Raw genomic sequence first — 222,969 nt, forward strand, 5'->3', positions numbered from 1 at the left:
ACATCGAACGGCGGGAGCTCGCCGAAACGCTGCTGGAAGGGCAGCGTCAGCAGGAAGGCGGCGACGATCTGAGTGCCGGTCTGGAAGACGCGGAACTCTTGGAGCAGTTCGTTCCAGTTGCGGTCGGCGCGCTGGCTCGCCGTCTCGGGGCGACCGTCGCCGGGCACCGCGTCGCGCTCGTCGGCAGCGGGGGCGGCGTCGCGCGGTTCATCCATGACACGAGCATGGGAGGGTTGCGCCGTCCGGTCAAGGGGACGGCGCCCGCGGCCTCAGACCGTCGGCTCCGGCTCGGGCTCCGGCTCGGGAGCCCTGTGCAGGGGAGGGTCGGGACGGAAGCCGGCGGTGGCCTCGTCGTAGGTGGTGTGCTTGCGCGCGGGATGCGACTCCGCCGGCGGAGGAACGTCGGCCTTGCTCAGGGCGTGCAGCACCAGCTGCTCCACGAGCGCGGCGGCCGTGGTGTCGCGATGCCGCGCGATGCGGACGAGGGCCGCGTACTCCCGCTCTCCGAGCCGGAAGGTCAGCGGGATCCCGGAGGGCGCACGGCCGGGCCCGTGCGCGGAGGCCGGCTGGACCGCCTCCCCAGCCTGAGAATCCTTCATGTCTCAAGGATCGCACGGAACGGATGATTTGTACCCTTTTTCGATCCAGAACTGTATCCGTTCCGTGAGAGCGCGCTCATCCGCAGCGGTCGCCGCCCAACCCCGGCGTCGAGGTTCACGACGTGGCGCTCATTCCGCCGGAATGGCCGCAACGACGTGAACCTCGGCGACCGTCAGCGGTCGCGGAGGAACTCGTCGAGCGAGAGAGGTGCGCGGCCGGTGACCCGCTCGACCGCGTCGCTCGCCCCGGCGAGCTCACCCGCGGCGATGGCCGTGTACGTCGACACCCACGCGTCGTACTGCCAATCGGGGGCCTCCCACCGCTTGCGCGACTCGTAGGCCTCCGGGATGGTCTCGTCGTGGAACGAGACGGCCCGGCCGAGCCGGCGCGACAACGTCTCGGCGACCTCCGCCATCGTCAGCTCTTCCGGTCCAGTGAGGTCGTAGGTGACGTCGCGATGCCGCTCGGGATGCTGCAGGGCGATGGCCGCGACCCGGGCGACGTCCGCCCGCGCCACCATCGCCGCCCGTCCGGTGCCCGCCGGGCCGCGGATGACCCCGTCCTCCCCGACCATGTACTCGACGAAGTCGAGGTACAGGTTGTCGCGCAGGAACGTGTGGGCCATGCCGGTGGCGCGGATGCGCTCCTCCGTCGCGTAGTGGTCGCGGGCGAGGGTGAATGTCGCGTCGGGTGCGGCCCCGAAGAACGAGGTGTAGACGATGTGCCGCACGCCTGCGTCGGCCGCGGCGTCGACGAACGTGAAGTGCTCTCGCAGGCGCTCGGCGTTCTCCGCCGCGGACACCATGAAGAGCGTGTCCACGCCCGCGAGCGCGGTGCGCGCCTGTTCCGCGTCGCCGTACGCGCACGAGACGGTCACCGTCCCGGACAGAGGCGGCGCCTTCGCGGGCGTGCGGGCGAGCATCCGGAACGGAACCCCAGCGTCTGCGAGAGCGGCCGCGGTCAGCCGCCCGACCGTCCCCGTCACGCCGGTCACCGCGAGCGTCGGCATCTCCTGCTGAGTCATGCTTCCATCCAACCTCTCCGCAGGGCCGCGCGCCAGGTCGGGCCGCCGAGGCGGCGGATAATCAGCCGCCTCGGCGCATTTCGTGCGAGTTCGAGCCGTCTCGACGGCACCGTGACGGAGAAGTCAGGGGTCAGATTCCGCGGGCGAGGCGGTAGTAGGCGGCGTTCCAGTCGAGCTCGCGCTCGAAACCGCGCAGGGTCGTCGCCTCGTCGATCACGAGCAGCTCGGTGCGGGCGATGCGCGCGAAGTCGGCGAAGGCCTCCACACCGACCGCGGTGCTCATGACGGTGTGATGCGCGGCGCCGGCCTCGAGCCACGCGGTGGCGGAGGTCGTGAAGTCGGGGGCCGGCTTCCACACGGCGCGGCCGACCGGGAGCTTGGGCAGCGGAGCCGTCGGCTCGACGACCTCCACCACGTTCGCCACGAGGCGGAAGCGGTCGCGCATGTCCGAGAGCGCCACCACGACCGCGGGGCCGGGCGTCGCGGTGAAGACCAGGCGCACCGGGTCGTCCTTGCCGCCGATCCCGAGCGGGTGCACCTCGAGCGTCGGCTTCGCCGTCGTGAGCGTCGGGGAGACCTCGAGCATGTGCGCGCCCAGGATGCGCTCGTCGCCCGGCGTCATGTCGTAGGTGTAGTCCTCCATGAGGGAGGCTCCGCCCGGCAGCCCCGCTCCCATCACGTTCGCGGCGCGCACGAGGATCGCGGTCTTCCAGTCGCCCTCGGCGCCGAATCCGTAGCCCTCGGCCATGAGCCTCTGCACGGCGAGGCCGGGGAGCTGCTTCAGCGCGCCGAGGTCCTCGAAGCTGGTCGTGAAGGCGCCGAACCCGCCGCCCTCGAGGAAGGAGCGCAGACCCAGCTCGATCGCGGCACCGTCGCGCAGCGACTGGTGGCGGTCGGCTCCGCGTCGCAGTTCGGGCGCGACGTCGTAGAGCTCCTCGTACTCGGCGACGAGCGCATCCACGTCGGCGGACGACGCGGCGGCCACGGCGTCGGCCAGCTCGTTGACGCCCCAGGTGTTGACCTGCACGCCGAACGCGAGCTCGGCCTCCGTCTTGTCGCCCTCGGTCACCGCGACGAAGCGCATGTTGTCGCCGAAGCGCGCGAGCTTGAGGGAGCGCGTCGCCGCCCACCCTGCTGCTGCACGGGTCCACGTGCCGATGCGCGCAGTGACCGTCGGGTCGCTCACATGGCCCACGACCGTGGTGCGCGGGATGCTCAGCCGGGTCTGGATGTACCCGAACTCGCGGTCACCGTGCGCGGCCTGGTTGAGGTTCATGAAGTCGAAGTCGATCTCGCCCCACGGCAGCTCGACGTTGGCCTGCGTGTGGAAGTGGAGGAGCGGCTTCTGCAGCGCGTCGAGGCCGGTGATCCACATCTTCGCGGGGCTGAAGGTGTGCATCCACGCGACGAGACCGATGACGGTGTCGTCGGCGTTGGCCTCCAGCATCACGCGGCGGATGGCGTCGGAGTCGGTGAGCACCGGTTTCCAGACCACGCGCACCGGCACATCGGCGGATGCGCCCAGCTGGTCGGCGATCCCGCGCGACTGCTCGGCGACCTGCGCGAGGGTCGCCGGTCCGTAGAGGTGCTGGCTGCCGGTGAGGAACCAGATCTCGTAGCCGTCGAGCGTGGCGGAGTTCGGGGAGGGAGTGAGCTTCGGCATCAGGAGGCACCTTCCGGGTTCTGTCCGTAGACGTTCTGGTAGCGGTCGAAGAGGCGGTCGATCGCCTCCGGCGGGATGGGAACGAGCGGGCCGCCCTGCCGCGCGAGATGCACCGTCCGCGCGACGTCCTCCGCCATGACGGCGGCCTTGACGGCGTCACGGCCGTCCGTGCCGATGGTGAACACGCCGTGGTTCTGCATCAGGACGGCGCGGCTGCGGTGCCCGGCCAGCGTCGCGACGATCCCGCGGCCGATGGAGTCGTCGCCGATGATCGCGAACGGGCCGACCGGGATCTCGCCGCCGAACTCGTCCGCCATGGCGGTGATGACGCACGGGATGGGCTCGGCTCGGGCAGCCCAGGCGGTCGCGTAGGTGGAGTGGGTGTGGACGACGCCGCCGACCTCGGGCATCTCGCGGTAGACGTATGCGTGCGCGGCCGTGTCGGAGGAAGGGGACCGGTCACATCCGAGCGAGCCGGCGACGACCTCCCCGTCGAGCGTGCACAGGATCATGTTCTCGGGCGCGAGATCGTCGTAGTCGACGCCGCTGGGCTTGATGACGAAGAGATCCTCGCCCGGGACACGGCCGGAGACGTTTCCGCCCGTCCAGACGACGAGTCCATAGCGCACGAGCTCGGCGTGCAGCGCAGCGACCTGCTCGCGCACGCGGCGGACGGCGGGGGTCTCGGGATGCGGGACGGCGGCGGTGTCGGCGGGGGTCACGTGGTGGGTCCTTCCGTGGGGGCGGGAGCGGATGCGGCCGGCGGCGCGGACACGGGCGAAGCGGCGACGGGCACGGCCTCCACCGCCGCCCGCTCGACCGCCAAACCCGCGCTGTACCGCTCGATGTAGCTCGCGAACCCGGCGACATCGTCGGGGTGCGGCGTGGTCGTCTCGAAGGCGGAGCCGCCGAAGACGTGCCGGTGCAGGTAGTCGTCGAGGGCGACTCCTCGAGCGGCTTCCTCCCGATAGGCGGCCAGCACCGCGATGCCCCATGCGCCGCCCTCCGACGCGGTGTCGGCGACGGAGACGGGAGCGTCGAGGGCGCCGGCGAGGAAGCGCTGGGCGACCCCGGCCGTGCGGAACATACCGCCGTGGGCGAACATCCGGTCGAGGGCGACGCCTTCGCCGGCGAGCACGCGCATGCCGAGCGCGAGGGTGCCGAAGACCCCGTAGAGCTGCGCGCGCATGAAGTTGCCGAGGGTGAGGCGGCTGTCCGGTGTGCGCAGGACGAGGGGCCTGCCCTCGGCGAGCCCGGCGATCGGCTCGCCCGCGAGGTGGTTGTACGCGAGCACGCCGCCCGCGTCAGGCTCGCCGGTGAGCGCCTCGCGGAAGAGGGCGTCGTAAGCGGTGTCCGGGTCGACCGGAGCGCCTGCCGCCGCGGAGAACCGGCCGAACATCCCGACCCAGGCGGCGAGCTCGCTCGCTCCGTTGTTGCAGTGCACCATCGCGACCGGGTCGCCTGCGGGGGTGGTCACGACGTCGAGCTCGTGATGGACGCGCGCGAGCGGCCGCTCGAGCACGACCATCGCGAAGATGCTGGTGCCGGCGCTGACGTTGCCGGTGCGGGGAGCGACCGAGCTGGTCGCCACCATCCCGGTGCCGGCGTCGCCCTCCGGCGGGCACAGCGGGACGCCGGGCCGGAGGGCGCCCGACGGGTCCAGGAGGGCCGCGCCCTCCGGGGTGAGCGCGCCCGCGTCCTGACCGGCGACGAGCACCTCGGGCAGGATGCGGCGCAATGTCAGGCGGCCGGCCAGGGCGGGCGCCGCGGCGGCGAGCCGAGCATCGTAGCGTGCGACGAGGCCGGCGTCGTAGTCGCGGGTGGCTGGGTCGATGGGGAACATGCCGGAGGCGTCGCCCACGCCGAGCGCCCGACGTCCGGTGAGGCGTTCGTGGACGTGACCGGCAAGGGTGGTGAGGTGGTCGAGGTCGGCGAGGTGGGGTTCCGCGTCGAGGACGGCCTGGTGGAGGTGTGCGATGGACCAGCGCAGCGGGATGTTGACCCCGAGCAGCTCGCTGAGCTCGGCCGCCGCCGGGCCGGTGCTCGTGTTGCGCCAGGTGCGGAACGGCACGAGCAGCTCGCCGGCGGCGTCGAACGCGAGGTAACCGTGCATCATCGCCGAGATGCCGATCGCGCCGTAGGTCGTCGGCCGAATGCCGTGCGCCTGCTCCGCGTCGGCGACGAGGGCGGCGTAGGCGGCCCGGACTCCGGACCAGATCGCGTCGAGCGAGTACGTCCAGACCCCGTCGACGAGCTCGTTCTCCCACTCGTGCGAGCCGACGGCCAGCACCGCGGACGGGTCGTCCGCGTCGATCAGGCAGGCCTTGATCCGCGTCGAGCCGAACTCGATGCCCAGCGCCGTGCGTCCGTCCCGGATGGCGTCGCGCCCATTCGCGCGCTCGGATGCCGTCATCTGTTCCTCACCACTTTGTGACCGGTCACAACTTGAGTCCAGTATGCGTCCGCTTCCGCCGAACGTCAACTCAGCACCCGACCGATGCGCCACCACAGGGGTCCCATATCGCCGGAAAGGGCTGGCCTGAGCGGCAGTTTGCGACCCTTCTCTGGCAGGAGGGCAGCGTCGCTACGCGGACGCGCGCTCGACCAGCACCGGCGCGACCGGCGCGGCGAAGGCGATACCGCCGCCATCCGGGCCGGCTCCCCGGCCCTCGATGAGCGAGACGAGGCGCGCGACGCAGCGGCGGCCCAGCTCGGCGAAGTCCTGGCGGACGGTGGTGAGGGGAGGGGCGAAGAATGCCGCTTCGGGGATGTCGTCGAACCCGACGACGGCGAGCTCCTCCGGGACGCGACGGCCGGCGCGGCGGGCGGCGTGGAGCACGCCGAGGGCCATCTGGTCGTTGGATGAGAAGACGGCGGTCACCGACTCGTCGGCGAGCAGGGCGGCGGCGATCTCCGCGCCGGAGGCGGCGGTCCAGTCACCCTCGCGCGTCACGACGCCGTCCGCCCCGCGCTCGGCGATCTCGGCGAGGAAACCGTCGCGGCGCGCCCGCGCCTCCGTCCAGTCGCCCGGACCGCACAGGTGGGCGATGCGCCGGTGGCCGCGGTCGAGCAGGTGGCGGGTGGCGAGGCGCGCGCCCTCGACCTGGTCGACGAACACGCCGTCGTCACCGGCCGCACCGGCCCCATGCAGGGTGACCGACGGAACGGCGAGCGACACCGCGGCCATCGCATCCTGCACCCGCTGCTGGGGGGCGATCACGACGATTCCCTCGACGGCCTGCGCGAGCAGATGGTCCAGGGCCGCCTCGATCGACGGCCGGTCGAGCGCGGACGTGTGCGCGACGGTGACGAAGTAGCCCGCGTCGCGCGCCGCCCGTTCGACGGCGTCGATGCTGGAGGCCGGACCGAACAGCGAGGACGTGGAGGCGGCGAGCACCCCGATGGTCGTCGACCGCGCCGTCGTGAGCATGCGCGCGGCCCGGTTCGGCCGGAAGTTGAGGTCGGCCATCGCGGCGAGCACGCGCTCGCGGGTGGCCGGGCGGATGCTGGGGTGGTCGTTCAGCACGCGCGAGACCGTCTGCCGGGAGACGCCGGCCGCTGCGGCGACCTCCCGCACGCCAGGGGCCCGTCCGCTCTCGGTCATCCCCTCACCCTAATGCGGCGCGAGTACCGCATCGCGGGAAGCACCCCCACCGGTCACGACACGCCGCAGCTCCGGCAGAGCCGACGGCGTGTCGTGACCGACGACGCGCGCCGCTACGCGACCAGCGCGAATCCCGCGGTCCACGACACGCGCTCGGCGGCCGCCAGCGTGATCTGCAGGAAGCCGAGGGACTCGAGCTCGCGCGCACGCTTGAGCGAACCGGCGTCGACGGCGTTCAGCCCGCCCGCGGTCACGATCCCCGCAAGAGCCGCCTTCGCCGCGTCGTCGTCGCCCGCGATGAGGACCGTCGTGGTCTCCTCGCCGACCGTGCCGGAGGCGAGGGTCGCGCCGAAGTTGGTGTTGAACGCCTTCAGCACGGTCGCCTCGGGGAGCTTGGCGGCGATCACCGCGGCCGCGGAGCTGTCGGCCGGAACCGCCAAGCCGTCGAACGTCGCGAAGTCGACCGGGTTGGTGATGTCGACGACGACCTTGCCCGCCAGTGCGGAGCCGTAGGTGGCGATGACCGCATCCACCTCGGGGTAGGGCACCGCGAAGACGACGACCTCGCCGTTCACCGTTCCGCCCTCGCGGCCCAGGTACTCGACGGTGCTGCCGCCGGCGGCAGCCACGCCGCCGATGGCCTTCGCCATGTTTCCGTTGCCGATGATGCTGACCGTGCTCATCAGAGTCCTTTCCGGCTGAACGCCGCGATTAGTTGATGCTTCAACTAACTTACGACACTTTGGTTGACGCGTCAAGTGTTTTGCTAGAATGGCCCGTATGACGACGAACGAGGACCTCGCCGGACGCGAACGCGACGCCTGGCTGGGACTCGTCGCGCTCACACAGTTGCTCCCTCCCGTCATCGACGGCCAGCTCTCCCGTGACTCCGCCGCCACGCACTACGAGTTCTTCGTGCTCTCGCGCCTGGCCGAGTCGCCCCAGCGCCGTATGCGGCTCAGCGCGCTCGCGACCGCGACCAACGCGTCCGTCTCCCGTCTCAGCCACGTGATCACCCGGCTGGAGGCGCGCGACCTGGTGAAGCGGATGCCGTGCGAGGAGGACGGCCGGGCGACCAACGCCGTGCTCACCGATGCCGGCGCCGAGTTCGTGGCGACAGCGGCGCCCGGCCACCTCGACACCGTGCGCTCGCGCGTCCTCGCCGCCCTCACGCCGGAACAGGTGGAGCAGCTGGCGGCGATCTCCGAATCCATCGTCGGCGCCATCGACCCCGCGCGCCGCCCCAGTGACGCCTGCGCCTCCATCGTCGCTGCGACCTCCTGAGCCTCGCCCGCCTCCCGTCCCTCTTCACCCCACAGCCCCCGAGTGCGCAAGAACTCGAGGCGAAGCCGTCGAGGATGCAGAGTGTTCGCGCACTCGACGGCGGGACCGGAAAGGGCCGCGCGGGAGACGGCGGCTCAGTCGATGAGGTCGCGGGCGGCGAGGAGGCGCAGCACCTCGCGGCCGGCAGGCGGGCAGCGATCGGCGTCCGCGGTGGTGACCCAGTGCAGCGCGCCGACCTCGGCGGACGGTGCGGGCCGGGCGTCGGTGTGCGCACGGAAGACGCGCATGTGGACCATCCGCCCCTCCGCCTGCCCGTGGGCGAGGGTCCGTACCTCGAAGAGTTCCTCGAGTGCGGCGGGGTCGAGGGTCAGGGCGACCTCCTCGAGCGCCTCCCGCGCCGCCCCCTCGGCCGCCGTCTCGCCCGGGTCGATCTTGCCGCCCGGCATGTAGTGAACGTCGCGCCCGCGAGCCGTGACCATCAGCACCGTGCGGTCGCGGATGAGCGCGATGGCGGCGACCTGGAGGGGAGGGAGGGTCATGCCTCCACGCTAGGGGATGCGGGTGTCGGGTCGCCGCGCGGTGCCATGCTGGTCGGATGATCAGCGACGACTCCGCCCGCAGCTTCGTCGACCGATGGCTGGCCGACTGGAACGCACACGACCTCGACGCTCTGCTCGCGCACTACGCGGACGACGTCGTCTTCACCTCGCCCCTCGCCGACCGGCTCCTGCCGGGGAGCGGTGGTGTCGCCTGGGGCAAGGCGGCGCTTCGGGAGTACTGGACAGCCGGTCTCGCCGCGCTCCCCGACCTGCCCTTCGACGTGCTCGACCGCTACATCGGCGTGGACACCCTCGTGATCCGGTATCGCAATCACGCCGGCGGGGTGGTCTGCGAGGTGCTGGAGTTCGCGGGCGACACGATCGTGCGCGGGCACGGGACATACCTGGCCGCCTGAGCAGCTGCTCCCGGGCGCGCTACCGCCGTGACAGCAGCGACGTCACCCGCAGGCGGCCGGAGTGGATCCACACGTCCGAGTACTCGATCGGACGCCCGTCGGCGAGGTAGGTCACCTGCTGCAGGTACTGGACGGGCGCGCCGGGCGGCAGCTCGAGCGCGTCCGCGGTGGGCGCGTCCGCCGCCTCCGCCGAGAAGGTGCGGCGGGCGCTCCCGATCTTGAGCTGGAAGCGGCCCTCCAGCGTGCCGAACAGGCTGGACGACGTGAAGTCGGTGTCCTCGAGGCCCGGGACGAGGTCGGCGCGGACGTAGTTGGCGAGCAGGGCGACGGGGCCGTCTGCGGTCCGGCGGAGGCGCCGGAGGGTGAGGACCTTGGCCCCGGGAGGGGTGTCGAGCAGGGCCGCGACGGGCCTCGGCGGCTCGAGCAGCACGCACTCGAGCACGTCGGTCTCGGTCACGATGCCCTGGTTCGCGAAGTCCTCCGAGAGGGTGCTGAGCTTCTGGGCGATGGAGGGCTCGATGGTGGTCGAGGTGACGAAGGTGCCTTTGCCGCGGATCTGGCGCAGCAGGCCTTCCTCGATGAGCGTGGTGAGGGCTCGGCGCAGCGTCCCGCGGCTCACGCCGAGGTCGTGCGCCAGCTCGGGCTCGCTCTTCAGCCGGTAGTGGGCCGGCCACTCCCCCGTCGCGATCCGCCCCCGGATGCGCTCCGAGATCTGCGCGTGGAGGGCGATCGGGGCCTCCCGGTCGACGTCCCCCTCGTCGAACAGCTCCTGGTTCACGGTCACCGTCGTGTGTCCTCCCTGGCGTGCGCCGCCGTCCCGACCTTAGTTCACCGGGACGGCGGCGGCGCTGATCAGTAGCTGGTGGTGTTCTCGTCGCCGGAGTCGCTGATGATCGCCAGCCCCGCGCTCGTGCCGAGGAGGCTCGCGCCGGCCTCGAGCAGGGAGAGCGCCTGCGGGTAGCTCTTGATCGATCCGGACGCCTTGACGAGCACGCCGTCGCGGGCGAGGCCGACCAGGTAGCGGACGCTCTCCGGGTTGGCCGTCTCGATCTGCCCGCTGGAGGCGTTCTTCAGGTAGGCGACACCGGCCTCCATCGACAGCTCGACCGCGGCGCGGCGCTCGTCGGGTGTGAGGAGGGGCAGTTCGAGCATCACCTTGACCGGGAGGCCGGAGGCGCGCACGACACCGGCGATGTCGTCGCGGAAGGCGTCGTACATGCCGGACTTCAGCCAGCCGACCTGCACGCCGATGTCGAGCTGGGTGGCGCCGAGGCGGGCGATCGACTCGGCCTCCGCGGCCTTGCCCGCGCTCGTGGTGACGCCCACGGTCGGGAAGTCGAGCGCGGTGGCGATGCCCACGCCGGTGCCGGCCAGTTCGGCCGCGACGACGTCGACCCAGGAGGCCGGGACCATCGCGGCGTTGAAGCCGTGCTCGACCGTCTCACGAGCGTGAGCGACGATCTCGTCGCGCGTGAGCCCGACCTCGATCTTGGTGTGCTGGATGTACGGGGCGAGCTCGGCCGGGGCGAGGGTCTTCTCGCCGGAGGTCTCGGTGGTGGTCACGGTTGTTCCTTTCGCATGGACCGCGGGGTGCGGGAGGGTGGGGCCGGCCGTCAGAGACGGTCGGCGTAGTAGGCGGGGGCGACGACGCCGTCCCCGCCGAACCAGCGCGGCACGTCGACGCCGCAGATCAGGCCGATGTTGCCCCAGGGCTCGAAGGCTCCGGTGCGCACGATGACCTTGGCCTGGGCGGCGACGGGCCCGAGCATGTCGGCGTGGGCGCGGGTGCTGAACTCGGCGCCGGCGAACCGGTCGGCGAGCCACTCGTCGAGGCGCGGGTTGTTGCTGACGACGTCGTCGGCACGCACAACGCCCTCCACCACCAGCTCGTCGGCGATGAGGCCGAGCACGGTGCGCAGGTCGGGCAGGTTCTCGGCGATCGCGAGGTCGATGCGGTGAGCGTCGCGCGGGATGGGGAACCCGGCGTCGACGACGAGCAGCAGGTCCGTGTGGCCGAGCGTGGCGAGGGCTCCGCTCAGCTCGGCGTTGAGGATGCCGTTCTTCTTCATGGTCTCTCTTTCGGTGGTCGGGATGGTCGAGGCGGGCCGGGATGGTCGAGGGAGTCGGGCCGGCCTGGGTCGCTCAGGCGACGGCGGTCGCGGCGGGCACGGCGCCGGTCGCGGCAGCCATGATGTTCTCCTCCGTCGCCTCCGCCGTCGGCAGCACGGTCGAGATGCGGCCCTCCGTCATGACGGCGATGCGATCGGTGACGGTGAGCAGCTCCGGGAGGTCGGACGACGAGCACAGGATGGCGACACCGGCCTCGGCGAGCGCGAACAGCTGCTCGTAGATCTCGGCCTTGGCTCCGACATCCACGCCGCGGGTCGGCTCGTCGAGGATGAGCACGCGCGGTTCGATCGCGAGCCAGCGCGCGAGCATGGCCTTCTGCTGGTTGCCGCCCGAGAGGTTGACGATGGGCGTCTGGAGCGACGCCGTCTTCACCGTGAGGGCGGTGGAGAGCCGGCCGGCCTCCGCGTCGAGGGCGCGGCGGCGGACGAGTCCGCCGGTGGTGTGGCGCCCGAGGGTGAGCACGCCGATGTTGTCGCCGACACCGAGGGAGCTCAGGAGGCCCTGGGCACGGCGCTCGCCTGGCACGAAGCCGAGGCGGCGGCGCACCGACTCTCCCGGAGCGCGACGGTCGTACGGCGCACCGTCGAGCACGACACGTCCTCCCGTGCCGCGGTCGGCCCCGAAGAGATTGCGGAGCAGTTCGACGCGTCCGCTGTCGGGGAGGCCTGCGATGCCGAGGATCTCGCCCGGGTGCAGGTCGAAGGAGACGGCGCGGTGCCCGCGGCCGGCGAGCTCCCGCACCGTGAGCACCGGAGCGTCGAGCGGCTCGGCGCGCACGATGTCCGACCGGCGGGCGACGTCGCCGAGCTCGCGGCCGACCATCGCGGCGACGGCCTGCTCCGGCGTCGTCTCCTCGCGGGTCCAGGAGGCGACGTGCCGGCCGTCGCGCAGCACCTCGAGCTGGTCGGCGAGCCGGAACACCTCGGGCATGCGGTGCGAGACGTAGAGCAGGGTCGTGCCCTGTCTCGTGAGCGTGTCCATCAGCGCGAACAGGCGCTCCGACTCCGCCGGGGTCAGCACGGAGGTGGGCTCGTCCAGGATGAGGATGCGGCAGCCGCGGGCGATCGATCGCGCCACCACGACCAGCTGCTGCGTGGCCAGGTCGAGACCGCCGACCGCGGCTCCCGGGTCGAGGTCGAGGTCGAGCGTGCGGAGCAGCTCGGCGGCGCGCTGCCGCATCCGGCGCCGCGACGGGAACCAGCGGCTCCCGGGCTCGACCCCGACCAGGATGTTCTCGGCCACCGTGCGTTCCGGCAGGAGCGAGAGCTCCTGCGGCACGATCGCCACGCCGTGCTCGGTGAGGAGCGAGTGCGGGTCGAACCGCTGCACCTCCACCCCGTGCACGGTGACGCTCCCGGCGCTCGGCGGCTGCAGCCCCGCGAGGATCTTGAGGAGGGTGGACTTGCCCGCGCCGTTCTCTCCGAGCAGGGCGGTCACCCGCCCCTCCGGAACCTCCATCGTGACGTCGGCCAGCGCGGTGACGGGTCCGAACCGGCGGCTGAGACCGTTGATGCGGATGGCCGGCTCCGCCGCGTCGAGCGTCGGGAGCGTCATGTCAGCCCTCCACCGTCGCGTCGGAGAGGTTCTTGGCGTCGATGATCTGTGCTCCCGTGTCGACGCCCGTGATCTCGGTGCCCTTCTTCAGGAAGTCCGCGAGAACCTTGACCGCCTGGTAGCCCTGCTCGGAGGGGTTCTGGCTGATCGTGAATGTCACGACACCCTGGGTGATGAACTCGGCCGTCTGCGGGAGGAGGTCGAAGCCGACCATCGTGATCTTTCCGGAGTTGCCCGACTGCTGGACCCACTTGGCCGCGGCGGTCGTGCTGCAGCAGTCGAGGCCGGCGATGGCGACGACGCCCGACTGTCCCGACATGGTCGAGTCGACCGTGTTGTAGGCCGCGTTCGGCTCGTTGCCCACGTTCACCGGACCGACGACCTCGAAGCCGGATCCCTCCATTCCCTTCTGGAACCCGCCGAAGCGGTCGTTGGACCAGCCGGCGCCGGTGTCGAGCGAGAACACGACGACCTTGCCGGACGTCGTGCCGCCGAGCGCGGTGCGCAGCTCCTTCGCCTCCGACTCGCCGGAAGCGGCGAGGTCCTGGCCCACGAAGCCCATCTGCTTCGAGCCCGGGTTGTCGGTGTTGAACGAGATGATCGGGATGCCCGCCTCATAGGCCTGGGCGATGACCGGCTTGAGCGCGTCGCTGCTCGCGGAGGAGACCGCCAGTCCGTCGACCGCCTGCTGCTGGATGAGCGTCTGCAGCTCGGCGACCTGCTTGGCCGCGTCGCCACCGGTGGGGCCGATCAGCTGCACGTCGGCGCCGAACTCGGCGCCCGCCTTCTCCATCCCCTCGCGGATCGGGGTGGCGAACGCGAGGGAGGGGTCGTGGTAGCTGAGCTTGATGCGCAGCTTCTCACCGCCGTCGACGCGCTTCTGGATGTACTCGGCGAGGTGGAACCCGCCCGAGGCGTCGGCAGCGCTGCCGTTGGTGATCGCGCCGCAGCCGGCGGCGGTGAGCGCGACCGTCGTGGCGACGGCGGCGGCCGTCAGCACGCGGCGCGTGAGGGTACGGAAAGACATCAATACTCCTTCGTTGTGATGTGCTCGGGTTGGTGCGATGGGGGATGCGGTGTGCGCGGGGTCCGGCGCGCCGGTCGGGCGGGCGGGGCGCGCAGTGTCAGGCGCGCGTCTTGCGCTTGCGCTGCCAGGTGTCCGCGGCGACAGCCGCGACGATGACGAGACCGGTGACGACGGTCTGCCAGAAGGACGAGATGCCGTTGATGTTGAGGATGTTCTGCAGGATGCCGATGAAGAGGACGCCGATGACGGTTCCCCACATCGTGCCGGAACCACCGAAGAGGGCTGCGCCGCCGATGATGACGGCCGAGATGACGGTCAGCTCCAGGCCGGTCCCGGTGACGCCCTGCACGTAGCTCAGGAACGACAGGCCGAGCACGCCGGCGACCGCCGCGGTGAATCCGGAGAGGACGAACGCGGTGAGCTTCACCGCGCCGACATTGATGCCGACGAGGCGGGCGGCCTCCCGGTTGCCGCCGACGGCGTAGGTGTTGAAGCCGAGGCGTGAGCGCGACAGCAGCACGACGCCCAGCACGATGATGACGGCGAAGATGATGAGCTGCATGGGCACGACCCCGAAGAGGCGCCCCTGGCCGAGCAGGTTGAAGTCGGCGACTCCGGCCTGGGAGGTGCTCAGCGAGATCGGCTTGCCGTCGGAGATCAGGAGCGCGACGCCGCGGAACACGCTCAGGCTGCCCAGCGTGACGATGAACGACGGCACCCCGAGCAGGACCACCGCGAGCCCGTTGACGAGGCCGGCGACCACACCGACCGCGAGGCCGATCAGGATCGCGAGCGGCCACGCGACTCCGCCCGCGATCGCCATACCGGTCGCGATCGCCGAGAGCGCGTAGATCGAACCGACCGACAGATCGATCTCACCGTTGATGATGACGAAGGTGGCGCCGATGGCCATGATGCCGATCTGGGACACCTGCTGGCCGACCGAGAGCAGGTTCCCCGCCTGCAGGAAGCTCGGCGAGAGCACGGTGCCGAGCACCACCAGCAGCACGAGGGCCGCGAAGACGCCGGCCTCGCGGGCGTGCAGGAGCGTGCGGAAGTCGGGTGCGCTGCGTCGCGCGGGGGCGGTGGTGGTGGCGGTCATCGGGCGGGTCCAATCGAGCCGGGGGTCGGGGTGGTGGGGAGGGCCGGGAGCTGATCGGCCGTGGGGAGCGCGGGGACGACGCCCGGCGCGGCGACGGTGTGCGCGCCCGCGTGAGCGGCGTACGCGGCCGCGTCGGCGAGCGGGGCGCCCGCCGCGACCGCGACGGCGAGGGCCGCCGTGAAGGCGTCCCCGGCGCCGGTCGTGTCGACGACCGCCGTGGGCGCGACGGGTGCGATCTCGCGCTCCCCGTCCGCATCCGCCAGGAGGGCTCCGGAGGCCCCGCGGGTGAGGAGGACGGCGCCGCCGGTGCGGCCGCGCAGGGCGGCGACCAGGTCGCGCTCGGTCGCTCCGTCGCCGGGCGCGCGGCCGAGCAGCACCGGCGCCTCCGTCTGGTTGGGCGTGATGATGTCGATCAGCTCCCACGCGTCGTCGGGAAGGGCGCGGGCCGGCGCGGGGTTGAGCAGCGTGCGGGTCCCGACCTCCCGTGCGACGCGGAGGGCGTGCACGACGGCGTCGAGCGGGATCTCCATCGACACGACGAGGATGTCGGCGGCGGCGATCTCGTCCCGGAAGGCGTCGACCGCAGCCGTGTCGAGCTCGTCGAGCGCGCCGGGGGCGATCGCGATGCGGTTCTCGCCCGACGGCTCGACGAGGATGAAGCCGACCATCGTGGCACCGCGCCCGGTGAGCGTCTTGCTCGCGTCGACTCCCTCGCGCGCCCACAGCTCGTGAGCGGCGCGGCCGAAGTCGTCGGCTCCGACGGCGGTGAGGAGGCTGACCTGCGCGCCGAGACGCGCGGCCGCCACCGCCTGGTTGGAGCCCTTGCCGCCCGGTCCGGAGTCGAACACGCCTCCGCTGAGGGTCTCGCCGGCCTCAGGCGAGCGCGGGACGCGCATGGTGAGCCCGGCGCCGTAACTGCCGACCACGGCGATCTTCATCGATTCGAGCGTCATTGACGGGTACTTCCTTGTACGTGAACAACTATGAACATGAGCAGCGTATGTTCATAGTTGTCCAGTTGTCAACTGTTGCGTCCCGCGTCCTCGCGCGCACGCGGAAACGCCCGGGTCCGGCCGGCGTGCGGCGGACCCGGGCGCGACGACTCCGGGAAGGAGGAGGCCTACCCCTCCACGACCTGCTTGAGCTGGCGCAGCCCCTTCTCGAAGTCTTTGCCGACCAGCTTCTCGATGCTGAACACGCGCGACAGGAACGTCTTCGGGCTCTCCATGCGCCAGGTCACGCGGGTGCCGTCCCCCTCCGGGGTGAGCACGAAGCGGATGCGATTGCTCGATCGGAACGGCTTGGTGAAGTCGAGCGCGATCCCGACACCGTCGGGGTCCACCGCGGTGACCTGCATGCGCCCGGCGCCCGCCTTGCGGTTGCCCGACCAGGCGTAGCTGGAGCCGACCGTACCCGGCTCGCCCGCGTAGTCGCGGTCGAGCGCGGAGTCGAGGCCCTCCCACGGCGACCAGTCCACCCAGCCGGGGAGGTCGGCGAGGCGGCGCTGCAGGTCTTCGGGAGTCGCGGCGATGCGGAGAGTGCGCTCCACGACGATCGTTCCGGCCATGCCGTCAGGGTAGCGCCTCTGGCCCTCGGTGCGACCCCCTGCGTAACGTGGCAGGCGGAGGTTCCCATGCCACAGCACACACCCGCGTCCGAGACCGAGTCCGGTTCGGGGCGCACGATGCTCCTGGACTCCGCGTCGCTCTACTTCCGCGCCTTCTACGGCGTGCCCGACACGGTGCGCTCCCCCGAGGGCGAGCCGGTCAATGCGGTGCGCGGCTTCCTCGACATCATCGCCCGTCTCGTCGCCGATTTCGGACCCGAGTCGCTCGTGGCGTGCTGGGACGACGACTGGCGGCCCCGGTGGCGTGTCGACCTCATCCCGAGCTACAAGGCGCATCGGGTGGCGCGGGAGGTTCCGGGTGGCGTGGACGTGGAGGAGACCCCCGCGGAGCTGATCGCGCAGGTACCCGTGATCCGGGAGGTCCTGGGCGCGCTCGGGATCGCGATCGTCGGGGTCGCGCAGCACGAGGCGGACGACGTGATCGGCACCCTCGCGTCTCAGCGGACCGGACCGGCGGACGTCGTGACCGGCGACCGCGACCTCTTCCAGCTCGTGGACGACGCCCACGACGTCCGCGTCGTCTACACCGCACGCGGCATGAGCAACCTCGAGGTTCTGACCGACGAGGTCGTCGCGGGCAAGTACGGGGTGCGGCCCGATCAGTACGCGGACTTCGCCGCCATGCGCGGCGACAGCTCCGACGGGCTGCCCGGCGTGGCGGGCGTCGGCGAGAAGACCGCGGCCGCGCTTCTCGCCGAGTACGGGTCGCTCGACGCAATCCGGGCCGCCGCGGCTGACGCCTCGAGCGCGATGAAGCCGGCCGTGCGGGCGCGGTTCCTGGCGGCGGCGGCCTACCTGGATGTGGCCCCGCGTGTCGTCGAGGTCGTGCGCGACCTCGAGCTGCCCGCCGTGGACACGCGCCTGCGCCGGCCGCAGGAGCACCAGCGCGAGGCGCTCGACGCGCTGGCCGCGCGCTGGGGTCTCGGCGGGTCGCTCGACCGCCTGCTGGCGGCGCTCCCCGACTGACCCGGGAGGCGCCGAGACGGCTCGAAATCGGGTGCAGGGCGCCGAGACGGCTGACAATGGGCCGCCTCGCGGGCTCAGACGGCGTCGGGCTGCCAGCGCCAGAGCTCGCGCTGGGCGAGGAGGGCGAGCTCCCGGAGCACGTCGAGGTCGAACTCGCCGGTCTCGGCGTCACGCGGCGTGCGACTGAACACGCAGAGCGCGCCGATGCGGGTGCCGTCCGGCGCCTCGACGGGGTAGCCGGCGTAGTAGCGCAGACCGGCGGGACCGGTCACGAGCGGGCTGGCGGCGAAGCGCTCGTCGTCGACGGCGTCGGTGACGACCATCCCGTCGGACGAGGCGATCGTGTGGAGACAGGCCGACTGCTCGATCGGGATCTCGCGCGGCGTGGTCCCGACGGCGGAGATCGGCCACTCCTTCTCGTCGTCCAGGATCGTGAACATCGCGATCTCGGTGCCGAGGGTGCGTTGCGCCGTGCCCACCAGGCCGTCGAGCCGGGCGTCGCGCCCACGCTCGGCCAGGCGCAACCGGTCGATGGCCTCCACCCGCTCGGCGGCCGACTGCGGCGAAGGCGGCTGCTCCGCGGGAAGCGAGCCGAGGACGGGGCTGAGGGCGTCGGCGATGCTGCGGGCCCAGAAGAGGTAGGCGGCGGGGCCGTGGGGCCGGGCGGACTCGGCGTGCGGCGGGGCCGCCAGGGCGACGAAATGCGCGCCTTCCTCCCGGCACACCCGCTCGGCCACCTGGTTGAGCCGCTCGCCGTGCTCCTCGGCGATCCGGGCGGGACCGATGTCGTCCGTGGCGGACGTCAGGATGGGCTGCGCGCCCAGCCAGGCCACGGCCGCCGCCCCGCCGCGGACGGCGAGCACCTCACGGAGGACGGCACGCACCCGCTCGCCCCACCGCCCCGGGTCGGGGAGGCGCAGCGAGTCCGCGAGCGTAGCGCTCAGCACCACGGCGTCGTAGCGTTCGGGCGTGGCCGCACGCACCAGGGATCGCAGCCTCCTGACGCCGGCGGACGGATGCGCGACCACGTCGACCACGGCGCCGCGCCCCGTCGACGAGGCCAGCGCCCGCGCCACGGCTCCGGGGAGCGCGAGATCGTGGCTGCCGACACCCCACCCGACCACCGGTCCCGAGCCCACCAGCAGCACGCGGATGTTCCGCCGCCCGGCGACGAAGCCCTGCGGCGCATCCGACGGGCGCACCAGCCTGGTGCGGATGTTGACGACCTGCAGCAGCCGCGCCCGGTTCGCGAGGCGGAGCCCCGGTCTCAGGCTTTCAGCATTCACCCGGTTGACGGTATCCCGGCATACCGGTTCGGCCTAGCGGCGGCTCGCCGACGCACCCGGAATGTATGACGGCGAGCGGCGGGCTCAGGGCAGCGTGTGCCCGGACGCGCGGAACAGGCGGTACCACTCCTCGCGGGTGAGCGGGAGCTCCGACCCGGCGGCGGCGTCACGGACGCGCTGGGCGTTGGTGGTGCCGAGGACGACCTGGATGCCGGCGGGGTGCCGGGTGATCCAGGCCGTGGCGATCGCGGTGGGCGTGACTCCGTAGTCGGCGGCGAGCTCGTCGATGACATCGTTCAGCTCCGCGTACTGCTCGCGGTCGCCGAGGAAGACGCCGTCGAAGAACCCCTTCTGGAACGGCGACCAGGCCTGCAGGGTGATGTCGTGGAGGCGCGCGTGATCCAGGATGCCGTTGTCGCGGTCGATGGACTGCGGCAGGCCCGCCATGTTGGCGGCGACGCCCTGGGCGATGAGCGGGGCGTGCGTGATGCTGAGCTGCACCTGGTTGGCGACGATGGGCTGCACGACGTACCGGCGCAGCAGGTCGATCTGCCCCGGCGTGTGGTTCGAGACGCCGAACGCGCGCACCTTGCCCGACTCCTTCAGTGCGTCGAAGGCGGCGGCGACTTCCTCCGGCTCGACGAGCGTGTCGGGACGGTGCAGGAGCAGGAGGTCGAGGTAGTCGGTGCGAAGGGCCGCGAGCGACTCGTCCACGGTGGCCAGGATGTGCTCGCGCGAGAAGTCGAAATAGCCGTCGCGGATGCCGACCTTGGACTGGATGACGACCTGGTCGCGCTCGGCGGCCGGGATCGCTCCCGCATCCCCGAACCGCCGCTCGCTGCCGTGGCGCCGGTCGCCGTAGATGTCGGCGTGATCGAAGACCGTGACGCCCTCGTCCCGGGCGCTGCGGACGAGTGCGCGGATCTCCTCGTCGGAGAGGGGCTCGATGCGCATCAGACCGAGGACGATGTTGGATGCGTCGACGGCGACGCCGGGGAAGGTGAGAGCTCGCATGCCTCCCATCCTCCTCCCGTCAACCCCCTCCCCGGCCGCACGGAGCGGGGCTAGCGTGCGGATCCTGAAGGTCCATGCGCGAAACAGGAGGACGTCCCATGACGATGACACCGGAGATGCAGCTTGCCGTGCAGGACTTCCGCGCCGAGACCGACCTGGGCGCCCGCCGTGCCCCCGCCCGGCCGCGCTACGTGGTGCACGCGCTGGGCAGGGACTTCCGGGTCAGCGACGAGATGGCGCAGATCTTCGTGCGCCAGGTGGAGCGGGTGGCACACGACGACAGCTCCGCCCTCGTCGTGTTGCGTCACGAGGAGGGCGTCGAGTTGCTGCTCGTGACCGACGACAACTCGTTCAGCATCCGCACGTTGGCGTAGCGGTGCGGGATCGTCCTACGCTCGGAGGGTGAGCGAGGCGGACGTCGGGAAGGACGACGCGCTGGCCGTGGAGGAGTTCCGCGCCGCCGTCGAGGATGCCGTCGCGCGTCTGACGGAGGCCAGCGCCCGCACGGAGGCGCTGGCCGTCTACGAGGCCCGGCAGCGCAAGCTCCTGATCATGCGCGAGCCGGTGCTGCGACCGGCCGGGCGTGTGTGGCGCCTGGGCGTGCTGCTGCTCGACGCGGACGGAGGCCTGCACGCGACAGGCTCCGTCGTCCGGGCCACCGAACCGGGGCGCACGCAGTACGTCTCGGTCTCGGCCGAGACGCGCCGCGCTTACCGCGCCGCGGCCGAGCGGGGTCACTTCCGTGACGGCGAGACCGTCGACTTCGACGCGGACCCGGTACCGCTCGACGTGGAGACCCTCCGGGACGCAGCGCGCACCGGACGCGGCCCCCTGTTCCTGAGCGACGGCGTCGTGCGCGTGCGCTGGAGCACCGCGGTCGCGGACACCGACGCCCGGGACGCGCTCGGCTACCTGGCGGAGCGGGTGGAGTTGCTGGCGCACCCGCCGCAGGGGGCGTGAGGAGTCCGCCCCTCAGCTCGCCGTCGCCGCGCCGCCGCTCTTCTTGCCCGTCAGGTCGTCGATCGTGGCCGCCGCCTTGTCGGTGGCCTTGCCGACGGCGTCGCCGACGGTCTCGCCGATGTCGGAGGCCGCGCGGGAGGCGAAGTCCTTCACATCGTCCTTGACCTGCTGTACGGGGGCCGACTCGGTGAAGCCCCGCAGCTTCTTGCGCATGTCGTCGTAAGCCCCGCGTCCCGCCCGCGAACCGATGACGAATCCGACGGCGACCCCAGCGACGAAGATGAGTAGTTTCATGCCGGGTACCGTACGCGCGCCATCGCCGACGTGACAGGGGCTTGCGGATGCCCGGGATCGCGGGGAGCAGAATGGCTGCGTGACCGGCTCCGCACCACGGCGAGGGGAGGCCGCCGCCTCAGCCGCGGCGGAGCTCGAGAACGCGCTGGCGCACTGGGCGGCCGGCGGCGGTACGCCGTCGGCCGACGCAGTCTCCGCCGTGCGCGTCGTGCTCCTCGTCGAGGGCGCGAGCGACCGCGCAGCCGTGCTGACAGCGGCAGTCCTGCTCGGCCGCGATCTCGGCACGGAAAGGGTCGCCGTCGTGCCGATGGGCGGCGCGATGAGCGCTCGACGATTCGCGGAGGCACTCGGGCCGCGGCGTCCCGCCGGCGGTGACGACGCCCCCGCCACCGCACACCGCCCCGAGGTGCGCGGCCTGTGCGACGCCGCCGAGCGCCGGTTCTTCGAGCGCGCGGGCATCCCGGACCCCGCCATCGCGGTGTGCCGTCCGGACCTCGAGGGCGAGCTGATCGAGGCATTGGGGATCGCCGGCACGGAGGAGGTGCTCGCTCAGGAGGGGGACCTGCGGCTGTTCCGCACGTTCCAGAACCAACCAGCGCAGCGCGCCCGCACGCCTGCGCAGCAGTTTGCACCGGTTCTTCGGCACGACCTCCGGCCGCAAGGAGCGGTACGGCCGAGCGCTCACCGCCGCGCTGACGGCCGAGCGCCTCCCCGCCCCGCTGGTCTCCGCCCTGCTGGGCGACGCGGAGGGCTCGGACGCGCGCGCGTAGGGTGGAGCGCATGCCCGCAGCCGACGACGCCCTCGACGCACGCCTCGCCACGATCTTCTCCGCCCGCGATCGCACGCGCATGGCCCCCACGATCGCCGCGTTCCTGCAGGTGCTCGCCGAGCATCCCGACGACGCGCGGGTGCTGTACGAGGTCGGCGGCTCGTACGACACGGCCGGCGAGGAGGAGACCGCAGCCGGCTACTACGAACGCGCCCTCGCTGGAGGCCTCGACGGCGAGACCCTGCGCAGATGCCTGCTCCAGTACGGCAGCACCCTGCGCAACCTCGGCCGCTTCGACGAGTCGCTCGCTGTGCTCGACCGCGCCCTCGCGGAGTTCCCCGACTCCGAGTCGGTGCGCGTCTGGCACGCCCTGTCGCTCCACGCCGCGGGACGCAGCGACGCCGCGGTCGCCGCGCTCATGGACCTGGCCGCCGACCGCATCCGCACCCCCGACCTCCTGCGCTACGAGCAGGCGCTGCGCGGGAACGCGGAGTACCTGCGCGGAGTGGACCGGGAGCGGGGCGACGCGGCGGCGAACGCGTCCGAGCAGGCGCACCGGCACTGACCTCCGCCCGCTCAGCCCGGCGACGCCACCGCCAGCCGGAACCGCTCCGGCGCGCGCTCGCCGTGCAGGGCGAGCCGGGCGAGCACGTCGCCGAGCGCGGGGCCGAACTTGAACCCGTGGCCCGAGAAACCCGCGGCGACCGTGACCGGGCCGACGCGGTCGAGCACGAAGTCGGAGTCGGGCGTGGTGTCGTAGAGGCAGCTGATGGAGGCGGGGCGGGACGCGTCGACACCGGGGACCCATTCGGCGACGTACCTCTGCAGGCGTTCCAAGCGCACCAGGTCGATGGTGCGGTCGCGGTCGCCGGGGTCGACGACGGGGCCGCCGCCGTGCACGCCGACTTTGACGCCCTCGCCCGGGGTCAGCAGGCCGTAGACGCTCGGAACCTCGGGGTCGGTCGGATGGTGCACGAAGCTCGGCCAGACGCCCTCGTCGGATGCGGGGCCGGGCAGCAGCGGGAAGTGTGCGGGCTGCTCCTCGGTCACGCGCACGTCGGGGAGCGCGGCACCGTTGCGCGAGAGCCATCCGCCCGCGAGCCCCGGTGTCCACGAGCCCGCGGCGATCACCAGACGGGCGGCATGGTGCTCGCCGTCGTCCGCCGTCACGACGACACCGTCCCCGTCGCTGGCGATGGACGCCACCCGCACACCGAAGCGCAGGTCTGCTCCGGCCGCCGCGGCCGTGTCGAGGAGCGCATCGATCGCGTCCGCAGCGCGCAGCCTGCCCCCGCCGGGGCTGAACAGCACGTCGTCTTCGAACCGCAATCCGGGCCAGCGCTCCGCCGCCTCGGAGCCCCGCAGACGCTCGGAGGGGAGGGCCTCCGCCGTCATGGCGGCGGCGATGGCGTCGAGCGCGCGCGGATCGCCGTGGTCGAGGGCGCCGGTGCGATCGAAGACCGTGCGCCCTGTCTGCCTCTCCAGCCGCTGCCAGCCCGCGGCGGCGCGCACGGTGAGCTGTACGTAGTCCGCGGCGTCGTAGCCGTGGCGGAAGATGCGGCTGGCGCCGTGCGACGAGCCGCGGTCGTGCCCGCGGTCGAACGCCTCGAGCAGCAGCACGCGGGAGCCGGCCTCGACGAGGGAGCGAGCCGCTGCGGCGCCCACGACGCCGGCTCCGATGACGATGGTGTCGACGGTCATGGGCCACACGCTACCGGGCGACGCCGCGCGCACCCTGGGCGCATTACGCCGCCTTTCGACGGCGGCGATTTCACGGCGGAATCCGTCTGTGAGGACTCTCAGCGTCGAGTGCGACGGGACGGCCGGGAGCGGTGGGCCACCCGCGCCGCGACCGCCACCAGCACGATCAGGGCGGCCGCCGCGAACGCGGCCGCGGCGACAGGCGCCGACGGGAGGGCTCCGTCGAGGCGGGCGACCCCGATCCAGGCGAGACCCCAGGCGGAGGATGCGGCGGGGGCGAGTCGCCCGCCGTCCCAGAGCGCGAGCGCACAGCCGAGCAGGGCCACCACCGCCACGACCGCGAGGCCCCACGCGTGCGCGCTCCAGCCGAACCCGTCGAACCCGGCCGCCGTGAGCCCCGCGGCGACGTTCGCCACCGTGGCGACCATCACCCAGCCGAGGTAGAGGCCCGCCACGCCGTCGAACAGCACCGCGTCGGCGGTCGTGCCGCCCGGCCGGGCGATCAGGCGCGCGAACGTCACGACGAGCACCACGAGCAGCGCGGCGATGACGACCACGCTCAGCACGAGGAGGCCCGCCTGCACCACGAGGATCCAGGCGGCGTTGAGCAGCAGCGAGGCGGCCATCCAGTAGCCGGCGACCCGCTGCCGCGCGCGCGACGCTTGCGAGGGGAGCGCCTGCCAGATCGCATAGAGCACGAGGCCTGCGTAGATGACGGACCAGACGGCGAACGCAGGCCCGGCGGGCGCGACGAGCGTCGCGTCGGCGCTCAGGGCGCCGCCGGCCGCACGGGCGATGGAGGTCCCGCCCAGGAGCCCGGAACCCACCACCGCCCCGACGACGGCCGCCGCCGCGGCGGCGATCACCGCGATCTGACGGACGCGGTCTGCCGCCATCGGTCGGGTCGCGGATCCGGCATCGCGCGCGGTCAGGGTGCTCACGCCCGTCACAGTAGACCGCAGCCGGGCTCCCGAGAAGGCTGATGCGGATGCGCGCGTGTCAAGGTAGCCTTGACACGATGACAGCAGAACGGGATGCGGTGGCCGCGCTCGCGGCCGCCGCGAAGACGCTGGCCGAGCAGGCGGGCAACGCGGCCGACCGGGGGCACTGGCTCGAGCTGGTCGCGCATGCGGTCGCCCTGCGCGCCGACGCCGACGCGGCTCTCGCCGCCCTGGTCGACGCGGCGCGCGCCGCCGGGGCGACCTGGCAGGACCTCGGCCGCACGCTCGGCACGAGCAGGCAGGCGGCCTTCCAGCGCTTCGGGCATCCCGTGGATCCGCGGACAGGAGAACCCATGGACACGACACCACTGGCCGGCGCCGACGCGCTGGCGACCGAGATCTTCGGCGAACTTGCCGCCGGCCGGTACGACGCCGTCGTCGCACGCTTCGACGAACGCATGGCGGAGGGGCTGGATGCGGCCGGACTGGGCGCGGTGTGGGCGCAGATCGCCAGCGCGGTCGGGGCCTTCGACGCCGCGGACGAGCCCGTGGCGCGCCGGATGGGCGATCTGACGGTGGTCGACGTGCCGCTCCGCTTCGAGGCGGGCGAGATGGTCGGACGGGTGTCGCTGCATCCCGACCGGCGGGTCGGCGGCCTGTTCGTGCTCGACCCGGCGCAGCTGGCCGAGTCGTCGGGAGACATCGCATGAGCGCCGCGCAGCCCGCCACCGCCGTCGGCGGCGGCGGCACCGGAGCCCCCGCAGGCGCACGCCCCGATCGCCCGCCGCGGGTGCCGTGGCTCGCCGTGGTCGCCTATGTCGTCGTCGCCTTCGGGCTCGCCTGGCTGGTGACGCTGCCGCTCTGGCTCGGCGGCGGCCTCACCGCCCCGTTCGCGGGCGTGCTCCTGATCGCGATGATGTTCACCCCGACCATCGGCGCCCTGGTCGCCGTGTTCCTCGTGCAGCGCCCGCGTCCACGATCGGTGCCGGAATATCTGGGGATGTGGCCCCTGCGCCCCGCCTGGCGGCTCATCGGCCTCTCGCTCGCCGGCATCTTCGGCTCCATCCTCGTCTCGGTGGCCGCCGTGTTCCTGGCGGCGGCGTTCGGTGCCGTCCGGCTCGACCTCACCGGCTTCTCCGGCTTCTCCGAGCTGCTGCACTCCCAGCTCGCCGCCGCCGGCGTGCAGCAGGAGCTGCCCCTGCCGATCGGCGTCCTCGTGCTGATCCAGCTGCTGACCATCCCGTTCGGCGCGTTGATCAACAGCGTCGCGACCGTCGGCGAGGAGCTCGGCTGGCGCGGCTGGCTGCTCCCCAGCCTCCGCCCGCTCGGCACCTGGCCGGCGCTCCTGATCAGTGGCGTGCTGTGGGGCCTCTGGCACAGTCCGATCATCCTGCTCGGCTACAACTTCGGCGAGCCGAACCTCCTGGGCGTACTGCTGATGACCCTCGGCTGCACCGCCTACGGCGTGCTCATCGGCTGGCTCCGCCTCCGCTCCGGATCCGTGTGGCCCGCCGTCTTCGCCCACGGCGCCTTCAACGCGTCAGCCGGGGTCGGCGCTCTGCTGCTCGCCGCCGGTTCCCCGGCCTCGCCCGCCGCGCTGCTCCCCCTCGGCTGGACCGGCTGGATCGTCTGCACCGTCATCGCCGTCGTGCTCGTGCTCTGCGGTCAGTTCCGCCGCCAGCCGACGCTGGTCAGGAGGGCGCCGCTGCCCGCACGGTGACGAGGGTCGAGCCTCGTTCGTCGTCGCGTTCGATCGCTGCGTCGAAGCCGGCGGCGGCGAAGAGGGCCGCGCTCGCGGGCGCCTGGTCGGCGCTCGCCTCGATGAGGAGGAGCCCGTCGGGGGCGAGCCAGGCCTCCGCCTCGGCGGCGATGCGGCGATGCAGGTCGAGGCCGTCGTCCCCGCCGTCCAGGGCGGCCACGGGCTCGTGGTCGCGGGCCTCGGGAGGCAGGCTCGGGATGGCGCCGGTGGGGACGTACGGGGCGTTCACCGCGATGACATCGAACCGTCGGCGCAGGTGCGGCGGCACAGGCGCGAACAGGTCTCCCTCGACGACCGTGGCGTGCGGGAGGTTGACCCGGGCGCAGCGCACGGCGGCCGGGTCGATGTCCGCCGCGACGAGCCGGGCATCCGGGTCCCGGTCGGCGATCACGGCTCCGATCGCGCCGACGCCGCAGCAGAGGTCGAGGGCGGTCGCCGGCGCCCGGGCGACGGTTTCGGCTGCAGCGCGCTCCGCCAGCCTCTCGGTCCGCCGCCGGGGGACGAAGACGCCGGGCTCGACGTGCAGTCGCAGACCGGCGAACTCCACCCAGCCGAGCAGCGGCTCCAGCGGCTCACCGGCCACCCGGCGCGCGACAAGGAGCTCGAGACGGGCGGCCGATCCCGCGGAGGCCTGGATCAGGAGCGCCGCCTCCTCCTCCGCGAAGACGCAGCCCGCCGCCCGCAGCCGGGCGACGAGTGCGGGGCGGGGACGCGCCTCGGATCCGGTCACCCCGCCATGCTAGCCGCGGAGTTCAGTACGGCTTCTCGGCCAGCAGCCGCGCGAGATGCGCGGCGTTCTTCGCGGCCGTCGCGTTGGTACCCGCCACGGCCTCCGGGGTCTCGTCGAGGTCCTTGTAGTCGACGGTCTGCATCGCCTCGCCGTTCCAGTAGGTCGCACCCTGCGACGGGATGGTGAAGCCGACGTCGTTGAGCCCCTGGAAAAGGTCGGCGATGATGGCGTGCGCGCCGTCCTCGTTCCCCACGACGCCCGCGATCGCGACCTTCCCCTCGACGAGCGGTCGGCCGTCGTCGTCGGTCTCCGAGAGCTCGGCGTCGAGGCGCTCGAGCACGCGCTGAGCGATGGAGGAGAGGTGCCCCATCCACGTGGGCGACACGATCACGAGGATGTCGGAGTCGATGATCTGACGCCGCAGCTGCGGCCATTGATCACCCTCGCCCTCGTCGAGCCCCACGCCCGGCCTGACGTCGTAGTCGGCGACGCGCACCGCGGTCCCGGTGACGCCGTGCGTCGAGAGCTCGTCCAGGAGCTGGGTCGCGAGGAGCTGGCTGCTCGACTCGGCCGGCGACGGCTTGAGGGTGCAGACGAGGGCCAGAGCGCTGAGGGTTCGTGTGCTGTCTGTCATGCCCGCAGGCAACCCCTCACCGCGGCCGGGCACAACCGGGTTGACACGGCTCCGCCCTGGACGAACGGCGCGGATGCAGAACTGCACTGGCGAAACATGCAACCCCGCGTACTATCGGGCGGGACGGCCTCCGGGTGAGGCAGACGATCGACGGAGAGCGAGCGGGAGAGGCATGCAGGTGTTCCACGTCTACATCGACGAGCTGCGCTTCACGTTCGTCGATCGGGCCCCTGTCGACGAGCTCAAGCGGCTGGTCGTGCAGGCGAGCAGGAGTGACGGCGACTTCGTCGCGATCACGCAGTCCAGCCGGCCGCCGACCGAAGTGTTCGTCACCAGTCAGACGAAGGTGCGGATCGAGACCGCGACCATCCCCCGAGAACCCGCCGCTCACGCCGCAGGGGAAGACGACGACGACGCCTTCTGGTTCGACTTCGACTCGCTCTCCTGAGCCCGGGCACCCCCGGGGCGCGCCCGCTGTCAACCGCTTCCCGAGCGCGGGATGCGGGAGGAGGCTGCCCCGCATGACGACCTCTCTGTGGAACGACACGGCCCCGGTCATCCCCACCGACGCGTTCGAGAGAGACGGCCGCTGCGACACGATCGTGGTCGGAGCCGGCCTCACCGGCCTCGCGACCGCGGTGATGCTCGCGCGCACCGGGATGCGGGTCGTCGTGCTCGAGGCGCGCGCCGTCGGCGCGGTGACGACCGGCGGATCGACGGGCAAGGTCAGCCTGTTGCAGGGCACGACCCTCGCGGGCATCCGGCGCCGCACCTCCGACCGTGTGCTCTCCGCCTACGTCGACGGCAATGTCGCCGGGCAGGGCTGGCTGCTCGACTTCCTCGACGCCCAGGGAACACCCTACGAGGTACGGGACGCGGTCACCTACGCGACCACGCGGCACGGGATCGACCTCCTCGACGCCGAGCTCGCGGCCCTCCACGCCGCTGGACTGCCGGCGACGCGACCGGAGATCTCGGAGCTGCCCTTCCCCGTCGACGGCGCCCTGGCACTCGCCGGTCAGGCACAAGTGGACCCGATGCGGGTTCTCGCCGCGCTCGCGGCCGAGCTGCGCCGGCTGGGCGGGCGACTCATCGAAGGCGAACGGGTGACGCACGTGTCGGCCACCGACCCCGCAGTCGTGACGAGCGCCTCCGGGCGCACCCGGGCCGATCACGTCGTGATCGCGACCGGCACCCCCATCCTCGACCGCGGACTCTACTTCGCGAAGACCGCCGCGGAGCGCTCGTACCTCGGCGCGTTCCGCGTGCCCGGCCCGATCCCCCGCTCCATGCACCTCTCCGCCGAGTCGCCGGTGCGGTCCCTCCGCCAGGCGGCAGACGGAGACGGCGACCTGCTGCTGGTGGGCGGCAACGGGCATCCGACCGGCCGCGCCGACTCGCCCGCCCGCAAGATCGCCGAGCTGACGGCCTGGGCGGAGCAGCACTTCCCCGGGGCGCGGCGCACACACTGGTGGGCCGCTCAGGACTACCGGTCGGCCAACCACGTGCCGTTCGTGGGCTGGCTGCCGCGCGGACGGGGGAGGCTGTTCCTCGCGACCGGGTACGGCAAGTGGGGCATGACGAACGCGGTCGCCGCCGCCCTGAGCCTCACCGCCGACCTGACCGGCGAGACCATCGAATGGGCGCGCGTGCTCCACCACCGGGTCACCAGGCCCGGGGACCTCGCCGAAGGCGCCCGCATCAACGCCGCCGCGGGCGCTTCCGCCGCCGCTGCGTGGACCGTGGCCGAGACCTCCCCCGACATCGCCGACGCTGCGGCGCCCGCTGAGGGCACCGGGAGGGTCGGCCGCCGCGGCGCAGAGCCCGTCGCGGTCTCCACGGTGGGCGGTGCGTTGTGCGCGGTGTCCGGTGTCTGCACGCACCTCGGAGGGGTCGTCCGCTGGAACGACGCGGAACTCTCCTGGGACTGTCCGCTGCACGGCTCCCGCTTCGCACCGGACGGCTCGGTGCTCGAAGGCCCGGCCACGGCTCCGCTCGCCGCAGTCGCAACGCCGCTGGGCCACGCGGGGGAGGACCAGGATGCGGCACCCCGCGCAGAAGGCTAGGCAGATGCGTCCATCCCGCAGTATGGTCGCCGCATGACTATTCCGAACGACGAGAACACGCCCCAGCAGCCGGCGGGCGGCCCCGCCGGCTCGGACGCCGTCCCTCCGGCACCGCCCGTCCCGCCGGCTCCCGCGGCTCCGGAGCCGGCCGCCGCGCCTGCACCCGTGCCCCCGGCCGAGCCGGTCGCGCCCGCCGCTCCGGCCGCCGATCTGCCCCCGGCTCCCCCCGCACCGCCGGCCTTCCCGGCCTACGGAGCGACCCCGGGCGCTCCCGTCGCCGCGCCGAGTGCGCCGCCGACCACCGTGAACACGGCGTTCTGGCTGTATGTCGCATCGGCGCTCTTCAGCGTCATCAGCGGCATCATCACCGTGGTCGTCGTCGGCAACACGCGCCAGCAGCTGATCGACAGCCTCCGGAGCAGCTCCACCGATCTGCGCGGTGTGACGACCGACCAGTTCGTCGACGGCGCGATCGCGGTGGGGATCACGTGGGCGATCGTCACCCTGATCTTCTGGGCGATCGTGTTCGTGCTGTTCGCGTTCTTCGCCCGCCGTGGGGCGAACTGGGCGCGCATCGTGCTCACCGTGCTGACCGCGCTCTCCCTGCTCAACCTGCTCGCCGGCTACGGCCTCGGCGCGCTGCAGGTCGTCGCCTCGATCGTCGCCGTGGTGCTCCTCTGGCTGCGCCCCTCGACGGAGTACTTCGCCGCCGTCAAGGCGTCGAAGGCGCCGCGCGCCTGACCCTCCTCGAAGCGTCGAGGCGGCCGATTATGGGCCGCCTCGGCGCTTTTTCGTGTATTTTGAGCCGCCTCGCCGAGCGCAAGAGCGCGGGTCAGGCGTCGGCGCGGGCGTCGCGGAGGGCGCGCTCGGCGTCGCGGAGGGCGGCCTGCGCCGCCGCGATGCGCCTGCGGAGATCCCGCTCGACGGCCCGCGCCTCCGCGAGCTCCTCGGTGGTTCGTTCCAGACGCCGTTCGAGAGTGTCCCGCTCCCCTTCGAGGTCGGTGCGGCGGTCGACCTCCGCATCCAACTCGTCGTCGAGGCCGTCTGCGTCGGCACGTGCGCGCTCCAGCGCCTTCTGGGCGGTGCGGATGCGGCGCTGGCGCTCGCGTCGTTCGCTCGCCGTCTCGCGCGGCGCCTCGTCGACCGTCTGGCCGGCGGCCTGCTTCACGGCGGCCTGCTTCGCCGAACGGGGCGGGCGACGCGAAGGCGCCGCGCTCGTGTCGACGGGGAGCGCGACGGCGTCCGACACATCCACCTCGTCGACACCGGTGGATTCGAGGGAACGCAGGAGCATGCCGCTGCGCACCGCCGCCGCGGCCGCCGGGTCGACGACGGCCGCTTGCAGGGTCTCCTCCACCTCCCGCGCGACCGCGGCACTGAGCCCGAGGCCGCGGGTCGCCGCCTGCAGCAGGCGCTGGCGTTCGCGGGTGAGCTCGCGGATCGCCGCGCGATCACGGGCAGCGAAGGCGTCGCGCAGGCGGTCGCCGATCTCGAGAACGTCGTGGACCGCCTCCGGATCGTTCCGCATGAGCGCGTTGAGGGCGGCCGCGGAGGCCGTCGGCTTGCGGAGCGCGCGGATCCGCCGGGCGAGGTCACGGTCGTCGGTCTCCTGGGCCGCTGCGCTGCGGCGCTCGACGAACGCGGCGGGCGCGCTCGCGTAAAGCTCCTCGGCGACCTCCCTCAGATCCATGCCGCGAGCATACGCGCGGCGACCCGAGCCGAGGGGCTCGGCGATCGAGAGGGTCAGTGATCGCGGAGCGCGGAGATGAGCTCGCTCTTCGTCTTCTTCGAGTAGCCCGTCAGGCCGAGCTCCTTCGCACGCTTCTTCAGCTCGGGCACCGTCCAATCGTCGTACGACCCGGACTCGCCGCCTTTCCGGCCGACCGACTTCCGGCCGCGCGCCGCGGCCGCGTTGGAGATGCGCGCCGACTTCTCCTTCGAGTTGCCCTCGTCGCGGAGCTTCTCGTACAGCTCCTCGTCCTTCAGCGTCGGCTGTCGTCCTGGCATGCGGCACTCCTTCCGTTGCCCCGACGGGCACGGTACCCCGCGATGGAGCGATCGTCAGGGGGTCAGCTCGGCCCGCACCTGGACGAGCAATGCGGCCGCGACGGTGTCGAAGGGTTCGAGCTCTCGGGCCGCCCGGCTGAGGATGACACCACCCTCCGCTGCGGCGAGCAGGAGCGTCGCCGTGCGCCGGGCGGAGTCCTCCCGCAAGCCGCCGCGCGCGAGCAGGGCGGCCAGATGCGCGCGCCACACGGAGAAGGCCTCCGCGGCGCGTTCCCGCAGAGCTTCCGTGTCCGCATCGACGGTCACGGCCACGAGCGCACAGCCCGCCTCGAAGCCCGAGCGGGTGAGGAGCAGTCGCCAGGCGTCGAGGAACAGCTCGGCGACGCGGTCCGCGGGTTCGCCCGCACGCTGATCCAGCAGGGCGACCGCGTTCTGGGCGGAGCGGTCGACGGCCGCGCCGATGAGTTCGTCCTTGCCTCCGGGGAAGTGATGGTAGATCGAGCCGCGCGGCGCTCCCGTGGCCTCCAGCACCTCCGAGAACGAGGTTCCCGCGAGCCCGCGGGTCGCGAGCAGGCGGATGGCTCCGTCGACCATGCGCGAGCGGACGTCTGCGGTCACGGGCGAGCTCCCTCCGACGGCGGGTCTTGACTATGACGCCCGTCATAATCTACCGTCTATGCACACCATCATAGTTTTGACAGGAGCCCCATCATGCCCATGATCGACGTCTACGCACCCGCGTCGCTGTTCCCCGCCGACGCGGACGAAAACCTGGTCGACGCGCTCACCCACGCCGTGCTCCGCGCCGAGGGCGTCGCACAGCCGGGTCCGTTCCACCTCGACAACACGGCGGCGTTCATCCACCGACTCCCTGAGCCGGCGATCGGAACGGCGGCCACACCGGCGGCACCGGTCGTCCGGGTGCAGATCGTGACGCCTCCCGCCTCGCTCGACCGGGAGGGACAGCGAACCATCACCCGGGAGGCGACCGAGATCGTCCAGGCCGCAGCAGGCGCGGACGTGCGCACCTGGGTCATCCTCACCGAAGCCGCGGAGGGCGGCTGGGGCATCCAGGGAACGGCGTTCGGAGCCGAGGAGTTCGCGGCTCTCGCCCGGGCGGCGGCCGCAGCGGCGGACGCCTGACCGCCCAGCACGCACGAACGCGCCGCCCGGTCGGGTGACCGGACGGCGCGTCTGCTGCGATCGAGGGCTACTCCTGCTCAGAGCCCTCGACCACGATCCGGGCGGACACGCGGCGGCGCCAGGCGGCGACGAGAAGGGCCGCGACCCCGGCGAGCAGCACCGCGCCGGCGATGCCGAGCGGGAGCGCCACGGACGACCCGGTGCTGGCGAGAGCATCGCCGCCCGCCGTCCCGGTCGAGGGCGACCCCGGGTCGTCGGAGCCGGCCGCCGCGACGAGTGTCAGGTCGTCCCAGCCGATCAGCGCGCCCTGCGCGTCGACCACTGCCAGCTTGTGAGCGCCGAGGGGCGCATCCGCCGGAATGGTGACGGAGAAGGCGCCACCCTCGACGACGGCGTTCGCAAGCGCCCGCGGGGCCGAGAAGAGCACCGGAGTGACGGTCTCGCCCTCGTTCGCACCGCCGATGATCGTGACATTCACCGTGCTTCCCGGCACCGCCGTGTCGGGAACGCGCACCGGCCCGCGGGTGGCGTCCGTCAGGTCGCCTTCCTCGATCGGGTCCGGCTCCGGGATCACCGGAGTGCTCAGTGTGGAGGCGCAGGTCGCGCAACTGGCGCCCAGCGCACCGGCGGACGCGGTGACGGCGAGCGTGCCGCCCGAGGAGGTCGCGGAGACGACGGCCTCGAACGCGATGGAAGCCGTGGCCCCCGTCGCCGTGTCCGGCACGCTCCAGGTGAGCGTCGTGCCGTTCAGGGCGAGCTCGGCGGGCAGCGTCGCGGGGTCGATCGCGGCGTCGTCCAGCAGGTCGGCGAGGTCGACGGATGCCGTCGCGCCGCTCAGCGCGATCTGCCCTGTGTTGGCCGCCGTGAGCGTGTACGTCAGCGTCTGGCCGGGGGCGACCTGCCCGTCGGCAGGGTCGGACGCGAGCCCGAGGGTCCAGACGGACGGCCACGCCGGCTTGTCGGCGTCGTACACCCAGTCCTGGAAGAACGCGGTCAGGTCGCGTCCCGAGAGCTCCTGGGCGAGGGCGATGAAGTCCTCCGTCGTCTTGCTCTGTCCGGCGTACCGCTGCACCCACGTCTTCATGATGCCGTCGAAGGCGGCCTGGCCGACGGACTGCCGGAGCGCCTCCAGCGTCATCGCACCGCGCGTGTACACCTGCCAGTCGAACAGATCGGCCGGGTCCGTCATCGCCGCCGGCGGGATGGTCCAGCGGGCGCTGCTCGCGGCCGTCGAGTTCCAGGTGCCGAAGAGGGTGGAGGCGGTGGTCGTCGCGCTGCCGTGGTCCTGGTTGTACTGGGTCGGGATGAAGGTGGCGGGACCCTCGTTGAGCCAGATGCTGTTCCAGTCGGCCGGCGTCACCGAGTCGCCGAACCACTGGTGCGCGAGCTCGTGGATGAAGGTGTTCGCGGAGACCGACCGCTCGAAGTACGGGCGGTCCTGGGTCTCGAGCGCATATCCGAGGCTCGTGATGTCGACGACGAAGCCGGTGCTGCCGCCGGGGTAGGCGCCGTACTTCGACTCGAGGTAGTTGAGGATCTCGGGCAGCGCCGCTCGGCGGGTCTGGATGGTCGCCTGGTTCGCGGTGCTGACGGCCGGATCGACGAACGTCCACTCGTGGATCGTGCGGCCGCTGACCGCGAGGGCGATGTCCGACTCGTAGACCAGGTACTTGCCGATGGTGATCATCGCGAGCTCCGTGGCCATCGGCCGGCTCTGCCGCCAGTGCCAGGAGGTGCGGGTGCCGTCGCTGCTCGGGGTCTTGGAGACCAGCTCGCCGTTGCTGACGGCCGCGGCCGAGACGCCGTCGATCGTCGTGGGCGCGTCGATCGTGATGTCGTAGGTGGCCTTGTCGGCGGGCGTGTTGTTGCTCGGGAGCCACGTCATGTTCCCGACCGGCTGGCCGAGCGCGGTGGCCCCGTCCGATGTGGCGACCCATCCCTCGCTCGAGTCGTCCGGGTCCACGTGGGTGACCGGGGTGCCCGCGTACGCCACCGCCACCGTGAAGGCGCCGGTGAGGGTCGAGGTCGGCGTGATGACGAGCTTGTAGGAGCTGATGCTCGGGTCGCTGGTGCGCGTGAAGGCGGCGGGCGTGCCGTTCACCAGCACGGACGACACCGTCAGGCCCTCGAAGTCGAGGGAGAACGAGGAGAGCGCCTGCGTGGCCGTCGCGCTGATGACGGTCGTCGCCGTGATCGACTTGTCGGGATTGAAGGCGAGGGAGACGTCGTAGTGCGTGACGTCGTAGCCGCCGTTGCCGATGCCGCGGAAGAGCGAGTCGCCGATGGCGGTCGCGCCCGGCGTTCCGTCGGCGGCCGAGGCCGCGGTGGCGAGAGGGATCTGGGTCGCGCCGATCAGCGCGGCCGCGGAGACGGCGGCCAGCGAGCGCGCCAGCCTCCGTCGCGTGGGGGTGTTCCGGGGTTCCAACGGGTCCTCCAGGGGATGCGTCGTCCGAGCGCGCGGTCGGGCGACCGCACGGGTGGGGCAGGGAGGTGCTGAGCGCTTGTGGCGGGGGTTCTTTGCGAGAAGTCTCGCGTTCACGCACGGTCGTTGCATGCGAGCGTGAACATTCGGTGAGGAGCACCGTATCGGACGTTTGTTACGAACATGAGTCTTCTCTCAGGGAGCGCGCCTCGCGGCTCCCGCGACCCCCTCTTGCGGTCCTTGTCCGCGCGCCGCCCCATCCACGACCCTGGCTGCATGACCGCTCACGACATCCCCGACACCGCTGAGGTCCGCGAGAAGATGGCCGCCGGCCAGGTGGAGGGCATGACCGCTCTCGGCCTGACGCCGACCATCGAGGTGTGGGAGGACGGGTACCGTGCGGCCGGGACCGCCGACAGCACCTTCGAGTGGTGGTACTTCGACTGCCAGTTCGACGACGGGTCGACCCTGGTCGTCACGTTCTCGAACAAGCCGCACACCGACCCGTCCGGCCCGCTCACCCCGACCGTGCTCATCATCCGCCAGCTCGCCGATGGCACGCGTCTGCACCTGGAGCCGCACTTCGACGCGACCGAGTTCAGCGCCGCCGCCGACCGCTGCGACGTGCGCATCGGCCCCAACACCGTGACGGGCGACCTGGACCGTTACGAGATCCACATCGAAGCCGACGGGATCACCGCCGACGTCACCATCGACCGTGCGGCGCCGTCGTGGCGCCCCGGCGCCGGCATCAGCTACTTCGACGCCGCACGCACGCACTTCCTCGCCTGGGTCGTGCCGGTGCCGTACGGGACAGTCTCGGCGACGATCGCGCAGAACGGCACGACAGCCTCCCTCACCGGCAGCGCATACCACGACCACAACTGGGGCAACCAGCTGATGGGCTCGTTCCTCGACCACTGGTATTGGGGTCGCGCGCACGTCGGCGACTACACCGTCGTCTACGTGCGGATGACCACAAAGGGCCTCTTCGGCTTCGGCGAGATCAACATCCCCACCTTCTACCTCGCGACGGCCGACCGCATCATCACGGACGACCTGCTCCCGCTGCGCCTCACCACGAGCGCCGACGTCGACGGCCCGGGCCACCAGACCTACCCCACCCGCATGGAATGGACCTGGTCGTCCGAGCGCGGCACCATCACGATGACCGCGACGAACCCCACCCTCATCGAGTCGCTCGACATGCGCACGCCGCGCCACGGCCTCTCGAAGGCGCTCCACGCCGGCGAGCACCCGACGTACTACGACTTCAACGCCGACCTCGAGCTCGACATCGCCCTCGACGACCTCACGGACCACGTCACGGGCCGCACCCTCTACGAGAAGATGATGTTCCGGTAGAGGAGGTCAGGGGTCGGGCACGCTCAGCCCGGCAGGTGCTGCCCGATCTCGTCCTCGGCCATGACGACCATGCCGCCGGTGCGCTGCGAGGTGTGCATGAGGGCCTCCAGCCACTGGGTGTTGATCGCCGGAGGGCGGCTGCCGCTGAAGTGGAAGGCCAGCGGCACCTCGCGGCTGATCCAGAGGGAGACCCGGCCGGAGCCCTGCTCGACCGGCACGTCCCAGTTGAGGAGGAAGCTCTCGTGCCGGCGCAGCTTGGCCACGATCGCGAGCTTGACGTGACTCAGCACGCGATCGTCCAGGTCGTATTCCTGACCTGAGCCGTAGAGGAGTTTTCCCATGATGTTCATAGTGTGCCTCACAGATGCCACGCTCAGGTGCGTTTGTCAGGGGGATTGACTGCGGGGGGTCTTCGTGGTTTGCGAACGGACGAGACGCCTCGCGCGCGGCGGCCCTTGATCGCTCACGCGTCGGGCGGATAGCCTCGGCAGGAGGGTCGGCCCGAAGGACCCGCAGGGCACGTTCTCCGAAGCCGAAGGCACCCATGCACGACGACATCCCCCTCACCACGGGCCGCGCCCGCCGCGTGCTCGACGAGCGCATCCTCCCCGCCGTGCACGGCGTCTCCGTGCCGCTCGAGGTCGCCTGGAACGCGCTGCCCGGTGAGCCCATCCCGCCGGCCGAGGGCCTGGCCCTGGACTACGCGCCGTATGCGCTCGGGACCCCGTGGGGGCCGGCCTGGGGCACGACCTGGTTCCGGCTGACCGGCACGGTGCCCGCGGAGTGGGCGGGCCGTCGTGTGGAGGTGGTGGCCGACCTCGGCTTCGACGCGAACATGCCGGGGTTCCAGTGCGAGGGTCTCGTCTACCGCGCCGACGGCTCCCCGGTGAAGTCACTCAACCCCCGCAACCAGTGGATCCTCATCGCGGAGGAGGCCGTGGGCGGCGAGACCGTCGAGCTGTACGTGGAGGCGGCGGCCAACCCGGTGCTGCTCGACTACCACCCGTTCCTGCCGACGCGGGAGGGCGACATCCTGACCTCGTCGCGCGCTCCGCTTTACACGACCCGGCGCATCGACGTGGCCGTCTTCGAGTCGGAGGTGCACGAGCTGGCGCTGGATGTCGAGGTGCTGCTGGAGCTGCAGGCCGAGCTGCCGGAGGGGCCGCGCCGCATGCGCATCCTGCAGGCGCTCGACGACGCGCTCGACACGCTCGATCTGCAGCGCATTCCCGAGACGGCTGCCGCAGCACGTGCGGCGCTCGTCCCCGCGCTCTCCGCGCCGGCCGACGCGTCCGCCCACCGGATCTCCGCCATCGGCCACGCCCACATCGACTCGGCCTGGCTCTGGCCGGTCCGCGAGACCGTGCGCAAGGTGGCACGGACCACGTCGTCCATGACGGACCTGATCGACCAGACCGACGACTTCCTCTACGGGATGTCGAGCGCGCAGCAGTACGCGTGGGTGAAGGAGCACCGGCCCGAGGTGTGGACGCGCATCGTGGCCGCGGTCGCCGCCGGGCGTTTCCTCCCGCTGGGCGGCATGTGGGTGGAGTCCGACACGGTGATGCCGACCGGGGAGGCCCTGGTGCGGCAGTTCACCCAGGGGCAGCGGTTCTTCCGCGAGGAGTTCGGGATCGCCCCGAAGGGCGTGTGGCTGCCGGACAGCTTCGGCTACTCGCCCGCCCTTCCCCAGCTGATGCGCCGGGCCGGGTTCGAGTGGTTCTTCACCCAGAAGATCTCGTGGAACCAGGTCAACACGTTCCCGCACCACACCTTCCTCTGGGAGGGGATCGACGGTTCCCAGGTGTTCTCGCACTTCCCGCCGATGGACACCTACAACTCGCGGCTCGCCGGCGAGGAGGTCGCGAAGGCGTCGCGGCAGTTCCGCGAGAACCGCCGCGCGACGGGGTCGATCGCCCCGGTCGGCTGGGGCGACGGCGGGGGCGGGACCACCCGCGAGATGGTCGGCAAGGCCGCGCGTCTGGCCGACCTCGAGGGCAGCGCCCGCGTGCGCTGGGAGCACCCCGACGCCTTCTTCGACCGTGCGCGCGCCGAACTTCCCGCTCCCCCGGTGTGGGTCGGCGAGCTCTACCTCGAGCTGCACCGCGCGACGCTCACGTCGCAGCACCGCACCAAGCAGGGGAACCGCCGCGCCGAGCACCTGCTCGTCGAGGCCGAGGTGTGGTGCTCGGCCGCCGCTCTCCGAACGGGCGAGCCGTACCCCTACGAACGGCTGGACGCGCTGTGGCGGCAGGTGCTGCTGCTGCAGTTCCACGACATCCTGCCCGGCACCTCCATCGCCTGGGTGCACCGGGAGGCCGCCGCCACCTACGCGCAGGTCGTGTCCGAGCTGCAGGGTCTCATCCGAACCGCTCTGAGCGCCCTCGTCGGCGAGGGCGACATGCCGCTCGTGGCCAACCCGGCGTCGGCCGCGCTCGGAACGGTCGCGCCGTACGGGATCGCCTCATCGGGCGACGGCGACCCCGCCGTGCGCCTCGCCGAGACCGCGGAGGGCTTCGTGCTGGAGAACGCGCTCGTGCGCGTCGCCGTGTCCCGGGAGGGGCTCGTCACCTCCGCCGTCGACCTCGCCACAGGCCGCGACGCGGTCGCGCCCGGACACGAGGCGAACCTCCTGCAACTGCACCAGGACTTCCCGAACATGTGGGACGCGTGGGATGTGGACCGCTTCTACCGCAACCGTGTCGAGGACATCCGCTCCGTCGACGCGATCGACGCGGAGGTCGGCAGCGACGGCGTCGCCCGCGTCGTCGTCCGGAGGTCGTTCTCCGCGTCGACGGTCGAGCAGACGCTGTCGCTCGCGCCGGCCTCGCGGACGCTCGAGATCGCCCAGTCGACCGACTGGCACGAGACGGAGAAGTTCCTCAAGGTCGCCTTCCCGCTCGATGTCCGTGCCGAGCACACCATCGCCGAGACGCAGTTCGGGGCGCAGAAGCGGGTGACGCACACGAACACGTCGTGGGAGGCCGCGAAGTTCGAGACGTCGATGCACCGCTTCGTGCTCGTCGAGGAGCCCGGTTTCGGCGTCGCCCTCGTCAACGACTCGGTCTACGGCTACGACACGGAACGCGCGGTGACCGACGGCGACGTGGTCACGACGCTGCGCCTCTCGCTGCTGCGCGCCCCGCGCTTCCCGGACCCCGAGACGGATCAGGGCGTCCAGACGCACCGGTACGGCCTCCTGATCGGAGCGACCCTGGCGAGCGCGACCGACGCGGGCATCCTGCTCAACCAGGACGCGCGTCCCCTCACCGGCGGCCGGGAGGTGGCTCCGCTCGTGACGGTGGAGGGCGGCGCCGTGCTCTCCGCGGTGAAGCTGGCGGACGACGGGAGCGGCGACCTCGTGGTCCGCCTGTACGAGCCGGCCGGGCAGCGCGCCACGGCACGGCTCCGGGTGGATGCGGCGGTGACCGGCGCGCACACCGCGACGCTGCTCGAGGAGCCCCTCGCCGGCTTGGAGACCGCCGTCGACGGGTCGTTCGACCTCGCGCTCTCGCCGTTCGAGGTGCGGACGCTGCGCTTCGCGCCTGTCGTACGCTGACACAGACGCGGGAGCGGAGGGACGCATGGTCGAGCAGGCGGTCGCGGAGTCCGCTGGGCTGACGGAGGCGGAGGTGCGCGACCGCGTCGAACGCGGGCAGACCAACGCCTACGACGCCGCGTCGAGCCGGTGCGCGTGGAGCATCGTCCGGGCGAACGTCTTCACGCTGTTCAATGCGATCATCGCCGCGTGCTTCCTGGTGCTGCTGGTGCTCGGTCACTGGAAGGACGCGCTGTTCGGAATCAGCGCGCTGGCCAACACGATCATCGGATCGGTGCAGGAGTTCCGGGCCAAGGCGGCGCTGGACAAGCTCGCATTGATGCACGCCCCCGCGGCCCGGGTGCGGCGAGCCGGCGAAGTGCGCGAGATCCCCGTCGCCGAGGTCGTGCTCGACGACGTCCTGCTGCTGCGCGCCGGGGACCAGGTGCCCGCCGACGGTGTCGTGACCGCGTCGTCACGCCTCCAGCTCGACGAGTCGATGCTGACGGGCGAGTCGGATGCGGTGGACAAGGCACCCGGTGACCGCGTGCTCTCGGGGTCGATCGTCGTGGGCGGCGAGGGGGTGGTGACCATCGCAGCGGTCGGGGCCGACTCGTTCGCGAACCGGCTCGCGAGCGAGGCGAAGAGGTTCTCCCTCGTGGCCAGTGAGCTGCGCTCCTCCATCGACCGCGTGCTGCGCTGGATCGCCTGGATCGTCGGCCCGATCGCCCTCCTGGTCCTGAACGCCCAGATGATCGCGCTCGGCGGGTGGGCGCACGCGGTCGCCGACGGGCGCTGGCAGCAGGCCGCCGTCAACACGATCGCTGCGGTCGTCGCGATGATCCCGCTCGGCCTCGTGCTGATGACGAGCATCGCATTCGCCGTCGGCGCCGTGAAGCTCGCCCGTCAGCAGGTGCTCGTGCAGGAGCTCCCCGCGGTCGAGGGACTCGCACGCGTCGACACGATCTGCCTCGACAAAACCGGCACGCTCACCGAGGGAGAGATCGTGTTCGACGGCGCGCATCCCCTCGCCGACGATCCGACGGCCGCGCCGCCCGCCGACTGGGAGGCCGTGCTCGCCTGGAACGGCGCCGACCCGGATGCGAACGCGACGGCGCGCTGCCTCGCCGCCGCATACGCACGGCCTGTCGCCGCGCCGCCCAGCGGACGCATCCCGTTCTCCTCCGCCCGCAAATGGAGTGCGGTCGCCTTCCCGGCGGGCGGGGAAGCGGAAGGCACGTGGGTGCTCGGCGGACCGGAGATGGTGTTCCCGGCGGGCGGGGGAGGCGATGCGGGCGGCCGTCTGCGGGCGCGGGCGGTGCAGCTCGCCAGCACCGGACGCCGCACCCTCGTGCTCGCCCACTCCCCGGCCGTGCTCGCGCCCGACGATGTCGCCGCCGAGCGGCTGCCGGCCGCGCTCGAGCCCGTCACCCTGCTGACGTTCCGCGAGAAGGTGCGCGACGACGCCGCGCAGACGCTCCGCTACTTCGCCGAGCAGGATGTCGCCGTGCGCGTCATCTCGGGCGACAACCCGCAGACGGTGGCCGCCATCGCCCGCGAGGTCGGCCTCGACGCACCCGACGGCTTCGACGCGCGCGAGCTGCCGGCGGACGACGCCGAGCTCGCGAGCGTGCTGGAGGCGCACACCGTCTTCGGACGCGTCACCCCCACGCAGAAGAAGCGCATCGTGCTCGCGCTGAAGGCCTCCGGTCGCACCGTCGCGATGACCGGTGACGGAGTCAACGACGCGCTCGCGATCAAAGAGGCCGACATCGGCATCGCGATGGAGACCGGCTCCCCCGCGACCAAGGCCGTCGCCCGGCTGGTGCTGCTCGACGGCAGGTTCTCGCACCTCCCGTCGGTGGTGGCGGAGGGGCGGCAGGTCATCGCCAACATCGAGCGCGTCTCGATGCTGTTCCTGACCAAGACCGCGTACGCGACCGCGCTGGCGGTACTGTTCGGGGCGACGCTGATGCAGTTCCCCTTCCTCCCGCGCCAGCTGTCCGTCATCGACGGCCTCACCATCGGACTGCCCGCGTTCTTCCTCGCGCTCATGCCGAACGCGAGGCGCTACCGCCCGGGGTTCCTGCGACGCTCGCTGAGCTTCGCCGTTCCTGCCGGTCTCGTGATCGCGGCGGCGCTCTGGCTGTACGCGTGGGCGGCGACCTCCGCGGGCATCCCGGAGCAGGAGCTCCGCACCGGTTCGACGCTCATCCTCACGATCGTCGGGCTGTGGGTGCTGACCGTGCTCTCCCGCCCCATCGACGGCTGGAAGATCCTGATCATCGGCGCGATGATGGTCGGCCTGGTGCTGGTCTACTCCGTGCCGATAATCTACGACTTCCTGCAGTTCGCCGACCCGTCGTTCGTGACGGCGGTCCTTGTGCTAGTGGTGTCGGCGGCGACCATCGGCGCCATCGAGATCATCCGGTTCGCGCACCGTCGCTTCGTGAGAAGAACCGCGCCACTCGCCCCGTCCACAGCACAATGATGACGGCGCCCGTGATCGCCACGTCGATGCCGCGGAACCACACGTCGTCGCCCGCGGTGACCAGCACGTAGACGCCGAGCGCCGCGGAGACGCCCATCAGCGCGGTGAGCAGGACGCGCGCATCCCGGCGCGCCCGCCCGAGGCCGGAGGCCAACGACACGACGAGCAGCCCGAGAAGCATCGTCAGTGCACCGATCAATGTCACGACGAAACGGTCCGTGCCGTCGAGATCGGGCAGATAGCGCACGAAGACGAGCGCGATCCCGACCAGGATCTGCCCGATCCCGACCACGTACGACAGGACGATCGCGACCACCAGCTCCGCCGGGGGCCTCGCCGCTCGCGCTCGCGTCATGCTCGGATCATACGGGGTACGAAAAAGGCCCGCTGGGTGCGGGCCTGGACTGCTGCGGTGGGGCGATGCGTGTCAGCGCTTCGCGATCGCCGCGGTCCAGACCGCCTGCAGAGCTTCGACCTCGTCGGGTTCCAGCTGATCCTTGTAGGCCTCCCCCAATCCCGCCCAGCGCACGGCGGACTGTGCCGCCTGACGTGCACCGACGTAGCCGACCGACCGGGCGGATTCGAGGAAGGCGCTGTCGATCTCTGCGACGAGGTCGCGCTCGGCGTCGAGGCGCGAGACCTTGACGCGCGCGGCCTTCTCCAGGGTGGCGCGGCCTCCGCGCTGGGCGGCGAGCTGCAGTTCGACGAGGCGGGCGATCTCGTCCGCGCTCAGCTTGCCGACACGACGAACGAACGTCTTCATGGCAACCTCCGTGATTCTCGAAACGAATCTGACATCTTACCGCGTCATGCTCCGAGAATGTCGGGAGGCGCGCCGGGGGTCCGACGCGCCTCCGTCTCCGCCGCCGCTGCCCGCGCTGCGGCGGCGGAATCAGGCGCCCAGCCGCACGGTGATCGTGTCCCGGCTCGGCTCGTGGTTCGCATCGCCGCCGTAGACGACATCGAGCTGTACGTCGCCCGACCAGGTCATCGGCACCGCGAGCTCGAACCGGTACGCACCGCCGTCGAGCGTCGCCGTCCCCACCGTGTCGGTGCCGCGCACGAGCGTCACCGTCCCCGTCGGGGTGGTGCCGTACTGCGCCTCGATCCGGCCGGTGATGACGGCCGTGCGCTGATCGATGACCTTCATCGAGAGGTTCAGGTAGGCGCTGTCGTTGTACCCGGCCGTCGTCTGTGCCGGACCGAACCCGCCAGCGAGCAGCATCCCGCACACGACAGCCGCCGTCATCAGCAGACCGACGGCCGACCGTCCCAGCACCCCGAGTCGGGTGAGCGTCGTCGCGATCATCAGCGCACCTCCACATTCGTGTCCACCACGGTCGTCGGGGCCTTGGCGACCACGTAGTCGGTCGCCGCTGTTCCCGTGTCACGGCCGCCCGGAGCGACGAACGACACCTCCGCCGGATACGTTCCGGCAGGATGCTCCGCCGGCCCGAAGTCGAAGATCGCCGTTCCGGACGCGTCCGTCCCGGCCTCGTGCTGCTCCCCGTTCAGCTTGAGTTGGACGGTCACCGGCACGCCCAGCCCCGGCACGCCCGCCGCGATGCGCCCCTCCTGCCCGTACACGATCGACGGGGCGTCGACGGTCATCGGCCACTCGGTGACGTTCGGGATGATCGGGGAGAAGAGGTAGGCCTGTCCGGTGCGTCCCCAGATGGTCTGCCCCACGCTGGCGACGATCGCGCGCCCTCCGTCGACTCGAAGACCTCCGCCATTGAGGGATCCGCCGAACCAGTCGCCCGGCCGCGCGCCCGTGCCTCGCAGAACCTGCACCGGCTCAGGTTGCTGTCGCATCAGGTCACCCGGAACGCTCGTCGTCGCCAGGTCCCCGATGTCGTACACCTGGATCTCGCCGACCTCGCCGTCGAGGCGGGTGACGCTCGACATGAGCAGTGCGTTCCTCTCGACGGCCATGTTGAACCCGCCGGCCCGCTCATGCGGCGGCGGCACGATCTTGGGTCCGACCTGATGGAGGTCGGAGAGCGAGAAGCGGTAGATCGCACCCACTGTCGTCGTACCCGCGTCGACCGAGGAGTTGTTCCACCCGCCGAGCAGGTCGCTGGGGTCTTCGGCCGTGTAGGTGGTCTCTCCTGGCGAGGAGACGAAGAGGTCCGTGTCATTGGCGGCGAGGGCGTAGCCGAAGCCGCCGGTCACGCCGCCACTGGAGAACAAGCCGGTCCGGTGCTCGACTGCGTCGACACCCCACAGCGGATGGTCGATGAACATCGCCGGGGTGGACAGATCGTCGAGGTCCCACACGTAGAGACCGCCTGTCTGCACCAGCACGTTGGCCGCGTTTCGCGTCTTCTTCTGGTGAGCGGACGAGATGAGCCACCGATCGGTCAACAAGACCTCGTCACCGAGAAGCCCGTTGATGTAGAGTCCCGTAACCCCCGCACGTTGTACGGCGCCGGTGGCGAGGTCGGCGACATAGACCCCACCCGTGGAGTAGTACGGTCCGATGTCGTCGCTCTTGGCTTCGTATGCTCCGATGGCGAGCCTGTCGCCTCGCAGTGAGAGCGACTCTCCGAAGGTGACGTTCGTGGTGCCGTCGCCGGGGGTGAACACCCGGCCCTCGCGCCAGTGCCAGTCACCGTCGTCGGTCGAGAGGAGGTACTCGAACACTTGATCGCTCTTGTAGGCCCCCACGTAGAGGAGACCGCGTGACTCGTCGAGCGCGAGTGAGGCCCCGAAGTAGCGCGCCCCCGGTGGAGTCGACAGGGTCTGTGAGTCGAGTACCGTACCGGCCTCGTCGACGCGCATCACCTCGACGGCGGCTTCCCCAGCGGTCGAGCTGATCGCACGGGTGACCGCGACGACGTCGTGGGAGATCGCCACGCGCGCCGCGCTCTGACCATCCCAGTTGTAGGACGCTACTTCCTGGTAGACGTCCGCCGCGTTGGACGCGGCGGCAGGCAGGACGGCGAGCACCACTGCGATGAGCAGTGCGGGGAGGGATCTGAGAGCCGTGGGGCGTCGCATCACTTCACCTTCTTGGGGGTTGTCTGGGCGTTCGACGACCACGAGCTGCGGCCGTCGCCGAGCAGGTTGATGGTGTTCATGTTGGTCCGGCCCCAAGCCCAGACACCGCCATTCACATCCACCGCGACGCCGCCGAAGTATTCGGCGGCCACAGCCGCGATCTTCACGCTGAAATCGACCTTGGTCGGCGAGAGCGTGTCCTGCGCCGAGGTCCCATTGCTGGTCGTTCCGATGCCGGTGTTGCCGAAGCGGTTGCCGCCCCACGCCCACACCGCGCCGTTGGCGTCGAGCGCGTAGAAGTGCGACTCGCCCGCCGAGATGTTCGTGAAAGGGGCCTGCCCGGCCGCGCGTCCGACCCGGAGCGGTTTGCAGACCGCCGAGAGCGCGGTGCTCTGCTCGGACTCGTTCGACCACTTGCAGAGTTGCGCAGTGGTCGGATTCAACCCGAGCGTGGTGTTCGACTGGGTCCCGCTCTTCGAGCCCCAGGACCAGACGTAGCCGTCGCGATCCAGCGCATAGGCGGTGCGGCCCCCCATCGCCACCTTGACGATGTTGGAGAGGTAGGGCGATCGCGTCGGCGTGACGACCTCGGAGGTCGAGTAGGTGTCCGAGAGGGCGAGCCCTGCCATGTGGTTGCTGCCCCAGGCGTACACGGATCCGTCGCGAGCGACGGCCATGTTCTTGTCCCATCCGACGGACACGTCCACGAAGTCGATGCCGGTCGTGATCTGCTTGGGCGCATTCCGGTTGACGCTGGCCGAATCGCCCAGCACATGGAACCTCGTCTGTGCCCCGCCGTTCCACGCGCCCCAGCTCCAGAGGTTGCCGTTGGTGTCGATGGCGTAGCTCGTGCTGGTCTGGTTCTGTCCGGTGCCGAGGTTGAGGTAGCCTCCGGCCGCGACCTTGCGGTACTTCGTCGCGGTCGAGACGATCTTCACCGGGGTCGGCTGGTCGGTGTAGGAGCCGAGCGCACCCGTCTGCCCGTAGCCCCACCCCCAGATGTCGCCGTTCTGGTCGATGGCGAGGTTGTGCTTCGGGCCGAGGGCGATCTCCGTGAACGTGGTCCCCGCGGGTACGCGGACCTGCTGCAGCGAGTCCGAGTACGTGCCGACTCCGGAGGCCTGGCCGCCGGCCCAACCGTAGAGCGTTCCGCCGGCGCGCGCCAGCGAGTGGACGTTCGAGAAGTTCTGGGTCGGCACACCGTTGCCGGAGCCGGGAGGGGTCGTCGGCGTCTGCGTCGGCGTCGAGGTCGGTGTCTGGGTCGGGGTGGAGGTCGGCGACGATGTGGACGCGCCCATCGTGACCAGGTAGTTGAACTGGCCGCGATCGGTGAAGTCGGCGCCCGTTGCTCCGATAGTAATCAGAGTCGCGACAGCCGCAACGCCGCCGATACTGAGAAGCACGGGCCTGAGATGTCGACGTCGACGGCGGACGGAACGGGGAACACTCATCGGGCAGACTCCTTGCGCAGGGCTCGTCGACCGGAATTCGGTGGCACTCGTGAGGAGCCGCTCTCGACGTCATCGACGAGTGTTTCCTCCGCCGCAGTGACCTCGACTACCTGATCGAACTCCTGGGGGCGTCGCTCGAATCTGGCCGGGTCGAGCACGAGCAGCGCGGCGATCACGCAGACGAGGACGACACCGACGAGGATCCCTTGGCGTTGCAGGAAATCGGCGACATAGCCCAGGTAGGGAATGGTGAAGAACACGACGGCGGCGTTCGTGACGACGTAAGGTTCAGGATCGGTCACGGCGTTGGCGTCACCCTGGAGCGTGAGCGCCGTGCGCCCTGCCGACTTCTCCATGGACACGATGCGGTGGGTGACGAGCCCCTCGTCGTTCGGGCGCTCGACCATCACGACGTCCCCAACCCCGAGATCAATGGCCGCCCGGTCCAAGGAGAAGGTCATCGCACCGATGGGGATGGTCGGTTCCATCGAGCCGGAGATCACGATGGAGGGCTTGACACCCACGTACAACCCGATGGCGAAGATGAGAACGCACGCGGCACCCACAATCGCGCCGACCGTGAGCAGGACATTGCGGGCGACCGCGTAAATGCGCCAGCCGAGGCTCATCCTCGCCGAGCTTCCGAACGGCGCCGGGACACCGCGAACACGACCACCCCGCCTGCGACCAGCACGACGGCCACCACGATCGCGGCGGTTGCGATCGTTCCACCGGTGCGCGCGAGGTCACCGGCGCCCGAATCGCTCGGGCTCTCGGCGACGGCCGTGAAGACGACGGTGAGGTCACCGCTCTGCCGGGCGTACTCGTTGCCCGCCTCGTAGGACTGGCCGAAGTCGAGAGTGACGCTGGCGGTCGCTCCGGAAGCGATTGAGCCGAGATCGATCGACTGCTGCTCCACCCGGACATCGCCGCTCGACACCGTCACCGGGTGCGGGCCCGTCCAGATACGGCCGACCCGGTCGACGACCGTGACGCTCACACGAGCGGACGAATCACTGACGTTGCGCGTCGAGTAGGTCTGCGACCAGGTCTCGCCCGGAGCCGGCGACTGCACGGTGACGGTGGCGCTCTCCACCGAAAGCAGAGGGTCGGCGGCATGGGCCGCGGTCGGCACGGCGAGAGCGACGAGACCGGCGCCGACCCCGAGCAGCAGGCGGGAGAAGAAGCGCATGGCGACGTTCCTGTTCATTCGAAGGCCGATCGAGCGGTGGGGTTGGTACTCGTTCCGGTGAACTCCACCTGCACGGCGGTTCGCAGACCGGCCACGTCCTCGGGGGCATCGACCGGCAGAGTGATGTCGATCTCGAAGGTGCGGACGCCGCCGGAGCTCACGGGCTCGGGAAGACGGCGGAGAAGCGCGGCGGCATCGGCCCCGCTTGCTTGGTCCATCACAACGGCATCACCCTCCCGAACGGTAAAGCGCAGCTCCTCGAAGAGCCTCAGGGCGTTCTGCCCTTCGGGTGTGTCCGCAGCGGGAGGCGTGATCGCCATGGTGAGCTCGGCAGCGAGCCGCGGGCTCGCGTTGCGCACCGCCATGCGGAAGGTGTGCGCGACACCGCGCTCTAGAAGCCGGTCGCCGTCGAGGTCGAGCGTGAAGGAGGCGTTCTCGGCCTCGCTCGGCCAGGCGGCGAAGTCAGCGCCGATCTCGGCGGCAGTGGTCTGGAGGGCGATGTAGTTGGTGCGCCCGTCGAGATGGGTTACGACGGGCGCCGAGCCGGTGAGAACGGCCGCCGTGCAGACGAAGCTGACACCGATCAGAGCACTCGCGGTCAGCAGTGCGCGCTTGCGTCCGCGAGGACGTTCCGTGCGCACGGTGGAAGAGGGAGGGTTCACGCTCGGCACCATTTCTCAGTCGACGGGCTGGGAGGAGGAAGCGACACCGGTGGCGAGGCGATCGGGGATCATCCCGCCACCGGTGTCGGGGTCGATCAGTTGGCCGCGTGGACGACGGCCTGGATCTTCGACGTCAGACCCGCGAGCGCGTTGTTCGCAGCGTCGGAGCCCTGGTCGGGCAGGTTGACACCGATGGTGAGGACGCCGCCCTCCCCCGGCGCGATCTCGCCCAGGCTCGCGTTGGCGACTGCGGAGTACGCGACGTTTGTCAGACCGGGCAGCGGTGCGCCGTCCAGGGAGACGGTGAAACGCAGCGCGTCGCGCAGCGCGGTGTCGCCGCCGCGGTCCGCGAGCGAGACGTCGAGGTTTCCAGTGGAGCTGTCCTCGTCGTTGATGAACGGGATGTTGACAGACTTCCAGTCGGTGTGTCCGGGGATGAGGGTGTCCGAACCGCGGATGGCGAACGAGACGCCCGCGGGGTCATCTGCTTCCTGCCAGGCGCCAGCGGCCTTCGCACCCGCGAAGGTCTCGAACTTGGGCGTGTAGTCCGCATTGGTCTCGACGACCTGGATGTTGAGCGGGCTGCTCGTTCCGAAGCTGCCGTTGCCGTCGCCCGCACCACCGAGGTTCAGGAAGGCGTTGTCGATGTAACCGGCAGCCGTGGTGAGGGCCGCGACGCCCAGGAGGGCACCGCCCGCGATGATCGCCCGGCGGCGACCGTTGTGCTTGGTCTTCTGCACAATGTTCCTTTCGTGAGTTCGGTGCGTCCCGGGGTGGGAGCACCCGTACCGCTGCTTGTCGCGGACGTGTGTGGGTGGCTCGCTAGGGCGAGACAACGGATCGGCCGTGGAGCTTGATCTGCAGGCTCACGGGTTTGCCGACGACCGCCGCGTTGAGCGCGGCGCCCCGGTCGGAGAGGTAGAAGACGAACTCGAGACGACCCCCGACCACGGGGACCCCCATGACCGCGGGACCGGGCGCAAGTGGCGGACGGAAGGCGTCTGCACCCCGGATCGGCACGACATCGCCGATCGATCGGACGGAGGCCTCGAGGCGTCGATCGGACGCGTTGTCGGATGCGGGGAAGGCGGAGTACACCGAGTACTTGAGCGCCGAGGCCGCCGTCGCATCCGATCCGGGTGCGGCATCGACGCGCACCTGCAGCGTGGATGCGATACCGGGACTACGGTTGGCGACATGGATCTCTATGCGGCACGCGCTTGATCCCGAGGCATCGGACTGCGGACGCAGAGGAAGGGGGCACGCTCCGGCGGGAAGGGTGAGTTCCTGCCCTCTGTCGTCGTCCGCCTGGATCCACGACGTCACGCCGAGCTCCGTGCCGACGCTCCAGTCGCCTGTCTGCCGCCACCGGAACACGAGATCGTAGACGCCCGTCCCGATCGGCTTGCCTCCGCCGGCTCCCAGATTCAGGTACGCGTTGTCCGTGTACGCCGCGACCGTGCCCGTGACGGCGGGAACGACGATCGCGGCGGTCGCGGCCACGGCCAGGGCGCCGCAGACGGAGAGCGCACCGAGCATACGACGGCGGGTCGCGCGGCGCCGCAGGTCACGACGTGTGCGGCTGAGGGACTCCATGCGGGCTCCGGGGCGATCGATGCGGTTCGGGATGACCCCGGCTGTACTGCATGTGAGATGCAGAATCGTCGAGGACATGACCAACCAAGCACCGGCCGAACGGCAACGCAGGAGAACTCACGCCATTACAGCGGCCCAACTGCGGCATCTCCGGAATGCCTATATATGGGCTGCGTAGTCAAATGAGGCTTAAAAGCACTATCTCGCGTCGAGGTGGGCAACCAGGAACGGAAGCGTTCGACGCAGTGCCGCGTCGTCCCCACCGGACGCGAGCACCTCGCCGAGATAGTCCCCGTGGTTCCCGGGGACGACGAGCAGCCGCGCGTCGGCCAGCCGGGACGCGAGCTCCACCCCCTCCTGCACCCGCACCACGTCGCGATCGGCCACGACCACCAGGGTCGTCGCGGTGACGGCGTCGAGCAGCTCGTCCGGGAAATCCTGGAACCCGAGCATGAGGTCGCGATCGAGGTCGAACATCCTCCGTGCGTGATCCGGATCTCCGCTCACAGCCAGGTCCGCCCGACGATACGGAGCGGGGAGGTCGTCGAACGTTCCGGCGGCCAGCCCCTCCCAGAAGCCCTCCACCATCCCGGAGCGGCGGAACGGCGCCGACGCCACGATCAGCCGCCGCACGGCTGCCGGATACCGCCCGGCGAGCTGCAGCGCGACCTGGCCTCCGTTGCTGAACCCGAGCACGTCCACCGGTCCGCAGTGCAGCGTCGCGAGCAACGCGGCCACGTCGTCGGCCGAACGCTCGAACGAGGCAGGGCCGTCGCCGGTCGCCGTGCGGCCGTGGCCCTGCAGCTCGACGGCGAGCACCGAGCGGGTCGGCGCCAGTCGCGGCAGCAGCAGCCCCCAGTTCGACGCGATCGTCGAGCCCCCGCCGTGGAGAAGGAGCAGTGGCGGGTTCGGCGAGTCCGGGTCGCCGTGCCATTCGTGATGCAGCGCGTTCGGGATCACGCGGGAAGGCTACACCCCTGGCGCGGAACGCAACCCCCTGCCGCTGTCGCCGCCGCAGCCTAGAGTGGGGAGCGTATGACAGAGCATCCGCCCGCCTCCCTCTCCGCCCAGCCCGAGCCCGTCGTCGTCACCGGCGGCTCCGACCCGTCCCTCACCCGCTTCGAGCGCGGGGATGTCGTGCGCCGCAAGGGCCTCTTCACGCTCGTCTCCGGGCCGTTCACACCGCGCGAGTCGATGATCGAGGACCTGCTGGCGGTGCACGACGCCCTCGAGGCCGCCGGTTTCGACTTCCTGCTGGTGCGCGGCGACGACGGTCGCCTCATCGTCGCCGTCGACCGGCGCCGGCGCAAGGAGCTGGAGGCCGTGCTCGCCGACGCCTTCGCGAGCGAGCCGTTCTACGCGCGCCCGATCGACGCCGAGGGCCGTCCGGGAGACGAGGCGTTGCTCATCGCAGACGGGCGCCTCTCCCGGCGCAAGGCCGACATCCTGCGCCTCTACCGCCCGCGCCTCGAACCGGTCGGCCGGCTGCGCTACGGCTCCGACACCGCCTTCCAGCTGGAGCTCTGGCGCTTCGGCGACGACGAGATCGAAGCCCCTTGCCCCAACGCCCTCATGCGCACGCGCCTGCCCCGCAGCGAGGCCGTGGAGGCCGAAGTGGAGCTCTACGGCCGCCGCTGGCGCACCCTGCAGCACATGTTCGACCCGCTCGCGAGCGACGTGGCGTTCGACATCGACATCGTCTTCTCGTGGGTGGACGGATCGAGCGCCGAGTACCAACGCCAGCGTGCCGCGCAGATGGCCGCCTATGTCGTCGGCGAGGGCGACGACAACGAGGCACGGTACCGGCAGATCGACGAGCTGAAGTACGCCCTGCGGAGCGTCCACATGTTCGCACCCTGGGTGCGCAACATCTACATCGCCACCGACTCGCCCGTGCCCGCATGGCTCGACGCGGAGCATCCGCGCATCCACATCATGCGGAGCGAGGACTTCTTCGCCGACACCTCCACCCTCCCCACGCACAACTCGCACGCGGTGGAGGCCCAGCTGCACCACATCCCGGGCATCTCGCAGCACTTCCTGTACTCGAACGACGACATGTTCTTCGGCCGGCCGATCTCCCCCGACGTGTTCTTCTCGCCCGGTGGCATCACGAAGTTCGTCGAGGCGGGCACGCGCATCGGGCTCGGCGAGTCGGACCCGGCGCGGAGCGGCTTCGAGAACGCCGCCCGGGTGAACCGCCGCCTGCTCTGGGAGCGCTTCGGCGCCGTCACGACGCGGCACCTGGAACACTGCGCGGCCCCGCTGCGGGTCGACGTGCTGCAGGAGATGGAGCGGGAGTTCGCCGAGGAGTTCCGGCGCACCGCGGCCAGCCCGTTCCGCTCGGCGACCGACATCTCGGTCACGAACTCTCTGTATCACTACTACGCGCTGATGTCGGGCCGCGCGGTCACGCAGACGCAGGCGCGCGTGCTCTACATCGAGACGACGCTGCGGCAGGCGCCCGAGATGATGAAACGGCTGCTGAAACGCCGCGACCAGGACATGTTCTGCCTGAACGACGGGTCGAAGCCCGAGATCCCGGCGGAGGTGCGCACCCGCGTCGTGACCGACTTCCTCGAGCGCTACTTCCCGTTCGCGGCGCCGTGGGAGGTGACGGCGCCGCAGGAGATCACGGCGCCGCAGGAGATCACACCGGGAGCGTGACCGGCTCGGTCGGCGCGTCCAGGCGCGGGCGCGCCGGCGGAATGCGGATGCCGTCAGCGGCGAGCCGGCGTGCCGACTCCTCCGCGTCGATGTAGTCGAGGGTCGGGTACTGGCCGAGCGGGACAACGGAATGCAGCACGGTCGTCGGGTACACGTGCACGAGGTTGAACGCGAGCGCACCGTCGCGACCCTTGGTGCCCCCGACGGGGACGTTGAGGTCCTGCGTGTAGCAGCTCGCCGACGCGACGGAGACGGGGATGCCCGCGAACGTCGCCGTGGACGAATAGTGGAGGTGCCCGGCGAGGATGCTGCGGACGTCGCTGCCCTCGAGCACCTCCGCCAGCTGCGCCTGGTCCCGCAGCTCCACGGAGACGGCGAGGTCGAGGACGCTCGGCACGGGCGGGTGATGCATCGCGAGGATGGTGCCTTCGGGGGCGGTGGTCGCCAGCTCGGCGGCCAGCCAATCGAGCTGCGACTCGCTCACGTCTCCGTAGTGGTGACCGGGGACGCTCGAGTCGAGCACGATGATCCGCAGGCCGCCGAGCCAGTGCACCTCGTCGACCGGCTCGCCGGTGGGCGCATCGCCGCGCAGCCCCGACCGGAAGGCTCCGCGGTCGTCGTGATTGCCCATCACCCAGACGATCCGGGAGCCGAGCCTTTCCGCCACGGGCTCGACGAGCTCCCGCAGCCGCGCGTAGGCGCCGGGTTGGCCGCGGTCGGCGAGATCGCCCGTGAACACGATCGCCTCCGGGCGGCCTCCTGACGCCTCCACCTCGGCCAGCAGGGCGCGCAGGTGGGCGTCGCTGTCGACCGAGCCATAGAGGCGCTCCCCACCTGCGAGCAGGTGGGTGTCGCTGATGTGCAGCAGGAAGTGGTCGGGCCGCGGGTACTCCGCGATTCGCGTCTTCACGCGCACAGTCCACCACCCCAGCCTGAACGAGCCGTGAACGCGCGCGGCGTGGCGATTCCTTGACCCCCGAAAGGGGCAGTGGAACGCGATCTTCTTCATTTCATGCTCTGTCCAGCTGTTCGCGCCTCGGGCTAGCATGCAGCCATGAGCACCACCACGCACGATGAGTACATCGCCGTGCCCTCCCTGCGCCAGGGTCAGCTCATCTCGCTGATCCGCTGGACGAAGGACGCGGACGAGTGGACGTACACCACCCTCCTCGCCGAGTATCTCCACCGGGACGACACCAGCTGGCACGTCGTCCTCGACGGGGAGCCGACCCGGATCAGCCGGGACGAGTGGGCGATCTTCAACTGATCGCGCCCCTCGGGCCGACCTCCCGCGGCGGGGCGCGTCTTGCCAAGGCAGCCCTCGCAGGCGTTGGATGCTGAGAGAACGGCAACCGACGAAGGGGGCAGCATGTCCGCCAGTGAGCTCGAGATGTCCAGCGTCCGCTTCCCGTACCGGGAGCGCGTCTTCCACGTCGAGAAGAAGGCGCCGGGGGTGTGGGTGGTGCTGGACGAGTCCCACGCCGAACTCGGGACGCTGGTGCGGGTCGCACCGGAGGGCGAGGAGCACGAGCCGGTCTTCGGCACGGTGCCGCCCGGGCAGACGGAGACGCTGCGCGAGGGGTCGGACTGGAAGACGCTCGTGTCGTCGATCATCAACGAGGCGATCGACGCGGACGCCGAGCCGTCGGGCACCGGCAACCTCGGGGGCTCCTGATCGCGGCACGCGCACTCCCGCCGATCACGGTCAGCCCGCGGGCAGGTGCGGCGAGTACGATACCCGGGATGAACGCGGCGCTGCGCAGGACACTCGGCTGGATCGCCGCGGTGCTCCTCAACGTCGGCGCGCTGCTCTTCGTCGTCGGGCTCATCGTGCCGCGGGCAGGCGGCACGATCTCGGTCCTGACCGTCGGTGTCGGCCTGCTGATCGGCGGTCTGGTCATCGGGACCGGCTGGTTCCTGTCGTCGCGCGAACGGTCGTAGGCGCGCCGAGACGGCTGATTCTGCGCCGCCTCGGCGCGATTCGTGCGATTTTCGGCCGCCTCGGCGGCCGGAGCGGTGCGCGGATCAGTCCGGAGGCTCGGTGTTCTGCACGAGATCGGGGTTGGACGGCTGCTGCGCCGGGTCGAAGTCGGCGGGCGGAGGCTCGGCCGCGTCCCCTCCCGTGGTGTCTGCGGTCGTGACGTCTTGCGCACCCTCGGGAGACACACCGGTCTCGCCGGGCTCGCTGACGTCGTCCGACGTACCGTCCTCGCCGGGCGCGGTCTCCGGCGGTTCGGCCGCCTGGGCGTCGGCGGCATCGGCGGTGGAGCCGGCCTCGAAGCGCTCGGGGCGCTCCTCTGCGGGCACCCCCTCGGCGTCGGCGTTCTGCAGTCCACTGGTGTCGCTCATGGCGTGCCCTCCTCGCTGTACGGAGTGACCGCTTCGTCGTCGGATGCATCGTCCACCCGGTCGCGGTCGAGGTCGCGAACGACCTCCTGAATCACGTTCTGGTCGGCGGTCGGCTCCACGGAGCCGCCGTCGTCGCCCTCGAGATCGCCGGCCAGTCCGTTGGTGGGGTCATGGCCGACGATCGGTTCCTGCTCCGTCGGATCGCTCATGACGCACACGAAACGCCGAACCCCCTCGCTCTCGCAAGGGGGTTCACCGCGTCGGAAGAGCGGCGTAGGTTTGCGGCGTATCTGATGAACATCGCGGCTGATCGTCGAGAGCCTCGGCGGGTCGACAGCCTCGGTGGCGGGTCGGGATTCCGGTTGCTCATCGCCGATGCCGAGCCGGCGCTGGTGAAGTCTTCCTGTGCATCGTCATCGATGGCGAGGATAAGGTGACCGCGTGATGTTCGACGGCAGTAGGAAGAAGCAGGCGGCAGCGGCGCGCGCGTCGCTCGCGCGTGACGCCCAGGCGGCCGGGTGGGTCTGGCAGGGCCCGACCCCGCCGCCACCGCAGGAGATCTGCGAGGCGGCGCTGCGCGGCACACGTCGCTCAGCCCTGCCCTGGACGAACGGCATCCAGCCCGTCTGGACGGTCGGGCTCGCCGACGGCGTCAGCGGAACCGTCGGCGACCGGGCCTTCGTCGCCGGCCGCCTGGCGGGGTATGCCCGTGGCACCACCAACGACGGGACGGTGTTCGGTCACCTCACGGAGACGACGATCGTCTGGTCCGCGCTTCCCGCTGCGCTGCCCGAGATCCGTCTCGTCGACCGCAGCGGCACCCAGGACGACGCCGGCATCCGGCTCCCGGCGACGACCGCGCCCGGGGAGGCGGGAGCGCGATGGTCCGCCGAGGGGTTCCTGCCGGCCTTCGCTTCCGACGTGCTGACAGCGGACTTCATGGCCGCACTGGAGGCGGCGGCGCCCTGCTCCGCGATCGTCATCCGCGCCGGCGTCATCCTCGCCTACGGGTTCGAGCCGTGGGATGCCGCCGCGATCCGCGACCGCGTGACCACACTCGACCGTCTCATCCGTGCCGTGCCCGCCCCCTGCTGGAATCGTGCGGATGCGCTCGTCGCCGGTACCGGGGTCTTCCCTCACGACATCGCCGACGGCGACCGTCTGCGACTGGACCACCGCCTCGTCGGCCCCGACTGGCAGGGCGGGGGCTTGTCGAAGTTCCGGTGGGAGGACGTCGACACGCTGGACAGCCGGGTCGTTTTGAGCGGACGCGAGTCCGTCGAACTCGAGGTGTATCCGATCGATCGGGAGCCCGCCGGACTCGGGCGTGGCGCAGGGGTGCAGTTCGGCGGCTTCGGCGACCCGCTCGCCGAAGCCGCCGCCCGCGGCATCCCCACGGTCGCCTCCACCCTGCAACCGCCCCCGGCGTAGGCTCAGCGCCTCACCCGGGGGGGGCGATGCGCGAAGGGTCCGCTGCCTCCCGCGCTCCCGCGGGCCGACGATCCCGGCCCCGCTCTACGCGTTCGCCGCGGCGACCAGCTGGTCGAGCTGGTCGCTCGTGATGGCGTTGCCCGAGAGGGCGGCGGCGCGCACGAGGGGGATGGCCTCGGCCATGCGGCGCATCCCGGGGTCGGCGAGCAGGCCCGAGATGGCGGCGTCGCCCGACTGGGCGAGCGCGGCGCCGAGCACCTGGGAGCCGACCGGGTGGTCGAGCCACTCGCCGAGCGTGGACTCGGCGGACAGCGGTACAGACGTGCCGTCGCCGGCGAGCGCGAGGGTGACGGTGCCGCGCAGGTCGCGGGAGGAGGCGCCGACCGACACCTCGTAGTCGCCGCCCTCGACGATCCAGCCGCCGAGGTCGATGTCGTAGTACGCCAGATCGTCGGCGGGGATCTCGATGACGACGGTCTCGGTCTCACCGGCGGCGACGGCGACGTTCGCGAAGCCCTTCAGCTCGCGGATGGGGCGGGTGACCGCCGAGCCCGGGAGCGCGACGTAGACCTGCACGACCTCCCGGCCGTCGCGGGCGCCGCTGTTGGAGATGTCGACCGTGACGCGGATGCCGCCTTCGGCCGTGGCTTCCACGGCAGGGGCCCCGAAGTCGAAGGTCGTGTACGAGAGGCCGTGCCCGAACGGGAAGCTCACGGCGACATCGCGCGCGTCGACATCGCGGTAGCCGACGAACAGGCCCTCACCGTAGCGGACGTGCCCCTTCTCGCCCGGGAAGTTGAGCGACACGGCGGAGTCTTCGAGGCGCAGCAGCAGAGTCTCGGCCAGGCGGCCCGACGGGTTCACGACACCGAAGAGCACGTCGGCGATCGCGCCGCCGCCGGCCTGGCCGAGCAGCCAGCCCTCGACGATCGCGGGAACGCGGTCGGCCCATCCCGAGACCCGCACCGCGCCACCGTTGGAGAGCACGACGGCGACGCGCGGGTTGGCGGCAAGCACCGCCTCCAGCAGTGCGGTCTGTGCGGTGGGAAGTTCGATGTGCTCGCGGTCGAAGCCCTCGGACTCGTCCTCGCCGGGGAGACCGAGGAAGAGCAGGACGTCGTCGGCGGAGGTCGCCGCGGCGACGGCCTCCGCCGTCAGGGAGGCGGCGTCGCCCTCACTGCCGAGCGCGTAGCCGGCGGCGAAGGAGACCTCGGCGTCACCGGCGAGCGCGCGGATCTCGTCGAGCGCGTTGTCGAGGCGGGTCGGGACGATCTGCGACGAGCCCGCGCCCTGGTAGCGCGGAGTGCGGGCGAACTCGCCGATCACGGCGATGCGGCGCCCCGCTGAGGCCGCGAGCGGCAGCACACCGTCGTTCTTGAGGAGGACGATGCTGCGGCCGGCGACCTCCCGGGCGAGCGCGTGGTGCGCATCCACGTCGTAGGTCGCCTCGGGGTCGAGGTTGTCCACCGACTTCTGCACGAGGTCGATGACGCGCTGCGCGCCGGTCTCGAGCACCGCCTCGTCGAGCGAGCCGTCGCGCACGGCGGCGACGAGCTGCGCGTCCGTCGAGCCGCCCGTCGAGGGCATCTCGAGGTCGAGGCCGGCGATGAGCGCCGAGACCCGGTCGTTGACCGCACCCCAGTCGGAGACGACGAGGCCGTCGAAGCCCCACTCGTCGCGCAGCACCGTCGTGAGCAGCCACGGGTCCTCGCTGGCGTAGACGCCGTTGATGCGGTTGTAGGAGCACATGACCGTCCAGGGCTGTGCATCCTGGACGACGCGCTGGAACCCGCGCAGGTAGATCTCGCGCAGCGGTCGCTCGTCGACGTCGGCGCTCACGCGCATCCGGTCGGTCTCCTGGTTGTTGGCGGCGAAGTGCTTGAGGGAGGCGCCGACGCCCTGCGACTGGAGGCCGCGCACCAGGGCCGCGCCGAGACGCCCGCTGACGATCGGGTCCTCGGAGAGGTACTCGAAGTTGCGGCCGCAGAGCGGCGAGCGCTTGATGTTGATGCCCGGGCCGAGCAGCACGCTGACGCCTTCGGCCTTGGCCTCCTCGCCGAGGGCGCGGCCGACGCGTTCCAGCAGGCCGGCGTCCCACGAGGAGCCGAGCGCGACGGCGGGCGGGAAGCAGGTGGCGGGCACGCTGTCGCCGATGCCGAGGTGGTCGCCGCCCTGGCTCTGCTTGCGCACGCCGTGCGGGCCGTCGGTCAGGTAGATGGAGGGGATGCCGACGCGCTGCACCGCCTCGGTCTCCCAGAAGCTCGCGCCGGAGGTGATCGACGCCTTCTCCTCAGTGGTCAGTTCGGGTGCGCGGACGAGACGGTCGACCATGGTTCTCCTTCGATGTGGTCGGCGGGCGGTGGCAATACCTTACATCACTCGGTTTTAAGGGCGGAAGGGTTCTCAGGGACTTCACGTCACAGGCGCCGGGAGAGATCCCGCAGAGCCGTCATGTACTGCGCCGACGCGGGATACCCGGGATGCGTCGCCACCTTGACCAGGTAGCGGGCGGGCCCGAACTCGTCGGCGCCGCGGTCGATGTCGTTGTCGTCGTAGGAGTCGTCGGGGAAGCCGAGATAGTCCGTCCGGCGCCAGAGGTTGATCCACGCGATCTCGCCGTCCGGCTGGGTGAGCAGCTCGCGGAGCGTCGGCTCCGGGCCGTCCCCCGGCCGCTCGACCGGAGGGTCGGCCTGGTCGCGATTGACCTGCCGCAGCCACGGGTCGGCGCTCCACAGCGATGGCCCGGCGCTCCTGCGCACTCCCAGGACCTCGCCGCCGAACAGTTCGGGGAAGAAACGGCCGAAGAACGCCCGCAGCTGGGTGCCGTAGGTGAGGAGGCCGACGTTGCGCAGGCCGCCCGTCGTGTCGGCCCCCAGCGTGAAGAGGCACGAGACCGCGAGCACTCCGCCGAGGCTGTGCGCGCTCAGGATGACCTTGCGCCGCTGCGGCGTGCCGAGCGCGGCGAGCTCGTCGTCGGCCCTCTCGAGCTCGGAGCGCGTGTCGCGACCGTCGACGATCCTGCCCGCCAGCAGATCCGTCTCGAGCCACGCGACGATGCGGCCGCGCAACTCCGGGATGACGCGCTCGGCGTAGCACGGCGGGCCATAGGGATGGCCGGCCCGCGGCAGGAAGCACATCAGGTCCCACATCACCCCGATCGGCCGCTCCTTCGTGGCGATGGCGTTCTCGGCGATGGTGACGATGGCGGACACCGCGATCAGCCCGAGCGCGGGCAGCGCGAAGTCGAGCAGCGCGGTCGGGCGCCAGGTGTCCGGGAACGACACCGCCACCGCGCAGCCGACGGCGAGGAGGCCCGCGAGGGCGCCGAGGATCGGTTCGCCGCGGTGGAACAGACCGGCGAACCGGCGGGCGTGCAGCATCCGGGTGGTGAGCTTGCCGGAGGTCGTCGTCAGGGGCACGTGCCCGTCGCGGTAGCGGCGCAGCGGCGCGAGCAGCGGACGGCCGCCCTCGGTCCGCGGCGTCGTGAACTGGGGCGTGGTGCGCATCCGTGCCACCGCGACGACGGCCACGAGCAGGAGGAGGAGCACCGCGAGCACCGGGACCGTGCTGCCGAAGTTGCGGTACGCGCCGGGGGTGATCAGGGCCGCGTCCCCCGGCGAGAGCGGGCAGATCGGGACCGCGCCGGGAGAGCTGAGCCAGCACTGCGCCCCGAGCACCACCAGCGTGGAGAGCAGCATCGCGCCTCCCAGCGAGAGCAGCAGGACGACGCCCGGGCCGGTTCCGCCCCAGCCTTCGTAGCGGAGCACCTCCCGTCGCCGGGCCCGGGACGGCTGGAAGGCGATGACCAGCGCGAGCAGCACGAGGGCGCCGAGGCTCATCGAGTAGGCGATGATCGAGGGCGGCTCCGGCGGCCTCCCGTCCGGGGGGAGGAGCACCGCGAGCGCCACCGCGAGCCCGGCGACCACCACGAGCGCGATGCAGGCGACCGCCGGAAGCCACTCGCGCACGCGCGCTGCGGACCTCGGCCACTCCGGGAGCCTCCGCCAGCCGAGGGCGGAGAGTGCGATCGCCAGCAGCACGCCCGTCACGATGGCGGGGGAGATCACCAGTCCGAGGAACGGGATGCGCGCGTAGTTCAGGTGCGGGTCGGGCACCGCGACCGCCACGAACACCAGGACGTAGACGGCGACGGACACGAGGAGCGTCCATCCCGCCCACCTCTCCCGGAGCCGCAGCCTGCGGCGGACGAGATTGCGGCGCGCGGCGGTCGAGACGGTCCGCGACGGCCTGGTCACCGTGTCGGTGTCGGCCATGACGCGGGCGATCGCGACCACGAGACCGACGATCGCCGCGAGGACGGCCGCCGACACCCACCATCGGGCGAGCGGAGCGGGCTCCCCGCCCCAGCACGCCGCCGGGATGCGACTGCTGCCGCGAGAGCACGCCGCGAACACGTCGTCCCAGCCGAGCAGGATGCTCACGAGGAAGAGGGAGCCGGCGAGGTGCAGCAGTTCGGAGGGGAGCCTGACCCTCGTCATCCCCCAGAACCCCTCCGTCGCCAGCGGTGTGCGGCCGTTCGGATCGGCCGCCGCCGCACCGCCGCGCTCCTCCGCGTGGCGCATCTTGTCGACCGTGCCGAAGATCCCGGCCTCGTAGCGTGTGCGCGCCGTGTGCGAGACCACCAGCAGCACGACGACTCCCAGCACCGGCACGAGGGAGAGCATCGCCAGCCGGATTCCCCGGCGGTCGAAATCGGGCAGGGCGAAGAAGTCGTTCAGCCAGCCCGGCATCGACGGGCAGGAGGCGGTGCCGGCCAGGCACTGCGAGCCGATGAGGTCGAGCGCCACCGAGGCCAGGGCGCAGACGTAGAGCAGGGTCAGGCAGAGTGCGAAGACGCGGAGGGAGGCTGCGCCGCGCCCGGCCCGCCACTCTCCTGCCACGATCTGCCGGGGGATGCGGCGCGTCCAGTACGCGGTGTTGCACAGCCCGAAGGGCAGGATGAGCAACCACGCGAGCTGTACGAAGAACTGCCCGACGACGACGAGCGCGCCGCCGCCGTACCGGGCCATGAGTCCCCAGGAGTACCCCTCGCGGCGGATACGGCTCGGCGGGTACGCCGGATCGGTCGGGTCGACAGGGTCGACGGTCGGCACGAAGAAGCCGCCGTTCTCATCCGCCTGATCCGGCCGCACCTCCCCCGGGGGCACGCCGAGCATCTCGGCGGGGGGCGTGTTCTTGATGCCGTGGATGCGCAGTTCGAGGATGTCCTGCTCGGGGGCGCCCCCGCGGCGCGCACCGAACAGCGTGCTGAACCAGCCCATGAGACCCCTCTCGCGCAGACCCTCGCGCGCGCAGGGTACCGCTCCGCGACGATGTGCGGCCAGCCTCGGATTCCGTGCCGAATCGGCGGCGCTCTACTCCTGGCGGCCCGCCGGGCGTAATGTCTGCATCATGAGCACCCCAGCAGACCCGGCCGACACGCCGCGCGAGGACCTCGAGGGCAGCTACACCGAGGTCGACGGCGAGGCCCCCCACGAGCGCACCGTCCACGGCCAGTACACCGAGACCGAGGACCATCCCGGGCCCGAGACCGATATCGAGGGCACCTACACGGACGTCGACGAAGCCGCCGACGCGCCGCAGGGCGAGTACACCGACACCGACGAGCCGTAGGCCGCCGACCCGCGGCCAGTGGGGCGCTTCGGAGAGACGTTCACCGGAAGAGGTGGACGTTGTCTTCGACCCAGGTGCGGAAGCTGCGGGACGGCGCGCCCGTGAGGCGCTCGTACTCGTGCGAGATGGCCGGCGTCGCGCCGACGGCTTCCCGCCAGTCCTTCACGATCTGCCGCACCCACACCTCGGGCACGTGCTGCGAGAGCAGCGCCGTGGACTCCGCCTCCGTCTGCTCGATCACCACGACCGGGCGACCGATGACCGCTCCGATCGTCTCGACCTGCTGCCGCAGCGTGAGTCGTTCGGGACCGGTGAGGACCGGCTTCTCGCCGATGAGGGCGTCGCCGGTGAGGGCGAGGACGGCGACATCGGCGATGTCCTGCTCGTGCACGGGCACCTGCACCGCCTCCGGATAGGGCAGGGGCACAGCGCTCTCCCGCTGCACGCTCCAGCTCCACCGCGCGGCGTTGCTTGCGAACCCGCCCGGACGGAGGAACGTGTACGCCGCCCCCGACTCCTCGATCGCCCGTTCGACACGCAGGAATCGGGAGCCGTTGAAGTCCTCCGCGGCGCCGGGGAACGTCACGGACGAGGACGAGAGCAGCACGACATGCCGCACCCCGGCCGCGACGAACGCCGCGACCAGCGCTTCCGGATGCTCGAGGTCCGCGTAGAGGAAGACCCGGTCGACGCCCTCCAGCGCGGCGGCGAACGACGCGGGCTCGTTCAGGTCCGCCGCGAACACCCGGACGCTCTCCGGCAGGGACAGCTTCGCCGGCGTGCGGCTCGACGCGCGCACATCCACACCCCGCTCGATCAACCCGGCGACGACCGCGCCTCCGATCGCTCCGCTCGCACCGACGACGAGTACCGCCATGACAACCTCCCGCTCAACGAACAACGTTCGCGAACAGTATTCGTCACGAATGACGTTCGTGTCAACTGATAGGCTTCCCCCATGTCCGATCACGCAGACACCCTCGGCGCCCGACGGGGACGATCAGCGAAGGCCCCCCTCACCTCCCGATCGATCGTCGAGGCAGCCCTGAGTCTGATCGAGGAGCGCGGCGCGGACGCGGTGGCCCTCCGGCACGTCGCGGAGCGGGTGGAGACCGGAGCAGCATCCCTCTACGCGTACTTCGCCGGCCGCGACGCGCTGCTCGAGCACGTGCTCGACGCCGCGTACGCGCAGGTCGAACTGGTCGAAGCGGACGGCCGGGAACGTGGGTGGCGCGAGGCGCTCGCCGACACGATCGCGAATACGATCACCACCCTGGAGCGCTACGCCGGGCTCGGCTCGGTCGCACTCGGCACGATCCCCGTGCTTCCCGGTGCGCTCAGGCTCGCCGAACACGAGCTCTCCCTCATGGAACACGGCGGCGTTCCGGGTGAGCGCGCCGCGCTGGGCGTCGACCTCATCGCGCAGTTCGCCGCCTCGTCCGCGATCGAGCGCACCGTACGCGCGAGCGGCGACCGCGGTGCCGGCGAGCGTCAGCAGGTTCTCTCGGCCTACGAGAACGCCGATCCCGAGCGCTTTCCGCGCGTGCGCCGACAGGCCGCGCTCCTCACCGGTCCCGACGAGCGGACGCGGCGCGATTTCGCCATCCGCGCGCTCATCGCGGGCATCGAACGCACCGCTCCCTGACCGGCCTAGCGGGTCGCCTTCTTGAGCTTCTTGCGCGTCTTCTTCACGTTCGGGTCGTTCCAGAACGAGCTGACCGCGCCGACGATCTGCTCGTAGCGCTCGCGGCCGGCCCGCGAGCCGAGCACATAAGCCGTGGCGATCGCGATCAGAACGAGAAAAGTCTTGAAGCGCATCCGGTCCTCCTGAGTCCGTCTGGGCCGACAGTAGACCGGAGGCCGCCGTCGCGCCACCCCGCGTCGCGCGGTGATGCGACGGCGACGGCGTCAGGCGCGCGGCAGGGAGCCGAAGCGGCGACCGCGGCCGAGCAGCAGGTAGCCGGCGACGAGGAGCGCGAGTGCGGCGGCCACTATCGGCGCGACGACGGAACCGGTGGACGCGAGCGCGTTCGACGAGCCTCCCCCTGCAGTGCCAGACCCCGGGCCGCCGGTCGCGGCCGGCAGCGTGCCGGTCGGCTGGCCGTCAGCGGTCACCTCGAACGCGAGGGTCACCGACTTCGCGCTCTGCGCGCCCGTCACGGTGATCGTGTGCTGACCGAGCTCGGTGGGGGCCGTCGCCGTGATGGTGGCCGCGCCGCCGAGCACGTCCGTGCGCGGGAGGTCGACCGGGTCGGACTGCAGGACGCCGCTCACCTGGCGGTCGCCGTTGAAGCCGACGACACCGATGCTGATCGGGTCGCCCGGCTTGACCGTGCGAGCCGGGAGCGAGACGGAGGCGCCGGCGCTCAGGGCCGCGTAGCTGCGCTCCAGCTGCAGGGCGCGCGCGATGGTGAAGAACGTGTCGGTCTGGTCGGTGAGCCCGACGACGTCGGCCGCGCCGGGGCCGTAGCCCGCCACGCGCAGCTGCGCACCCGTGTGCTGCTGCGAGCCGCCGGCCGCCGCGGTGCCGTACGCCACCTTCATGACAGTCCCGTCGGCCGTCGTGAGCGCCGTGCTGAGAGTCGCGGGCGGGGTGCTGTCCACGATCTGGCTGGTGTGCGCGTGGTCGGCCGTCACGATGACGAGCGTGTTGCCGTCCTTCTTCGCGAAGGCGAGCGCGGCCTGCACCGCCTCGTCGAGGTCGACCGTCTCACCGATCTGGCCGCAGGCGTCGGCCGAGTGGTCGCGCTTGTCGATGCTCGCCCCCTCGACCTGGAGGAAGAAGCCGTTGCTCCCGGCGGTGTCGAGGAGCGAGATCGCCTTGTTCGTCAGCGACGCCAGCGAGAGCTCCGGGGCCAGCCTGTCGGGGTTGGCGGAGCAGGTCACGGGAGCCGCGTCGGCCCCGCCGACGGTCGCCGTCGTGGAGGCATACCGGGTCGGGAAGTTGCCCGGGGTGAACACGCCGAGCAGCGGCTTGCTCTCGTCGGCCGCCGTCACGGCGGAGAGCCCGGCCGCATCGTTCACGACCTGGTAGCCGCGGTCGGCCGCCTGCTCGAAGAGGGTCTGGTCCTTCCACGCCCCGGCCTTCGCCTTCTGCGTGAAGGAGGTCGAGCCTCCGCCGAGGGTCACGTCGGCACGCGCGTCGAGCAGCTGCTCGCTGATCGAGCCGAGGCCACCCTTCTCGAGCGCGTCGGAGCCGCAGCTGGCGCTGTCGGGCCCGTAGCAGGAGCGAGCGCCCACGTGGGCGACCTCGACGGCCGGGGTCGCATCCTGGATCTCGGCGGTGCTGACGTTGCCGGTGCGGAGACCGTTGGCTCGGGCGAGCTCGAGGAGGGTCGCTTGCGGCGACCCGTCGATGTCGACCGACACGGCGTTGTCGTACGTCTTCGTGCCGGTCGCCCACGCGGTGCCGGTGGCGGCGGAGTCCGGGACGTAGTCGGGCTTGCCCTTGTTCGCGCCGTCCTTGTAGAGCGAGTACGTGGTGTACTGGCCGGTCAGCGGGAGGGCGTCGATGCCCGGGAGCATCCCGCCGGCGCCGTACTGGTAGTTGCGGGCGACCGTGATCTCGCTGTCGCCCATCCCGTCGCCGATGAGGAGGATGACGTTCTTGGCCGGACCGTTCACGATCGACTGCCGGAGCGCCGTCGTGGAGTCGTCGGGGTTGCGGGCGGCGCCGCCGTTGTCGGAGGTGGCGGCGAGCGCGGAGGCGGGGATCAGCGCGGCGGCGAGGATGCCGCCGGCGGCGGCGATCACCGCTCCGGCGCGCAGCCGGGTCAGGGCACGGGACATTGCGTGAGGTCCTTTCGCGTATCTGGTGAGGTCACCCCAGCCCAGCGAGGCGGCGTGAACCCTCCGTGAACGCGGAGAGGACGTTGTCTGAAAGATCTCTCAGTCAGCCGAGCGGCGACGGAGCGCCCGCGTCACCGCGTACAGCGGACCCTGCAGGAAGAGCAGCAGCAGCCACCAGATGCCGATCTGCGGGAACACCACCGCCAGCACCAGGGCCGCCGCCATGAGGATGTCGACGAACCAGCCGCGCGACTCGTTCATGGCCGGGCGGGCGTCCTCACGGACGAGCTCGGGAGAGCGCCGGAGGATCTCAGCGATCACCTGCATCGTGAGCGAGGCCACGAGCATGTTGCCGATGTACACCGCGTAGACGACGCCGTCGTGCTGGTTGCTGCCAGAGAGGAGGTTGGTGGTGAACGGCATGACCACGATGGCGGCCAGCCACAGGAAGTTCAGCCAGATGATCCGGGTGGTGTAGTCCGTTACCCATTCGAAGATGCGGTGGTGGTTGATCCAGAACCGGGCGATCACGACGAAGGAGATGGCGAAGGAGATCACATCCCAGTAGTGGTCGTGGTACCACGGCCCGAATCCCTCCTTCGCGGCCTGGCCCGCCTCATCCACCAGCGGCAGGATGAGCAGGGTGATCGCGATCGCGACGGTCGCGTCCGAGAAGTTGACGAGCCGGTCCAGCCCGCGCTCCGTCCTCACCACTGCCATGCGCTCATTCTGGCGCGTCGCCGAGCAGTCCGAGCTCCAGGGCACGCCGCACGGCCGAGGTCCGGTCGGAGGCGCCGAGCTTCTCGTAGGCGCGGCTGAGATAGGTCTTGACCGTCGCCTCGCCGATGAACAGCTCCGCGCCGATCGCGGCGTTGGTGCGGCCGTCGGCGGCGAGCCGCAGCACCTTGACCTCCTGGGGAGACAGGGCGGGAGGGGGCGGCGCGCCGCCGCCGCGCAGCCTGCCGAGCAGGGCGGTGGCGGCCGAGGTCGCGAGCACGGTCTCCCCCGCCGCCGCGCGCACGGAACGGGCCAGCTCGGCCGGGGCGATGTCCTTGAGCAGGTAGCCGCTGGCTCCGGCCTCGATCGCGCGCAGGATGTCCTGGTCGGTCTCGTACGTCGTCAGCACGACGACACGGGTGGCGGGGTGCGCGGCCGCGATCGCCCGGGTGGCCGCGACGCCGTCGCCGCCGGGCATCCGCAGGTCCATGAGCACGAGGTCGGGCCTGAGGGTCGCGACGAGGGCGACGGCCTCCGGACCGCTGGCGGCCTGCCCGACCACGTCGATGTCGTCGTAGCCGGTCAGCATGCCGCGGATGCCCTCCCGCACGACGGGGTGATCGTCGGCCAGGACGATGCGGATCATGCGGGCTCCTCGGTGGATGCGGACGCCGACGCGGCGCCGACGACGGCCGGCGCGGGCAGCTCGACCGTGATTCCCGTGCCGGCGCCGGGAGACGACTCCACGCTGAAGGCGCCTCCCGCCTCGCGCACACGGGCGGCCATGCCGTCGAGTCCATAGCCGTCGCGCGGGGTGTGGCGGTCGAAGCCGCGGCCGTCGTCGGTCACGCGGAGGCGAAGGGCGTCGGGCAGGTAGGCGAGCTCGACATCGACCGTGCGGGCGGCAGCGTGCTTGCGGACGTTGGACAGCGACTCCTGCAGCACGCGCAGGGCGACGACGTCGACCGCGGGCGGGGCCGGCCGGGCGTCACCATCGACCACGAAGCCCGCGCCGACCCCGGTCTCCTCCGCGAAACGGGCGACGACGCGCTCGAGCGCTTCCGGCAGCGCGGAGCCGCTGAGCCGGCCCGGCGTCATAGCGGCGATGATACGTCGTGACTCCTGGAGGTTCTCCTGCGCGGTCTCGGTCATCAGCTCCACGTGGCGGCGCGCGGCGGCGGGATCCGCATCGAGCTCCCCCTGCACGGCGTGCCCGAGCGTCACGATGCTGGTGAAGCCCTGCGCGAGGGTGTCGTGCATCTCGCGCGCGATCCGCTCCCGCTCGCTCGCGGCGCCCTGCTGCTCGGAGAGCTCGGCGATCTCCTTCTGCTGCTGGCGGAGGCGGTCGATCAGCCTCCCGCGCTCGGCGCTCTGCTTGCTCACGGCGGCGATGCGGTGGCCGAAGAAGATCGAGAAGGCGATGACGAGCAGGGTCATCGCGCCGGCGTCGACGATGGAGTCTCCGGGGAGGTCGCCGATCGCCCAGCGGACGAGGACGCCTCCCGCGTTCACCACCGTGATCGCGATCGACGCCGGAACCATCGAGAGCAGCAGGAAGAACTGGGGCGACAGCACGAAGAGGGCGACGTTGGCCCAGTCGTTCATCGAGAGGGCGACGAGGTAGCCGGCCGCGGCGAGCAGGCAGTAGCCGACGTCCCACGGGCCGTCGTCGCCGTCGCGGCGGAGCCGGACGACCAGCCAGAACAGCGGGAACAGGATGAGGATGATCGCGGCGGACGCGACCGACCTGGCGAACCCGGTGTACGGGTTCGCCAGGATGATCACGACGGTGGCGACGGTCGCGGCCGCCGAGTAGGCGATCCAGGCGCGGAGCTCGAAGAACTGCCCGTCGCGTCGTTGCTGCTGCACGGTCAGACTGTAGCCGCTCGCTCCGCCTCGGCCGCGGAGGCCTCGGCGACCGACGTGCGGCCCGCCGGATAGAGCACGCCGATCACGGCGACGACGAGCATCGCCCCGGCCATCCCCCAGAACGCCCACTGCACCGCGCCCGCGTAGTCGGAGGCGACGGCGTGCATGATCTGGTCGCGCACCGCGGTCGGCACCTTCGCGAGGGAGCCGCCGTCGCCGGAGGCCCCGCTGATGCGGTCCACCGCGCTCTGCGCGTCCGCCGCCGTTCCGCCGATCTTCTCGAAGGAGGCGGTGAGCAGGTCGGTGAGGCGCGAGGTGACGATCGTCGTGAAGACGGCCAGGCCCAGCGCGCCGCCGAAGTTCTTCATCGTCTGGGAGATCGCGGTGACCTCGCCGTAGCTCGCGCCGATCGCGCGGTTGACCGCGTCGGTCGAGACGGCGGAGAACATCAGGCCGATGCCGGCGCCGGCCACCATGATCGGCCAGGTCTGCTGGTTGAAGAACGACGTCGCGTCGAAGTCGAGGTCGGTGGCCTTCAGCGCGAGCCAGCCGAAGCCGACCGCGCCGACCAGGCCGCCCAGGAGGACCACCCCGCGCGCGCCGTTCTTGTCGAACCGCACCGAGCCGATGCGGCTGGCGACGACGAAGCCGATGAAGAACTTGAGGAACAGGAGCCCCGTCAGGCCCGCGGAGAGGCCCAGCGACACCTGCCCGTAGACGCTGAGGAAGAAGAACGTCGCGATGAAGGCCACCGACGAGAAGAGCGTGGCGAGGGTGGAGAGGGTGAAACCGCGATCGCGGAACGCGGCGAGCTGCACCAGCGGCTGGGCTGTGCGGCGCTGGAGGAGCACGAACACCACCACCAGGGCGGCGCCGGCGATCAGCGAACCGATGACGGCCGCGTTCGCCCAGCCCCAGGGGCTCGCCTGCTGCAAGCCGAAGACGATCAGCCCCATCCCGGCGGCGACGACGACCGCGCCGAGCCAGTCGATGCGTTCGTGCCGCGGGGCCGATGGACGCGCGGCGATCGCGACGATGACGAAGGCGGCGACCGCGATCGGCACATTGACCCAGAAGATCGCGCGCCACGTCCACTGCGTGAGGTAACCGCCTGCGATCGGGCCGAGCGCGGTCATCGCCCCGGTGATCGCGAAGAAGATCGCCATGGCGCGACCGCGGCTCTCGCGCGCGAAACCCTCCACGACGATGCCGATCGCGGCCGGGAACATGATCGCGCCGCTGACGCCCTGCAGGGCGCGGGCGGCGACCAGCCACGGCTCGGCGAAGTCGCCGGTTGGGGCCAGGCCGCACAGCAACGAGGTGATGCCGAAGCCGGCGATGCCGACGAGGGCCATCCGCTTGTGACCGACGACGTCGGCGACGCGGCCGCCGAGGAGGAAGAACGCGGCGGTGGTGAGCAGGTAGACGTTGACCGCCCATTGCATCCCGTCGTGGCTGAGCCCGAGGTTCTGCTGGATGGTGGGCGCGGAGAGGGCGACGATCGTCTGATCGATCGTCGTCATGGAGACGGCGAGGATGAGCCCGGCGAGGGCCAGACGGGACGAGGAGGTTGACATGCTCCCAGCCTCCCGGGCGGCGGCCCGGCGCGGCACCGGCGGCCGGGGGTCACCCGTGTCCGCCGATCGGTGGACACGGCCTCGTCCGCCGCGCGCCCACGACCCAGGAGGGGACCGCGGCCCCGCGGGACATCGGCGGTGCGGCGCACGACCGCGGACGTCCCGAAGCGCAGCGGTCGCCGGCTCAGACCGCCGCGAGCGCGCCGATCAGCTCGTCGATGGTGACGACGGCGGCCTGCTGCGCCGGGTAGACCTTCTCGGTCAGGACCCGGTGGACCTCGGGGTCGCGGTCGAAGGTGCCGTCGGAGAGGACGACGATGCGGTAGTCCTTGTCGACGCCGTCGCGGGCGGTGGACAGCACGACCCCGCTGGTGGAGATGCCGGCGAGGACGAGCGTGTCGATGCCGCGGGCCCGGAGCTGCTCGTGCAGGTCGGTGGTGCTGAAGGCGCCGTAACGGGACTTGCGCACGACGATCTCCCCGTCGGCGGGGGCGATGCGCGGGTCGACCGAGACGGCGGGGTGGTCGGGGCCGATCTCGCTCACGCGCTCCGCGGCGGCGGCGAAGCGGGAGTGGGCGGGGACGTGGGCGGCGTCCTCCTCCGAGAGGGCCACACGCACGTAGCCGATGGTGGCTCCGGCCGCGCGAGCGGCCTCCCGAGCGCACCCGAGCTCGGCGAGGAAGGCGTCGGCGTCGGGGTGGGAAGCGAGGATGGAGGGCTGCAGATCCATGAGGAGCAGCGCGGTACGGGAGGGGTCCAGCGACAGATCGTTCACATGCATAAACTACCTCGCCGCCCCATGGAATCCCTGGAAGGCTTGCATCCCCTCGCTGCCTACTGTATACAGAATACAGACCACCACAGCAGAGACTCTCAAGGAACGAGGTACTCATGTCTCGCGTCGACTCAAAGGTGAGAAGGGCGCTGGCCATCACGGCGGCCGCCGCACTGGCCCTCAGCATGGCGGCGTGCTCCGGATCGGGCGGAGGCGGCACCAAGACCGTCGTCTGGTCCACCTGGGGCACCCCCGAGGAACTGACCAGGTACAAGGAATTCGACACCCAGTTCATGAAGGAGCACCCCGACATCAAGGTCGTGCTCCAGCCGGTCGCCGACTACGGCGACTACCACACGAAGCTCCTCGCGCAGCTGGCCTCCGGCACAGCCCCCGACGTGTTCTACATCGGCGACGACAAGATCGGGCAGTTCGTCAACTCCAAGGCGCTCATGCCGCTGACGTCGCTCATGAACTCGTCGGCCAGCAAGACCAAGCCGGAGGACTTCGCGCAGGGCCTGTTCGGCGCGACGAAGAAGGGCGACGAGATCTACGCCGCCCCCAACGACTCCAACCCCGACGCCCTCTGGTACGACAAGGAGGCGCTGAAGAAGGCCGGCGTCACCGATGACCCGGCGACGCTCGCCGCCGAGGGCAAGTGGACGACCGAGGCGTTCCTCGACATGAACGCCAAGCTCCACGACGCGGGCCTCACCGGCTCGATGTTCTGGAACTACTGGTCCACCCACTACAGCTGGATCTCGTCCCAGGGCGGCAAGGCGTTCGACGACTCCGGGAAGTTCGTCGCCAACACCGACCCGACCAGCGTGAAGGCGATGGATGTGCTGGCCAAGAACTTCCAGGACGGCACGTTCGTCGTCGCCGACACCCTCCCGGAGGGCGCGGGCGCGGACAGCGTGTTCGTCACCCACAAGGCCGGCTTCTTCATCCAGGGCCGCTACACGATCGGCACGGTGAAGGCCGCGGGCGACCCCGAGAACTACGACGTCGCCCCGTGGCCGACCCCGAGCGGCAAGGCCGCGCCCACCGGCGTCGCGGTCAGCTACCTCGCCATCAACGCGAAGACCAAGAACAAGGATGCGGCGTTCGAGTTCTGGACGAACTTCCTCTCGGCCCAGGGGCAGACGTTCCGCCTCAAGGGCGGCGGCAACGCCGTCCCGTCGATCAGCGGCGGCGACTCGGTGGTGCTGGACGGCTACCCCGCGCACGCGCAGACCCTGCTCGACATGCGCGACATCGGCTTCGAGGACTACGCCACCGAGGCCTCCGTCCCCGGCCTCTCGAGCGACATCAGCGACAAGATGCTCGCGCTCTACCAGGGCAAGGCCTCCACGAAGGAGACGCTCGACGAGGTCGCGAAGATGATCGCCGACAAGACCGGCGGCAAGTGAGGCATCGAGCGTGAGCGCAGTCAGGGAAGCACTGGTCGCCCCCGAGGCCGAGACTCCTCCCGCGACGCCGGGCGGGCTCCGCAAGGAGTCCGCCTGGCGGCGTCGCGACCGCCGCTGGGGCTACGTCTTCGTCGGCCCGCAGCTGTTCGGCATGGCCCTGTTCGTCGTCGTGCCGTTCATCGCGAGCCTCGTGCTGGCGTTCGCCCAGTGGGACGGCCTGAACGACCTCAGCTGGGTCGGCTTCGACAACTTCCGCACCGAGCTGAGCGACCCGCTCTTCGGACGGTCGATCGTCAACACGCTCCTCATCGCCCTCATCACGGTGCCGATCGGGCTCGGTCTCGCCGTCGTGCTGGCGGTCGCGCTGGAGAAGCTGAAGACGCGCACGCTCTACCTCATCCTGTTCTTCGCGCCCGTCGTCACGTCGTCGGTCGCGGTGGCGATGATCTGGCAGCAGCTGTTCCGCAAGGACGGCGTGCTGAGCGGGTTCATCGCGAACGTGTTCCACACCGCCCCGCCGGACTGGCTGGGCGACCCCCACCTCGCGCTCATCGCCGTCTGCATCGTGACCATCTGGTCATCGGTCGGCCTGAACGTGATCATCTTCCTGGCGGGCCTGCAGAACATCTCGCCGGCCGTGATCGAGGCGGCCCGGCTCGACGGCGCGGGCGCGATCACCCTGTTCTTCCGCGTGCGGCTGCCGCTGCTGTCACCGATCATCTTCTTCTCGACCGTCATCGCGTTCATCAGCTCGCTACAGACGTTCGACACCGTGTTCATCCTCACCGCGAACGCGGGACCCGACAACGCGACCCGCACGATCGTCTATCACATCTACGACCTGGGCTTCGGCAAGTTCCAGTTCGGCCCGGCCAGCGCCGCGTCGATCATCCTGCTGATCATCACGCTGGTGATCACGGGCATCCAGTTCGCCGCCCAGAAGAAGTTCGTCCACTACGAGGATGGTGCCGCATGACCACGGCCACGGCCCCCACCGAATCCCCGGCCCGTATCCCCGACGCGCACCCGGGCCGCGCCGCCTCCCGCACCCGCAAGGCGCTGCTGCACGTCGTCCTGCTGCTCGGCGGCCTCGCGATGGTGTTCCCCTTCCTCTGGATGCTCATCACCTCGTTCAAGTCGCTCCCGCAGCTGCTGAACGACCCGCTGAGCGTCTGGCCGCAGCCGTTCACGCTGCAGAACTACGTAGACGCCTGGAACGACGTGCCGTTCGGACAGGCGTACTGGAACACGATCTACATCGCCGTGCTCGTCGTCGTCGGCACCCTCGTCACCGCCGCCATGGCCGGGTACGCGTTCGCGCGCATCCCGTTCCGCGGCAGCAAGGTGCTCTTCGTGCTGTTCCTGGCGACGCAGATGATCCCGATGCAGGTCACGCTCATCCCCTTCTACTTCCTGATGGCGAAGCTGGGGTGGGTGGACTCGCACCTCGCGCTGATCGTGCCCGCCGCGCTGGCGAACCCGTTCGCGGTGTTCCTCATGCGCCAGTTCGTGCTGTCCCTGCCGCGCGAGCTGGAGGAGGCGGCGCTCGTCGACGGCGCGGGCCGCTGGCGGATCTTCTGGAGCATCATCCTGCCGAACCTGAAGCCCGGCCTCGGCGCGCTCGCGATCATCGTGGCGCTGAGCACCTGGAACAACTTCCTGCTGCCACTCGTGCTGCTCAACTCGCAGGACCTGTTCACGGTCCCCCTGCTGCTGCAGAGCTTCCGCGGCCAGTACGGGTCTGTCAATTACGGGCTGATCATGGCCGCCTCGGCCATCGCGACCATCCCCATGCTGATCGCGTTCGTGATCGGCCAGCGCCGCATCCTGAACTCGATGGCGGCGTCGGGGCTGGGCGGCCGATGAGCCGCGCCGCCGCGACCGCCGCACGGGTCTCCCCGTTCCTCGACCTCGAGTCGGCGCCGTTCACCTTCCCGGGCTCGCGCATCCTGGTGCAGCGGGCCGGCGACGGGGTGACGGTGCGGCTGGCCGAGTACGAGCGACGGCTGGAGGACTGCGTGCTCGTGCGCACCCTGCGCGTTCTCGGACCGTCCGGCCGCGCGGCCGCCGTGACCGCCGTGACCGCCGACCGCATCGAGTTCGGGGAGGCCGGAGTCACGCTGACCTTCGATGGCTCGGACGCCCTCAGCCTGGGCGGCGACGGCACGGTCGCCTGGTCGGCCGAGCTCGACCTCCCGTTCGCACCGGCCGTGCGGACGTCCTCCGCGTTGCGCATCGCCGTGACTCCGGCCTCCACAGAGCTCCGGCCGGACGCCCGATTCGTGGCACAGGTCTCGGAGCATCCCGACGCCGAGGGACATGCGCGGGCGCTCGATGAGACGGCGCGGGTGTGGGATGCGTGGTTCGAGCGCACCCCTGCCGTGCGCGAGGACCTCGCCGACATGACCGCCTTCTGCTGGTGGGTGCTCGGCGCCAACATCGTGTCGCTGCCCGGCCGCGGCGCCCGGGCCGTCGTGCCGTCGAAGATCGGGTACGTCGGTCTGTGGCAGTGGGACGCCTACTTCATCGCCTCCGGCCTCCGCCACGGCGACCCCGAGCTCGCCCGCGAGCAGCTGGAGCTCGCCTTCGCGTTCCCGACGGCCGACGGACAGCTGCCGGACGTCGTCCACGACGAGGGTGTGCTCGCCTCCAGCGACGACCTCCCGCCCGGCGACCGCGAGAACCTGCGCCGCGCCGGTTCCGCCATCGCCGATCCGTCCGCGCCCATCCCGCTGACCAAGCCGCCCCTCGCCGCCTGGGCGCTGCGCCGCCTGGAGGACTTCGTCGACGACCCGGCCTGGTTCGACACCGCCTGGGCGACCGTCGCGCGCAGCCAGGACTGGTGGTTCGCGCACTCCGACCTCGACGGCGACGGGATGCCCGAGTACGGCCACCCCTATTCCTCCGGCCTCGACGACAGCCCCGTCTTCGACGCCGAGCTGCCCGTGGCCTCCCCCGACCTCGCGGCCTACCTGATCGTGCAGGACGACCTGCTGGCGACCCGCGCGCGGTCCGTCGGCGACGCCGCGGGTGCCGCCCGGCATGCCACCCGCTCGGCGCGCACCCTGGAGCTGCTGGAGGGGATGTGGGACGACTCGGCCGGGTTCTTCCGCTCGGCGGGCGCCGGGACGCCGGTCGATGCGGAGGCGGTGGTCTCCCTGCTGCCCCTGCTCACGGGCCGACTTCCGGGCCGCTACGTCACCGGTATCCTCGCCGCGTTGGACGACCCGGACCGGTTCGCGTCGACCTGGACCGTGCCCACCGTGGCGCGCCGCGACCCGTCATATTCCGACGAGCGCATGTGGCGCGGCCCGGTATGGGTGAACGTCAACGCGCTGCTGGCCGAGGGGCTCGCCGTGTCGGGGCAGGCCGAGCGTGCGCGCGAGCTGATCGAGCAGACGCTGCGGCTCGTGATCCACGGCGGCGGGCCGCACGAGTACTTCAACCCGGCGACGGGCGAGAAGGCGCGCACGGCCACGACCGCGTTCGGGTGGTCGGCGGCGCTGTTCGTGGATCTGGCGGTGGGGGTGTCGCGGTAGCGCTCTACCTGCGACCTCGCTCGCCTTCGGTCGCCGGCGCGCTCCCCTCACGAGAAGGCGAACTAAAGCGTACCCACGTGGTCACGCCCACGAGGAGCGCGAGGAGCGCCGCGACGATCATCCCTGCTACCGATCCTTGGATTGCGGAGAAGACCCCGAACCAGATGAGTATCGCGCCGAACATCGCGCTGGCAAGGACGACCGCCACCGAGCCCGGCCGCCTGAGCGAGGCCTGCTCGAACGAGATGAGACCCACCAGTGCCAGCCACAGCGCCAACGCGAGTCCACCGGGCAGTACGACGAGCACCAAGCTCGCGAAGACCCAGCCCCAGACGACGTGGCTCGCATCAGTGAGCGCCACTTCCAGGAGTCCTGCGCCCTGGTACACGAGAGTGCTCAGAAGCCCAACCAGCACCGCGAACACCAGCAGCTTCCTGCGCACGATCGCCCCTCCCGCCCTGTTCGGACACCGTCTCGATGAGCCGAGACACGTTCAGCTCGCTACGTCGATCTCTCCACGCCGCTCAGCGGGTTCGTCCACGACGGCTGCACGACCATCACGAGACGACTCCCATCGGGCTCGAGCGAAAACGCCGCGCACGATCAGGATGCCGGCAAGGGCGCCAACCGCCGCTCCGTACGCGGTACCCCACCACACGGCGGTCGTCCACAGCCGTCCGAAGACTACTGCGAAGCATCCCCCCGCCACGACGGCGTAGCCGGCGACGATGAGCGTCTCGGCTATCGCCCCTGTCCGATGTGATCGGAGGGCGGTGGCAGGTACCACCCACCCGTAGAATCCGAGGATCGCTCCCGCCGCAAGCGCAGCCGGAATCGTCCAAGCGATAAGGAACGCCAGGTAGAAGCCGCTGAACAGCGGCTCCGTCAGGCCGAGGGACGGGATCATCGCGATCAGGTGCCCTGCCACCGCGGAGACGAAGGTGAACGAAATGGACATCCAGAATGGATGGGGCCGCGACGGAATCCGGATCACCTCCATTTGATGGTTGAACGAAGAGTATCCGGTTTGTCATCGATGGGGGTGTCGCGCTAGAGCTCCGGCTGTGGCAGTCTCGGAACCTGACCACGACGGTCGGCCGCGGTGAGGGGGACTCGAGACTATCCCTTCCTCGTCTCGCCCGGCGGGCCCGGCTGGGGCACGTCGCGCTCCGGATGCTTGGCCCGGGCGTCGATCAGAAGGCCGCCGCCGGAATCTGCTACCGGTCGTGGATCCTCTGGACGCCCGTGGATTGCGTAGTCGCGGAGAACCAGACGATCGCGGCACCCGAGAGCCAGATCGCGATCGCCAAACCGCCCCACGACGTCGCCGGAGTAGCCAACAGGGCTTTGTAAAGTGATGCGACAACCGCGAACCCCAACCCCAGGGCGAGCACTGCCAGAGCTGCCAGCAACGCCCTTCCGCGAAGCCCACTGGTATAGCGGCGTACCCGACCGTACATACTGACTCGGCCACGAAGCGGGATCAACGAACGGCCTCCCCATCGAACCAACGCATCAGCAAACACCGCCACCGAATAGACGACCGCACAGAGAGCAGCTATCAGACCAACCGTTGCATTTTGCAGCTCCGGCACCGCAAATGCTGCTGACCCTACCGTTGCGCATCCTACTATCAGGGAGATCCCAACCGCTCGCCATGAACGCTCCGAGCGATTCCAAACTCTAGCCAAATGCACCTCCTCGACCCGATTCCATGCGCTTGGTTGCCGGCGTTTGAACGGTACATCGTACAGACGGCGAGCACCGGGAAGGGTGGTAGGAACTCATCTCAACGCCCAGGTGTAGGTGCCTCCTGCACCGATGTAGAGGCCGAGACCCAGTCCCCCCGAAACCACAGTGGTTGTGATGGTCGGATCCGTGGCGCTCCAGCTTTGGACCGCTATTGGTCACTCGGTTGTTCGCGGAGTACGAGTGCCGTTGTTCTGTTGCGGATTGTCCAGCGCCAGAACCGAGTCGGCCGACAGGAAACAGCGTGTGCACGGTGCTCATGCAAGTGCGTCGACGTCTATATATCCACCTCGCATAGCAAGCGCAGCGACCATCGCCGGTGTGAAGACGATCCCAGCTTGCCCACTCGCTGAAGCAAGGGACACTGATACCCACAGGTCGCCGTCATTTCGCGTCAGGAATGCCGCATCGATTCCATGCGCATCCACTTTGGAGATGATGGCGTCGAACGCGTCTGAGAACTGCGACTGCCTATCGGTGGCGTCAGCGATTCGGAATGAAGTCGTTGGTGAAATAACCGCAATCACGCCACCGCTTTCAGACTTGCGTACGCTCGCGACGCTCGGAATCAACAACTCGACTTCGTCAGTCGCCTTTGGAAAGGTGCAGCCCGCGCTGAGGATGACACCATCAACCGGGTCACCCAGTTGCTGTCGCGATCGGCGAAACAATGATTCCTCCTAGGATGACTATCCCCGTGACAGCACCAGCGCCAGCGGGTCCGAATTCGGACCAGTCGATGGCGGACCGGTTTTGTCATGTGCCCATGCAGTCGTCGAGGTTTCCAATCGACTCGCCGTCGCCGCCCTTAGATCTCACCATCCTCAGTTGATCCATCAAGTCGTTGAGGACGTCAAGGTCGTCGGCGTAGCGAGCTCGCCCAACGCCATCCATCACAGGATTCCTACACGGGTTCCCGTAATGGGATCATCTTGCTGCCGCGAATGTCGGTTGGAAGGCTGAGGCCCAGTTCGGGGTGGCCTTCATTGCATCTTCCGGCGAGAGGTCGACAAAATCGGGCTGCGGCGACCGAAGTACAGCGCAGTAGCCGAGTCGAATCTCGATCCGCTTCGCCGCAATCTCGATCTTGTTGTCGGCGTCATTGATGTCAAGCAGCTGAAGCGACGAACCGGCTTGTGATTCGGCAAACGAGGTTCGCCCCATGGTCCAAGCGGTGAGTTCGTTGACTTGACGGGGGCCTGCCACATGAATGCCCAGGACGCCATCGCCGATGAGGAGCGCCGAGTTGACTGGTTCGGTCTCGCCCCACGAGGCCACGAGAACACCTATTCGAGACCGAAACGCAACTAGCCGAACATCGAGGAGCGACCACTCGAGAAAGAAGCTTTCGTCAAAGGGGTCGAACTCGTACAAGGGAAGTTCGTTGGCCCTGGACAGAAGTCGGAGTTCATTCTCGAAAGTCGACGAAGTTGGACTGTTCTTGGCCGTCATTGTCGAGTCTTCTCCTATCCCTGGATTGACTATTCGTCCGGTTCGTTTCGAGATCGGCGTGTAGCGCTGCGGGTTCAAGCTTGGGCCGATGTCCGGCCTACGTTCGCTGTGGTCAGGTCCGATCCTCTTTACCGCCCTCGACAGCAGCCGTATCGCCCAGTCACGAAAATACTGCGGATAGCACGCCCACCACCCCCACGTCGTCACAAAAGCTTCTCCCGCGGGATCGTGGACTGGAACGTCGCCGCGACATTGACAAGGCTCCCCATAGGACGAAAGTCAGGCCGATCCACTCGTACAGTTCTCGAGCAGCCGCAGCGGCTACTTCGGAACGTCACCAGCGGGCCTCGACGAGCCCTATTCGTCTTCTAGCTCCCATCGGAGTGAGCCTTCAGCCCCGGGGGGAGCTGTTCTTCCGCGACGCTCTCCGTTCGGGATTCCATTGAAATAGCCACCTTCGTAGACCAGGCGATCCGCGCTGGCAGATGCCACCATGCCGGCATCCCAGAGGCGATCGCAGATCTCTGCGACCACCACCTCCACCTCAGCCCAGGCCGATCGATCCAATGGATTCACATGATGTGAGAGCAGGTCGTCCCAGTCCGCGACGGCGCGGTTCTCATCGAACTCCACGGTTAGTTCATGCTTCGACCCGTGTCGAGGCTCACGCACGACGAGAGCGCCGAGGACCGGGTCGACGTCCAGAACGAAATCCTCGGCCCGAAACGCCTCCCAGATCCTCTCGTGAAGTGCTTTCTTTCGAGCGCGAATCAGCTGACTCTCATTCATCGACTACCTCCTGAGCTTGGGCGAACTCCCCGCTCGACGAGAAAGCGTCGAGTGACGGGAGTGCTCGACCGAAGTGTCGCCAGCGGGCGAGCGAACCATCGCCCGGAGCACGAGCGGAATGCAGGACGACGGCGAACACGGTCCCTCCACACTTACCCCGGCCCGCCCCACCTGCACTGAGCGACAGGTCCGGTCCAACGTGCCGGCATCGACACCAGCGGCACCGCCCGCCCGCTCCCCCAAGAAATTCTGGCGCGCGGAGTCACAGTGACCTCATCAATCAGCCATTATTCGCTGTCCGGCCTCGGTATGTGGACTATCTGCTGGACCAACTCGGCGAGTTCACCGCGGGCGATCGCCTCGCTCATCGTGCGTTCTTCCCAACTCCAATACACGCCGATGATTGGAAGAAAGCGGGACAGGCTGGCGACACCGATGCGCCGAGTGAGGTCATCCGCGATCAGTTTCGCCATGAGCAGAAGATCGAGCTTTCCGAACGCAGCTTGCTCGACCCAAAGATCCGCCAACAACAGGACGTCTGCCGTATCGTCCTCGCTCACCCAATTGCAACGCTCTGCGATTTGCTCCAAAGCATCGACGATGCGCCAAGGTTCATCGTGCGAACTCAGCCCAGCCAAATAGGAGAGCTCAGAGCCGTCAGTGCCATCGGCGAGAACTTGAGCGGCAAGCGCGGGGTAGGTCTCCGGTCGATCACCCACACCGAGGCGCGATTGCAGATAGGCGGCGCGAATGTCTGAGACATCCCACGGTCCCTCCGGGGGACTACTTGAACTAGACGTCATCTGCAGCTCCGGTGACGACATTGCCTAGGACGTTGTGAGCCCTGGTCGTAATCCTGGGATCCATAGTTTTTAACGTTTTTGACCGTTATTACACCGAACGGTGACCATCGCCGTCGGTCGAACCCACGCCACTGGGGTGGGCCCTGTCGGCCGTCTCATAGACCCCTATTCCGGCATTCTCAAGCTCCGAGAGCGCACCTGCCACTACACGCGCCAGCCGTTGATCCGCCGCGTCGATGGATAGCAGGTGCGGTGATGACCACTCGACAAGCGCCCCCATATCGACTAAACGCGATGCCAATTCTTTGCTCGGTCCCAACTCGGCCTCGTGCAGCCAAAACCTGAATGCGACCCGACCCCGACGTTCGACCGCCGCTTCCAGGATGTTCTGATCGTTAGTTCGAACCAGATCGCCGAGCGCAATGTCATACAGCAGGAAGGGAATACAGCACAACTCGACCAGGCCTGGCTCCACACGCCTGCCCCATAGCTGCTCCCTATAGTTGGGGTCCCCGTCCACGTATGCGTGGAAGATGAAGTTGGCCCGCGATCGCCATACCGGCTCCTGATGCGTTGCGATCCTCACGGTCGTAACCCAGTGGGGAGAACCGGGGAGGCTTCACGCGACATGACTTAGCCCCCGTACAGATGGGCTTCAAGCGAACGCGCAGCACCTCTGAGTGTGAGCGTCGAAAGACAACAGGCAATCAAGGCGAGGCCTGTCGGAACCAGGACGTCCCGCGCAAGTTGAAAGTAGAGGGCTGCGCTCGCGGGAATTAGTTGTCGGCCGTTCTCTCCCGTCTGGAAGTACGTGTCCCCGACCTGCTCCAATCCTGTTCCTCGCGGAAGCACGATCGCTCCGGCCACGAACACACCGACACTTACGAGGCACATGATGGGGAGCACGAAGCTCAACGCCGACGTATCACGCTGGAAACCCGCCGCTAAGGTGCGGAAGACGCCACGTGAGCTGACAGTCGACTTCGTTCGATCGTTGAGAGATAGCCAGATGAGCGAGCCTCCCCACGCGGCGATGGAGACGATGAGGCAGGCGATCAGGAATCCCGGTACTTGAATCCGACCAACGGCCGTGAGCACCGAGACGAGCAGCACACCCGCCCAAAGTGCAGCAGGAACCCATGCGAATGTACGCAACCGGTCACCACGCCCAGCTGAACCCAACAGTCCCTCCCAGGAATACTCGAGTACGACCCCACGTCCAGTTAGAAGTTGTCGAATGACGTAAGTGTTCCACCCAAGTGTCGCCAGCGGGCGAGCGAACCGTCGCCCGGAGCAAGAGCGGAATGTAGGACGACGGCGAACACCGACGCCCCGAGTTCGTTGCCCCAGATGTCGCGATCTGTAGTCCCGCCGCGCCAGTACTCTGAAGCACCTTCGAATAGATCAACTGCGGATCCCAATTCCTCAGCATCCTCGTCGACGAGCACGTCATCCGCAAAAGCAATACAGAGAACTCTGCCTTTTCCGGCCGGCAGCCATTCGAAGTCGGTGAGCAGATCGGCAGTCGCAGCAAAGTTCCGGCCGAAATAGGTGGGGAACTGGCAAGCTGCTGCAATCTCTGAATAGAACGTGTCCCACGATCGCATGCGGCGTCCGTCCAGTCTGGGTGCGACGAACCCATCTCTCAGGAGTCGGTAACGCGGAATCTCGATCTGAGCAGAGTAGGAGCTGAAAAAGACGCGTTCGCTCACGCTATCGAATCCTTACAACGGTTGCGTAGTGATCGTCTGCATACCACGCCGACCCGTCGATGCCGGTGACTATTCTCTCCGCGTCTCGCTCGGCGGGCCCAGCTGGGTTCACGTCCCGCTCCTTATACGTAATCGTGGCCCCATTGGGTTGGTACTCCGCAAACTGTCAGGCTCAGTCCCGCTCAGGCTTACGCAGCCCGCGGCGCGCACTCCGTCGGATGGCCGTGATCTGCGAACGCGTCGGCTCCGGCGCGCCGGGCATCCGAATCACCACGCTGGTGCGGCGATCGAGCCGGGGAAGTTCAAGATGGCCCTCGAGTGTGACGTAGCCCGCTTTCATCTCTCTCCGCTCCTGAAGTTTCTGGAGCCCGAGGGCGAGAAGACCGACCCCGCCAACGGACCACGCGGCGACGGCGATCGCCGTGAAGACAGAGAGACTATGTCCGAGCAGGCCGGCTCTCATAGGGAGCGAAAGAAGACCGAAGCCTCAACCGATGAAAATCGGAGGTACGGCGATTCGGTTCAGCTCATACGCTGAAGGCCCTCGCACCGGTTTCGGCGCCAGCGGAGGCATCGCTGTCTCGTCAGTCAATTCTGGCTCTCCCCACACACTGCCCAGAACTTGCACCGACATGCGCGCGGCACCCATTGTGGGCTTCATATGATGTGCAGCCCGACTCGTGAAGGACGAGCTTCATGCGCAATCCGTTGAGAGTGGCGACACAGTCGTCAGATTCGATTCCGAATCCCCTTGCGGAGATCGAACTCACCGGCCACGGTCGACGCAGGCCGTCCTCATCAACCACTTTCAACGCGCGCATGCGAAACCCCGCCGAATACTGAAGCGGCATGAGAAAGAACCCTCTCTACGAGCACCCCGATTCTCACAGAACCAACGGCCAAGAGCCCGGGCCGCGTCCACGCGGCATCAAACCGGGGACGGTTCACTGTGGTTCTGTGTGTCGCCATGAGTGGGGATCGACTTGATTCCGCTGATTATGCGGCTCGTTTCGAGATCTGCCGGTTCTAGCCTGGGCCAATGCCCGGCGGGTTTTCGCTGCGGTCGAGCACCCATTTGAAGGATCCCTCACCTGGGAATGCATGCCGAGCTCGACGCTTAGGATTTGGAATACCTTCGAAGTAAGTGTTCTCGTAGACTAAGCGATTCACAGTGACCGAGGCCGTGCTGGCGCCATCCCACAACCGCTCGATGAGTTCAGCCACGACGAAATCCACCTCCGACCAACCGCTGTGGTCGATGGGGTTCAGACGATTGGCGAGCAACTCATCCCAGTCCGCGACTGCTCTGTCGACATCGAATTCCACAGTCATCTTGTGCGTGGACCCATGAGTTGGCTCGCGAACCAGGAGCAAACCCGCGGGTTGATTACACTCCAGGACGAAATCCTGCGCCTCGAAAGCCGCCCAGATTCGACTCTCAAGGGCGCTCTTGCGGGATGAAGACAACGCACTGTCATTCATCAGTCATCCCTTGAGCCAATCGTCATCGTCCTCGGACCAGAGCGGAACCGTCCTCGGGTACGCCGTAACGATTTTGCCCTCCGAATTCACCACAACGTTAGCCGTATAGCGACCAACAATCTCATTCGTCTTCTCGTTGACCAGGTTGATGTTGTGTTGATACTTGTATCGTTCCTCGCCGTTGACGCTTCACGCGGCGCTGTTCGTGGATCTGGCGGTGCAGGTCTCGCGGTAGAGCTCCGGCTGTGGCAGTCTCGGAACCTGACCACGACGGTCGGTCACAGACAGGGGGGCTCGATGGGCGTCGTATTCCCGGAAGGCGCGGTCTCGGTCACGACCGCGGACGGCGACATCGTCATCCTGCGCATCTGCGACCTGTGCGGTGCGGCCGTCGTCGACGCCGCCGATACCGATCTCGCCTTCCACAAACGCTGGCACCGAGCCACCGGGTCGGGCAACTGGGTCGACCCATCCACGGGGCGCATCCACGGGCCCGGCAACGCGTTCGCTCCGGGCAGTCCAGCGGACTGACGGGCGATCGGTCAGCGAACGGCGGCTAGGCCGACCGCTCGTCCGTGATCCCGGCATCCGCCGGCCGCCGTCCTCACTGCGTTCACCCGCGCCCGACCCGCTGCCGAGCAGCGTCGGCGCGGCTCCTGCGTGGGCAGTGCTCTCGGACGCCTCCGGGCCACTCGGCGTTGCAGCCGAGCGCGGGACCGCGACGCCCGACGTCGCACCCGCACACCCCCGTCTCGTTCGGGGCGATCCGACGCGGACCATCCCCTCGTCCACGAGATGATCACCGGCGATCGATCGAGCCCGGTGGGCCGACCAGGTCGTGATCAATGCGACATCATGGCACGCCGGTCGCGGCGGACAGCCGCAGTCACACGATGGACGAAACGGAGAACCCGCTGCGGGCGGATCGGATGATCCTTGGGGCGGTCATTGCGTTCGCACGCGCCCCAGACAGAGCTCCCCCGGGGATGACCATCGGCGCCGTGCCGACCGGCAGCGTGCACCAGGCCGATCGCGCCCGATCACGTCTCGAGGAAGGCCGCGATCCGGTCGGGCCACGTGTCCGCGTCCGTCGCGTGCTCGGCGACCACCAGCGTCGAGTCGGGCAACAGCTCGTGCAGCCGCTCGGCGGTCGAGAGCGGATGCCCGGGGTCGCCAGTCCAGGGAAGCAGCAGCACCGGCATCCGCAGGGCGGCGATGGCGGACGGCTCCGGCAGGTCCGAGAGAGCTGCGCCGCGCAGTACGGTCGCTGCTGTCTCCGGTCGCAGCTGGGTCCGCAGCGGCGCACCGCGTTCCTCCAGGACCGGCGGCATCGGCATCGGCGACGACGCCATCCCCTCGACCAGGGCGTCCCAGCCCCGCTCCTCGATCATGTCGGCCATCTGCCGGTACGCGGCGGCCTGAGCGGAACGCGTCCCCCACGCGGTCGGTGGCAGCGCGAGCACCAGCCGGCGGAACCGTTCGGGATGCCGCACGGCGGCGGTCAGGATGGTGCCCGTCCCCATGGAGACGCCGACAGCATCCACCGGATCGTCCGCATCGACTGTGTCGAGCAGGGCGAGCAGGTCGTCGGCCAGCGCAGGCCAACGGTAGCGCTCCGGATCGTGCGAACCCGGGGATCCACCGTGGCCGGCCGCATCGTAGCGGACCAGTCGGTGGCCGCGTGAGGCCAGACCGCGGACATCGAGGATGGCCAGGTCGGCGTCCCGGCCGGCGGTGAGCCCGTGGGCCTGCACGACAGTGGGGCCGGCGCCGTCGACCTCGTAGGCGAGGGTGGCACCGGGACGGGTGAGCGTCTGGTCGGTCATGGCGGCCTCTCTGGTGTTCGGTGTGCTGCGCCGGCAGCCGTGAGAGCGGTGCGATCGCCATGCTAACGGATGCCGAAGCGTCCCCGTCGAGCCCCCCTTACCCCCAACCGCTCCCACTTGATCCCCGCATCCGCCAACAACCGCCGCACGCCGTTCGTCCAGTTCTCCGCGAGAGCCGCCTTGGCCGCGGGCACGTCGCGCTCGACGAGGTGCCAGGCGATGATGGCGTGCTCGGCGGCGGAACGCTCCACGAGGACCTCCCCGCCGACGAGGAGGGACTCGTAGCGGACGCCGGGCCGGTTGCCCCTGTACTCGTTCCCGACCCGCTTCGCTAGCGAGCCAGAACTCGGGATAGTCGAGGCGCGTCGCGATGCCGCACCACTGGTTCGCGAGACCGCAGAACCGCTCGATCGCGTAGGCGGTGGCGTCGAACCCGGGCGGGAGGCCGCCACGGCTCCTGCGTCGCTCTCGCGCCGCCGCCCCGTCTCGCTTATCGGGGATGACACCCTTCAATAACATCGATCAGCGAGCATCTCGCCGAAGTCTAAGACCGGGCAGTCATGCCTTGGCCACCTGATCGGCGCGTACGCAACACGAGATGGGGAAAGCGATAATACTGGACTCAACCTGAAAAGTGTGCTCGTGAAGAGGGAAGGTATGCGAGAACTACCGCAGCAAGGATCAGCACGCCTGTCAGAACCACCGGAATGTTCCCCGCCGATGACCCTAGAGCAAGAACGACAAGTCCCACAACAATGAGGACGACCCGCGCTTCAGAAGTTCCGCCTAACATCAAGAGGCCCAGAGCCGCCGGGGCCAGCGACAGGATCACGATTATGAGCGCGAAGATGAGGAAGATCACGAAGATACCGACATCCGCGCCGAGGTTCTCCCCCTTAGTGGTCATTCGCGAGACGGTTGCGTCAGACAGCGGTCTTGCCGAACCAGTAGCCATATCAACGATTCCTGAAACGAGTAGCACTCCACTAGTGACAACAAGGAGCGCAACGGCGATCTTGATCACATCTGGGGCGGATCGCCAAGCTTTGAATGATGATTTGGTTATCCGAAAAGCCATTCTTGCCACCTTCAGAAGAAACGCATCATGGGCGTCGCGGGGGCACGACGGGAATCGAGCTCACGACGGCTAAGCAGGCCGAGCATTACTGTCTCCAGTCCACACCTTCACACCCGCGCCACCACAGCGAACCGCTCCAGCACGGCAACTGCGTGGTCGTCGATGATCGGCCACGGCGCACCGAGGCCGTCGAGGAATTCCGTGCTCGACCAGAAGGCGTCGTGCTGAGCGCGCCATTCTTCGACAGTGCGACATCCTTCGCCCTCGGCGACGGCGTGGGCGAGAGGTACGGAGCCGAGCGGGAGGATGTCCACTCGTGTGATCTCGATCGTCGCGACCACGACGCCCTCCGAGTCGATGATCGCCTGACGGTCCCCGACCTCCGGAAGCGGCTCGCTCTCACGTTCGTACTCGATGAGCAGCGAGGTGGTCGCCGTCTTCTCGCCGGCGAGGATGGCGGCAACCAGGCGGTCCCTCGTGGGGCCGGGGAAGCCGAACTCAGCGATCGGGTACTCGGACAGCCCCTACCCCAACCGCTCCCACTTGATCCCCGCATCCGCCAGCAGCCGCCGCACCCCGTTCGTCCAGTTCTCCGCGAGAGCCGCTTTGGCCGCGGGCACGTCGCGCTCGACGAGGTGCCGGGCGATGATGGCGTGCTCGGCAGCGGAGCGCTCCACGAGGACCTCGCCACCGACGAGGAGGGACTCGTAGCGGTGGATGGCACTGCGCACCTGGGTGATCTGCTCCAGGAGCGTGCGGTTCGGGCACGCGCTGAGCATGAGGTTGTGCCACTCGTCGTCCTTGCGGTTGACGACCGCGTGCTGGGCGACGTCGTCGGAGAAGTCCGCGGCGAGGGAGGCGAGACGGGTTCCGAGGGCGGCGAGGTCGTCGAGGGGCGACAGATCGAGGGCGAGGCATTCGAGGGTGACGATGATGGGGCAGAGCTCTTCGAACTCGCGGGCGCTGAGGGGCACGAAGCGGAAGCCCTTGCCGTTCTCGCTCTCGATCTGGCCTTCGCTCTCGAGGGCGATCAGGGCCTCCCGCAGCGGGGTGCGGCTGACGCCGAGCTCGGCGGCGAGCTGCACCTCGTTGATGCTCTCGCCGGGGCGGACGTCCCCCGCGCGCATCCGGGCGATGAGCTCCTCCCGCACCTGGGAACGCAGATTCTTGCGTTCGATCGCCATGTGACCCCTCCCGGCCGGACTCTGGTCGCCAGCTTAGGGGTTGACCCGTCGCGACGATCGCTTTAGCGTTACTGTATACAGAATACAGTCGACACTGAATCGACACAAGAGACCGCCCCCGACCGACGTCCAAGGAGACCGATGACGATCCCCGCACCCCGGAGCATCCGGCTCGACGCGCTCGCCTACGGAGGCGACTACAACCCGGACCAGTGGCCGGAAGAGGTCTGGGCCGAGGATGCGCGGCTGATGGTGGAGGCGGGGGTCAACCTGGTGACGCTGCCGGTGTTCTCGTGGCCGCTGCTGGAACCGGAGCCGGGAGTGTGGGACTTCGCGGGACTGGACCGCGTGATCGACCTGCTCTGGACGCACGGCATCCGCATCGACCTGGCGACCGCGACGGCGACGCCGCCTGCGTGGCTGGTGCGCGAGCATCCCGAGGTGCTGCCGTGGAACGCGGACGGCGTGCGGCTCGAGTTCGGCTCACGGCAGACGTACTGCCCGAGTTCGCCGGTGTTCCGGGAGGCCGCCCTGCGACTGACGCGAGCCCTCGCGGAGCGCTACGGCGAGCATCCCGCACTCGCGCTCTGGCATGTCTCGAACGAGTACGGCGACCACGTCTCGCGGTGCTGGTGCCCGGAGTCGGCCCGCCACTTCCGCCGCTGGCTGGAGGCGCGCTACGGCGACATCGCGGGCCTCAACGCGGCGTGGGGAACGAGCTGCTGGGGCCAGAACTACCTGAGCTTCGACCAGATCGAGCCCCCGCGCACAGCGACCGGCCCGATCAACCCGGCCGAGATCGTCGACTTCGAGCGGTTCTCGTCGGACGCACTGCTGGAGCTGTTCCAGGCGGAGGTCGACGTGCTGCGGGAGGTCACGCCCGAGATCGCCGTCACCACGAACTTCATGAGCCTGTTCCGCGAGCTGGACTACTGGCGGTTCGCCGACGCGGAGGACCTCGTCACCGACGACGCGTATCCCGACCCCGCCGATCCCCTCGCCCACGTCGGCGCCGCCCTCAACTACGGCCTGATGCGCAGCCTCAAGGACGGCCGCCCCTGGCTGCTCCTGGAGCAGGCGCCGAGCGCGGTCAGCTGGCGCGACGTGAACGTGCCGAAAGCGCCCGGGCAGATGCGGCTCGGCAGCCTGCAGGCCGTCGCCCACGGCTCGGACGGGGTCATGTTCTTCCAGTGGCGGCAGGCGACGTTCGGGCCGGAGAAGTTCCACTCCGCGATGCTCGGCCACCGCGGCGAGCGCAGCCGCAGCTTCCAGGAGACGAAGGAGCTCGGCGCGGAGCTGAAGCGGCTGGAGCCGGTGCGCGGCGCGCGCGTCCGCTCCGAGGTCGCGCTCGTCGCCGACTGGGACGCATGGTGGGGACTGACGCAGAGCGAGTCGATGCCGTCGCAGCGCCTCGACTGGCTGACGGAGGCGCGGGCCTGGCACGCGGCAGCGTTCGCCCTGGGACAGCCGGTGGACGTCGCCCGCGCGACCGGACCGTTCGGCGAACACCGCGTGCTGCTCGTCCCGAACCTCTACGCGGCCACGGAGGAGCAGGCGGCGGCGCTGGAGGCGTTCGTCGCGGCGGGCGGCCAGCTGGTCGTCGGCCCGTTCTCGGGCGTCGTCGACCACCGCGAACAGGTCCACCCGGGAGGGGCGCCCGGCCCGCTGCGTGCCCTGCTCGGCCTCGAGGTCGACGAGTGGTGGCCGCTGCCGGACGGCGGGCACCGCACCGTCGAGCTCGGCGGCGTCGTGCACTCCACCCGGGTCTGGGGCGAATGGATCGAGACCGCGGACGGCACGGAGGTGCTCGGCCGCTTCGCCGACGGCGAGCTCGCCGGGCTGGCCGCGGTCACCCGCCGCGGCCACGGCGCCGGTGCCGCCTGGTACCTCGCAGCCGGACTGGACGACGAGGGGATGCGCGCCGTGCTCTCCTCCGTCTTCGCCGCGGCCGGGCTGGCGGCCCGCGAACCGGACAGCGCCCTCGAGATCGTGACCCGCACCGACGGGGAGACCGACTACACCTTCGTGCTCAACCACGGCCGGGAGGCGCGCAACGCGCCGCGCATCCCGGGCGGCACCGACCTGCTCACCGGCGCGGACGCCGGGGCGGGCCTGCCGCTGGACGCGTTCGGCGTCGCCGTGGTGGCGCATCCCGCGAACCGCCCTGCGACCAACTGAGAGGCAAGCATGACCCACCCCTTCGTCCACCCCTACGTGCCGAACACGGCGCCCGCGTCGCGGCAGGCGATGCTCGACGCCGTCGGTGCGGCGAGCGTCGAGGAGTTCTACGCGGACGTCCCGGCCGACCTGCGGCTGGGCCGCGACCTCGACCTCCCGGAGCCGCTGGTCGCCGAGCAGGACCTGGTGCGCCACGTCGGCGGCCTGCTGCGCCGCAACCGCGCGGTCGAGCCGGGCCGCCTCTTCCTGGGCGCCGGCACGTACAACCACGCGGTGCCGGCCGTCGTCGACGAGGTCATCAACCGCAGCGAGTTCCTCACCGCCTACGCCGGAGAGCCCTACGAGGACCACGGGCGCTTCCAGGCGCTGTTCCAGTATCAGTCGCTGATGGCGGAGTTGCTGAACCTCGACGTGGTGAACGTGCCCACCTATGACGGTTACCAGTCGGCGGCGACGGCGCTCGCCATGGCGACGCGCATCACCGGGCGCCGCGGCATCCTGCTGGTCAGCGACGCGCACCCCGACAAGCTGAGCAAGGTGCGCGACTATGTGCAGCCGATCGCCGACCTGACGATCGTCCCGACCGTGGACGGCGTCGCCGATGTCGCCACGGCACGCGCGCTGATCGGCGACGACACCGCCGCGGTGTGGGTCGAGACCCCGAGCTTCCACGGCGCCCTGGAGACGGCGGTCGCGGAGCTCGCGGAGGCCGCCCACGCCGCCGGTGCCCAGCTGGTGGCAGGGACGGACCCGGTCGGGCTGGGTGTGCTCGCCTCCCCCGCGGATGCCGGCGCCGACATCGTGCACGGCGACATCCAGTCCCTCGGCCTCCACCCCTGGTACGGCGGGGCGCACGCCGGGTTCATCGCCGTGCGCGACGACACCCGGTTCGTGATGGAGATGCCGTCGCGCCTCTTCGGCCTGGCGACGACGGACGTCCCGGGCGAGTACGGCTTCGGCGACGTCGCCTACGACCGCACCTCGTTCGCACTGCGCGAGGAAGGGAAGGAGTGGGTCGGCACGGCCGCCGCGCTCTGGGGCATCGCCGCCGGCGTGCACCTGGCGCTGATGGGCCCGCAGGGCATGGCCGAGGTGGGCGAGACGCTCCTCGCCCGCACGGCGTACGCCCGGCAGGCGCTCACGACGCTCCCGGGCGTCCGCGACGGGGACGGCGCCGCCCACCTGCGCGAGTTCGTGCTCGACCTGAGCGACGCCGCACGGACAGCCCCGGAGGTCGTCGCCGCGCTGCGCGTCGAGGGGTTCGAGCCCGGGCTGGCGCTCGACGACGCCCGCCTGCTGGTGTGCGTCACGGAGCAGAACACACGCTCGGACATCGACGACCTCGCGGCCGCGTTCGGCGCGGCGCTGACGGCAGCATCCACAGCATCCACCACCACCACCACCGAGGAGCACGCCGCATGAGCCTCCCCATCGCCCCCAAGCCCGCCCTGCGCCGGTTCCACCAGGCGCGCTGGGACGAGCCGATCGTCTTCGAGCTGCACACCCCCGGCGAGCGCGGCGTCATGCCCTCGCAGGTCGAGCCCGAGGTGCGGGAGGCCGTCGGCGACGTCGTCTCCGCCCTCCCGGCCTCCCTGCGCCGCAGCGCGCCCCCGGCCCTCCCCGAGATCGGCCAGATGCGCGTGCTCAAGCACTATCTGCGCCTCAGCCAGGAGAACCTCGGCGCCGACCTCAACGTCGACGTTGGCCAGGGCACTTGCACCATGAAGTACGCACCCAAGGTCAACGAGACGATCATCCGCACCCCCGACCTGACCGACCTGCACCCGCTGCAGGACCCGGCGTCGGCCCAGGGGGTGCTGGAGATCGTCTGGCGCACCGAGCGGATGCTCGCCGAGATCTCGGGGATGAGCCGCGTCTCGCTGCAGACCAGCGGCGGCTCGGAGGCGATCTGGGCCAACATCTCCATGATCCGCGCCTACCACGCGTCGCGCGGCGAGGCCGAGCAGCGGGACGAGGTCATCACGACGATCTTCTCGCACCCCTCGAACGCCGCGGCGGCGAAGATGGCCGGCTACAAGGTCATCACGATCTTCCCTGACGCCGACGGCTACCCCGACGTGGAGGCGCTGCGCGCGGCGATCTCGCCCCGCACGGCCGCGATCATGGTCACCAACCCCGAGGACACGGGCATCTACAACCCGCGCATCCGCGAGTGGGTCGAGCTGGCGCACTCGGTCGGGGCCCTCGCCTCCTACGACCAGGCGAACGCGAACGGCATCCTCGGGATCACGCGGGCGCGCGACGCCGGCTTCGACGTGTGCCACTTCAACCTCCACAAGACCTTCGGAACTCCGCACGGCTGCGGCGGCCCGGGATCCGGCGCTAACGCGGTGTCGGAGGCGCTCGTGCCGTTCCTGCCCGGACCGGTGGTCGAGAAGGTGGGCGACCGCTACGTGCTCGACGGCGACCGGCCGCAGTCGATCGGGTCCGTCGCGCCGTTCTACGGCGTCATCCCGAACATCGTGCGCACCTACGCCTGGATCCGCGCGCTCGGCGCCCCCGGGCTGCGCGCGGTGGCCGAGACCGCCGTGCTCAACAACAACTACCTGATGAAGCGCATCCTGGAGATCCCGGGAGCGAGCGCCCCCTACGCGACCGGCCGCCGCCGCATCGAGCAGGTGCGTTACTCGTGGCAGGAGCTGTTCGAGGAGACGGGCATCAGCTCGGAGGAGATCGGCATCCGCGCCGCGGACTTCGGGATGCACTACTGGACCAGCCACCACCCCTATGTGGTGCCTCAGCCCTTCACGCTCGAACCGACCGAGTCGTACTCGATGGCCGAGCTCGACGAGTACGCGGCCGTGCTGGCCGAGGTGGCGCGGGAGGCCCGCGAGACCCCGGAGGTCGTGCGCACCGCCCCGCACAACCAGACCGTGCACCACACCCACCACGACGACCTCGACGACCCGGAGCGGTGGGCGGTCACCTGGCGCGCGTACCAGCGCAAGTACTTCGGCGGGGAGGCCGCGGTCGCTCCCGCGGGCGCGGCCACTGACGAGGACGCCGCCGCGTGACCATCGGGCTCGTCGTGAACCCGATCGCGGGGATCGGCGGGCCCGCGGGTCTGGCCGGGAGCGACGGCGCGGCGGTGCAGCGGGAGGCGCTGCGCCGCGGCGGCCGTCCGCGCGCGTCCGAGCGGGCGCGGGAGGCGCTGGCCGTGCTCGCGGCGGCGCATCCCGGCACCGAGGTGCTCACGGCCGCAGGCCCGATGGGCGAGGATGCCGTGCGCGCCGCCGGCCTGACCCCCCGAGTCGTGTACTCGCGACCTGCCCCGGCGTCGAGGGGCGCGTCGTTGCGGTCATTCGGCGCGGATGACCGCAACGAGTCGCCCCTCGACGGCGGGACATCCGGGGAGGACACGGCGCGCGCGGCGATGGCCCTCGGCGCGGCAGGCGCGGATCTCGTGCTCTTCGCGGGAGGCGATGGCACGGCCCGGGATGTGGCACGCGGCCTCCCCGCGGGCGTGCCCCTGCTCGGCGTCCCCGCCGGGGTCAAGATGTACTCGGGCTGCTTCGCGGTCGGGCCCGCCGCGGCCGGGGCGCTGGCCGCCGCCTGGACCGACCATCCCCTCCCCACCGCTGAGGCCGAGGTGCTCGACCTCGACGAGGAGACCCTGCGCGCCGGGCGGCCCGACCCGCGGCTCTTCGCCCTCGTTCCGGTTCCCGCCGCGCCCGGTCGCACCCAGGCGCGCAAAGCCTCCACCCCCGCGAGCGAGCGGGAGGCGGTGCACCGCGCCGCCGTCGGAGCCGTCGAACAGCTGCGGCCGGGCACGCGCTATCTGCTCGGCCCGGGAGGCACCACAGCCGAGGTGGGCCGCGTGCTCGGCCTCGACACCACACCCCTCGGCGTCGACGTCATCGAGGACGGCCGCATGCTCGCCCGCGACGTGACCGCTGACCAGGCCCTCGCCGCGATCGCCGGGCACGCCGCCCGGGCCGTCGTGACCGTGATCGGCGGCCAGGGCTTCGTGCTCGGCCGTGGCAACCAGCAGCTCTCCCCGCGCGTGGTCGCGGCGCTCGGGCCGCATCCCCTGCTCGTGGTCGCCACGGAGCAGAAACTCATCGACCTCGCCGGCCGGCCCCTGCTGGTCGACACCGGCGACCCCGCGCTCGACGCGCGGCTGGCCGGCCACCTGACGGTGGTCACCGGGCCCGCCGCGGCGAGCATCTACCCTGTCAGTGCCGCCACCGCGGCCCCCATCGAAGGAGATCCCGAATGCGTCTAGCCGGCAAGTCCGCCATCGTCACCGGAGGAGCGGGCGGCATCGGCCGCGCCACCTCCCTCGCCTTCGCCGCGGAGGGCGCCCGCGTCGCCGTCGTCGACCTGCAGCAGGAGGCGGCCGAGGCGGTCGCCGCCGAGATCCGTACGGCCGGAGGCGACGCGGTCGCGATCGCGGCCGACGTCTCCGCCGAGGCCGACGTCGAGCGCGCGGTCGCCGCCGCGGTCGAGGCCTTCGGCGGACTCGACATCGCGTTCAACAACGCCGGCATCATCCGCCGCACCACCGCGGTCGACACGACCGTCGAGGAGTGGGACCGCGTCTTCGGGGTCAACGTGCGCGGCATCTTCCTCATGTGCAAGCACGTCGTGCCCGTCATGGCGGCGGCCGGGAAGGGCTCCATCATCAACACCGGCAGCGGCTGGGGCCTCAAGGGCGGCGGCCAGGCGATCTCCTACTGCGCCTCGAAGGGCGCGGTCGTCAACATGACCCGCGCCCTCGCGATCGACCACGGCCCGCAGGGCATCCGCGTCAACTCGGTCAACCCGGGCGACGTGAACACCGGGATGCTGCGCGACGAGGCCCGCCAGCTCGGGCAGGAGACCGGATCGTTCCTCGCCGAGGCCGCCGACCGCCCGCTGCGCCGCATGGGCGAGCCGACCGAGATCGCGGCGGCCGTGGTGTGGCTCGCGAGCGACGAGTCGTCGTACGTGACGGGGTCGGCGATGGTCGTCGACGGGGGCGGGATCGCGTAGCGATCGGCCGGTGTCCACCGGAGGAGTTTCGGGGTGTGATGACCCGGAACTCCTCCGTTTCCGTCTGCCCGCGGCGTGTCGGCCGCGGCATCCTCCGTCCGCCGCCGGCTCAGAGCCCCAGGGACTTCTTGATGAGCGCCTCGGGATCGGCCGTGCCCGCGGCCTGCTCGGTGGCTTCCTGGTTGGCCTCGGTCACGGCCTTGACCACCTCGTCGCGCTGGATGCGGATGCCGCGCGGGGCGTCGATCCCGATGCGGACGCCGTCGCCGCGCGCGTCGAGAATCGTCACGACGATGTCGTCGCCGATGAGCACCCGCTCGCCCGGCTTGCGCGTCAGTACCAGCATTGTTTCAGCCTAGCCGGGTGCGCCTTCGAGGGGTGAGTGGTTGCGGGTACTCCCCCCGAATACCCGCAACGACTCACCCTTCGCGGGTTTCTAGCCAGACGAGGGGGCGGGCGAGGGAGGCGAGGCCGTGCGAACCCGCGGTGCGGCGGGCGCCGGTGGCGGCGATGGCGTCGACGGCGAGCACGGCGTCGACCTGGGCGACCCAGCGAAGCGTGTCCTCGGGGCGGCGGGAGACATCGACGGCGACCCAGACCTGGTCGGGGGCGAGGGCGGCGAGGCGCGCCGCGAGGGCGGGCACGGCGTCGACGGCGTCCAGCTCGACAGGGGCCACGACCGCGCAGCCCCGGCGCACGCCGTCGGCGCGGGCGGCGAGCGCATCCCGGCGGTCGGCGACCGGACGCACGTCGCCGGAGACGCCGTCGGCGAGGATGCGCGCGGCCTCCCGGGCGTCGGGGCCGAAGCCGATCACCAGCGTGAGGTCGCCCTTGCCCTGCAACCGGGCGGGCGGCGGCCCCACGAGGACGGCGTCGTCGGCCTCCGCCGGCGACGGGGGCCCGGCGGGCGTCACGTCGTCGAGGCCGATGGAGGCGGACGGCGCTGCCGGAGGCGCCACCGGCTCCATCGACGGCATCGGCAGGTCCACGGTGCGGACGAGGTCGTCGAGGATCGCCTGGAAGGCGTGCGACGACGTCGAGACGGCGGGCGTGATGTCGTCCGTCTCGGGTCCCAGCCATTCAGGCCGCGATCGACTCGGCACCTCTCACCACCCCGACGGTCTCGATGTTCGCCTGCACGGCCGTGACCTCCTGGTACGACAGCACGGCGAGCCCGCTCACCTGACCGGCGACGAGCCGGCGGATGGCCGGGCGCAGCGCGGGAGCGCAGACGAGCACCGCGGAGACGCCGAGGTCGTCGAGCTGGCCGGCGGTCTGCTTGATGGAGCCCATCACGGCCTCGAGGCGGGCCGGGTCGAGCACGATCTGCATGCCCGCCTCCGACGGCCGCAACCCCTCCAGCATCGACTGCTCGACGACCGGGTCGATCATGATGACCCGCAGCAGGTCACCGTCCAGATGGGGGGCCACCACCGCGGGGCCGAGCGCCGAGCGCGCCGCCTCGACGAGCCCCTCGGGATCGTTCGAGACCTTGGCCCGGAGCGCGAGCGCCTCCAGGATGCGCGGGAGGTCGTTGATCGGCACCTGCTCGGCGAGCAGCCCCTGCAGCACGCGCTGCACCTCGGCGAGCGACAGCAGACCGGGCACCAGCTCCTCCACGGCGGAAGGGTTGACCTGCTTGACGCCCTCGGTGAGCTGGCGCACGTCCTCCCGGGTGAGCAGTCGGCCTGCGTTGGCGGTGATGATGGACGACAGGTGGGTGATCAGCACGCTGACACGATCGATGACCGTGGCGCCGCCGAGCTCGGCGCTGTGCCGCATCTCGCTCGGGATCCACTTGGCGGGGAGGCCGAACACCGGCTCGATGGTCGGGGTACCCGGGAGCGCGTCGAGGGCCTCGCCGAGCGCGAGCACCCGGCCCGAGGGCGCCTGGCCCCGCCCGGCCTCCACCCCCGCGATCTTGATGACGTAGGTCGACGGCGGCAACTCCGCCGAGTCGCGCGTGCGCACGGGCGGAACGATCACGCCCAGTTCCAGCGCGATCTTGCGGCGCAACGCCCGCACCCGGGCCAGGAGGTCGTCGGAGGCGCCGCTCACGATGTCGACGAGGTCCGGCGCGAGGGTGATCTCGAGCGCGTGCACGCGCATCTGGTCCATGAGGTCCTCGGTCGTCTCGCCGGTTCCGGCCGTTGCAACGGCCTTCTTGGCCGCTTCGGCCTTCTTCTGCTCCGCCTGCCGGGTCTTGAGCCGCTGCGCCGCCAGGATGAGGAACGCTCCGACGAGCACGAACGGGATGGGCGGCATGCCCGGGATGAGCGCCATCACGATCGCCGCGCATCCCGCGATGGTCAAGGCGTTGCGCGACTGGCTGAGCTGGCTGCTCGCGGTCGTTCCGATGTCGCTCTCCGCGTTGGAGCGGGTGACGATCATGCCGGTCGAGACGGCCATGAGCAGCGCGGGGATCTGCGTCACGAGTCCGTCGCCGATGGTCAGCAGCGTGTAGGTGTTGACGGCGTCGCCGATCTCCATCCCGCGCTGGATCATGCCGATCGCGATGCCGCCGACCACGTTGATGATGATGATCAGGATGCCCGCGATCGCGTCGCCCTTGACGAACTTGCTGGCGCCGTCCATCGCGCCGTAGAAGTCGGCCTCGGCCGAGACCTCCGCGCGGCGCTGCCTGGCCTGCTCCTCGGTGATGAGGCCGGCGTTGAGGTCGGCGTCGATCGCCATCTGCTTGCCCGGCATCGCGTCGAGGGTGAAGCGCGCGCCCACCTCGGCCACGCGCTCAGCACCCTTCGTCACCACGATGAACTGGATGACGACCAGGATGAGGAACACGACCGCGCCGATGATGATGGAGCCGCCGACGGCCACGTGCCCGAACGCCTGGATGACCTGCCCGGCGAAGCCGTCCCCCAGCACCAGGCGGGTCGACGCGACGTTGAGGCCGAGCCGGAACAGGGTCGCGACGAGCAGCAGCGACGGGAACACGGAGAAGTCGAGCGGCTTCTTGGCGAACATCGTGGTCAGCAGGATGACCAGCGCGAGCATGATGTTCACGATGATCAGGGTGTCCAGCAGCCAAGCGGGCACGGGGACCACCAGCAGCATGATGATGCCGACGACGCCGATCGGCACGGCGACCTTGGCGCCCAGTCCGTTGCGTGACTTCATGTGAGCCCTCCTATCGGTGCGGGGGTCATCGTGTGGATTCCGGTGGCCGCTCCGCGCGCCTTCAGCGACATGACGAAGGCGAGCACGCGCGCCACCGAGTTGTAGAGCTCGACCGGGATCTCGTCGCCGAGCTTGCAGCCGGCGTGCAGCGCCCGCGCGAGCGGGATGTCCTTGACGATCGGCACGCGCTCCTCCTCCGCCTTCTCGCGGATGCGCTGGGCGATGACGCCGGCGCCCTTGGCGACGACCCGCGGAGCGGACTTGCCCGGCTCGTATGTGATCGCGATCGCGATGTGCGTCGGGTTCACGAGGACGACGTCGGATCCGGCGATCGCGGAGATCATGCGATTGCGGCTCATCGCGAGCTGGCGGGCACGGCGCTGCGACCGGATCAGCGGGTCGCCGTCCGAGTTCTTGTTCTCGTCGCGCACCTCGCGTTTGGTCATGCGCGTCTGCTTGCGGTTGCGCCGCATCACGACGAGCACGTCGAGCGCCGCGAGCACGAGTCCGGCGCCGATCGCCGCCTGCAGCAGCCCGCCCGCCCCGGCCTGCGCAGCCTCCAGCAGCGACGAGAGCGGCAGACTCCCGGCCATGAGCAGCACGGGCATGAGTCCCTGCACCACGAGGTAGAGGCCGATGGCTACGACCGCCGATTTGAGGAGCGTCTTGGCGCCCTCCCACAGGGCGCGCATCCCGAACACCCGGCCCACGCCCTTGACGATGTCGAACTGCTCGTACTTGCCCTCGAGCTTCTTGAGGTGGATGCCGCCCTGCGCCGCCGCCGCACCGACGATCGCCACGGCGCCCACGACGAGCAGCGCGCCGATGGTCGGCAGGATGCTGCCGAGCCCGGCGCCGAGGGCGGCGACCGCCTTGGCCGGGTCGGGCGCCTCGATCACCGAGCGCACGCTGTACATCTGGTCGATCGCCGCGGTGGTGCCGAGCTGGATGGTGAACGGCAGCATCACCGCGGCCGCGCCGACGCCGACCCACGCGGTGAGGTCGTTCGACTTGCCGAGGCGGCCCTTCTCGCGGGCCTCCTTCATCCGCTTCTCGGTGGCCTGCTCGGTGCGTTCCTGGGCGTCGCTCACCGGCCCACCCCCAGCATGGTCTTGACCGCGGTGTCGGTGAGGCTCGAGACGACGCCCGGCAGGGCCACCACGACGATGCCCGCGAGGACCACCGTCAGCATGATCTTGAGCGGGAAGCCGAGCGCGAACGCGTTGAGGGCGGGCGCGACGCGGGTCAGGAGTCCGAGGCCCACATCGGCGAGGAACAGCACGACGATCAGCGGCCCGGCGATCTGCAGCGCGGCGATGAACATCTGCGTGAGGCCCGTCACCATCTCCTTCGCCGGATCCGCGAGGTCGAAGCCGCCGGCGAGCGGGATGGTGTCGAACGTGCGCACCAGGCCGCCGATGATCAGCTGGTAGCCGCCGGAGGCGAACAGCAACGCCAGCGCGGTCAGCTGGAAGAGCCGCGTGAACTGCGCGCCGTTGATCATCGACTGCGGGTCGAACGCCTGCGCGAGCTGGAACCCGCCGAACAGGTCGATGAAGGAGCCGGCGGACTGGATCGCAGCGAACACCAGGAACACCAGGAACCCGAGCGTCGCTCCGACAGCGAGCTCTCGCACCATGTCGAGGAGGAAGGCACCGATTTCACCCGACTGATACCCGGCGCCCACGCGCGGGGCCACGGCGATCGCGAGACCGATCGCCAGCATCCCCTTCACCTGCGCCGGGAAGCCGTTGTACGAGAACGGCGGCGCGATGATCAGGAACGCGACCAGCCGCAGCGAGGCGAGCGCCACCGCCTCGATCATCGCCAGGTCGATCGGGATGAACATCAGCCACCGCCGAGCAGGGACGGGATCTTCTCGAACAGCACGTGGGTGAAGCTGATCAGCTCGGCGATCATCCACTGGCCGCACACGATCAGGGCGATGGCGACCGCCGCCGCCTTCGGCACGAACGAGAGCGTCACCTCCTGGATCTGCGTGATCGACTGGATCAGCGAGATGGCGAACCCGACGACGAGCGCCGTCACCACGATGGGCGCGGCCAGCTTCGCCGTGACCAGGAGAGCCTGCATGGCGATGTCGAGCACGGCGTTGGCGTTCATCAGCCGCCCCGGTAGCTCGTGATCAGGCTCGTGACGATGAGCCCCCAGCCGTCGACGAGCACGAACAGCAGAATCTTGAACGGCAACGAGATCATCACCGGCGGGAGCATCATCATGCCCATCGACATCAGCGCCGCCGAGACCACCATGTCGATCACGAGGAACGGCACGAAGATCACGAAGCCGATGATGAACGCGGCCCGCAGCTCCGAGATCATGAACGCCGGGATGAGGGTGAGCATCGGCACGGACGACGCGTTCTCGGGGTTCGGGCGCCCCGCCGCGCGCGTCATGAGCGCGATGTCCTCCTCCCGCGTGTGCGCCGCCATGAAACCGCGCAAGGGGCCCTCGGCCGCGTGCACCGCCGCCGTGAAGTCGATGTGGCCGGCGAGGTAGGGCTGCACCGCCAGGTTGTTGATGTCGATCAGCACCGGACTCATGATGAACAGGCTCAGGAACAGCGACAGCCCGGCGAGCACCTGATTCGGCGGGATGGAGGGGAGCGCCAGCGCGTTGCGGGTGATCGCGAGCACCACGAAGATCTTCGTGAACGACGACATCATGAGCAGCAGCGCGGGCGCGACGGACAGGACGGTGATGCCGAGCAGTGTCAGGACGGCCGCGCTCGGTGTGCCGTTCGGGCCGTTGATGTCGACGGTGATGCCTCCGGTGCCGCCGGGGCCGGCCGGGCCGCTCGGGGTCGGGACGGGCGTCGGCTCGGCGTGCGCGGTCGCGGCGGTCAGCAGGACGAACGCGGCAGCGATCAGCCCGACGAGGAGCGCGGCGACGAGGATGCGCGGGAGGTGCGGGACGCGCGACGCGGTGCGGACCTCCTCACCGGGCACGGGACGCGGGCGCAGGGCGCGCGCGTCGGCGGCGGCCGTCACTTCTTGGGCCGCACCGCCGAACTCGCCTGCCGCCACGTGGCCGGGGACAGGATCGAGCCTTTGAGTGCCTCGTCGAAGAGCGAGGCGCGTCCCTGCGCCGTGAGGAAGTCGGCATCCTGCCTGGTGTCCGTGCTGGTGGAACTGGTGGAGCTGGTGGAGCTCGTGGTGCTCTCGGCGGCATCCTGCCGCACCGGGAGCTCCTTCGCGAACGTCTTGCGCACGGGCTTCAGCGGGGTGACGTCCGCGTCCTGCGGACGGTCCCCCGTGTGGAGCACGCTGATCTGCCGCTCGGTGACCCCGAGCACGAACCGGTGGCCGTCCACATCCACCACCACGACCGACGCCTTCGGCCCGACACCCTGACGGCCGACGACGTTCACCGCATTGGTGCGCCGGGAGGCGCCGCGGCCCGTGGTGACGCGTCGCTGCACGTACCAGAGCACCAGCACGATGACGGCGAGCACGACGAGCACGCGCAGGGCGATGAAGACGGTCTCCACGGCCTACCCCCGTGCGTCGATCGACGATGAGGGGCGGCGGAGGGTCACGCAGCGCACTATCGGCCGCCCTCCTCCACCCGTTAGGCACCTCCCCTCGCCGATCTCCCCGCCCTCGCGCCGCCGCTGACCCGCGCCGGCATCGAGGCGGCGAATTGTCAGCCGTCTCGGCGGCGCGGAAGGAGGGGTGCGCGGGATGTTCGCTAGTCGAGCTCTTCGGCGGCGTCGAGGATCTTGGTGATGCGGACGGCGTAGTCCTGGTCGACGACGACGATCTCGCCGTGGGCGATCAGGCGGCCGTTCAGGAGCACGTCGGCAGGCGACCCGGCTGAGCGGTCCAGCTCGATGACGGCCCCCGGCTCCATCGCGAGCACGTCGCGTACGGCCATGCGGGTGCGGCCGATCTCCACGGTCAGCGCCATCTCCACGTTGCTGATGCGGGCGAGATTGCCTGCGATGGCCGCCGACCCGAGCGGGCGCTCGGCGAGCGCGGCACGTCCCCGGATCGCGAACCATCCCGCGACTCCGGATGCCCCGTGCAGGGCGAAGACGGTGGTCGCGGCGTCGGCGAAGAGCTCCCCGGCCTCCTCGACGCGGGCGTCGTCGAGCACGCCGGCGCCGAGCGTGTCGCTCGCCGCCTCCAGAGCCGGCTGGAGCACGTCCTGCAGCGCCACGACAGGCGAGCCGTCGGCCCCCTCGTCGACGAGGGCCGGGGCCTCCAGCAGTACGACTGCGAGGTCGGCCGAGAACGCGCCCACGAAACTGGCGACGACGGCCGAGCCGGTCTGGCCGGCGAAGGCGCCATCGGTCTCGAGCAGTGGGCTGAGCGGCGCGCCGGTCGGGAGCACGCCCGCGAGCGCCTGCGCGGCGGTCTGCGCCTGTGCGAGGGAGAGCGCGGCGCCGGTTGCGGTGGCCATGTTCATCGGTTCAGTCCTCTGTCTTCACGATCACGCACGCCAGACGGGAGCCGCTGGAGCCCAGCGCTGCTCCGGCGACGGGGTGGCCCCCGACGGCGAGATCGAACGGTCGGTGGTGCGGATGCGGGAGGGGCAGCAGGTCGCCGACCGCGAGCCCGAGCACGACGCTCGGCTTGACGCTGGCGGGGGCGAGACGCAGGGAGACGTCGACGGGGACGCGCGCGAGCTGCGCATCCACCAGCTCCCGGGCGTTCTCGGCGCTGTGCGTCGGGTTGGTCTCGCCCAGCTGCGGGAGGAGCACGACGGCGGGCAGCGCGACGGTCGCCTCGGCGAGGCTCTCGCCCACCTGCAGCTCGAACGCCGCCACGATCATCAGCTCGGCGGTGGCCGCGGCCTGCGCGAACTGCGAGTTGTACTGGATGGCGTCCACGGCGATCGGGGTGACCAGCAGGGATCCGAGGGAGTAGCGGAGGTCTTCGAGCGCGTCGTCCATCAGCCGGCGCACCAGCGCGTGCTCGACCTGCGTGAAGGTCCGCTCGTTCGCGACCGGCACGCCCGTCCCGCCGAGCATCGCGTTCACCCACGACAGCGCGGCGACGGTCGGGAACTGGATCACGCCCTTCGGCGCCACTCCGTCGAGTTCGCACAGCACCATCGCGGTCGTCGCGGGCAGCGACGCAGCGTACTCGTCGTACGACTGCATCTGCACCGAGATGCACGTCACCTGGCTGAGCACGCGCACCTTCGCGGTCAGCTGCGTCGCCCACTGCCGCGCGAACGTCTCGAACGCCAGCTCGAGCACGCGCGAGTGCTCCCGCGCCAGCGTGGTCGGCCGCCGGAAGTCGTACACCGGCGCCTCGGGCGCGAGGGAGGCGGGCAGGGTGGTCACGAGAGGGTCTATCGGCAGGCGCGGGGCGGGCGTTAGGGCGTGTTGCTAAACGCATTTGGGTGCGTTGGGGTGAGTCTTGGACCCGTGTCGCGTGATGTGATCTCGGATGAGGCGTGGGCGGTGATCGGTCCGTTGTTCCCATCGGTGAAGTCGACGGGTCGGCCGCCGGTGGATCGGCGTACGGTGGTCGAGGCGACGGCGTGGCGGTTCCGGACCGGGGCGCCGTGGAGGGATGTGCCGGAGCGGTTCGGGAACTGGAACACGATCTACAAGAACTTCAACCGGTGGTCCGGGCAGGGTGTGTGGGCGCGGGTGTTGGAGAAGACGCAGTCGCTCGCGCAGCGGTCCGGAGATTTGGACTGGGTCGCGTCGATCGATTCCACGATCGTGCGCGTGCACCAGCACGGAGCGACCCTGCCACGCGCCACGGGGGGCTACATCGAACTACAAGAAGTTTGGTGACGAGCCGCCCGATCACGCGATCGGTCGCTCCCGCGGCGGTCTGACGACCAAGAGCCACCTCGTCTGCGACGGGAAGGGCCGCGCGCTGGCGTTCGTTCTCACGTCAGGGCAGACGGCGGATACGAGCATGCTGACCGCGACGCTCAGCGAGATCCGCGTCCCCGGTGCCCGCGGCAGACCACGCTCACTCCCGGACCGAGTGCTCGCGGACAAGGGCTACCCTTCGAAGGCGAACCGGGCTTGGTTGCGGGAACGAGGGATCTCGGTGACGATCCCGGAGCGCGACGATCAGATCGCCTACCGACGCAAGCGGCGCGGGCGGCCGATCGACTTCGGTGAGCAGCAGCGGGCCCGCTACCGCGGCCGAAATGTCGTCGAGCGGTGCTTCAACAAGCTCAAACAATGGCGTGGGATCGCGATGCGCTCAGACAAGACCGCCCGCAACTACTATGCCGGGCTCTGCCTCGCCGCCACCCTCCACTGGGTGGGGACGCTCACGACCTGACGAGCGCGAGGTCGGACCTTCAGATGTCGAGGTCCTCGACGTCGGGGACCGTGAGCGCTGTCATCGTGGCTTGGACCAGCTCTGGCGGTAACTCGTTCGCCATCGCCGCAGTATCGGGGAAGACCGACAGAGATCGTTGACCTGACCGCCACCAGTCTTCCGACCACGTCCTTGGGTTGTTCCATACGGGGGCGTCCTCGTGTGGTGAGATGAAGAGTCGCCAGTTCGGACCCTCGCGCTGGTAGACCGCGATCTGTCCTCCGGAGGTCGCATACACGCGGTAGGTGATCGAGCGCGAACCGTCCTGACTCTCGAACCGCAAGAGCTGACGCCCCGTAAAACGCTTCACCGTGATCACCGGGCCATCGCTGACGTCGACTTCGACTTCGCCCATCTTCTCCGCTCCTCGCTCCTGCTCTCGTGCTGCGACGAACAACCGCAGGCCTGAAGCCACTGCGGCAGAGAGCCCCCCGGCAAGTTCCGCCGCCCGGTCGAATAGCGCCGCATCGTCAGCAGACACATACACGTTCCGAGTAGCCATGCGCATAAGTATGCGCACATCTTGGAGCCGAGTCAACCGGCCATCTCGATCGCACGACGCTCTTTAGCAACACGGCCTAGGCGCGGAGGTACAGCGAGAATGTTGCATCCGGGGGCGGGCAGCCAGTTGCTCTCGCGCTCTGCCCCGGGCGGGGTGTGACCGACGTAAATGGTCAGGGAACCGTCGTCGCTGTACACGAGTGTCACGACGACAGGCTGTTCGTCGAGCGAGAAGAATCCGAGCCCGTACACGACGTCCTGGTTCGGGCAGGCGATGAACCGCTCGGCGGGCTCGATGTAGTCGTTCAGCATCGAGATCTGACCAACCGGCGACGCGGGCAGCACTCCACCCAGACGTCCGGGCTCCGGTGCCGCGCCCAGCCGGCTGCGACGGTTCATCATGTTCACCATCGGGTAGCCCCACACATACGTGAGCTGCGCCACCGTCGACAGGAACGACGGCTCGAACGCCGAACTCCCGCTCGGAACCGCCACGCCTTCAGGCCCTACTGCGCTCATCCCACTGCTCCCATCCCTACCGAACCGCTCAGCCGCATCGGCACCAACGTAGCCAGCAGCGTCGGGCGCAACCAGAGTCTTTAGCAACACGCCCTAGGCACTGTGCGCATCCTGTGGGTCCTCTAACGCGCACGGCTGGTGCGCCGATAGTGCCCCTGTGACGGCTCACCCGGAGCCGAGACCAGGATTCGCGCCCATGATCGTCGTCACCCGATTGAACGACACCCAGTTCGCGGTCAACCCGGATCTGATCGAGCGCATCCACGCCAGCCCCGATACGACTCTCGTGATGGTGGACGGTGCCAAGTTCATCGTCACCGAGTCGATGGCGGAGGTCATCGAGAAGATCGCCGCCTACCGGGCCCGCGTGATCGCGCTGGCTCACGACCTGCCCGCAGCCGGACCCCGACCGGTGCCCTCCCCCGCGGAGCAGCAGGAGGGCCTGCGGGCCGTCCCGCTGCACGCACGCAAGAAGTAGCGAGGAAGAACCCCCATGGATCCGGCAACCATCATCGGCATCGTCCTGGCGTTCGGCTCCGTCGTCGCCATGGTGACGCTGGAGGGCGGGCACCTCACGGCCCTCCTGCTGCCCGCCCCGATGGTGCTGGTGTTCGGGGCGACCATCGCCGTCGGCATCGCCAGCGGCACGATCAAGGACTTCCTCAGCGCGGTGAAGGCGTTGCCGAGCGCGTTCCGCGGCAAGATCGACCCGCCGCAGCAGGTCATTGACGAGGTCGTGCGCCTCGCCGAGACCGCGCGCTCCAACGGCCTGCTCGCGATGGAGCAGGAGGCCGAGAACGTCAGCGACCCCTTCCTGAAGGGCGCCCTGCAGAACATCGCCGACGGCACCGACGGCGACGAGTTGCGCATCCTGCTCGAGGACGAGATCGCGACGCGCTCCACGCAGAGCCGCGTCGCCGCCAAGTTCTTCTCGTCGATGGGCGGTTACGCGCCGACCATCGGCATCATCGGCACGGTCGTCTCGCTGACGCACGTGCTCGAGAACCTCGACGACCCCGGCCACCTCGGCCCGATGATCGCCAGCGCGTTCGTCGCCACCCTCTGGGGCCTGCTGTCCGCCAACTTCCTGTGGCTCCCGATCGGCGCCCGGCTGCGGAGGCTCTCCGAGCTCGACGTGCAGCGCATGAACCTGCTGATGGAGGGTGTTCTCGCGGTGCAGGCCGGCAGCCAGCCGCGCCTCCTCGGCGAGCGCCTGCGCGCGATGGTGCCGGGCGGCGCGGATGCCAAGGCCGAGAAGGCGGCGAAGCCCGCGAAGACGTCGGCCAAGGCCCCCGCCGAAGAAGCGGCCTGACGTGTCCGCCCGTCGCCGGCGCAAGCAGGAGGAGCCGGAGGAGCACGAGAACGAAGAGCGCTGGATGGCCTCTTACATGGACATGGTCACCGTGCTGATGTGCATGTTCATCGTGCTCTTCGCGATGTCGACCGTCGACCAGAAGAAGTTCGAAGCGCTGAAGAACTCGCTGGCGACCGGCTTCGGTCAGGTGAAGACCGAGAAGATCGACACGGCGAGCGGTGTCGTCGTCCCGCCCGCGCAGGTCGACCAGAAGGGCGACACCACCGACCTCCAGCTCGCCAGGCAGGAGGCGCAGAACCTGGAGCGCATCCGCGACGCGATCCAGGGGGCGCTGACCCGCGACGGGCTGCAGGATGCCGTGCAGATGAAGATCGACGAGCGCGGCCTCACCATCGGCCTGGTCGGCAGCTCCACGTTCTTCGACTCCAACCACGCCGAGTTGAGCCCCACCGCGATCCGCGTTCTGGACGACATCGGCCCGGTCATCGCCCCGGAGGCGTACCAGGTCTCGGTGGAGGGTCACGCCGACATGCGCCAGCCGGGTGCTCCGTACCCGACGAACTGGGAGCTCTCCGCGGGACGCGCGACGAGCGTGCTGCGCCACCTCGTGGAGTCCAACGGTTTTCCTGCCGAGCGCATCGCGGCCGTCAGCTACGGCTCGGCGCGCCCGCTCGCCACCGCGACCAGCGCCTCCGACCAGGATCTCGCTGTGAACCGCCGCGTGGATGTCGTGGTGCTGTCGTCGCAACCCGAGCGCATCCGGGAGCTGCTCCCCCAGGCTCTGCAGCCGGGCACCGCTCCAGCGGGGACGACGACGTCGGGCGGGTGACCGCGGCGTTGAGGCGCCCGGCGACGCGGTAGCGTACAATTTCCTGTACGCCAGGAGGACACCATGAAGACGCTCAGCTATTCGGAGTCGCGCGCGCACTATGCCGCTACGCTCGACGCCGTGCTCGACGACCGCGAGGAGGTCGTCATCACCCGCGCCGGGCGGGAGCCTGTGGTGATGGTCGCGCTCGAGGACTACGAGTCGCTCAAGGAGACCGCCTACCTGCTGCGTAGCCCGGCCAACGCGCGCCGCCTGATCGAGTCGATCGAACGTCTCGATGACGGCGAAGGCACCCCGCACGATCTGCTCGAATGAAGCTGATCTGGGACCAGAACGCCTGGGAGGACTACCTCTACTGGCAGGCGCAGGACCGTCGCGTAGTGAAGCGCATCAACCAGCTCCTGGTGGACATCCTGCGCAACGGCAATACCGGGATCGGCAAGCCCGAGGCGCTCAAGCACGGGTTCCAGGGGTTCTGGTCGCGGCGCATCACGGATGAGCATCGGCTCGTCTACAAGGTGACGGAGGATGCGGTGCTGATCGCCCAGTGTCGGTACCACTACGCCCCGTGAGAGCGACTGCGCCCCTCCCGGCCCCTATCGCAGCCGCGCCGGGCGCACCCGTACCGGGGCGAGCCAGGCGGCCACGATCACCGCGGTGAGGGCACCGGTGCACATGATCGCGGCGAGCACGACGACCTGGAAGCGGCCGGCCTCGAGCGGCGAGACCCCGCCGAAGATCGCGCCGACGAAGGCGCCGGGCAGCGTGACGAGTCCGGTGGTCTTGGTCTGGTCCACGGAGGGGATGAGGGCGGAGTAGACCGCCGCGCGGGCCTGCTCGAGCGTCGACTGGCGCGGGGTCGCGCCCAGGGCGAGCCAGCCCTCCACCTCGTCCCAGTGGTCGTCGACGGTCTCGGTGAAGCGGCGGCCGGCGAGGGTGGCGATGCTCATGGCGTTCCCGATCACGATGCCGCCGATCGCGAGCGCGTAGCGGGCGCTGAGCTCGATGGCGCCGATGGCGAAGACGACGACCAGGGTCGTGCCGACGCCGATCGCCATCGCCGCCGCCATCATCCCGGCGTGCTCGGCGCTCCACCCGACGCGGTGCGTCGCGGTCGCCGCGGCGACGCCGAACATCACCAGCAGGGCGAGGGACACCCAGAGCGGGCTGGTGATCACCCCGGAGAGGATCACGCTGATCACGGCGAGCTGTGCTGCGCCCCGCACGATCGCGAGCACCGGTGCCCAGCGGTGCGGCACGCGGTAGAGGGCGAGCACGGCCGTCGCGATGAGCGCGAGCACGGCGAGGCCCAGGAGGGTGGGGGCGAGCTCGCGGACGATCGGCACGAGCCGAGCCTATGCGGCCGCCGGACCGCCCGCCCGCGCGAACGATCCCGGGGTGACCCCGAGCGTGCGGCGGAAGTGCCGCGTCAGGTGCGCCTGGTCGTGGAACCCGGCGAGCGCGGCCGAGTCCGCGGGCGTCCGCCCCTCGAGCAGGAGTCGACGCGCGAGGTCGACGCGACGCCCGGTCACGTAGCGGTGGGGCGCGATGCCATAGGCGTGCGAGAACGCCCGGACGAGGTGGCTGGGATGCGCGCCGAGGGCCTCCCCCGCCTCCGCGAGCGTGAACGTCTCGGTCAGCCGATCGTCGAGGAGGGTGCGCAGCCGGCGGGCGAGCGGGGCATCCGGGGTGGCGGCCGGCGCGGCGCCGAGGTGGCCGAGCAAGCCGTGACGCAAGGCGAGCATCCAGTGCTCGGCGGCGAGCTGGTCGCCGGGCGAGCCCAGAGCGGCGTGGATGCGGCGGACGGCGGCGACCCCGGTGCGCGCGACGACCGTGGGGCGGCCGACCGCGGCGGACGGCGCGTGCGGCGGGAGCCAGTCCGGCTCCAGGTAGAGCACGCGCTTGCGGTATCCGTTGTCGCGGATCGCGGAGTGCCCGTCGTGCGGGATCCCAGGCGGCAGGAGGGCGATCGACTCGGGCGCGGCGCGGTGCTCGGAGCCGCCGAGCGAGAAGTCGACCGCCCCCGCGTCGATGAGGAGGACGGTCCAGGCGTCGTGGGTGTGGGCGGGGTAGGCATGGTCGAAATCGGCGTGGAGCACCTCCCGCACGTGCGGCACCGCCGGATGCCAGGCGCGCACGGACTCGACCATGCAAGGAATGTACAAGACGACGGTGTGGGGGCGGGCGGAGGCTGGACGCATGTCCTCCGCCGCTGCCGCCACCCCCGCCGTCCGGTTCGACACCAAGATCGTCGTGCTGCTGTCCGACGATCTCGCCGCCTGGCAGGAGCTCAACGTCACCGCCTTCCTGATCAGCGGGATCGCGACCAGCGCCCCCGACCTCGTCGGTGAGCCCTACCGCGACGGCGACGGCGCGGAGTACCTCCCGATGCTGCGTCAGCCGGTCGTCGTGATGACCGGCGACGCCGAGGTGCTCGCGGCCGCCCGGGGCCGCGCCGCCTCCCGCGACGTCACGCCCGCCGTCTACACGCGCGACCTCTTCGCCACCGGGCACGACGAGGCGAACCGGGAGGCCGTCGCCGCGGTCGCCTCCGACGCCCTCGACCTGGTGGGGATCGCCGTCCGCGGGCCGCGCAACACCGTCGACCGCATCGTGAAGGGCGCTCGCCTGCACGGATGAAGACTCCTCCTGACATTCTCCGTCCCCTCGCCTACCGCGCGAGTTAGGGGGCGCGAAACGCTGGGAATCCGCCTCTCCGGCTGGGATCGGGGTGCGCTCTTCTGCCAGATTTGACGGGCGAAGGGGAGTAGCTCAGCATCCGGTTCCGGGTGCGCGGCACGTCGACATACTGGCTCGCGAAGACGCGGCCCGGCGTGCCTCCCAGCTCTTGGGCGAGCGAGACCTTCGGTCATCAGCACACGATGGCCGGGCCCCTCCGTCGTACCTGCCCGGTCGTCACGATCGGAAGGCCCCACATGAGCACGCGAACGACCGGACTCGCCCGACGCCTGGTGATCCCGCTCGGGATCGTCGGACTGGTCGCGGCGCAAGGCGTCGCCCTGCGCCTCAGCGGGATCGAGCCCGCGCCCGTCGTCGGAATCGTCATGTTCGGCTTGGCGATCGTCGCCGCCGCGTTCGCCCTGGCGTGGGCGGGCGAGGCGGCCGAGGTCGACATCTCCGGCGGGCTCGCCGTCGGCCTGCTCGCGATCATCGCGATCCTGCCCGAGTACGCGATCGACCTCTACTTCGCGTTCACCGCGGGCAGCGACCCGAGCCAAGCGCAGTACGCCGCTGCCAACATGACCGGATCGAACCGGTTGCTGCTCGGCTTCGGCTGGCCGTTCATCCTGCTGGTGGCCTTCCTGGTCTACCGGGCGGCGCGCGCACGCAAGCGCCCGGTCGACCCGGATGTCTCCCGCCGGCCCTTCGCCGTGCGCCTCCCCGGCGACAACCGGGTGGAGCTCGGCCTGCTGATGATCGCCTCGGTCCTCACCCTGACCATCCCGCTCACCGGCCAGATCCACGTCCTCCTGGGCGTCGTGCTCCTCGCCCTGTTCGTCTACTACCTGTGGAAGATCTCCACCGGCGAGAGCGAGGAACCCGAGCTGGTCGGCGTCCCGGCCGCGATCGGCGGACTGTCGACGATCGCCCGGCGCACCACGGTGATCGCGATCTTCGCGCTGTCGGCCGCGGTCATCCTGCTGCTCGCCGAGCCGTTCGCGCACAGCCTCATCCAGGGCGGTCGCGCCGCGGGCATCGACGACTTCCTGCTCGTGCAGTGGCTCGCGCCGCTCGCCTCGGAGGCGCCGGAGTTCGTCATCGCGATCATCTTCGCGATGCGCGGCAAGGCGGCGATGGGCGTGGGAATCCTGCTCGCGAGCAAGGTCAACCAGTGGACCGCTCTGGTGGGGACGCTGCCGATCGCCCACGCCCTGGGCGGCGGAGGCTGGGCCCTGCCGATGGACGGCCGCCAGGTGGAGGAGTTCGTCCTGACCGCCACACAGACGCTGCTCGGTGTGGCGATGCTGCTCAGCCTGCGGTTCTCGGGCCGCTGGGCGACCGCGCTGTTCGTGCTGTTCGCCGCGACGTTCGTCTTCACGGGCACCGAGGCCCGCTGGATCGTGTCGGGCGTCTATGCCGTTCTGGCCGTGGCGCTCTTCGCTCTCCAGTGGCGTCGTCTGTGGCCGACGCTGCGGGCCCCGTTCCGGCGGGCGCTCCCGGAGGATGACGACGATGCCGGTGTCGACGCACGCGGCAGCCGTCAGGCGGCCACCGCCGACGGCCCACGGCGGGTCTGAGGAAGGCGGGGGCCGCGCATCCGACAACCCCCCGGTCGGGATGCGCGACCCCACGCGGCATCCCGGGTGGATTTTCAGCCGAATGCCGTCCGGGACACGGTGGGCAGGCCCGTCGGGCCGCTCCTACCCAAGAAGTGTCCGCACCCGCAGGATCGTCTCAAAACTACTTTTCGAGGTCGTCCGCGGTGCTGTCATCAAGCGGGGAGGACGCGGACGATCCGTTCGAGTCCTGCGAAGTCGGCCGTGTTGTGCGTGATGACGACCGCGTCGTGCGCGCGCGCCGTCGCGGCGATCATCAAATCGGCTATCCGACCGCGCGGCGAGCGCCCCGCGGCGTGGACGGCCTCGACGACCCGGCCGAAGTAATCGGCAGCGGTGTCGTCGAAGGGCAGGCCTCGGCCGAACGTACGCCGGATCTCGAGCAGGTGCAGCCGACGTTCGGCCAACACCGTCGGCGCGACGTCGGGGTTCACGAGCCCCTGTTCGAGTTCGGCATAGCTGATGGATGAGACGGCGATCTCCGTGATCTCTGGCGGTACTGCTCGCAGGCCGGTGATCAGCACGTTGGTGTCGACGACCGCCCTCATCCCCACGGGTCCCGGAGGTCTTGGGAGGCGCGCTGCTCGGAGAGCTCCTCGGCCCAGCCGATCGCATCCGAGCTCGAGAGCGCGGCGAGCGCTCGTTCCACCGGCACCCACGCTCCGTCGGTGTGCGGCACCACGTCGGCGATCGGATGACCGTGGCTCGTGACGACGTACGACTCTCCGTTCTGTACGTCGGCCAGCATCCGCGTCGGGTTCTGGCGGAGCTGCCCGACCGTGATGTTTCGCTCCGGGCGTTCCATCGTGGCTGTCATGCCTCCATCCTACGCGACCGTAGACATATATCTACGCAGACCGCTCACAGAGCGAAGCTCGAAGTTCACCACGTTGCGGCGATTCCGGTCGGAATGACCGCAACGTCGTGAACCTCAGCGACGGAGAGGTCAGCGACGGAGAGGTCAGCGACGGAGAGGTCAGCGCTTCAGGTTCGTGAGCTCCTGCAGCACCTCGTCGGAGGTGGTGATGATGCGGGCGTTCGCCTGGAAGCCGCGCTGCGCGACGATCAGGTTGGTGAACTCCTGGGACAGGTCGACGTTCGACATCTCGAGAGAGCCGCCCTGGATGTTGCCGAGGCCGTCCTCCCCGGGGCCGCCGATCTGGGCAGCTCCCGAGTTGATGGTGGCGCGGTAGGTGGAGCCGCCGGCCTTCTCGAGGCCGCCCGGGTTGACGAAGGTCGCAAGGGCGATGCGGGCGACGGCCTGCTTGTCACCGTTGGAGAAGAGGCCGATGATCGTGCCGTCCTTCGAGAGCGTGAACGACTCGAGGGTGCCGGCGGCGCGGCCGTTCTGGTCCTTGAAGGCCACGGTCGAGAGTCCGGAGTAGCCGGTCACCGTGCTGAGGTTGACGTTGACGCCGCCGACGGTGAGCGCGCCTCCCGTCGCCAGGACGCCGTTGTTGAACGTCATCGCGCCGGTCGTGGTGGCGGTGCCGTCGGTGCCGGAGACGTCCCACCCGGTGGCCGACTTGGTGAAGGTGAGGGTGAGCTTGCGCTCCGTCCCGTTCGCGTCGTAGACGGAGATGTCGCGCACGAGCTGGTCGCCGGTCACCGCGTCCGAGGGGAGGTTGCCGTTGACGTTCGCGGCGGTGGTCGCGGAGGCCGGGGTGACGGCCTTCAGCGGAATGGTGATGTCGCTGAGCGCACCACCCTGCTGGATGACACCGTTGACCGCGTTGTAGCCCTGCAGGATCGCGCCGCCGGGGCCGACCAGGCGGCCGAGGGCGTCCGGGTCGAAGGAGCCGGCGCGCGTGTAGACGGTCTCGCCGCCGACGTTGGTGACGAAGAAGCCGTCGCCGTTGATCATCATGTCGGTCGCGCGGCCGGTCGCCTGTGCCGCACCCTGGGTGAAGTTGGTGGAGATGCCGGCGACGAGCACACCCAGTCCGATCTGCGCCGGGTTGGTGCCGCCGGTCTGCGCCTGCGGGCCGCCCGCACCCTGGACGAGCTGCGAGAGCGTGTCCTGGAACTGCACAGCGGACGACTTGAAGGCGGTGGTGTTGACGTTGGCGATGTTGTTGCCTGTGACGTCGAGCATGGTCTGGTGCGACCGGAGGCCGGAGATTCCGGAGTAGAGAGAGCGGAGCATGACGCTGCCTTTCTGTGGATGCTGCGGGGCGGAGAGTCGGAGGTGTTCAGGAGGCGGCGGACGTCGGGGCGACCACACCCAGAATCGCGTCGAGGTTGATCTTCGCGTCGCCGACGGTGACGATCGGCACCGACCCCGCGTACGAGACGGAGCCGGCGACGCCGGTCCGGGTGTCGCCGTTCTTGTCGAGGTAGCTGACCGTGTGCCCGATGAGCTGGGCCGCGGCGGAGCGCATCTGCAGGGCGAAGCCCTCCTGGCTCGTGGTGTCCATGTTGGTGAGCTTCTCCATCACGGCCAGCTGGGTGGTCTGCGAGATCATCTGGTTGGTGTCCATCGGCGAGCTCGGGTCCTGGTTGCGCAGCTGGGTCACCAGCAGTTGCATGAACGCCTCGCCGTCGAGTGTCTGCTTGGGCGTGCGCGTGGGCGCGGTGGTGTAGATCCCGCTCGTGGTTGCGGTGTCGGTTCCGGTGACGGCGTCGACCACGGTGGCTCCCTTCTGGTGGCGGATGGTTCGGTTCGGGGTTCAGACGATCAGGTCGATCGAGTGGGCGAAGCCGTCGGGCGGAGCGCCGGTCGCGATCGCCGCCGAGAGCTGGTCGGCTGCGGCGCGGGTGCGGCCGGGCGATTCCGTCTGCGTGGCCGGGCCGCCGCGCAGGCCGTCGCGCGGCGAGGAGTCCTGCTGCGGCGGCGGCTGGTTCTGGGACGACAGGTCGAGCGACCCGCTGAGTCCCGCGCCGGTCAGGTCGCGGCGCAGGTCGGGCAGGATGGCCCGCACTGCGTCGCGTCCCGCGTCGGTCGGCGCGAAGAGCTCCACCCGTACGCCCTCCGCGCCGACGTGGGCGCGGACGGTGACCGGCCCGAGCGTGTCGGGGGTCACGTGCACGGTCATGACGTGTTCGCCCTTGCCCGCCGCGGCGAGGGTGAACACGGGCCGCGCGAGTTGCGCGTCGAGTGTCTGTGCCGGGGCGTGCGGGGCGGGGGTCGGTGCCGGAGCGGCCGGAGCGGCGGCGGAAGGCTGCGGTGCGGCCACGGGAGGGGCGACCGTCGGTGTCGTGGTGACGGGGGCGGGCGAGGCAGCCGCCGGTGCGGGTTGCGGGTCGGCACCGCGCGCGGTCTCGGTCCCCGGGCGCGCAGCCGGCTCGGCGGACACGGCGGGCTGGACCCCCTCGCCGGCACGGGCTCCCGCGACGACGGCGGCGGCCGCCGGGGTCCCGGCCGGTCCGGCGCCGGGGCCGGTGCCCGCGTTCGTCACCGGTGTCGCGATGGTGGGCGCAGGCGTGCTCGGGGACGCTGCTGCAGCGGCGCTCGGTGCGCCGGACAGCTGGGGGGTGGACAGCTGGTCGCTCGGCAGCTGGGCGCTGGACAGCTCGCCGGAGCGCCCGGGCGCGTCCGCAGTCGGTCCGTGTGCCGCCCGCGCTTCCGGAACCGCGGACGACAGCGCGCCGGCGGCCGGGGACGTCGCCGCGGCGAGATCACGAGTCGACGACACCGCGCCCGACGCGGCGAGCACCTGTGCCCCGGCCGGGGCGGTGCTCGGGGCGGCCTCGCCGGTGGCCCCCGCAGCGCTGCCCCCGATCTCGACGGCGGTCGTCGCGCCGCTCGCCGCGTCCGCGGCGACGGCAGGCGACGCGACCGGCGCCGGCACAGCCGGGATCAGCGCCACGCCCGCGCCGATCGGCGACGGGGCCGCGAGGCCGTCCGTCGCCGCCCGGGTCGAGGACGCTGCGCTCGAGGACGCCGCGCCCGATGAGGCCGTGGCCGGCTCGGCGGCAGACCCCGTCGTGGCGCCGACGTCGCCGGAGTGTGCGGTCGCGGACGCCGCTCCCTCGGTCGGCCCTCCCGCGCGCGCCGATGCGCGCCCGGCGGGGCGATGCTGGGCGGCACGGGCCTCGTGCGACGGACGCGCCTCCCGCGTGCCGGCGGCATCCCGCGACCCCGCGGCGTCGCGCGCACCTCGACCGGCGTCCCGCGCAGAAGCACCGCTGAGGAGCGCGGCGAACGCGTCGCCGCCGGCCGTGCCTGAGCGGGCGGACGTGGCACCCGGGGCTCCCGGAGCACTCCCCGCCGCCATCGGCGCCGACCCCACCGCCGCGGGGCTCACAGCGAGCCTCCCTGCAGCATGGAGGTGAAGAGCGAGCGCAGCGCGTCCGTCTGAGCAATGGAGAGCGACGACGCGGATGACGCGGCCGTGCTCGTCTGCGGCACCACCCGGCGGATCGTGACGATGTCGGAGTCGCTGAGCCAGTTGTCGACCAGGCTGACGTTGCGGCCCTCGCTCGGCGCGTGGATGACCTTGCCGTCGCCCGCGTAGATCACGATGTGCTCGCCGCCGTTGCAGACGATGATGTCGCCGGGCTGGGCCTGCGCGAGCGAGGGCACCTCGGTACCCACCGTCGACTGACCGGAGACCAGGCGCGGGACGTCGATGCCGAGGTCTTTGAAGACGCGCTGCACCAGGCCGGAGCAGTCGAGGCCGGAGGCGGAGGTGCCGCCGAAGACATACGGGACGCCGAGGTACTTCTTTGCGTCGGCGACCACGTCTGCACCGGTCACTCCCCCGCTCGAGGTGGTGGCGTCGGTCGTGGCGCCCGTGCCGCCGAGGGCCTGCGTGAGGGCGGAGGCGAAGTCGGTCGCGCCGCTCGACGAGCGGGTGGAGGCGACGGGTGTCGCCGTCCCCGTCGTGACGCTGTCGAGCTGCACGAGCGTCGCCTGGATCTGCGCGATCCGTCCGATCGCGTCCGTCACCGTCATGACCCGTTCCCCCGTCCGTCGGCGGACCGGTCGCGCTGCCAGGCGCCGGTCGCGATCTCGTCGATGGCCGCCTGCTCCGCACCGAGATCGCTGGCGACGACCTCCGCCGCGTGGCGCGCCTCCAGCTTCTCCAGGCCGACGGCCCGCTTCTTCGCCTCGGTGAACGCCTCCTGCGCCGCCGCGGCGTCGGCCTCCGCCTGGGCGGCGAGCGCGGTCAGGTCGGCGAGCATGCTGCGGCTGGACGCACGGGCGGCGGCGAGCGCGAACAGCGTGCTCGCGTCGGTCGCCTCGACGGGGACGGCGTGCAGGGCGGCGATCGCACGCACCTGTCGCTCCCCCGCATCGCGTCGCAGCGCGTTGGCCGCCGCGAGGTCGCTCGCGGCGTGGTCCTTCTCGATCTGCCGCAGGCGCAGCAGTCCGGCCAGCTGGAACGTGCGTGCCATCACACCCCTCCCATCGTCGCGACGAGCGCGCCGAGGCGTGCCCAGGACTCCGCCGACGGCGCCGGCTCGCCGATGCTCTGCCGGAGGAACGCGTTGATGGCGTCCTCGTTCGCGACCGCGGCATCGACCCGCGGGTTCGTGCCCGGCTTGTAGGCGCCGACATCGAGCAGATCCTGCGCGGCCACTTTGGCGGCGAGCACGGCACGGAGCGCGGTCGCGGCGGCGCGCTGCTCGGGCGTGGTGACACGCGAGGCCAGCCGCGAGATGGAGCCGAGCACGTCGACCGACGGAAAATGGCCGACGACCGAGAGCCGGCGGTCGAGCACGACGTGACCGTCGAGGATGCTGCGGGCGGAGTCGGCGATCGGCTCGTTGTGGTCGTCGCCGTCGACGAGCACGGTGTAGAGCCCGGTGATCGAGCCGGTCTCGCCGGTCCCCGCGCGCTCGAGGAGCTGGGCCAGCAGCGAGAATGTCGAGGGCGGGTAGCCGCGCGTGGCCGGAGGCTCGCCCGCCGAGAGGCCGATCTCGCGCTGCGCCATCGCCACGCGGGTGAGCGAGTCCATCATGAGCACCACGTCGGCGCCCTGGTCGCGGAACGACTCCGCGATACGGGTGGCTGCGAATGCGGCGCGCAGGCGCATCACCGCCGGCTCGTCGGACGTGGCGACCACCACGATCGAGCGGGCGACCCCATCCGCGCCGAGGTCGTCCTCGAGGAACTCGCGCACCTCGCGGCCGCGCTCCCCCACCAGCGCGATGACCGAGATATCGGCCTCCGTGCCGCGCGCGATCATCGACAGCAGGGACGACTTGCCGACACCGGACCCCGCGAACAGCCCGAGACGCTGACCGCGGCCGGCGCTCACCATGGTGTCGAGCACACGCACGCCGAGGCCCAGCGGGTTCAGGATGCGCGCACGGCGCATCGCGTCGGGCGCGCGGTTGTCGAGCGGCACGAACCCGTCGGGCTCGACGGGGCCTTTGCCGTCGATGGGACGGCCGAGCGCGTCGATCACGCGGCCGAGCATCCCGCGGCCCGTCGGGACGAGCAGCGGCGTGCGTACCGCGCGCGCCGGCGCCCCTGCGGCGATGCCCGTCACGCGGCCGTAAGGCATCACGCGCACCGAGTCCGCGGTCGTCGCGACCACCTCGGCGTGCACGCCGGGAACCTCCCCGATGGTCACCAGGTCGCCGATCGCCGCGGCGACACCCTCGACCTCGGCGCCCAGGCCGATGACCGTCTTCACCCGGCCGACGCGTTCGGGCGCGGCCTCGCGCACGGCCCGGGCCCAGCGCGGCAGCGTCGCGGTCACGAGAGCGCCTCCCTCGCGCGGGCGAGCGCGGTCGCCACACGCGCGTCGAGCCAGCCCGCCGGCAGTTCGCCGATCGCGTCGCCGGGCGCGAGCGCGGGATCCGCCACGAGCCGCGGCGCCGCAGCGGGCCCGGTCGTCGCGCCCCCCGCTCCCGCGTCCGCCTCCGTCAGGAGCGCCAGGTCCTCCGGGTTCAGTCGCACGACGGCCACCGCTCCGACGGTCTCGCCCGCCAGCGCGCGGCTCACGGCGGCACGCGCGGCCGACACCCGGTCGGCCAGCGCCTCCCCCACCACCGCGGAGGCCAACTCGAAAGCGGCCTCGACCAGCACATCCTCGACCTCGGCGAGCACCGGCACGGTGGCGTCGCCCAGCTCGACGGCCGCGGCACGCAGCGCCTGAGCGAGCACCGCGACCCGCCGCGCGGCACGCTCCTCCTGCTCGGCACGCGACCGCTCCGCCGCCTCCTGCCACGCGCGCTGCTCCTCGGCGGCCGCCCTGCGCCCGTCCGCGTAGCCGGTCGCGTAGCCGCGGGAGCGCGCCGACGTCAGCGCGGCATGCTCCTGCTCGGTCTCCGTGAGCACGGGGATCGCGAGCGGTTCGAAGGCGGTCTCAGTCGACATACGCGTCCTCGTCGCCGCGCTGCACGGTGATCGCACCGGTCGCCTCCAGATCGCGGATGGCACGCACGACCGCGGCACGTGCCTCCTCGACCTGGGAGAGGCGGACCGGTCCGAGTATCCGCACCTCGTCGGCGAGCACCTCGCGGTTGCGCTCCGAGAGGTTGGCCGTGATGATCTCCTCGACCGCCGGCGCCGCCCCCTTCATCGCCACGGCGAGCACGGCGACGTCCACACCGCGCAGCACCTGCTGCACGTCACGGGCCTCCAGGCGCACGATGTCGTCGAAAGTGAGCATGCGCGAGCGCACCTCTTCGGCCAGCTCGGGATCGCGGCGCTCCAGCGCCTCCAGCAGCGCCTTCTCGGTGCTCGCGTCGGAGCGGTTGATGATGTCGACGAGGGGCTGCACTCCCCCGACCGCGTCGCTGGCGGTGCGGGCGGCGACGACCGCGCTCGCCCGCTGCTTGAGCGTGTCCGCGACGACCCGCACCGCATCCGGGCTCGGCGAGCCCATCGTCGCGATCGCGTGCGCGACCTCGGTGCGGGCCTCGTCGCCGAGGCCGCTCAGCACGCGGGAGGCGTGGTCCGCGCGCAGGTGCGCGAGCACGAGGGCGCTGGTCTGCGGCAGCTCCCCCGCCAGCAGCATCTGCACCTGGCCGGGCTCCACGGTGTCGAGGAACTCGAACTGCTTGCCCGCCATGTTCGACGCCACACGGTTCATCACTCCCGTGGCTCGCTCGGCGCCGAAGGAGGCCTCCAGCAGCCCGACCGCGATCTCGCGGCCGCCGCGCGTGGAGACGGCGCCGCGCGTCGCGAGGTCGTGGAACTCGGTCATCGCCTTCTCGGCGACCCCCGGGTCCACGCGGCGCAGTCGCAGGATCTCCGCGGTGATCTCGTCGGCCTCCTCGTCGGAGAACTGCTTCATCACCTGGGCCGCGCGCTGCTGATCCATGTTCATCAGCACGACGGCGACCTTCTGCGGGCCGGTCAGCGGTGTCTTCGCGTCGGTCATACGGCCGCCCGATCATCCATCAGGCTGCGCAGGTACTCCGCGGTCTTCTGCGGATCGCGCTCGGCGAGCGCCTCGATCTCGGAGCGTCGACGCTCCGCCTCCAGCTCGGGGCCGTCCGGGTCCGGAGCGTCGAGCTGCATCGGCACGGTCGGAGCGGCCTGCTCGAGCGGGAGAGGGAACGGCGAGGCCTCGAACGCCACCGACTCCTCCTCGAGCTCGCTCTGCTCCGCGGCCTTGCGACGGCCGCGGCGCACGAGGGCGAACACGATGATCAGAGCGGCCAGCACGGCCGCGGCGATGATGGAGGTGCGGATGACGCCGGTCAGCTGGTCGGCGGCGGCCGCGTCCTTCGCCTCCTGCAGGGCCTTGGCCCCCTCGGTGGCGCCCGCCTTGCTGAACGGCACCATCTCGACGCTCACGGAGTCGCCCCGCTTGGTGTCGATGCCGGCCGCGGCATTCACCAGGTTGCGGATCTCGTTGGGACTGACGCTGCCGACGGCGTCGGAGTTGAGCGCGACGGAGACGGTCTGCCGGTTGATCGCGCCGGCCGGGATGGTGCGCTGCTCGGTCACCTTGTCGACCGCGTTGTCCTTGGTCGACGACTCGGAGTTGAAGGTGCCGTTGCCGTTGGTCCCGTTGGGAACGGCGATGTTGTCGGGCCCGAGCACACCCGCGGCGCTTCCGCCGGAGCCCGTGTACGTCTCCTTCTGGCTGGTCTCGCTGAGCGACGGCGCATCGGTCGGCGCGGTGTACGACTCCTCGGTGCGCTGCGCGGACTCCTTGCTCACATCGGCGGCGACCGCGACGGTGGCGTTGCCCGGGCCGACGACCTTGTCGAGCATGTCCTGCACGGCGTTCTTCACCCGCGTCTCGTAGTCGCCGGCCTGCTTGTCCGCTCCCCCGACGGCACCGGTGCCCACGGCGCTCAGCACCGTGCCGTTCGCATCCACGACCGCGACGTCGGTCGGCTGCATGCCGGTCACGGCGGCGCTGGTCAGGTGGACGATCGCCTGCACCTGGTCCTGGCTGAGGGTGACGCCGTTCCGGGTCTCGACGAAGACGGAGGCGGTCGGGTCCTTCTTCTCTGCCGCGAAGACGGTGTCCTCCGGGATCGCGAGCCGCACCGACGCCGTCTTGACGCCTTTCATCGCGCCGATGGTGTTGGCGAGCTCGCCCTCCATCGCGCGCTTGTACGTCACGGACTGCTGGAACTCCGACGAGGTGACACCCATCTTGTCGAGCAGCGAGTACCCGCCGGTGGTCGACGACGGCAGCCCCGCCGAGGCCGCCTTGAGCCGTTCGTCGTAGACGCTCTGCTGCGGCACGAGGATGGTCGAGCCGCCGTCGGTCAGCTGGTACTGCACGCCGTCGGTGCGCAGCTGGTCGACGATCGCCGAGGCGTCGGACGACTGCAGTCCCGAGAACAGCGGCGTGTACGTCGGCTGCGACGCCCACAGCGCGATGCCGGTGACACCCAGGGTCAGCACGGCGACGCCGATGATCGCGATCACCCGCTGGGCGATCGAGAACCCACGGACCGTGTCGCCGAGTCTCCGGAAGAAGCTCGTCACCTGCTGGGGCATCAGGCCTGCATCCGCATGATCTCGTTGAACGCGTCGACGGCCTTGTTGCGCACGCCGGCGACGAGCTCCAGGGTCACCTGGGCGCGGGAGGAGGCGATGGTGGCGTCATGGATGTCGTCCAGGTTGCCCGTGACGGCCTGGATGGCGAGCTTGTCGCTGGTCCCCTGGAGCGATTGGAGGTTGTCGATCGCTCCCGAGAGCGCGTCGCCGAAGGCCGCTCCCCCGCTCGCGGTCGTACCGGCCGCAGCCGCGGCGGAGGTGGTGCCGCCGACCGAGCCGACGGCGGAGATCGCAGAGATGGGCATCAGTTCTTTCCGATCTGCAGGGCGGCCTGGTAGGTCTCTTTGGCGCGGTCCACCACGGCGGCGTTCGCCTGGTAGCCGCGCTGAGCCATGATGAGCGCCCCCATCTGCTCCGAGAGGTCGATGTCGGGGTAGCGGACGTACCCCTCGGCGTCCGCCACTGGATTGTCGGGCTCGTAGACCATGCGCCCCTCCGCGCTGCCGTAGGCCGCTCCGGCCACGTACGCCCCCGAGACCCCCTGCCCCTCCTGCGCCACGATGTAGCGGGCCTGGAAAGCGGCGCCGTCCGTCGGCTTGGCGGTGTTGATGTTGGCCAGGTTGTCCGAGACGGCGTCCAGCCACTTGCGGTGCAGGGTGAGACCCGTGCCCGCGATCCCGATCGCGTCGAATGTCATCGCCGGTGCTCCCGTCAGCTCGTCCGCAGTGCGGAGCGGATCGCCGTGAACTGGTTGCCCGCCGCCTGGGAGGCGAACTGGAACCGCAGGACCGTGTCCACGTTCGAGAGAGTCTCGGTGTCGAGGTTGACGTTGTTGCCGTCGAGCCGCGTCGGCTCGAGCGAGCGCGCCGTCGTCGCGGTGGTGTGCCCGTCGCCCTCGGCCACCGAGCGGGCGAGGGCGTCTTCGAACGAGACCCGCTCGGCCGTGTAGCCGGGGGTGTTGACGTTGGCGATGTTGTTCGCGATCGCCCGCTGCCGCGCGGCGAGGCCGTCGAGGGCGCTCGTCAGGGCGGCACTGGTCACGGATTCGAGCACAGCTGCACTCCATCGGGGTCGGGGCGGCGCATCCGTGGCCTGGTGGGTGAGCTATCCGTGCTCAGCCTGCTCTATCGGCCGTTCCAAGCGGCTCGTTAGCGACGTCCGCGCAATTGCCCACAGCCTGCGGATCGCGGTGTGGAAAGAGTGGATTTCCGGGTCCCGAAAGCGGTATACCCACAGCTTCATCCACAACTGGAACGAGGGTGTGAATTACACGGATGTGGTTTCGAAGGGATGTTCGACGCGAGCGAAATTGCCAGGTTTTTGCTGATCAGTTGCGATTTTTGTTTCCTGTGTGTGGTGAGTGTCCACACATCTCGCGCGTGTCCTCCACACGTTTCGCACCTCCATCCACCACTTCTCCCCAGAGTTATCCACAGGTGGACAACGTGGGCGGAGCAGGGGAAGGTGAACGCGTCGGTCCACCCCCGCGCGGTGAACGGCCCATGAATGCCCGACGGACGGCGAGGACACGCCCGAGAGGGCGCCTGACGCCCGGATCCAGGTCTGCTCATATGAGCAAATCGGGCCGCTCCGATCAGCCGAGCAGGTCGAAGTAGACCGGCCGCGGACCATCTTCGGCCCGGGGGACGGACTTCACCGCGGCGAGGTGCTTCGCGGTCGTCTGCCGCACGTCCTCGAGATGGCGGATGGTGTGGTGCTGGGCCTCCAGCAGCCGCGCCGCACGATCGTGCAGCGCCGCCGGGAGCGGCCCGAGCGCGATCGGCGGGCGCCACGGAACGGGGTCCGCCCCAGCGAGGGCGCTGTGCAGCTCGCCCTCCATACGCTCGAGTGCCGCCGTCCACGGGCCCAGTGACTCCGCGGAGTCCAGGGCCTCGGAGGAGTCCAGGATCTCCGGGGAGCCGGTCCCCTCGGCAGCGCCCTCCGCGTCAGGCGACACCGAGGTCGCTCCCGCCGGCACCGGCGTTCACGGCCGGGATGGACGCGGCGGCCTCGTGCCAGGCCTGGCGGAGCGGCTCCACGAGCTCGATCGCCTCGCGCACCTTCGCCGCATCGCGCTCGATGGTCACGTCGACGATCAGCTCGGCGAGATACGCGTAGAGCTGCAGGAGGCCGTCCGCGCCGCTCCACAGCTCGACGCGCAGGCTGGAGGCGAGCTCCGCGACGATCTGGTCGGCGTGGCGGAGGTTCTCCCACGCGATCGGCCAGTTGTCCGGGCCCAGGGCGTTCTCCGCACGGGTCAGGTCGAGCACCAGACGGTCGTACAGCATCGTCAGGAGGCGGGCGGGGCTCGCGGAGAGCACGCTGTCCCGGTTGTAGGCGGAGAGCTTGGCGGCGGCGGAGTTCAGGAGGGTCATGAGGAGCTCGATGAGAGGGAGGAGAGCTGGCCGGTCAGCCAATTGGACTGGGACTGCAGCTTCTGGAGCTGCACCTCGAGGTTGGCGTACGTCTTCTCGAGGCTGGAGCGGCGATCGGCCAGGCGCGTGTCCCAGTCGGTGATCTGGGTGTTGAGGCTCTTGACCGTGGACTGCTCGCCCGTGATCTTCGTGGTGATCGTGCCGTCGTACTTGTCGCTGGCAGCGGTGGCGGCGTCGGCGACCCGTTGCGCGATCGCAGCGACCGCCGCTTTCGTCTTCTCGGGATCGGCAGCGAGCGCCGTCGCGAACTTGTCCGCGTCGAACGACATGTTGCCGTCACTGGTGATCGAGATACCGTAGGTGGAGGGCGAGACGCCGTCGATCGGGGCCGAGGCTGCGTCGAGAAGCTTCTGGTTCGTATCCCGCACGGTGGAGTCGCCCGTGAAGGTGCCCGCGGTGACCACGGTGCCGCCCGCGGTGTCGGTGCTGGTCGTGACCTCCTGCTTCGTCGCGATGTACGAGAGGATGTCGTTCAAGCTTGTGACCAAGGATTTCGCTACATCGGAGATGGCCTGGTCGTTGCGCGCCACCGTGAGGGTGACCGGGGTGCTCGACGCGGCGGTGACGGTGATCGAGACACCGGGGAGCACATCCGCGAAGGTGTTGGTGAACGAGGTGACCGTCTGGGCGGCGCCCGTTCCGCTCCAGAGGGTGAGCTGCGCGTCCTGCGCCTGCCGCACCTGTGCCGCTCCCGGCTCCGTGAGCAGGTCGGTGGCGGTGCCGGCGGTCACATCGGCGGTCGAGCCTCGGTAGGCGGTGAAGGCGCCCTCGGCGCCGGTCTTGGTGGAGCTCAGCTGGAGGCGGTAGAGCTGCTCGCCGGTCGAGGGGTCGAGCCCGGCGGCGACGCGGGTGGCGGTCACGCCGACTCCGGCCTTGTTGATCGCCGCGGCGACGTCGGCCAGCGACGAGCTCGTGGCCGTGACCTGCTTCATCGTCCCGTCGGCGGCCACGAACGTGAGGACCGGCGGCTGGTCGGGCCACTGTGTGAGCGGGCCCGTGACGGAGACCTGCGACTGGGCGACCTTGTCGACGGTGAAGTCGATGGTGCCGTCCACCGCACCCGCCCCCGCGGTCGCGGTGACGGCGGTCGAGCTCGACGTGGCCGTGTGGAGGTCGGAGGTGGCGGGCTTCGCGGTCTTCGTCGCGAGGTCTGCGAGGGCGGCCACCTTGGTGTTCAGCGCCTGCATCGCCGTGATGTAGGTGGTGGAGGTGGTGACCTTGTTCTTCAGCAGCGTCTGCGGAACAGCCTCCGCCTGCATCAGCTGATTGATCAGATCGGTGGTCTGCAGACCGCTGATGAGACCGTCGACGGCCAAACCCATCGGTGCTCCCTCCCTGGTGGACGGCTGGTGCGGGTGATGCTGCTGGTGGTGCTCGGCGGATCAGGTGCTGCGGTGAGCCGGCCGGGATGCGCTCTTGAGCGTCGCATCCCGGCCGTCCTTCACTGCATGCTGGTCAGCTGGGACTCGCGGACTAGCGGAGCAGCTGGAGCACGCCCTGACCGGACTGGTTGGCCTGGGCGAGCATCGCGGTACCAGCCTGCGACAGGATGTTGGAGCGGGTGTACTTCACCATCTCCTCCGCCATGTCGGTGTCGGTGATACGGGACGACGCAGCCGACAGGTTCTCCTTGGAGACGTTGAGGCTGCGGATGGTGCTCTCGAAGCGGTTCTGGACGGCACCGAGGCTCGCGCGGGCGGTCGACACGTTCTTGATCTGCGTGTCGAGAGCCGTGATCGAGGTCAGAGCGTTGGCCGCCGAGTCGAACGTCAGGGCACCGACCGCGGTGGCGACGGTGGCGACGTTCGCACCGGACAGGTCGACCGAGATCTGGTCGTTCGCCGCGGTGTCGCCGGCACCGACCTGGAAGGTCAGCGTGGCGTTGGAGCCGTCGAGCAGCTTGATGCCGTTGAAGTTGGCGCTGCCCGAGATCCGGGTGAGCTCCTTCTGGAGCTGGTCGACCTCGGTCTTGATGGCGGCGCGCGAGTCGGTGTTGTTCGAGTCGTTACCTGCCTGGACGGCCAGGTCGCGCACGCGCTGCAGGATCGAGTGGACCTCGGTCAGCTGACCTTCAGCGGTCTGCACGACGCTGATGCCGTCCTGAGCGTTGCGGGCGGCGACGGTGAGGCCGCCGACCTGCGACTTCAGGCCCTCCGAGATGGCCAGGCCCGCCGCGTCGTCCGCCGCACGGTTGATGCGAAGGCCGCTGGACAGCTTCTCGAGCGACTTCGAGAGGTCGCTCTGCGTGTTGTTCAGGTTGCGGTAGGCGTTGTTGGCCGCGATGTTGGTGTTGATCTGCATACCCATGATGTTTCCTCCATGATCTGGGTTGTGTTCCGCGGCCCATCCGTGGCCCGCGAGGAGCCCTATCGGCCGGTCTCACCGGTCCGTTAGGGACGTCAGGATGCTCGCGCGGGCGAGGTGGGGGAGAGGGGCGCGGGATGCGCGCCCATGTGCGCGACCGCGTGCTGGGCGAGGCGGGCGAGGTAGGCGCTGCGCCGGGCCTGCGAGGTCTTGGCCTCGATGACCTCCGGGTCGCCCTCGTCGGCGTAGTGGGTCGCCAGCCCCTCGCGCATGAGGCGGATGGCCTCCGAGCGCTGCTGCGAGACGGCGGAGTGCGTGATCCCCAGCTCGTCGGCGATCTCGGTGACGGTGCGGTCGTCGAAGTAGATGGCCTCGACGATGGAGCGCATCCGATCGGGGAGGGCGGCGACGGCCGCGCGCACGTAGGCGGTGCGCTCCCCGGTCATGAGAGCCTCCTCCGGCCCGGCGGCGTCGGAGACGAGGAGGGGCTCGACCGTCTCGTCGAGCGCGGTCACGGTGCGGGCGGCGTCGGCGAGGCCGGCCGCCGCCGTCTGACGGTCGACGCCCAGCGCGTCGGCGATCTCGTCGACGGTCGGCGTGCGCCCGAGGGCGGCGGTGAGGCTCTCGCGCACGGCGACCGTCTCCTTGATGCGCTTGCGCGCGGAGCGGGTGGCCCAATCGCTCGCCCGCAGCTCGTCGGCCAGGGCGCCGAGGATGCGGGTGCGGGCGTAGGCCCCGAACGGCACGCCGGTGGACGCGTCGTACGCGTCGGCGGCGGCCACCAGCGCAAGGGAGCCGGCGGAGGCCAGGTCGTCCCTCGACAGGTGGGTGGCGCGCGAGACCAGGTCGGAGACCAGGTACCCCACCAGCGGCAGGTTCTCTACGACGAGCGCGTTTCGTTCGTTGCGGTTCACGCGTGCGACCCCTCTTCATCGGACGGGTACCACGGCGCAGCCCTCCAGGAGCGGGCTGAGACGGGTACTCGGGCGGTGCTGTCGATTGCTCGGGCTGGGTCGGGTGCCGAGCAGGTGCTAGGGGTCTTTCCGTTTTCACGGTAACAACGGCGGCGCACTCCGGTCTCGCGATGGATGCCCCCACTACAGGGCAGGAGGCACCCCCAAAAATGGGATCACCGACATCCCCGTGAACGGTCTATGCGGCTGATAAGGACGAGCTGGGAAGAGGGGGAGCGCGCTGAGGGTATTCGCAGCCGTGCGCGCCTAACATCGAGGTCATCGGTGCCGATTGTCCCTGGTGTCGACGGGCAGGTCCGCCCGTCTCGCGAACCGGAGGGGACCGAGTGCGCACTACGACTCACGAGGAAGTCAGGAGCGACATGGCCGCGAGCGAACTCTCCGCGCAGCTCTGGAAGGAGCGCGAGCTCCTGGAGCTGCTGCTGTTCAAGCTCGAGGAGGAGCAGCTGCTGCTGATTGCCGGCAAGTCGCGGTGGATCTCCCACGCCACCCGTGAGGTCGAGCAGGTCATGGAACGGATGCGCGTCGCCGGGCTGACGCGCACGGTCGAAGTCGCCGAGGTCGCCGAGGCCTGGGGCCTCGGACCGGACGCCACCCTCCGGGAGCTCGCGACCGCCGCACCCGACGGCATCTGGTCGGACATCTTCGGCTCCCACCTGGCGGCGATGACGGAGCTGACCGGTCAGATCGCCGAGGTGCGGGACACCAACGAGCGCCTGCTGCGCGAGGCCTCCCGCTCCACCCAGGAGACCCTGAACGGGCTCTCCGGCGGCGGCGACCCCGGCCTGTACGGCGCCGCAGGCGAGAGCCGCAGCGGCGACGGCGGCGCGCGATTCTTCGACACGGAGGCGTAGCGCGATGAGCACCTTCAGCGGCCTGAACACCGCGTACACCGGCCTCGTCGCGGCCAAGGCGGGCCTCGATGTGGTCGGCCAGAACCTCGTCAACGCCAACACCGCCGGCTACACGCGTCAGCGGGTGGCGACCTCCGCCGTCGAACCCCTGAGCTCGGCCGGTCTCTTCAGCGGGGGCATGCAGCCGGGTCAGGGCGTGTTCGTCGGCGGCGTGCAACGGCTCGACGACGCCGCCCTCAGCTCCCGGGTGCGCGCCACCTCCGCGGTCTCCGGCTACTCCAGTACGCGTGCCCAGGCGCTCGCGTCGCTGGAGGCCTCGCTCAACGAGCCGGGCACCAACGGCATCTCGACACAGCTGCAGAAGTTCTGGTCCGCCTGGGGGGACGTCTCCAACCAGGCCGGTGAGCAGGCGCCCGCCGGCGTGCTGCTCGGCCAGGCGGGCAGCCTGGTGACGCAGATCGCACAGGGCTACCAGGCGGTCGACGACCAGTGGTCGACGCTGCGCACGCAGGCCGGCGGGATGGTCGACGACCTCAACTCCGCCGCGAACGCCGTCGCCGAGCTCAACGGCCGCATCCGCGCGGCGCTGAACGCGGGCGCCTCGGCGAATGAGCTGATGGACCAGCGGGACGCGCTGACGACGAAGATCGCCTCGCTCGCCGGGGGAGTGGTGCGCGCCAACCAGGACGGCACGGTCGACGTGCTGGTGGGCGGCAACGCGCTGGTGCAGGGCACCTCGGCGAACGCCGTCGCCCTGGCGGGCGCGCAGCGCATGTCCGACGCCGGCGGCGACGCGGTGCGGCTCGAATGGGCGTACCGTCCCGGCTCCGCCATCGCGATGGAGGGTGGAGCGATCGCCGGCGCGATCTCCACGCTCGCCCCGGCCGACGCGTCCGGCACCGGGGGCGTGCTCGCCGAGGCCGCCGCCGGCTTCAACTCCTTCGCCGTGACGATCGCGCAGCGCGTCAACGACATCCACCGCACGGGCGCGACCAGCACCGGGGCGACCGGGCTCGACTTCTTCGCCATCGACGCGAGCAAGCCCGCCGCCCTGGGCCTCTCGGTCGTGCCGACGAGCGTCTCGCAGATCGCGACAGGCACGCCGGGGGCCGGCGGCACGGACGGCAGCATCGCCGACAGGATCGCCCAGCTCGGGACCGGCACGGACGCCGTGGACAAGCAGTGGTCGTCCTTCGTCGTGCACATCGGCGTCGCGAGCAAGATCGCGCAGCAGCAGGGGGATCTCGCAGAGCTCTCCGCGAGCTCCGCCACCAGCGCGCTGCTCGCCAACTCCTCCGTCGACCTCGACGAGGAGAACATGAACATGCTCGCGTTCCAGCACGCCTATCAGGGTGCTGCGCGCGTGATGACGGCTGTGGACGAGGCACTCGACGTGCTCATCAACCACACCGGACTGGTCGGGAGGTAAACCGTTGTTCACCCGTGTGACGAACGCCACGCAGACGCTGGGCGCCCAGCGCAACCTGCAGCTCAGCCTGCAGCGCCAGCAGCAGCTCTACGACCAGGCGACGAGCCGCCGGCAGATCACCAAGCCGTCGGACGATCCGACGGCCACGGCGAGCGCCCTCGGCGTGCGCGCCGATCAGGCGGCGACCGCGCAGTACAAGCGCAACGCCGACAACGGCGACGCGTGGCTGACCACGGCCGACTCCACTCTGAACTCCGTGGAGGACATCATGCGCCGCGTGCGCGACCTCACCGTCTCGGGCGCGAACGACGGCTCGCTCTCGACCGAGGCGAAGGAGGCCATCGCCACGGAGCTCGACGGGCTCAAGAAGTCGCTCCTGTCGCTGGCGAACACCAGCTACCTCGGTCGCACCGTCTTCGCCGGAAACTCGGATGCGGGCGTCGCGTTCCAGCCGGACTACTCCTTCACCGGAGCCGCGGGAAGTACAGTGGAGCGCAGGATCGGCCCGGACACGACGGTGCGGGTGGATGCCGACGGGGCCGCCGTCTTCGGCACGGGCTCCGGTTCGGTGTTCGCCCTGCTCGACGCCATCTCGAACGATCTGCGGACGGGGGTCAACGTCGGTCCCCGCCTCGGCGAGATCGACGACAGGACGAAGGCCATCGTGGGAGAGCACGCGGAGATCGGCGGGCGGCAGACCCGCATCGACAAGGCGAAGGACATGCTCGCCGTCGGTGCGAACTCGCTGGAGGCGCAGCGTTCGAGCATCGAGGACGTCGACCTGAGCAAGGTGCTCCTCGACCTCAAGACGCAGGATGTCAACTACCAGACCGCGATCGCCGTCACGGCACGTGTCCTGCAGCCGACGCTGATGGACTTCCTCCGATGAGCGCCATCCGTTTCGTCAGCCCGCCTCCCGGGCTCGAACCGCTCGCCGACTTCGAGCTGAGCCCCGTCGACGGCGCCGCGGGCCTGTTCACCCTGGCCTCGGCGGAGCGACCGGAGATCCGGCTGTTCACACTCGACGCCGAACGACACCTGCCCGGCTACTCGCCGGAGCTGCCGGACGACCGCGCCGTCGAGCTCGGCATCGAGACGGCCGACCAGGCGCAGCTCTTGGTCGTCGTGACGCCGTCGCTGCAGGGGAGCACCGTCAACCTGCTCGCCCCCGTGATCGTCAATCGTCTGACGGGTGCCGCCCTCCAGCTGGTGCTGGACGACGACGCGTTCCCGGTGCGCGCCGAGCTGGCGGCACTCGCCGGAGCCTGACCTACTTCGCGGCCGGCGCCTTCGCCGGGCACGGCGCGGACTTCGTCATCGCGTCGACCGTCTGCTCCTCCGACCACGGGAGCGCCGCGACGACCTTGGCGCCCTTGGCGGCCGCCGGGATCTTGGAGGCGATGGAGGCGAACCGCTGGGCCAGCGCCCGGGCGAACCCCGAGCCGGGGGTCGAGTTGTTCAGGGCGACGACGACCGTGAGGCCCGAGGCCGGGTCGGTGTACATGGCCGAGAGGTAGCCGGGGATCGCCCCGGTGCTCCCGCGCAGCGGCCCGAGCAGCTCGACGCCCAGCCCCTGCTTCTGCCAGGAGGCGCCGCTCGTCACTCCCGTCATCTGGGCGTCGGCGGTCTTCTCCTCGAGGAGGGAGCCTGCGGCGAGCGCCTGGCTGAACGCCTTCAGGTCGTGGAGGTTCGAGACCACGCCTCCGGAGGTCCAGCCACCCGACGGGGAGAGTCGCGAGACATCGCGGACGGGATCGCAGGCGACCGCGCCCACGCCGTCGACACTCGCGGAGTAGCCGGCGGGATGCGCGCCCGGCACCACGAGAGTCGAGCTCTCGGGCAGCACGCTGGCGTCCATCCCGAGCGGTTCGAAGAGGTGCTTCTCGTACAGCTCGGGCCAGTCGGCTCCGGCCGCGTTGCGCACCGCCATGCCCACGAGCACGGCGTTCGTGCGGGCGGAGGAGTGTTTCTCGCCCGGCTTCCCGGTGCGCGGGGCGGCGATGCCCTCGCTCGCGAGCTCGAGGGGCGGCCACTGCCGGGTGGGGTTCATCACCATGCGACCGTTCAGCTGCGCCGAGTAGTCGCCGAGTCCGGAGGTGTCCTGGCAGAGCTCGCGCATCGTGATGCCGTCGACGCCCACCAGGTCGGGTATCCACTTCGAGAGCGGGTCGTCGATCCCCATCGTGCTGTCGTCGACGAGCTGCAGGAACACCGTGCAGGTCATGGGGAGCGTGTTCTGCCCGATGCGGAACGTCATGTCCTCCGTGACGGGGGCGGAACCGCCACGGGTGGTCGTCCCGGAGGCGGTGGTCCAGCTGCCCGCCCACGGCGCCCACACGCCCGCGAACCCGGCGGAGGCGTCCGCCAGCGTCATCGCGTCCGTCAACGCGGACTCCAGGCGCTTCTGAACGTCGGAGGGGAAGGCGCCGGGGCGCTGACTCGGCAGATCGGAGGCGGAGGAGGAGGTGCAGGCGGTGACGCCGAGCAGGAGCACGGCCGCGGCCGCTGCGGCGACCGCCCGTCCGATCCGGTTCGCTCGTCGCATGGACTCCCCCGCCGTTCTGGTCCTCGTCCCTGGATTGTAGCCCGCGGCTTGGAACCGGCCAGGACGCAACGGGTGGTGTCCCAATCCGATCCGTTCGGCGCTGCGAAGACCAGATGAGGCGCGCATCCGTGCGCCGTCCAAGGAGGAACGAACCATGCGCACATCACCGAACCGTCTCGTCGCCACGATCTTCGGCGCCGTCTACCTGCTCGTCGGCCTGCTCGGCTTCGCCTTCACCGGCGGCGTCGGCTTCGTCGCCACCCAGGGAGGGCTGCTCCTCGGCATCTTCGAGGTCAACCCGCTGCACAACGTCGCCCATCTGCTGATCGGCGCAGCACTGCTCATCGCCGGCCTCACCCGGGCGGCCGCCGCGAAGGCCGTCAACACCACCGTCGGCGCCGTGTATCTGCTGCTCGGAATCGTCGGCTTCTTCCTGGTCGGGACCGGCGCGAACATCCTCGCGCTCAACACCCCGGACCACTTCCTCCACTTGGCGAGCGCGATCGTGCTCCTCGGTGTCGGTCTCGGTGCCGAGCGGACCGTGCGCTCCACTCCGGCCGCCGTCTGACCGACATGGCCACGGCTCCTCTGAGCAGGATGTCAGGGACCCCGTCGGTCGTCCCTCCGACCCGGGCGTTCCTCGCCGTGGCCGCGCTGGGGGCGGGTCTGCTTCACGCGGCGCTCGCCCCCAGCGCACCTCTTCCACTGCTCATCCTGCTCGTGGTCGTCGCCGCGGCGGAGCTCGCCTGGTCGGTCACGACGCTGGCCCGCGACCTGCCCCTCGTGTTCCGGCTCGTGCCCGTGCTGGCGCTGATCCCCGTGGGGCTGTGGGCGTCCCTCGCCGTCGTGGGGGCCACCGCGACCTCCGGCACCGTGCTCGCGTTGCCGCTGATCCCGATGGGAGTGGCTTCCCTGCTCGACGTCGCTGTGGCTGCCGTGAGCGCCGTGGTGCTGCGGCGCGGTCGTCCCGCATCGCAACGGGGAGGCGCGCTGCGCTTCGTGGCCGCGCTGGCGCTCAGCGCCTCCGCCGTGTGCGCCGTCACCATCCCTGCGCTCGGCCTGACGGATGCCGGCATCGCCGCGGTGACGGTCGGCCACCACCACTGAGCGGCCCGCTAAGCTGTCGGACGGAACTCGGGGGATTCCGTCGTCCGCCGGCCGGCCTCGGCCGCGCCCACATCCACGCGCCACGCGCGCGACCCCTCGGGAGCCGTCACCAGAACGCAGCGACTAGAGGGGGATCACATGACCGACCCGAACACACCGACCGACGATCAGAACCCGAGCGGCGGACAGCAGACGCCGCACGAGCAGTCGCCGGCACCGACGCCGGAGCAGGCACCGCAACCGCCGCAGGCACCGCAGGACCAGCAGCCGCTGCCGCCGCAGGCACCGCAGGACCAGCAGCCGCAGCCGCCCCAGCAGCCGCAGCCGGGCGCGTACGCCGCGGCCCCCAACCCGTACGCTCCCGCGCCGGGCGCGCGCTCCGGTATCCGCCCCTGGGTGTGGTGGGTCATCGGCGGCGCCGTGGCGTTCGTCATCGTCGTCATCGTCGCGATCGTGCTCTTCGTGACTGTGCTCGCGGGCGGCAACGGCGCGAAGGGCGTCGCCGAGCAGTACCTGCAGGACATCGCGAAGGGCAACGCGTCCGCGGCCAACAAGCTGGGCCGTGCCGACGCGTCCGACTTCCTGCTCACGGACGCGGTGCTCGCCAAGGCCGAGCGGATCACCGCTCCCGCTGTGACCCGCACCCTCACCAGCCGCAGTTCCGACCAGACCCAGGTCTCGGTCACGTACAAGCTCGCCGGCAAGACCTACCGCGACACCATCGAGCTCGACAAGGACGACAAGGGCTGGTACGTCAGCCGCGGCCTCGCCTATCAGCTGCCGTACGTCTCGTCGACCATCCCCGGTTTCACCGTCGAGGGCGCGAAGCAGGCCGTGACGTCGAAGGACTCCGAGATCTCCGCGTATCCCGCCGTCTACACGCTGGGTGCCCCGAACCGCTTCTACGAGCTCGCAGGGTCTCCGAAGCTGACGATCGCCGCGGGAACCTACGCCGACCTCAAGCTGGACCTCACGCCCTCGAAGGAGTACCTGGCCGAGGTGCAGAAGCAGGTCGACGCGCACTACGCCGACTGCGCGACCAAGACCTCGTACTACGACGTCGAGGACTGCGGCATCGAGCTGAGCTACCCCTCGAACATGAGCGTCTCGGGCTCCACCGTCGCCGTCACGGTCGTCGAGTCGCCGAAGGTCGAGGTCGACGACAGCGACTCGTACTACCAGTTCAAGATCGGCGACGGTGCGTTCACGGCCGTCCTGACCGGCTCCGACTATCGCGGCAACCCGGCGACCGAGAACCTGACCGGCAAGGCCGGTTACATCTCGGCCGACATCGAGGTGAAGGACGACAAGGTCGTGGTGAGCTTCGGCTGACCGGCGCCGAGCGCAGCGAGGGGCCGTGCGGCGATCGGGCGGGTTCTAATGGTGGTCGCAACACTCCGGTTTTCGGGAGGTTGCGACCACCGTGTCGTTTTCGGAGGAGCAGGATCGGCGTCGGGCTGAGTTCCTAGCGTTGTTGGGGTCGTTGGGCAGTGTGACTCTTGCCGCGCGTGAGTTGGGGTTGAACACGAATACCGCGTTCGGTTGGGCGCGGAAGGCCGGGTTCCGGGCGAAGGCGTATCCGGCCAGGCCGCACCCGGGACGAGAGGAGTTCGCCCGATTGCGGGCGGAGGGCGTGTCACGCCGGGAGGCAGCGGCGCGAGTCGGGATCCACGAGCGCACCGGCCGCGACTGGGATTACGGCGTGAGGAAGTCGCGGAATTCGCGGTTTTACTCGGACGGGCGACGTGTTGATTACACGACCGGGCGCACCACGATGGAGTCCATGACGAGTCCACCGCCGAAGGTTCCGGAGCAGGTTGGCTCCCGTCTCCTGTCGCTTATGGAGCGGGAGACGATCGCCGATCTCAGACGGGCCGGGCTCACACTGCGGGCGATTGGACGGGCGCTAGACAGGCCCGCATCGACGATCAAACGCGAACTCGATGCGCGTTCGAAGGGCGGTCTCTATCTCCCGCACGGCGCGCATCGGGATGCCGCCACCAAGCGAGCTCGCCCGAAACCTGCGAAGCTCGCACAGCCCGGACGGTTGCGTGAGTATGTCGCCCAGCGACTGAGGGAACAATGGTCTCCGGAGCAGATCAGCGGCGTCTTGTCGCGTGATTACGCAGATGACGAGAGCATGCAGGTGAGCACGGAGACGATCTATCAAGCGATCTACATCCAGGCCCGCGGTGGGCTCAAACGCGAGATCGCCGACGCGTTGCGCACCGGCCGCGCCCGCCGCAAACCCCACCGGTCACCCGAGCAACGCACCAGCCGGTTCGTGGATCCGATGGTGATGATCTCAGAGCGTCCGCCGGAGGTCGAAGACCGCGCCGTCCCCGGCCACTGGGAAGGTGACCTGATCGTCGGCGCGAACAACCAGTCCGCGATCCTCACACTGGTAGAGCGCACCACCCGCTACGTGATGCTCGGCCACCTCCCCGGCGAGCACACCGCCGAAGCCGTCCGCGACGTCCTCGTCGAACTGATCGGCACGCTCCCACAACACCTGCGCGGGTCGTTGACCTGGGACCAGGGAGCAGAAATGGCCGCTCACAAGGCCTTCCGGGTCGCCACCGGCGTCCCGGTCTACTTCTGCGACCCCGCGTCCCCCTGGCAACGCGGCTCGAACGAGAACACTAACGGGCTGCTGCGCCAATACTTCCCCAAGGGCACCGACCTGACCGCTCACGGCCCGGAGGACCTCGAACACGTTGCCCAGAAACTCAACAGCCGGCCACGCAAAACGCTCGGCTGGGATACCCCAGCCGAGCGTCTGATACAACTCGTTTAGTTCACTTAGTGTTGCGACGACCCCTTGAATCCGCCTCGCCGCACGGCCCCTCTGCGTCAGTGCACCGGCTCGCAGATCGTGCGGCGGATCCACTCGCCGACGGTGGCCCTGGTCACGGCCCCGGAGCGCGCGAGCCGCACGAGGTCGAGCGCGTGGTCGGTGAGGCGTCCGTCGGCGGAGTCCTCGGCGTCCCCGAGCACGTGGATGGCGAACCAGCGCGTCGCCCTCACACCGATCCGCGCCGCGACGGCGAGGATGCCGGCGAAGTGCCGCGCCTGGCCGTCCGTGCCGTCGTCGACGTGCGGGCGGAAGCCGCGCCCCCGGATCCTGTTGCGGCCGCCGCGCGCGGCATCCCAGAACCAGAGCGGACCACGGCGCACGCCCCCGGCCTCGGCGCCGAGATCGACGAAGAAGCGGCGGGAGGAGGCCGAGGTGCGGGCGAGACGCTCCGCTGTCGAGACGAGATCGGCGCAGGCGTTCATGGGGCGAGCGTAGGCCGCCCACCTGCCGACCCGCTGAAGGAGGCGCGCAGACCGGGCCGTCCAGCTTGACGGGACCCCCTTCCGTCCGTCACGATGTTAGGCAAGCCTTACCTGACCAGGAGACCCGATGGCCGAACTGATCCCCTTCTCGCAAGCGCTCCGCGAGCGCACCCGGACCGTGCACGAGGAGAGCGAAGGCGCGAACTTCATGCAGGACCTCATGAGCGGCAAGGGCAGCCGTGAGGACTACATCCACCTCCTCGCCCAGCATTACTTCATCTACGAGGCGCTCGAGGAGGCCGCGGTCCACATGGCCGACGACCCGGTCGCCGCCCTGTTCATCACCCCCAAGCTCACTCGCCTGCCGGCCATCGAGGCCGACCTCGAGTTCCTGCTCGGCAACGACTGGCGCGACCGCATCGCGCCGCTGCCGAGCACCTTCCGCTACACCGCGCGGATCCGCGAGGTGGGCCACGACTGGCCGGGCGGCTTCATCGCCCACCACTACACGCGCTACCTCGGCGACCTCTCCGGCGGTCAGATCATCCGCACCCTCCTGCAGCGCCAGTACGGTTTCGAGACGAACGGCGTCGGGTTCTACCTGTTCGCCGACATCGCCAAGCCGAAGGTCTTCAAGGACGTCTACCGCTCCCAGCTCGACGCCGTCGACTGGACGGAGGAGGAGCGCGAGCGCGTGATCGCGGAGGTCGGGCTGGCGTTCCGCTTCAACACCGAGCTGTTCAACGATCTCGCCGCGGCGAAGGCCGCCGCGGCTTGACGTTCAGCGGCGGCTGAGCGTGAAGCTCGCGCTCCCGAACCGCACGATCGACCCCGGGTCGACCTCGTGCCGCGTGTTCGGATCGCACGCGAACGTGCCCTCGCCCGGGTACGAGATGGTCGTGCCGTTCGACGAGCCCAGGTCCATCACCCAGAAGACGTCGTCGTACTGGCCGAACGCCAGGTGCGCGCGGGAGACGGACGTGTTGTCGTCGCGGATCCCGACCAGCTCCACATGGGCCGGGTCGTCGAACTCGGTCCCCGGCGTGTGGACGCCCGGGTTGCGGCCGATGACCCCGTTGCCGGTGGTCTCGACGTGCTGCCCATCGCTGAAGTCCAGCACGAACGTGATCATCTGCGTCTCCTTCGCCTCGGCCGCGCTCAGCTCGCGCTGAGCGGGACCCTCACCGGTCGTGCGTCGCGCATGAACCGCTCCACGTCGGGGTCGACCGTGATGTCGCTCGGGCGCAGCGGACGCGTCAGGTACAGCCCGTCGAGCGTCGTGATGCGGCTGAGCGCCACATACGTCTGACCGGAGGTGAAGGCCCGGCTGCCCAGGTCGACGATGGCCGCGTCGTACGTCTTGCCCTGCGACTTGTGGATGGTGACCGCCCACGCCAGGCGCAACGGGAACTGCGTGAACTCCGCCACCACGTCCTTCGTGAGTTTCTTGGTCTCGGGGGAGTAGCTGTACTTGAACTTCTCCCAGATCGTGGGCTCGACCTCGTGGACCTCCCCGTCGACGTCGACGAAGACAGTGGAGTCGATGCGCGTGACCGTGCCGATCGTTCCATTGACCCAGCGCGGCCCGTCGCCCTGCCCGACATCGTTGCGCAGGAACATGACCTGGGCGCCGACTTTCAGCTCCAGGGCTTCCTCCGCCGGGTAGTTGCGGCCGCCGAAGTCGCCGCTGATCTCGGCCTTCGCCGTCAGCACCCGGCCGGGGAGCCGCTCGAGCGCCTGCGCGTTGATGCGGTTGACCGTGTCGTTGCGGGTCGCGAGGGTGATCGTGCCGTCGTCCGGGGCCGGCCGGGCGCCGACCTCGTTCAGCCGGTCGGCGATCTCCTTCGTCACCTGCCCGTGCCGCACGGCGTTGAGCATGAACCGGAAGTCGGACTCGTGCTGCCGGTGCACCTGCAGCAGTTCCACGATGCGCAGCTCGGACTCCTGCCACACCTTGGCGTCGAAGAACCACATCGAGCGGTAGTTGTCGGTGAAGTAGGCGCGCTCCTCCTGGTCTCCCGGCACGGGGGCCAGCTGGTACGGGTCGCCGAAGAGCACGACCTGCACGCCGCCGAACGATTCGGCCGGGCGCTGGCGCGCCTGGCGCAGGCTGCGGTCGACCGCGTCCATGAGGTCGGCGTTGACCATCGAGACCTCGTCGATCACGAGGGTGTCGATCGTGTTGAGGAGCTTGCGCAGCTCGGCGCTCTGCTCGATGGCGTGATCGGCGATGACGCCGATGGGCAGCCGGAAGAGCGAGTGGATGGTCTGGCCGCCCACGTTGAGGGCGGCGACGCCCGTCGGTGCCGCGATCACGATCGACTTCTCCGTGTTCCAGGAGAGGTGGTTGAGCAGGGTGGACTTGCCCGTGCCCGCGCGACCCGTCACGAAGACGTGCTCACGCGTGTGCTCGATGAGTTCGAACACCGCCTGCTGCTCCGGCGAGAGCGAGAGTCGGCCCATCCGAGTCCCTTTCCCCTCGCGCGACCTGCCGGACTACTCTAACCCGCGTGGCCGAGCGGGAGCCGCTTCTACACAGGCCAATAGGATGGCTTCATGGCTGGGGATGAGTCGGGGCGCCGAGTGCGCACGCTCATCGTCTGGTCCGGCATCGGGCTCCTGCTCCTCGTCGCGTTGTTCGCGGCGTTCGGCGCCGTTCAGCGCACCTACTACAGCGCCTCGGGCTTCGTCGCCGGCTACATGCAGACCCTCGCCGCGCGCGATGTCGCCGCAGCCCTCGGGATGCCGGGTGCCGCGCCGACCTCCGCCGCCCTGAAGCAGGCCGGACTGCCCTCCAGCGCCTCGCGGGAGCTTCTGCGGGCCGATCTCCTGCCACGCATCGCCGACATCCGCGTCGTCTCCGACCGCACCCGATCGAGCGGTGTCCACGACGTCACCGTCGAGGCGACCTCGGACGGCCACGCCGTGAGCGCGACCTTCGCCGTCGAGCAGTCGGGCTCGGTTCTCGGCATCCTGCCCCTGTGGCGGTTCGCCACGACGCCGCTCACCGTCGCGCACATCACGGTCGCCCACGCGCAGGACTTCACCATCGCCTCCCACACGGTCGACCCGCGTGCCGCCGCCCCCGACCAGCCCGCGAACGCCTTCAGCGTCGCCGCCGACTATCTCATGTTCGCGCCCGGCCGCTACGTGCTCGGCCACACCTCGAGATACCTCGACGCCGCGCCCGCCGTCGTCCTCGCCGCCCCGGCACGCACCGTGGAGACGACCGTCGACGCCCAGCCGACACAGGCGTTCACGGACGCCGTGCAGAAGCAGCTGAACGCCTTCCTCGACCAGTGTGCGACCCAGCAGGTCCTCCAGCCCGCCGGCTGCCCCTTCGGGGTGGAGATCGACGACCGCGTGCAGGGCGCCCCCGCCTGGACCATAGCCACGTATCCCGCCGTGCACGTCTCGGCCGGCGCGACCGCGTGGACGATGGACCAGGCGGTGGGAGTGGCGCACCTCTCGGTCACCGTGCAGTCGCTGTTCGACGGGACGATCGATCAGCGCGAGTCGGACGAGCGCTTCGCCGTCTCCCTCACGAGCGTCACCATCCGTTCGGACGGCTCGCTCGACATCGTCGTGGGGCAGTAGCAGTAGCTACTGCCGCTCGGCCCCGTCGCGCTGCGCCAGGCGCGCGAGCTGCTCGTTGTAGGCGCGCAGCTCGGCGTCGTTCGTCCGGTCCGCGTTGCGGTCGCGGCGGCGCGTCTCGCGCTCGTCGCTGCGGCTCCACTGGATCGCGACGACGATCGCCAGGATGACGGTCGGGATCTCTCCGATGCTCCAGGCGATGCCGCCGCCCGTCTGCTGGTCGACGAGCGGGGGGTCGCCCCAGGTGCGGCCCATCGCACCGAACCAGTCGGCGAGCAGGAGGCCGTGCATCTGCATGATCGAGAGGCCGAAGAACGCGTGGAACGCCATCGTCAGCAGCAGGAGCAGCAGCCGGAACGGGTAGGGGAGCCGGAACTTCACCGGGTCGATCCCGATCAGCGACTGCACGAACAGGTAGCCGGTGATGAGGAAGTGGACGACCATCCACTCGTGCCCGATGTGGTCCGTCGTCGCCCACCGGAAGATCGGCGTGTAGTAGAACACCCACAGCGAGCCGGCGAACAGGATCGCCGCGACGATCGGGTTGGAGACGATCGCCGCGAAACGCGAGTGCACGGCGAGCAGGATCCACTCGCGGCCGCCGCGGGATCCGTCGGTGCGCTTGCGGATGGCGCGCGCGGCCAAGGTCACCGGTGCGCCGGGAACGAGCAGCAGCGGCACGGCCATCGTCAGCACCATGTGCGCCGACATGTGCGCCGAGAACAGGTACTTCTCGTAGACGTTGACGCCGCCGTTCGTGATGTAGAACAGCAGCGCGATGCCCAGCACCCACAGGACGGTGCGGTAGATCGGCCAGGCGTCGCCGCGCCGCCGCAGGCGCCACACTCCGGCGAGGTAGAAGAACAACGCGAAGGCGCAGCCCAGCACCCAGAGCAGGTCGAAGTTCCAGCTGGTGAAGAGCCGGCCCCAGGTGAGCTCGGGCGGGAGCTTCTCGCCGGTGAGGATCTCGGCGGGCGTCGGGGTCGCGGCGCGCGTCTGCGGGACGGGCGTGACGGTGCGCGCGAGAGCGGCCGCCACACCGGAGGCGATGCCCATGAAGGCGAGCTCCGCCGTGACGATCCACCAGAAGGTGCCGCGCTTGCCGCCCGCCTTCAGCCTCCCGATCAGGATGCGACGCTGCGAGACCCCGAAGAGGCCGAGCACGACGAGGACCGCCACCTTGACGAGCACGAGGATGCCGTACGGCGTGGCCAGCTGGGCGAGGTCGCCGATGCGCAGCTCCGCGTTCACGTACCCGGAGGCCGCGACCACGATGAACGAGATCAGCGCGATCGAGGAGTACCGTTCCATCACCGTCACGAGCCGGTCGCCGCCGAAGACGCCGCGGAGCACGATGATCGTCACGAGACCGCCCAGCCAGATGGCGGCGAACAGCACGTGCAGACCGAACGAGGTGACGGCGGCGTCGTGACCCGCGGCCTCCGCACTGTGGCCCTGCTGCGCCATGGGGACGACGGCGGCCATCGCCAGCACGGTGACGAAGATCAGGGCCGTCTGGTTGCGCACGGCGAAGCAGAGCACGGTGACGGCGGCGGCGATCAGTGTGACGCCGAGCCACGCCTGGCCGAGGGAGACGCTGGTGATGAAGGAGCTCAGGCCGTTGCTGAAGGTCTCGTCGAACGACCACGGCACGTTCGACACGCTCACGAAGGTGAAGAGGCCGGTCGCGGCGGCAGCCACCGTCATCACCGCGGCGCATCCCGCAGCGAAGTCGAGGGCCTTGCCGAATTCCTCGCGATCCGGCGTGAACACGAAGCAGACAAGGACGAGAGCGCCGACCACTCCCGAGAGGCTGAGGTTGACGATCAGGGTCGCGATCGGGAGACCGTACCGCACGAGCGCGCCCGGGTCGGCCAGCAGCGGAGCCGTCGCTCCGCCGCCGAAGGCGAGGCCGGCCAGCACGGACGCCAGGGCGGCGACGAGCAGCGCGGCAGGGCCGATCACACGGACGATTCGGGGCACCAGACCAGCCTACGGCCCCGGGCCTGGGCGCCCGCCCACAGCATCCGCCGCGCCCCTCCCGGATACGACGAAGGCGGCGCCGCAGTGCGCGGCGCCGCCCTCGGGCAAAGCGAAGGGGGACTTACTTGACGGCAGCCTTCAGCTTCGAGCCCGCGGTCAGCTTGACGCGGTGGCCGGCCGGGATCGAGATCTCGGCGCCGGTCTGCGGGTTGCGGCCGGTGCGCGCAGCGGTCTCGGTGCGCTCGGCGGCGAGCCAGCCCGGGATGGTGACCTTGCCACCGGCGGCGACGGTCTCGGAGATGGTCGCGAAGAAAGCGTCGACGACACCGGAGACGGTGGCCTGGCTCTGCCCCGACGCCGCGGCGACGGCAGCGACGAGCTCGGTCTTGTTCAGCGACTTGTCAGCCATTGAGTGTCCTCCTCGGACGTTGTGCTGGATCTCCAGCTTGCAGTGGAACAGCCACGGCCGCGGAGGGCCATAACGTTTGGTCGGATGACCGCCTCGAATGTATCAGGAATCCGCGGAAACACGCGGATTTTCGGCGTTTCCCACCGCTCTTTCACCTTGCGGAGGCCTCCCGGGACGACGAAAAGGGGCGCCCGGTCGGAAACCGGACGCCCCTTTCGTGCGTCGCCCGCTGATTACCAGCTGGACTTGGTGATGCCGGGCAGCTCGCCACGGTGCGCCATGTCGCGGAAGCGCACGCGCGAGATGCCGAACTTGCTGAGGTTTCCGCGCGGACGGCCGTCGACGGCGTCGCGGTTGCGGACGCGGATCGGCGAGGCGTCGCGGGGGAGCTTCTGCAGACCGACGCGCGCGGCCTCGCGGGACTCGTCGGTGCCGTTCGGGTCGACGAGAGCCTTCTTGAGCTCGGCACGACGGGCGGCGTAGCGCTCGACGACGACCTTGCGCTGCTCGTTCTTGGCGATCTTGGACTTCTTGGCCATGTTTAGCGCTCCTCTCGGAAGTCGACGTGCTTGCGCACGACGGGGTCGTACTTCTTGAGCACGAGACGGTCAGGGTTGTTGCGGCGGTTCTTGCGGGTCACGTAGGTGTACCCGGTGCCCGCCGTGGAACGGAGCTTGATGATCGGACGGATGTCCTGCTGCTTTGCCATTAGATCTTCTCCCCACGGGCCAGGAGGTCCTTCACGACGGCCTCGATGCCACGGGCGTCGATGACCTTGATGCCCTTGGCGCTCAGGGTCAGGGTGACGTTACGGCGAAGCGACGGAACGTAGTACGTCTTCTTCTGGATGTTCGGGTCGAACCGGCGCTTGTTGCGACGGTGCGAGTGCGAGATGGAGTGACCGAAGCCGGGAACGGCTCCAGTCACCTGGCACACTGCTGCCATTGCTTTCTTCTCCAATACCGTGAGGCCGGACGGCCTCACCCAAGGTCACTTGTCGGCGCACGACTTCCCCACGCTTGGAAGGGTGTGAGGGTTTCGAACGCGATCTGAGCAGGAGGAGCCCACTCAGCCAAAGAACAACTCTACGACACGCCCGGGGTACTGGCAAATCCTGCGGTGCCCGCGTCTCACATACCGTCTATCTGATAGTCTCGAAGAGCCAACCCGCTCCTCCACGTGAGGGCGGGTCTTTTCTTTTTCGGCAGTCACCAGCCATCCGGCTTGCGGTGGTTCCCAACCACCTCGGGAAGCTGACTCCCCAGATACTCGGCCGCGGTGAGCCTTCGCCACCAGTGGCGTCCGACACCATCATCCGGACGGCCCTTGAGTGCACCGGCTGTGGGGTTCGTGGACGGGTTCACCGTTCCCACGGGGACATGTTCACGCGCCATCCGCAGCGGCAGTTCGAGATCCGAATCGTTGGTGATGACGATCGCCGCATCCACCACTCCCGTCAGAACGTCGAAGAGGAGGTGGGAGGCGACATTGACGTCGGAGCCCTTCTCCTCCCGCTTCTGCACGGTCGCCATCACCCGGTGCAGGTCGGTATCCTCCCGATCAGGCAGGCGCCGCAACGGCAGCCTCGCGTCCCAGTGCTCGCCCGACCAACGGTAGGCAGTCGGCCGGTACGTACCGCGCTCCTCGTTGACGAGGGGCTCCTCCTTCGCCCAGGACACGTAGCGGCCCTCAGCGATCACATCGACTGAACCCGCTTCCACCAATGCCCCGAGGTAGGCGGTCTGATCGGCCCTGCCGCTCGCGTTGTCCGCCGCTTCAACGCGTGCTGTGCAGTAGATGACGCGCGTGATCCGCGAGCCCTGCCAACCGGCCATCGGCCCGACGAGAGCACGCAGATCCAGCCACCGCCACCCGTGAGTTCCGCGACCACAGTGCTTCCTGGCCCCGTAGTACAGGTTGAATCCGTCGACGTAGACCCCGATGCGCATCCATCGAGTCTAGTGATCAGATTTCAGTGCTTAGCGCGAGCAGTTCTCGCACAGCCCGAAGACGTCGACGACGTGCTGCGCCTGGGTGAAGCCGTGCGCCGCTGCCGCCGAACGAGCCCATTCCTCGACCGCGTCGGCCTCGATCTCGACGGTGAGACCGCAGTTGCGGCAGATGAGGTGGTGGTGGTGGCCGCCGGTGCAGGCGCGGTAGAGGCTCTCTCCCTCGGGGGACTGCAGCGAGTCCGCATCCCCCTCCGCGGCGAGGTCGGCGAGCGCGCGGTACACCGTGGCCAGGCCGATCGGCGAGCCGGTCTCGTGGAGGTTGAGGTGCAGCGACTGCGCGCTGATGAAGCCCTCCGTCGAGGACAGGGCCTCTCGGACGGCCTCCCGCTGCCAGGTGTTCCGCTTCACGGTCTCAGGCTAGCCCGCCTGGCTCACGAGTCGCCGTGAACCGCGTTCGCGCCGCACGCCGACGAGGCGGCACACGACGTAGATGACGAAGGAGATGGTGGTGACGTAGGGGCTGATCGGCAGGGAGCTGCCGAGGGCGAGCAGGATGCCGCCGACCACCGAGACGAGGGCGAACACGACGCTGAGCACGGGGACGAGGAGGGGCGACGACGACACGCGCATCGCGGCGGCGGCGGGGGTGACGAGCAGCGACAGCACCAGGAGGGCTCCGACGATCTGCACCGACACCGCGACCGCGAGCCCGAGGAGCACCATGAACGCCAGCGCGACGAAGCGGGTCGGGATGCCACGGGCGGCGGCGACATCCGCGTCCAGGCTGTCGAACGAGAGCGGGCGCCACATCAGCAGCAGGCCGATGAGCACGACCACGCCGATGCCGATCAGCCAGCCGAGCTGGGGGTCGTCCACGGAGACGATCTGGCCCGTGAGCAGGCCGAACTTGTTCGCACTGCGACCCGGGTACAGCGCCAGGAAGAGGATGCCGAGGCCGAGGCCGAACGGCATCAGGACGGCGATGATCGAGTTGCGGTCGCGCGCCTTCGCGCCCAGCAGCCCGATCAGCACGGCGGCGAGCAGAGAGCCGAAGAGCGAGCCGACGACGACGTTCGCGCCGAACAGCAGCGCCGCCGACGCGCCGGCGAACGACAGCTCGCTGATGCCGTGCACGGCGAAGGCCATATCGCGCTGCATCACGAAGACGCCGATCAGGCCTCCGACGATGCCGAGCACCGCGCCGGCGAAGATCGAGTTCTTCACGAGGGCGAGCAGCTCGCCGTAGTCGGCGAACGAGAACAGTTGCGACCAGAGGTCGCCCGAGGCGGCGAGGTGGAGGATCATGCGGCCGGCTCCGGGTGCGGTGCGTGGGTGTGGTCGTGGTGCGCGTGGGTCTCGGAATCGGGGATGCCGACCACGACGATCCGTCCGCGACTGCGGATGACGTCAACCGGCGTGCCGTAGAGGTCCGTGAGCACGTCGCTGCGCAGCACCTCGTCCGGGGTGCCGGTGCGGAACCGGCCGCCCGCGAGGTAGAGAACGCGGTCGACCATCCCGAGCACCGGGTTGACGTCGTGCGTGACGAAGACCACGGCGCTGCCCTGATCGCGGCGCCGCTTGTCGATCAGCTCGCTCACGCCGCGCTGGTGCTGCAGGTCGAGGGAGAGGAGCGGCTCGTCGCAGAGCAGCATGGCCGGGTCACCGGCGAGCGCCTGAGCGACCCGCAGGCGCTGCTGCTCGCCGCCGGAGAGGGAGCCGACGGGGGAGTCCGCGTAGCGGCGGGCCCCGACCGCGTCGATGAGTTCGTCCGTGCGTGCCCGGTCGGCACGGTTCGGCAGCGGGATGCCCCAGCGGTGACCGTCCACCCCGAGCCGCACGAGATCGCGGGCGCGCATGGGCGTGCCCGCCGGGATGAGCTTCTGCTGCGGGATGTAGCCGATCCGGCGGTCTCCGCGGCGCACGGGATGCCCGTCGAAGACGATCGAACCGCCGTCGAGGCGCTGCTGACCGAGGATGGCGCGCAGGAGGCTGGTCTTGCCCGAGCCGTTCGGCCCGAGGACCGCGACGAACTCGCCCGCGTGGACGTCGAGGTCGAGGCCGCTCCAGAGGGTGCGGTCACCGAAACCGAGCGAGGCGTCGCGCAGCTGCAGCACGACACCTCGCTCAGTGGGCGCGGCGACCCGCGCAAGGGGTTCGGTCATTCGCCGAGTGCCGTGGCGACGGCGTCCACGTTCGCGTTCATCCAGCCGATGTAGTCCTTGCCGCTCGGGAGGGTCTCGGTGACGGGCACGACGGGCACGCCGGCCTGCTTGGCGGCGGCGAGCACCTTCTCGGTCTCGGGGCCGCTGGTCTGCTCATTGTAGGCGAGCAGCTTCACCGTGTGGTTCGAGAAGAGCTCGAGCGTCTGCTGCAGCACCGCCGGCGAGACGTCGGTGCCGTCCTCGATCGCCTTGCTGAAGTCCTCCGGCGTCTTGTCCTCCAGGCCGATCGCCTGGAGCATGTACAGCGGCACCGGCTCGGTGATCGCCGCACCCTCACCCGCGTACCGCGATTTGAGATCGGACTCCTTCTTCTCCAGGGCGTCCAGCTTCTCGGTGAAGGCGGCCGCGTTCTTCTCGAAGACGCTCTTCTGGCTGGGATCGGCCGCGCTCAGGGCGTCGGTGAGTTCGCCCGCGAACTTCGCGACAGTGGGGAAGTCGTACCAGACGTGCTCGTTGAGCTCGCCGTCCACGGGCTTCTTCCCGGAGATGTCGACGACGTTCAGCACCTTCTGGCTCGAGTTCTTGGCGCCCTTGCGCAGCGTCTCCATGAAGTCGTCGTAGCCTCCGCCGTTCTCGATGAGGATGTCGGCCTTCGAGATCGCGAGCTGGCTCTGGGCGCTGGCCTCGAACGAATGCGGGTCCTGGTTCGGGTCGGACATGATCGACGTGACCTCGACCGCATCGCCGGCGATGGTGTGCGCGATGTCGCCGTACACGTTCGTGCTGGCGACGACGCGGACCTTCCCGTCGTCGGTCGAGGAGCCGGAGGATCCGGCCGAGCAGCCGGTGAGGGCGAGGGCCGCGGCGGCCGTGAGGGCGATCGCGAGGAGGGGGCGCTTCTGCATGAGCGGGACCTGTCTAAGTCGGCGGGGAGGTGTTCGGGCGGGCGCCGGAGTTCCGGGCCACTACGAACCTACGCCTTGTTGAGAATGATTGTCAAAATCAGCTGCGGGCTTGCAGCGCCAGCCAGGCGAGCGCGCGGTCCTCGGCGCTCGTCATCGACAACCCGGTCAGCTCCTCGATCTTCTGCATGCGGTTGCGCAGCGTGTGACGGTGCACGCCCAGCTGTGTGGCCGCGGCCTCCCAGCTGCCGTTCTCCGCGAGAAACACCCGCAGCGACTCCAGCAGCTGGCCATCGGACTCCGCGGCGAGGGGGCGCAGCGGCTCGACGAGCGCCGTCACCGCTGACGAGGGGAGGGCCCGCAGCAGCTCGGCCACGCTCGCCATGCGCGCGAACTCGACTGCGGGCCGGTCGTCGGCGAGGGCGACGCCGACGGCGCGGTCGGCCTGCGACCGCGCTTCGGCGAGCGCTCCCGGTGCCGCCGGCGCGCTGATCCCGCAGCGCACCGGGACCAGCTCGGTGGTCGCGGCGACGACCACCCGCTCGATCCAGGCGCTGACGGCCTCCGGGGCGATCACGACCACGACCTCCCCGTCGAGCACACCCGCGACGGGAGGGAGCTCCAGCTCCTCCAGCCAGTCGAGCGCCTTCGTCTCGAGCACCACCGCGCGCGAGCGCGATTTCACGACGCAGACGACCAGGTCGCCGGTCAGCCCCCAGCGCGCTCCGACCGATCGGGCGAGGGCGGCGGGTGCGTGCAGCAGCACCTCGACCGCATCCTGCCGCGCGAGCTGCTCGAGCCGCGCGTCGCGGTGGGGGAAGTAGGTGAGGTCGAGCAGAGCCGCCGCCTGTGTGGCGAGATCCCTGGTGCGGCTCGTGGCGCCACGCCGGGCGGAGACCACGAGCGTCGCCCGAGGATCCTCCGGCCGGCCGACGGGGAAGGTCTGCAGCTCGACGTTGCGCTGCCGCCTGCTGCGCTGGGTCGCGGCGGTGATCGCGTCGTCGATGTGGATGCGGCCCGCCCCGACGGCCGCGATCGGCTCGCCGTACCGGTCGACGAGCACGGCCCAGCCGTTCAGGAGGCGCGACAGGGTGGTGACGACGCCCTCGGTGCCGCCACGCCTCGCCGCCAGCGTGAGGGAGATGATGCCGCTCGCCACGAGCCGGGCCTCGGCGGCGTCGACGGCATCCATCGCCTGTCCTCTCCTGCGTGCGCACGCGGCCGCACGACGTTTCGGTGTGCGCGGCGCAACGGGGTGGACGAAACGGCGGGTATCCGGCGCTGAGCACTGCTCATAGCATTTCCACCATCGTAATGACGCGCCCCGAACCCCTGAGGAAACCGCAGTGAAAGCCATCGTCTTCGACAGCACCGACAGCTCCATCGAGTACACCGACGTCGACCTCGCCCTGCCCGGACCGGGCGAGGTGCGGGTGAGGATCGCGGCCGCCGGCGTCTGCCACTCCGACCTGCACGTGCGCCGCAACGAGTGGGACGCGCCGTCGCCCCTGGTGATGGGACACGAGGGCTCCGGCGTCGTCACCGCGGTCGGCCCGGGCGTCTCCACTCTCGCCGAGGGCGACCACGTCGTGCTCTCCTGGGTCGCGCCGTGCAACGAGTGCCGCTACTGCCTGGCCGGCCACGAGGCCCGCTGCCAGGTCGCCGCCAACGTGGTCGCCCCCAACGGCGTGCTGCAGGACGGGACCTCCCGCCTGTCGATCGACGGCGAGCCCCTCCACCACTACCTCGGCGTCTCGTCGTTCGCCGAGGAGGCCGTCGTCCCGGCCTCCGGAGCGATCAAGGTGCGCGACGACGCCCCGCTCGACGTCATCGCCCTCGTGGGCTGCGCAGTCGCCACCGGCGTCGGCGCCGTCACCAACACGGCCGCCGTCGAACCCGGCTCCATCGTGGTCGTCATCGGCTGCGGCGGCGTCGGCCTCTCCGTCATCCAGGGCGCCCGCCTCGCCGGCGCCTCCCGCATCGTCGCCGTCGACGTCCGCGCCGAGAAGACCGCGCTCGCCCGCCGACTCGGCGCCACGGACGAGATCGACGCCTCCACGCAGGACGCCGTCGAGGCGCTCCACGAGATCCTCCCCGATGGCGTCGACTACGCGTTCGACGCCATCGGCAACACCGCCACCACTGAGCAGGCCATCCGCATGCTCGGCCTCGGCGGGGCCGCCGTCATCGTCGGCCTGCCCCCGACAGGCGCCCGCGCCTCGTTCGAGCCGCTCGTGCTCGCCGAGGCCGACCAGCGCATCCTGGGCTCCAACTACGGAAGCGTGCGGCCGTCGATCGACATCCCCGCGCTCGTCGACCGCTACATGGACGGCGACCTGGAGCTCGACCTGCTCGTCAGCGGACGCCGTCCGCTCGCCGAGGCCGAGCAGGCGCTCGATGCCCTGCAGGAGGGCACCGCGCTGCGCACCCTGCTCATCCCCTGAGCCCCACCCTCCCCTCCCTCCCGCGTCCTCTCCCCCCGAAAGGCAGGACACCGTTGTCTTCGACCGAAACCACCTCCCCGGCGCGCCCGGCGACGAGTGAGAGCGGCCTGCGCCGCGGCGCCATGGGCGGCGCCGAGCTCGTCGCCCAGGCCATCGCCAACATCGCCCCCTCCGCCGTCATCGCCTTCACCGCCGCCGCGATCTTCGTCACGGCGGGCAGGGGCACCTGGCTCTCGTTCGCCCTCGCGACCGTCGTCATCCTGGCCGTCGGCTACTGCATCTCGCAGTTCGCCAAGCGCCGCGCGTCCGCCGGCTCGCTCTACAACTACGCCGCCGCCGGCCTCGGCCCGTTCGGCGCGTTCCTCACCGGCCTCACGCTGGTAATCGGCTGCTTCGGCATCGCCGCCGGTTCGCTCAGCGGTGCGGTCATCCACTTCGGCGCCTTCCTCAACCAGGTCGGCGTCGGAATCGCCGGCACGGCCGGGCAGATCCTGCTCGCGGTCGTGCTCGGCGGTCTCGCCGCGCTCTTCACCGTGTGGGGCGTGCGCGTCTCGGCGCGGGTCTCGCTGGTGCTCGAGATCGTCTCGGTGACCATCATCACCATCCTGCTGGTGATCGCGCTGGCGAATGCGGGCCCCGCGGCCTTCGACCCGTCGCAGTTCACCCTCGAGGGCGTGGAGCCGCAGGGCGTCGCCATCGGCATGGTGCTCGCCATCCTCGGCTTCGTCGGCTTCTCGAGCGCCGACGCGCTGGGCCGGGAGGCGCGCAACCCGTTCAAGGCCATCCCGCGCGCCATCATGTGGAGCGCTCTCGGGGTCGGCGTGCTCTACGTGTTCGCCGCGTACACCCAGGTCGCCGTCCTCGGCGACAAGCTGGGCGAGTCCGTCAGCCCGCTCGACGACATCGCGACCATCGTGGGGCTCCCCACCTGGTTCAACCCCGTCCTGAACCTCGGCATCGCCGCCTCGTTCTTCGCCGTCGTCGTCGCCCCGCTCAACGTGATCGGCCGCATCGTCTACGTGATGGGAAAGGAGGGCATCGCCCCGAAGTACCTCGGCACCACCCACGGCACGCTGCTCACCCCGCACCGCGCCCTGCTGGTCTTCGCACCGCTGGTCATCCTCGTGCCGGTCGTGCTCTACCTGTTCGGCGTCGACGCGAACGACGTCCTCGTGTGGGTCGACACCTTCGGGACGTTCGGCTATATGGTCGCCTACGCCGCTGTCGCGATCGCCGCGCCGATCTTCCTGCGCCGCATGGGAATCCGCAACTGGCTCGTCTGGCCCTGCGTCGTGATCGCCGTCGGCGGGATGGCGTACGTGTTCTGGGTGAACGTCGTGCCGATCCCGGCCTTCCCGCTCAACGTCATCCCGTTGCTGTTCCTCGTCGCCGTCATCGCCGGCGTGGGCCGCTACGCCTGGGTCGCGAGGAACCGGCCGGACGTCATCGACGCTATCGGCTCGACGGAGACCGACGTCCTGGAGGGCATCGGCTGACGGATCCCGAGACCTCGGTATCCCCCAACCGAGGAGGCCCCGCCCGGTCGACCGTTCACGGTCCCGGGCGGGGCTTCTCGTCTGTCCACGGCGCCCCCGCGGTCGTTCGGGACGTCCGCGGCGGGGCGCCCCGGCGCGCTCGTCCCACAGAAGGGCGCTCGCCCGAGGGCGGCGCGGCGCGCTCAGTCGAGCAGCAGCGCGGGCTCCTCGATGATGGAGGCGACATCGGCGAGGAAACGGGAGGCCACATCTCCGTCGACCACCCGGTGGTCGAACGAGGCGCCGACAGTCGTGACGTAGCGCGGGCGCACCTCGCCGTCGACGACCCAGGGCTTCTGCTTGATCGTGCCGAGCGCGACGATGCCGACCTCGCCCGGGTTGAGGATGGGCGTGCCGGTGTCCATGCCGAAGACGCCGATGTTGGTGATCGTGATCGTTCCGCCGGCCATGTCGGCGGGCGGCGTCTTGCCGTCGCGGGCGGTCAGGGTCAGCTGCTCGAGCGCCGTGGCGAGCTCGAGCAGGGTCATGCCCTGGGCTTCCTTGATGTTGGGGACGATCAGGCCGCGCGGGGTCGCCGCCGCGATGCCCAGATTGACGTAGTGGCGCACGATGATCTCCTCGTCGGTCCACGACGAGTTGACGGTCGGGTTGCGGCGCACGGCCCAGATGATCGCCTTGGCCACGATGAGCAAGGGGGAGATCTTGACGCCCACGAAGTCGGCCGAGTTCTTGAGGCGCTTGACGAACTCCATGGTGCGGGTCGCGTCGACGTCCACGAAGAGGCTGACGTGCGGGGCGGTGAACGCGCTGGTCGACATCGCGTTGGCGATGGCCTTGCGCACCCCCTTGACCGGGATGCGCTCCTCGCGGTCGTCCGGCCACTCGGGCGTCTGGATGTTGCGGAACACGCTCGCCTGGGTCGCCTCGCGCAGCACGTCGTCGCGCGTCACGTCGCCGATCGGGCCCGTGGGGGTGACCGTCGAGAGGTCCACACCGAGGTCCTTCGCGAGCTTGCGGATCGGCGGCTTGGCGATGACAGGGGCGCCCGTCGCCAGCGCGTGCCCGGCGGGCGCCTGCGCGGACGGGGGAGCGGCGACCGGCGCGGCCGGCGCCGCGGATGTCGGCTTCGGTGCGGGCGCGGCCGGCGCCGCCGCCTCGACGGCGGAAGCCGCGGCGGCCGCAGGAGCAGCAGGAGCGCTGGGTGCGATCGTCGCCTGCGTCACGACCGGGAGCGCGCTGGTGCCCGGGTGGGTCGCCCGGCGACGACGGCTGGCGCCGTGTCCGGCCGACCCGTAGCCCACGAGCACCGCGCCCGGTTTCGGCTCGTCCGCCTCGTGCGAGACGCTCGCCGCCGCGTCGGCCGCGGCCTCCGCCACCTCGCTGACGGGAGCGGCGGGGGCCTCCGCGCCGGCGTCGCCGGTCACGGTGATGATCGGCGTGCCGACCTCCACCGTCTGGCCCTCGCTGACGAGCAGCTCGCCGACCGTGCCCTCGAAGGGCGACGGCAGCTCCACGAGCGACTTCGCCGTCTCGATCTCGACGATCACCTGGTTGACCGCGACGGGTTCGCCCGGTGCGACCTTCCACGAGACGATCTCCGCCTCGGTCAGGCCCTCGCCCACGTCGGGCAGCAGGAACTGGGACTCGCTCATGTGCGACTTCTTTCGGTTGGCGCGCTCAGTAGGCGAGCGCGCGGTCGACGGCCTCGAGGATGCGGTCGGCGTCCGGCAGGTAGACCTCTTCGAGCTTCGCCGGCGGGAACGGGGTGTCGAACCCGGCGACACGCAGCACCGGCGACTCCAGCGAGTAGAACGCGCGCTCCGACACGGTCGCGGCGATCTCGGAGCCCACCGACACGTTCCCGGGCGCCTCCTGGGCGATCACCAGGCGACCGGTCTTCTGCACCGACTGGACGACGGGGCCGTAGTCGATGGGGGAGAGCGAGCGCAGGTCGACGACCTCCACGCTGCGCCCCTCCTCGGCGGCGAGCTCGGCCGCACGCAGCGCGACGCTGACCATGCCCGCCCACGCGACCACGGTGACGTCGGTGCCGGTGCGGACGACACGGCTGGCGTGCAGGGGCGTCGCGTTCTCGACCAGGTCGACCTCGCCCTTCGGCCAGTAGCGGCTCATCGGCTCGAAGAAGATCACGGGGTCGTCCGACTGGATGGCCTCCTGGATCATCCAGTACGCGTCGTGCGGCGTGGAGGGGGCGACGATCCGCAGGCCGGCGGTGTGGGCGAAGTACGCCTCCGGGGCCTCCTGGTGGTGCTCGACGGCGCCGATGTGACCGCCGTGGGGGATGCGCACGACGATCGGCATCTTCAGGGCGCCCTCGTGCCGGTTGGTCATCTTCGCGAGCTGCGTCGTGATCTGGTCGAACCCGGGGAAGACGAAGCCGTTGAACTGGATCTCGACCACCGGACGGTAGCCGCGCATGGCGAGCCCGATGGCTGTGCCGATGATGCCGGCCTCCGCGAGCGGGGTGTCGACGACGCGCTGCGGCCCGAACTCCTTCTGCAGCCCCTCCGTGACGCGGAAGACACCCCCGAGCGGGCCGACGTCCTCACCCAGGACGAGCACGGTGGGGTCGTCGGCGAGCGCACGGCGCAACCCGGCGTTGAGCGCCTTCACGAGAGGGAGGTTCTGCACCGGCTCCTCGGGAGCGACCGGTGTCCGGGCGGGCACGTCCTCCGCGGCAGGAACCTCCTGGGCCGCGGCGGCACCGTCGCCGTCGGACTGCGATCGCGCCTGCGTCTGCGCCGCCTCATCGACCTGCGCCGCCTCGTCGACCTGCGCCGCGTCGTCGACCTGCGTCGCGTCGTCGATCTGCGTCGCGTCGTCGATGGAGAACTCGCGCGACCACTCCTGCTCCGCGACATGCTCCGCCAGGACGCGGGAGTCGGGGTCGTTCTCGATGATCTCGACCACGTCGATCGCCTCCGTGTCGGCCTGCGGCTCGGCGGCCTGAAGCTGGTCGTGGCCGTCGTGGCCCTCGATCAGCTCGGCCTCCACGTACTCGGCTCCGCTTCTCACCTCGTTCATGCGTCACCTCCGAACGACGACTCGTACTCCTCGAGCCAGCGCTGCTGCTCCTCCATCACGGGGTGCGGCTCGCTGTAGACGTTCTCGAACATCGACTGGATGGGCGGCGGCCCGAGCTGCAGCGTCCGGCGGCGCACGTCGGCGGCGAGGTCGGTCGCCTCCTCGTCCGCCGCGTCGAAGAACGCCTGGCCCATCCCCTGCTGCTCCAGGAAGACCCGGAAGCGCAGAATGGGGTCGCGCTCCGCCCAGTACGCGGTCTCCTCGTCGGTGCGGTACTTGGAGGGGTCGTCGCTCGAGGTGTGCGCGCCCATCCGGTACGTCAGCGCCTCGATCATGCTCGGGCCCTCGCCGCTGCGCGCGTCGTCGAGGTGCTTCGCGGTCACGGCGTACGACGCGAGCACGTCGTTGCCGTCCACCTGCACGCCCGGGATGCCGAAGCCGCTCGAACGCAGGTACAGCGGCGTGCGCGACTGCGTCGACACCGGCACCGAGATCGCCCAGTGGTTGTTCTGCAAGAAGAAGACCTGCGGGGTCTGGTAGCTCGCGGCGAAGACGAAGGCTTCGCTCACGTCGCCCTGGCTCGTCGCGCCGTCGCCGAAGTAGACGATGACCGCCTCGTCCGTCTCCGGATCGCCCGTCCCGACCTTGCCGTCGAACTTCACGCCCATCGCGTATCCGGTGGCGTGCAGCGTCTGCGAGCCGATCACGAGCGTGTACAGGTGGAAGTTGTTCACGGCGGCGTCGGTCGGGTCCCAGCCGCCGTGCGTCACGCCGCGCAGCAGCGCCAGGATGCGGACCGGGTCGATCCCGCGGATCATCCCGACGATGTGCTCGCGGTAGGAGGGGAAGAGGTTGTCCTGCGGCTTGGCGGCGCGGGCCGAGCCGACCTGCGCGCCTTCCTGGCCGATGCTCGGGACCCAGAGCCCGAGCTGTCCCTGCCGCTGCAGGTTCGCCGCCTCGACGTCGAACGCGCGCACGCGGACCATGTCGCGGTAGAAGCGCCGGTAGTCGTCCTCGTCCAGTCGCTCGAGGTAGGGGAGGTACTCGCCCGCGGCGTCACTCGGCTGGAACAGGCCGTCTGCGGTCAGCAGCTGGACGGTGTTCGCCGGGCGCGGGGTATCGTTCGTCGCAACCACCGTTCTAACCTAACCGCTTGGCCGGGTGGTCATTTGGTAGGTTCCGCACAAGATCGGCGGCCACCTCAAGGAGTTTCTCCACAGATTCCTGCTCTCCCACGCTGATCCGGATGCCTTCGCCGGCGAAGGCACGCACCGTCAGCCCGGCGTCGAAGAAGGCGTCATTGGCGGCCTCGGTCCGCTCCCCGGTGGCCAGCCACACGAAGTTGCCCTGCGCCTCCGGCACGGCCCAGCCCTGCGCGAGCAGCGCCTCCCGCAGCCGGTCGCGCCGCATCGCCACCCGGGCGACGCGCTCCATGAGCTCGTCCTCCGCGTCGATCGACGCGAGCGCCGCGACGCGGGAGGCATCGGTCACGGAGAGCGGGATGGCCGCCGAGCGCGCCGCGTCGAGCACGGCGGCCGGGCCGACGACGTAACCGATCCGCAGCGCGGCCAGCCCGTACGCCTTCGAGAACGTGCGCAGCACGACGAGGTTCGGGTAGCGCTCCAGAAGCGGGATGCCGTCGACCGACGCGTCGTCGGTGACGAACTCGTAGTACGCCTCGTCGAGCAGCACCAGGAGGTCGGAGGGGATCGCGGCCATGAACTCCGCGAACTCGTCCGCCGTCACCACCGGCCCGGTCGGATTGTTGGGCGTGCACACGATCACGACGCGGGTCCGCTCGGTCACCGCCGCGGCCATCGCGGCGAGGTCATGGCCGCCGTCCGCCCGGTTCGGCACCTGCACGCTCGTCGCACCCGCCACCGTCACCAGCCCCGGGTACGCCTCGAACGAGCGCCACGCGTACACGACCTCGTCGCCCGTGCCCGCGGCAGCCGAGATCAGCTGCGCCAGCAGCGCCACCGAGCCGCTGCCCAGGTGCACCTGCTCCACGCCGACACCGTGCCGCTCCGCGAGCCGCTGCCGCAGATCGGCACCGCCCGCGTTCGGGTAGCGGTTGAGCTCGCCGAGCGTGGCGGCCACGGCCTCCACGACGGCGGGCAGAGGAGGGTACGGGTTCTCGTTGCTGGACAGCTTGAAGCCGTCCGCCGGTGCGGCCCGCCCCTGCCGATAGGCGGGGACCGCCACGATCTCGGGCCGGAGCTTCACGCCGAGCGCGTCTTCGGAAGTCACCTGACCAACTTAGTCTCGCCCGCATTCCGGCGGGGGAATTCCTTTCTCGGCAGCGGGACCCCTGTCTCCCACACCCCCATCCTGGGATGATGAACGCATGCGATTCCTGCTCAAGGTGATCATCAACGCCCTGGCGCTCTGGCTGACGACGTTCATCGTCAGCGGCGTCACCGTGAAGCCGTACGCGGACGGAACGACCGCGACCGTGCTGACCTACCTGCTGATCGCGGTGATCTTCGGCGTGGTCAACGCGATCGTCGGCACTGCGATCCGCATCGTGGCGTTCCCGATCTACATCATCACGCTCGGTCTCATCTCCCTGGTGGTGAACGCCCTCCTGCTGCTGATCGTCTCGTGGATCAGCGACGCGATGGGGTTCGGCCTGCACGTGGACGGCTTCTGGGCCGGGGTGCTCGGCGCGCTGGTGCTGGGCATCATCGCGTGGCTGTTCGGCCTGATCGTGCGGCCCAACCGCAGCTGACGGCCGCGGGAGCGCCGGGCGCACGGGGATGGGAGAATAGGCGGCGAACCCCACACGCCGATCCTCGCGAGGAGCCCCATGACCGCCCTGCCTCCCCAGCCCCTGAGCCCCCTGGACGGCCGCTATCGCTCGGCCGTGGTCGAGCTCGGCGACTTCCTCTCCGAGGCGGGCCTCAATCGGGCTCGCGTGCAGGTCGAGGTCGAGTGGCTCATCTATCTGACCGGCCACCGGATGTTCGGCTCGTCACCGCTGACGGCTGAGCAGATCCGCTCGCTGCGCGCCCTCGCCGATGGTTTCGGCCAGCCGGAGATCGACCGCCTCGCCGAGCTGGAGGCGACCACCAAGCACGACGTGAAGGCCGTCGAGTACCTCGTGCGCGAGCGTCTGCACGCGCTCGGCCTCGACCACATCGCCGAGCTGACCCACTTCGCGGCGACCAGCGAGGACATCAACAACCTCTCCTACGCCCTCACGGTCAGCGCCGCGGTGAACCGGGTGTGGCTGCCGAAGTTCCGTGCCGTGATCGCCGAGCTGCGCGCCCAGGCGCTGCAGTACCGCGACGACGCGATGCTCGCCCGCACGCACGGCCAGCCGGCGACGCCGACGACCATGGGCAAGGAGATCGCCGTCTTCGTGCACCGCCTGGAGCGCATCCGCAAGCAGGTGGAGCAGACCGAGTACCTCGGCAAGTTCAGCGGTGCGACGGGCACGTTCGCGGCCCACCTCGTCGCCGACCCGGGTGCGGACTGGCCGCGCATCTCGCGCGAGTTCGTCGGCAGCCTGGGCCTCGACTGGAACCCGCTGACGACGCAGATCGAGTCGCACGACTGGCAGGCAGAGCTGTACTCCCGCATCTCGCACGCCAATCGTGTCCTGCACAACCTCGCGACCGACATCTGGACCTACATCTCGCTCGGCTATTTCCGTCAGGTCCCCGAGCCCGGCGCGACCGGCTCGTCGACGATGCCGCACAAGGTCAACCCGATCCGGTTCGAGAACGCCGAGGCGAACCTCGAGCTGTCGAGCGCCGTGCTCGACTCGCTGGCTGCGACGCTCGTCACCAGCCGCCTCCAGCGCGACCTGACCGACTCGACCACGCAGCGCAACATCGGCGTCGGCCTCGGCCACTCGGTGCTCGCCCTCGACAACATCCAGCGCGGCCTCGGGCAGATCTCGCTCGACCGCGCCGCGCTCGACGCCGACCTCGACGCGAACTGGGAGGTGCTGGCCGAGGCCATCCAGACCGTCATCCGCGCCGAGGTCACCGCCGGGCGCTCGACCATCTCCGATCCGTACGCGCTGCTCAAGGAGCTCACGCGCGGCAAGCGCGTGGACCACGCCGGTCTCACGGAGTTCGTCAACGGCCTCGAGATCAGCCAGGCGGCCAAGAACCGCCTGCTCGAGCTCACCCCGACGGGCTACGTCGGCCTCGCGTCGGAGCTCGTCGCGCTGCTCTGAGCCGCGCGAAGCAGAGCATGCGAGAGGCCGCCGGCGACCTGCCGGCGGCCTCTCGTCGTTCGCAGTCCCTGGTCAGTGACCGGAGGGCTTGTCCTTGTCGCGCGCTTCGGCGTCCTGTTCGAGGATGTCCTCCACCTCGGCCGCATTCGGCTTGAAAGCGAGGGCGAAGAGGGCCGTGAGCACGAGCGCCAGGATGAAGGCCACACCGAAGAAGATGCCGGCGAGCAGGATGTCGCGCGTGGACATCAACACGATGAGGCCCGTGAAGATCCCGAGGCCCCCCGAGATGGCGAGCAGCTCGACGGGGAGGAAGCGGTCACGACGGGTCGGCTGGAGGCTGGAGGTCACGCTGGGGTCTTTCTTGTCACGCTTGGTCACGATGCCTCCGCCTGCCGTGCGGCCTCCTGAGAGCGTGCCGCCGAGCGCAGGGAGACGGCGCCGATGCCCTGGAAGACGCCGACGATGACCGCCCACGCTCCGAAGAGGCCGACGGCGAGCAGAGCGTCGGCGGGCACGAGCAGCAGCACGAGCGCCAGGATGGCGGTCAGCGCCCCGGTGACGAGCCAGTCGCGCGCCGCGGCGTCACGGCCCCGGTCGCGCAGGCCGCTGTAGAGCTCGAGGAACCCGGTGAGCGCACCCCACACGGTGACGAGGTAGAGGAAGAGCCCGAGACCGCTGCCGGCCAGGGCGAGGGCGAGCACACCGGCGATCACGCCGACGGCTCCCTGAATGACGAAGAGGGTGCGGCTGAGACTGCGCGGGCCGGCGAGGAGCGTGAGCACGGCGGTCGCGATCCCGTCGGCGATCGCGAAGACGCCGAAGACGATCAGCCCGAAGACGGCCGTGTGGGCGCCCTGGGTGAAGGTGACGACGACAGCAGCGACGAGCGCGATGACGGCGCGCACGGCGGGGACGACCCAGTAGCGGCTCGGAGTCTGAATCCCCGGGATCTGGGCAGGAACGGCGGGTGCCACTCGGCGACCTCTCTCATACAGGTTTCCCGTCCAGTCTAGCCGTGGCCTACCTGCGCGTTTACCGCGCGCCGGGCGGCACGGCCGCTACGATCGCGCCATGCGGATCGGTTTCGGCGCCCTGCGCGCGGTCATGGCGCTGGTCACCCTGGCGGCGATCATCGCCCAGCTCGCAAGCAGCATCGCCCAGACCTCCCGGGCCGGCGGAAGCGTCCCGGGACTGATCGCCAACTTTCTGAGCTTCTTCACGATCGACTCCAACGTCGCCACCGTCGTCGTGCTCGCCATCGGGGCCGTCCTGCTCTTCGGCCGTTCCGGCGACGACCCGGCCTGGTTCACGGCGCTCCGTGCCGCCGTGGTCACCTACATGGTCACGACGGGAGTGGTGTACAACCTCCTGCTGCGCAACATCGCGCTGCCGCAGGGTCAGACGGTCGCCTGGTCGAACGAGGTGCTGCACGTCATCGCGCCGCTCTACATGCTGCTCGACTGGCTGCTCGCGCCGGGTCGGGCACCGCTGCGGCGCCGCGTCGTGTGGGGCATCGCCGCGTTCCCGATCGTGTGGGCCGTCTACACGCTGCTGCGCGCGCCGATCGCGGCGGAGCCGACCACCGGACGGCAGCCGTGGTATCCGTACCCCTTCCTCAACCCCGCGACGTCGGCCAACGGGTATCTCAGCGTGGCGTTCTACATCGTGCTGATCGCCGCGGTCATCCTGTGCACCGGTTACGGCGTCGTGTGGGTCTCGCGGCGCTGGCGGGGCAGCAGACCGCTCCCGGTCGACGCCGACGCCCCCTGATCCCCTTCGCGCCCGGACCAGACGACCACTGCGGCGATCCCGCCGATCACCAGCAGGAAGGCGCCGGTCGGCGTGACCCGGTCGGCGAGCCCGTGCTGAGCGCACAGCGCCGAGACGATCCCCGCGGCCACTCCGGCGACGGAGACCACGGCCAAGGAGGAGGAGACGGCGCGTGCGGCACCGGTGTGCACGAGCCCCGTCACCAGTAGCGCCGCTGCCGCGATCAGCCAGACCGCCGCGAGCGGGAAGGCGAGCGCGAGCCCGACGGTGTCGCGCATCAGGAGGCCCGGGACGAGGTAGATCGTCGCCGCGGCCAGCACCAGGACGGCGCCGAGCGCGAGGTAGCCGAGGAGGCGGCCGCGTTCCGTGCGCATCCGGTCGAGCGACGGGGTGAGCGCCGTCCAGGTGAACGCCAGCGAGAACGCGACCACCGCGAGTGCGACCGCGCCTGCGCTCTGCAGGAGAGGGAGGAGGATCGTGTCCATGCCTCCATTAGACCCGCGCCGTGGGGACTCCCGCGTCATCCCGCAGGATGATCCCGTCGAGCAGGGGAGGGCCGGCTCCGTCGAGCCGGCCCTCCCCTGCTCTGCGACTCGCGCCGCTAGGCCCCGCGACGGTTCCGCTGCGCCGCGCGTCGACGGAGGAGGATCAGCGCTCCTCCCAGTGCGATCAGCGCCGCTGCGGTCGACACGAACACGGCGGTGGCCACCGACGATCCGGTGGACGCGAGGACGGGGTCCCCGGCGACCGTCACGGTGAGCTGGACGCTCGACGCGGCGAACGAGGCGTCCCCGCTGTAGCGAGCTGTGACGACGTGCGTCCCTGCTCCGAGCGCGTCCGTGTTGCACGACGTCGCCGGGAGCGTCACCGTGCACAGCACGCGACCGGAGGCGTCCGTGAAGGTCACGGTCCCGGTGGCGCCCGCCGGCAGACCGGAGGCCGTGAGGGTGACCCCTCCCGTGGACAGCGCGTGGCGTGCGGCCAGCGCGGTGGGCTGCGGCGCCACCACCAGGGTGAACGCGGTGCCCGTCGCCGGCTCGTGGTTGGCGTCGCCCGAGTAGACCGCGTGCACCGTGTACGTTCCGCCCGGGAGGTCGTCCGGCAGAGCGCAGGTCGTCTTCGGCAAGGTGGCGGTGCAGAGCACGGTGCCGTCGTCGGTGACGAACGAGATGGTGCCGGTCGCGTCCTCCGGGACTCCGTCGACGGTGACGTCGATCGTCGTGCCGTGGGTCACGGTCACCGGATCGGGGTCGGTTCCGCCCGTCCCGCCGCCGGAGCCGGGACCGCCGCCCGTGCCGCCGCCGATCGTCGAGACCGCCTTGCGGATGGTGAGGGTCGCCGTGTCGGATTCCGCCGCCGCGTGCGTGGCGTCGCCCGAGTAGGCGACCGTCACGTCGTACTGGCCGGCCGCCAGGGTCGTAGCGGTCGGGCAGCTCGTGACGGGGAGCGTGGTCGTGCACAGGGTCGTGCTTCCCGTCGAGAACGTGAGCTCGCCCTCGGCGGTGGCGGGGATGCCGGTGGCCGAGAGCGTCGCGGCGGTACCGTACGGCACCTCGGTCGGCGCGACCTGCAGGTCGACGGCCACCGCGATCTTCGTGACCGTGAGCGTGAGCGAGGCACGGTCGGCGCCCGTGACCGCGTCGTGGTCGGCGTCACCGGAGTACGACACCAGGACGGCGTGCTGTCCGACGGCGCCGCCCACCGTGGTGCAGCTGGCGACGCCGTCCACGACCGTCGCCGTGCAGATCGTGTCTCCGCTGTTCGCGTCCGTGAACGTCACGGTCCCGGTCGGCGCGGTCGGCGCTGAGGAGGCGGAGGAGGCGATGGTCGCCGAGAGGGTCGCCGTGGCGCCCTTCTCGACCGTGACGTCCCCAGCGGTGAGGCGCACGGGCTGCGCGCTGATCGCGACCGAGGCCGACGCGGTGACGGCCTCGGCGTCCGTCGAGGCGACGATCGAGGAGATCGTGACCGTGCGTGCCGCACCGGAGACCGTGTAGGGGAGGGACAGCGCGGGCAGGGAGGTTCCCGGCTGGATCGGCGCCGCCGCATCCACCGCGAAGTCGCAGGTCTCGGTCTGACCCGAGAGGGTGCAGGTCCAGCCCGCGGGCAGGTCGGCCGGGACGGTCGGCTGCACACCGGCGGGGAAGGTGGTGGTCGCTCGCACGAGCTGGGACTCGGTGCCCCCGTCGGCCGTGACCGTCGGGGTGATCGTGTAGGTGCCGGTTCCGCCGTGCGCCACGGTGCTCGACCCGGAGGCCGCGGCCGTCAGCACGGGAACGGGCCCGGCCGCGGTCTTCGCCTCCAGGTAGTTGACCTCGTGCACGTCGGAGGCGCCGCCGGTTCCCGCGACCCAGCCGTAGGTGAGCTTGTAGGGGTAGCCGGTGGCGGGGTCGATCCAGGAGGCCGGGATCGCGGCCGCGTTGCCGGTGGCCGACAGTGTGGGCAGGGTTCCCTTCAGGACCTGCTGGCTGCCGCCGATCGGGGTGAAGATGACCGCGAACGTTCCCGGGTCGACGGAGATCGCGGTCGCGCGCTGCGCGGAGATCGCGGTCGCGGTGGGGTTGATGACGATCTCGACGGGGACCTTGGCATCGGCGCGCGAGGCCGCCCCGACCTTGCTCAGCGAGCCGGTGAGCGGGGTGTTCGCGGTGGAGGCGACGACGCAGTATCCCGTGGTGCCGTTGCCCGGACCGCGCACGGTGACGCTGTTCGGGTAGCGCACGCGCGTCGGGGTCGTGCTGCAGCCGTTGCCCTCGAAGTCGGGGTGGTTGAAGTTGCCGTAGCGGTCGAGGCCGATGCCGAGGTAAGCGTGGGCGAGGCCGCTGCCGGACTTCGTGCCGCTGTAGCCGAGCGAGCCGCCGAGCATGCCGATCTGGGTCGGCACGGCCGGGTTGTAGGGGTCGGTGGCGGCGAGGTAGAAGACGATGCCGTCGGCCGTGATGCCGGTCTGGTCCGCGACGCCGTTGTACTGGTAGCTGTCGAAGATCGCGTCGATGCCCTTGGTGATCGGCACCGACTGCTTCGCGCCGACGCCGCCGGTCATGTTGAGCGTCGCCGAGGTCAGCCGCAGCGCGCCCTGCTGGTCGGGATCCGCCGTCCCGCCGCAGCCCGGGATGGTGTCGGTGGCGCTGGAGGACGTCGTCGTGCGTGCCGTGAGGCACGCGCTGTTGGGGCCGGACGGCGCACCCGGCAGCGTGTAGCCGCTGCCCGCGGTGGTGCCGGTGAAGCCTTCGTTGACGAACGTCGTCTGCGCCGGCGGCGTGGCCGGGTCGGCGTAGGACGCGCTCGCGCCGGTGAGGGCGAGCGCGACGACGCCGACGGCGGCGACGCTCGAGAGGACGGTGCGGGTCAGATGGGTGACCGTCGCCAAGGCGCGGCGGTCGTCGGTTTTCGGGCGCAAGGAAACCTCAGCGGGTAGGGCGGCGCGCCGGGACGCGCCGGTGTCGGGTAGGTGCCGCCGCTGACCGGACCGGTCGGGAAACGAGCCGGGTCACAGCGACTTCGGTGCTCAGTCGTTATGACATTAGTGAACGTTCAGGCTCTGAACAGTGTTTGAACGCGTTCGTTCCCTCGAACTGGGGGTGCGAAGGGGCGCCGGCCCGCCTACTCACCCGGGAGGGAGGCGGCCCGCAGTCGTGCGTCGATCTCGTCGATCGACTCACCGCGGGTGCGCGGCATGAAGAGGATGCCGAGGATTCCCGACCCGACGGTGACCACGATCATCAGCACCGAGACACCGGCCAATCCCGCCGCGAGGAGAGTCGGCACGAACACGAGCGAGACGGCGGAGGCGATGCGGGCGACGCCGAAGCTCAGGCCGAGCGCGGTACTGCGCAGCTCGGTCGGGAACAGCTCCTGCGACCACACCTTGTAGTGCGCTTCCCCGGCGAGGGTGGTGCCGATGCCGTAGGTCACGAACGCGATCACGAGGGTGCCGGCGCCGACGGGGAGGACGAGAGGGAGGATCCACGCGGCCACCTGCACGATCGCACCGACGATGAAGATCGGTCTGCGTGCGGCGCTGTCCATCGCGCGCATCATCGCGAGCACCGTGATGAGGATGACCGGGACGCCGATGAGCGAGACCAGCAGAGCGCTCGCCGGAGGCAGGCCGCCGACGGTCTCGAGAGCGTACAGGCCGAAGGAGCCGTAGAAGTTCGTCCCGATGGTCAGCAGCGCGTAGAACGCGAGGATGAACAGCGTGCTCCGCAGCAGGCGGCCGCGGAACAGAGCGCGCACGCCCTCCCGTGTGGCGCCGGCGGTGCGTGCGTTCGTCCACGCGGTGGGCTCGCCGATGCGCCGGCGGAGCGCCCACGTGATCAGCGCCAGGACCAGCAGGTGCCCGAAGACGATCCGCGGCATCCACTCGCCGAAGCCGGTGGAGGCCAGCACCACCAGGATGACCACGAGCGGTCCGAGACCCCACAGCAGCTGGGTGAAGGTCACCAGCCGGCCGCGTCGCTTGCCGGGCGCCGTCTCGCCGACGACGGTGATCGAGGTCGGGACGTCGGCGCCGACGGCCAGCCCGACGATGATCACGCCGACGAACAGCATGGCCGGGACCACGGCGCACACGATCCACAGCAAGCCGAACGCGTACAGCAGAAGGTCGAACGAGTACACGCGCTTGCGGCCGACCCGGTCTCCGATCCGACCGCCGACGATCGCCCCGATGCCGATGCACACCGTAAGCGCGGCGGAGAGGAAGCCGAGCTGCCAGGCATCCAGCGAGAACTGGCCCTTCCACAGGGTGAGGCTCGCGCTGACCGCGACGATCGTGCCGGCATCGAGGTACGAGGCCATGCCGGCCAGGAGTGCGGTGCGCCAGGGTGCGCGCGACTGCGGGTCGGTCGAGGCGGAGCCGGCGAGGCCGCCCGGTTCGGTCCCGGCAGTGGTGGGGGTGGGGTCGGTCATGCGGAGGTCTCCGTTCATCGGGTCTGCGTTCATCGGGTCTGCGCCCACTGGCTGATCTGGGCGGCGAGGAGCGCGCGGAGCCCGCCGAGGTCGACGTTGTAGTCGACCACGTGGAGCCCGAGCGCAGAGGTGGAGGTGTCGGGCAGCATCCCGGTGGGGTCATCGATCTGCAGCCAGCTGGTGTTGGCGGTCGCGTCGCCGGCGAAGGCGCAGTGCCCGCTCAACGCGCCGGGGGTCGACCGGTACCCGGTCGGATCGGCGGGGAGGGTGTAGCCGAGGAGGAGATGGGTCAATGCGCCGTTGGGAGCCAGCAGGCTCCCGCGGACGAGCGTGCGCGTGGGCAGGATCGGGTCGAGAGCCGCGGTCGCATCGGCCGGTCCACCGGCGAGCAGAGCGCTGGGGTTGACGCAGGCGATCCGGTGTCCGGCGTCGAGGTTCGCTGCCAGGCTTCCCGACACCGGTGCGCTCCCGGCGGGCTGGCCGTAGCTGGAGTACGCGATGACGCATCCCGTCGGCACACCGCCCGGCTTCGGCTCGCAGACGGGCAGGTGCTGGAACGTCGAAGCGGGGTCGGCGCCCCCGCCGGACGCGGCGCCGAGCGGCACCTGCACCTGGCCGCCGAGCACGACCGCGCTCACCAGCTGCGCGGTGGCGGCCGCGTCGCCGTCCACGGAGTGCTGGAGCAGTTTCTCCACCGCGACGCTTCCCTGCGAGTGGCCGAGCACGATCACCCCTCGGCGCTGACCGGTGACCGGATCGATGTTGTCATGGGCCCAGTAGTCGTCCCACGCCTGCTGTACGTCGGCGAAGCCCGGGCCCGGATACGGGTCGCCGCCGGTCGCGCCGCTCGCCGCAAGCTGGAGCAGAGTGCTCTGCCGGTAGAGCGGAGCGAACACGCGGCACAGCCCCGCGAGCGGGCCGAGCTGCGCGAGCAGCACGGCGACCTCGTCGTCGCGCGCCGACGGCGCCGCCGAGCCGAGCATCAGCACGGGGTTCGGGAGCAGGTCCACCGTGGGATAGACATAGAAGCAGTCGACCGGAGGCTCGGCGCCCGTCGTCGGCTGCACCACCGCACTCGTGCCTCCCGCCGCGACGGTGGTCGACAGCGGAACGGTGCTGCCGTCGGGATAGCGGCCCACGGCGCCGCCGCACGCCGACGCGGGGTCGCCGGGATGGCACAGCCACACCGGCTGCGCGAGCGGCGCGGTGAGGGAGAAGGACGGAGATGCGGAGCCGGCGGCGGGCGCCGCACCGGAGGAGAACGCCAGCGCGGCGGCCGCCACGATCGCGAGGAGCGGGGAAGGCATCGTTGCCTCCTTTCGTCGGCGCACGGGGGTGCGCACAGGGGTCAGAGCCGCGTCGTCGCGGCTCCCGCGTGGTGCTCGCTCTCCCGGCCGTCGCGGTCCACGAAGGTGAACGGCACGGGAGAGACGATCTCGACCCGGTCGCCCGCCACCGTGACGTGGACGGGGCCGAACGGGGTGGCGGCGGCGCCGGATGCGTTGGTGAGACGACCGGGCCGCGGGGCGATCCGCATCCGCGTGCAGCCGGGCTCGGCCGGACGGATGCCGAGGGTGAAGACGATCAGATCCCGGGCGGGGGTGGCGCTCCAGCCGTGACAGTACGATCCACCCTCCCAGCACTCGCGGAAGGCGGTCGGTGCGTCGTCGAGCAGCGCGTCCCAGTCGAGCAGTAGGTCGGGCAGCCTGTCGGTCTCGCCGAGCAGGTCGAGGGCCTCGTGAACGATCGGGCGGAAGAAGGGCTGCGCGCCGACGGTCAGACGCTCGGTGTCCCAGTCGGGGGCGTCCCGCACCGAGACGGGCGTGCCGGCGACCGGCCCGAGGGCGTCCGCGCCGTGATCGGCCAGCGGACTGCGGGTGAAGACGGCTGCACGGTCGAGCAGGAGCCGCCGCACCGCGGCGCGGCGACGGTCGGGCACGATGCCCGCACAGACCGCGGCCGCCGCGGTGTGCTCGCTGACGGAGCGGCCGCGCTCGCCGTCGACGATGGTGTCGCGGTAGGCCCCGCGCTCCTCGTCCCAGAAGGCCTCGAAGCCGTCGGCGATCGAGGCGTGCCTGGCACGGGCCCAGGCCGCCCTGCCACTGTCGCCGAGGGCCTCGGCGAGCTCCGCGACATCGCGGAAGGCGCGGGCCAGCAGTGCGTTCAGGGCCGCGCTCCGGCCGGTCACCTGGACCGGGGACCAGTCGATGAGCACCCACCCGGGCACCTCGGCCACGAGGCCGTCGTCGCCCACGAACCGATCGAACCAGCGCAGCACGTTCTCGGCCACCGGCATGAGCTCTGCCACGGCCTCCCGGTCGCCGGTGTAGTCGTGGAGGCGGTGCACCTGGCGGATCCAGTGCAGCGACCAGTCGGGGATGGTCGGCACCGCCGGCGTCGCGAAGTCCCCTGCCGCGACCATCGGGAGGATGCCGTCCGGGCGCGGCTGGGCCAGCAGCCGGGGGCTCCAGCGGGGGAGGCTCCAGTCGAGGTTGGCCGCGAAGTCGACGGACTGGTGCACGACGGAGTCGCCCGTCCAGGCGCGCTGCTCGCGCGTCGGGCAGTCGACGTAGGCATCGTGCGAGCTCAGGTCGGCCGTGCGCAGAGCGACGTCGTAGATGCGGTCGAGGCGCGGATCGTCCGATCGGAACGGCTCGACCGCCTCACGCGGGCGGAGGCGCTCGAGCACCGAGACCTCCTCCAGCCGCCAGTCCGTCGCGGCGTCCACGAGCAGCACCAGCCAGCGCCCGCCGATGCGTTCCCAGGAGAGAAAGCGATCGTCGGCGCCGCGGGCGATATAGCCGAGCACGGCGGCGGAGTCGAGGGCTGCGGCCGTCGGTGCCTCGAGCAGAGCCGCGGCGACCGTGGTCCCGGCGGGCGCGTCGACGCGCAGCTCCAGCCTCCCGCTCACGATCGCGCCGAAGTCGACGACGAGGAGGCGCCGGCCGCCCGGGATGTCGACCGGCTGCGCGAGGTCACCCGGTGCCCCGGCGGGTACGGCCGGCGACGTCGCGAGCAGGTCGGCGAGCAGCGCGCGGGCGGGGTCGAGAGCCGAGCCGTCCCAGGCCGTCGGGCCGCCGTCGGCGATCGCGAGGGCGGCCGGGAGGCGGCGTCCGCCGGTCAGGGGAGCGACAGGGCGCCTCCGCGGCGCGCCCCAGGGCTCGCCACCCGGGGTCGTGCGCCCCGCCGGTCCGACGATGGAGTGCTCCCGCAGCACCGTCGCCGGCTGCCAGTCGCCGTCGTCGTATCCGCGTTGTGCCCAGTCGGCGTCGAGTTGCCGCGCGTCGAGCAGCTCCTCCGGCTGCGTGACGAGGAACCCGGCCGGTGCGGTGGGCGTCCACGCGGCCGCCTCCTGCACACGCCAGCTCTCGTCGGTCCCGACGATCGTGCCGTCGAGGGCGATCTCGGCCGCCAGGCTCCCGCCGCCGAGCGTGTAGCTGGTGGGGGAGGGTTCCCACCACGGCGAGGGGAAGCCGCGGAACCGGCCGATCACGGCCACCACGTTCTCACCGGCGACGAGCGCACCGTCGAGGCGGTACTCGTCGTACTCGATGTGGCGCGGCGCGTGCCGGATCGGCCCGGAGCCGAGCTCGCGTCCGTTGACGAAGAGCCGGTAGTCGGAATCGGCGGTGATCCGCAGCCGGGCCGTCCGGGGAGCGGTGTCCAGCTGCAGGGTGCGGCGGAAGAGCACGCGCGTGTCGAAGCGTGCGGGGTCGGCGGCGCCGTAGGGGTGCTCGCGACTCGGACCCGCCAGCGCGGGGCGGTCGGACCAGATCCAGCGTCCGGTCCATGCGTCCGGCCAGGTCGTCGATGACATGGCAGCTATTTTTACCGAGTGGTAAGTCAAATGCAAGCCGGGCACAATGGGGAGATGACCGAGAGCACCCAGAAGGCGCCGTCCTCTCGCCGGGGCCGCCACCGCGGGACCGTACGCGGCGACTCCCGCCGCGACGAGCTGGTCCACGTCGCGAGCGAGCTCTTCGCCGAGAACGGCTACCGCGACACGAGCATCGCGGACATCGCCCAGCGAGTGGGCGTCACGCAGCAGGCGCTGCTCTACTACTTCGGCAGCAAGCCCGCCCTGCTCGACGCGGTCATCGACGACCGGGACGGGGCCGCCGTCGCCTTCGCCGAGGAGCTCGCCGCGATCGGCGGCTTCGACGCCATCGACGCCCTCCCCGACTCCGCACGTCGCAACGCGGCCGAACCGAACCTGGTGCGCCTCTTCGCCGTCCTGGTCGCCGAGAACCTCTCGCGCGATGCGGTCGCCCATGACCACTTCGTCACGCGGTACCGCCGCCTGCGCCGGATCGTCGCGGGACTCATCGCCGAGGGCCAGCGCACGGGCGTCTTCGAGCCCGGCATCGATCCCGCGCTCAAAGCCGCCGAGGTCATCGCGGTCATCGACGGACTCAACACCCAGTGGCTGCTCGACCCCGACGACATCGACATCGTGGCCGTCACCGAGCAGTTCGCCGAAGGACTCGCCGAGACCCTGCGCCCCCGCGCCTGACCCCGCGGTCGCGCCGGCCGGACCCGGAGTCAGACACTCGACAGGCGGCGGCCGCGAACGGCCCGACGACGCGATCGTCGCAGCAACCAGGGGATCATCCCCACGCCGATCGCCACGAGGACGACACTGCACCCGAGGACCACGAGTCGTGCCGGGAAGCTACCTCCCGACGGGAGCACGCCCACCGGATACTCGATGTACTTCGCCGCCGTGCGCGCGACATGCTCGCCTGCCTCGCGTGAGATATCCCTCAGCACCGGCTCGAATGCCGACTCCCCCGGCTTCTGGGCGCCCGGCACGATCTCGCGGTCGAGCGTGCCCGCCTGGTCCCGAGGGGTCGTCAGCAGAGTGAGACCGTGCGCCGTGCGGACCGTGTCACCGTCGGCGACGGGCAGGACGTGCGCGAGGAACGCCGCACCGCCGTAGAGCTCCGCCGTTGCAGCGACGCCGATCTCGTCCACGCCGTCGCTCAGCATCAGCCCGTAAGTCGGCTGGAACCAGGGCAACGTCGCGGCCATCGGATAGGGGAAGTCGGCGAGCGTGATCGTGTTGACAGGCATAGTCTCAGCCGGTCCCGGTCTCCAGGCCGGATAGCCGATCTCCGCAGCGATCCTCGTCGCTTCGGCCGCGCCGGTGTAGCGCTCAACCAGGTGGAGTGCCCCCGCAATGCCCGAACTCACCCCCGCCGTGGTGAGCACCATGCCGTCCTGCACCCAGCGCACGCCCTCCTCCCAGGTTGTCCGGGGGTTCGACGACCGCAGTCCCGGGAGGTCTGACCAGAACGACGTCGCTCGCTTTCCGTCGAGCACATCCGTCGCTGCGAGCACGCGTGCGCCTGCGCACACGCCCAGCACGGCGTTCCCTCGCCGAGCGGTCCGCTCGACCAGGGCACGCAAAGGCGCCTCGTCGAGCCCCTCCGGGTCTGCCATCGCCGGGACCACGACCACCGCCGGCTCGGGGGCGATGCCGGAGAGGACGTCGCTGGCGGAGTAGTCCGGGAGCGTCGCCAGGCCGCCGGACAGCGCGACCGGCTCGCGCCGCACCGAGACGGTGTAGACGTGGAATCGCGGCGACCGAGCGAGCACCTCGTATGGTCCGAGCACGTCCGTCGCAACCGATCCGTTCGCGCCGAGGAGGACGGCGACGGGGATGCGGTCGTGGGCCACGGCAGGCGCCGAGTGAGAAAGGCGCGCTGCCGCCGCCTCCGCACCAGCCGGCACGGAGAAGTCGCGTGCCATCGTCACGGCGAATCCACCGCCGAGGAGGGCGGCGAGCGTCACGACAGCCGACACGACGCCGATCACGGCGGTCAGCACGGTGGAGACGGTTTTCGGCATGGGGGTACTCCAGAAGTCGGGGGATGTTCGAGGGTGAAGGGACCGGGTTCAGGCCGCGGTCAATCGATAGGCCGACGGCGAGACACCTTCGTGCGTGCCGAACATCCGCCGGAAGTGCCGGGGGTCGGCGTATCCGCAGGCCCGAGCGATCTCCTCGATCGTCAGCGTCGAGGCCCGCAGGAGGGTTCGGGCATGCCCGAGTCGAAGCTCGGTGTGGTATTGGGCGGGCGTGAGCCCCGTCGCCGCGACGAATGCCCGACTGAGCCCGCGCGGGGAGAGATGCGCTCGCGCGGCGAGCTCTGCGAGCGGATGATCGCCCGCCAGGTCGGAGGCGAGCGTGTCCTGCACCGCGTGCACAACCGGGTCCAGATGGTCGCGATGGGCGAGGAACGGGCTGGTCGGGGCGGACGAGCCGTTCCGACGGGTGTACACCACGAGTTCGCGAGCGACGGATGCGGCGAACGCCGGCCCGCGGTCGGCCTCGACCAACGCGAGCGCGAGGTCGATGCCCGAGGCAATTCCAGCGCTCGTGCTCACGGATCCGTCGTGCACGAACAGCACGTCATCGAGTACGCGCGCTTCGGGATACCGCTCACGCATCGCGGCGACCGCGCTCCAGTGGGTCGTGCACCGGCGCCCGTCGAGCAGGCCGGCGTCGCCCAGCACGACAGCGCCGGTGCAGACCGACGCCAGCCGGGCCCCGGCGGCATGGGCACGCCGCGTCCACTCGAGAACCTCCGGCGCGACGAGCCCCGCCGATCCCGCTCGCCGGAGGACGGTGCCGAGGTCCACGCCCGGCACGACCACCAGCGTGTTCTCGTCGGCGGCGGCCTCGGCCAGCGGCTCCAATCCGTCGAGCGCCAATCCCTGAGCACTCACGACGCGACTCGCCTCTCCGACCCAACGGAGCCGGTAGTCAGCCCCGAGCGCCGAAGCGGCCGAGAAGACCTGCGCCGGGCCGGACAGATCGAGCAGGTTGAGGTCGGGGAGGGCGATGAACAGGACTTCCACAGGACCCAGGCTAGGGCGGCGCGATCCCGCTCGGGAGGCCGGGACGAGGCAGCAAAGCGGACGGATCAGGTCAACCCGTTCGTGCTGCCCGGCCGAGACCTCGCGTCGGCCTCCCCGCCGCGCCGCGGCCGTGTGGCCCAGCCGTTCGTCGCCCACTGGATCGCCGGCAGGACGAGCCAGTTCAGTGCGGCGACGAGGATCGCGGCGTCGACCACCACGACGGCGGCGCGCGGCAGGAGGCCGCTGAGAAAGGGCGCGAGTACGAGATTGAGGACGATGCTGACCGGAAGCACCCCCGAGAAGGTGGCGACCCCTTGCCTCCAGGTGCCGGGTCGGAAGGCCGTTCGCGTCACTGCAGGAATCCCGCTCTCCAACTCGGATGGCGCAGCACGAGTCCCTGCCCTTTCGCGCGCGCGTTGCTGACCGGCCGGCTGACGTCGCCGCTCTCGCGGCGTTGCGGTGCAGGACCGTCGACGGATGCCGCGAAGACAGGCGTCCACTCGATGCCGGCCGCCGGTTCGTCGTCCACGATGTTCCATGTCCCGCTCGGCCACTCCAGAGCGAGCAGCGCCGCACGAGCGGCGTCGTCCACGTGGATGAACGACGCGGCGGTCTCGGTCGCCGGCAGGCTCCCCGCGCGCGCGGCGTCGCCGTATCGGCCGTCGGCCGCATACCAGGTTCCGGGCCCGTACAACAGGCCGAAGCGCAGGACGACGGCGTGCGGGAGCTCACGCACCGCATCCTCGAGCGCTGCGACCGCGTGGACGGTCGTACCGCGGGGCTCGGCGGCGTTCAGGTCGAGCGGTGTGTCCTCATCGGCGGCCTCGGCACCCGACGGATAGATCCACGAGATGCTCTCGGCGATCATCGTCTCCACGCGCAAGGCGTGCGCGGCGTCCACGAGGTTCCGCGTCCCCTCGACGCGGAGCCGCGCGTTGCTCGCCGAGTCGCCGGAGGCGAGGTCGGTGAGGAGATCGACGATCGCGTCGGGCCGTGCGGACGACACCGCCCCCGTCACCGCGACCGGGTCCAGCGCGTCGGCGACCACCGGGGTCGCGCCGAGCGAGCGGATCACCTCCTCACCGCGCTCGGACCTCGTCATTCCGACCACCTCGTGACCGGCGGCGAGCGCGAGTGGGAGAAACGCACGTCCGAGCACTCCGGAGGCTCCGGCGACGAAAAGCTTCATGTTCCCTCCTTCTTTCGGGCTACGCCCTCGATGCTAGGCACGACCTGGATCAGACAAGAGGGCCAGAAGGCGCCCAGTATTGTGGTCCAGTGGACCTCTTCCTCTCGCTCGATCCGTCGATTGCGAAACGTCGTGCGGTGGAGACGGCGCTGCGGCGGAGCGTCGCCCTCGGGCAGCTCCCGGTCGGCAGCCGTGTGCCGGGCACCCGGGAGCTCGCGACCGAGCTCGGCGTTGCCCGCGGGACGGTCACCGCCGCGATCGACGATCTGGTGGCCGACGGGGTACTCGTCACGCGGGAACGCGCGGGAACGTTCGTGGCCCGCGCACCCGGCGCGTCGGACGCAGCCCGCGTCGCTCCTGTCGAGCCGACGATGCGGTGGGACCTGCGCCCCGGCCGGCCCGAGGCCGGCTCCTTCCCGCTCGCGCGATGGAGCGCCGCGCTTCGCCGGGCGGCAGCGGGATGGACGCCGACGGGGGCCGACGAGGACGCGCGCGGCAGCCTGGAGCTTCGGGCTCAGCTCGCCGCCTACCTCGCGCGGGCCCGCGGCGTCGAGACGACGCCGGACTCGGTCGTCGTCTGCGCCGGTTACCGTTCCGCGACGAACGTGCTGGCGGTAGCGCTGCGCGGACAGGGAGCCGAGAGGGTCGCGATCGAGGATCCGGCGCTTCCCGCGCTGGACACGGCTTGGCGCTGGGCGGGTGTGCAGACCGTCGACCTGCCGGTGGATGCGGCCGGCGCCCGCGTCGATCTGCTCGACTCCTCGATCGATGCCGCCGTCCTGACTCCGGCGCATCAGTTCCCGCTCGGCGTCGTTCTCAGCGCCGCGCGGCGGCGCGACGTGCTCTCGTGGGCGGCTGCCTCGCGTTCCGTCGTCATCGAGGACGACTACGACGGCGAGTTCCGCTTCGATCGCCGCCCCGTGGCCGCGCTGCAGCGCTCCGCGCCGGACCGGGTGATCTACATCGGCAGTACGAGCAAATCACTCGACCCGCGACTCCGGCTCGGCTGGATGGTACTTCCTCCGGATCTCGTCGGGCCGGTCGCGGCGACGACCCTGGCGCTGACCGGCGGGGTGCCGGAGCTGGATCAGCTCGCGCTGGCCGAGCTGATCCGAAGCGGAGACTACGAGCGCCATATCCGCCGCCAGCGGCGCGAGTACGCGCGGCGTCGCGTCCTCCTCGATCAGGTGCTGGCCCAGGCCGGGTCGACCGCCACCGGCATCTCCGCCGGCCTGCAGGCGATCGTCCCCCTTCCTCCCCGGTCACACGGTGACGAGGGCGGCACCCTTCGCGCGGGCGATGCGATGCTCCACACGCTCGGCCGGTATTCCCGGACCGACGACCACCCGCCGTCGGCGGTCGTCGGGTTCGCGACACCGCCCCGCTCCCAGTTCGACGCCGCCATCCACGCTTTCGCGCGGTGGCTGCGGGAGGCGTCCGGCTCCGATGCAGCCCGGGTCATCGCCCCGTCGCCGCGTCACCACGCAGGGTGAGGATCGCGCTCGTGAAGGAGGCCACCGGCTTCCCGTCCTCACGGAGGACGTCGCACGCATAGTGACTGATGGTCCGTCCGGCGTGCGTGCACCGGGCTCGCGCGATGAGCGGCCCGGACCAGACGGGGCGGAGGAACCGCGCGTCCAGATCGAGGCTCGTGAACGATTCGCCGGCGACGATCGCCGTCGAGTGCGCGGTCCCCATCGCCGCATCCGCCAGCTCGCACAGCATCCCGCCGTGGAGTGTCCCCTGCTGGTTCCCGTGTCGCGACACGTCGGCGACGAACCGGACCTCAGCGGCACGCTCGGACACCCCGACCAGCTCGAACCCGAGCAGACGCGAGATGGGGGTGGGGTACGTCAGGTGGGTGGTGTCGTCGGGCGACAGGGTCCCGTCGATCGCGCGCTGCAGGAAGGCGAGCACCGGCAGATCACCGTCGCAGTCGCGCGTCATGCCCGCGGCGCCCCTCGGCGTGCGGCGAAGAACGCCCGCTCGTGCGCGGCGGACTCGCGGAACGCGAGCCCCATCGCGCGCCGTGTCGCCTCGTCGGAGGTCGCGGCGAGTTCTGTGACGATGCCGATCGCCCGCCGGGTGGCGTCAGCGAATGCGGGTTCGGCATAGGTGTCGAGCCACGACCGGTACGGGTGCCGCTCGTGCGAGAGAGCGTGCAGGCGCTCCCCGACGTCCTGATAGATCCAGAAGCACGGGAGGAGCGCCGCAGCGAGCACCCGGTAGTCCCCTCGGGCCGCCGTCGCGAGCAGGTGGTTCAGGTAGGCCGTCGTCACCGGGTCCGGCTCCACGGCTCGCAGTGCTTCCTCAGTCAGCCAGCTCTCGTGGAGCTGCAGCTCTCCCGCGATCGCCCCCTGCGCGCTGTCGGCCCAGAACACGAGCTCGTCCGAGGCCGGCGCGAGGCGTGCGGCATGGGCGAGCACCCGGGCGTAGTCGCGCAGGTAGAGGGCGTCCTGGGCCAGATACCCCAGGAACTCGTCGCGGGGCAGGGTCCCGTCGCCGAGCCCGCGCACGAACGGCAGGTCGTCGATGTCGGCGCGGAGGGCGCCGATCTCGTTCCACCAGGCGCTCTCGACGTCCTCCGCCGTCGGGGCCGTCGTGGTGCCCCCTCGACGCCAGAGACCGGCGAAGTGGCTGATCGGCCCATTGCCGGTGCCCACCTCGAGCTCGGACCCGTGACGAATGCTCTCGGCGAGCCACTGCTTGGATTCCGCCGCGGCTCGCACCCAGTCCCCCGTGGCGGCGACCCGGGTCGCGACCGCGGAGGACAGCGAGCACCCTGTGCCGTGCGTGTTGCGCGTGGCGATGCGCAGCCCCGGGAACTCGGTCACCGAGACAGCGCCGTCGACGGCCTCGACGAGCGCATCGGGGAGGTGCTCCCCTGTCAGGTGTCCGCCCTTGGCGAGCACCCGAACACCGTGCCGAGCGGCGACCCGACCCGCCTGCGCAAGCGCCTCCTCCCAGGAGACGGCGACGGTCGACTCCGCGAGGACCGCGAGCTCGGGGACGTTCGGTGTCACCAGGTCCACCTGCGAGACGAGTCGACGCAGCGCGTCCTCCGCATCGGCGTCGAGGAGGCGGTCGCCGCTGGTGGCGACCGCCACGGGGTCGAGCACGACCAGAGGAGGCCGCACCCGGTCGAGCCAATCGGCGACCACCCCGATCACCTCGGCGGTGCCGAGCATTCCGATCTTGACCGCGTCGATCTCCACGTCGTCGGAGACGGCATCGAGTTGCTGGGCGAGGAACGCCGGGGGAGGCACATGGACGGCACGGACGCCGTGGGTGTTCTGGGCGACGAGCGCTGTGACGACCGCCATGCCGTAACCGCCGTTCGCGGCGATGCTCTTCAGATCCGCCTGGATGCCGGCGCCGCCGGTGGGGTCGGTGCCGGCGATGCTCAGCACTCGCGGTACGACACGCTGCCGGCTCATGCGGCATCCCATGCCGTGCGCAGCTCGCGGGCCGCCTGTCCGGGGTCGGCGGACCCGCAGATCGCCGACACGACCGCCGCGCCGGCGGCGCCCGCCCGGCGCAGCGCTCCCAGATCGGCCGCGTGCACCCCTCCGATCGCGACCGCCGGGAGCGCGCTCAGGGCGACCAGCCGGGCGAACTCCTCGTGACCGAGCGGCGGCGGAGCGTCGCGTTTCGTCGCGGTCGCGTGCAGCGCGCCGATGCCGACGTAGTCGACGACGCCGGAGTCGGACGCCGCGGCCAATTGCTCCGGCGTCGAGGCGCTCAGCCCGAGGACGGCGTCGGAGCCGATGAGCCCTCGCACCGCCTCGGGCGGAAGATCGGACTGCCCCACATGGACGCCCGTGATCCGCGCTCCCGCAGCACGGGCGGCGAGGAACACGTCCACCCGGTCGTTGACGATCAGCGCGACTCGATCCGGGATCGCCTCCGAGACCCGCAGCACCGTGTCGAGGAACCCGCGGGCCGTGGCCTCCTTCTCTCGGAGCTGCACCGCCGTCACGCCGTTGGCCGCGGCGGCTCGGACCAGCTCGACGAGATCGTGACCGGCCGCTGCGGCCAGGCCGGAATCGGTGACCAGGTAGAGGGAGAGATCGCTCGTCATCGGACCACCGCCCGTGCACGCAGGATCTCAGCGTCGACCCCCGCGAGCGCGTCCAGGAACAGGGACGCGAAGGTCCCGGGCCCTCCGGCGCGCTCGGCCGCGAGCTCTGCCGCGACGTTGTAGACCGTGATCGCCGCGACCGTGGCGGCGAACCGGTCCGCCGTCACGCCCGCGAACGCGGCCATCACCGCACCCAGCGCGCACCCCCCTCCGGTGACCCGGGTCAGCAGCGCATTCCCGTTGCCCAGACGCGACTCGTCGATGCCGTCGGTCACGAGATCCACCGGCCCCGACACCGCCACCACGCCGCCGGTGGCGAGGGCGATCCGACGGGCGGCGGACGCCGCGTCCTCGACGACGTCCGTCGCGTCGACGCCGCGACCACCCGCGCCCGCCCCGTCGAACGCGATGATCTCGGAGGCGTTCCCCCGCACGACCGTCGGGCGTGCCGTCTTCAATTCTGCGGCGAGCGCCGTGCGAACCGGCAGGGCGCCGATCGCGACGGGGTCGAGCACCCACGGGGTGCCGGCGTGGGTGGCGGCCGACGCCGCCTCCCGCATCGCTTCGCGCTGCTCCGCGTTCGGAGTGCCGAGGTTGACGAGCACGCCCGACGCGATCCCGGCGAAGACGCCCGCCTCTCCCGGGATGTCCACCATGGCCGGGGCGGCGCCGAGGGCGAGCAGGACGTTGGCCGTGAAGTTCGTCACCACGGCGTTGGTGATGCATTGCACGAGCGGCGCGCGGGTGCGCACCTCCGCGTGCAGAGAGACGATGGACTCGATCTGGTTTCGTGGCGTGCGCGTCATGCGCGACATCCCTTCGCTAGTACGAACTAGAGCAGGTTCGACGGGTGTGATCTCAGCCCCGCAGGGCACCCCGTGTCACGTGTGTTGGTCTCACGCTATCGGAAGAGCCGCCGCGGTGCAGGCGCGCACGACCCGTGCTACCCCTCCGTGGGACGCCTACGGCTCAGAGAGCGTGATTCCCGAGATGGCGTCGAGTGTCGTGCGCGGGAGGAAGCTCTCGCAGTGAAGGCCCACTGTCGCGAGTTCATGGATCCAGGTCTGCCGGGTGTTCGTGCAGGTCACCGGAGACGTTCCGTCGGCGAAGGAGACGGTCGCGGCGAGGTACGGGGCGGTGCGGTCCGTCGCCCGGACCGTGATCTCGATGTTCGTCTGGTGATACGTGTCGCTGGAGACGACGGCCGTGCCGGAGACGCGGTAGTCGTCTCCGGTTCTGCCGGAGACGACATCGGCTGTCACCGTGCCGGTGGTCGCGCCGACGACAGCGACGGGGATCACCCCGGCAGCGATGGCTCCGAGTGCGGCCGCGAGCGCGCCGATGCGGAATGCCCGCGTCGCGATGCGCCCGCGCCGCGGGGATGCGCGCCCGATCACGAGGATGCCCGCGCTGAAGAGGAGCATCGTCGATGCACCCGCGATGGCCGCCCCGACGGGCTCGCCGGCGATGCCGAGCTCGGCCGACCATGCCCATGAGACGACGACGCCCACTCCGATGAGGGCCCAGCCCGCCACCCGGGTCCACCGAGCACGTGCGGTGCCGGGAGCCTTCGTCGGGGTTACGCGGGCCGTCATGCGTCCTCCTCGGATGCGAGCAGCCGGTCGATCGTCTGGTCGAGCTCGGCGGCGGTCGCGTAATGCCCGCCGTTCACGACGGCGCTGATGTCCATGAGGTTCTCCACGCTCGTGAGCGGGTCGTTGTCGAGGAGGAGGAGATCGGCCCGCATCCCCGCGTCGATGGCCCCCATGCGGTCGGAACGGCCGAGGAAGCTCGCCGGAACGGTCGTGGTCGCCCGCAGCACGTCGAGCGGCGCGAGGCCGGCGGAGGCCAGCTCCCGGAATTCGGACCGCAGGTCCTGCCCGGGATTGCCGCCCGGACCGTCCGTTCCGGTCATGATCGGCACTCCTTCTGCGTGGAGGATTCCGACGAACGTCACGGCGGTGTCGTAGTACTGGTGGTAGGCGTCTCGCCGCTGGGCGGGCAGATCGAGGAACTTCGTCCGAGTGGTCTGATAGTCCTTCCTCACCTGTGGTGAGAGCATCCTCAACCACGGGTGGTCCGTGTACTCCGGGGCGTCCATCCTGTACTCGGTGCGCAGTCGCGAGAGCGTGGGCGTCTGCCAGGTGCTGTTCTTCAGGAAGGTTCGCGCGAGATCCCGCGCGGCGCCGTCGTCGAAGGTGTTCAGCGCCTGCTGGAGCACCGGGATGTTGTCGGCCCGATCGGACAGGGCGGGGTTCAGCAGCGTCGTCGCGGTCAGCTTGGTGACAAAGGGACTCCCGAAGAGCTGTTCGGCGAACGGCACGTAGCCGAGTGCGTTCGGCAGCGCGAGAGAGGTGTCGGCCGCGGCCCGGAGCGCTGCGCGGTCGCTCGAGGTCTCGATCCAGATGTTGGCACTGGTGCCGAGGTGTTCGAGGAAGTCGTAGCCGGCGTCCGACGCCTCACCCGGACTGACCGACGGCGGCAGGTGGCCGCCGATCGTCAAACCCTGGGCGTGCGCCCAGCTCACCGCGGCGAAGAACACGTCGCGCTCCACCATGATGAGTTTGATGAAGTCGGCGCCGAGAGCCTTCTGACGGCTGATCTCGCGGCGCACCCTCCCGACGGTGGGTGAGTTGAAGGGCATCAGGATCGCCCCGGGCATCGTCAGCAGAGCGGGCGTTCGGGGCCCGAGCGAGAGCCGATTCTGCGCACGGCGCCGGAGCACCTCGTCGGGGCCGGCCATCTGCCGCATCCCGGTCGTCCCCTCACGCAGCATCGTGGCCATGAACAGTTCAGAGCGTTCCTCCTGCAGGACGTGGGTGTGCATGTTGTTGTAGCCCGGCACGGCGTACCTGCCTTCACCGTCCACGACCCGCATGCCGGAGACCGCGGGTCCGGGAAAGGCCGTCGTGGCCACGATTCTGCCGCCGCGCGTCTCGATGGACATATCGGGGCGGCGGCTCCCGTCGCGCGGATCCACGATGGTCACGTGGTCGATCCGCAACGCAGGCGCGGTCGCGTGCGGCGACTGCGGCGGAAGGTTCCCGCTCGTCAACGTGGACAGGAGAGGCCCACCCGATGCCGCGGCGGCCCCGAGACCCAGTGCGATGAAGCCGGTGGTCTTGAGGAACGTTCGGCGTGATGACGTGGCGGGCGTCTCGCGAGGGTCGTCAGGGTGCGAGGTCATGGGCTGTTCACGCTTTCTCACGGTCGGCACGGGGATGGGGGTGTCCGCTCGCGTTCAGGAGGCGTGCGGCATTGGCTCCAGCCAGCTCACGCCAGGAGGAGACGCCGCTGGGGTGGGGAGCCGTGTCGAGGGACGCGAGCTGCGCGTCGACCACGGCGGGCGGTGTCCAGCAGGAGTCGCTGCCGTACAGGATCCGGTCGGTGCCGACCAGCGACGTCAATGCGGGGATCGCGTGCGGGAACGGCGTCCCGGCCGTGTCGAACCACAGGGACGTCAGCTGCTCCCACAGGTGGAGCGCCTCGGCGTCGACGCCGACAGCGAGCGGGAGGAGGGTGGTGACCCGGTCGGCGAGGCTCCCGAGTGCCGCTCCCGAGTGCGGCACGATGACACGCATCCCCGGGTGCCGGTGGATCACTGTGGCTCGCAGCAGGTCGACGACCGTGCGGGTGGAGTCGAAGAGGAACTCCAGCAGAGGGCGTGGCAACCCCAGTCCCGTCGACTCCCACGACACCGGCGAGGTCGGGTGGATGAAGAGGATCCCTCGCCGCCGGTCGAGCTCCGCCCACAACGGCTCGAGAGCCGGATCCCCGAGGTACTGCCCGTGCGCGTTCGACTCCACCGCGATTCCGGTCGCGCCCGCCGTCATCGCCCGCGTCAGCTCCCGCAGCGCCGCGTCCACATCGGGCAGGGGAACGGAGGCGAAGCAGTCGAAGCGCCCCGGATGGTCGTCGACGTATCCGAGTGCGACGTCGTTGACGTGCTCCGCCATCGCCGCTGCTTCGGCATCCCGCCCGGCGACGAGATGCACGCCGGGCGACGAGAGCGAGAGCACCGCGCGGGCGATGCCCCGCCTGTCCATGCTCGCGAGCTGATCGCCGACATCGAAGCCCGGCCAGCCCGGCATGCCGTCGGGATGCTCGATTCCTGCGGCTCTGGCACCCGCGACATAGTCGTCCGTGACGAAGTGCGCATGGACATCGACGAGCGGCGAAGGCATGCAGGCACGGTATGTCGCCTGCCGATCAGCGGAGGGGCGACTTCCACCCAGCGGTAGGGCGCCGCGGTTCGAGAGCGCCGGAGACGGCCCTGGCCGTCACGCGCACGGCGGGCAGCAGGCCTTCCAGCACCTGCTTGTCCGCCGGTGCGACGACCGACACCGCCGCGACCACCTCACGCGCTCTCCCGAAGACGGGTGCCGCGACGGTGCCCATGCCGTCGACGGCGGAGGCGGCGAAGACTAGTGATCCCTCCTGCCGGATCGCGGCCAGCCGACGGCGGAGCTCGTCACCGGTCGGGAAGGCCAATCGTCCTGGTCCTGTCAGATCGACATCGGCGTGAGCGATCATGGCCTCTTGCACCTCACGGGGGCTGTGGGCGAGCAGGACGAGGCCGCCACCGGTTCCGTGCAGGGGCAGGCGCCCGCCGACGCGATAGGCGACGCGGCCCGCACCACGAGCGGACAGGCGTTCGATCAGCACCGCCTCGTCGCCTTCGCGGACGGTGAGGAGGACGTGCTCCTCGGTGACGGCGTGGAGGTCCTGCAGGAACGGCATGGCGATTCGTCGAATGCCCTGGCTCCTCGGAGCGAGCGCTGCGATCTCGAAAAGTCGGAGACCGACGACATACAACCCGTCGTCGCGTCGTTCGAGAGCGCCGACGCCGACGAGTGACCGGACGATCCGCAGAGCGCTGTTGATCGGCAGACCGGCACGGCCTGCGATCGCGGTCAGGGAGAGCGCTGCATGGCGCTCGTCGAACGCCGCCAGGATCGAGAACGCCCGATCCACCACCCCGGTGCGGCGGGCGACGGCTGCCGAGGGTTCCTCCATGGGAGGGAGTCTGTCATGAAAGCTCGATTACCGCTGAGTGGAATCGTCGGCCCGCCCTCCGGGGAATGAGGCCACCATTGCCATCGTCACCACGTTGGACGGCCTACGGCGCACACTCCGGCATCGGGCCCGGGTCCGCATCAGGCGGCTCGAGCACTCGCGAGCGGGATCGCTCGCCGTGGGCCCGAGGAGGGAGCACGCTTTGGCCGCGCGAACCATCATCGCTGGAGTCACCGTCGTCGACGTGCGAACCGGGGGCCTGCTGCCGGACAGCGAGCTGGTGATCAGCGACGGCCTGATCACCGCGGTGGCGCGCGCCGGCACCACCCCGCGCACGGATCACGACGACGTGCTGACGCCGGGCCCGGTCTTCGTCGTCCCCGGGTTCACGGACACGCACGCGCACGCCCTGAACCTCACCGAGCCGGACGGGACGTTGGCGCTCATGCTCGCCTTCGGGATCACGTCGTTTCGGCAGATGTCCGGCAGCTCCGACCTTCTTCGCCGGCGCGCACGGGACCAGTTGGGACTCCCGGCCGATTCTCCAGCGCTGACCGCGCTCTGCGGCGAGATCCTCTCGCCCGCGAACGCGGCGACCCCCATGGAGGCCAGAGAGACCGTGCGCTCGGAGGCGGCGGACGGCGCGGATTTCATCAAAGTCGCAGCCGTCAGCCCGGACACCCTGACCGCAGTGCAACGGGAGGCCGCCGCATGGGGTGTCCCCGTGGCCGGGCACCTTCCCGCCGGCGCTGATCCGCGAGCGGCGGCGCGTCTCGGATTCACGATCGAGCACCTGGGTCCGGGCATTCCGCTCCTGGCCGCGTGCTCCACGGACGAACAGGCTATACAGGCTCAGCTCCGGAGCGGAAGCGAGCTCCGGCTGCCGCGCCTTCCCCGGCCCGTGCTCGCGCGCATCCTGACAATGGCGCTCCCGCGCGTCGTCGTGAATCCGACGGCACGGGCGACCGACAGCTCGATCGCACTGCTTCAGCACGCCCTCGACACCTTCGACGACGGCAAGGCCCGAGAGCTCGCGCAGCTGTTCGTCCGAGAGGACACGTGGGTGACCCCCACGCTCGTCCGGCAACTGACCTCGCAGCGGGCCGACATCCCGTCCTTCCGCGACGACCCCGACCTCCGCTACGTGAAGCCGGGCACCGTGAGATTCTGGACCAGGTCCGCGGATCACTTCTCGAAGAAGTACACACCCCAGCAGCACGCGACCTTCGCGGCACAACACGACACAGAGCTTCGGCTCGTGAAGATCTTCGCCGAGGAGGGCGTTCGCATGACCACCGGCAGCGACGCCACCGGCGCCGGCTGGGTGATCGCCGGACCGTCGCTTCACCGAGAGTTCGACCTCCTCGCCGCAGCCGGGGTCGACCCGCTCCGCATTCTCCAGATGACGACGGTGGACGCCGCGAGCCTCGTCGGGCGCTCGGAGGATTCCGGCACGATCGAGGTCGGCAAGCTCGCCGACCTCGTCTTCCTCGCCCGCGACCCCCGCGAATCAGCCGCGCACCTTCATGACATCGTGGGTGTCGTCCGCCAGGGACGTCACTACGCGCCCAGCGACCTCTCGGCCCTCCGAGAGGGCGTCGCCGCGGCACGCTCCGTCACCTGATCCGGGCAGATGTGCATTCCGCGCAGGTGGACTCCCGGTAGCGGGAGACGGCGGAACGGCCGGCGGAGGCCTCGAACAGTTCGTGTTGGAGGCTGAGGAGGGAACGGAAGGCGCCGGACGCGGTGAAACCGAATCCGACCTCGTCGTGATCGCCGTCGAGGAGCGGGAACACGGCATCGCAGAACTCGTCGACGTCGGCACCGTGACGATCCTCCGTGCCGGCCAGAGCGGTGGCCACGGCCGGCGGGATGAGCTCCGCGACTCCGATCGTCGTGTCGGCCAGCGCCCATCGGAGGTTGACGGTGTAGCTGTGGAGCGCAGCCTTCGATGCACTGTAGATGGGCGCGAAGGTCTGCGGCATGTACGCACCACCGGAGGTGACGTCGACGATGAGCGAGCCGCGACCCCTGCTGAGCAGCTGAGGGATGAGGAGTCGGTTGAGGTGGATGGGGCCGTCGAGGAGGATCTCTATCTCGGCGCGGGCGGCGCTCCAGGGCTCGTCATCAGAGGCGAGGGGTACGCGACGTTGCACGCCGGCATTGTTGATGACCGTGTCCAGTTCGGGCATCGTCGTCGCGATGTACGCGGTGAGGGCTTCCCTCGCTTCGGGGGATCCGATGTCGTTCACATAGGTCTCGAGCCCGGGAACGCTTGTCGCTGCGGCCGTCAGTCGTTCCTCTCGTCGGCCCGTCACGATGACACGATCGCCTCGTTCGATGTATCGGCGAGCAAGCCCCAATCCGATGCCGTCGCTGCCCCCGGTGATGAGGACGGCGTGGCGTTGAGTCGCGTACCCTGATGTTGTCATGTACACATCATAGGGAGAGTTGTTTCCATGTCAACATCATTGAGCGTCACGGAGACCCTCCAGTGGGAGGCGTGGAAGCATGCCCAAGCCGCCGTCAGCGAAGCGGTCGAGCGGGCGATCGAGTCCGCGTCTGGCCTTTCCGGTCCGGATTTCGCGGTGCTCTCGCGCGTTGTCGAGCTGGGCGACGGCACGCTGGGGCAGAACCAGCTTGTCGCGTCGTTGGGTTGGGATCGGAGTCGGCTCTCTCGGCAGCTGACCCGTATGGCGGCGCGGGGACTCCTCGTGAGCACGGCCGCATCGGGCGGCGGGGCCCGCCGGCAGATCATCGCGACCGATGATGGCCGGGAGAGAGTGCGCCTGGCCCGGCCGGCGCACGCGCGGGCCGTCCGGGATGCGCTTCTTGAGCCCGCGTCGACAGCCGACGACTTCTGGGCCGGCGTGACGGCCCTCTCAGACGGGCACGCCAAGAAGCACTGAGGCGCTCGTCAGCGCGCGCTCTCGATCTGGTCGGCACAGGAGTGGCGATCACCCCCGGATCCCGAGACCCTTCGCAAGAGCGAGGCCGTGCTGTCGAGATCGCCGGAGAGCTCTACACCGAGTCCGACGGCGTTGAGCTCGCTCCCCCCGAAGAGACGGCCGTGTTCGTCGACGTAGAGGCCGGCGTCGTCCGAGACCTTCAGCCGGATCTTCTCCCTTCGGGTGGCGAAGCGTCGTGCGTGACCGAATGCGAAGACGACGATCGACTCACGATCCGCGGACTCATACTGCACAGCGGTGAGCTCGGGAGAGTATGCGAGGCGTGACACGGTGCCGTTCTGGATCGTTTCACGGTTCGCCTTGTACCAGCGGATCAGTTTCGTCGCGACGGCGGTCTCCTCCGCTGTCCAGGCTCTGATGTCATCGCCGATGCCGAGGACTCCACACATCGCGACATGGAATCGGTAGGTCACGCTCGACTGCCGGTTGTTGAGAAGAGACGGACTCGCCGTCACCCACGAGCTCATCGCGTTCGGGGCGAACGCGTAGGTGAACCCGTGCTGCAGGGCAAGCCGGTCGTACGGGTCGGTGTCGTCGGAGGTCCACACCTGGTCGACGTGAGCGAGCATGCCGAGATCGGTCCGCCCGCCGCCTCCCGCACACGCTTCGATGCGCACGGCCGGGTGCTCGGCGCGCAGCCGGTCGAGGATCGCGTAGAGAGCCCGGACGTGGTCGATCCATATCCGCTGCGCGTTGGGGTGGCCCGCCCATCCCGCCTGCGTGATCGGTCGATTGAAGTCCCACTTGAGGTAGGAGATCGGGACCTCGCGGAGGAGCCGGTCGATGGTCTGCCAGACATGCTCCCTGACGTCGGCTCGAGCGAGATTGAGCACAAGCTGGTGCCGCATCGTCACTCGGTCGAGACCCGGGAACGCGTACACCCAGTCCGGATGCTCGCGCATGATCTCGCTGCCGGGGCTCACCATCTCCGGCTCGATCCACAATCCGAAGTCCATCCCCAACGACCGGACCTCGTCGGCCAACGGTCGCAGCCCACGAGGGAATTTGGCAGGGTCCGGCTCCCAATCGCCGAGTCCACCCGTCTCGTCGTCTCGCCCACGGAACCAGCCGTCATCGACCACGAACAGTTCGCAGCCGATCTCGGCAGCGCGGGCCGCGAGGTCCAGCTGGCCACCCTCGTCGATGTCGAACATCGTGGCCTCCCACGAATTGAACAGCACAGGGCGCGGCAGGGTGTCCCTGAGGACCGCCTCACGCTGGTGGTCGTGCCACCGTCGGCTCATCCCGCCGAAGCCTTCGCGCGAGTGAACGAGAGCGACAGCAGGGAGGGTCAGCCGCTCTCCGGCGTCGAGGAGGTAGCGGAAGTCGGCTTCGGCGATCCCCATCACCGCATGCCAGCCTTCGTGCACCGTCCGTTCGATCGCGAGCCGCCACGACCCCGACCAGGCGAGGGACGCACTCCACACCTCACCGTCGTCCTCCGTCGCGTTCCCGTCGTCGACGGCGAACCACGGCTTGGCGCGGTGCCCGGCGTAACCACCGGACTCGGCGAGCTCGAAGCGTCCCTCCGGAAGCTCCGACTGCGTCCACCGCGGGTCGGCCGCCCAGCGCCCGGCGAGATAGCTCACCCGACGGACCCGGCGCGGCAGGGCGAGCGCGCAGGAATGCGCCGTCACGACAGCGACAGGCGCGGCCGACAGATTGCTCAGCTCGGCCCATCGTTCGATGACCTCTGAACGTTCTTGAACGCGATACCAGAGGACGACCTCGAAGCCCTGCACGGAATCGACAAGCGCTATCCGCAGCGTCGTGTCATCCCACGAGGTGTCGGACACAGCGAGTCGGAGACCGCGTGATCCCGATGCGAACTCGGCGCGGACGGTGGGGATGCGTTGGTCGACGCCGTCGGGGAAGGAGAGCTCGTCCGTGACCCGGGGGTTGTAGGTCGATTCGAGCACGAAGAGATCGTCGGGACGCGCCGCCAGGCGCGCGACGTCTGCGTCTGAGATGGATCGCCCCCAGTGGAGGAGGCGGAGCCGGCCGTCGTCGTCGAGGGCGACGGCGTACGAGGTCCGGCCGGCGGCGATGTGCCACGAGTCCGGCGTCGGGGAGCTGATCGTCATATGTCTCCTTCGGGCTCGTGATCCGGCACAGGGCGATCGGAGGGACGACGGATTCCCGTCGCCCCTCCTCGCTTCGCACCGGACGGCAGGTTACTTCGCCGTGTAGGCGGCTTGCATCGCGTCCAGCGTCTTCTGCGGAGTGGAGCTCCCGGCGAAGATGCCCTGCACGCCGTCCGTGAGCGCTTGCTGCACCGAACTCTTCCAGAGGAAGTTTCCTGCGATCGTGTGACCGTCGGCGGCGGCGGCAGCGAGCTCCTTCAGGCTCGCAGGCGGAGCGAACGAGTCGCTCGCGATGCTGGGGATCGTTCCTGACGCGGCAGCGATCGAATCGAGGGATTTCTCGGACGACCACAGGGTCAGGAACTTCTTCGCGAGCGCCAGGTTCTTGGAGGCGGCGTTGATCGAGAGGCCGCTGCCCGGGAGGATCTCGAACTTCTGCGCTGCTGCGTCATCGGTGGCAGGCAGGGGCGTGGTGACGAGGTGGAGGGTACCGGTCGCCTTGCTCTCCATGACGCCGATGTGTGCACTCACCGAGACCGTCCCCAGGTAGTCGCCGTTGATGACGCCGGGCAGAACGGTGTTGTCGATCGAGGTGCCGTTCGGGGAGTCGTTGAAGCAGCCCGCCTTGGTCATCTCGTCCTGCTTCTCGAGCGCCTCCTTCCACTGCGGCGAATCGGCATAGTCGAACGTTCCGTCGCTGAGCTCCGAGTTCCATTTGTCCGGGTCGGGGATGAGGGTCGCGAGGAGTGCGCGCGGAATCAGGAAGGTCGTCCACCCCTCCTGCAGGCCGAGTCCGAACGCGACCTTCCCCTTCGCCTTCGCGGCCGCACAGAAGCTCAGCAGCTCGCTCCAGGTGCGCGGCGCGGTCAGGCCTGCCGCAGAGAGACTGTCCGTGTTGTAGATCGCGCCGATGGAGGTGAAGTTCGGAGTGATCCCGTAGACCTTGCCGTCATACGTCATGGCGGCCTTCGCCGGCGCTGTCGCGGCCCCGGCCCACGGGAGGTCGTCGAGCGGAGCGAGATATCCCGCCTTGGCGAGATCGGGAACGGCCCCCTGACTGCCGGGAGGGGCTGTGAGGAAGATGTCGGGCGCCGTTCCAGCGGTGAGCTGGGTCTGGAGCGTCTGGGTGAGGTCGGTGCTGGCGATGATGTTCGTCTTGACGGTGACACCGGGGTTCGCCTTCTCGAACGCCTTCACCGTCGGGTCGATCACCTGGCTCTCGGTCCCGGACACCCAGGTGAGGGTGAGGGTGTCCTTTCCGCCGTCGGAGCCGCTGACGGCGCATCCGGTGGCGAGCAGGCCGACGCTCAGCAGCACTGCTGCGACGCCGAGGACTTTCTTTCGCATGTGTTTCCTTTCTCGGGTGCGGGTAGGGGGGTTCAACCCTTGAGGCCGCCAGCGAAGCCCTTGATGATGTTCCGCTGGAGGACGAGATAGAAGGCGAGCACGGGAAGCACGCCGAGCGAGATCCCCGCGAAGATCGCGCCCCAGTTGGTGGTGTACTGGCTCGAGAAGTTGCGCAGAGCCAGCGGCAGGGTCGTGTACGAGCTTCCGTTCAGATACAGCAGCGGCGTGAAGAAGTCGTTGTAGATCGCGATCACCGTGAGAACCGCGATCGTTCCGGTGACGGGACGCAGAAGCGGGAAGACGACGCTCCAGAAAGTCCGGATCGGCCCGGCGCCATCGATCCTCGCCGCCTCCTCGTAGTCGGCGGGAACGGCGCGCAAGAAGACGGTGTACAGGAGGATGGCGAAGGGGAGGTTCATTCCGACGTAGAGCAGCACGAGGGCGCCCGGCGACCCCAGCAGGCCGAGATTCTTCATCGTCACGTAGAGGGGGATGACCCCGACGGCGGGGACCACCAATCCGGCGACGAAGACCGAGAAGGTGATCGTGGACCACCGTCGCGTCGCCCGGGCGAGCGGATACGCCGCGGCGGCCGAGATCAGGATCACCGCTGTGACGCTGGCGACGGTGATGAAAAGGGAGGTCACGAATGCCTGACCGATGTTCCCTTCCAGGAACGCCGTCCGGAAGTTGTCGAATGTGACCGGGTCGGCCGGTGTCAGCGCGGGACTGGTGTCGGTCTGTCCCTTGAGGGCGACATTGATGAGGAGATAGACGGGGACTCCGAGATAGACGAGGGCGAGAATCCACATCAGGCCCTCGAAGAGAGCGGTTCTCGGGGTGTAGCGCGCGATCATCGGTTCTCCTTGGTCCGAGTCATCCGGAACTGCACGATCGACACCGCTCCGACGAGCACGGCGAGGATGATCGAGAGCGTTATCCCGTACGAGTAGTCGCCTGCCACGAACCCGTCGGTGTACGACATGGTGGCGAGCGTGGCCGTGCTCCGCGCCGGACCGCCCTGTGTGGTGATGAAGATCTGGTCGAAGATCTTCAGACCTCCGATGACGCAGAGCAGGGAATTGATGAGGACGGCTGGCGCGAGCAAGGGACGGATGACATACCAGAACCGCTGCCACCCGTTGGCCCCATCGAGGTGGGCGGCTTCGAGCGTCTCGGAATCGATGCCTTCCAGTCCGGCGATGAAGATCACCATGGTCACGCCGGCCGATTGCCAGACGCACATGACGGCGATCGACCAGAGGTTGACCGACGGGTCGCCCAGCCAGTCGTGTGCCAGCGCGTGGAGCCCGATCGCGTCGAGGATCTGGTTGATCGCTCCGGTCGGCGCGTACAGGAACTTCCAGATGTAACCGACCGCGACCGAGGTGAGCACGACAGGTGTGAAGAAGAGCGTGCGCAGGACCGTCTTGGATTTGAGCCGCGTCGACAGGGCGAGAGCGAGCAGGAGGCCGATCACCAGCTGGGCGAGAGTGATCATGATCGTCAGGGCGACCGTGTTCACCAGCCCTTTGACGAAGTTGGGATTCTCGAAGGCGGACACATAGTTGGTGAGCCCGATGAACGAGAAATGGTTCGCCAGCCCGTTCCAGTCGGTCAGACTGTAGGCCATGGCCTGAACATCCGGCACCACGGTCACGAAGCAATAGATCACGGCGGCCGGCGCGATGAACCACCACGGCACCACCCGTGCGCGTCCCCGGGTTCCGCGCACCGGCTCGGGCGACGCGCGAGTCCGCTCGGCGGGTGCGTCAGTCATGGGGCGTGCGCGTTTCTCGGCTGCGCGAGCGGTTTCGATCACCGGTGACCCCTTCTGCGTCCTTGGAGAGTTCCTGCTCATTACACCAGCTTCCGAACCGGTTCGCAAGTTGTGTTCTTTTGAACGCTTCTTGCCACGATTTCACAACAAGAAACGGTTCTCTTATCGACGGTTCCCCGGGATCGATGCAGCCGTCGTCGATGCCCTGCTCGCGCGCTCCGCCACGTCGTTGGCCGTGCAGACCACGGGAAACCGGGCGAGGTCGGCTGCGGCGAGTTCGAGCTCCGTCCGCACGCGGATCTCCGCGGACTCCCCCGGCGCGAGGGTGGCGAGCTCCTGCTCGACCGAGCCGTCGGCATCGACCCGGTCGAACTGCAGCCACAGATCACGCAGGTGCACCCGCGCCGTGATGCGGATCACATATCCTCCGGCGCTCCGCTCCAGCTCCAGGTCGTACCGTGGGCTCGGGAGGCGGAGCTCGCGGACCGGAGCGAAGTAGTGCCAGCGCGTGGCAACAGTGCGACCACTCTCGGTCAGGCGCGCGAGGAGCGCCTCCGCCGCCCCATCGTCCGTCGCGGTGAGGAAGGCCGGCATTCTGACCTCCGCGCTCCCGCGGGGCGCGATGGTCAGCTCGGCACGGAAGTGCCCGACGGCTTCCCCCGACTCGAGGTCACGTCGCTCGAGGTCCAGCCGGCCGCGCAGCTCGTGATCCTTCTCGTTCACGACGATCGCCCAGTACTTGCCGTCACGCAGCGCGATGGCGACCGAGGTGTCCTGGTATGCACGCCGCACGGCGGCCCAGGCGGGTTTGCGGCGACCCGTGGAGTCGACCAGCGACCATGACATCCCGGGCCAGCAGTCGTTCAGCTGCCAGACGATCATCCCGTGGTTGCGCGCCCCCAGCGATCGGAAGTGGTCGATCCCGAACTGGAGCGCGTGCGCCTGATTGAGTTGTTGGGCCCAGTGGAGGACGTCGTCGCCTGCGAGGTCGCCGAAGTGCGCGGTCGTGGTGCGTCGGAGCTTCTCGGCGCCGTCTTCCGCCTTCTGATGACCGAGCCACGCCTCCCCCTCGAGATCGACGTCGCCCTCGTCCAGCGCCGCAGCGACGGCCGCCCAGCTCGGCGGCCCCTGGAACCCGAACTCCGACACGAATCGCGGGCGGATGTCCGCATAGTGCTCATAGTCCAGCTGGTTCCACACGTCCCAGGCGTGCATGATTCCGTCGCCCTGCGCGTTCGGATCCGGGTCCTGCCACGAGAACGGGCTGCCCGGAATGTAGACCGCATCCGGGGCCAACTCCTGAACGATCGCCGGCAGCACGTCGAAGTAGTAACGCTCGCCCCAGGTCCGGCCGTCGAGCTCTGCCTGCCAGTTCCAATCGGTATTGCCCCAGAGGTTCTCGTTGTTGCCGCACCAGAGGGCGATGCAGGCGTGACCGGCGAGACGGGACACCGCCTCCCTGGCTTCCGCCTCCACCTCCGATGCGAGCGGCTCTTCTTCGGGATAGGCCGCACAGGCGAACAGGAAGTCCTGCCAGACGAGGAGCCCCAGCTCGTCGCAGATCTCGTAGAACGCGTCGGCCTCGTAGGTGCCTCCGCCCCAGACGCGGATCAGGTTCATATGGGCGTCTGCAGCATCCTCCAGGAGTCTCCGGTATTCGGTGGCGGGGCGGGAGGGCTGAAGGATGTCGAGGGGAATCCAGTTCGCGCCACGGATGGCGACGATCTCGCCGTTGACCGCGATGCCGAAGCCCCGCCCGTCGACGTCCGTCGACGAAACGATGTCGATCGACCGGAAGCCGATCCTGCTCGCACGCGACTGCGGCGGGGCACCGCCGTCCGACATCAGCCTCACTTCGAGGGGGTGCAGGACGGGACTGCCATGCGAACGCGGCCACCACGGCTCGATGTCGGGAACGTCGATCGCCGTCGTGACGAGGGTCTGGCCGGTCTCGACGGCGACAGTGTGGATCGTGTCGCCCACGCGCACCTCGAGTCGCCTGCCGGGCGCAGGGGAGCCTCCGGACCACTCGATCTCCGCGCGCAGCCGGAGAAAGCCGTCGCCTCTCGACCAACGCGTCTGCGTCGTCACGCCGCCGAGGCGGGCACCGCTCCATGTCTCCAATCGGACGGATCGCCAGATTCCCGCCGTGGGCAGGCTCGGCCCCCAATCCCAGCCGAAGTTCGCTGCCGACTTGCGGATCATGTTGAACGGGTCGTCGAACAGGTGCGGCCGGGCGCCCAGCCTGGCCACCTCCTCGCGGATATGACGCAGCGGCGAGGCGAACCTCACGGTGAGCGCGTTCGAGTCGGCTCGGAGGTGCCCCGTCACGTCGAATCGGTAGCTGCGATGCTGGTTCATCACGGCACCGAGCACCGCGCCGTTGAGCTCGACGGTGGCGATCGTGTCCAGGCCGTCGAAGACGAGGTCGGTCCGCTCCGCCAGGCCGGCAGGCGCCTCGAAGTCCAGGGTGTACTCCCAATCCGTCTCACCCACCCATCGCACCTCTCGCTCGTTCCGGCCGACGAGGGGGTCGGGGATGACTCCGGCAGCCCGAAGCGCAGCGTGCACAGAGCCGGGGACGGGGGCGGCGACGGCACCGCTCGGAGCCTGTGGCGGCACCGGCCCGACCGCGCGCACGACCCATCCGTTGTCCAGAGAGTGGGAGATCATCCGATACGCCTTTCGCTGACGGCGCCGCGTCGACGCCGATGTGGGAGAAACCGTATCAGAACCGGTTCACATGACTTGTAAAGCCGCGGATGAATCGATATGAATGCAGCGATCCGAAACGGTTCTTCGCCTGCTATTGTCGTGTGGGGAGGAACAATGGGAATGGACCCGATGAGCGCGACTCGGAGGCCGACCATCGTCGACATCGCCACCAAGTTGGGTATGGCGAAGTCGACGGTGTCGAACGCCCTCAATGGGCGGCCGGGGGTCTCGGAGGCGACACGTGCCGCGGTCCTCGACGCCGCGTCACAGCTCCAGTGGCGCCCGAGCGGAGCAGCGCGCGCCCTGTCCCGCTCTCGCACGAACGTCGTCGGATTCCTGCTGGCCCGACCGGCCACCCTGCTCGGCGCCGAGGCGTTCTTCATGCAGCTCATCGCCGGAATCGAGTCCCGCCTGTCGAGAGACACGGTCAACCTGCTCTTCAGCACCGTCTCGTCCGTTGACGACGAGGTCGAGACGCTGGAACGCTGGGCGGGTGAGCGGCTGGTCGATGGAGTATTCCTGACCGACCTGCGCGAGACGGACCCTCGCCTCGAGCGCGTGCAGGAGTTGGGCCTCCCGTCCGTCGCTTTCGGCTTGAGCACGCCCTCTCCTGGCGTGTCCGGGGTCTTCTGCGATGAGGCCGGCTCGATCCGGGAAGCCGTCCGCTACCTCGCCGCCCTCGGCCACCGGCACATCGCCCGCGTCGCTGGGCGCCCGGATTTCCGCAACACCACACTCCGAAGCAAAGCCTTCCTCGAGGAGACGGCGGATCTCGGCCTGCGCGGCGACGTGCTGACCGCCAACGAGTACTCCGCGCCCGAAGGTGCTCAGATCACGCGACAGCTCCTGTCTCAGCGCGAGCGCCCCACCGCCGTGATCTACGAGAACGAGGTGATGGCCGTCATGGGCAGTTCCGTCGCTCAGGAGATGGGCCTGCAGGTGCCGCAGGACCTCTCCATCGTCGCCATCGGCGACTTCCCGATCTGCTCTCTGGTGACGCCCAAACTGACCGCCGTGGGACGAGACGTACCCGAGTTCGGCGAGGCGGGAGCCGATGCGCTCCTCCGGCTCCTCGACGGAGGAGCGCCCGAGCTGGTACAGACGGTGACACCGCGTCTCGAGCCGCGCGCGAGCACCGCCGCGCCTCCTCGTACCGCCTAGAGCCCGAGCCGCCGCGGATCAGGCACCGCGAATCGGTGGGCGCCGGCGGCGCACGCACGTGCGGGCTCACCGTCCAGGTGGACCTCGGCCACGCATCCCGGCGGCACGGCGACCGTGAGCTCGATGGCGGCCCCGCGGTCCTGCCGGCACCATGCGACGGCGTAGCGTCCGGCCGGGGAGTCATACGTGAACGACGCACTGTCCACCGTCGCGAGAAACCGCGGCTCCACACGCGCACGCGACCAGCCCACCGACTCCGGTGCTTGGCGGAGGCCCGCCACGACGCCCGTCATCCAGTGCGAGATCATCGAGAGCATGAAGTGGTTCTGGGAGCCCTCGCCTTCAGGCCCGGACTCGGCCGACCACGTCTCGGCGAGCGACGTGAGCCCCTTCGCGACCTGCATCCCGTATCCCGGAACGTCCGGTCGCGCCAGCAGCGCGTACAGCCGGTCGTCCAGCCCGCGACGATGGAAGGCGTCGACCACGGGCTCGAAGGCGATCTCCCCGACTCGGAGAGCATCCGCCGCCTCGATCGACGCCAGGAGTCGGGTGAACGCATCGCCGGCTCGCTCGTGGTCCCCGGTCTGATCGGCCAGCTCGACGAAGATCGCCAGCTCGCCCTGGCTCGCCGCCGCATCCAGCGGAAAGGCGGACAGGGCCGATTCGACACACGCGATCCGCCGGGCGAGATCGGACGCCCAGAGCTCGTCCTCCGCGAGCGTGGCGATCTCCCGGGCGTCGACGAGCACGCGCCAGTACCCGTACGAGGCCACGACCCGACGGTCGGACGTCTCGAGGGCGATCCAGTCCGAGAGGCCGAAGTCGATGAGGCCGTCCCGCTCGACCCGCGCGAGGCTGTCGAGATAGCGGCGCATGGCGGGTTCGTTCTCGCGGAGGATCCGAGGGTCTCCGTACTGGCGGTAGTGCGCGAGGGCCAGGCGGACGATGCAGCCACCCCAACTCGGATCGAACCGCATCGCCTCCGGGTCACCCATCCATTCGGCGCCGGTGAAGTCGATGAATTCGGGCGCGGTGTTCGGGATCCGCCCGTCGGGCAGCTGCGCCCGGCGGACATGGTGGAGGACGGACCGCAGGTGAGCCTCGAGGTCGAAGTGGCTCGTCAGCGCACCGAAGCACAGGTGCAGTTGCTCGAGCCAGCCGAGCTTCTCGCGGTGAGGGCAATCGGTGAAGACGGAGTACATGTTGCTCTCGATCGATCGCACGATCAGCTCTTCGAGCCGTGCGAGGAACGGATCCGAGGTCCGGAACCGTCCGACCCGGGTGTTCGAGGCCCGGGCGACGAGGGCGCTGGCGCGCGTCACCGACTCGGCGTCCTCGATGCGCAGATACCGGAACCCGTGGTAGCCGAACCGCGGCTGCCATGCACCGCCCTCACCTGCGCGGGTCGTGACGGTGTCGACGATCGGCGAGCCTGTGCTCGCCTGGCTGATCGCCCCTCCGAGGAGCCGCTCGGCCGGCCAGAGCCGGATGGTCCGGTCCACCGAGCGCGGGGCCCAGGCGATGGACGGGAAGCCGGCGACGTTGACGCCGAAGTCGACCACGCACGCGTCGCCGTCCTCGCTCACCACCGTGCCTTCGAGGGTGTCGACGATCCGGATCGGTGGATGCTGCGGCCACCAGATGCGGCGCTCCTCCCCGTCCGCGACAAGGTGCGCGCGTCCGTCCGGTCTGTCGTCGACGGGCTCGGGAAGACGCGCGTCGTAGTCCTCGCCTCCATACCAGTGGGTGGAGACGGTGGGACCGCGCCCGACGACGACATCGCCGGCGAGCGGATCCACGGCGACGGTCTGTCCGTCCGCCAGGTGTTCGATGGCGGCCATGATGCGGGGTGACCCGGCCGCCGTCTCGAACTTCGTGTACCGCTGCGACTCGGCGGTCAACCGGTACGGCCCGGCTCCCACTTCGACGGTCAGGTCGTGGCGGCCGTCCGGCAGCGCGCTGAGGTCCAGCGTCACGGCGGCGGCCTCGTCCGCCAGGGCGGTGTACCCGGGGGCGAGGACCAGGTCTCCCGCCGGCTCACCGTCCACGCGCACGTCGAAGACCCCGACGCAGGCGATGTGCAGCAGTGTGGTCTCGGCCCGGCCGGCATGCCGTTCGAAGCTCTGACGGAACCAGACAGTGCGCGAGGAGTGCGGTTCGGGGATCGGCGACGTGATCCATGCCGCTCCCATCGCCTCCAAGGACGGGGCGAGGACAACGGCGCGCCGATCGCTCCACGCCGTGACGCCGTCGACGATCGTCCCCACCCGCCAGCCGAGGGACCGGGCGTCCAGCGGCCGTGGGATGACCGCGGTGCGGCTGTCTCCGCCCAGCGTCGACCGGACGAGCATCCGCCCGGCGGGACCGCGCTGAGATCCTCGCCAGATCTCGAGCGCGATCGCGTCCGCGCGGGTGGGCGGGTCCCAGGCGAACCGCAGGTGCGTGTCGTCCACCCCCAGCGGTCGCTCCAGGCCGTTGACCCGCAAGCGCTGCGGCGCCGCGGGTGTCGGCCTCCTCCCCGTCATCAGCAGATCCGCCGGCCGGGCTGGAGCAGCTCATCGTTCCACGGGGAGAGTGCCGGCGCGTCGTCTCGCCAGTAGTACTGCACGTCCTGGACCTGCCAGCCTTCGTAGATCTCCTCCCACGAATGGTCCGAGTGGTTGCTGAGCGAGCGCTCCTCGACGGGCTCCGACACCGGCTGGAATCGGATGTCGAGCGAGAGCCTGATCGTGTCCCTGGCGCTCGCAGGCACCGCACGATGCACGAGCAGGCTGGGGAAGGTCAGCACATCTCCCGCCTCGAACGCTCCGCCCACCCAATCGTCCTCGTCGCAGAGGATCGCCTCGATGAGGCCCGCTCCCTCGGCGGGTGCGATCGGGATGTAGCCCTGCCGGTGGGATCCGCGGAGGACCGACAGAGGACCGCGCTCGAGCGGCGTGTCCGCGAGAGGAAACCAGGCCGTCCAGGTGTTCTGCGTCCCCTGGATGAGCGGGAAGTCCTGGTGCGCCGGGGTCGGGCGCAGTGCAGGATGCCCGGTCATCGCACGGACGATGTGGCGGGGATGCACGAAGACCTCGTCGTCGAAGAGGTCCCTGTAGAGCGCGAGCAGAGCCGGGTGATGGGGGAGCCTGTGCATGTCCTGCACTCGCTGGACGGCGACGTAGGCGCTCTCCGAGATCCCGATGTCCTGACGCATCAGGTCCGCAGGGATGGCGTCCACGTGCGCCCGGTCGACCGCGCCGCTCTCGGCGTCGACGAGCGACCCCTCGGTCACCAGGACCTCGGAGATCGCCCGCCGCACGCGTTCCACGTCCGCACGAGGCAGGAGCTGGCGGAAGAACAGGTAGCCGTCCTCGTCGGCGCGCCGGCGGAGGAGCTCGCCCGAACCGAGCAGATCGGTGGAGTCCCGGAAGGGGCGGAGGGAGGTGTCGTGTGAAGGCATGAGGTAAAGCTAGGTCGGGCCGTCCGGCGACGGCATCGGGTATCGGATCACTATCTGGACTTTCGGCGCACGCATCCCGTCACGCACTCATCCCGTCACAGGGGTGCGATTCCTCGTGCGTATGCCCGCGGGGAGACGCCGAACACCCGCGAGAACACCCGCGAGAAGTACGCCGGGTCGGAATAGCCGACGACGCCGGCGACCTCGGTCACGCTGAGCCCCGTCTCGCTGAGGAGGCGGCCGGCGGCCGTCATCCGCCGCCCTTGGACATACGACTGCACGGGCATCCCGAAATGCTTGGTGAACGCTCTCTCCGCCGTCGCGCGACTGCAGCCTCCGCGACGCGCGATGTCGTCGACCGTGAGCGAGCAGTCCAGGTTCTCGTCGATGAAGGCCGTCATCCGCCTCAGCATCGCAGGGAGCTGCGGCGCCGGGCCGGTCGTGGCGAGCCGCTCGGCCTCGTCGATCCCCAGCCGCCCGGCGCTGCGCAGTGCAGCATCGTCGCATTGGGGATCGCGCGCCAGATGCACCATGTACTCCACGTAGGCGGCCGCCTGGTCGTCCCGGTGTCGCGACACCGGTGCGGTCAGCGCTGCAAACGGTTCGAGGCCGTCGGGCCACGCGCGGTCCCGTGACGAGAAGAGCGTGTCGTCACGGTCGTGGGCTGCGCGTCGCACGATCGGTTCGGTCGTCGTGTGCCAGGGAAGCAGGTGAGCGGCGGCGACCGTGAACGGCTCCCGAGCGTCGGCGGTGTACGAGATCGCGTGGCCCCACGGCAGGCGGACGATGCTTCCCGGGTGGAGGCGGAGCTCCTGGACACCGGAACGAATCGTTCCCGCCCCCGAAAGGCACAGCACCAGGCAGACGCTGGCCACGTGGGCGTGGCGGATGCGTTCGCCCGACCCGAACTGATAACGGTTCGCCTGGACGAGCACGGGGCCGCCCTCGCTCATCCCGTGACGGTCACCTGCCCGAGTTGCGGGTTCCAGCTGTTGAGGCCCCCGGTGGGAAACACCACCCGCAGGTAGTTCGTGCCCGGGGGCAGAGCGGCGAGGGAGTACACACGCTTGGTCCAATTGCCGCTGTTGATGAGGGAGTCGGCGTGGCTGGCACCCGCGTAGGCGGACCACGTCAGGCCGTCCGCCGACGTGAAGAACGTGAAGTCGGCGATGGTCTCCTGGTCGGTGCCGAACAGCCCGGTGACCGTCGCGCTCGTCGCCCCCAGCTTCCGATAGTCGATGCTCTGCGGGTCGGTCCTGGTGGTGCGCATGGCCCGGCTGGTGTCGCCGAGCGCGGATGCGTTGCTCGTATCGAACGACAGGCCGGCGGTGTGGGTGTTGGCGAGATACCAGTTGTCCAGGTTGTCCGTCAGAGTGGTCGGAGTCGACGTCGGCGACCCCACCACAGTGGCGTTCGAGATCTCGTAGAAGACGACGCCGTGTTGCGCGACGGTGTCCGACAGGCTGATCTGGCCGCCGCTCGGGACGACCGTGGTCGATGTGCTGGACAGCGCAGCGAGCGACCGATACGTCGGCACACGGGAGTACCAGTAGTCCTTGTCGGCCTGCACGGTCATCAGAGAAGGCACCGTCAGCGACTGGGGGGACCAGCCGAGGTAGGTGACGTTGGAGACCCCGTGACTCGCGCGGTCCGCCGACCAGGTCGGCCAGAAGTTGGCATGCGTGTCGTCGACGACCCATTTGGTGACCGTCACCGACGATCCGGACGCGGGCGCGATGTTCTTCACCGTGAGGGAGACGCTCTCCGCTCCCGAGGCGGATGGGGACGGATTGTGGTTGAACTCCATCACATGGATCTTGTTGGTGGCGGGGTTGTAGCCGGCCATCGAGTCCACGATATTGCTCGGGTCGGACGCTGAGCCGGAGCGGGCCACATCGGCTCTCGCATCTCCCACCATCTTCTGCGCGAGGTTGTCGAGGTGCGAGGAGACACCATCGACACCTCCCCAGATCTTCTCGGTGTTGAGCGCCCACCGCGACCAGTCTCGGATCCCGAGGTCGTTGAGCTTCTTGAACACCAGCGCGTCGAACGAGCCTTCATAGGAGGATCCGAGGATGTTGTTCGAGATGAAGCGGGAGTCCTGGTCGAAACCGATCCCGCCCTCTGCGACGCCGTAGGTCAGGCCGGTCAGACCGTCGAGGAGGGCGCGCGCGCGGATCCGCTCGATCGAGACCGCCAGTGACCGGGCTCCTCCCGCCGACGTCTCCAATTGCCCGGTGTTGCCGGGGCTGCCCTCGTAGTACGAGAAGTCGATGTAGTTGATCGCTGTCCCTGTGGCGCCGGTCTTGTAGTTGGTGCCGGAGGCCACGTGGTCGATGAAGTCGGCCGGGTTCCAGAGTCCGTCCGTCTGGTTCATCATGTGCACCCCGACCTTCACATTCGCCGCCCCGAGGGAGGCTTGAAGTGCTGCGACCGTGTAGTCGTAGAGCCTGAAGAACGCGGTCTCGGTGCTGGCAGCGGTTCCATCCGCGGCCTCGAACCAGCTGGAGTTCTCGATCTCCGGCGTCATGCCCCAGGTCCAGGTCTTGACCTGTGCGATCCCGAACTCGGCGACCATCGCATCCGCGATCGCCTTGATGTAGGCGTAGTAGGCGTCGTAGTCGTCCGGGGGACGGATGTTCGTGCCGAACGCTCCGACGACCGGGACCGCTGTGAACTTCATCGGGACGTTGGCGAGGCGGATCTTCGGCGTCAACCCTTGGCCGATGATGTTGTGAACGGCTGTGATGAGCGAACTGAAATCGTAGTCCGTCAGGGTGTTGCGGTCCTGGGGGTTCTTGAAGAGATCGCGTGTGGTCGTGGCGCCCGGGAATCCGTCGTAGTTGTTGGTCCGCTGCGCGCGGCTGGCGTCGCCGAGGGCGGCGGCGTTCTGCGTGTCGAACGAGAGACCGGAGGTGTGATAGTAGCTGGCGCCCCAGTCGGAGAGGTCGTCGGTGTAACTGCTGCCACCCGTGACGACCACCTTTGCGAGCTGCGGGTTCCAGCTGTTCAGACCCCCGGTGGGGAAGGTCACTCGGACGAAGTTCGTGCCGCTCGGCAGGCTCGAGAGGGAATACACCCGTTTCGTCCAGAGCCCGCTGTTGATCGGAGAGTCGACGTTGGTCCAGTTCACGAGCTGCGTCCACGTCGCGTTGTCGGGCGATGCGAAGAAGGTGAGGTCGTCGATGTTCTCCTGCGACGACGAGAACAAGGCGGTCGCCTGGATCGCGCTCATCCCCGTGGACCGGTAGGTGATCGACTCGGCCGGGGTGTACTGATCTTTGACCGTCCGCATCAACCGGCTGGTATCACCCAGGACCCCCGCATTCGCCGTGTCGAACGCGAGCCCCTTCGTGTGGTCACTCACCTTGGACCAGTCGTCGAGGGTGTCGGTGATATTCGTCGCTGCTGTGATCGAGACGCTTCCGAGTTGCGGGTTGTAAGCGTTCGCTCCTCCGGTCGGAAAAGCGATACGGAACGCGGTGCTTCCGGATGGGATGGCGGACAAGGTGTATACGCGCTTGGTCCACGCGTTCCCGGCGATGAGGGTGTCCGACTCGGCGACCGACGTCACTTGCCGGTCTCCCTGCGTCGTCGTTACCCAGAACTTCAGATCGCTCGCCGGCTCCACGCTGGTCTGGAACAGCGCCGTCACCGATCCGCCGGTCATGTTCGACGCGAGGTAGGTCAGGGTTTCGGCCTTGCTCGTGTATCCACCGCCCGTGGCGCTGAAAAGATCGGCGGTCGTGATCGAGGGATAGTTCGTCGCGAAGTAGTTCGACGGCTGTCCCTCAGCGGCGCTCGTCCAGTCATCGCGGTACGCCCAGCTCGTCAGCGTATTGGAGAGCGTGGTCACCGTCGAGCCGCGCCGTGCCGGGTCGACGGTGAAGGAGGTCGACCCGGCGGCACTGGCTCCGGCGACTGGAACGGCGACGGCCGCCGCGATGAATACGGATGCGGTCACGGCCGCGATGATCCGTGCTGCTGTTCTCACTTCGATCGTCCTCTTCTCTCGAACCGCTCTGTTCCAGGGAATCGCAGGGAGACTCTGCGGTCTCTTCTCGTGAGGATAGCGACTTGCGAACCGGTTCGCAATCGAAAGCAAGAGTGTCTAGGCTCGCTAAGTCCCGCGGATAGAAAACGGTTCTAATGCCCTAGACCGCGAGTCCCGTCGGATCCCGAAGGACCCTCCGGTCAGGCCTATAGGATCTGCGTATGGTTCGTCCTCGCGCGTACGCCGACCTGCGTGAGCCCACGCCGATCGCACAACCGGTGCCGGCGCGCAGGGCGCCGCTGTGGCTGCGTCCGTTCGGATACGCCCTCGCGACGGCCGTATGGTTCCTGCTGTTCCTGATCTGCGGCGGCATCATGGTCTTCGCACTCCCGGCCGCGATGAGCGGGACGCTGGATGGCCAGGGTCTCCTGCACGCGAGGATGTTCCAGCCCTCCGACTGGCCGGTGACCGTCGCGGTCATCGCGATCGCCGTCGTCCCGGTCTTCGGATCGCTCACCTACCTGTTGCTGGCCGGAACCCTCGGTGTCTTCCTGTCCGCGCTCACACTGCTCGGGCGCAGCCTCCATCCGCGCTATGCGGACGAGCGGCTGTCCCTCTCGATCTGGAGCAGGGGCGAGACCATCGGACCGCCTCCGACCGCGCTGACCGGGACCTCGCTGTCCCTGGTCCCGATCCGAATGACCCGATGGTCGAAGATCGCGACGATCATCTCGTTCAACGGGTTCATCCCGAACTCGAACATGTTCGTCCTTGGAACCGTCTGGGGTTACGGCTACTTCTTCACCGTCACCTGGCTCCTCTGGCCGGCCAGCGGCACGGCAGCAGTCATCTGCGGGATCGCCTCCCTCGCGATCGCACTGGCCCTGTGCTGGATGGCGTGGCACCGGCGCCACCGGTTTCCCGACGTCATGCCGGGCACTCTCCAGGACACCGCCTACGCGACGTCCTGGCCGAACTCACGCGGCACGAAGGCCAGTGGACGCACAACCAAGCGGAAGCCTGCGTCGCGAGCCACCTCGCGCCGCAGCTGAATGATCTCGGCGGCCTCGTCGCGCGGCACCGTGATCTCTCGCTATCCGCGTCTGAGGTCACCTCAGGGCGAGTGGATCGCGAGGAGTGCTTCCGCGAAGCGGGTCGGGTGTTCCAGCATGATCATGTGGCCGGCGCCGCGAACGATGTCGAACGTTGCGGCGTCTCTGAGCGCCCATTCCGGGACATGCCACGCGTTCCTGCTCCGTTCGCCCGCAACGAGGTGCACCGGCGTGGCGGCGAACACGCGTTGCAGAGTTCGTTGCCACTCCTGGCCACCCGTCGTCTCGACGACGGAGCGTGCGGATTCCCACACCGTCCGCCAGGGCTGGTAGGAGAGCGCCTGCCGGGCGGTGGCGACGAGGTCGGCCGTCGGGATGATCCCGTCTCCGGTCAGGAAACCCTCCGGGTCCGTCAGGCGCGTGTTGATCGTTGCGCGGGCGGTGTTCTCGTCGAGCGTCGCGATCGACCGTGACCAGAAGGCGTCGTCAAGCGTGAAGTTCCCTTCGACGCTCGTCACACTCGCGACCCGTTCGGGGTGTGCGTCGGCGTAGAGGAAGGCGAGTACCCCGCCGATCGAGTGCGCCACCAGGTGCACAGGATCCGGCGGATACACCCGGTCGATGTGCGCCCGCAGGGCTGCGACTTGCCCTTCTGTCGTTACGGTGCCTGCTGTTCCGCCGTATCCGATCAGATCGGGGGCGGAGCAGGGGGCAGGTCGCAGGGCGTCGAACACGGCCTGGTCGGCGAACGACCCGAAGAGGCCGTGCACGAACACGAAGGGCGTCGGTTGCGGCGTCATACCCCCAATTCTGGTCGACTAGACCGGAGCCATGTCCGTGAAGCGGGAGTACATGCCCTGGAAGGCGACGGTGACGGTCTTGGTGGGGCCGTTTCGGTGCTTGGCGACGATGAGGTCGGCCTCGCCGGCGCGGGGGTTGTCCTTCTCGTAGGCGGATTCGCGGTGGAGGAGGATGACCATGTCGGCGTCCTGCTCGATGGAGCCGGACTCGCGGAGGTCACTCAGGGCGGGGAGCTTGTCGGCGCGCTGCTCGGGACCGCGGTTCAGCTGCGAGAGGGCGATGACGGGCACCTGGAGTTCCTTGGCGAGGAGCTTGAGGGCGCGGGAGAACTCGCTGACCTCCTGCTGGCGGCTCTCGACGCGCTTTCCGCTCGTCATGAGCTGAAGGTAGTCGATGACGACCATCTTGAGTCCGACGCGCTGCTTGAGTCGGCGGCACTTGGCGCGGATCTCGACAAGCGTCATGTTCGGGCTGTCGTCGATGTAGAGCGGAGCGTCGTTGATGCGGCCGCGGGTCGCGGCGATGGTGGTCCAATCGCGGTTGTCGACCGTTCCCTTGCGCATGTGCTGGAGGGGGACGGTCGCCTCCGCCGAGAGGAGGCGCATCGCGATCTCGCTCCGCCCCATCTCGAGGGAGAAGAAGATCGTGGGGAGGTCGTGCTTGATCGCGGCGGCGCGCGCGAAGTCGAGGGCGAGGGTCGACTTTCCGAGCGCGGGTCGCGCGGCGACGATCACCATCTGGCCGGGGTGCAGGCCGTTCGTCAGCTCGTCGAGCTCGGTGAACCCGGTCGGGACGCCGGTCATCGACCCGTCCTTGTGCTTGGCCGCCTCGATCTCGTCGATGGCGACGGTGACGGCCTCCGTCAGCGGGACGTAGTCCTCCGCCTCCTGCGCACCCGTCACGGAGTAGATCTCCGCCTGCGCGTTGTTGACGAGGTCGAGCACCTCTCCCTCGGCCTTGTAGCCCATCTGCGTGATGCGGGTGCCCGCCTCGACCAGTCGGCGCAGGAGCGCTTTCTCGGTGACGATATTGGCGTAGTACCCGGCGTTGGCGGCGGTCGGCACGAGGCTGGTCAGTGTGTGGAGGTACTCGGCCCCGCCGGCGCGCGAGAGCTCGCCGAGCTTGGTGAGCTCGTCCGTGACGGTGATGACGTCCGTCGGCTCGCCATGCGAGTAGAGAGACAGGATCGCGTCGTAGATGATCTCGTGCTTGGGAATGTAGAAGTCCGTACCGCGCACGACCTCGACCACGTCGGCGACGGCGTCCTTGCTGAGCAGCATGCCGCCGAGGGCGCTCTGCTCGGCGAGGAGGTCATGCGGGGGAGTGCGCTCCGCGTTCCGCGGCTCGGTCGCGGGGGCGCCGCCGTCGGCGAGGCCGATGTGAGCGATCGACACGTGCACTCCTCTTCTCTGCCGCTGTCCACGCACGCGTGGACACGTCTCAGCTTCGCCGCCCGGTGCGGCTCCGGGTGCAGGCTCGCCGCGGATGTCGCGACCGGATCCTGCGGCTCGCGGATCTCGCGCCGCAGTCCGATCGTCCTGCCGACCACCGACAGAACCGGTCCATCCGGCGGGCGATCCATCGGCGTCGCTTCACCCTACGAACCCGGTGGTTCATCCACAACTCAGCCTGTGGATAACTATGTGAAGAAACTGCGCGAAACGCCGCGGAGCTTGTGCAGAACATGTGGGAAAAACTGTGGAGAGGGAAGATATTTCTCTGAGGAAATAGGCCCTGACCAGCCCTTAATCTTTCCCCAGGGTGTGTGTAAAAACTACTTCGTTCGCTGTGGTGTTTGCTGTGGCCCGGGCGAGTCGACCTGTGTACAAGACCGGTGAAAATCTCCCTTAACGAGGTGTAGCGGCGGGCCACCGCCCGCCGCTACACTGACTCTTTTTCGCGCCTACTTGGCAGCGACCACCTGAAGGGTGATGACGGCCGAGAGGTCCTCGTGCAGGCGCACGGTGGCCTCGTGGTCGCCCACGACCTTGATGGCGTTGGGGATCTCGATCTTGCGCTTGTCGAGCTCGCCGATGCCCGCCGCCTTGACGGCGTCGGCGACATCGCCGGTCTTGACCGAGCCGAACAGACGGCCCTCGCGGCCCGCCTTCACGACCAGCTTGACCTTGGTCGCCTCGAGCTTGGCCTTGAGGTCCTGAGCGGCCTCGACGGTGTGCAGCTCGCGAGCGGCCCGGGCCGCCTTGATCTGCTCGACCTGCTTCTCGCCACCGCGGGTCCACGCGATCGCGAAGCCCTGCGGGACGAGGTAGTTGCGCGCGTAGCCGTTCTTGACGTCGACGACGTCACCGGCCGAACCGAGGCCGGTGACCTCGTGCGTCAGAATCACTTTCGACATGGGGGTTCTCCTTAACGGCCCGAGCCGGCGTAGGGGAGAAGAGCCATCTCGCGCGCGTTCTTGACGGCGCGGGCGATCAGGCGCTGCTCCTGGACGGAGACACCGGTGATGCGACGGGCGCGGATCTTTCCACGCTCCGAGATGAACTTCCGCAGGGTTGCGACGTCCTTGTAGTCAATGACGCCGACGCGAACGGACTTCGCAGGAGCGGCGTTCTTGCCGTCCTTGCCCTTGCGGATCGGCTTGCGGCGGTCGCCGCTCGACTTTCCAGCCATGATTTCCTTTGCTTTTCCGCCCATCCCGGCCGAACCGGGAGGGCTGATGAATGTAAGAGGGCCCTTTAGAAGGGGGTCTCGTCGTTGTAGGAACCCGGAGTGTTCCAGACGTCAGCGCCCGCGGACGGGTCCGCGGGGGCGGAGGCGGCCCAGGGCTCCTCGACAGCGGGAGCACCGCCACCGAACCCGCCGGCGGCACGACCGCCGCCGGACGACTGAGCACGGGTCACCTGAGCGGTGGCGTAGCGCAGCGACGGCCCGATCTCATCGATCTCGAGCTCGATGGACGTGCGCTTCTCGCCTTCCTTCGTCTCGTAGGAACGCTGCTTGAGCCGCCCCTGAGCGATGACGCGGGACCCCTTGGTCAGCGAGCCCGCGACGTGCTCGGCGAATTCACGCCAGACGCTCGCCCGGAGGAACAGAGCCTCTCCGTCCTTCCACTCGTTCGCCTGACGGTCGAACGTGCGCGGAGTGGACGCGATCGTGAAGTTGGCGACGGCCAGCCCGTTCTGCGTGTAACGCAGCTCGGGGTCGGCCGTGAGGTTGCCCACCACGGTGATGACGGTCTCGCCGGCCATCGGACTAGGCGCCGGCCTTCTCGGTGCCGGCGGAGGCGGCCTTGCGGGCAGCCTTCTCGTCGGCGCGCTTCTGAGCGGCGGCGACCTGGGCGATGGCCTCCTCGGCGCGGAGCACCTTGGTGCGCATGACGGCCTCGCTGAGCTTCAGCTGGCGGTCGAGCTCCTTGGTGGTGTCGCCGTTCGCGGTCAGCTGGACGACGGCGTAGATGCCCTCGGACTTCTTGTTGATCTCATAGGCCAGGCGACGGCGACCCCAGATGTCGACGCTGTCGATCGTTCCACCGTCGTTACGAACGACGTTGAGGAACTTGTCAAGGCTGGGAGCAACGGTGCGCTCATCGATCTCGGGATCGAGGATGACCATCAGCTCGTACTGATGCATGACTAACCCACCTCCTCTGGTCTCAGCGGCTGCAGACGTTCTGCAGCAGGAGGGTTGTACATCGGTCGCGCGGGCAGACTTCTGCCCAGGCAACTTTCCAAGGGTACCCGACGGCGCGTCATCCCGCCAGCCGGGAGCCGGCTCGCGGAGTGCCGGCTCGCGGAGTGCGGAGGTGCGGGAGGCGGGGGAGTCGAGGAGCTTCGTCATGTCCCCAGCCTCGGTGCGCCGGCCCGCCGCCGAGGGTCTCTGACCGGAACCGTGGAGAAGTCAGCGCGCGGCGTGCGCTGTGAATGGGGCGATGCGTCAGCGGGCGCCCCACCAGTCGAGCAGGCGACGCGTTGCCTCCTCCTCGCCCAACGGCCCCTCGTCGAGCCGCAGATCGAGCAGGAACTTCATCGCCTGGCCCACCTCGCGCCCTGGCGTGATGCCGAGCACACGCATCACCTGCTGGCCGTCGAGGTCCGGACGCACCGCATCCAGCTCCTCCTGCTCCTTCAGCTCCCGGATGCGCTGCTCGAGGTCGTCGTACGCGAACCCCAGACGGTCGGCCTTGCGGCGGTTGCGCGTGGTCACGTCGGCACGCGTCAGCATGTGCAGGCGTTCGAGCTGCTCGCCCGCGTCCCGCACGTAGCGGCGCACCGCGGAGTCCGTCCAGTGGGCGTCGGTGTAGCCGAAGAAGCGGAGGTGCAGCTCGATCAGCCGCGCGACCGCGTCGATCGTCGCCTTGTCGAAGCGCAGTGCGGTCAGCCGCTTCCTGGCGAGCTTCGCACCCACGACGTCGTGGTGGTAGAAGCTCACGGCGCCGCCCGGCTCGAACCGCCGGGTCGCCGGCTTGCCGATGTCGTGCAGGATGGCCGCGAGACGCAGGACGAGATCGGGAGCCTCACCCGGATGACGCTCCTTTTCGTATCCGATGGCCTGCTCCAGGACGGTCAGGCTGTGCTGATATACGTCTTTGTGGTGGTGGTGCTCGTCCACTTCGAGCCGCAGCGCGGGCACCTCCGGCAGCACCTCGTCGGCGAGCCCGGTCTGGACCAGCAGCTCGATGCCGGCCCGCGGATCTTCCGCGGTGAGGAGCTTGGAGAGTTCGTCGCGCACGCGCTCGGCGCTGATGATGCGGATGCGATCGGCCATGCGACCCATGGCGCCGACGGTCTCGTCGTCGACGACGAACCCGAGCTGTGCGGCGAACCGCGCCGCCCGGAGCATGCGCAGCGGATCGTCGCCGAACGACACCTCCGGGGTCGACGGGGTCGTGATCCGCCGCTCGAGCAAGTGCTCCACACCGCCCGACGGATCGACGAGCCGGACGTCGGGCACGCGGAGGGCCAGCGCGTTCACGGTGAAGTCGCGGCGCAGGAGGTCGCCCTCCAGCGAGTCGCCGAAGACCACGTCGGGCTTGCGCGTCTCGCCGTCGTAGCTGTCGCTGCGATAGGTCGTGATCTCGACGGTGTCGTCGCCGAACCGCGCCCCGATTGTGCCGAACTGCCGGCCGATGTCCCAGACCGCGTCCGCGAGCGGGGAGACGATCTTCAGGATGTCGTCGGGGCGCGCGTCCGTCGTGAAGTCGAGATCGTGCACGGACCGGCCCAGCAGCGCGTCGCGAACGGGGCCGCCGACGAGGGCCAGCTCGTGGCCGGAGGCCGCGAACAGGGAGGCGACCCGGCTGACCGTGGGCGATGCCGCGAGGTCGCCGAGACGTTCGAGGGATTCGGCGACGCTCTGCATGGTGACCTAGTTTACGGGCGTGCTCGCCGGGCTCTCAGGGGGTGGCATCTAGAATCGTGGTCATGGAGGCCGAGCAGGGATCGTGCGTCGTCGCATGAGCGCAGCCGACCCCACCCTCCTCCGGGGTGCCCGTCGCCGGCGCGCGGGCGGCCGACTCGCCGGTGTCGTCGCGGCCCTGGTCGCGGCGCTCTCGCTGGTCACGGTGACGCCGACGGCGGCGACCGCCGCGACCGACGCCCCCAGCCCCTCCACCTCCTCCGTCACCGCGACCCCGTCTCCCCGCACCTCGGACGGGTCGGGCCTGACCGCAAGCGTCGCGGCCGACAATGCCGGCGTGCTCGCGACCGGTCAAGACCTTTCGGTCTCCGTCACGGTCTCCAATCCCACCGGGTCGGCCGTCTCCACCGGAACGGTCTCGGTCTGGCTGGACCCGAAGGCGATGGCCTCACGCAACACCCTCACCGACTGGCTCGGTTCCGCTGATCCGGTCACGGCGCCGGTGCCGCTGGGGGAGGCGACCCTCCCTCCTCTGGAGAGCGGCACCAGCAGCGTCGTCCGGGTGACCGTCCCGGCCGCGGCGGTCCCGTTCGGGACGCGCCCCGACTCGGCGGTGTTCGGGATCGGCGCGACCGTGACGTCCGCAGACTCCCGGATCGAGGCGCGCAGCTCCGTCGTGTGGAGCGCGGCGGAGACCGGCACGCGGTCGAGTGTGGGCGTCGTCATGCCCATCGTCAGCCCCTCCAGCGCGGACGGCCTCATCTCCGCCGACGATCTCGCGACCTACACGGCCGCGAACGGCGTGCTCACCCGCGATCTGGACGGGCTCGACGGGCACAGCGCCGTGACCGTCGGGATCGACCCGATGATCATCGCGTCCATCCGCGCGCTCGGCAACGCGGCGCCGGCGACCGCCATCGACTGGCTGTCGCGCCTCGCGACCCTGCCCAATGAAACCTTCTCACTCGGTTACGGCGACGCCGACCCGACCGGGCAGATCCAGGCAGGAGGGGCCGCCCCGCTGACTCCGACCTCCCTGCAGTACGCCCTCGACCCCAAGAACTTCTCACCCACTCCGACCTCGATCGGCCAGCCCGTGACGGCGCCGACGACGGCGATCACGGGAGGCTCGACGCCGACGCCGACGCCGACCTCCGGACCGGTGCTCCCCACGCTCGAGCAGCTCACCGCCTGGGACTTCACCCTGAAGGGCATCGCCTGGCCCGGCGATCGGAGCGCGCGTGCGGCCGATCTGGCCCCGCTCGCCGCCGCCGGGCTGACGAACGTGATCGTCTCGGGTGACAACACCAACGCCGGCGACCTGGACACCACGCCGAACGCCGCCGTGGCCACGAGCGGAAGCACGGTCGTGGCCTTCGATCAGCGTCTCTCCGATGCTCTGCGATCGGCCGTCTCCGCGCCGAGCGACGTCGCCTGGAACACGGCCATGGGCAAGCTCAACGCTCAGCTCCAGCTGATCGGCGCGGAAGGCGGAGACGCCCGCCACCTGCTCGTCGGACTCGACCGGTCGTGGCCGTCGAGCGGGACCCAGCTCAAGCGCACGCTGGACGCGCTGTCGTCGTCGCCGTGGGCGACGTCGTCGACCCTCGTCGCAGTCCGTGCGGCGGCCGCCACCAGCGGCCTGGCTCTCACCGACGCTCCGGAGGCGGACGCTCGGATCGACGCCATCCGCTCCCTCTTCTCGGATGAGACGTCGCTCGGGGCGTTCTCCTCCGTGCTCGACGACCCGACGACCCTCACCGGCCGGGTGCGCGCACAGCTGCTCACCCTGCTCGCGGTCTCCTGGCAGAACCCCAAGGCCGATTGGGCCGCCGCGGTCGCCGCGTCGCACAAGACGACGCGGGACACCCTCGGTTCCATCCACATCCTGCCGACGGAGAACATCAACCTCGTCAGCGCCCAGGGGTCGATCCCGTTCACGGTCAGCAACGAGCTCAAGGACGAGGCAGTGACGGTCGTGCTGACCGCGTCGCCCTCGAACAGCCGCCTGGAGATCGACGACGCGACGACCAAGCGGATCCCGCAGGACTCCCGTGCCACGCTCCTCGTCCCGGTGAAGGCGAAGGTGGGCAACGGCCAGGTCGTGCTCTCGCTGCGCCTCTACAGCCCCACCGGCGTGCCGATCGGCGACCCGACGACGGTCACCGTCGACGTGCACGCGGACTGGGAGGGGCTCGGCGCATTGATCCTCGGCATCCTGCTCGTCCTGCTCTTCGGCTTCGGCGTCGTACGCAACATCCTGAGACGCCGCAAGGAGCGCCGCGAGCCGGAGGACGGCGACCAGACCGCCGGCGCAGAGATCGCTCCGGAGGCCCCTCCGCACACGGAGCAGGAAGAGCCGGGCCCCGGAGTCGGCGACACCTCCGGCGCACCGCAGGAGGACGAACCGCGTGGCTAGCGTGGGACGCGCCAGCGCGATGCTCGCCTCCGGCACCTTCGTCTCGCGCATCCTCGGATTCGCGAAGGCGTGGCTGCTGGTGCAGGCGATCGGCACTCTCAGCCTCGCAGCGAACGCGTACGGCACGGCGACGCAGGTGCCCAACAGTCTGTACGCGATCATCGCTCAGGGCATCCTGAACGCGATCCTGGTGCCGCAGATCGTGCGCGCATCCGTCAACGCCGACGGCGGGCGCGCTTACATCAACAAGCTCGTCACACTGGGGATGGTGGTGTTCGCGGGGGTCGCGGTCGTCGCCACGGTCGCGGCGCCGCTGCTCATGACCGTGTATGGGCTACGCGGCGAGCAGGCGCAGTTGGCGACCACATTCGCGTACTGGTCGCTGCCGCAGATCTTCTTCCTCGGCCTCTACACGCTCCTGGGCGAAGTCCTGAACGCCCGCAAGTCGTTCGGGCCGTTCACCTGGGCGCCGGTGATCAACAACGTCGTCGCCATCCTCATGCTCGGCGGCTTCATACTGCTGTTCGGCGCGTACTCCGCTTCCGGCAATGCCCACGACACATGGTCGATCGGGATGATCGCCCTTCTCGCGGGCGGAGCCACGTTGGGTATCGCGGTGCAGGCCCTCGTGCTGTTCTTCTTCTGGCGGCGGATCGGTCTGAGGTTCCGCTTCGACTTCGGATGGCGCGGAGTCAACCTGGGGAGCGCGGGCCGGGCGGCCGGCTGGACGCTGGGAATGCTCATCGCGACCCAGATCGCCGGGCTCATCGAGATGAACGTCTCGAACTCGGCGGGGGAGGGCTACGCCGGCTCGTTCGTGATGACGAACGCCTGGCTGATCTTCATGCTCCCGCACGGCATCATCGCGGTCTCGATCGTCACGGCGTACTACACGCGGATGGCGGAGCATGCCGCCCGCGGTGCCGTCTCCGACTTCCGCGGCGATTTCTCGAGCGCTGCGCGGTCGATCATGTTCCTCATCGTCTTCTCCTCTGCCGCGCTCATCGTCGTGGCGTACCCCGTTGCTCGCGTCTTCACCTCCAGCTATCAGCCGATGGGACTCGTCCTCATCGCTTATCTGGTGGGCCTCGTTCCCTTCTCGCTCGTGTTCATGGCGCAGAGGGCCTTCTACTCGCTGGGGGACACCCGCACGCCGTTCCTCTTCACCGTCGCCCAGGTCGTCGTGATCATCGTCGGCGTGCTGGCCTGCTTCGCTGTGGGCCCCGACATGCGCGCCGCAGCCGTCGCCCTCGTCGTCTCGCTCGCGAGCGTCATCCAGGCGGTGCTCGCCTTCGCACTCCTGCGTCGCCGCGTCGGGGGAGTGGACGGGAGGCGCATCGCGAGCGGACTGTGGCGGTTCCTTGTCGCAGCGGTGGCGGCGATGGTCGCGGGCGCCGGGTTCCTGGTGCTGCTCGGGGGAGTGGAGCCGGGCGCTTTCCCGGTGAGCGGCATCCTGGGCGCGATCGTCTCGTCGGCGGTCGTGGGTGTCGTGATGCTCGTCGTGTACGTCGGATTCCTCGCGATGCTCCGTTCGAGCGATCTGGAGGCGGGGGTCGGACCAATCCTCGATCGCCTTCGGCGCCGAACTCCACAGGGCGGGTGAGACGGAATAGCATCCGCCTAGGATGTGTTCTATTGGTCGGTGCCTCCGGTCCCGGAGGCCCCGCAGACAGTCAAGGAGTTCCGCCGTGCGGCAGATCATCATCATCGGTTCCGGCCCCGCCGGGTACACCGCGGCCATCTATGCGGCCCGCGCCAACCTGAAGCCGCTGCTGATCGCCTCCTCGGTCGAGGCGGGCGGTGAACTGATGAACACCACGGAGGTCGAGAACTTCCCCGGGTTCCCCGACGGGATCATGGGCCCCGACCTCATGTTCAAGATGCAGGCCCAGGCCGAGAAGTTCGGCACCGAGGTCGTGCTCGACGATGTCGTGTCGGTCGATCTGACGGGTGAGGTCAAGACTGTCACGCTCGGCTCCGGCGCCGTGCACGAGGCCCTCGCCGTGATCTTCGCGACCGGCTCCGCCTATCGCAAGCTGGGCCTGGAGGACGAGGATCGCCTTTCCGGACACGGTGTCTCCTGGTGCGCCACCTGCGACGGGTTCTTCTTCCGCGAGCGCACGATCGCCGTGGTCGGCGGCGGCGACTCCGCGATGGAGGAGGCCAACTTCCTCACCCGCTTCGCGGACAAGGTGTACGTCATCCACCGCCGCGACAGCCTCCGCGCCTCCAAGATCATGCAGGATCGCGCCTTCGCCAACGAGAAGATCGAGTTCGTCTGGAACTCGGAGGTCGTGGGCATCGGCGGCAGCGAGCAGGTTCAGCACGTCAAGCTGCGCAACCTCGTCACCGGCGAGGAGAGCGAGCTCGACCTGCAGGGACTGTTCATCGCGATCGGCAACGACCCGCGCGTGCACCTGGTCCACGGTCAGCTCGATCTGACCGCCGAGGGCACCATCGCGGTCGACGGCCGTTCGTCGAAGACGAACCTCACCGGCGTGTTCGCCGCCGGGGACGTGATCGACCCGACGTACCGTCAGGCCGTCACCGCTGCGGCGTCCGGCACCGTCGCCGCCCTCGACGCGGAGCACTACCTCGCTTCGCTTCCCCAGAACCTGCTGGAGCAGACGGTCGAGACCGCCTCCAGCGATCGTGAACTCTCGACCACCGCCTAAGGAGAATCAGACAATGTCAGCAGCACGTTCGGTCACGGACGCGACGTTCGAGCAGGACGTCCTCAACAACGAGAAGACCATCCTCGTGGACTTCTGGGCAGAGTGGTGCGGCCCGTGTCGCGCCGTCGGCCCGATCCTCGACCAGATCGCCGCCGAGCACTCGGACAAGATCGAGATCGTCAAGCTCAACGTCGACGAGAACCCGCAGACCGCGGCGAAGTACCAGATCACCTCCATCCCCGCGATGAAGGTGTACCAGGGTGGAGAGGTCGTCAAGACCGTCATCGGCGCCAAGCCGAAGCCCGCCCTCGAAGCCGACCTGGCCGCCTACCTCGCGTAGCCGACCAGCCTCTTCGCAGACCCGTCCGGCGCTCACCCGCCGGGCGGGTCTTTTTCGTATCCGCCGGCACTCAGACCTCCCTCGGATTTTCCGCGGGACGCACCACCCAAATAGCATGACTAAACGCCACTAGAAATGGAATGACTCGTGACCGAACAGGGCATCCCGCAGCAGCGGGGCAACAATCTGGACCCGTGGTACAGCCACTACGCGCAGCGCACCAGCGGCCTGGCCGCCAGTGAGGTCCGAGCCCTGTTCGCCGTCGCCAGCCGCCCCGAGGTGGTCTCGCTGGCCGGCGGCATGCCCTATGTGGCCGCCCTGCCGGAGGACCTCGTCGTCGGTGCGATGGATCGCGTGATGCGCGAGCAGGGCCCCGTGGCCCTCCAGTACGGCTCCGGTCAGGGCGTCCCCGCGCTCCGCGAGCAGATCCTCGACGTGATGGCGCTGGAAGGAATCAGCGGCAGTGCGGACGACGTCATCGTGACGACCGGCTCTCAGCACGCGCTGGAGCTCTTCAGCAAGCTCTTCATCGATCCCGGCGACGTCGTCCTCGCGGAGGGTCCGAGCTACGTCACCGCGATGGTGATCTTCCGCTCGTACCAGGCCGAGGTGGATCACGTGCCCATGGACGAGCACGGTCTCATCCCGCAGGCACTGCGCGAGCACATCGCACGTCTGAAGGCCGCCGGGCGTCGCGTGAAGTTCCTGTACACGGTGCCGACATTCCACAATCCGGCCGGCGTGACGCTCACCTGGGAGCGCCGCCTCGAGATCCTCGAGATCGCGCGCGAGAACGACATCCTCGTGCTGGAGGACAACCCGTACGGCCTGCTGTACTTCGGCGAACGGCCTCCGTCGGCGATGCGGTCGGTCGAGAAGGAGGGTGTCGTCTACCTGGGGACGTTCTCCAAGACGCTCGCGCCTGGTTTCCGAGTCGGCTGGGCCCTCGCCCCGCATGCCATCCGCGAGAAGCTCATCCTCGCCAACGAAGCCGCCGTGCTGAGTCCGAGCTCCTTCAGTCAGCTGGTGATCTCCGAGTATCTGCGGGATGCGGACTGGAAGGCGCAGATCGACACCTTCCGCGGCGTGTACCGGGAGCGCAAGGAGGCCATGATCTCCGCACTCGAGGAACATCTGCCCGAGTTGAGCTGGACGAACCCCAACGGCGGCTTCTACGTGTGGCTGACGCTTCCTCCCCATCTCGACTCGAAGGCGATGCTGCCGCGCGCGGTGACGGAGCTCGTCGCATACACGCCCGGCACCGCCTTCTATGGTGACGGCTCGGGCGCCCAGAACATCCGGCTGTCGTTCTGCTACCCGACCCCCGAGAACATCAAGGTCGGCATCCGTCGTCTCGCCAACGTCATCAACGGCGAGCAGGATCTGCTCGACACCTTCGCCGGAACGGGCCCGCTGACCGCAGCGCGTCCGAGCCGGACCAGCGCGAACCCGCCGACCGATCTGCGCTGAGCGCACGCACAACGAGAAAGAGCTGATCATGGCAGAAAAAGAAGCCCTCGACGCCCTCGATATCGTCGTGCTCGCCGGCGGGATCTCGCACGAGCGCGACATCTCCCTCCGCAGCGGTCGCCGGGTCGCAGACGGCCTGAACTCGCTGGGCCACCGCGTCACCGTGCGCGAGCCCGACGGGGAGCTGCTCGGCTTCCTGACCGGGTCGCGCCCGGATGTCGTCTGGCCCGCACTGCACGGCGCCAGCGGCGAAGACGGCGCGCTGCGTGCCCTTCTCGAGTTGACCGGGATCCCCTTCGTCGGTTCACGGACCGATTCGTCCCGGCTGGCGTGGTCGAAGCCCACCGCCAAGACGATCGTCGGCCGCGCGGGCGTCGCCACCCCGGACTCCGTGACGCTCCCGAAGGAGACCTTCCGCGAGCTGGGCGCGAACAGCGTGCTCTCCGCCGTCATCGCCGGGCTGGGCATGCCCGTCGTCGTGAAGCCCGCTCAGGGCGGCTCGGCGCAGGGCGTGACCATCGTCGCCTCCGCCGACGAGCTCCCGCGTGCCATGGTGGATGCGTACACCTACTCCGAGATCGCGCTCATCGAGCGCAAGGTCGAGGGTGTGGAAGTGTCGGTCGCCGTGATCGATTCCGGGTCGGGCGCGGAGGCGCTCCCGGCGGTCGAGATCGAGCCCGTCGACGGGGTCTACTCGTTCGATGCCCGCTACAACGCGGGAGAGACCCGTTTCTATGTGCCGGCACGGCTCGCCCCGGAGGTCGGGGAAGCCGTCGCGGCGGCCGCCTCGGCTGCTCACGAGGCGCTCGGCCTGCGGCACCTGTCGCGGATCGACCTGATCGTGGACGATGCCGGCGTGCCGTGGTTCCTCGAGGCGAATGTCTTGCCGGGGCTCACCGAGACGTCGATCATGCCGCAGGCGATCGCCGCCTCCGGGCGCGACCTCGGCGAGGTCTACGCCGCACTCGCGGTCGCAGCGATAGCGGAGGGATAGCGGATAGATAGCGCAGGGGCGCGGGCCGGCTCCCTGTCAGCACCCCGCGCGGTCGCCGGTGATCAGTTGTAGCTGGGCTGGCCAATCTCGTCGAGGATGCGGTTGAGGTCCTGGATCGTCGCGAAGTCCACGACGATCTGCCCCTTGCGCGCGCCGAGGGTGATCTTGACGCGGGTGTTGAGGCGATCGCCGAGCTTCTCCGCGATCTCGTCCAGATGACCGCGGTGCTTTCCCGCGGTGGCCTTGGAGCGCGCAGGCTTGGGGCTCTTGCCCGCCACGGCCTCCGCCGCGCGCACGGAGAGGTCCTCGTTGATGATCTTGTCGGCGAGCCGCACCATCGCGTCGGCGTCATCACCGAGGGAGAGGATCGCGCGGGCGTGCCCTGCGCTGAGGACGCCGGCTGCGACGCGGGTCTGCACCGGAGCGGGGAGCTTCAGGAGCCGGATCGTGTTCGTGATCTGCGGGCGGGAGCGCCCGATCCGGTTCGCGAGCTCCTCCTGCGTGATGCCGAAATCTGCGAGGAGCTGCTGGTAGGCAGACGCCTCTTCCAGTGGATTCAGCTGCGAGCGGTGGAGGTTCTCCAACAGCGCGTCGCGCAACATGTCATCATCCGCGGTGTCCTTGATGATCGCGGGGATGTTCGCGAGCCCGAGCTCCTTGGTCGCCCGCAGGCGGCGCTCGCCCATGATGAGCTCGTACTTGTCGCTCTGACCGGCGAGAGGACGCACCACGACGGGCTGGAGGACGCCGACCTCGCGGATGCTCGCGACGAGCTCGTCGAGCGCGTCCCGGTCGAATTCCGTGCGCGGCTGGACCGGGTTGGGGACGATGTCGACGGGGGAGAGGTATGCGAGACGCGCTCCCGGTACGGCGACCAGGTCATCCGCCGACGTAGCTGAACTGGTGTCGGGGAAGAAGACGTCGACGGGCCGGGACGACTGGTCGGACGTGGGAATGAGGGCGCCGATGCCGCGGCCCAGTCCGGTGCGCTTCGCTGCCATTAACGTGGTGCTCCTCTTCGTGCGATCTCGGCGGCCGCCTCGAGGTACGAGAGCGAGCCGGACGAGTTGGCGTCGTAACTGATGACGCTTTGGCCGTAGCTCGGCGCCTCCGAGATGCGGACCGAGCGGGGGATGATCGTGTCGAGCACCTCGTTGGGGAAGTGGTCGCGCACGTCCGCTGCCACCTGGTGCGCCAGGTTGGTGCGGGAGTCGTACATGGTCAGCAGGATCGTCGACACGCGCAGCTTGGGGTTCAGGTGCCGTTCGATCAGCTGAATGTTCTTGAGCAGCTGGCTGAGCCCCTCCAGCGCGTAGTACTCGCACTGGATCGGGATGAGGACCTCGGTCGCCGCCACGAAGGCGTTGATCGTCAGGAGGCCCAACGAGGGCGGGCAGTCGATCAGTACGTAGTCGATGTCGTACTCGTCGAGGAATCGGCGGAGCGCCCGCTCGAGTCGCTGCTCACGCGCCACCATCGACACGAGTTCGATCTCCGCCCCGGCGAGGTCGATCGTCGCGGGGATCACGAAGAGGCCGTCGAACTCCGGGCTCTTCTGGATGACCTCCTCCAGCTCTTTGTCGTTCACGATCACGTCATAGACGCTCGGGGTTCCTTCGCGGTGCTCGACGCTCAGAGCAGTCGAGGCGTTCCCCTGCGGATCGAGATCGATCACCAGCACCCGTGCGCCGGATTTCGCCAGGGCGGCCGACAGATTGACGACCGTGGTCGTCTTGCCCACCCCACCCTTCTGGTTCGAGATCGTGAACACTCGCGTCCGAGAGGGAAGGGGAAGAGTCGTTTGAGCGATCGCCTGCCTCCTCCGCGCGAGATCCTCGATCTCCCGGGCCAGAGGCGTCGATTCATCGAAGGCGGGCGTCTCCACCTCGATGGACGGATCCTGGTCCGGTTGTTTCACGTGAAACCTCGTCGCTCGATCTGGTGCGCCGCACCGGTCTGGTCGGGGGAGCGCACCGGGGCGCGCTTCCCTTCAACTCTAGCTTGCGCGACCGACGTGACCGTCGGGTTCGGCAACCGAAAGGCTGGAAGATGACGCCTGTCGGCGATCGGCGAGGCGTCCGGCCATTTGTGGACGCGTCGTCTGTGACGAGGACACACGCGGGACGAGGTGGATGGGCGCGCCAGCTCTGGGCGACGGTGTCTTCGGGCTTCTTCTCTCTGATACGTCGACGTGGCGTCAACTCCCCGACCTCGGCGATGAGGCGTACGGGTTGTGGCATGGTCGACATCGTGTTGGAGCCTGTGTTTCACGTGAAACAATCGGTGCCCGCCCGCCAGTGCGCACGTGGTGGGAGCGGGCATGGTCAACGCCGCGTCGGCGCCTGTGTTTCACGTGAAACAATCGCTGCCCGCCCGCCAGTGCGCACGTGGTGGGAGCGGGCATGGTCGGAGCGGGCATTGTGGGGGAGTGGTCACAGGGGCGGGACCCGGCGCGTCCCGTCATGCGACGAGCTGCCCGTCGTTCGGCGATTCCACGATGCCAGAATGCCGCGTCGCCAGCACCCCATCAGCACGCCGTCAGCTTTCGAGGCCGCTGCCCCTACCATCGGCTGCGGACCTGCCGAGGTAGTCGAGCACTCATCCCCTCACTCATCTGTGAGCCGATCAGCCCGCGGCCCGCCAACCCATCAACCCCTCATGCGGCCTCCTGCCTACGAGTTTGCCCGCCGCCTTCGCTACCTTGTCGATGATCATTCCCCCGTCAGCTCGCCGAGCCGGCCACGCCGTCTGCCGGCGCCCTGCTACTCACACGGTTGCCCGCATTCCTTCTCGCCCGTCGAGGCGTCTGCCACGCCGTCGACTCTCCCGCCCATTCGTCCGCGTACATACCGACGGCGCGGCCGACCGCTCGACACACACCTTCCCGAGCCCTGCCTTCTGCCTCTTTCCAGATGCTCGTTCCTGGCCCACCCTTCGCGACGTCGGCCCCTTTCCGCGGGCTCGTCTGGGTGGTGCTGCGTTCATCGTCGCGCGTGCTGTGTTCCGCACCCGCCCAGACGTCCGTCATCCCTCACGACTCTCGTACCCGCTGCGCTCCCACTAGCGCCACCGGCGATGCCGAGGCGCCGTGGGCGACCCGCCTGTTCCTATCTCGACCTGCCTGCCCATTACATGAGCCGAGCCGACTCCGGCACCGCCCGTTCGCACGCCTCTCCGCTTCCCGCCCACCTGCTCATCCATCCGACAGTCCGTCTGTTCGCGGATCGCCCGTCTGCTCGTCCACCGACCGAGGTTGACGGTCTGTCAGCAGGTCGCCCGAGCCCTCCCCACCACTCGGCCCCCTCACTGCCGACCACTCAGGTAGCCATTGGCCCCTCCGTCGCACCTCCGCCATACGGGCTTCCCCGCTTCGGCACCTGCTGAGCGCGGGGCATGTTTCACGTGAAACTGCTCGGCACCCTCCGTCCCGCAAGCTCGCCGGCTCGGTGATCTCCGCGACGCACCCACAGATCTGGCGGATCGGTACCAACCTGTCAGCGGTGGCATCGAGGCCCCTGTCGCCGCGGGGCGGACACAGGGGGACGCCGACCTCCGACTCCGCACCCGTCCTCATCGCCTCGCGCGTTCGCTCGTTCAGCGACCGCGCGTAGCTGCCCCGTCGACCACGGTGGGGGAGGGAGATGTCCCGCGAGCTCAGTATGAGGGGCGGATTCGCCGACGCCGACTGACGGAGTCGTAGCTGACCAACAGCATGAGTTTCACGTGAAACAGGTCCACGCTCCTCGCCTCTCTATCGCGACCAGAGGGAGCGGCGAAATCGCGTGCACGCACGCGGGGTGGTCATGATCGATCTCGGATCGATGCGACCAAGCACTCCAGCCGTGTGAATGTACGCTCGCCGTGACGCTCCACCACCCCGCCTTCCGCGCACAGACGAACACGCGCACGGTGACCTGTCATCGCTTTACACGTCGCACCGCTAGCGAGACACCCCTCGCGAGACCACAGGTCGTCAGGTCACGGGGGAGTGCAGCAGCAGCGCGAGCGTCCTCGATCCGTCGCTCACCAGCACAACTCAACAGCGGCGGGAAGCCGATCGGGGCAGCCCGTGCACTGCCGACTCAGGAGAGCGCAAAGGACCGCCCTCTCTCCTCACTCTTCTCTCCCGTCGAGGCAGTTCGGATCATCATCCACCGACCGTCACAGATCGAACGCCGACCGAAAGACAGGCGATCTCGGTGCCGAGAATCCGCCGAATCGGGGCTCGATTCGGTCCGAACGACTTCGTCGGCGAGCCCGGAGAATGGCTCCCACAGCGCGGAAGCACCCTGTTTCGTCGCCCACAGAGCCATCCTCCGGCTCGCGCCTCGCACCGCGTCGGACAGGAACACGACACAAAAAGGGTCGAAATCAGTCCAACATCGAGACCGAGGGGCGAATCAGTCGGTCGCAGGGTGTCAGCGAACGGTGGCGCGGATGACGCGCGTGACCTCGTCCAGGATGCCGTCACCGAGAGTCTCGACGACCACATCGTGAACCTTGTACTTGCGGATCTCCTTGGACGCCGCCTCCACCTCGGCCTGTGCACCGGCGCCCTTCATGAGGACGAGCTCGCCGCCGTCGCGAAGAAGGGGTGCGGTGAGGGGGAGCAGCTTGCGGAACGCGCTCACCGCGCGAGCCGTCACTTGATCGAGCGGGGTGTCGAGTCTGGCTTCTTCCGCACGAGCCCGCATGACGACGACGTTCGTGAGACCCAGTTCGGTGACCTGCTCGTCGAGCCAGGCGATCCGACGCTCCATGGGCTCGATCAAGACGAACGACACATCGGGGCGAGCGATCGCGAGGACGAGGCCCGGCAATCCAGCACCGCTCCCGATGTCACCGACGAGACCGGGCCGGAGGAGAGGAGCGACGATCGCGCAATTCAGGATGTGACGCGACCACAGTCGCGGCAGCTCCAACGGACCGATCAGACCCCGCTCCTCGCCCTGCGCGGCGAGGTTCCCAGTGAACGCTCGAGCAACGTCCAGGCGATCACCGAACAGGGCCGCGGCAGCGGAGGGCTCCGATTCGAGGGCGTCCGTCACGATGCGGCGGCGTCAGGCAGCGGTGATGACCGTGTGGCGGTCACGACCCTCGCCGCGCGAGTTCGACACGAAGCC

Annotated in this window: 227 protein-coding genes, 2 pseudogenes and 1 riboswitch (2 of these 230 only partly in view); of the genes and pseudogenes, 70 read left to right on the top strand and 159 right to left on the bottom strand. The window is 70.0% G+C overall.

Annotated features, from left to right (window positions below; translation table 11 throughout):
- The 8 genes from IT072_RS19505 to IT072_RS19540 all read right to left on the bottom strand — a co-directional run.
- On the bottom strand, window positions 1–215 hold the 5' end (the start) of the coding sequence (locus IT072_RS19505) for a DUF6328 family protein (RefSeq protein ID WP_223358494.1). The gene continues 325 nt to the left of window position 1, outside the view; the window shows 215 of its 540 coding nt (coding positions 1–215); its start codon is at window positions 213–215; its stop codon lies off the left edge, out of view.
- A 54-nt stretch (window positions 216–269) separates the two neighbouring features.
- Window positions 270–599 (bottom strand): hypothetical protein, encoded by a 330-nt coding sequence (locus IT072_RS19510; protein ID WP_223358495.1) that lies wholly within the window; start codon window positions 597–599, stop codon window positions 270–272.
- A 173-nt stretch (window positions 600–772) separates the two neighbouring features.
- On the bottom strand, window positions 773–1,624 hold the full coding sequence (locus IT072_RS19515) for an SDR family oxidoreductase (RefSeq protein ID WP_223358496.1): 852 nt from the start codon (window positions 1,622–1,624) through the stop codon (window positions 773–775).
- A 130-nt stretch (window positions 1,625–1,754) separates the two neighbouring features.
- The gene (gene araA / locus IT072_RS19520) at window positions 1,755–3,287 is read right to left on the bottom strand and encodes an L-arabinose isomerase (protein ID WP_223358497.1); all 1,533 of its coding nucleotides are present in this window, start codon (window positions 3,285–3,287) and stop codon (window positions 1,755–1,757) included.
- Complete coding sequence (locus IT072_RS19525) at window positions 3,287–4,009, bottom strand: L-ribulose-5-phosphate 4-epimerase (protein ID WP_442786777.1); 723 nt, start codon at window positions 4,007–4,009, stop codon at window positions 3,287–3,289. Before IT072_RS19525 ends, araA begins: the two co-directional genes overlap by 1 nt.
- The gene (locus IT072_RS19530; protein ID WP_223358498.1) at window positions 4,006–5,700 is read right to left on the bottom strand and encodes a xylulokinase; all 1,695 of its coding nucleotides are present in this window, start codon (window positions 5,698–5,700) and stop codon (window positions 4,006–4,008) included. Before IT072_RS19530 ends, IT072_RS19525 begins: the two co-directional genes overlap by 4 nt.
- Window positions 5,701–5,871: 171 nt before the next feature.
- Window positions 5,872–6,891 (bottom strand): LacI family DNA-binding transcriptional regulator, encoded by a 1,020-nt coding sequence (locus tag IT072_RS19535; protein ID WP_223358499.1) that lies wholly within the window; start codon window positions 6,889–6,891, stop codon window positions 5,872–5,874.
- Between the two features lie 113 nt (window positions 6,892–7,004).
- On the bottom strand, window positions 7,005–7,574 hold the full coding sequence (locus IT072_RS19540) for an NADPH-dependent F420 reductase (protein WP_223358500.1): 570 nt from the start codon (window positions 7,572–7,574) through the stop codon (window positions 7,005–7,007).
- 97 nt (window positions 7,575–7,671) lie between these two features.
- Between IT072_RS19540 and IT072_RS19545 the strand changes: the two genes are divergently transcribed.
- Entirely contained in the window at window positions 7,672–8,175 is a 504-nt protein-coding gene (locus IT072_RS19545; RefSeq protein ID WP_223358501.1) for a MarR family winged helix-turn-helix transcriptional regulator, read from the top strand.
- Between the two features lie 134 nt (window positions 8,176–8,309).
- Here the strand turns inward: IT072_RS19545 and IT072_RS19550 are convergent, their stop codons facing one another.
- Window positions 8,310–8,714 (bottom strand): NUDIX hydrolase, encoded by a 405-nt coding sequence (locus IT072_RS19550; protein WP_223358502.1) that lies wholly within the window; start codon window positions 8,712–8,714, stop codon window positions 8,310–8,312.
- A gap of 56 nt (window positions 8,715–8,770) precedes the next feature.
- Between IT072_RS19550 and IT072_RS19555 the strand changes: the two genes are divergently transcribed.
- Window positions 8,771–9,130: a nuclear transport factor 2 family protein gene (locus IT072_RS19555; RefSeq protein ID WP_223358503.1), complete on the top strand. Its 360-nt coding sequence runs from the start codon at window positions 8,771–8,773 to the stop codon at window positions 9,128–9,130.
- A gap of 19 nt (window positions 9,131–9,149) precedes the next feature.
- On the opposite strand, the gene IT072_RS19560 is transcribed toward IT072_RS19555, so the two are convergent.
- The 8 genes from IT072_RS19560 to IT072_RS19595 all read right to left on the bottom strand — a co-directional run bounded on the left by IT072_RS19560 (window position 9,150) and on the right by IT072_RS19595 (window position 16,510).
- Window positions 9,150–9,914: a GntR family transcriptional regulator gene (locus tag IT072_RS19560; protein ID WP_223358504.1), complete on the bottom strand. Its 765-nt coding sequence runs from the start codon at window positions 9,912–9,914 to the stop codon at window positions 9,150–9,152.
- Window positions 9,915–9,982: 68 nt separating this feature from the next.
- Window positions 9,983–10,693, bottom strand: a complete 711-nt coding sequence (deoC, locus tag IT072_RS19565; protein ID WP_223358505.1) for a deoxyribose-phosphate aldolase — start codon at window positions 10,691–10,693, stop codon at window positions 9,983–9,985.
- A 50-nt stretch (window positions 10,694–10,743) separates the two neighbouring features.
- Entirely contained in the window at window positions 10,744–11,199 is a 456-nt protein-coding gene (gene rbsD, locus IT072_RS19570) for a D-ribose pyranase (protein WP_223358506.1), read from the bottom strand.
- A gap of 73 nt (window positions 11,200–11,272) precedes the next feature.
- The gene (locus tag IT072_RS19575) at window positions 11,273–12,814 is read right to left on the bottom strand and encodes a sugar ABC transporter ATP-binding protein (RefSeq protein ID WP_223358507.1); all 1,542 of its coding nucleotides are present in this window, start codon (window positions 12,812–12,814) and stop codon (window positions 11,273–11,275) included.
- Between the two features lies 1 nt (window position 12,815).
- A complete protein-coding gene (locus IT072_RS19580) occupies window positions 12,816–13,841 on the bottom strand; it encodes a substrate-binding domain-containing protein (RefSeq protein ID WP_223358508.1) in 1,026 nt (341 codons plus the stop codon).
- A 97-nt stretch (window positions 13,842–13,938) separates the two neighbouring features.
- A complete protein-coding gene (locus IT072_RS19585) occupies window positions 13,939–14,943 on the bottom strand; it encodes an ABC transporter permease (protein WP_223358509.1) in 1,005 nt (334 codons plus the stop codon).
- Entirely contained in the window at window positions 14,940–15,896 is a 957-nt protein-coding gene (locus IT072_RS19590; RefSeq protein WP_223358510.1) for a ribokinase, read from the bottom strand. Before IT072_RS19590 ends, IT072_RS19585 begins: the two co-directional genes overlap by 4 nt.
- A 167-nt stretch (window positions 15,897–16,063) precedes the next feature.
- A complete protein-coding gene (locus IT072_RS19595; RefSeq protein WP_223358511.1) occupies window positions 16,064–16,510 on the bottom strand; it encodes an SRPBCC family protein in 447 nt (148 codons plus the stop codon).
- A gap of 117 nt (window positions 16,511–16,627) precedes the next feature.
- On the opposite strand from IT072_RS19595, the gene IT072_RS19600 reads away from it, so the two are divergent.
- On the top strand, window positions 16,628–17,536 hold the full coding sequence (locus IT072_RS19600) for a 5'-3' exonuclease (protein ID WP_223361022.1): 909 nt from the start codon (window positions 16,628–16,630) through the stop codon (window positions 17,534–17,536).
- Window positions 17,537–17,610: 74 nt separating this feature from the next.
- Here IT072_RS19600 and IT072_RS19605 read toward each other — a convergent pair whose 3' ends face one another.
- Together IT072_RS19605 and IT072_RS19610 are read right to left on the bottom strand one after the other, a co-directional pair.
- Window positions 17,611–18,822: a GAF domain-containing protein gene (locus IT072_RS19605; protein ID WP_223358512.1), complete on the bottom strand. Its 1,212-nt coding sequence runs from the start codon at window positions 18,820–18,822 to the stop codon at window positions 17,611–17,613.
- Between the two features lie 84 nt (window positions 18,823–18,906).
- Window positions 18,907–19,836, bottom strand: a complete 930-nt coding sequence (locus tag IT072_RS19610; RefSeq protein ID WP_223358513.1) for an aldo/keto reductase — start codon at window positions 19,834–19,836, stop codon at window positions 18,907–18,909.
- 98 nt (window positions 19,837–19,934) lie between these two features.
- Between IT072_RS19610 and IT072_RS19615 the strand changes: the two genes are divergently transcribed.
- Window positions 19,935–20,210 carry a TetR family transcriptional regulator gene (locus IT072_RS19615; RefSeq protein WP_223358514.1) on the top strand — a complete coding sequence of 92 codons (276 nt, stop codon included), beginning with the start codon at window positions 19,935–19,937 and terminating at the stop codon, window positions 20,208–20,210.
- Between the two features lie 28 nt (window positions 20,211–20,238).
- Complete coding sequence (locus IT072_RS19620; protein ID WP_223358515.1) at window positions 20,239–20,796, top strand: hypothetical protein; 558 nt, start codon at window positions 20,239–20,241, stop codon at window positions 20,794–20,796.
- Window positions 20,797–20,808: 12 nt separating this feature from the next.
- Here IT072_RS19620 and IT072_RS19625 read toward each other — a convergent pair whose 3' ends face one another.
- Complete coding sequence (locus tag IT072_RS19625) at window positions 20,809–21,090, bottom strand: hypothetical protein (protein ID WP_223358516.1); 282 nt, start codon at window positions 21,088–21,090, stop codon at window positions 20,809–20,811.
- A 244-nt stretch (window positions 21,091–21,334) separates the two neighbouring features.
- On the opposite strand from IT072_RS19625, the pseudogene IT072_RS21340 reads away from it, so the two are divergent.
- The 3 genes and pseudogenes from IT072_RS21340 to IT072_RS19640 all read left to right on the top strand — a co-directional run.
- Window positions 21,335–21,379: pseudogene (locus tag IT072_RS21340) on the top strand (hypothetical protein); the annotation flags it as partial.
- 337 nt (window positions 21,380–21,716) lie between these two features.
- Entirely contained in the window at window positions 21,717–21,860 is a 144-nt protein-coding gene (locus IT072_RS19635) for a hypothetical protein (protein ID WP_223358518.1), read from the top strand.
- A gap of 10 nt (window positions 21,861–21,870) precedes the next feature.
- Window positions 21,871–22,425, top strand: coding sequence for a tetratricopeptide repeat protein (locus IT072_RS19640; protein ID WP_223358519.1), 555 nt, complete (start codon window positions 21,871–21,873; stop codon window positions 22,423–22,425).
- A gap of 11 nt (window positions 22,426–22,436) precedes the next feature.
- Here the strand turns inward: IT072_RS19640 and IT072_RS19645 are convergent, their stop codons facing one another.
- Both IT072_RS19645 and IT072_RS19650 read right to left on the bottom strand, forming a co-directional pair.
- Window positions 22,437–23,561 carry an FAD-dependent oxidoreductase gene (locus IT072_RS19645; RefSeq protein WP_223358520.1) on the bottom strand — a complete coding sequence of 375 codons (1,125 nt, stop codon included), beginning with the start codon at window positions 23,559–23,561 and terminating at the stop codon, window positions 22,437–22,439.
- Between the two features lie 98 nt (window positions 23,562–23,659).
- A complete protein-coding gene (locus IT072_RS19650; protein ID WP_223361023.1) occupies window positions 23,660–24,457 on the bottom strand; it encodes a tryptophan-rich sensory protein in 798 nt (265 codons plus the stop codon).
- A gap of 122 nt (window positions 24,458–24,579) precedes the next feature.
- Between IT072_RS19650 and IT072_RS19655 the strand changes: the two genes are divergently transcribed.
- A complete protein-coding gene (locus IT072_RS19655) occupies window positions 24,580–25,212 on the top strand; it encodes a DUF3887 domain-containing protein (RefSeq protein WP_223358521.1) in 633 nt (210 codons plus the stop codon).
- Window positions 25,209–26,222 carry a CPBP family intramembrane glutamic endopeptidase gene (locus IT072_RS19660; protein WP_223358522.1) on the top strand — a complete coding sequence of 338 codons (1,014 nt, stop codon included), beginning with the start codon at window positions 25,209–25,211 and terminating at the stop codon, window positions 26,220–26,222. The genes IT072_RS19655 and IT072_RS19660 overlap by 4 nt, the downstream gene beginning before the upstream one ends.
- Here the strand turns inward: IT072_RS19660 and IT072_RS19665 are convergent.
- Window positions 26,194–26,991: a putative protein N(5)-glutamine methyltransferase gene (locus IT072_RS19665; protein ID WP_223358523.1), complete on the bottom strand. Its 798-nt coding sequence runs from the start codon at window positions 26,989–26,991 to the stop codon at window positions 26,194–26,196. The genes IT072_RS19660 and IT072_RS19665 overlap by 29 nt on opposite strands.
- Before the next feature lie 22 nt (window positions 26,992–27,013).
- The gene (locus IT072_RS19670) at window positions 27,014–27,625 is read right to left on the bottom strand and encodes a flavodoxin family protein (RefSeq protein WP_223358524.1); all 612 of its coding nucleotides are present in this window, start codon (window positions 27,623–27,625) and stop codon (window positions 27,014–27,016) included.
- 172 nt (window positions 27,626–27,797) lie between these two features.
- On the opposite strand from IT072_RS19670, the gene IT072_RS19675 reads away from it, so the two are divergent.
- From IT072_RS19675 to IT072_RS19685, 3 genes are all read left to right on the top strand, one after another.
- Entirely contained in the window at window positions 27,798–28,073 is a 276-nt protein-coding gene (locus IT072_RS19675; protein WP_223358525.1) for a hypothetical protein, read from the top strand.
- Between the two features lie 73 nt (window positions 28,074–28,146).
- The gene (locus IT072_RS19680) at window positions 28,147–29,691 is read left to right on the top strand and encodes an FAD-dependent oxidoreductase (RefSeq protein WP_223358526.1); all 1,545 of its coding nucleotides are present in this window, start codon (window positions 28,147–28,149) and stop codon (window positions 29,689–29,691) included.
- 33 nt (window positions 29,692–29,724) lie between these two features.
- On the top strand, window positions 29,725–30,432 hold the full coding sequence (locus IT072_RS19685; RefSeq protein WP_223358527.1) for a hypothetical protein: 708 nt from the start codon (window positions 29,725–29,727) through the stop codon (window positions 30,430–30,432).
- A 91-nt stretch (window positions 30,433–30,523) separates the two neighbouring features.
- Here the strand turns inward: IT072_RS19685 and IT072_RS19690 are convergent, their stop codons facing one another.
- From IT072_RS19690 to IT072_RS19700, 3 genes are read right to left on the bottom strand one after another with little or no spacing between them, the layout of a single operon-like run.
- Window positions 30,524–31,381 (bottom strand): hypothetical protein, encoded by an 858-nt coding sequence (locus IT072_RS19690; protein WP_223358528.1) that lies wholly within the window; start codon window positions 31,379–31,381, stop codon window positions 30,524–30,526.
- Between the two features lie 53 nt (window positions 31,382–31,434).
- Entirely contained in the window at window positions 31,435–31,698 is a 264-nt protein-coding gene (locus IT072_RS19695) for a DUF7218 family protein (protein ID WP_223358529.1), read from the bottom strand.
- Between the two features lie 54 nt (window positions 31,699–31,752).
- Window positions 31,753–32,316: a TetR/AcrR family transcriptional regulator gene (locus IT072_RS19700; protein WP_223358530.1), complete on the bottom strand. Its 564-nt coding sequence runs from the start codon at window positions 32,314–32,316 to the stop codon at window positions 31,753–31,755.
- 93 nt (window positions 32,317–32,409) lie between these two features.
- On the opposite strand from IT072_RS19700, the gene IT072_RS19705 reads away from it, so the two are divergent.
- Window positions 32,410–32,841 carry a tautomerase family protein gene (locus tag IT072_RS19705; RefSeq protein ID WP_223358531.1) on the top strand — a complete coding sequence of 144 codons (432 nt, stop codon included), beginning with the start codon at window positions 32,410–32,412 and terminating at the stop codon, window positions 32,839–32,841.
- A gap of 67 nt (window positions 32,842–32,908) precedes the next feature.
- Here IT072_RS19705 and IT072_RS19710 read toward each other — a convergent pair whose 3' ends face one another.
- On the bottom strand, window positions 32,909–35,266 hold the full coding sequence (locus IT072_RS19710) for a M1 family metallopeptidase (protein ID WP_223358532.1): 2,358 nt from the start codon (window positions 35,264–35,266) through the stop codon (window positions 32,909–32,911).
- A gap of 273 nt (window positions 35,267–35,539) precedes the next feature.
- Here IT072_RS19710 and IT072_RS19715 point away from each other — a divergent pair, with 273 nt between their 5' ends.
- Window positions 35,540–36,628: a hypothetical protein gene (locus IT072_RS19715; RefSeq protein WP_223358533.1), complete on the top strand. Its 1,089-nt coding sequence runs from the start codon at window positions 35,540–35,542 to the stop codon at window positions 36,626–36,628.
- Between the two features lie 23 nt (window positions 36,629–36,651).
- Here IT072_RS19715 and IT072_RS19720 read toward each other — a convergent pair whose 3' ends face one another.
- Window positions 36,652–36,969 (bottom strand): DUF7882 family protein, encoded by a 318-nt coding sequence (locus IT072_RS19720; protein WP_223358534.1) that lies wholly within the window; start codon window positions 36,967–36,969, stop codon window positions 36,652–36,654.
- 203 nt (window positions 36,970–37,172) lie between these two features.
- Here IT072_RS19720 and IT072_RS19725 point away from each other — a divergent pair, with 203 nt between their 5' ends.
- A complete protein-coding gene (locus tag IT072_RS19725) occupies window positions 37,173–40,187 on the top strand; it encodes an alpha-mannosidase (RefSeq protein ID WP_223358535.1) in 3,015 nt (1,004 codons plus the stop codon).
- A 25-nt stretch (window positions 40,188–40,212) separates the two neighbouring features.
- Window positions 40,213–42,657, top strand: a complete 2,445-nt coding sequence (locus IT072_RS19730; protein ID WP_223358536.1) for an HAD-IC family P-type ATPase — start codon at window positions 40,213–40,215, stop codon at window positions 42,655–42,657.
- Here IT072_RS19730 and IT072_RS19735 read toward each other — a convergent pair.
- The 11 genes from IT072_RS19735 to IT072_RS19785 all read right to left on the bottom strand — a co-directional run bounded on the left by IT072_RS19735 (window position 42,590) and on the right by IT072_RS19785 (window position 51,521).
- A complete protein-coding gene (locus IT072_RS19735) occupies window positions 42,590–43,012 on the bottom strand; it encodes a hypothetical protein (protein WP_223358537.1) in 423 nt (140 codons plus the stop codon). The two genes, IT072_RS19730 and IT072_RS19735, sit on opposite strands and share 68 nt — an antisense overlap.
- 72 nt (window positions 43,013–43,084) lie before the next feature.
- Window positions 43,085–43,420 (bottom strand): hypothetical protein, encoded by a 336-nt coding sequence (locus IT072_RS19740; RefSeq protein WP_223358538.1) that lies wholly within the window; start codon window positions 43,418–43,420, stop codon window positions 43,085–43,087.
- Window positions 43,421–43,549: 129 nt separating this feature from the next.
- Window positions 43,550–43,966, bottom strand: a complete 417-nt coding sequence (locus tag IT072_RS19745; protein WP_223358539.1) for an Ig-like domain-containing protein — start codon at window positions 43,964–43,966, stop codon at window positions 43,550–43,552.
- Window positions 43,966–45,660 carry an FG-GAP repeat protein gene (locus IT072_RS19750; RefSeq protein ID WP_223358540.1) on the bottom strand — a complete coding sequence of 565 codons (1,695 nt, stop codon included), beginning with the start codon at window positions 45,658–45,660 and terminating at the stop codon, window positions 43,966–43,968. Before IT072_RS19750 ends, IT072_RS19745 begins: the two co-directional genes overlap by 1 nt.
- Complete coding sequence (locus IT072_RS19755) at window positions 45,660–47,063, bottom strand: RCC1 domain-containing protein (RefSeq protein WP_223358541.1); 1,404 nt, start codon at window positions 47,061–47,063, stop codon at window positions 45,660–45,662. The genes IT072_RS19750 and IT072_RS19755 overlap by 1 nt, the downstream gene beginning before the upstream one ends.
- 44 nt (window positions 47,064–47,107) lie before the next feature.
- Window positions 47,108–47,740: a signal peptidase I gene (locus IT072_RS19760; protein WP_223358542.1), complete on the bottom strand. Its 633-nt coding sequence runs from the start codon at window positions 47,738–47,740 to the stop codon at window positions 47,108–47,110.
- Window positions 47,737–48,321: a hypothetical protein gene (locus tag IT072_RS19765; protein ID WP_223358543.1), complete on the bottom strand. Its 585-nt coding sequence runs from the start codon at window positions 48,319–48,321 to the stop codon at window positions 47,737–47,739. The genes IT072_RS19760 and IT072_RS19765 overlap by 4 nt, the downstream gene beginning before the upstream one ends.
- Entirely contained in the window at window positions 48,318–48,965 is a 648-nt protein-coding gene (locus tag IT072_RS19770; RefSeq protein WP_223358544.1) for a hypothetical protein, read from the bottom strand. Before IT072_RS19770 ends, IT072_RS19765 begins: the two co-directional genes overlap by 4 nt.
- Window positions 48,966–49,060: 95 nt before the next feature.
- Complete coding sequence (locus tag IT072_RS19775; RefSeq protein WP_223358545.1) at window positions 49,061–49,705, bottom strand: hypothetical protein; 645 nt, start codon at window positions 49,703–49,705, stop codon at window positions 49,061–49,063.
- Between the two features lie 82 nt (window positions 49,706–49,787).
- The gene (locus IT072_RS19780) at window positions 49,788–50,561 is read right to left on the bottom strand and encodes a hypothetical protein (protein ID WP_223358546.1); all 774 of its coding nucleotides are present in this window, start codon (window positions 50,559–50,561) and stop codon (window positions 49,788–49,790) included.
- Window positions 50,562–50,759: 198 nt separating this feature from the next.
- On the bottom strand, window positions 50,760–51,521 hold the full coding sequence (locus tag IT072_RS19785; RefSeq protein ID WP_223358547.1) for an alpha/beta fold hydrolase: 762 nt from the start codon (window positions 51,519–51,521) through the stop codon (window positions 50,760–50,762).
- Between the two features lie 75 nt (window positions 51,522–51,596).
- Between IT072_RS19785 and IT072_RS19790 the strand changes: the two genes are divergently transcribed.
- Window positions 51,597–53,228 carry a stealth family protein gene (locus IT072_RS19790; protein WP_223358548.1) on the top strand — a complete coding sequence of 544 codons (1,632 nt, stop codon included), beginning with the start codon at window positions 51,597–51,599 and terminating at the stop codon, window positions 53,226–53,228.
- Here IT072_RS19790 and IT072_RS19795 read toward each other — a convergent pair.
- Complete coding sequence (locus IT072_RS19795) at window positions 53,212–54,138, bottom strand: phosphodiesterase (RefSeq protein WP_223358549.1); 927 nt, start codon at window positions 54,136–54,138, stop codon at window positions 53,212–53,214. The two genes, IT072_RS19790 and IT072_RS19795, sit on opposite strands and share 17 nt — an antisense overlap.
- Before the next feature lie 144 nt (window positions 54,139–54,282).
- Here IT072_RS19795 and IT072_RS19800 point away from each other — a divergent pair, with 144 nt between their 5' ends.
- The 3 genes from IT072_RS19800 (at window position 54,283) to IT072_RS19810 (ending at window position 55,169) form a co-directional block, all read left to right on the top strand.
- Entirely contained in the window at window positions 54,283–54,495 is a 213-nt protein-coding gene (locus IT072_RS19800) for a hypothetical protein (protein ID WP_223358550.1), read from the top strand.
- Window positions 54,496–54,597: 102 nt separating this feature from the next.
- Window positions 54,598–54,903 (top strand): hypothetical protein, encoded by a 306-nt coding sequence (locus IT072_RS19805; protein ID WP_223358551.1) that lies wholly within the window; start codon window positions 54,598–54,600, stop codon window positions 54,901–54,903.
- A gap of 68 nt (window positions 54,904–54,971) precedes the next feature.
- A complete protein-coding gene (locus IT072_RS19810; protein WP_223358552.1) occupies window positions 54,972–55,169 on the top strand; it encodes a hypothetical protein in 198 nt (65 codons plus the stop codon).
- 84 nt (window positions 55,170–55,253) lie between these two features.
- On the opposite strand, the gene IT072_RS19815 is transcribed toward IT072_RS19810, so the two are convergent.
- Together IT072_RS19815 and IT072_RS19820 are read right to left on the bottom strand one after the other, a co-directional pair.
- Complete coding sequence (locus IT072_RS19815) at window positions 55,254–55,577, bottom strand: hypothetical protein (RefSeq protein ID WP_223358553.1); 324 nt, start codon at window positions 55,575–55,577, stop codon at window positions 55,254–55,256.
- Complete coding sequence (locus IT072_RS19820) at window positions 55,574–55,786, bottom strand: hypothetical protein (protein WP_223358554.1); 213 nt, start codon at window positions 55,784–55,786, stop codon at window positions 55,574–55,576. Before IT072_RS19820 ends, IT072_RS19815 begins: the two co-directional genes overlap by 4 nt.
- Before the next feature lie 235 nt (window positions 55,787–56,021).
- On the opposite strand from IT072_RS19820, the gene IT072_RS19825 reads away from it, so the two are divergent.
- On the top strand, window positions 56,022–57,008 hold the full coding sequence (locus IT072_RS19825; RefSeq protein WP_223358555.1) for a hypothetical protein: 987 nt from the start codon (window positions 56,022–56,024) through the stop codon (window positions 57,006–57,008).
- An 84-nt stretch (window positions 57,009–57,092) separates the two neighbouring features.
- Here IT072_RS19825 and IT072_RS19830 read toward each other — a convergent pair whose 3' ends face one another.
- Together IT072_RS19830 and IT072_RS19835 are read right to left on the bottom strand one after the other, a co-directional pair.
- Window positions 57,093–59,339 carry a glycoside hydrolase family 3 C-terminal domain-containing protein gene (locus tag IT072_RS19830; RefSeq protein ID WP_223358556.1) on the bottom strand — a complete coding sequence of 749 codons (2,247 nt, stop codon included), beginning with the start codon at window positions 59,337–59,339 and terminating at the stop codon, window positions 57,093–57,095.
- 86 nt (window positions 59,340–59,425) lie between these two features.
- Window positions 59,426–62,290: a hypothetical protein gene (locus IT072_RS19835; protein WP_223358557.1), complete on the bottom strand. Its 2,865-nt coding sequence runs from the start codon at window positions 62,288–62,290 to the stop codon at window positions 59,426–59,428.
- Window positions 62,291–62,420: 130 nt separating this feature from the next.
- Between IT072_RS19835 and IT072_RS19840 the strand changes: the two genes are divergently transcribed.
- The gene (locus tag IT072_RS19840) at window positions 62,421–62,642 is read left to right on the top strand and encodes a hypothetical protein (RefSeq protein ID WP_223358558.1); all 222 of its coding nucleotides are present in this window, start codon (window positions 62,421–62,423) and stop codon (window positions 62,640–62,642) included.
- A 40-nt stretch (window positions 62,643–62,682) separates the two neighbouring features.
- Here IT072_RS19840 and IT072_RS19845 read toward each other — a convergent pair whose 3' ends face one another.
- A complete protein-coding gene (locus tag IT072_RS19845; RefSeq protein WP_223358559.1) occupies window positions 62,683–63,519 on the bottom strand; it encodes an SDR family oxidoreductase in 837 nt (278 codons plus the stop codon).
- An 81-nt stretch (window positions 63,520–63,600) separates the two neighbouring features.
- Here IT072_RS19845 and IT072_RS19850 point away from each other — a divergent pair, with 81 nt between their 5' ends.
- Window positions 63,601–64,287: a TetR/AcrR family transcriptional regulator gene (locus IT072_RS19850; RefSeq protein WP_223358560.1), complete on the top strand. Its 687-nt coding sequence runs from the start codon at window positions 63,601–63,603 to the stop codon at window positions 64,285–64,287.
- Between the two features lie 5 nt (window positions 64,288–64,292).
- On the opposite strand, the gene IT072_RS19855 is transcribed toward IT072_RS19850, so the two are convergent.
- The 7 genes from IT072_RS19855 to IT072_RS19885 all read right to left on the bottom strand — a co-directional run bounded on the left by IT072_RS19855 (window position 64,293) and on the right by IT072_RS19885 (window position 71,369).
- Entirely contained in the window at window positions 64,293–64,460 is a 168-nt protein-coding gene (locus IT072_RS19855; protein ID WP_223358561.1) for a hypothetical protein, read from the bottom strand.
- A gap of 90 nt (window positions 64,461–64,550) precedes the next feature.
- Entirely contained in the window at window positions 64,551–66,431 is a 1,881-nt protein-coding gene (gene phoA, locus IT072_RS19860; RefSeq protein ID WP_223358562.1) for an alkaline phosphatase, read from the bottom strand.
- Between the two features lie 99 nt (window positions 66,432–66,530).
- The gene (locus IT072_RS19865) at window positions 66,531–67,151 is read right to left on the bottom strand and encodes a TMEM175 family protein (RefSeq protein WP_223358563.1); all 621 of its coding nucleotides are present in this window, start codon (window positions 67,149–67,151) and stop codon (window positions 66,531–66,533) included.
- Between the two features lie 4 nt (window positions 67,152–67,155).
- The gene (locus IT072_RS19870) at window positions 67,156–67,794 is read right to left on the bottom strand and encodes a response regulator transcription factor (protein WP_223358564.1); all 639 of its coding nucleotides are present in this window, start codon (window positions 67,792–67,794) and stop codon (window positions 67,156–67,158) included.
- Window positions 67,791–69,017 (bottom strand): sensor histidine kinase, encoded by a 1,227-nt coding sequence (locus tag IT072_RS19875; RefSeq protein WP_223358565.1) that lies wholly within the window; start codon window positions 69,015–69,017, stop codon window positions 67,791–67,793. The genes IT072_RS19870 and IT072_RS19875 overlap by 4 nt, the downstream gene beginning before the upstream one ends.
- Window positions 69,018–69,019: 2 nt before the next feature.
- The gene (locus tag IT072_RS19880; RefSeq protein WP_223358566.1) at window positions 69,020–70,594 is read right to left on the bottom strand and encodes an MFS transporter; all 1,575 of its coding nucleotides are present in this window, start codon (window positions 70,592–70,594) and stop codon (window positions 69,020–69,022) included.
- A 184-nt stretch (window positions 70,595–70,778) separates the two neighbouring features.
- Window positions 70,779–71,369 (bottom strand): cysteine hydrolase family protein, encoded by a 591-nt coding sequence (locus IT072_RS19885; RefSeq protein ID WP_223358567.1) that lies wholly within the window; start codon window positions 71,367–71,369, stop codon window positions 70,779–70,781.
- 116 nt (window positions 71,370–71,485) lie between these two features.
- Between IT072_RS19885 and IT072_RS19890 the strand changes: the two genes are divergently transcribed.
- Genes IT072_RS19890 through IT072_RS19905 form a run of 4 tightly spaced genes read left to right on the top strand, consistent with a single transcriptional unit; the run spans window position 71,486 to window position 76,320 of the window.
- The gene (locus IT072_RS19890) at window positions 71,486–72,781 is read left to right on the top strand and encodes an ABC transporter substrate-binding protein (RefSeq protein WP_223358568.1); all 1,296 of its coding nucleotides are present in this window, start codon (window positions 71,486–71,488) and stop codon (window positions 72,779–72,781) included.
- A gap of 10 nt (window positions 72,782–72,791) precedes the next feature.
- Window positions 72,792–73,757 (top strand): carbohydrate ABC transporter permease, encoded by a 966-nt coding sequence (locus tag IT072_RS19895; RefSeq protein ID WP_223358569.1) that lies wholly within the window; start codon window positions 72,792–72,794, stop codon window positions 73,755–73,757.
- The gene (locus tag IT072_RS19900; RefSeq protein ID WP_223358570.1) at window positions 73,754–74,647 is read left to right on the top strand and encodes a carbohydrate ABC transporter permease; all 894 of its coding nucleotides are present in this window, start codon (window positions 73,754–73,756) and stop codon (window positions 74,645–74,647) included. The genes IT072_RS19895 and IT072_RS19900 overlap by 4 nt, the downstream gene beginning before the upstream one ends.
- Window positions 74,644–76,320 (top strand): amylo-alpha-1,6-glucosidase, encoded by a 1,677-nt coding sequence (locus IT072_RS19905; protein WP_223358571.1) that lies wholly within the window; start codon window positions 74,644–74,646, stop codon window positions 76,318–76,320. The genes IT072_RS19900 and IT072_RS19905 overlap by 4 nt, the downstream gene beginning before the upstream one ends.
- A gap of 4 nt (window positions 76,321–76,324) precedes the next feature.
- On the opposite strand, the gene IT072_RS19910 is transcribed toward IT072_RS19905, so the two are convergent.
- The 5 genes from IT072_RS19910 to IT072_RS19930 form a co-directional block, all read right to left on the bottom strand.
- Complete coding sequence (locus IT072_RS19910; protein ID WP_223358572.1) at window positions 76,325–76,762, bottom strand: hypothetical protein; 438 nt, start codon at window positions 76,760–76,762, stop codon at window positions 76,325–76,327.
- Between the two features lie 51 nt (window positions 76,763–76,813).
- Window positions 76,814–77,278 carry a hypothetical protein gene (locus tag IT072_RS19915; RefSeq protein ID WP_223358573.1) on the bottom strand — a complete coding sequence of 155 codons (465 nt, stop codon included), beginning with the start codon at window positions 77,276–77,278 and terminating at the stop codon, window positions 76,814–76,816.
- 1,048 nt (window positions 77,279–78,326) lie between these two features.
- A complete protein-coding gene (locus IT072_RS19920) occupies window positions 78,327–78,740 on the bottom strand; it encodes a hypothetical protein (RefSeq protein WP_223358574.1) in 414 nt (137 codons plus the stop codon).
- A gap of 256 nt (window positions 78,741–78,996) precedes the next feature.
- Window positions 78,997–79,521 carry a hypothetical protein gene (locus IT072_RS19925; protein ID WP_223358575.1) on the bottom strand — a complete coding sequence of 175 codons (525 nt, stop codon included), beginning with the start codon at window positions 79,519–79,521 and terminating at the stop codon, window positions 78,997–78,999.
- Between the two features lie 357 nt (window positions 79,522–79,878).
- Window positions 79,879–80,310 carry a hypothetical protein gene (locus IT072_RS19930; RefSeq protein WP_223358576.1) on the bottom strand — a complete coding sequence of 144 codons (432 nt, stop codon included), beginning with the start codon at window positions 80,308–80,310 and terminating at the stop codon, window positions 79,879–79,881.
- A gap of 311 nt (window positions 80,311–80,621) precedes the next feature.
- Here IT072_RS19930 and IT072_RS19935 point away from each other — a divergent pair, with 311 nt between their 5' ends.
- On the top strand, window positions 80,622–81,068 hold the full coding sequence (locus IT072_RS19935; RefSeq protein ID WP_223358577.1) for a hypothetical protein: 447 nt from the start codon (window positions 80,622–80,624) through the stop codon (window positions 81,066–81,068).
- Between the two features lie 133 nt (window positions 81,069–81,201).
- Here the strand turns inward: IT072_RS19935 and IT072_RS19940 are convergent, their stop codons facing one another.
- The 4 genes from IT072_RS19940 to IT072_RS19955 form a co-directional block, all read right to left on the bottom strand.
- Window positions 81,202–81,699 carry a DUF4265 domain-containing protein gene (locus tag IT072_RS19940; RefSeq protein WP_327058923.1) on the bottom strand — a complete coding sequence of 166 codons (498 nt, stop codon included), beginning with the start codon at window positions 81,697–81,699 and terminating at the stop codon, window positions 81,202–81,204.
- A 637-nt stretch (window positions 81,700–82,336) separates the two neighbouring features.
- Window positions 82,337–82,825, bottom strand: coding sequence for a barstar family protein (locus tag IT072_RS19945; protein ID WP_223358578.1), 489 nt, complete (start codon window positions 82,823–82,825; stop codon window positions 82,337–82,339).
- Between the two features lies 1 nt (window position 82,826).
- On the bottom strand, window positions 82,827–82,958 hold the full coding sequence (locus tag IT072_RS21450; protein WP_223361025.1) for a ribonuclease domain-containing protein: 132 nt from the start codon (window positions 82,956–82,958) through the stop codon (window positions 82,827–82,829).
- 893 nt (window positions 82,959–83,851) lie between these two features.
- Window positions 83,852–84,307, bottom strand: coding sequence for a hypothetical protein (locus IT072_RS19955; protein WP_223358579.1), 456 nt, complete (start codon window positions 84,305–84,307; stop codon window positions 83,852–83,854).
- 297 nt (window positions 84,308–84,604) lie between these two features.
- Here IT072_RS19955 and IT072_RS19960 point away from each other — a divergent pair, with 297 nt between their 5' ends.
- Entirely contained in the window at window positions 84,605–84,838 is a 234-nt protein-coding gene (locus IT072_RS19960) for a histidine ammonia-lyase (RefSeq protein WP_223358580.1), read from the top strand.
- 509 nt (window positions 84,839–85,347) lie between these two features.
- Here IT072_RS19960 and IT072_RS19965 read toward each other — a convergent pair.
- From IT072_RS19965 to IT072_RS19985, 5 genes are all read right to left on the bottom strand, one after another.
- Entirely contained in the window at window positions 85,348–86,133 is a 786-nt protein-coding gene (locus IT072_RS19965; RefSeq protein WP_223358581.1) for an alpha/beta fold hydrolase, read from the bottom strand.
- Window positions 86,134–86,195: 62 nt separating this feature from the next.
- The gene (locus IT072_RS19970; protein ID WP_223358582.1) at window positions 86,196–86,384 is read right to left on the bottom strand and encodes a hypothetical protein; all 189 of its coding nucleotides are present in this window, start codon (window positions 86,382–86,384) and stop codon (window positions 86,196–86,198) included.
- Window positions 86,385–86,755: 371 nt separating this feature from the next.
- Entirely contained in the window at window positions 86,756–87,040 is a 285-nt protein-coding gene (locus tag IT072_RS19975; RefSeq protein ID WP_223358583.1) for a hypothetical protein, read from the bottom strand.
- A gap of 278 nt (window positions 87,041–87,318) precedes the next feature.
- Entirely contained in the window at window positions 87,319–87,732 is a 414-nt protein-coding gene (locus IT072_RS19980) for an ASCH domain-containing protein (protein ID WP_327058957.1), read from the bottom strand.
- Window positions 87,733–87,735: 3 nt separating this feature from the next.
- Window positions 87,736–88,395 carry a GntR family transcriptional regulator gene (locus tag IT072_RS19985; RefSeq protein ID WP_223358584.1) on the bottom strand — a complete coding sequence of 220 codons (660 nt, stop codon included), beginning with the start codon at window positions 88,393–88,395 and terminating at the stop codon, window positions 87,736–87,738.
- Between the two features lie 141 nt (window positions 88,396–88,536).
- Between IT072_RS19985 and IT072_RS19990 the strand changes: the two genes are divergently transcribed.
- The 5 genes from IT072_RS19990 to IT072_RS20010 are packed head-to-tail and all read left to right on the top strand — an operon-like array spanning window position 88,537 to window position 95,568.
- Window positions 88,537–90,573, top strand: coding sequence for a beta-galactosidase (locus tag IT072_RS19990; RefSeq protein WP_223358585.1), 2,037 nt, complete (start codon window positions 88,537–88,539; stop codon window positions 90,571–90,573).
- Between the two features lie 9 nt (window positions 90,574–90,582).
- Window positions 90,583–91,995: an aminomethyl-transferring glycine dehydrogenase subunit GcvPA gene (gene gcvPA, locus IT072_RS19995; RefSeq protein WP_223358586.1), complete on the top strand. Its 1,413-nt coding sequence runs from the start codon at window positions 90,583–90,585 to the stop codon at window positions 91,993–91,995.
- Entirely contained in the window at window positions 91,992–93,608 is a 1,617-nt protein-coding gene (gcvPB, locus tag IT072_RS20000; protein ID WP_223358587.1) for an aminomethyl-transferring glycine dehydrogenase subunit GcvPB, read from the top strand. The genes gcvPA and gcvPB overlap by 4 nt, the downstream gene beginning before the upstream one ends.
- Complete coding sequence (locus tag IT072_RS20005; RefSeq protein ID WP_223358588.1) at window positions 93,605–94,819, top strand: ATP-NAD kinase family protein; 1,215 nt, start codon at window positions 93,605–93,607, stop codon at window positions 94,817–94,819. Before gcvPB ends, IT072_RS20005 begins: the two co-directional genes overlap by 4 nt.
- Window positions 94,810–95,568, top strand: coding sequence for an SDR family NAD(P)-dependent oxidoreductase (locus tag IT072_RS20010; RefSeq protein ID WP_223358589.1), 759 nt, complete (start codon window positions 94,810–94,812; stop codon window positions 95,566–95,568). The genes IT072_RS20005 and IT072_RS20010 overlap by 10 nt, the downstream gene beginning before the upstream one ends.
- Before the next feature lie 109 nt (window positions 95,569–95,677).
- Here IT072_RS20010 and csrA read toward each other — a convergent pair whose 3' ends face one another.
- The 10 genes from csrA to IT072_RS20060 form a co-directional block, all read right to left on the bottom strand.
- Entirely contained in the window at window positions 95,678–95,914 is a 237-nt protein-coding gene (gene csrA / locus IT072_RS20015) for a carbon storage regulator CsrA (protein WP_223358590.1), read from the bottom strand.
- Between the two features lie 73 nt (window positions 95,915–95,987).
- Window positions 95,988–96,671 carry a hypothetical protein gene (locus tag IT072_RS20020; RefSeq protein WP_223358591.1) on the bottom strand — a complete coding sequence of 228 codons (684 nt, stop codon included), beginning with the start codon at window positions 96,669–96,671 and terminating at the stop codon, window positions 95,988–95,990.
- Complete coding sequence (locus tag IT072_RS20025) at window positions 96,649–98,706, bottom strand: flagellar biosynthesis protein FlhA (protein ID WP_223358592.1); 2,058 nt, start codon at window positions 98,704–98,706, stop codon at window positions 96,649–96,651. Before IT072_RS20025 ends, IT072_RS20020 begins: the two co-directional genes overlap by 23 nt.
- A complete protein-coding gene (locus IT072_RS20030; RefSeq protein ID WP_223358593.1) occupies window positions 98,703–99,797 on the bottom strand; it encodes an EscU/YscU/HrcU family type III secretion system export apparatus switch protein in 1,095 nt (364 codons plus the stop codon). The genes IT072_RS20025 and IT072_RS20030 overlap by 4 nt, the downstream gene beginning before the upstream one ends.
- Window positions 99,794–100,555 carry a flagellar biosynthetic protein FliR gene (locus IT072_RS20035; RefSeq protein ID WP_223358594.1) on the bottom strand — a complete coding sequence of 254 codons (762 nt, stop codon included), beginning with the start codon at window positions 100,553–100,555 and terminating at the stop codon, window positions 99,794–99,796. The genes IT072_RS20030 and IT072_RS20035 overlap by 4 nt, the downstream gene beginning before the upstream one ends.
- Window positions 100,555–100,830 (bottom strand): flagellar biosynthetic protein FliQ, encoded by a 276-nt coding sequence (locus IT072_RS20040; RefSeq protein WP_223358595.1) that lies wholly within the window; start codon window positions 100,828–100,830, stop codon window positions 100,555–100,557. Before IT072_RS20040 ends, IT072_RS20035 begins: the two co-directional genes overlap by 1 nt.
- Window positions 100,830–101,624 (bottom strand): flagellar type III secretion system pore protein FliP, encoded by a 795-nt coding sequence (gene fliP, locus IT072_RS20045; protein WP_442786815.1) that lies wholly within the window; start codon window positions 101,622–101,624, stop codon window positions 100,830–100,832. Before fliP ends, IT072_RS20040 begins: the two co-directional genes overlap by 1 nt.
- Before the next feature lie 89 nt (window positions 101,625–101,713).
- Window positions 101,714–102,217, bottom strand: a complete 504-nt coding sequence (gene fliO / locus IT072_RS20050) for a flagellar biosynthetic protein FliO (RefSeq protein ID WP_223358596.1) — start codon at window positions 102,215–102,217, stop codon at window positions 101,714–101,716.
- Window positions 102,218–102,417: 200 nt separating this feature from the next.
- Window positions 102,418–103,137, bottom strand: coding sequence for a flagellar motor switch protein FliN (gene fliN, locus IT072_RS20055; RefSeq protein WP_223358597.1), 720 nt, complete (start codon window positions 103,135–103,137; stop codon window positions 102,418–102,420).
- 4 nt (window positions 103,138–103,141) lie between these two features.
- The gene (locus IT072_RS20060) at window positions 103,142–104,020 is read right to left on the bottom strand and encodes a flagellar motor switch protein FliM (protein WP_223358598.1); all 879 of its coding nucleotides are present in this window, start codon (window positions 104,018–104,020) and stop codon (window positions 103,142–103,144) included.
- A gap of 42 nt (window positions 104,021–104,062) precedes the next feature.
- On the opposite strand from IT072_RS20060, the pseudogene IT072_RS20065 reads away from it, so the two are divergent.
- A pseudogene (locus IT072_RS20065) lies at window positions 104,063–104,987 on the top strand (IS5 family transposase).
- A gap of 19 nt (window positions 104,988–105,006) precedes the next feature.
- Here IT072_RS20065 and IT072_RS20070 read toward each other — a convergent pair.
- The gene (locus IT072_RS20070) at window positions 105,007–105,381 is read right to left on the bottom strand and encodes an EXLDI protein (RefSeq protein WP_223358599.1); all 375 of its coding nucleotides are present in this window, start codon (window positions 105,379–105,381) and stop codon (window positions 105,007–105,009) included.
- 179 nt (window positions 105,382–105,560) lie between these two features.
- Window positions 105,561–105,971 carry a DUF1214 domain-containing protein gene (locus IT072_RS20075; protein ID WP_223358600.1) on the bottom strand — a complete coding sequence of 137 codons (411 nt, stop codon included), beginning with the start codon at window positions 105,969–105,971 and terminating at the stop codon, window positions 105,561–105,563.
- Window positions 105,972–106,242: 271 nt separating this feature from the next.
- Here IT072_RS20075 and IT072_RS20080 point away from each other — a divergent pair, with 271 nt between their 5' ends.
- The 5 genes from IT072_RS20080 (at window position 106,243) to IT072_RS20100 (ending at window position 108,762) form a co-directional block, all read left to right on the top strand.
- Window positions 106,243–106,524: a flagellar FlbD family protein gene (locus tag IT072_RS20080; RefSeq protein ID WP_223358601.1), complete on the top strand. Its 282-nt coding sequence runs from the start codon at window positions 106,243–106,245 to the stop codon at window positions 106,522–106,524.
- A gap of 15 nt (window positions 106,525–106,539) precedes the next feature.
- Window positions 106,540–107,358 (top strand): motility protein A, encoded by an 819-nt coding sequence (locus tag IT072_RS20085; protein WP_223358602.1) that lies wholly within the window; start codon window positions 106,540–106,542, stop codon window positions 107,356–107,358.
- Between the two features lies 1 nt (window position 107,359).
- Complete coding sequence (locus tag IT072_RS20090; RefSeq protein WP_223358603.1) at window positions 107,360–108,190, top strand: OmpA/MotB family protein; 831 nt, start codon at window positions 107,360–107,362, stop codon at window positions 108,188–108,190.
- 63 nt (window positions 108,191–108,253) lie between these two features.
- On the top strand, window positions 108,254–108,505 hold the full coding sequence (locus tag IT072_RS20095) for a type II toxin-antitoxin system Phd/YefM family antitoxin (RefSeq protein ID WP_223358604.1): 252 nt from the start codon (window positions 108,254–108,256) through the stop codon (window positions 108,503–108,505).
- Window positions 108,502–108,762 carry a Txe/YoeB family addiction module toxin gene (locus IT072_RS20100; protein ID WP_223358605.1) on the top strand — a complete coding sequence of 87 codons (261 nt, stop codon included), beginning with the start codon at window positions 108,502–108,504 and terminating at the stop codon, window positions 108,760–108,762. Before IT072_RS20095 ends, IT072_RS20100 begins: the two co-directional genes overlap by 4 nt.
- Window positions 108,763–108,786: 24 nt before the next feature.
- On the opposite strand, the gene IT072_RS20105 is transcribed toward IT072_RS20100, so the two are convergent.
- Window positions 108,787–109,536 carry an ABC transporter permease gene (locus IT072_RS20105; RefSeq protein ID WP_223358606.1) on the bottom strand — a complete coding sequence of 250 codons (750 nt, stop codon included), beginning with the start codon at window positions 109,534–109,536 and terminating at the stop codon, window positions 108,787–108,789.
- A 9-nt stretch (window positions 109,537–109,545) separates the two neighbouring features.
- Window positions 109,546–110,340, bottom strand: a complete 795-nt coding sequence (locus IT072_RS20110) for a helix-turn-helix transcriptional regulator (RefSeq protein WP_223358607.1) — start codon at window positions 110,338–110,340, stop codon at window positions 109,546–109,548.
- A gap of 49 nt (window positions 110,341–110,389) precedes the next feature.
- Here IT072_RS20110 and IT072_RS20115 point away from each other — a divergent pair, with 49 nt between their 5' ends.
- On the top strand, window positions 110,390–110,830 hold the full coding sequence (locus tag IT072_RS20115; protein ID WP_223358608.1) for a DUF2000 family protein: 441 nt from the start codon (window positions 110,390–110,392) through the stop codon (window positions 110,828–110,830).
- 296 nt (window positions 110,831–111,126) lie between these two features.
- Window positions 111,127–112,449, top strand: coding sequence for a sodium:proton exchanger (locus tag IT072_RS20120; protein ID WP_223358609.1), 1,323 nt, complete (start codon window positions 111,127–111,129; stop codon window positions 112,447–112,449).
- A gap of 194 nt (window positions 112,450–112,643) precedes the next feature.
- Here IT072_RS20120 and IT072_RS20125 read toward each other — a convergent pair whose 3' ends face one another.
- The 19 genes from IT072_RS20125 to IT072_RS20215 form a co-directional block, all read right to left on the bottom strand.
- Window positions 112,644–113,036, bottom strand: a complete 393-nt coding sequence (locus tag IT072_RS20125) for a PIN domain-containing protein (RefSeq protein WP_223358610.1) — start codon at window positions 113,034–113,036, stop codon at window positions 112,644–112,646.
- Window positions 113,033–113,305, bottom strand: coding sequence for a type II toxin-antitoxin system Phd/YefM family antitoxin (locus IT072_RS20130; RefSeq protein ID WP_223358611.1), 273 nt, complete (start codon window positions 113,303–113,305; stop codon window positions 113,033–113,035). The genes IT072_RS20125 and IT072_RS20130 overlap by 4 nt, the downstream gene beginning before the upstream one ends.
- A 159-nt stretch (window positions 113,306–113,464) precedes the next feature.
- Window positions 113,465–114,634: a flagellar hook protein FlgE gene (locus tag IT072_RS20135; RefSeq protein ID WP_223358612.1), complete on the bottom strand. Its 1,170-nt coding sequence runs from the start codon at window positions 114,632–114,634 to the stop codon at window positions 113,465–113,467.
- Window positions 114,635–114,680: 46 nt separating this feature from the next.
- A complete protein-coding gene (locus IT072_RS20140; protein ID WP_223358613.1) occupies window positions 114,681–115,118 on the bottom strand; it encodes a flagellar hook capping FlgD N-terminal domain-containing protein in 438 nt (145 codons plus the stop codon).
- 39 nt (window positions 115,119–115,157) lie between these two features.
- Complete coding sequence (locus IT072_RS20145; protein WP_223358614.1) at window positions 115,158–116,735, bottom strand: flagellar hook-length control protein FliK; 1,578 nt, start codon at window positions 116,733–116,735, stop codon at window positions 115,158–115,160.
- Window positions 116,732–117,385 carry a C40 family peptidase gene (locus IT072_RS20150; RefSeq protein WP_223358615.1) on the bottom strand — a complete coding sequence of 218 codons (654 nt, stop codon included), beginning with the start codon at window positions 117,383–117,385 and terminating at the stop codon, window positions 116,732–116,734. Before IT072_RS20150 ends, IT072_RS20145 begins: the two co-directional genes overlap by 4 nt.
- The gene (locus IT072_RS20155) at window positions 117,382–117,828 is read right to left on the bottom strand and encodes a hypothetical protein (RefSeq protein WP_223358616.1); all 447 of its coding nucleotides are present in this window, start codon (window positions 117,826–117,828) and stop codon (window positions 117,382–117,384) included. The genes IT072_RS20150 and IT072_RS20155 overlap by 4 nt, the downstream gene beginning before the upstream one ends.
- Complete coding sequence (locus tag IT072_RS20160) at window positions 117,828–119,141, bottom strand: FliI/YscN family ATPase (protein WP_223358617.1); 1,314 nt, start codon at window positions 119,139–119,141, stop codon at window positions 117,828–117,830. Before IT072_RS20160 ends, IT072_RS20155 begins: the two co-directional genes overlap by 1 nt.
- The gene (locus IT072_RS20165) at window positions 119,138–119,761 is read right to left on the bottom strand and encodes a FliH/SctL family protein (RefSeq protein ID WP_223358618.1); all 624 of its coding nucleotides are present in this window, start codon (window positions 119,759–119,761) and stop codon (window positions 119,138–119,140) included. Before IT072_RS20165 ends, IT072_RS20160 begins: the two co-directional genes overlap by 4 nt.
- A complete protein-coding gene (gene fliG / locus IT072_RS20170) occupies window positions 119,751–120,770 on the bottom strand; it encodes a flagellar motor switch protein FliG (RefSeq protein WP_223358619.1) in 1,020 nt (339 codons plus the stop codon). Before fliG ends, IT072_RS20165 begins: the two co-directional genes overlap by 11 nt.
- Window positions 120,767–122,353: a flagellar basal-body MS-ring/collar protein FliF gene (gene fliF, locus IT072_RS20175; protein WP_223358620.1), complete on the bottom strand. Its 1,587-nt coding sequence runs from the start codon at window positions 122,351–122,353 to the stop codon at window positions 120,767–120,769. Before fliF ends, fliG begins: the two co-directional genes overlap by 4 nt.
- A complete protein-coding gene (fliE, locus tag IT072_RS20180) occupies window positions 122,353–122,658 on the bottom strand; it encodes a flagellar hook-basal body complex protein FliE (RefSeq protein ID WP_223358621.1) in 306 nt (101 codons plus the stop codon). Before fliE ends, fliF begins: the two co-directional genes overlap by 1 nt.
- Window positions 122,658–123,050: a flagellar basal body rod protein FlgC gene (locus tag IT072_RS20185; protein ID WP_223358622.1), complete on the bottom strand. Its 393-nt coding sequence runs from the start codon at window positions 123,048–123,050 to the stop codon at window positions 122,658–122,660. The genes fliE and IT072_RS20185 overlap by 1 nt, the downstream gene beginning before the upstream one ends.
- 14 nt (window positions 123,051–123,064) lie before the next feature.
- Complete coding sequence (locus IT072_RS20190) at window positions 123,065–123,406, bottom strand: flagellar basal body rod protein FlgB (RefSeq protein WP_223358623.1); 342 nt, start codon at window positions 123,404–123,406, stop codon at window positions 123,065–123,067.
- Between the two features lie 541 nt (window positions 123,407–123,947).
- Window positions 123,948–124,310 carry a hypothetical protein gene (locus IT072_RS20195; RefSeq protein ID WP_223358624.1) on the bottom strand — a complete coding sequence of 121 codons (363 nt, stop codon included), beginning with the start codon at window positions 124,308–124,310 and terminating at the stop codon, window positions 123,948–123,950.
- Window positions 124,300–124,728: a flagellar export chaperone FliS gene (gene fliS, locus IT072_RS20200; protein WP_223358625.1), complete on the bottom strand. Its 429-nt coding sequence runs from the start codon at window positions 124,726–124,728 to the stop codon at window positions 124,300–124,302. The genes IT072_RS20195 and fliS overlap by 11 nt, the downstream gene beginning before the upstream one ends.
- A complete protein-coding gene (gene fliD, locus IT072_RS20205) occupies window positions 124,725–126,110 on the bottom strand; it encodes a flagellar filament capping protein FliD (protein ID WP_223358626.1) in 1,386 nt (461 codons plus the stop codon). The genes fliS and fliD overlap by 4 nt, the downstream gene beginning before the upstream one ends.
- Window positions 126,111–126,261: 151 nt before the next feature.
- The gene (locus IT072_RS20210; protein WP_223358627.1) at window positions 126,262–127,095 is read right to left on the bottom strand and encodes a flagellin N-terminal helical domain-containing protein; all 834 of its coding nucleotides are present in this window, start codon (window positions 127,093–127,095) and stop codon (window positions 126,262–126,264) included.
- Window positions 127,096–127,187: 92 nt separating this feature from the next.
- Window positions 127,188–128,006 carry a sigma-70 family RNA polymerase sigma factor gene (locus IT072_RS20215; RefSeq protein ID WP_223358628.1) on the bottom strand — a complete coding sequence of 273 codons (819 nt, stop codon included), beginning with the start codon at window positions 128,004–128,006 and terminating at the stop codon, window positions 127,188–127,190.
- A 422-nt stretch (window positions 128,007–128,428) separates the two neighbouring features.
- On the opposite strand from IT072_RS20215, the gene flgN reads away from it, so the two are divergent.
- Genes flgN through fliW form a run of 4 tightly spaced genes read left to right on the top strand, consistent with a single transcriptional unit; the run spans window position 128,429 to window position 131,618 of the window.
- Entirely contained in the window at window positions 128,429–128,920 is a 492-nt protein-coding gene (gene flgN, locus IT072_RS20220; protein WP_223358629.1) for a flagellar export chaperone FlgN, read from the top strand.
- Window positions 128,921–128,924: 4 nt separating this feature from the next.
- The gene (gene flgK / locus IT072_RS20225) at window positions 128,925–130,349 is read left to right on the top strand and encodes a flagellar hook-associated protein FlgK (protein WP_223358630.1); all 1,425 of its coding nucleotides are present in this window, start codon (window positions 128,925–128,927) and stop codon (window positions 130,347–130,349) included.
- 16 nt (window positions 130,350–130,365) lie between these two features.
- On the top strand, window positions 130,366–131,238 hold the full coding sequence (gene flgL, locus IT072_RS20230) for a flagellar hook-associated protein FlgL (protein ID WP_327058924.1): 873 nt from the start codon (window positions 130,366–130,368) through the stop codon (window positions 131,236–131,238).
- Window positions 131,235–131,618 carry a flagellar assembly protein FliW gene (gene fliW, locus IT072_RS20235; protein ID WP_223358632.1) on the top strand — a complete coding sequence of 128 codons (384 nt, stop codon included), beginning with the start codon at window positions 131,235–131,237 and terminating at the stop codon, window positions 131,616–131,618. Before flgL ends, fliW begins: the two co-directional genes overlap by 4 nt.
- A gap of 1 nt (window position 131,619) precedes the next feature.
- Here the strand turns inward: fliW and IT072_RS20240 are convergent, their stop codons facing one another.
- Window positions 131,620–132,894: a serine hydrolase domain-containing protein gene (locus IT072_RS20240; RefSeq protein WP_223358633.1), complete on the bottom strand. Its 1,275-nt coding sequence runs from the start codon at window positions 132,892–132,894 to the stop codon at window positions 131,620–131,622.
- Between the two features lie 154 nt (window positions 132,895–133,048).
- Between IT072_RS20240 and IT072_RS20245 the strand changes: the two genes are divergently transcribed.
- From IT072_RS20245 to IT072_RS20260, 4 genes are all read left to right on the top strand, one after another.
- Window positions 133,049–133,462 carry a DUF4383 domain-containing protein gene (locus IT072_RS20245; protein WP_223358634.1) on the top strand — a complete coding sequence of 138 codons (414 nt, stop codon included), beginning with the start codon at window positions 133,049–133,051 and terminating at the stop codon, window positions 133,460–133,462.
- 29 nt (window positions 133,463–133,491) lie between these two features.
- Window positions 133,492–134,001 (top strand): hypothetical protein, encoded by a 510-nt coding sequence (locus IT072_RS20250; protein ID WP_223358635.1) that lies wholly within the window; start codon window positions 133,492–133,494, stop codon window positions 133,999–134,001.
- A 138-nt stretch (window positions 134,002–134,139) separates the two neighbouring features.
- Window positions 134,140–135,333 (top strand): hypothetical protein, encoded by a 1,194-nt coding sequence (locus IT072_RS20255; RefSeq protein ID WP_223358636.1) that lies wholly within the window; start codon window positions 134,140–134,142, stop codon window positions 135,331–135,333.
- 301 nt (window positions 135,334–135,634) lie between these two features.
- Window positions 135,635–136,798, top strand: coding sequence for an IS30 family transposase (locus IT072_RS20260; RefSeq protein WP_223360928.1), 1,164 nt, complete (start codon window positions 135,635–135,637; stop codon window positions 136,796–136,798).
- Window positions 136,799–136,854: 56 nt separating this feature from the next.
- Here IT072_RS20260 and IT072_RS20265 read toward each other — a convergent pair whose 3' ends face one another.
- Entirely contained in the window at window positions 136,855–137,280 is a 426-nt protein-coding gene (locus IT072_RS20265; protein ID WP_223358637.1) for a hypothetical protein, read from the bottom strand.
- 127 nt (window positions 137,281–137,407) lie between these two features.
- On the opposite strand from IT072_RS20265, the gene IT072_RS20270 reads away from it, so the two are divergent.
- The gene (locus IT072_RS20270) at window positions 137,408–138,058 is read left to right on the top strand and encodes a biliverdin-producing heme oxygenase (RefSeq protein WP_223358638.1); all 651 of its coding nucleotides are present in this window, start codon (window positions 137,408–137,410) and stop codon (window positions 138,056–138,058) included.
- A gap of 3 nt (window positions 138,059–138,061) precedes the next feature.
- On the opposite strand, the gene IT072_RS20275 is transcribed toward IT072_RS20270, so the two are convergent.
- Together IT072_RS20275 and IT072_RS20280 are read right to left on the bottom strand one after the other, a co-directional pair.
- A complete protein-coding gene (locus IT072_RS20275) occupies window positions 138,062–138,412 on the bottom strand; it encodes an FHA domain-containing protein (RefSeq protein WP_223358639.1) in 351 nt (116 codons plus the stop codon).
- Window positions 138,413–138,438: 26 nt separating this feature from the next.
- On the bottom strand, window positions 138,439–139,743 hold the full coding sequence (locus tag IT072_RS20280; protein WP_223358640.1) for an ATP-dependent DNA helicase: 1,305 nt from the start codon (window positions 139,741–139,743) through the stop codon (window positions 138,439–138,441).
- 93 nt (window positions 139,744–139,836) lie between these two features.
- Between IT072_RS20280 and IT072_RS20285 the strand changes: the two genes are divergently transcribed.
- Window positions 139,837–140,877 (top strand): hypothetical protein, encoded by a 1,041-nt coding sequence (locus IT072_RS20285; RefSeq protein WP_223358641.1) that lies wholly within the window; start codon window positions 139,837–139,839, stop codon window positions 140,875–140,877.
- A gap of 6 nt (window positions 140,878–140,883) precedes the next feature.
- Here IT072_RS20285 and IT072_RS20290 read toward each other — a convergent pair whose 3' ends face one another.
- From IT072_RS20290 to IT072_RS20340, 11 genes are all read right to left on the bottom strand, one after another.
- Window positions 140,884–142,857: a cytochrome c oxidase assembly protein gene (locus IT072_RS20290; protein ID WP_223358642.1), complete on the bottom strand. Its 1,974-nt coding sequence runs from the start codon at window positions 142,855–142,857 to the stop codon at window positions 140,884–140,886.
- A 121-nt stretch (window positions 142,858–142,978) separates the two neighbouring features.
- Window positions 142,979–143,266, bottom strand: a complete 288-nt coding sequence (locus IT072_RS20295; protein ID WP_021760167.1) for an HU family DNA-binding protein — start codon at window positions 143,264–143,266, stop codon at window positions 142,979–142,981.
- A gap of 233 nt (window positions 143,267–143,499) precedes the next feature.
- On the bottom strand, window positions 143,500–143,805 hold the full coding sequence (gene rpsN, locus IT072_RS20300; protein ID WP_223358643.1) for a 30S ribosomal protein S14: 306 nt from the start codon (window positions 143,803–143,805) through the stop codon (window positions 143,500–143,502).
- 2 nt (window positions 143,806–143,807) lie between these two features.
- Window positions 143,808–143,975 carry a 50S ribosomal protein L33 gene (gene rpmG, locus IT072_RS20305; protein WP_021760158.1) on the bottom strand — a complete coding sequence of 56 codons (168 nt, stop codon included), beginning with the start codon at window positions 143,973–143,975 and terminating at the stop codon, window positions 143,808–143,810.
- Window positions 143,975–144,211 (bottom strand): 50S ribosomal protein L28, encoded by a 237-nt coding sequence (rpmB, locus tag IT072_RS20310; protein ID WP_223358644.1) that lies wholly within the window; start codon window positions 144,209–144,211, stop codon window positions 143,975–143,977. The genes rpmG and rpmB overlap by 1 nt, the downstream gene beginning before the upstream one ends.
- Window positions 144,212–144,474: 263 nt before the next feature.
- On the bottom strand, window positions 144,475–145,215 hold the full coding sequence (locus IT072_RS20315) for an NYN domain-containing protein (RefSeq protein WP_223358645.1): 741 nt from the start codon (window positions 145,213–145,215) through the stop codon (window positions 144,475–144,477).
- 30 nt (window positions 145,216–145,245) lie between these two features.
- Window positions 145,246–145,626, bottom strand: a complete 381-nt coding sequence (locus IT072_RS20320) for a Fur family transcriptional regulator (protein WP_223358646.1) — start codon at window positions 145,624–145,626, stop codon at window positions 145,246–145,248.
- Between the two features lie 9 nt (window positions 145,627–145,635).
- Window positions 145,636–146,523: a metal ABC transporter permease gene (locus tag IT072_RS20325; RefSeq protein ID WP_223358647.1), complete on the bottom strand. Its 888-nt coding sequence runs from the start codon at window positions 146,521–146,523 to the stop codon at window positions 145,636–145,638.
- On the bottom strand, window positions 146,520–147,380 hold the full coding sequence (locus IT072_RS20330; RefSeq protein WP_223358648.1) for a metal ABC transporter ATP-binding protein: 861 nt from the start codon (window positions 147,378–147,380) through the stop codon (window positions 146,520–146,522). Before IT072_RS20330 ends, IT072_RS20325 begins: the two co-directional genes overlap by 4 nt.
- Window positions 147,377–148,285: a metal ABC transporter solute-binding protein, Zn/Mn family gene (locus IT072_RS20335; RefSeq protein ID WP_223358649.1), complete on the bottom strand. Its 909-nt coding sequence runs from the start codon at window positions 148,283–148,285 to the stop codon at window positions 147,377–147,379. Before IT072_RS20335 ends, IT072_RS20330 begins: the two co-directional genes overlap by 4 nt.
- 97 nt (window positions 148,286–148,382) lie before the next feature.
- Window positions 148,383–149,474 carry a PucR family transcriptional regulator gene (locus IT072_RS20340; RefSeq protein ID WP_223358650.1) on the bottom strand — a complete coding sequence of 364 codons (1,092 nt, stop codon included), beginning with the start codon at window positions 149,472–149,474 and terminating at the stop codon, window positions 148,383–148,385.
- A gap of 154 nt (window positions 149,475–149,628) precedes the next feature.
- Between IT072_RS20340 and IT072_RS20345 the strand changes: the two genes are divergently transcribed.
- Both IT072_RS20345 and IT072_RS20350 read left to right on the top strand, forming a co-directional pair.
- Window positions 149,629–150,726 (top strand): zinc-binding dehydrogenase, encoded by a 1,098-nt coding sequence (locus IT072_RS20345; protein ID WP_223358651.1) that lies wholly within the window; start codon window positions 149,629–149,631, stop codon window positions 150,724–150,726.
- Window positions 150,727–150,779: 53 nt separating this feature from the next.
- Entirely contained in the window at window positions 150,780–152,222 is a 1,443-nt protein-coding gene (locus IT072_RS20350; protein WP_223358652.1) for an APC family permease, read from the top strand.
- A 182-nt stretch (window positions 152,223–152,404) separates the two neighbouring features.
- On the opposite strand, the gene IT072_RS20355 is transcribed toward IT072_RS20350, so the two are convergent.
- The 4 genes from IT072_RS20355 to IT072_RS20370 all read right to left on the bottom strand — a co-directional run bounded on the left by IT072_RS20355 (window position 152,405) and on the right by IT072_RS20370 (window position 157,517).
- On the bottom strand, window positions 152,405–153,874 hold the full coding sequence (locus IT072_RS20355; protein ID WP_223358653.1) for a dihydrolipoamide acetyltransferase family protein: 1,470 nt from the start codon (window positions 153,872–153,874) through the stop codon (window positions 152,405–152,407).
- Window positions 153,875–153,899: 25 nt separating this feature from the next.
- The gene (locus IT072_RS20360) at window positions 153,900–154,910 is read right to left on the bottom strand and encodes an alpha-ketoacid dehydrogenase subunit beta (protein WP_442786816.1); all 1,011 of its coding nucleotides are present in this window, start codon (window positions 154,908–154,910) and stop codon (window positions 153,900–153,902) included.
- A 353-nt stretch (window positions 154,911–155,263) separates the two neighbouring features.
- Complete coding sequence (gene pdhA / locus IT072_RS20365; RefSeq protein ID WP_223358654.1) at window positions 155,264–156,403, bottom strand: pyruvate dehydrogenase (acetyl-transferring) E1 component subunit alpha; 1,140 nt, start codon at window positions 156,401–156,403, stop codon at window positions 155,264–155,266.
- A 4-nt stretch (window positions 156,404–156,407) separates the two neighbouring features.
- Complete coding sequence (locus tag IT072_RS20370; protein ID WP_223358655.1) at window positions 156,408–157,517, bottom strand: histidinol-phosphate transaminase; 1,110 nt, start codon at window positions 157,515–157,517, stop codon at window positions 156,408–156,410.
- Between the two features lie 97 nt (window positions 157,518–157,614).
- Between IT072_RS20370 and IT072_RS20375 the strand changes: the two genes are divergently transcribed.
- Both IT072_RS20375 and purB read left to right on the top strand, forming a co-directional pair.
- A complete protein-coding gene (locus IT072_RS20375) occupies window positions 157,615–157,998 on the top strand; it encodes a phage holin family protein (protein ID WP_223358656.1) in 384 nt (127 codons plus the stop codon).
- 78 nt (window positions 157,999–158,076) lie between these two features.
- Window positions 158,077–159,456 (top strand): adenylosuccinate lyase, encoded by a 1,380-nt coding sequence (gene purB, locus IT072_RS20380; protein ID WP_223358657.1) that lies wholly within the window; start codon window positions 158,077–158,079, stop codon window positions 159,454–159,456.
- Between the two features lie 72 nt (window positions 159,457–159,528).
- Here the strand turns inward: purB and IT072_RS20385 are convergent, their stop codons facing one another.
- Complete coding sequence (locus tag IT072_RS20385; protein WP_223358666.1) at window positions 159,529–159,834, bottom strand: hypothetical protein; 306 nt, start codon at window positions 159,832–159,834, stop codon at window positions 159,529–159,531.
- Window positions 159,831–160,430 carry a DUF308 domain-containing protein gene (locus tag IT072_RS20390; RefSeq protein WP_223358668.1) on the bottom strand — a complete coding sequence of 200 codons (600 nt, stop codon included), beginning with the start codon at window positions 160,428–160,430 and terminating at the stop codon, window positions 159,831–159,833. Before IT072_RS20390 ends, IT072_RS20385 begins: the two co-directional genes overlap by 4 nt.
- Before the next feature lie 97 nt (window positions 160,431–160,527).
- Between IT072_RS20390 and IT072_RS20395 the strand changes: the two genes are divergently transcribed.
- Window positions 160,528–161,226 carry a Pr6Pr family membrane protein gene (locus IT072_RS20395; protein ID WP_223358670.1) on the top strand — a complete coding sequence of 233 codons (699 nt, stop codon included), beginning with the start codon at window positions 160,528–160,530 and terminating at the stop codon, window positions 161,224–161,226.
- Here the strand turns inward: IT072_RS20395 and IT072_RS20400 are convergent.
- The 5 genes from IT072_RS20400 to IT072_RS20420 all read right to left on the bottom strand — a co-directional run bounded on the left by IT072_RS20400 (window position 161,154) and on the right by IT072_RS20420 (window position 169,957).
- A complete protein-coding gene (locus tag IT072_RS20400) occupies window positions 161,154–161,711 on the bottom strand; it encodes a hypothetical protein (RefSeq protein WP_223358672.1) in 558 nt (185 codons plus the stop codon). The genes IT072_RS20395 and IT072_RS20400 overlap by 73 nt on opposite strands.
- A gap of 116 nt (window positions 161,712–161,827) precedes the next feature.
- Entirely contained in the window at window positions 161,828–164,626 is a 2,799-nt protein-coding gene (locus IT072_RS20405) for an Ig-like domain repeat protein (protein WP_223358674.1), read from the bottom strand.
- Window positions 164,627–164,829: 203 nt separating this feature from the next.
- The gene (locus tag IT072_RS20410) at window positions 164,830–166,140 is read right to left on the bottom strand and encodes an MFS transporter (RefSeq protein ID WP_223358676.1); all 1,311 of its coding nucleotides are present in this window, start codon (window positions 166,138–166,140) and stop codon (window positions 164,830–164,832) included.
- 29 nt (window positions 166,141–166,169) lie between these two features.
- Window positions 166,170–167,447, bottom strand: a complete 1,278-nt coding sequence (locus IT072_RS20415) for a DUF3089 domain-containing protein (protein WP_223358677.1) — start codon at window positions 167,445–167,447, stop codon at window positions 166,170–166,172.
- 41 nt (window positions 167,448–167,488) lie between these two features.
- Window positions 167,489–169,957 (bottom strand): alpha-L-rhamnosidase-related protein, encoded by a 2,469-nt coding sequence (locus tag IT072_RS20420; RefSeq protein WP_223358679.1) that lies wholly within the window; start codon window positions 169,955–169,957, stop codon window positions 167,489–167,491.
- Between the two features lie 54 nt (window positions 169,958–170,011).
- On the opposite strand from IT072_RS20420, the gene IT072_RS20425 reads away from it, so the two are divergent.
- On the top strand, window positions 170,012–170,653 hold the full coding sequence (locus IT072_RS20425; RefSeq protein ID WP_223358681.1) for a TetR/AcrR family transcriptional regulator: 642 nt from the start codon (window positions 170,012–170,014) through the stop codon (window positions 170,651–170,653).
- Between the two features lie 29 nt (window positions 170,654–170,682).
- Here IT072_RS20425 and IT072_RS20430 read toward each other — a convergent pair whose 3' ends face one another.
- From IT072_RS20430 to IT072_RS20445, 4 genes are all read right to left on the bottom strand, one after another.
- On the bottom strand, window positions 170,683–171,990 hold the full coding sequence (locus IT072_RS20430) for a DJ-1/PfpI family protein (RefSeq protein WP_223358682.1): 1,308 nt from the start codon (window positions 171,988–171,990) through the stop codon (window positions 170,683–170,685).
- 48 nt (window positions 171,991–172,038) lie between these two features.
- Window positions 172,039–173,001, bottom strand: a complete 963-nt coding sequence (locus IT072_RS20435) for a GlxA family transcriptional regulator (RefSeq protein ID WP_223358683.1) — start codon at window positions 172,999–173,001, stop codon at window positions 172,039–172,041.
- 65 nt (window positions 173,002–173,066) lie between these two features.
- Window positions 173,067–173,354 (bottom strand): hypothetical protein, encoded by a 288-nt coding sequence (locus IT072_RS20440; protein WP_223358684.1) that lies wholly within the window; start codon window positions 173,352–173,354, stop codon window positions 173,067–173,069.
- Complete coding sequence (locus IT072_RS20445; protein WP_223358685.1) at window positions 173,351–174,190, bottom strand: NAD-dependent epimerase/dehydratase family protein; 840 nt, start codon at window positions 174,188–174,190, stop codon at window positions 173,351–173,353. Before IT072_RS20445 ends, IT072_RS20440 begins: the two co-directional genes overlap by 4 nt.
- An 89-nt stretch (window positions 174,191–174,279) precedes the next feature.
- Here IT072_RS20445 and pdxR point away from each other — a divergent pair, with 89 nt between their 5' ends.
- The gene (gene pdxR / locus IT072_RS20450; protein WP_223358687.1) at window positions 174,280–175,683 is read left to right on the top strand and encodes a MocR-like pyridoxine biosynthesis transcription factor PdxR; all 1,404 of its coding nucleotides are present in this window, start codon (window positions 174,280–174,282) and stop codon (window positions 175,681–175,683) included.
- On the opposite strand, the gene IT072_RS20455 is transcribed toward pdxR, so the two are convergent.
- The 8 genes from IT072_RS20455 to IT072_RS20490 form a co-directional block, all read right to left on the bottom strand.
- Complete coding sequence (locus IT072_RS20455; RefSeq protein ID WP_223358689.1) at window positions 175,649–176,137, bottom strand: PaaI family thioesterase; 489 nt, start codon at window positions 176,135–176,137, stop codon at window positions 175,649–175,651. The two genes, pdxR and IT072_RS20455, sit on opposite strands and share 35 nt — an antisense overlap.
- On the bottom strand, window positions 176,134–177,627 hold the full coding sequence (locus tag IT072_RS20460; RefSeq protein WP_263282053.1) for a bifunctional hydroxymethylpyrimidine kinase/phosphomethylpyrimidine kinase: 1,494 nt from the start codon (window positions 177,625–177,627) through the stop codon (window positions 176,134–176,136). Before IT072_RS20460 ends, IT072_RS20455 begins: the two co-directional genes overlap by 4 nt.
- Window positions 177,624–178,271: a thiamine phosphate synthase gene (gene thiE / locus IT072_RS20465; RefSeq protein WP_223358692.1), complete on the bottom strand. Its 648-nt coding sequence runs from the start codon at window positions 178,269–178,271 to the stop codon at window positions 177,624–177,626. Before thiE ends, IT072_RS20460 begins: the two co-directional genes overlap by 4 nt.
- Window positions 178,268–179,077, bottom strand: a complete 810-nt coding sequence (gene thiM / locus IT072_RS20470; RefSeq protein ID WP_223358694.1) for a hydroxyethylthiazole kinase — start codon at window positions 179,075–179,077, stop codon at window positions 178,268–178,270. The genes thiE and thiM overlap by 4 nt, the downstream gene beginning before the upstream one ends.
- Window positions 179,069–179,160: riboswitch (TPP riboswitch) on the bottom strand. Its footprint overlaps the gene before it by 9 nt.
- Before the next feature lie 73 nt (window positions 179,161–179,233).
- Window positions 179,234–179,866 (bottom strand): hypothetical protein, encoded by a 633-nt coding sequence (locus tag IT072_RS20475; RefSeq protein WP_223358696.1) that lies wholly within the window; start codon window positions 179,864–179,866, stop codon window positions 179,234–179,236.
- Window positions 179,863–181,458 (bottom strand): amidohydrolase family protein, encoded by a 1,596-nt coding sequence (locus IT072_RS20480; RefSeq protein ID WP_223358697.1) that lies wholly within the window; start codon window positions 181,456–181,458, stop codon window positions 179,863–179,865. The genes IT072_RS20475 and IT072_RS20480 overlap by 4 nt, the downstream gene beginning before the upstream one ends.
- A 7-nt stretch (window positions 181,459–181,465) precedes the next feature.
- Window positions 181,466–182,455: an amidohydrolase family protein gene (locus IT072_RS20485; protein WP_223358698.1), complete on the bottom strand. Its 990-nt coding sequence runs from the start codon at window positions 182,453–182,455 to the stop codon at window positions 181,466–181,468.
- A 25-nt stretch (window positions 182,456–182,480) separates the two neighbouring features.
- Window positions 182,481–183,287 (bottom strand): IclR family transcriptional regulator, encoded by an 807-nt coding sequence (locus IT072_RS20490; RefSeq protein WP_223358699.1) that lies wholly within the window; start codon window positions 183,285–183,287, stop codon window positions 182,481–182,483.
- A 202-nt stretch (window positions 183,288–183,489) separates the two neighbouring features.
- On the opposite strand from IT072_RS20490, the gene IT072_RS20495 reads away from it, so the two are divergent.
- Entirely contained in the window at window positions 183,490–184,911 is a 1,422-nt protein-coding gene (locus IT072_RS20495) for an amidohydrolase family protein (protein WP_223358701.1), read from the top strand.
- Here IT072_RS20495 and IT072_RS20500 read toward each other — a convergent pair.
- On the bottom strand, window positions 184,904–185,719 hold the full coding sequence (locus tag IT072_RS20500) for an SDR family oxidoreductase (protein ID WP_223358702.1): 816 nt from the start codon (window positions 185,717–185,719) through the stop codon (window positions 184,904–184,906). The two genes, IT072_RS20495 and IT072_RS20500, sit on opposite strands and share 8 nt — an antisense overlap.
- Window positions 185,720–185,746: 27 nt before the next feature.
- Here IT072_RS20500 and IT072_RS20505 point away from each other — a divergent pair, with 27 nt between their 5' ends.
- The gene (locus tag IT072_RS20505) at window positions 185,747–186,196 is read left to right on the top strand and encodes a MarR family winged helix-turn-helix transcriptional regulator (protein ID WP_223358703.1); all 450 of its coding nucleotides are present in this window, start codon (window positions 185,747–185,749) and stop codon (window positions 186,194–186,196) included.
- Between the two features lie 8 nt (window positions 186,197–186,204).
- Here the strand turns inward: IT072_RS20505 and IT072_RS20510 are convergent, their stop codons facing one another.
- The 5 genes from IT072_RS20510 to IT072_RS20530 form a co-directional block, all read right to left on the bottom strand.
- Entirely contained in the window at window positions 186,205–188,340 is a 2,136-nt protein-coding gene (locus IT072_RS20510) for an alpha-galactosidase (RefSeq protein ID WP_223358704.1), read from the bottom strand.
- A 90-nt stretch (window positions 188,341–188,430) separates the two neighbouring features.
- A complete protein-coding gene (locus IT072_RS20515) occupies window positions 188,431–189,687 on the bottom strand; it encodes an ABC transporter substrate-binding protein (RefSeq protein ID WP_223358705.1) in 1,257 nt (418 codons plus the stop codon).
- 32 nt (window positions 189,688–189,719) lie between these two features.
- Window positions 189,720–190,544: a carbohydrate ABC transporter permease gene (locus IT072_RS20520; protein WP_223358707.1), complete on the bottom strand. Its 825-nt coding sequence runs from the start codon at window positions 190,542–190,544 to the stop codon at window positions 189,720–189,722.
- On the bottom strand, window positions 190,541–191,467 hold the full coding sequence (locus IT072_RS20525; protein ID WP_223358708.1) for a carbohydrate ABC transporter permease: 927 nt from the start codon (window positions 191,465–191,467) through the stop codon (window positions 190,541–190,543). Before IT072_RS20525 ends, IT072_RS20520 begins: the two co-directional genes overlap by 4 nt.
- A gap of 162 nt (window positions 191,468–191,629) precedes the next feature.
- Window positions 191,630–194,140: a glycoside hydrolase family 2 protein gene (locus IT072_RS20530; RefSeq protein WP_223358710.1), complete on the bottom strand. Its 2,511-nt coding sequence runs from the start codon at window positions 194,138–194,140 to the stop codon at window positions 191,630–191,632.
- A gap of 171 nt (window positions 194,141–194,311) precedes the next feature.
- Here IT072_RS20530 and IT072_RS20535 point away from each other — a divergent pair, with 171 nt between their 5' ends.
- Window positions 194,312–195,343: a LacI family DNA-binding transcriptional regulator gene (locus IT072_RS20535; RefSeq protein ID WP_223358712.1), complete on the top strand. Its 1,032-nt coding sequence runs from the start codon at window positions 194,312–194,314 to the stop codon at window positions 195,341–195,343.
- Here IT072_RS20535 and IT072_RS20540 read toward each other — a convergent pair.
- The 4 genes from IT072_RS20540 to IT072_RS20555 form a co-directional block, all read right to left on the bottom strand.
- On the bottom strand, window positions 195,340–197,868 hold the full coding sequence (locus IT072_RS20540) for a family 78 glycoside hydrolase catalytic domain (protein WP_223358714.1): 2,529 nt from the start codon (window positions 197,866–197,868) through the stop codon (window positions 195,340–195,342). The two genes, IT072_RS20535 and IT072_RS20540, sit on opposite strands and share 4 nt — an antisense overlap.
- Window positions 197,868–198,785 carry a phytanoyl-CoA dioxygenase family protein gene (locus IT072_RS20545; RefSeq protein WP_223358716.1) on the bottom strand — a complete coding sequence of 306 codons (918 nt, stop codon included), beginning with the start codon at window positions 198,783–198,785 and terminating at the stop codon, window positions 197,868–197,870. The genes IT072_RS20540 and IT072_RS20545 overlap by 1 nt, the downstream gene beginning before the upstream one ends.
- A 95-nt stretch (window positions 198,786–198,880) precedes the next feature.
- Window positions 198,881–199,738 (bottom strand): AraC family transcriptional regulator, encoded by an 858-nt coding sequence (locus IT072_RS20550; RefSeq protein ID WP_223358717.1) that lies wholly within the window; start codon window positions 199,736–199,738, stop codon window positions 198,881–198,883.
- Entirely contained in the window at window positions 199,735–202,749 is a 3,015-nt protein-coding gene (locus IT072_RS20555; RefSeq protein WP_223358718.1) for a GH39 family glycosyl hydrolase, read from the bottom strand. Before IT072_RS20555 ends, IT072_RS20550 begins: the two co-directional genes overlap by 4 nt.
- A gap of 251 nt (window positions 202,750–203,000) precedes the next feature.
- On the opposite strand from IT072_RS20555, the gene IT072_RS20560 reads away from it, so the two are divergent.
- Window positions 203,001–203,831 (top strand): hypothetical protein, encoded by an 831-nt coding sequence (locus IT072_RS20560; protein WP_223358719.1) that lies wholly within the window; start codon window positions 203,001–203,003, stop codon window positions 203,829–203,831.
- Between the two features lie 62 nt (window positions 203,832–203,893).
- Here the strand turns inward: IT072_RS20560 and IT072_RS20565 are convergent, their stop codons facing one another.
- From IT072_RS20565 to IT072_RS20595, 7 genes are all read right to left on the bottom strand, one after another.
- A complete protein-coding gene (locus tag IT072_RS20565; protein ID WP_223358720.1) occupies window positions 203,894–204,631 on the bottom strand; it encodes an alpha/beta fold hydrolase in 738 nt (245 codons plus the stop codon).
- Window positions 204,632–204,649: 18 nt separating this feature from the next.
- The gene (gene dnaB / locus IT072_RS20570; RefSeq protein WP_223358721.1) at window positions 204,650–206,026 is read right to left on the bottom strand and encodes a replicative DNA helicase; all 1,377 of its coding nucleotides are present in this window, start codon (window positions 206,024–206,026) and stop codon (window positions 204,650–204,652) included.
- Between the two features lie 509 nt (window positions 206,027–206,535).
- Entirely contained in the window at window positions 206,536–206,988 is a 453-nt protein-coding gene (gene rplI / locus IT072_RS20575) for a 50S ribosomal protein L9 (RefSeq protein ID WP_223358722.1), read from the bottom strand.
- An 11-nt stretch (window positions 206,989–206,999) separates the two neighbouring features.
- The gene (gene rpsR / locus IT072_RS20580) at window positions 207,000–207,263 is read right to left on the bottom strand and encodes a 30S ribosomal protein S18 (protein WP_018189012.1); all 264 of its coding nucleotides are present in this window, start codon (window positions 207,261–207,263) and stop codon (window positions 207,000–207,002) included.
- Window positions 207,264–207,328: 65 nt separating this feature from the next.
- Window positions 207,329–207,841: a single-stranded DNA-binding protein gene (locus IT072_RS20585; RefSeq protein ID WP_223358723.1), complete on the bottom strand. Its 513-nt coding sequence runs from the start codon at window positions 207,839–207,841 to the stop codon at window positions 207,329–207,331.
- 4 nt (window positions 207,842–207,845) lie between these two features.
- Window positions 207,846–208,223 (bottom strand): 30S ribosomal protein S6, encoded by a 378-nt coding sequence (gene rpsF, locus IT072_RS20590; RefSeq protein ID WP_223358724.1) that lies wholly within the window; start codon window positions 208,221–208,223, stop codon window positions 207,846–207,848.
- A gap of 303 nt (window positions 208,224–208,526) precedes the next feature.
- The gene (locus tag IT072_RS20595; RefSeq protein ID WP_223358725.1) at window positions 208,527–209,951 is read right to left on the bottom strand and encodes a CCA tRNA nucleotidyltransferase; all 1,425 of its coding nucleotides are present in this window, start codon (window positions 209,949–209,951) and stop codon (window positions 208,527–208,529) included.
- Between the two features lie 94 nt (window positions 209,952–210,045).
- Between IT072_RS20595 and IT072_RS20600 the strand changes: the two genes are divergently transcribed.
- The 6 genes from IT072_RS20600 to IT072_RS20625 all read left to right on the top strand — a co-directional run bounded on the left by IT072_RS20600 (window position 210,046) and on the right by IT072_RS20625 (window position 217,846).
- A complete protein-coding gene (locus tag IT072_RS20600; RefSeq protein ID WP_223358727.1) occupies window positions 210,046–212,367 on the top strand; it encodes a DUF6049 family protein in 2,322 nt (773 codons plus the stop codon).
- Window positions 212,360–213,970 (top strand): murein biosynthesis integral membrane protein MurJ, encoded by a 1,611-nt coding sequence (gene murJ / locus IT072_RS20605; RefSeq protein ID WP_223358729.1) that lies wholly within the window; start codon window positions 212,360–212,362, stop codon window positions 213,968–213,970. Before IT072_RS20600 ends, murJ begins: the two co-directional genes overlap by 8 nt.
- 85 nt (window positions 213,971–214,055) lie before the next feature.
- The gene (gene trxB, locus IT072_RS20610; protein ID WP_223358730.1) at window positions 214,056–215,042 is read left to right on the top strand and encodes a thioredoxin-disulfide reductase; all 987 of its coding nucleotides are present in this window, start codon (window positions 214,056–214,058) and stop codon (window positions 215,040–215,042) included.
- A gap of 13 nt (window positions 215,043–215,055) precedes the next feature.
- Complete coding sequence (gene trxA, locus IT072_RS20615; RefSeq protein WP_021763557.1) at window positions 215,056–215,382, top strand: thioredoxin; 327 nt, start codon at window positions 215,056–215,058, stop codon at window positions 215,380–215,382.
- Between the two features lie 147 nt (window positions 215,383–215,529).
- Window positions 215,530–216,852: an aminotransferase-like domain-containing protein gene (locus IT072_RS20620; protein ID WP_223358732.1), complete on the top strand. Its 1,323-nt coding sequence runs from the start codon at window positions 215,530–215,532 to the stop codon at window positions 216,850–216,852.
- 28 nt (window positions 216,853–216,880) lie between these two features.
- The gene (locus tag IT072_RS20625; RefSeq protein WP_223358734.1) at window positions 216,881–217,846 is read left to right on the top strand and encodes a D-alanine--D-alanine ligase family protein; all 966 of its coding nucleotides are present in this window, start codon (window positions 216,881–216,883) and stop codon (window positions 217,844–217,846) included.
- Between the two features lie 62 nt (window positions 217,847–217,908).
- Here the strand turns inward: IT072_RS20625 and IT072_RS20630 are convergent, their stop codons facing one another.
- The 4 genes from IT072_RS20630 to IT072_RS20645 all read right to left on the bottom strand — a co-directional run.
- Window positions 217,909–218,847, bottom strand: a complete 939-nt coding sequence (locus tag IT072_RS20630; RefSeq protein WP_223358736.1) for a ParB/RepB/Spo0J family partition protein — start codon at window positions 218,845–218,847, stop codon at window positions 217,909–217,911.
- Window positions 218,847–219,731 carry a ParA family protein gene (locus tag IT072_RS20635; RefSeq protein ID WP_374758231.1) on the bottom strand — a complete coding sequence of 295 codons (885 nt, stop codon included), beginning with the start codon at window positions 219,729–219,731 and terminating at the stop codon, window positions 218,847–218,849. Before IT072_RS20635 ends, IT072_RS20630 begins: the two co-directional genes overlap by 1 nt.
- Before the next feature lie 2,533 nt (window positions 219,732–222,264).
- Window positions 222,265–222,894, bottom strand: a complete 630-nt coding sequence (gene rsmG, locus IT072_RS20640) for a 16S rRNA (guanine(527)-N(7))-methyltransferase RsmG (protein WP_223358738.1) — start codon at window positions 222,892–222,894, stop codon at window positions 222,265–222,267.
- Between the two features lie 12 nt (window positions 222,895–222,906).
- Window positions 222,907–222,969: the 3' portion of a Jag family protein gene (locus IT072_RS20645; RefSeq protein ID WP_223358739.1), read on the bottom strand. Its footprint extends 504 nt past the window's final position; 63 of the gene's 567 nt are visible here — the last part of the coding sequence; its start codon lies off the right edge, out of view; it ends in the stop codon at window positions 222,907–222,909.

Source organism: Leifsonia sp. ZF2019 (assembly GCF_019924635.1).
GTDB lineage: Bacteria > Actinomycetota > Actinomycetes > Actinomycetales > Microbacteriaceae > Leifsonia.

What these genes read in the sequence shown, in the direction of transcription:
- IT072_RS20510 (WP_223358704.1), bottom strand. Translation starts at nt 188,340, where the DNA reads ATGACGATCAGCTCCCCGACGCCGGACTCGTGGCACATCGCCGCCGGC.
- fliW (WP_223358632.1), top strand. Translation starts at nt 131,235, where the DNA reads ATGAGCGCCATCCGTTTCGTCAGCCCGCCTCCCGGGCTCGAACCGCTC.
- IT072_RS20025 (WP_223358592.1), bottom strand. Translation starts at nt 98,706, where the DNA reads ATGAAGTCACGCAACGGACTGGGCGCCAAGGTCGCCGTGCCGATCGGC.
- IT072_RS20425 (WP_223358681.1), top strand. Translation starts at nt 170,012, where the DNA reads ATGACCGAGAGCACCCAGAAGGCGCCGTCCTCTCGCCGGGGCCGCCAC.
- IT072_RS20085 (WP_223358602.1), top strand. Translation starts at nt 106,540, where the DNA reads ATGGATCCGGCAACCATCATCGGCATCGTCCTGGCGTTCGGCTCCGTC.
- phoA (WP_223358562.1), bottom strand. Translation starts at nt 66,431, where the DNA reads ATGTCCCGTGCCCTGACCCGGCTGCGCGCCGGAGCGGTGATCGCCGCC.
- IT072_RS20325 (WP_223358647.1), bottom strand. Translation starts at nt 146,523, where the DNA reads ATGATCCTCCACCTCGCCGCCTCGGGCGACCTCTGGTCGCAACTGTTC.
- IT072_RS20250 (WP_223358635.1), top strand. Translation starts at nt 133,492, where the DNA reads ATGTCAGGGACCCCGTCGGTCGTCCCTCCGACCCGGGCGTTCCTCGCC.
- IT072_RS19780 (WP_223358546.1), bottom strand. Translation starts at nt 50,561, where the DNA reads ATGGAGTCCCTCAGCCGCACACGTCGTGACCTGCGGCGCCGCGCGACC.
- IT072_RS19640 (WP_223358519.1), top strand. Translation starts at nt 21,871, where the DNA reads ATGCCCGCAGCCGACGACGCCCTCGACGCACGCCTCGCCACGATCTTC.
- IT072_RS19540 (WP_223358500.1), bottom strand. Translation starts at nt 7,574, where the DNA reads ATGAGCACGGTCAGCATCATCGGCAACGGAAACATGGCGAAGGCCATC.
- IT072_RS19845 (WP_223358559.1), bottom strand. Translation starts at nt 63,519, where the DNA reads ATGGCGGTACTCGTCGTCGGTGCGAGCGGAGCGATCGGAGGCGCGGTC.
- IT072_RS20255 (WP_223358636.1), top strand. Translation starts at nt 134,140, where the DNA reads ATGACCGACCCGAACACACCGACCGACGATCAGAACCCGAGCGGCGGA.
- IT072_RS19800 (WP_223358550.1), top strand. Translation starts at nt 54,283, where the DNA reads ATGAGCACCACCACGCACGATGAGTACATCGCCGTGCCCTCCCTGCGC.
- IT072_RS20430 (WP_223358682.1), bottom strand. Translation starts at nt 171,990, where the DNA reads ATGCCGAAAACCGTCTCCACCGTGCTGACCGCCGTGATCGGCGTCGTG.
- IT072_RS20505 (WP_223358703.1), top strand. Translation starts at nt 185,747, where the DNA reads ATGTCAACATCATTGAGCGTCACGGAGACCCTCCAGTGGGAGGCGTGG.
- IT072_RS19730 (WP_223358536.1), top strand. Translation starts at nt 40,213, where the DNA reads ATGGTCGAGCAGGCGGTCGCGGAGTCCGCTGGGCTGACGGAGGCGGAG.
- IT072_RS19580 (WP_223358508.1), bottom strand. Translation starts at nt 13,841, where the DNA reads ATGTCTTTCCGTACCCTCACGCGCCGCGTGCTGACGGCCGCCGCCGTC.
- IT072_RS19510 (WP_223358495.1), bottom strand. Translation starts at nt 599, where the DNA reads ATGAAGGATTCTCAGGCTGGGGAGGCGGTCCAGCCGGCCTCCGCGCAC.
- purB (WP_223358657.1), top strand. Translation starts at nt 158,077, where the DNA reads ATGACCGCCCTGCCTCCCCAGCCCCTGAGCCCCCTGGACGGCCGCTAT.
- IT072_RS20155 (WP_223358616.1), bottom strand. Translation starts at nt 117,828, where the DNA reads ATGGCACGCACGTTCCAGCTGGCCGGACTGCTGCGCCTGCGGCAGATC.
- IT072_RS19905 (WP_223358571.1), top strand. Translation starts at nt 74,644, where the DNA reads ATGAGCCGCGCCGCCGCGACCGCCGCACGGGTCTCCCCGTTCCTCGAC.
- fliD (WP_223358626.1), bottom strand. Translation starts at nt 126,110, where the DNA reads ATGGGTTTGGCCGTCGACGGTCTCATCAGCGGTCTGCAGACCACCGAT.
- IT072_RS20150 (WP_223358615.1), bottom strand. Translation starts at nt 117,385, where the DNA reads ATGACGGTGACGGACGCGATCGGACGGATCGCGCAGATCCAGGCGACG.
- IT072_RS20455 (WP_223358689.1), bottom strand. Translation starts at nt 176,137, where the DNA reads ATGACGCGCGACTGCGACGGTGATCTGCCGGTGCTCGCCTTCCTGCAG.
- IT072_RS20525 (WP_223358708.1), bottom strand. Translation starts at nt 191,467, where the DNA reads ATGACTGACGCACCCGCCGAGCGGACTCGCGCGTCGCCCGAGCCGGTG.
- IT072_RS20355 (WP_223358653.1), bottom strand. Translation starts at nt 153,874, where the DNA reads ATGAGCGAGTCCCAGTTCCTGCTGCCCGACGTGGGCGAGGGCCTGACC.
- IT072_RS19960 (WP_223358580.1), top strand. Translation starts at nt 84,605, where the DNA reads ATGGGCGTCGTATTCCCGGAAGGCGCGGTCTCGGTCACGACCGCGGAC.
- IT072_RS20125 (WP_223358610.1), bottom strand. Translation starts at nt 113,036, where the DNA reads ATGAGGGCGGTCGTCGACACCAACGTGCTGATCACCGGCCTGCGAGCA.
- IT072_RS20535 (WP_223358712.1), top strand. Translation starts at nt 194,312, where the DNA reads ATGAGCGCGACTCGGAGGCCGACCATCGTCGACATCGCCACCAAGTTG.
- IT072_RS20515 (WP_223358705.1), bottom strand. Translation starts at nt 189,687, where the DNA reads ATGCGAAAGAAAGTCCTCGGCGTCGCAGCAGTGCTGCTGAGCGTCGGC.
- IT072_RS19965 (WP_223358581.1), bottom strand. Translation starts at nt 86,133, where the DNA reads ATGACCGACCAGACGCTCACCCGTCCCGGTGCCACCCTCGCCTACGAG.
- IT072_RS20240 (WP_223358633.1), bottom strand. Translation starts at nt 132,894, where the DNA reads ATGCGACGAGCGAACCGGATCGGACGGGCGGTCGCCGCAGCGGCCGCG.
- IT072_RS19575 (WP_223358507.1), bottom strand. Translation starts at nt 12,814, where the DNA reads ATGACGCTCCCGACGCTCGACGCGGCGGAGCCGGCCATCCGCATCAAC.
- IT072_RS19890 (WP_223358568.1), top strand. Translation starts at nt 71,486, where the DNA reads ATGTCTCGCGTCGACTCAAAGGTGAGAAGGGCGCTGGCCATCACGGCG.
- IT072_RS19985 (WP_223358584.1), bottom strand. Translation starts at nt 88,395, where the DNA reads ATGGCGATCGAACGCAAGAATCTGCGTTCCCAGGTGCGGGAGGAGCTC.
- IT072_RS19610 (WP_223358513.1), bottom strand. Translation starts at nt 19,836, where the DNA reads ATGCGAGCTCTCACCTTCCCCGGCGTCGCCGTCGACGCATCCAACATC.
- IT072_RS19695 (WP_223358529.1), bottom strand. Translation starts at nt 31,698, where the DNA reads ATGCCAGGACGACAGCCGACGCTGAAGGACGAGGAGCTGTACGAGAAG.
- IT072_RS19825 (WP_223358555.1), top strand. Translation starts at nt 56,022, where the DNA reads ATGTTCGACGGCAGTAGGAAGAAGCAGGCGGCAGCGGCGCGCGCGTCG.
- IT072_RS20595 (WP_223358725.1), bottom strand. Translation starts at nt 209,951, where the DNA reads ATGCAGAGCGTCGCCGAATCCCTCGAACGTCTCGGCGACCTCGCGGCA.
- gcvPB (WP_223358587.1), top strand. Translation starts at nt 91,992, where the DNA reads ATGAGCCTCCCCATCGCCCCCAAGCCCGCCCTGCGCCGGTTCCACCAG.
- IT072_RS19975 (WP_223358583.1), bottom strand. Translation starts at nt 87,040, where the DNA reads ATGACCACTAAGGGGGAGAACCTCGGCGCGGATGTCGGTATCTTCGTG.
- IT072_RS20585 (WP_223358723.1), bottom strand. Translation starts at nt 207,841, where the DNA reads ATGGCCGGCGAGACCGTCATCACCGTGGTGGGCAACCTCACGGCCGAC.
- IT072_RS19600 (WP_223361022.1), top strand. Translation starts at nt 16,628, where the DNA reads ATGCTCCTGGACTCCGCGTCGCTCTACTTCCGCGCCTTCTACGGCGTG.
- rpsN (WP_223358643.1), bottom strand. Translation starts at nt 143,805, where the DNA reads ATGGCCAAGAAGTCCAAGATCGCCAAGAACGAGCAGCGCAAGGTCGTC.
- IT072_RS19765 (WP_223358543.1), bottom strand. Translation starts at nt 48,321, where the DNA reads ATGAACAGGAACGTCGCCATGCGCTTCTTCTCCCGCCTGCTGCTCGGG.
- IT072_RS20625 (WP_223358734.1), top strand. Translation starts at nt 216,881, where the DNA reads ATGGCAGAAAAAGAAGCCCTCGACGCCCTCGATATCGTCGTGCTCGCC.
- gcvPA (WP_223358586.1), top strand. Translation starts at nt 90,583, where the DNA reads ATGACCCACCCCTTCGTCCACCCCTACGTGCCGAACACGGCGCCCGCG.
- thiM (WP_223358694.1), bottom strand. Translation starts at nt 179,077, where the DNA reads ATGACGCGCACGCCACGAAACCAGATCGAGTCCATCGTCTCTCTGCAC.
- flgK (WP_223358630.1), top strand. Translation starts at nt 128,925, where the DNA reads ATGAGCACCTTCAGCGGCCTGAACACCGCGTACACCGGCCTCGTCGCG.
- IT072_RS19830 (WP_223358556.1), bottom strand. Translation starts at nt 59,339, where the DNA reads ATGGTCGACCGTCTCGTCCGCGCACCCGAACTGACCACTGAGGAGAAG.
- IT072_RS19515 (WP_223358496.1), bottom strand. Translation starts at nt 1,624, where the DNA reads ATGACTCAGCAGGAGATGCCGACGCTCGCGGTGACCGGCGTGACGGGG.
- rpsF (WP_223358724.1), bottom strand. Translation starts at nt 208,223, where the DNA reads ATGCATCAGTACGAGCTGATGGTCATCCTCGATCCCGAGATCGATGAG.
- IT072_RS20600 (WP_223358727.1), top strand. Translation starts at nt 210,046, where the DNA reads ATGAGCGCAGCCGACCCCACCCTCCTCCGGGGTGCCCGTCGCCGGCGC.
- IT072_RS20630 (WP_223358736.1), bottom strand. Translation starts at nt 218,847, where the DNA reads ATGGCAGCGAAGCGCACCGGACTGGGCCGCGGCATCGGCGCCCTCATT.
- IT072_RS19805 (WP_223358551.1), top strand. Translation starts at nt 54,598, where the DNA reads ATGTCCGCCAGTGAGCTCGAGATGTCCAGCGTCCGCTTCCCGTACCGG.
- fliF (WP_223358620.1), bottom strand. Translation starts at nt 122,353, where the DNA reads ATGCCCCAGCAGGTGACGAGCTTCTTCCGGAGACTCGGCGACACGGTC.
- fliG (WP_223358619.1), bottom strand. Translation starts at nt 120,770, where the DNA reads ATGACCGACGCGAAGACACCGCTGACCGGCCCGCAGAAGGTCGCCGTC.
- IT072_RS19790 (WP_223358548.1), top strand. Translation starts at nt 51,597, where the DNA reads ATGACAGAGCATCCGCCCGCCTCCCTCTCCGCCCAGCCCGAGCCCGTC.
- IT072_RS19925 (WP_223358575.1), bottom strand. Translation starts at nt 79,521, where the DNA reads ATGACGGCCAAGAACAGTCCAACTTCGTCGACTTTCGAGAATGAACTC.
- IT072_RS20185 (WP_223358622.1), bottom strand. Translation starts at nt 123,050, where the DNA reads ATGACATTCGACGCGATCGGGATCGCGGGCACGGGTCTCACCCTGCAC.
- IT072_RS20540 (WP_223358714.1), bottom strand. Translation starts at nt 197,868, where the DNA reads ATGACGGGGAGGAGGCCGACACCCGCGGCGCCGCAGCGCTTGCGGGTC.
- IT072_RS19745 (WP_223358539.1), bottom strand. Translation starts at nt 43,966, where the DNA reads ATGATCGCGACGACGCTCACCCGACTCGGGGTGCTGGGACGGTCGGCC.
- IT072_RS20375 (WP_223358656.1), top strand. Translation starts at nt 157,615, where the DNA reads ATGCGATTCCTGCTCAAGGTGATCATCAACGCCCTGGCGCTCTGGCTG.
- IT072_RS19670 (WP_223358524.1), bottom strand. Translation starts at nt 27,625, where the DNA reads ATGACAGACAGCACACGAACCCTCAGCGCTCTGGCCCTCGTCTGCACC.
- IT072_RS19690 (WP_223358528.1), bottom strand. Translation starts at nt 31,381, where the DNA reads ATGGATCTGAGGGAGGTCGCCGAGGAGCTTTACGCGAGCGCGCCCGCC.
- IT072_RS19555 (WP_223358503.1), top strand. Translation starts at nt 8,771, where the DNA reads ATGATCAGCGACGACTCCGCCCGCAGCTTCGTCGACCGATGGCTGGCC.
- IT072_RS19760 (WP_223358542.1), bottom strand. Translation starts at nt 47,740, where the DNA reads ATGAGCCTCGGCTGGCGCATTTACGCGGTCGCCCGCAATGTCCTGCTC.
- IT072_RS19650 (WP_223361023.1), bottom strand. Translation starts at nt 24,457, where the DNA reads ATGGCGGCAGACCGCGTCCGTCAGATCGCGGTGATCGCCGCCGCGGCG.
- IT072_RS20480 (WP_223358697.1), bottom strand. Translation starts at nt 181,458, where the DNA reads ATGACCTCGCACCCTGACGACCCTCGCGAGACGCCCGCCACGTCATCA.
- IT072_RS19930 (WP_223358576.1), bottom strand. Translation starts at nt 80,310, where the DNA reads ATGAATGAGAGTCAGCTGATTCGCGCTCGAAAGAAAGCACTTCACGAG.
- IT072_RS20335 (WP_223358649.1), bottom strand. Translation starts at nt 148,285, where the DNA reads ATGCAGAAGCGCCCCCTCCTCGCGATCGCCCTCACGGCCGCCGCGGCC.
- IT072_RS19675 (WP_223358525.1), top strand. Translation starts at nt 27,798, where the DNA reads ATGCAGGTGTTCCACGTCTACATCGACGAGCTGCGCTTCACGTTCGTC.
- IT072_RS20110 (WP_223358607.1), bottom strand. Translation starts at nt 110,340, where the DNA reads ATGGTCGAGTCCGTGCGCGCCTGGCATCCGGCGGTGCCGCACGTGCGG.
- IT072_RS19815 (WP_223358553.1), bottom strand. Translation starts at nt 55,577, where the DNA reads ATGAGCGACACCAGTGGACTGCAGAACGCCGACGCCGAGGGGGTGCCC.
- fliN (WP_223358597.1), bottom strand. Translation starts at nt 103,137, where the DNA reads ATGAACATGGCCACCGCAACCGGCGCCGCGCTCTCCCTCGCACAGGCG.
- IT072_RS20295 (WP_021760167.1), bottom strand. Translation starts at nt 143,266, where the DNA reads ATGGCTGACAAGTCGCTGAACAAGACCGAGCTCGTCGCTGCCGTCGCC.
- IT072_RS20285 (WP_223358641.1), top strand. Translation starts at nt 139,837, where the DNA reads ATGGCTGGGGATGAGTCGGGGCGCCGAGTGCGCACGCTCATCGTCTGG.
- IT072_RS19915 (WP_223358573.1), bottom strand. Translation starts at nt 77,278, where the DNA reads ATGTCCATTTCGTTCACCTTCGTCTCCGCGGTGGCAGGGCACCTGATC.
- IT072_RS20415 (WP_223358677.1), bottom strand. Translation starts at nt 167,447, where the DNA reads ATGCCTTCCCCGCTCCTCGCGATCGTGGCGGCCGCCGCGCTGGCGTTC.
- IT072_RS19865 (WP_223358563.1), bottom strand. Translation starts at nt 67,151, where the DNA reads ATGGCAGTGGTGAGGACGGAGCGCGGGCTGGACCGGCTCGTCAACTTC.
- IT072_RS20070 (WP_223358599.1), bottom strand. Translation starts at nt 105,381, where the DNA reads ATGGGCGAAGTCGAAGTCGACGTCAGCGATGGCCCGGTGATCACGGTG.
- IT072_RS19615 (WP_223358514.1), top strand. Translation starts at nt 19,935, where the DNA reads ATGACGATGACACCGGAGATGCAGCTTGCCGTGCAGGACTTCCGCGCC.
- IT072_RS19735 (WP_223358537.1), bottom strand. Translation starts at nt 43,012, where the DNA reads ATGACGCGAGCGCGAGCGGCGAGGCCCCCGGCGGAGCTGGTGGTCGCG.
- IT072_RS19990 (WP_223358585.1), top strand. Translation starts at nt 88,537, where the DNA reads ATGACGATCCCCGCACCCCGGAGCATCCGGCTCGACGCGCTCGCCTAC.
- IT072_RS20395 (WP_223358670.1), top strand. Translation starts at nt 160,528, where the DNA reads ATGCGGATCGGTTTCGGCGCCCTGCGCGCGGTCATGGCGCTGGTCACC.
- thiE (WP_223358692.1), bottom strand. Translation starts at nt 178,271, where the DNA reads ATGACGAGCGATCTCTCCCTCTACCTGGTCACCGATTCCGGCCTGGCC.
- araA (WP_223358497.1), bottom strand. Translation starts at nt 3,287, where the DNA reads ATGCCGAAGCTCACTCCCTCCCCGAACTCCGCCACGCTCGACGGCTAC.
- IT072_RS19530 (WP_223358498.1), bottom strand. Translation starts at nt 5,700, where the DNA reads ATGACGGCATCCGAGCGCGCGAATGGGCGCGACGCCATCCGGGACGGA.
- IT072_RS20275 (WP_223358639.1), bottom strand. Translation starts at nt 138,412, where the DNA reads ATGATCACGTTCGTGCTGGACTTCAGCGATGGGCAGCACGTCGAGACC.
- IT072_RS20340 (WP_223358650.1), bottom strand. Translation starts at nt 149,474, where the DNA reads ATGGATGCCGTCGACGCCGCCGAGGCCCGGCTCGTGGCGAGCGGCATC.
- IT072_RS19715 (WP_223358533.1), top strand. Translation starts at nt 35,540, where the DNA reads ATGACCGCTCACGACATCCCCGACACCGCTGAGGTCCGCGAGAAGATG.
- IT072_RS20420 (WP_223358679.1), bottom strand. Translation starts at nt 169,957, where the DNA reads ATGTCATCGACGACCTGGCCGGACGCATGGACCGGACGCTGGATCTGG.
- IT072_RS19685 (WP_223358527.1), top strand. Translation starts at nt 29,725, where the DNA reads ATGACTATTCCGAACGACGAGAACACGCCCCAGCAGCCGGCGGGCGGC.
- IT072_RS20080 (WP_223358601.1), top strand. Translation starts at nt 106,243, where the DNA reads ATGATCGTCGTCACCCGATTGAACGACACCCAGTTCGCGGTCAACCCG.
- IT072_RS20330 (WP_223358648.1), bottom strand. Translation starts at nt 147,380, where the DNA reads ATGACCGAACCCCTTGCGCGGGTCGCCGCGCCCACTGAGCGAGGTGTC.
- IT072_RS20410 (WP_223358676.1), bottom strand. Translation starts at nt 166,140, where the DNA reads ATGACCGACCCCACCCCCACCACTGCCGGGACCGAACCGGGCGGCCTC.
- IT072_RS20475 (WP_223358696.1), bottom strand. Translation starts at nt 179,866, where the DNA reads ATGACGGCCCGCGTAACCCCGACGAAGGCTCCCGGCACCGCACGTGCT.
- IT072_RS19820 (WP_223358554.1), bottom strand. Translation starts at nt 55,786, where the DNA reads ATGAGCGATCCGACGGAGCAGGAACCGATCGTCGGCCATGACCCCACC.
- IT072_RS20315 (WP_223358645.1), bottom strand. Translation starts at nt 145,215, where the DNA reads ATGCGCATCGGGGTCTACGTCGACGGATTCAACCTGTACTACGGGGCC.
- IT072_RS20095 (WP_223358604.1), top strand. Translation starts at nt 108,254, where the DNA reads ATGAAGACGCTCAGCTATTCGGAGTCGCGCGCGCACTATGCCGCTACG.
- IT072_RS20135 (WP_223358612.1), bottom strand. Translation starts at nt 114,634, where the DNA reads ATGCTCCGCTCTCTCTACTCCGGAATCTCCGGCCTCCGGTCGCACCAG.
- rpmB (WP_223358644.1), bottom strand. Translation starts at nt 144,211, where the DNA reads ATGGCAGCAGTGTGCCAGGTGACTGGAGCCGTTCCCGGCTTCGGTCAC.
- IT072_RS19740 (WP_223358538.1), bottom strand. Translation starts at nt 43,420, where the DNA reads ATGAAGACGTTCGTTCGTCGTGTCGGCAAGCTGAGCGCGGACGAGATC.
- IT072_RS20130 (WP_223358611.1), bottom strand. Translation starts at nt 113,305, where the DNA reads ATGACAGCCACGATGGAACGCCCGGAGCGAAACATCACGGTCGGGCAG.
- fliS (WP_223358625.1), bottom strand. Translation starts at nt 124,728, where the DNA reads ATGACCCTCCTGAACTCCGCCGCCGCCAAGCTCTCCGCCTACAACCGG.
- IT072_RS20115 (WP_223358608.1), top strand. Translation starts at nt 110,390, where the DNA reads ATGTCCTCCGCCGCTGCCGCCACCCCCGCCGTCCGGTTCGACACCAAG.
- csrA (WP_223358590.1), bottom strand. Translation starts at nt 95,914, where the DNA reads ATGCTGGTACTGACGCGCAAGCCGGGCGAGCGGGTGCTCATCGGCGAC.
- rpmG (WP_021760158.1), bottom strand. Translation starts at nt 143,975, where the DNA reads ATGGCAAAGCAGCAGGACATCCGTCCGATCATCAAGCTCCGTTCCACG.
- IT072_RS19550 (WP_223358502.1), bottom strand. Translation starts at nt 8,714, where the DNA reads ATGACCCTCCCTCCCCTCCAGGTCGCCGCCATCGCGCTCATCCGCGAC.
- IT072_RS19725 (WP_223358535.1), top strand. Translation starts at nt 37,173, where the DNA reads ATGCACGACGACATCCCCCTCACCACGGGCCGCGCCCGCCGCGTGCTC.
- IT072_RS19595 (WP_223358511.1), bottom strand. Translation starts at nt 16,510, where the DNA reads ATGGCCGGAACGATCGTCGTGGAGCGCACTCTCCGCATCGCCGCGACT.
- flgN (WP_223358629.1), top strand. Translation starts at nt 128,429, where the DNA reads ATGGCCGCGAGCGAACTCTCCGCGCAGCTCTGGAAGGAGCGCGAGCTC.
- rbsD (WP_223358506.1), bottom strand. Translation starts at nt 11,199, where the DNA reads ATGAAGAAGAACGGCATCCTCAACGCCGAGCTGAGCGGAGCCCTCGCC.
- IT072_RS20010 (WP_223358589.1), top strand. Translation starts at nt 94,810, where the DNA reads ATGCGTCTAGCCGGCAAGTCCGCCATCGTCACCGGAGGAGCGGGCGGC.
- IT072_RS20040 (WP_223358595.1), bottom strand. Translation starts at nt 100,830, where the DNA reads ATGAACGCCAACGCCGTGCTCGACATCGCCATGCAGGCTCTCCTGGTC.
- IT072_RS20245 (WP_223358634.1), top strand. Translation starts at nt 133,049, where the DNA reads ATGCGCACATCACCGAACCGTCTCGTCGCCACGATCTTCGGCGCCGTC.
- IT072_RS19655 (WP_223358521.1), top strand. Translation starts at nt 24,580, where the DNA reads ATGACAGCAGAACGGGATGCGGTGGCCGCGCTCGCGGCCGCCGCGAAG.
- IT072_RS20165 (WP_223358618.1), bottom strand. Translation starts at nt 119,761, where the DNA reads ATGTCGACTGAGACCGCCTTCGAACCGCTCGCGATCCCCGTGCTCACG.
- IT072_RS19535 (WP_223358499.1), bottom strand. Translation starts at nt 6,891, where the DNA reads ATGACCGAGAGCGGACGGGCCCCTGGCGTGCGGGAGGTCGCCGCAGCG.
- IT072_RS19850 (WP_223358560.1), top strand. Translation starts at nt 63,601, where the DNA reads ATGTCCGATCACGCAGACACCCTCGGCGCCCGACGGGGACGATCAGCG.
- IT072_RS20500 (WP_223358702.1), bottom strand. Translation starts at nt 185,719, where the DNA reads ATGACAACATCAGGGTACGCGACTCAACGCCACGCCGTCCTCATCACC.
- IT072_RS20560 (WP_223358719.1), top strand. Translation starts at nt 203,001, where the DNA reads ATGGTTCGTCCTCGCGCGTACGCCGACCTGCGTGAGCCCACGCCGATC.
- IT072_RS19810 (WP_223358552.1), top strand. Translation starts at nt 54,972, where the DNA reads ATGAACGCGGCGCTGCGCAGGACACTCGGCTGGATCGCCGCGGTGCTC.
- IT072_RS20280 (WP_223358640.1), bottom strand. Translation starts at nt 139,743, where the DNA reads ATGGGCCGACTCTCGCTCTCGCCGGAGCAGCAGGCGGTGTTCGAACTC.
- IT072_RS19545 (WP_223358501.1), top strand. Translation starts at nt 7,672, where the DNA reads ATGACGACGAACGAGGACCTCGCCGGACGCGAACGCGACGCCTGGCTG.
- IT072_RS20490 (WP_223358699.1), bottom strand. Translation starts at nt 183,287, where the DNA reads ATGGAGGAACCCTCGGCAGCCGTCGCCCGCCGCACCGGGGTGGTGGAT.
- trxA (WP_021763557.1), top strand. Translation starts at nt 215,056, where the DNA reads ATGTCAGCAGCACGTTCGGTCACGGACGCGACGTTCGAGCAGGACGTC.
- IT072_RS19855 (WP_223358561.1), bottom strand. Translation starts at nt 64,460, where the DNA reads ATGCGCTTCAAGACTTTTCTCGTTCTGATCGCGATCGCCACGGCTTAT.
- IT072_RS19900 (WP_223358570.1), top strand. Translation starts at nt 73,754, where the DNA reads ATGACCACGGCCACGGCCCCCACCGAATCCCCGGCCCGTATCCCCGAC.
- IT072_RS20550 (WP_223358717.1), bottom strand. Translation starts at nt 199,738, where the DNA reads ATGAGCGAGGGCGGCCCCGTGCTCGTCCAGGCGAACCGTTATCAGTTC.
- IT072_RS19955 (WP_223358579.1), bottom strand. Translation starts at nt 84,307, where the DNA reads ATGAATGACAGTGCGTTGTCTTCATCCCGCAAGAGCGCCCTTGAGAGT.
- IT072_RS20460 (WP_263282053.1), bottom strand. Translation starts at nt 177,627, where the DNA reads ATGAGCCGGCAGCGTGTCGTACCGCGAGTGCTGAGCATCGCCGGCACC.
- IT072_RS20265 (WP_223358637.1), bottom strand. Translation starts at nt 137,280, where the DNA reads ATGAACGCCTGCGCCGATCTCGTCTCGACAGCGGAGCGTCTCGCCCGC.
- IT072_RS19720 (WP_223358534.1), bottom strand. Translation starts at nt 36,969, where the DNA reads ATGGGAAAACTCCTCTACGGCTCAGGTCAGGAATACGACCTGGACGAT.
- fliE (WP_223358621.1), bottom strand. Translation starts at nt 122,658, where the DNA reads ATGCCCATCTCTGCGATCTCCGCCGTCGGCTCGGTCGGCGGCACCACC.
- IT072_RS19590 (WP_223358510.1), bottom strand. Translation starts at nt 15,896, where the DNA reads ATGACGCTCGAATCGATGAAGATCGCCGTGGTCGGCAGTTACGGCGCC.
- IT072_RS19625 (WP_223358516.1), bottom strand. Translation starts at nt 21,090, where the DNA reads ATGAAACTACTCATCTTCGTCGCTGGGGTCGCCGTCGGATTCGTCATC.
- IT072_RS20400 (WP_223358672.1), bottom strand. Translation starts at nt 161,711, where the DNA reads ATGGACACGATCCTCCTCCCTCTCCTGCAGAGCGCAGGCGCGGTCGCA.
- IT072_RS20100 (WP_223358605.1), top strand. Translation starts at nt 108,502, where the DNA reads ATGAAGCTGATCTGGGACCAGAACGCCTGGGAGGACTACCTCTACTGG.
- rpsR (WP_018189012.1), bottom strand. Translation starts at nt 207,263, where the DNA reads ATGGCTGGAAAGTCGAGCGGCGACCGCCGCAAGCCGATCCGCAAGGGC.
- IT072_RS20485 (WP_223358698.1), bottom strand. Translation starts at nt 182,455, where the DNA reads ATGCCTTCGCCGCTCGTCGATGTCCATGCGCACTTCGTCACGGACGAC.
- IT072_RS20445 (WP_223358685.1), bottom strand. Translation starts at nt 174,190, where the DNA reads ATGAAGCTTTTCGTCGCCGGAGCCTCCGGAGTGCTCGGACGTGCGTTT.
- IT072_RS19835 (WP_223358557.1), bottom strand. Translation starts at nt 62,290, where the DNA reads ATGGGCTGGTTCAGCACGCTGTTCGGTGCGCGCCGCGGGGGCGCCCCC.
- IT072_RS20120 (WP_223358609.1), top strand. Translation starts at nt 111,127, where the DNA reads ATGAGCACGCGAACGACCGGACTCGCCCGACGCCTGGTGATCCCGCTC.
- IT072_RS20035 (WP_223358594.1), bottom strand. Translation starts at nt 100,555, where the DNA reads ATGTTCATCCCGATCGACCTGGCGATGATCGAGGCGGTGGCGCTCGCC.
- IT072_RS19660 (WP_223358522.1), top strand. Translation starts at nt 25,209, where the DNA reads ATGAGCGCCGCGCAGCCCGCCACCGCCGTCGGCGGCGGCGGCACCGGA.
- IT072_RS19870 (WP_223358564.1), bottom strand. Translation starts at nt 67,794, where the DNA reads ATGATCCGCATCGTCCTGGCCGACGATCACCCCGTCGTGCGGGAGGGC.
- IT072_RS19645 (WP_223358520.1), bottom strand. Translation starts at nt 23,561, where the DNA reads ATGACCGTCGACACCATCGTCATCGGAGCCGGCGTCGTGGGCGCCGCA.
- IT072_RS20270 (WP_223358638.1), top strand. Translation starts at nt 137,408, where the DNA reads ATGGCCGAACTGATCCCCTTCTCGCAAGCGCTCCGCGAGCGCACCCGG.
- IT072_RS19840 (WP_223358558.1), top strand. Translation starts at nt 62,421, where the DNA reads ATGAGCACCCCAGCAGACCCGGCCGACACGCCGCGCGAGGACCTCGAG.
- IT072_RS20565 (WP_223358720.1), bottom strand. Translation starts at nt 204,631, where the DNA reads ATGACGCCGCAACCGACGCCCTTCGTGTTCGTGCACGGCCTCTTCGGG.
- rplI (WP_223358722.1), bottom strand. Translation starts at nt 206,988, where the DNA reads ATGTCGAAAGTGATTCTGACGCACGAGGTCACCGGCCTCGGTTCGGCC.
- IT072_RS20530 (WP_223358710.1), bottom strand. Translation starts at nt 194,140, where the DNA reads ATGATCTCCCACTCTCTGGACAACGGATGGGTCGTGCGCGCGGTCGGG.
- IT072_RS19750 (WP_223358540.1), bottom strand. Translation starts at nt 45,660, where the DNA reads ATGCGACGCCCCACGGCTCTCAGATCCCTCCCCGCACTGCTCATCGCA.
- IT072_RS19585 (WP_223358509.1), bottom strand. Translation starts at nt 14,943, where the DNA reads ATGACCGCCACCACCACCGCCCCCGCGCGACGCAGCGCACCCGACTTC.
- IT072_RS20210 (WP_223358627.1), bottom strand. Translation starts at nt 127,095, where the DNA reads ATGGGTATGCAGATCAACACCAACATCGCGGCCAACAACGCCTACCGC.
- IT072_RS20520 (WP_223358707.1), bottom strand. Translation starts at nt 190,544, where the DNA reads ATGATCGCGCGCTACACCCCGAGAACCGCTCTCTTCGAGGGCCTGATG.
- IT072_RS19680 (WP_223358526.1), top strand. Translation starts at nt 28,147, where the DNA reads ATGACGACCTCTCTGTGGAACGACACGGCCCCGGTCATCCCCACCGAC.
- IT072_RS20545 (WP_223358716.1), bottom strand. Translation starts at nt 198,785, where the DNA reads ATGCCTTCACACGACACCTCCCTCCGCCCCTTCCGGGACTCCACCGAT.
- IT072_RS19880 (WP_223358566.1), bottom strand. Translation starts at nt 70,594, where the DNA reads ATGTCAACCTCCTCGTCCCGTCTGGCCCTCGCCGGGCTCATCCTCGCC.
- IT072_RS19705 (WP_223358531.1), top strand. Translation starts at nt 32,410, where the DNA reads ATGCCCATGATCGACGTCTACGCACCCGCGTCGCTGTTCCCCGCCGAC.